209 protein-coding genes, 4 tRNA genes, 1 pseudogene and 1 riboswitch (1 of these 215 only partly in view) are annotated in these 228378 nt (G+C 68.8%); of the genes and pseudogenes, 102 read left to right on the top strand and 112 right to left on the bottom strand.

All coding sequences use genetic code 11. The features are described 5' to 3' along the window. Positions 1–63: 63 nt before the first annotated feature. Positions 64–579, bottom strand: coding sequence for an isoprenylcysteine carboxylmethyltransferase family protein (locus tag DKM19_RS30460; RefSeq protein ID WP_110700326.1), 516 nt, complete (start codon positions 577–579; stop codon positions 64–66). Positions 580–885: 306 nt separating this feature from the next. On the opposite strand from DKM19_RS30460, the gene DKM19_RS30465 reads away from it, so the two are divergent. From DKM19_RS30465 to DKM19_RS49905, 4 genes are all read left to right on the top strand, one after another. Beyond that, positions 886–4857: a Pls/PosA family non-ribosomal peptide synthetase gene (locus tag DKM19_RS30465; protein ID WP_239513663.1), complete on the top strand. Its 3972-nt coding sequence runs from the start codon at positions 886–888 to the stop codon at positions 4855–4857. 12 nt (positions 4858–4869) lie between these two features. After that, entirely contained in the window at positions 4870–6156 is a 1287-nt protein-coding gene (locus tag DKM19_RS30470) for a M1 family metallopeptidase (protein WP_110700328.1), read from the top strand. Positions 6157–6276: 120 nt separating this feature from the next. After that, positions 6277–6720, top strand: coding sequence for a hypothetical protein (locus DKM19_RS30475; RefSeq protein ID WP_110700330.1), 444 nt, complete (start codon positions 6277–6279; stop codon positions 6718–6720). Then, positions 6717–7079 (top strand): DUF5615 family PIN-like protein, encoded by a 363-nt coding sequence (locus DKM19_RS49905; RefSeq protein WP_162641887.1) that lies wholly within the window; start codon positions 6717–6719, stop codon positions 7077–7079. The genes DKM19_RS30475 and DKM19_RS49905 overlap by 4 nt, the downstream gene beginning before the upstream one ends. Before the next feature lie 74 nt (positions 7080–7153). Here DKM19_RS49905 and DKM19_RS30485 read toward each other — a convergent pair whose 3' ends face one another. Beyond that, entirely contained in the window at positions 7154–7783 is a 630-nt protein-coding gene (locus DKM19_RS30485) for a DUF899 family protein (RefSeq protein WP_110700334.1), read from the bottom strand. A gap of 930 nt (positions 7784–8713) precedes the next feature. Further along, entirely contained in the window at positions 8714–8857 is a 144-nt protein-coding gene (locus DKM19_RS49910; RefSeq protein WP_162641889.1) for a hypothetical protein, read from the bottom strand. A gap of 126 nt (positions 8858–8983) precedes the next feature. On the opposite strand from DKM19_RS49910, the gene DKM19_RS49915 reads away from it, so the two are divergent. Continuing rightward, a complete protein-coding gene (locus tag DKM19_RS49915) occupies positions 8984–9433 on the top strand; it encodes a hypothetical protein (RefSeq protein ID WP_162641891.1) in 450 nt (149 codons plus the stop codon). Here DKM19_RS49915 and DKM19_RS30495 read toward each other — a convergent pair. Together DKM19_RS30495 and DKM19_RS30500 are read right to left on the bottom strand one after the other, a co-directional pair. Further along, positions 9421–9999 (bottom strand): NADAR family protein, encoded by a 579-nt coding sequence (locus DKM19_RS30495; RefSeq protein WP_110700338.1) that lies wholly within the window; start codon positions 9997–9999, stop codon positions 9421–9423. The genes DKM19_RS49915 and DKM19_RS30495 overlap by 13 nt on opposite strands. 205 nt (positions 10000–10204) lie before the next feature. Then, on the bottom strand, positions 10205–10972 hold the full coding sequence (locus DKM19_RS30500; protein WP_110700340.1) for an SDR family NAD(P)-dependent oxidoreductase: 768 nt from the start codon (positions 10970–10972) through the stop codon (positions 10205–10207). Between the two features lie 355 nt (positions 10973–11327). On the opposite strand from DKM19_RS30500, the gene DKM19_RS30505 reads away from it, so the two are divergent. Beyond that, a complete protein-coding gene (locus DKM19_RS30505; RefSeq protein WP_204358315.1) occupies positions 11328–11732 on the top strand; it encodes a DUF2809 domain-containing protein in 405 nt (134 codons plus the stop codon). Here DKM19_RS30505 and DKM19_RS30510 read toward each other — a convergent pair. The 3 genes from DKM19_RS30510 to DKM19_RS30520 form a co-directional block, all read right to left on the bottom strand. Continuing rightward, entirely contained in the window at positions 11726–13486 is a 1761-nt protein-coding gene (locus tag DKM19_RS30510) for an immunity 49 family protein (protein ID WP_204358316.1), read from the bottom strand. The genes DKM19_RS30505 and DKM19_RS30510 overlap by 7 nt on opposite strands. Positions 13487–13899: 413 nt before the next feature. Then, on the bottom strand, positions 13900–14130 hold the full coding sequence (locus DKM19_RS30515) for a hypothetical protein (RefSeq protein WP_110700345.1): 231 nt from the start codon (positions 14128–14130) through the stop codon (positions 13900–13902). Between the two features lie 96 nt (positions 14131–14226). Next, a complete protein-coding gene (locus DKM19_RS30520; protein ID WP_110700347.1) occupies positions 14227–14448 on the bottom strand; it encodes a hypothetical protein in 222 nt (73 codons plus the stop codon). A gap of 252 nt (positions 14449–14700) precedes the next feature. On the opposite strand from DKM19_RS30520, the gene DKM19_RS30525 reads away from it, so the two are divergent. Further along, a complete protein-coding gene (locus DKM19_RS30525; protein WP_239513664.1) occupies positions 14701–14916 on the top strand; it encodes a winged helix-turn-helix domain-containing protein in 216 nt (71 codons plus the stop codon). A 232-nt stretch (positions 14917–15148) separates the two neighbouring features. Beyond that, positions 15149–16063, top strand: a complete 915-nt coding sequence (locus tag DKM19_RS52080) for a pentapeptide repeat-containing protein (protein ID WP_162641892.1) — start codon at positions 15149–15151, stop codon at positions 16061–16063. 26 nt (positions 16064–16089) lie between these two features. On the opposite strand, the gene DKM19_RS30535 is transcribed toward DKM19_RS52080, so the two are convergent. The 3 genes from DKM19_RS30535 to DKM19_RS30545 all read right to left on the bottom strand — a co-directional run bounded on the left by DKM19_RS30535 (position 16090) and on the right by DKM19_RS30545 (position 19029). Then, positions 16090–17028, bottom strand: a complete 939-nt coding sequence (locus DKM19_RS30535) for a phage major capsid protein (protein WP_110700353.1) — start codon at positions 17026–17028, stop codon at positions 16090–16092. Then, positions 17025–17342, bottom strand: coding sequence for a hypothetical protein (locus DKM19_RS49920; RefSeq protein ID WP_162641894.1), 318 nt, complete (start codon positions 17340–17342; stop codon positions 17025–17027). The genes DKM19_RS30535 and DKM19_RS49920 overlap by 4 nt, the downstream gene beginning before the upstream one ends. A 157-nt stretch (positions 17343–17499) precedes the next feature. Beyond that, positions 17500–19029, bottom strand: coding sequence for a recombinase family protein (locus DKM19_RS30545; protein ID WP_110700355.1), 1530 nt, complete (start codon positions 19027–19029; stop codon positions 17500–17502). Positions 19030–19046: 17 nt separating this feature from the next. Here DKM19_RS30545 and DKM19_RS30550 point away from each other — a divergent pair, with 17 nt between their 5' ends. Next, the gene (locus DKM19_RS30550) at positions 19047–19856 is read left to right on the top strand and encodes an Fpg/Nei family DNA glycosylase (RefSeq protein WP_110700356.1); all 810 of its coding nucleotides are present in this window, start codon (positions 19047–19049) and stop codon (positions 19854–19856) included. 90 nt (positions 19857–19946) lie between these two features. On the opposite strand, the gene DKM19_RS30555 is transcribed toward DKM19_RS30550, so the two are convergent. Next, positions 19947–20819: a dihydrodipicolinate synthase family protein gene (locus tag DKM19_RS30555; RefSeq protein ID WP_110700359.1), complete on the bottom strand. Its 873-nt coding sequence runs from the start codon at positions 20817–20819 to the stop codon at positions 19947–19949. 71 nt (positions 20820–20890) lie between these two features. Here DKM19_RS30555 and DKM19_RS30560 point away from each other — a divergent pair, with 71 nt between their 5' ends. Next, positions 20891–22009, top strand: coding sequence for a LysR family transcriptional regulator (locus tag DKM19_RS30560; RefSeq protein ID WP_110700361.1), 1119 nt, complete (start codon positions 20891–20893; stop codon positions 22007–22009). Positions 22010–22062: 53 nt separating this feature from the next. Here DKM19_RS30560 and DKM19_RS30565 read toward each other — a convergent pair whose 3' ends face one another. After that, positions 22063–22917 carry a tryptophan 2,3-dioxygenase gene (locus tag DKM19_RS30565; protein ID WP_110700363.1) on the bottom strand — a complete coding sequence of 285 codons (855 nt, stop codon included), beginning with the start codon at positions 22915–22917 and terminating at the stop codon, positions 22063–22065. A gap of 151 nt (positions 22918–23068) precedes the next feature. Here DKM19_RS30565 and DKM19_RS30570 point away from each other — a divergent pair, with 151 nt between their 5' ends. Next, a complete protein-coding gene (locus DKM19_RS30570; protein ID WP_204359180.1) occupies positions 23069–23497 on the top strand; it encodes an Lrp/AsnC family transcriptional regulator in 429 nt (142 codons plus the stop codon). A 239-nt stretch (positions 23498–23736) separates the two neighbouring features. Here the strand turns inward: DKM19_RS30570 and DKM19_RS30575 are convergent, their stop codons facing one another. Then, on the bottom strand, positions 23737–24366 hold the full coding sequence (locus DKM19_RS30575) for a TetR/AcrR family transcriptional regulator (protein WP_110700365.1): 630 nt from the start codon (positions 24364–24366) through the stop codon (positions 23737–23739). A gap of 106 nt (positions 24367–24472) precedes the next feature. On the opposite strand from DKM19_RS30575, the gene DKM19_RS30580 reads away from it, so the two are divergent. Both DKM19_RS30580 and DKM19_RS30585 read left to right on the top strand, forming a co-directional pair. After that, complete coding sequence (locus DKM19_RS30580; RefSeq protein ID WP_110700367.1) at positions 24473–25669, top strand: cytochrome P450; 1197 nt, start codon at positions 24473–24475, stop codon at positions 25667–25669. A gap of 32 nt (positions 25670–25701) precedes the next feature. Next, positions 25702–25893 carry a ferredoxin gene (locus DKM19_RS30585; protein ID WP_110700369.1) on the top strand — a complete coding sequence of 64 codons (192 nt, stop codon included), beginning with the start codon at positions 25702–25704 and terminating at the stop codon, positions 25891–25893. 57 nt (positions 25894–25950) lie between these two features. Here the strand turns inward: DKM19_RS30585 and DKM19_RS30590 are convergent, their stop codons facing one another. Beyond that, complete coding sequence (locus DKM19_RS30590; protein ID WP_204358318.1) at positions 25951–26832, bottom strand: AraC family transcriptional regulator; 882 nt, start codon at positions 26830–26832, stop codon at positions 25951–25953. A gap of 184 nt (positions 26833–27016) precedes the next feature. Here DKM19_RS30590 and DKM19_RS30595 point away from each other — a divergent pair, with 184 nt between their 5' ends. Beyond that, positions 27017–28099 (top strand): aldo/keto reductase, encoded by a 1083-nt coding sequence (locus DKM19_RS30595; protein WP_110700371.1) that lies wholly within the window; start codon positions 27017–27019, stop codon positions 28097–28099. A gap of 115 nt (positions 28100–28214) precedes the next feature. Here DKM19_RS30595 and DKM19_RS30600 read toward each other — a convergent pair whose 3' ends face one another. Together DKM19_RS30600 and DKM19_RS30605 are read right to left on the bottom strand one after the other, a co-directional pair. Continuing rightward, positions 28215–29324, bottom strand: coding sequence for an alpha/beta hydrolase (locus DKM19_RS30600; protein ID WP_204358319.1), 1110 nt, complete (start codon positions 29322–29324; stop codon positions 28215–28217). Positions 29325–29353: 29 nt separating this feature from the next. Continuing rightward, entirely contained in the window at positions 29354–30040 is a 687-nt protein-coding gene (locus DKM19_RS30605; RefSeq protein ID WP_110700373.1) for a GntR family transcriptional regulator, read from the bottom strand. Positions 30041–30133: 93 nt separating this feature from the next. Here DKM19_RS30605 and DKM19_RS30610 point away from each other — a divergent pair, with 93 nt between their 5' ends. Both DKM19_RS30610 and DKM19_RS30615 read left to right on the top strand, forming a co-directional pair. After that, the gene (locus DKM19_RS30610; protein ID WP_110700375.1) at positions 30134–31447 is read left to right on the top strand and encodes an MFS transporter; all 1314 of its coding nucleotides are present in this window, start codon (positions 30134–30136) and stop codon (positions 31445–31447) included. Between the two features lie 130 nt (positions 31448–31577). Continuing rightward, a complete protein-coding gene (locus DKM19_RS30615) occupies positions 31578–32135 on the top strand; it encodes a GNAT family N-acetyltransferase (RefSeq protein WP_110700377.1) in 558 nt (185 codons plus the stop codon). Positions 32136–32278: 143 nt separating this feature from the next. On the opposite strand, the gene DKM19_RS30620 is transcribed toward DKM19_RS30615, so the two are convergent. From DKM19_RS30620 to DKM19_RS30630, 3 genes are all read right to left on the bottom strand, one after another. Next, the gene (locus DKM19_RS30620) at positions 32279–33250 is read right to left on the bottom strand and encodes a hypothetical protein (RefSeq protein WP_110700379.1); all 972 of its coding nucleotides are present in this window, start codon (positions 33248–33250) and stop codon (positions 32279–32281) included. A 24-nt stretch (positions 33251–33274) separates the two neighbouring features. Beyond that, positions 33275–33616, bottom strand: coding sequence for a hypothetical protein (locus tag DKM19_RS30625; protein WP_110700381.1), 342 nt, complete (start codon positions 33614–33616; stop codon positions 33275–33277). 305 nt (positions 33617–33921) lie between these two features. Beyond that, on the bottom strand, positions 33922–34815 hold the full coding sequence (locus DKM19_RS30630; RefSeq protein ID WP_110700383.1) for a LysR family transcriptional regulator: 894 nt from the start codon (positions 34813–34815) through the stop codon (positions 33922–33924). Between the two features lie 118 nt (positions 34816–34933). Between DKM19_RS30630 and DKM19_RS30635 the strand changes: the two genes are divergently transcribed. The 5 genes from DKM19_RS30635 to DKM19_RS30660 all read left to right on the top strand — a co-directional run bounded on the left by DKM19_RS30635 (position 34934) and on the right by DKM19_RS30660 (position 39413). Then, a complete protein-coding gene (locus tag DKM19_RS30635) occupies positions 34934–35704 on the top strand; it encodes an SDR family oxidoreductase (RefSeq protein WP_204358320.1) in 771 nt (256 codons plus the stop codon). 314 nt (positions 35705–36018) lie between these two features. Beyond that, positions 36019–37260, top strand: coding sequence for a serine hydrolase (locus DKM19_RS30645; RefSeq protein WP_110700388.1), 1242 nt, complete (start codon positions 36019–36021; stop codon positions 37258–37260). A 269-nt stretch (positions 37261–37529) separates the two neighbouring features. Next, the gene (locus tag DKM19_RS30650) at positions 37530–37937 is read left to right on the top strand and encodes a hypothetical protein (protein ID WP_110700390.1); all 408 of its coding nucleotides are present in this window, start codon (positions 37530–37532) and stop codon (positions 37935–37937) included. A 238-nt stretch (positions 37938–38175) separates the two neighbouring features. After that, on the top strand, positions 38176–38922 hold the full coding sequence (locus tag DKM19_RS30655; protein WP_239513666.1) for a sirohydrochlorin chelatase: 747 nt from the start codon (positions 38176–38178) through the stop codon (positions 38920–38922). Positions 38923–38996: 74 nt separating this feature from the next. Then, complete coding sequence (locus tag DKM19_RS30660) at positions 38997–39413, top strand: nitroreductase family deazaflavin-dependent oxidoreductase (protein ID WP_110700395.1); 417 nt, start codon at positions 38997–38999, stop codon at positions 39411–39413. 52 nt (positions 39414–39465) lie between these two features. On the opposite strand, the gene pgeF is transcribed toward DKM19_RS30660, so the two are convergent. After that, positions 39466–40152, bottom strand: a complete 687-nt coding sequence (gene pgeF, locus DKM19_RS30665; protein WP_110700397.1) for a peptidoglycan editing factor PgeF — start codon at positions 40150–40152, stop codon at positions 39466–39468. 97 nt (positions 40153–40249) lie between these two features. On the opposite strand from pgeF, the gene DKM19_RS30670 reads away from it, so the two are divergent. Next, complete coding sequence (locus DKM19_RS30670) at positions 40250–40615, top strand: PH domain-containing protein (protein WP_110700399.1); 366 nt, start codon at positions 40250–40252, stop codon at positions 40613–40615. Positions 40616–40661: 46 nt separating this feature from the next. On the opposite strand, the gene glgA is transcribed toward DKM19_RS30670, so the two are convergent. Then, a complete protein-coding gene (gene glgA / locus DKM19_RS30675; protein WP_110700401.1) occupies positions 40662–41837 on the bottom strand; it encodes a glycogen synthase in 1176 nt (391 codons plus the stop codon). Positions 41838–41885: 48 nt separating this feature from the next. Here glgA and glgC point away from each other — a divergent pair, with 48 nt between their 5' ends. Further along, positions 41886–43112, top strand: a complete 1227-nt coding sequence (gene glgC / locus DKM19_RS30680) for a glucose-1-phosphate adenylyltransferase (protein WP_110700403.1) — start codon at positions 41886–41888, stop codon at positions 43110–43112. A 97-nt stretch (positions 43113–43209) separates the two neighbouring features. Here glgC and DKM19_RS30685 read toward each other — a convergent pair whose 3' ends face one another. The 7 genes from DKM19_RS30685 to DKM19_RS30715 form a co-directional block, all read right to left on the bottom strand. Next, entirely contained in the window at positions 43210–43980 is a 771-nt protein-coding gene (locus DKM19_RS30685) for an enoyl-CoA hydratase/isomerase family protein (protein ID WP_239513667.1), read from the bottom strand. A 79-nt stretch (positions 43981–44059) separates the two neighbouring features. Then, a complete protein-coding gene (locus tag DKM19_RS30690; RefSeq protein ID WP_110700405.1) occupies positions 44060–45187 on the bottom strand; it encodes a mechanosensitive ion channel family protein in 1128 nt (375 codons plus the stop codon). Between the two features lie 78 nt (positions 45188–45265). Then, positions 45266–46261, bottom strand: coding sequence for a ribonucleotide-diphosphate reductase subunit beta (locus tag DKM19_RS30695; protein WP_110700408.1), 996 nt, complete (start codon positions 46259–46261; stop codon positions 45266–45268). Between the two features lie 25 nt (positions 46262–46286). Then, a complete protein-coding gene (locus DKM19_RS30700) occupies positions 46287–48509 on the bottom strand; it encodes a ribonucleoside-diphosphate reductase subunit alpha (protein ID WP_110700410.1) in 2223 nt (740 codons plus the stop codon). Between the two features lie 366 nt (positions 48510–48875). Continuing rightward, positions 48876–49078, bottom strand: a riboswitch (cobalamin riboswitch). Positions 49079–49083: 5 nt separating this feature from the next. Beyond that, entirely contained in the window at positions 49084–50106 is a 1023-nt protein-coding gene (locus tag DKM19_RS30705) for a tripartite tricarboxylate transporter substrate binding protein (RefSeq protein ID WP_162641895.1), read from the bottom strand. A 225-nt stretch (positions 50107–50331) separates the two neighbouring features. Beyond that, entirely contained in the window at positions 50332–52152 is a 1821-nt protein-coding gene (glmS, locus tag DKM19_RS30710; protein WP_110700414.1) for a glutamine--fructose-6-phosphate transaminase (isomerizing), read from the bottom strand. 11 nt (positions 52153–52163) lie between these two features. After that, the gene (locus DKM19_RS30715) at positions 52164–52439 is read right to left on the bottom strand and encodes a hypothetical protein (RefSeq protein WP_110700416.1); all 276 of its coding nucleotides are present in this window, start codon (positions 52437–52439) and stop codon (positions 52164–52166) included. 152 nt (positions 52440–52591) lie between these two features. Between DKM19_RS30715 and DKM19_RS52085 the strand changes: the two genes are divergently transcribed. From DKM19_RS52085 to pcp, 10 genes are all read left to right on the top strand, one after another. Next, complete coding sequence (locus DKM19_RS52085) at positions 52592–54856, top strand: N-acetylmuramoyl-L-alanine amidase (RefSeq protein WP_239513668.1); 2265 nt, start codon at positions 52592–52594, stop codon at positions 54854–54856. 89 nt (positions 54857–54945) lie between these two features. Next, positions 54946–55017 (top strand) — tRNA-Gly (locus tag DKM19_RS30730). 25 nt (positions 55018–55042) lie between these two features. Beyond that, positions 55043–55113: transfer RNA gene (locus DKM19_RS30735), tRNA-Cys, on the top strand. 79 nt (positions 55114–55192) lie between these two features. Further along, positions 55193–55264, top strand: a tRNA-Gly gene (locus DKM19_RS30740). Positions 55265–55277: 13 nt separating this feature from the next. Continuing rightward, positions 55278–55352 (top strand) — tRNA-Val (locus DKM19_RS30745). A 159-nt stretch (positions 55353–55511) separates the two neighbouring features. Then, positions 55512–55769, top strand: a complete 258-nt coding sequence (locus DKM19_RS30750) for a VOC family protein (RefSeq protein WP_162641897.1) — start codon at positions 55512–55514, stop codon at positions 55767–55769. Positions 55770–55932: 163 nt separating this feature from the next. After that, positions 55933–56808 (top strand): hypothetical protein, encoded by an 876-nt coding sequence (locus DKM19_RS30755; protein ID WP_239513669.1) that lies wholly within the window; start codon positions 55933–55935, stop codon positions 56806–56808. Between the two features lie 42 nt (positions 56809–56850). Next, positions 56851–57744, top strand: coding sequence for a hypothetical protein (locus tag DKM19_RS30760; protein ID WP_239513670.1), 894 nt, complete (start codon positions 56851–56853; stop codon positions 57742–57744). A 92-nt stretch (positions 57745–57836) separates the two neighbouring features. Then, the gene (locus tag DKM19_RS30765) at positions 57837–58214 is read left to right on the top strand and encodes a thiol-disulfide oxidoreductase DCC family protein (protein ID WP_110700424.1); all 378 of its coding nucleotides are present in this window, start codon (positions 57837–57839) and stop codon (positions 58212–58214) included. After that, entirely contained in the window at positions 58211–58840 is a 630-nt protein-coding gene (gene pcp / locus DKM19_RS30770; RefSeq protein ID WP_110700426.1) for a pyroglutamyl-peptidase I, read from the top strand. The genes DKM19_RS30765 and pcp overlap by 4 nt, the downstream gene beginning before the upstream one ends. 122 nt (positions 58841–58962) lie before the next feature. Here the strand turns inward: pcp and DKM19_RS30775 are convergent, their stop codons facing one another. Together DKM19_RS30775 and DKM19_RS30780 are read right to left on the bottom strand one after the other, a co-directional pair. Next, the gene (locus DKM19_RS30775) at positions 58963–60006 is read right to left on the bottom strand and encodes a hypothetical protein (protein WP_110700428.1); all 1044 of its coding nucleotides are present in this window, start codon (positions 60004–60006) and stop codon (positions 58963–58965) included. An 89-nt stretch (positions 60007–60095) separates the two neighbouring features. After that, a complete protein-coding gene (locus DKM19_RS30780; RefSeq protein WP_110700430.1) occupies positions 60096–61532 on the bottom strand; it encodes a glutamate--cysteine ligase in 1437 nt (478 codons plus the stop codon). 260 nt (positions 61533–61792) lie between these two features. Between DKM19_RS30780 and DKM19_RS30785 the strand changes: the two genes are divergently transcribed. Next, the gene (locus DKM19_RS30785; protein ID WP_110700432.1) at positions 61793–62908 is read left to right on the top strand and encodes a zinc-dependent alcohol dehydrogenase family protein; all 1116 of its coding nucleotides are present in this window, start codon (positions 61793–61795) and stop codon (positions 62906–62908) included. A 109-nt stretch (positions 62909–63017) separates the two neighbouring features. Beyond that, a complete protein-coding gene (locus tag DKM19_RS30790) occupies positions 63018–64910 on the top strand; it encodes a S9 family peptidase (protein ID WP_110700434.1) in 1893 nt (630 codons plus the stop codon). A 182-nt stretch (positions 64911–65092) separates the two neighbouring features. Here the strand turns inward: DKM19_RS30790 and DKM19_RS30795 are convergent, their stop codons facing one another. Continuing rightward, a complete protein-coding gene (locus DKM19_RS30795) occupies positions 65093–66031 on the bottom strand; it encodes an MBL fold metallo-hydrolase (RefSeq protein WP_110700436.1) in 939 nt (312 codons plus the stop codon). A gap of 57 nt (positions 66032–66088) precedes the next feature. On the opposite strand from DKM19_RS30795, the gene DKM19_RS30800 reads away from it, so the two are divergent. Further along, positions 66089–67063, top strand: coding sequence for an aldo/keto reductase (locus DKM19_RS30800; RefSeq protein WP_110700438.1), 975 nt, complete (start codon positions 66089–66091; stop codon positions 67061–67063). A gap of 168 nt (positions 67064–67231) precedes the next feature. Here the strand turns inward: DKM19_RS30800 and DKM19_RS30805 are convergent, their stop codons facing one another. Genes DKM19_RS30805 through DKM19_RS30815 form a run of 3 tightly spaced genes read right to left on the bottom strand, consistent with a single transcriptional unit; the run spans position 67232 to position 68825 of the window. Continuing rightward, on the bottom strand, positions 67232–67501 hold the full coding sequence (locus DKM19_RS30805) for a DUF6510 family protein (RefSeq protein ID WP_089207032.1): 270 nt from the start codon (positions 67499–67501) through the stop codon (positions 67232–67234). Next, entirely contained in the window at positions 67498–68256 is a 759-nt protein-coding gene (locus tag DKM19_RS30810; protein ID WP_110700440.1) for a ferredoxin reductase, read from the bottom strand. The genes DKM19_RS30805 and DKM19_RS30810 overlap by 4 nt, the downstream gene beginning before the upstream one ends. After that, complete coding sequence (locus DKM19_RS30815) at positions 68226–68825, bottom strand: sulfite oxidase-like oxidoreductase (RefSeq protein ID WP_110706120.1); 600 nt, start codon at positions 68823–68825, stop codon at positions 68226–68228. Before DKM19_RS30815 ends, DKM19_RS30810 begins: the two co-directional genes overlap by 31 nt. A gap of 203 nt (positions 68826–69028) precedes the next feature. Here DKM19_RS30815 and DKM19_RS30820 point away from each other — a divergent pair, with 203 nt between their 5' ends. Beyond that, positions 69029–69472: a pyridoxamine 5'-phosphate oxidase family protein gene (locus DKM19_RS30820; protein ID WP_110700442.1), complete on the top strand. Its 444-nt coding sequence runs from the start codon at positions 69029–69031 to the stop codon at positions 69470–69472. A 190-nt stretch (positions 69473–69662) separates the two neighbouring features. On the opposite strand, the gene DKM19_RS30825 is transcribed toward DKM19_RS30820, so the two are convergent. From DKM19_RS30825 to DKM19_RS30835, 3 genes are read right to left on the bottom strand one after another with little or no spacing between them, the layout of a single operon-like run. Then, positions 69663–72044: a DUF6351 family protein gene (locus DKM19_RS30825; protein ID WP_110700444.1), complete on the bottom strand. Its 2382-nt coding sequence runs from the start codon at positions 72042–72044 to the stop codon at positions 69663–69665. 41 nt (positions 72045–72085) lie between these two features. Next, positions 72086–74251 (bottom strand): hypothetical protein, encoded by a 2166-nt coding sequence (locus tag DKM19_RS30830; RefSeq protein WP_110700446.1) that lies wholly within the window; start codon positions 74249–74251, stop codon positions 72086–72088. A 42-nt stretch (positions 74252–74293) separates the two neighbouring features. Continuing rightward, complete coding sequence (locus tag DKM19_RS30835; RefSeq protein ID WP_162641899.1) at positions 74294–75610, bottom strand: CdaR family transcriptional regulator; 1317 nt, start codon at positions 75608–75610, stop codon at positions 74294–74296. Positions 75611–76249: 639 nt separating this feature from the next. Between DKM19_RS30835 and DKM19_RS30840 the strand changes: the two genes are divergently transcribed. After that, the gene (locus DKM19_RS30840; RefSeq protein ID WP_110706121.1) at positions 76250–77770 is read left to right on the top strand and encodes a hypothetical protein; all 1521 of its coding nucleotides are present in this window, start codon (positions 76250–76252) and stop codon (positions 77768–77770) included. 181 nt (positions 77771–77951) lie between these two features. On the opposite strand, the gene DKM19_RS30845 is transcribed toward DKM19_RS30840, so the two are convergent. Continuing rightward, positions 77952–78512 (bottom strand): SMI1/KNR4 family protein, encoded by a 561-nt coding sequence (locus DKM19_RS30845; protein ID WP_110700450.1) that lies wholly within the window; start codon positions 78510–78512, stop codon positions 77952–77954. A gap of 287 nt (positions 78513–78799) precedes the next feature. Here DKM19_RS30845 and DKM19_RS30850 point away from each other — a divergent pair, with 287 nt between their 5' ends. Continuing rightward, positions 78800–79495 (top strand): GNAT family N-acetyltransferase, encoded by a 696-nt coding sequence (locus DKM19_RS30850; RefSeq protein ID WP_110700452.1) that lies wholly within the window; start codon positions 78800–78802, stop codon positions 79493–79495. 27 nt (positions 79496–79522) lie between these two features. Here DKM19_RS30850 and DKM19_RS30855 read toward each other — a convergent pair whose 3' ends face one another. The 4 genes from DKM19_RS30855 to DKM19_RS30870 form a co-directional block, all read right to left on the bottom strand. Beyond that, positions 79523–79945, bottom strand: a complete 423-nt coding sequence (locus DKM19_RS30855) for a type II toxin-antitoxin system VapC family toxin (RefSeq protein WP_204358322.1) — start codon at positions 79943–79945, stop codon at positions 79523–79525. Next, a complete protein-coding gene (locus DKM19_RS30860; protein WP_110700454.1) occupies positions 79945–80196 on the bottom strand; it encodes a type II toxin-antitoxin system Phd/YefM family antitoxin in 252 nt (83 codons plus the stop codon). The genes DKM19_RS30855 and DKM19_RS30860 overlap by 1 nt, the downstream gene beginning before the upstream one ends. Before the next feature lie 321 nt (positions 80197–80517). Next, on the bottom strand, positions 80518–80706 hold the full coding sequence (locus DKM19_RS51045; protein WP_204358323.1) for a hypothetical protein: 189 nt from the start codon (positions 80704–80706) through the stop codon (positions 80518–80520). 20 nt (positions 80707–80726) lie between these two features. Next, entirely contained in the window at positions 80727–81644 is a 918-nt protein-coding gene (locus DKM19_RS30870) for an EamA family transporter (protein ID WP_110700456.1), read from the bottom strand. A 103-nt stretch (positions 81645–81747) separates the two neighbouring features. Between DKM19_RS30870 and DKM19_RS30875 the strand changes: the two genes are divergently transcribed. From DKM19_RS30875 to DKM19_RS30885, 3 genes are all read left to right on the top strand, one after another. Continuing rightward, the gene (locus DKM19_RS30875; RefSeq protein WP_110700458.1) at positions 81748–82245 is read left to right on the top strand and encodes a MarR family winged helix-turn-helix transcriptional regulator; all 498 of its coding nucleotides are present in this window, start codon (positions 81748–81750) and stop codon (positions 82243–82245) included. Between the two features lie 253 nt (positions 82246–82498). After that, positions 82499–83569, top strand: coding sequence for a DUF6745 domain-containing protein (locus DKM19_RS30880; protein ID WP_204358324.1), 1071 nt, complete (start codon positions 82499–82501; stop codon positions 83567–83569). 10 nt (positions 83570–83579) lie between these two features. Beyond that, positions 83580–84026: a hypothetical protein gene (locus tag DKM19_RS30885; RefSeq protein ID WP_110706123.1), complete on the top strand. Its 447-nt coding sequence runs from the start codon at positions 83580–83582 to the stop codon at positions 84024–84026. A 136-nt stretch (positions 84027–84162) separates the two neighbouring features. On the opposite strand, the gene DKM19_RS30890 is transcribed toward DKM19_RS30885, so the two are convergent. Then, on the bottom strand, positions 84163–85368 hold the full coding sequence (locus DKM19_RS30890) for a cytochrome P450 (protein WP_110700462.1): 1206 nt from the start codon (positions 85366–85368) through the stop codon (positions 84163–84165). Positions 85369–85966: 598 nt separating this feature from the next. Here DKM19_RS30890 and DKM19_RS30895 point away from each other — a divergent pair. Then, the gene (locus DKM19_RS30895; protein WP_204358325.1) at positions 85967–86416 is read left to right on the top strand and encodes a GNAT family N-acetyltransferase; all 450 of its coding nucleotides are present in this window, start codon (positions 85967–85969) and stop codon (positions 86414–86416) included. Positions 86417–86835: 419 nt separating this feature from the next. Beyond that, positions 86836–87228: an STAS domain-containing protein gene (locus DKM19_RS30900; RefSeq protein WP_110700466.1), complete on the top strand. Its 393-nt coding sequence runs from the start codon at positions 86836–86838 to the stop codon at positions 87226–87228. Here DKM19_RS30900 and DKM19_RS30905 read toward each other — a convergent pair. Beyond that, positions 87142–88119, bottom strand: a complete 978-nt coding sequence (locus DKM19_RS30905) for a sigma-70 family RNA polymerase sigma factor (RefSeq protein ID WP_110700468.1) — start codon at positions 88117–88119, stop codon at positions 87142–87144. The two genes, DKM19_RS30900 and DKM19_RS30905, sit on opposite strands and share 87 nt — an antisense overlap. Positions 88120–88373: 254 nt before the next feature. On the opposite strand from DKM19_RS30905, the gene DKM19_RS30910 reads away from it, so the two are divergent. Together DKM19_RS30910 and DKM19_RS30915 are read left to right on the top strand one after the other, a co-directional pair. Then, positions 88374–89204, top strand: coding sequence for an alpha/beta fold hydrolase (locus tag DKM19_RS30910; RefSeq protein WP_110700470.1), 831 nt, complete (start codon positions 88374–88376; stop codon positions 89202–89204). Positions 89205–89446: 242 nt separating this feature from the next. Next, positions 89447–90283 carry a phytanoyl-CoA dioxygenase family protein gene (locus DKM19_RS30915; RefSeq protein WP_110700472.1) on the top strand — a complete coding sequence of 279 codons (837 nt, stop codon included), beginning with the start codon at positions 89447–89449 and terminating at the stop codon, positions 90281–90283. Here DKM19_RS30915 and DKM19_RS30920 read toward each other — a convergent pair. From DKM19_RS30920 to DKM19_RS30950, 7 genes are all read right to left on the bottom strand, one after another. Continuing rightward, a complete protein-coding gene (locus DKM19_RS30920; RefSeq protein WP_110700474.1) occupies positions 90280–91569 on the bottom strand; it encodes a Gfo/Idh/MocA family protein in 1290 nt (429 codons plus the stop codon). The genes DKM19_RS30915 and DKM19_RS30920 overlap by 4 nt on opposite strands. 14 nt (positions 91570–91583) lie before the next feature. Then, a complete protein-coding gene (locus tag DKM19_RS30925; RefSeq protein WP_110700476.1) occupies positions 91584–92408 on the bottom strand; it encodes a carbohydrate ABC transporter permease in 825 nt (274 codons plus the stop codon). Then, positions 92405–93385 carry a carbohydrate ABC transporter permease gene (locus DKM19_RS30930; RefSeq protein WP_110700478.1) on the bottom strand — a complete coding sequence of 327 codons (981 nt, stop codon included), beginning with the start codon at positions 93383–93385 and terminating at the stop codon, positions 92405–92407. Before DKM19_RS30930 ends, DKM19_RS30925 begins: the two co-directional genes overlap by 4 nt. A gap of 4 nt (positions 93386–93389) precedes the next feature. Beyond that, positions 93390–94850 (bottom strand): ABC transporter substrate-binding protein, encoded by a 1461-nt coding sequence (locus DKM19_RS30935; protein ID WP_110700480.1) that lies wholly within the window; start codon positions 94848–94850, stop codon positions 93390–93392. 25 nt (positions 94851–94875) lie between these two features. Continuing rightward, positions 94876–96675: an endo-1,4-beta-xylanase gene (locus tag DKM19_RS30940; protein WP_110700482.1), complete on the bottom strand. Its 1800-nt coding sequence runs from the start codon at positions 96673–96675 to the stop codon at positions 94876–94878. Between the two features lie 120 nt (positions 96676–96795). Continuing rightward, positions 96796–97836 (bottom strand): LacI family DNA-binding transcriptional regulator, encoded by a 1041-nt coding sequence (locus DKM19_RS30945; protein WP_162641900.1) that lies wholly within the window; start codon positions 97834–97836, stop codon positions 96796–96798. A 290-nt stretch (positions 97837–98126) separates the two neighbouring features. After that, positions 98127–98960, bottom strand: a complete 834-nt coding sequence (locus tag DKM19_RS30950; protein WP_162641902.1) for an AraC family transcriptional regulator — start codon at positions 98958–98960, stop codon at positions 98127–98129. Positions 98961–99032: 72 nt separating this feature from the next. On the opposite strand from DKM19_RS30950, the gene DKM19_RS30955 reads away from it, so the two are divergent. Then, a complete protein-coding gene (locus DKM19_RS30955) occupies positions 99033–99932 on the top strand; it encodes a phytanoyl-CoA dioxygenase family protein (protein WP_110700489.1) in 900 nt (299 codons plus the stop codon). Here DKM19_RS30955 and DKM19_RS30960 read toward each other — a convergent pair. Next, positions 99876–101858: a hypothetical protein gene (locus tag DKM19_RS30960; RefSeq protein WP_110700491.1), complete on the bottom strand. Its 1983-nt coding sequence runs from the start codon at positions 101856–101858 to the stop codon at positions 99876–99878. The genes DKM19_RS30955 and DKM19_RS30960 overlap by 57 nt on opposite strands. Positions 101859–102427: 569 nt before the next feature. On the opposite strand from DKM19_RS30960, the gene DKM19_RS30970 reads away from it, so the two are divergent. The 3 genes from DKM19_RS30970 (at position 102428) to DKM19_RS30980 (ending at position 105395) form a co-directional block, all read left to right on the top strand. Then, complete coding sequence (locus DKM19_RS30970) at positions 102428–103399, top strand: Gfo/Idh/MocA family protein (RefSeq protein WP_204358327.1); 972 nt, start codon at positions 102428–102430, stop codon at positions 103397–103399. Beyond that, positions 103396–104385: a Gfo/Idh/MocA family protein gene (locus DKM19_RS30975; RefSeq protein ID WP_110700495.1), complete on the top strand. Its 990-nt coding sequence runs from the start codon at positions 103396–103398 to the stop codon at positions 104383–104385. Before DKM19_RS30970 ends, DKM19_RS30975 begins: the two co-directional genes overlap by 4 nt. 242 nt (positions 104386–104627) lie before the next feature. Next, positions 104628–105395, top strand: a complete 768-nt coding sequence (locus DKM19_RS30980) for a phytanoyl-CoA dioxygenase family protein (protein ID WP_110700497.1) — start codon at positions 104628–104630, stop codon at positions 105393–105395. A gap of 63 nt (positions 105396–105458) precedes the next feature. Here DKM19_RS30980 and DKM19_RS30985 read toward each other — a convergent pair whose 3' ends face one another. Genes DKM19_RS30985 through DKM19_RS31000 form a run of 4 tightly spaced genes read right to left on the bottom strand, consistent with a single transcriptional unit; the run spans position 105459 to position 110121 of the window. Then, positions 105459–106292, bottom strand: coding sequence for a carbohydrate ABC transporter permease (locus DKM19_RS30985; protein WP_110700499.1), 834 nt, complete (start codon positions 106290–106292; stop codon positions 105459–105461). Further along, positions 106289–107209: a carbohydrate ABC transporter permease gene (locus DKM19_RS30990; protein WP_110700501.1), complete on the bottom strand. Its 921-nt coding sequence runs from the start codon at positions 107207–107209 to the stop codon at positions 106289–106291. The genes DKM19_RS30985 and DKM19_RS30990 overlap by 4 nt, the downstream gene beginning before the upstream one ends. Then, positions 107206–108558 (bottom strand): extracellular solute-binding protein, encoded by a 1353-nt coding sequence (locus DKM19_RS30995; protein WP_239513671.1) that lies wholly within the window; start codon positions 108556–108558, stop codon positions 107206–107208. The genes DKM19_RS30990 and DKM19_RS30995 overlap by 4 nt, the downstream gene beginning before the upstream one ends. Before the next feature lie 54 nt (positions 108559–108612). Then, positions 108613–110121, bottom strand: coding sequence for an alpha-N-arabinofuranosidase (locus tag DKM19_RS31000; protein WP_110700503.1), 1509 nt, complete (start codon positions 110119–110121; stop codon positions 108613–108615). 448 nt (positions 110122–110569) lie between these two features. Between DKM19_RS31000 and DKM19_RS31005 the strand changes: the two genes are divergently transcribed. The 9 genes from DKM19_RS31005 to DKM19_RS31045 all read left to right on the top strand — a co-directional run bounded on the left by DKM19_RS31005 (position 110570) and on the right by DKM19_RS31045 (position 121686). Then, positions 110570–111445, top strand: a complete 876-nt coding sequence (locus DKM19_RS31005) for a xanthine dehydrogenase family protein subunit M (protein ID WP_110700505.1) — start codon at positions 110570–110572, stop codon at positions 111443–111445. A gap of 1 nt (position 111446) precedes the next feature. Further along, the gene (locus tag DKM19_RS31010) at positions 111447–111965 is read left to right on the top strand and encodes a (2Fe-2S)-binding protein (RefSeq protein ID WP_110700507.1); all 519 of its coding nucleotides are present in this window, start codon (positions 111447–111449) and stop codon (positions 111963–111965) included. Continuing rightward, positions 111962–114355, top strand: a complete 2394-nt coding sequence (locus DKM19_RS31015) for an aerobic carbon-monoxide dehydrogenase large subunit (protein WP_110700509.1) — start codon at positions 111962–111964, stop codon at positions 114353–114355. Before DKM19_RS31010 ends, DKM19_RS31015 begins: the two co-directional genes overlap by 4 nt. 16 nt (positions 114356–114371) lie before the next feature. Continuing rightward, positions 114372–115373, top strand: a complete 1002-nt coding sequence (locus DKM19_RS31020; protein ID WP_110700511.1) for an XdhC family protein — start codon at positions 114372–114374, stop codon at positions 115371–115373. Positions 115374–115646: 273 nt separating this feature from the next. Next, entirely contained in the window at positions 115647–116486 is an 840-nt protein-coding gene (locus DKM19_RS31025) for a MoxR family ATPase (RefSeq protein ID WP_110706126.1), read from the top strand. 37 nt (positions 116487–116523) lie between these two features. Continuing rightward, entirely contained in the window at positions 116524–117513 is a 990-nt protein-coding gene (locus DKM19_RS31030; RefSeq protein WP_110700513.1) for an SRPBCC family protein, read from the top strand. Position 117514: 1 nt separating this feature from the next. Further along, positions 117515–118735: a VWA domain-containing protein gene (locus tag DKM19_RS31035; RefSeq protein ID WP_204358328.1), complete on the top strand. Its 1221-nt coding sequence runs from the start codon at positions 117515–117517 to the stop codon at positions 118733–118735. A gap of 322 nt (positions 118736–119057) precedes the next feature. Further along, complete coding sequence (locus DKM19_RS31040; protein WP_110700514.1) at positions 119058–119345, top strand: hypothetical protein; 288 nt, start codon at positions 119058–119060, stop codon at positions 119343–119345. Positions 119346–119451: 106 nt separating this feature from the next. After that, a complete protein-coding gene (locus tag DKM19_RS31045) occupies positions 119452–121686 on the top strand; it encodes a penicillin acylase family protein (RefSeq protein ID WP_110700516.1) in 2235 nt (744 codons plus the stop codon). Between the two features lie 173 nt (positions 121687–121859). On the opposite strand, the gene DKM19_RS31050 is transcribed toward DKM19_RS31045, so the two are convergent. Continuing rightward, a complete protein-coding gene (locus DKM19_RS31050; RefSeq protein WP_110700518.1) occupies positions 121860–122816 on the bottom strand; it encodes a LysR family transcriptional regulator in 957 nt (318 codons plus the stop codon). A 337-nt stretch (positions 122817–123153) separates the two neighbouring features. Here DKM19_RS31050 and DKM19_RS31055 point away from each other — a divergent pair, with 337 nt between their 5' ends. After that, positions 123154–124911: a serine/threonine-protein kinase gene (locus tag DKM19_RS31055; protein ID WP_162641904.1), complete on the top strand. Its 1758-nt coding sequence runs from the start codon at positions 123154–123156 to the stop codon at positions 124909–124911. A gap of 62 nt (positions 124912–124973) precedes the next feature. Here DKM19_RS31055 and DKM19_RS31060 read toward each other — a convergent pair whose 3' ends face one another. The 4 genes from DKM19_RS31060 to DKM19_RS31075 all read right to left on the bottom strand — a co-directional run bounded on the left by DKM19_RS31060 (position 124974) and on the right by DKM19_RS31075 (position 127921). Next, positions 124974–126194 carry a CU044_5270 family protein gene (locus DKM19_RS31060; protein WP_162641905.1) on the bottom strand — a complete coding sequence of 407 codons (1221 nt, stop codon included), beginning with the start codon at positions 126192–126194 and terminating at the stop codon, positions 124974–124976. 38 nt (positions 126195–126232) lie between these two features. Next, positions 126233–126784 carry an RNA polymerase sigma factor gene (locus DKM19_RS31065; protein WP_162641906.1) on the bottom strand — a complete coding sequence of 184 codons (552 nt, stop codon included), beginning with the start codon at positions 126782–126784 and terminating at the stop codon, positions 126233–126235. A gap of 264 nt (positions 126785–127048) precedes the next feature. Continuing rightward, on the bottom strand, positions 127049–127225 hold the full coding sequence (locus DKM19_RS53100) for a hypothetical protein (protein ID WP_162643192.1): 177 nt from the start codon (positions 127223–127225) through the stop codon (positions 127049–127051). Positions 127226–127438: 213 nt separating this feature from the next. Next, positions 127439–127921 carry a DUF6789 family protein gene (locus tag DKM19_RS31075; protein ID WP_110700529.1) on the bottom strand — a complete coding sequence of 161 codons (483 nt, stop codon included), beginning with the start codon at positions 127919–127921 and terminating at the stop codon, positions 127439–127441. 342 nt (positions 127922–128263) lie between these two features. Here DKM19_RS31075 and DKM19_RS31080 point away from each other — a divergent pair, with 342 nt between their 5' ends. From DKM19_RS31080 to DKM19_RS31095, 4 genes are all read left to right on the top strand, one after another. Then, positions 128264–129598 carry an MFS transporter gene (locus tag DKM19_RS31080; protein ID WP_204358329.1) on the top strand — a complete coding sequence of 445 codons (1335 nt, stop codon included), beginning with the start codon at positions 128264–128266 and terminating at the stop codon, positions 129596–129598. A gap of 298 nt (positions 129599–129896) precedes the next feature. Beyond that, entirely contained in the window at positions 129897–131579 is a 1683-nt protein-coding gene (gene polX / locus DKM19_RS31085) for a DNA polymerase/3'-5' exonuclease PolX (protein ID WP_110700532.1), read from the top strand. 81 nt (positions 131580–131660) lie between these two features. Then, complete coding sequence (locus DKM19_RS31090; RefSeq protein WP_239513674.1) at positions 131661–133031, top strand: sulfite oxidase; 1371 nt, start codon at positions 131661–131663, stop codon at positions 133029–133031. A gap of 297 nt (positions 133032–133328) precedes the next feature. Further along, on the top strand, positions 133329–134882 hold the full coding sequence (locus DKM19_RS31095; protein ID WP_110700534.1) for a wax ester/triacylglycerol synthase family O-acyltransferase: 1554 nt from the start codon (positions 133329–133331) through the stop codon (positions 134880–134882). 13 nt (positions 134883–134895) lie between these two features. On the opposite strand, the gene DKM19_RS31100 is transcribed toward DKM19_RS31095, so the two are convergent. Then, positions 134896–135492 carry a TetR/AcrR family transcriptional regulator gene (locus tag DKM19_RS31100; protein WP_110700536.1) on the bottom strand — a complete coding sequence of 199 codons (597 nt, stop codon included), beginning with the start codon at positions 135490–135492 and terminating at the stop codon, positions 134896–134898. 365 nt (positions 135493–135857) lie between these two features. Here DKM19_RS31100 and DKM19_RS31105 point away from each other — a divergent pair, with 365 nt between their 5' ends. Continuing rightward, complete coding sequence (locus tag DKM19_RS31105; protein ID WP_110706129.1) at positions 135858–136781, top strand: aldo/keto reductase; 924 nt, start codon at positions 135858–135860, stop codon at positions 136779–136781. A gap of 291 nt (positions 136782–137072) precedes the next feature. Then, positions 137073–138593, top strand: coding sequence for an APC family permease (locus DKM19_RS31110; protein ID WP_110700538.1), 1521 nt, complete (start codon positions 137073–137075; stop codon positions 138591–138593). Positions 138594–138743: 150 nt separating this feature from the next. Here DKM19_RS31110 and DKM19_RS31115 read toward each other — a convergent pair whose 3' ends face one another. From DKM19_RS31115 to DKM19_RS31145, 7 genes are all read right to left on the bottom strand, one after another. Further along, positions 138744–140354, bottom strand: coding sequence for a cation acetate symporter (locus tag DKM19_RS31115; protein ID WP_110700540.1), 1611 nt, complete (start codon positions 140352–140354; stop codon positions 138744–138746). Continuing rightward, positions 140354–140710: a DUF485 domain-containing protein gene (locus DKM19_RS31120; protein ID WP_369986523.1), complete on the bottom strand. Its 357-nt coding sequence runs from the start codon at positions 140708–140710 to the stop codon at positions 140354–140356. The genes DKM19_RS31115 and DKM19_RS31120 overlap by 1 nt, the downstream gene beginning before the upstream one ends. A gap of 182 nt (positions 140711–140892) precedes the next feature. Next, the gene (locus DKM19_RS31125) at positions 140893–142392 is read right to left on the bottom strand and encodes a cation acetate symporter (protein WP_110700542.1); all 1500 of its coding nucleotides are present in this window, start codon (positions 142390–142392) and stop codon (positions 140893–140895) included. Next, positions 142389–142991: a hypothetical protein gene (locus DKM19_RS51050; protein ID WP_204358330.1), complete on the bottom strand. Its 603-nt coding sequence runs from the start codon at positions 142989–142991 to the stop codon at positions 142389–142391. The genes DKM19_RS31125 and DKM19_RS51050 overlap by 4 nt, the downstream gene beginning before the upstream one ends. Before the next feature lie 107 nt (positions 142992–143098). Continuing rightward, a complete protein-coding gene (locus DKM19_RS31135; RefSeq protein WP_110700544.1) occupies positions 143099–143860 on the bottom strand; it encodes a LytTR family DNA-binding domain-containing protein in 762 nt (253 codons plus the stop codon). Between the two features lie 280 nt (positions 143861–144140). Further along, entirely contained in the window at positions 144141–145337 is a 1197-nt protein-coding gene (locus tag DKM19_RS31140; protein WP_110700546.1) for a sensor histidine kinase, read from the bottom strand. Positions 145338–145614: 277 nt separating this feature from the next. Continuing rightward, positions 145615–145905: a hypothetical protein gene (locus DKM19_RS31145; RefSeq protein ID WP_110700548.1), complete on the bottom strand. Its 291-nt coding sequence runs from the start codon at positions 145903–145905 to the stop codon at positions 145615–145617. A 102-nt stretch (positions 145906–146007) separates the two neighbouring features. On the opposite strand from DKM19_RS31145, the gene DKM19_RS49930 reads away from it, so the two are divergent. Beyond that, the gene (locus DKM19_RS49930) at positions 146008–146466 is read left to right on the top strand and encodes a hypothetical protein (RefSeq protein WP_162641908.1); all 459 of its coding nucleotides are present in this window, start codon (positions 146008–146010) and stop codon (positions 146464–146466) included. On the opposite strand, the gene DKM19_RS31150 is transcribed toward DKM19_RS49930, so the two are convergent. The 6 genes from DKM19_RS31150 to wrbA all read right to left on the bottom strand — a co-directional run bounded on the left by DKM19_RS31150 (position 146453) and on the right by wrbA (position 152747). Continuing rightward, positions 146453–148462 carry a hypothetical protein gene (locus DKM19_RS31150; protein WP_162641909.1) on the bottom strand — a complete coding sequence of 670 codons (2010 nt, stop codon included), beginning with the start codon at positions 148460–148462 and terminating at the stop codon, positions 146453–146455. The genes DKM19_RS49930 and DKM19_RS31150 overlap by 14 nt on opposite strands. A gap of 71 nt (positions 148463–148533) precedes the next feature. Continuing rightward, positions 148534–148941, bottom strand: a complete 408-nt coding sequence (locus tag DKM19_RS31155; protein WP_369986524.1) for an HIT family protein — start codon at positions 148939–148941, stop codon at positions 148534–148536. A 322-nt stretch (positions 148942–149263) separates the two neighbouring features. Continuing rightward, positions 149264–150424, bottom strand: a complete 1161-nt coding sequence (locus tag DKM19_RS31160) for an acyl-CoA dehydrogenase family protein (protein WP_110700552.1) — start codon at positions 150422–150424, stop codon at positions 149264–149266. A 10-nt stretch (positions 150425–150434) separates the two neighbouring features. Further along, positions 150435–150953, bottom strand: a complete 519-nt coding sequence (locus DKM19_RS31165) for a MaoC family dehydratase (RefSeq protein ID WP_110700554.1) — start codon at positions 150951–150953, stop codon at positions 150435–150437. A 122-nt stretch (positions 150954–151075) separates the two neighbouring features. Further along, on the bottom strand, positions 151076–151864 hold the full coding sequence (locus DKM19_RS31170) for a DUF1838 family protein (RefSeq protein ID WP_110700556.1): 789 nt from the start codon (positions 151862–151864) through the stop codon (positions 151076–151078). A gap of 253 nt (positions 151865–152117) precedes the next feature. Further along, complete coding sequence (gene wrbA / locus DKM19_RS31175; RefSeq protein ID WP_369986525.1) at positions 152118–152747, bottom strand: NAD(P)H:quinone oxidoreductase; 630 nt, start codon at positions 152745–152747, stop codon at positions 152118–152120. 180 nt (positions 152748–152927) lie between these two features. Here wrbA and DKM19_RS31180 point away from each other — a divergent pair, with 180 nt between their 5' ends. Beyond that, on the top strand, positions 152928–153623 hold the full coding sequence (locus DKM19_RS31180; protein ID WP_110700560.1) for a TenA family protein: 696 nt from the start codon (positions 152928–152930) through the stop codon (positions 153621–153623). A 60-nt stretch (positions 153624–153683) separates the two neighbouring features. On the opposite strand, the gene DKM19_RS31185 is transcribed toward DKM19_RS31180, so the two are convergent. The 4 genes from DKM19_RS31185 to DKM19_RS31200 form a co-directional block, all read right to left on the bottom strand. Continuing rightward, complete coding sequence (locus DKM19_RS31185; protein WP_110700562.1) at positions 153684–154148, bottom strand: VOC family protein; 465 nt, start codon at positions 154146–154148, stop codon at positions 153684–153686. Between the two features lie 29 nt (positions 154149–154177). Beyond that, on the bottom strand, positions 154178–154774 hold the full coding sequence (locus tag DKM19_RS31190; RefSeq protein ID WP_110700564.1) for a hypothetical protein: 597 nt from the start codon (positions 154772–154774) through the stop codon (positions 154178–154180). Between the two features lie 526 nt (positions 154775–155300). Then, positions 155301–156080, bottom strand: coding sequence for a DUF3618 domain-containing protein (locus DKM19_RS31195; RefSeq protein WP_110700566.1), 780 nt, complete (start codon positions 156078–156080; stop codon positions 155301–155303). Beyond that, positions 156077–156478 (bottom strand): phage holin family protein, encoded by a 402-nt coding sequence (locus DKM19_RS31200; RefSeq protein WP_110700568.1) that lies wholly within the window; start codon positions 156476–156478, stop codon positions 156077–156079. Before DKM19_RS31200 ends, DKM19_RS31195 begins: the two co-directional genes overlap by 4 nt. 421 nt (positions 156479–156899) lie before the next feature. Between DKM19_RS31200 and DKM19_RS31205 the strand changes: the two genes are divergently transcribed. Further along, complete coding sequence (locus tag DKM19_RS31205) at positions 156900–158675, top strand: NERD domain-containing protein kinase family protein (protein WP_239513675.1); 1776 nt, start codon at positions 156900–156902, stop codon at positions 158673–158675. Positions 158676–158757: 82 nt separating this feature from the next. On the opposite strand, the gene DKM19_RS49935 is transcribed toward DKM19_RS31205, so the two are convergent. From DKM19_RS49935 to DKM19_RS31215, 3 genes are all read right to left on the bottom strand, one after another. Further along, positions 158758–158913 carry a hypothetical protein gene (locus DKM19_RS49935; RefSeq protein WP_162641911.1) on the bottom strand — a complete coding sequence of 52 codons (156 nt, stop codon included), beginning with the start codon at positions 158911–158913 and terminating at the stop codon, positions 158758–158760. An 88-nt stretch (positions 158914–159001) separates the two neighbouring features. Beyond that, positions 159002–159940, bottom strand: a complete 939-nt coding sequence (locus DKM19_RS31210) for a diacylglycerol kinase family protein (RefSeq protein WP_110700570.1) — start codon at positions 159938–159940, stop codon at positions 159002–159004. Between the two features lie 88 nt (positions 159941–160028). Beyond that, positions 160029–162809, bottom strand: coding sequence for an immune inhibitor A domain-containing protein (locus DKM19_RS31215; RefSeq protein ID WP_239513676.1), 2781 nt, complete (start codon positions 162807–162809; stop codon positions 160029–160031). 376 nt (positions 162810–163185) lie between these two features. Between DKM19_RS31215 and DKM19_RS31220 the strand changes: the two genes are divergently transcribed. From DKM19_RS31220 to DKM19_RS31235, 4 genes are all read left to right on the top strand, one after another. Then, the gene (locus DKM19_RS31220) at positions 163186–164499 is read left to right on the top strand and encodes an FAD-binding oxidoreductase (RefSeq protein ID WP_239513677.1); all 1314 of its coding nucleotides are present in this window, start codon (positions 163186–163188) and stop codon (positions 164497–164499) included. 111 nt (positions 164500–164610) lie between these two features. Further along, positions 164611–166620 (top strand): serine/threonine protein kinase, encoded by a 2010-nt coding sequence (locus DKM19_RS31225; protein WP_162641912.1) that lies wholly within the window; start codon positions 164611–164613, stop codon positions 166618–166620. A 159-nt stretch (positions 166621–166779) separates the two neighbouring features. Then, positions 166780–167352: a hypothetical protein gene (locus DKM19_RS31230; RefSeq protein WP_110700578.1), complete on the top strand. Its 573-nt coding sequence runs from the start codon at positions 166780–166782 to the stop codon at positions 167350–167352. A gap of 655 nt (positions 167353–168007) precedes the next feature. After that, on the top strand, positions 168008–168592 hold the full coding sequence (locus tag DKM19_RS31235) for a hypothetical protein (RefSeq protein ID WP_110700580.1): 585 nt from the start codon (positions 168008–168010) through the stop codon (positions 168590–168592). Between the two features lie 628 nt (positions 168593–169220). Here DKM19_RS31235 and DKM19_RS52095 read toward each other — a convergent pair. The 3 genes from DKM19_RS52095 to DKM19_RS31255 form a co-directional block, all read right to left on the bottom strand. Continuing rightward, a complete protein-coding gene (locus DKM19_RS52095) occupies positions 169221–170033 on the bottom strand; it encodes a barstar family protein (protein ID WP_110700584.1) in 813 nt (270 codons plus the stop codon). Between the two features lie 72 nt (positions 170034–170105). Further along, positions 170106–170399, bottom strand: coding sequence for a hypothetical protein (locus DKM19_RS31250; RefSeq protein WP_110700586.1), 294 nt, complete (start codon positions 170397–170399; stop codon positions 170106–170108). Positions 170400–170622: 223 nt separating this feature from the next. Further along, on the bottom strand, positions 170623–171795 hold the full coding sequence (locus tag DKM19_RS31255) for a macrolide family glycosyltransferase (protein WP_204359186.1): 1173 nt from the start codon (positions 171793–171795) through the stop codon (positions 170623–170625). Between the two features lie 127 nt (positions 171796–171922). On the opposite strand from DKM19_RS31255, the gene DKM19_RS31260 reads away from it, so the two are divergent. Beyond that, a complete protein-coding gene (locus DKM19_RS31260; protein WP_110700590.1) occupies positions 171923–172525 on the top strand; it encodes a TetR/AcrR family transcriptional regulator in 603 nt (200 codons plus the stop codon). 318 nt (positions 172526–172843) lie between these two features. Next, a complete protein-coding gene (locus tag DKM19_RS31265; protein WP_110700592.1) occupies positions 172844–174070 on the top strand; it encodes a PAS domain-containing sensor histidine kinase in 1227 nt (408 codons plus the stop codon). Between the two features lie 34 nt (positions 174071–174104). Here DKM19_RS31265 and DKM19_RS31270 read toward each other — a convergent pair whose 3' ends face one another. Beyond that, entirely contained in the window at positions 174105–175031 is a 927-nt protein-coding gene (locus DKM19_RS31270) for a MerR family transcriptional regulator (protein WP_110700593.1), read from the bottom strand. A gap of 467 nt (positions 175032–175498) precedes the next feature. Between DKM19_RS31270 and DKM19_RS31275 the strand changes: the two genes are divergently transcribed. Continuing rightward, entirely contained in the window at positions 175499–175825 is a 327-nt protein-coding gene (locus tag DKM19_RS31275; RefSeq protein WP_162641914.1) for a DUF1707 domain-containing protein, read from the top strand. Positions 175826–176002: 177 nt separating this feature from the next. Here DKM19_RS31275 and DKM19_RS31280 read toward each other — a convergent pair whose 3' ends face one another. Next, positions 176003–176842, bottom strand: coding sequence for an aldo/keto reductase (locus DKM19_RS31280; RefSeq protein ID WP_110700597.1), 840 nt, complete (start codon positions 176840–176842; stop codon positions 176003–176005). A 119-nt stretch (positions 176843–176961) separates the two neighbouring features. Here DKM19_RS31280 and DKM19_RS49940 point away from each other — a divergent pair, with 119 nt between their 5' ends. The 7 genes from DKM19_RS49940 (at position 176962) to DKM19_RS31320 (ending at position 186015) form a co-directional block, all read left to right on the top strand. Continuing rightward, positions 176962–177612, top strand: coding sequence for a TetR/AcrR family transcriptional regulator (locus DKM19_RS49940; RefSeq protein ID WP_162641915.1), 651 nt, complete (start codon positions 176962–176964; stop codon positions 177610–177612). Further along, on the top strand, positions 177609–179192 hold the full coding sequence (locus tag DKM19_RS31295) for an acyl-CoA carboxylase subunit beta (protein WP_110700601.1): 1584 nt from the start codon (positions 177609–177611) through the stop codon (positions 179190–179192). Before DKM19_RS49940 ends, DKM19_RS31295 begins: the two co-directional genes overlap by 4 nt. 121 nt (positions 179193–179313) lie before the next feature. After that, on the top strand, positions 179314–181446 hold the full coding sequence (locus DKM19_RS31300; protein ID WP_110700603.1) for a biotin carboxylase N-terminal domain-containing protein: 2133 nt from the start codon (positions 179314–179316) through the stop codon (positions 181444–181446). A gap of 49 nt (positions 181447–181495) precedes the next feature. Beyond that, positions 181496–182308: an enoyl-CoA hydratase-related protein gene (locus DKM19_RS31305; RefSeq protein WP_110700605.1), complete on the top strand. Its 813-nt coding sequence runs from the start codon at positions 181496–181498 to the stop codon at positions 182306–182308. Between the two features lie 213 nt (positions 182309–182521). Beyond that, on the top strand, positions 182522–184408 hold the full coding sequence (locus DKM19_RS31310; RefSeq protein ID WP_110700607.1) for an acyclic terpene utilization AtuA family protein: 1887 nt from the start codon (positions 182522–182524) through the stop codon (positions 184406–184408). A gap of 363 nt (positions 184409–184771) precedes the next feature. Then, the gene (locus DKM19_RS31315; protein WP_110700610.1) at positions 184772–185296 is read left to right on the top strand and encodes a hypothetical protein; all 525 of its coding nucleotides are present in this window, start codon (positions 184772–184774) and stop codon (positions 185294–185296) included. 263 nt (positions 185297–185559) lie between these two features. Continuing rightward, positions 185560–186015: a GNAT family N-acetyltransferase gene (locus DKM19_RS31320; RefSeq protein ID WP_110706133.1), complete on the top strand. Its 456-nt coding sequence runs from the start codon at positions 185560–185562 to the stop codon at positions 186013–186015. A 77-nt stretch (positions 186016–186092) separates the two neighbouring features. Here DKM19_RS31320 and DKM19_RS52100 read toward each other — a convergent pair whose 3' ends face one another. Beyond that, positions 186093–186461 carry a GntR family transcriptional regulator gene (locus DKM19_RS52100; protein ID WP_239513678.1) on the bottom strand — a complete coding sequence of 123 codons (369 nt, stop codon included), beginning with the start codon at positions 186459–186461 and terminating at the stop codon, positions 186093–186095. Continuing rightward, positions 186458–187291 carry a hypothetical protein gene (locus tag DKM19_RS52105; RefSeq protein ID WP_239513679.1) on the bottom strand — a complete coding sequence of 278 codons (834 nt, stop codon included), beginning with the start codon at positions 187289–187291 and terminating at the stop codon, positions 186458–186460. Before DKM19_RS52105 ends, DKM19_RS52100 begins: the two co-directional genes overlap by 4 nt. Before the next feature lie 76 nt (positions 187292–187367). On the opposite strand from DKM19_RS52105, the gene DKM19_RS31330 reads away from it, so the two are divergent. The 4 genes from DKM19_RS31330 to DKM19_RS31345 all read left to right on the top strand — a co-directional run bounded on the left by DKM19_RS31330 (position 187368) and on the right by DKM19_RS31345 (position 189678). Further along, positions 187368–187910, top strand: coding sequence for a hypothetical protein (locus tag DKM19_RS31330; RefSeq protein ID WP_110700612.1), 543 nt, complete (start codon positions 187368–187370; stop codon positions 187908–187910). A gap of 230 nt (positions 187911–188140) precedes the next feature. Next, positions 188141–188347, top strand: coding sequence for a hypothetical protein (locus tag DKM19_RS31335; RefSeq protein ID WP_110700614.1), 207 nt, complete (start codon positions 188141–188143; stop codon positions 188345–188347). A gap of 151 nt (positions 188348–188498) precedes the next feature. Next, a complete protein-coding gene (locus DKM19_RS31340; protein ID WP_089207102.1) occupies positions 188499–189371 on the top strand; it encodes a helix-turn-helix transcriptional regulator in 873 nt (290 codons plus the stop codon). Positions 189372–189417: 46 nt separating this feature from the next. After that, complete coding sequence (locus tag DKM19_RS31345; protein ID WP_089207103.1) at positions 189418–189678, top strand: hypothetical protein; 261 nt, start codon at positions 189418–189420, stop codon at positions 189676–189678. On the opposite strand, the gene DKM19_RS31350 is transcribed toward DKM19_RS31345, so the two are convergent. The 5 genes from DKM19_RS31350 to DKM19_RS31370 all read right to left on the bottom strand — a co-directional run bounded on the left by DKM19_RS31350 (position 189667) and on the right by DKM19_RS31370 (position 194228). Continuing rightward, the gene (locus DKM19_RS31350) at positions 189667–190260 is read right to left on the bottom strand and encodes a TetR/AcrR family transcriptional regulator (RefSeq protein WP_162641916.1); all 594 of its coding nucleotides are present in this window, start codon (positions 190258–190260) and stop codon (positions 189667–189669) included. The two genes, DKM19_RS31345 and DKM19_RS31350, sit on opposite strands and share 12 nt — an antisense overlap. Before the next feature lie 262 nt (positions 190261–190522). Continuing rightward, on the bottom strand, positions 190523–192022 hold the full coding sequence (locus DKM19_RS31355) for a cell wall metabolism sensor histidine kinase WalK (RefSeq protein WP_239513680.1): 1500 nt from the start codon (positions 192020–192022) through the stop codon (positions 190523–190525). Next, a complete protein-coding gene (locus tag DKM19_RS31360) occupies positions 192019–192726 on the bottom strand; it encodes a response regulator transcription factor (RefSeq protein ID WP_089207106.1) in 708 nt (235 codons plus the stop codon). Before DKM19_RS31360 ends, DKM19_RS31355 begins: the two co-directional genes overlap by 4 nt. A gap of 72 nt (positions 192727–192798) precedes the next feature. After that, on the bottom strand, positions 192799–192999 hold the full coding sequence (locus DKM19_RS31365) for a ferredoxin (protein WP_110700618.1): 201 nt from the start codon (positions 192997–192999) through the stop codon (positions 192799–192801). Continuing rightward, on the bottom strand, positions 192996–194228 hold the full coding sequence (locus DKM19_RS31370; RefSeq protein ID WP_239513681.1) for a cytochrome P450: 1233 nt from the start codon (positions 194226–194228) through the stop codon (positions 192996–192998). Before DKM19_RS31370 ends, DKM19_RS31365 begins: the two co-directional genes overlap by 4 nt. A gap of 90 nt (positions 194229–194318) precedes the next feature. Between DKM19_RS31370 and DKM19_RS31375 the strand changes: the two genes are divergently transcribed. Further along, a complete protein-coding gene (locus DKM19_RS31375; RefSeq protein ID WP_162641918.1) occupies positions 194319–194876 on the top strand; it encodes a TetR/AcrR family transcriptional regulator in 558 nt (185 codons plus the stop codon). Between the two features lie 125 nt (positions 194877–195001). On the opposite strand, the gene DKM19_RS31380 is transcribed toward DKM19_RS31375, so the two are convergent. Both DKM19_RS31380 and DKM19_RS31385 read right to left on the bottom strand, forming a co-directional pair. Beyond that, complete coding sequence (locus DKM19_RS31380) at positions 195002–196516, bottom strand: NAD(P)/FAD-dependent oxidoreductase (RefSeq protein WP_110700624.1); 1515 nt, start codon at positions 196514–196516, stop codon at positions 195002–195004. A gap of 365 nt (positions 196517–196881) precedes the next feature. After that, complete coding sequence (locus DKM19_RS31385; protein WP_110700626.1) at positions 196882–197784, bottom strand: LysR family transcriptional regulator; 903 nt, start codon at positions 197782–197784, stop codon at positions 196882–196884. 375 nt (positions 197785–198159) lie between these two features. Here DKM19_RS31385 and DKM19_RS31390 point away from each other — a divergent pair, with 375 nt between their 5' ends. The 4 genes from DKM19_RS31390 (at position 198160) to DKM19_RS31405 (ending at position 202276) form a co-directional block, all read left to right on the top strand. Then, a complete protein-coding gene (locus DKM19_RS31390; protein ID WP_110700628.1) occupies positions 198160–199098 on the top strand; it encodes a pseudouridine-5'-phosphate glycosidase in 939 nt (312 codons plus the stop codon). A 7-nt stretch (positions 199099–199105) separates the two neighbouring features. Then, positions 199106–200056 (top strand): carbohydrate kinase family protein, encoded by a 951-nt coding sequence (locus DKM19_RS31395; RefSeq protein ID WP_110700633.1) that lies wholly within the window; start codon positions 199106–199108, stop codon positions 200054–200056. 64 nt (positions 200057–200120) lie between these two features. Then, positions 200121–201833, top strand: coding sequence for a hypothetical protein (locus DKM19_RS31400; protein WP_110700635.1), 1713 nt, complete (start codon positions 200121–200123; stop codon positions 201831–201833). A gap of 131 nt (positions 201834–201964) precedes the next feature. After that, positions 201965–202276, top strand: coding sequence for a hypothetical protein (locus tag DKM19_RS31405; protein ID WP_110700637.1), 312 nt, complete (start codon positions 201965–201967; stop codon positions 202274–202276). A 138-nt stretch (positions 202277–202414) separates the two neighbouring features. Here the strand turns inward: DKM19_RS31405 and DKM19_RS31410 are convergent, their stop codons facing one another. Continuing rightward, complete coding sequence (locus DKM19_RS31410; RefSeq protein ID WP_110700639.1) at positions 202415–202837, bottom strand: DoxX family protein; 423 nt, start codon at positions 202835–202837, stop codon at positions 202415–202417. A 78-nt stretch (positions 202838–202915) separates the two neighbouring features. On the opposite strand from DKM19_RS31410, the gene DKM19_RS31415 reads away from it, so the two are divergent. Continuing rightward, on the top strand, positions 202916–203428 hold the full coding sequence (locus tag DKM19_RS31415) for a MarR family winged helix-turn-helix transcriptional regulator (protein WP_110700641.1): 513 nt from the start codon (positions 202916–202918) through the stop codon (positions 203426–203428). Positions 203429–203608: 180 nt separating this feature from the next. On the opposite strand, the gene DKM19_RS31420 is transcribed toward DKM19_RS31415, so the two are convergent. Together DKM19_RS31420 and DKM19_RS31425 are read right to left on the bottom strand one after the other, a co-directional pair. Beyond that, a complete protein-coding gene (locus DKM19_RS31420; protein WP_110700643.1) occupies positions 203609–204964 on the bottom strand; it encodes a glycoside hydrolase family 6 protein in 1356 nt (451 codons plus the stop codon). A 212-nt stretch (positions 204965–205176) separates the two neighbouring features. Beyond that, positions 205177–206697, bottom strand: a complete 1521-nt coding sequence (locus tag DKM19_RS31425) for a GMC family oxidoreductase (RefSeq protein ID WP_110700645.1) — start codon at positions 206695–206697, stop codon at positions 205177–205179. A gap of 313 nt (positions 206698–207010) precedes the next feature. Here DKM19_RS31425 and DKM19_RS31430 point away from each other — a divergent pair, with 313 nt between their 5' ends. The 3 genes from DKM19_RS31430 to DKM19_RS31440 all read left to right on the top strand — a co-directional run bounded on the left by DKM19_RS31430 (position 207011) and on the right by DKM19_RS31440 (position 209544). Next, on the top strand, positions 207011–207850 hold the full coding sequence (locus DKM19_RS31430; RefSeq protein WP_239513682.1) for a bifunctional 2-polyprenyl-6-hydroxyphenol methylase/3-demethylubiquinol 3-O-methyltransferase UbiG: 840 nt from the start codon (positions 207011–207013) through the stop codon (positions 207848–207850). A gap of 207 nt (positions 207851–208057) precedes the next feature. Continuing rightward, positions 208058–208405: a hypothetical protein gene (locus tag DKM19_RS31435; protein WP_162641919.1), complete on the top strand. Its 348-nt coding sequence runs from the start codon at positions 208058–208060 to the stop codon at positions 208403–208405. After that, positions 208402–209544: a caspase family protein gene (locus DKM19_RS31440; protein ID WP_110700651.1), complete on the top strand. Its 1143-nt coding sequence runs from the start codon at positions 208402–208404 to the stop codon at positions 209542–209544. Before DKM19_RS31435 ends, DKM19_RS31440 begins: the two co-directional genes overlap by 4 nt. Positions 209545–209612: 68 nt before the next feature. Here the strand turns inward: DKM19_RS31440 and DKM19_RS31445 are convergent. Next, a pseudogene (locus DKM19_RS31445) lies at positions 209613–209832 on the bottom strand (transposase); the annotation flags it as partial. 146 nt (positions 209833–209978) lie between these two features. Next, positions 209979–210347, bottom strand: a complete 369-nt coding sequence (locus DKM19_RS31450; RefSeq protein ID WP_020549970.1) for a VOC family protein — start codon at positions 210345–210347, stop codon at positions 209979–209981. A gap of 63 nt (positions 210348–210410) precedes the next feature. Between DKM19_RS31450 and DKM19_RS31455 the strand changes: the two genes are divergently transcribed. Next, positions 210411–210869, top strand: coding sequence for a MarR family winged helix-turn-helix transcriptional regulator (locus DKM19_RS31455; RefSeq protein WP_110700653.1), 459 nt, complete (start codon positions 210411–210413; stop codon positions 210867–210869). Between the two features lie 316 nt (positions 210870–211185). On the opposite strand, the gene DKM19_RS31460 is transcribed toward DKM19_RS31455, so the two are convergent. Then, positions 211186–211932, bottom strand: coding sequence for a TetR/AcrR family transcriptional regulator (locus tag DKM19_RS31460; protein ID WP_110706136.1), 747 nt, complete (start codon positions 211930–211932; stop codon positions 211186–211188). Positions 211933–212048: 116 nt separating this feature from the next. Here DKM19_RS31460 and DKM19_RS31465 point away from each other — a divergent pair, with 116 nt between their 5' ends. The 4 genes from DKM19_RS31465 (at position 212049) to DKM19_RS31480 (ending at position 215782) form a co-directional block, all read left to right on the top strand. Beyond that, complete coding sequence (locus DKM19_RS31465) at positions 212049–212810, top strand: DUF2306 domain-containing protein (RefSeq protein WP_204358331.1); 762 nt, start codon at positions 212049–212051, stop codon at positions 212808–212810. Positions 212811–213177: 367 nt separating this feature from the next. Beyond that, a complete protein-coding gene (locus DKM19_RS31470; RefSeq protein ID WP_239513683.1) occupies positions 213178–214470 on the top strand; it encodes a glycosyltransferase family 4 protein in 1293 nt (430 codons plus the stop codon). 188 nt (positions 214471–214658) lie between these two features. Continuing rightward, on the top strand, positions 214659–215045 hold the full coding sequence (locus DKM19_RS31475) for a RidA family protein (RefSeq protein WP_110700657.1): 387 nt from the start codon (positions 214659–214661) through the stop codon (positions 215043–215045). A 152-nt stretch (positions 215046–215197) separates the two neighbouring features. Beyond that, a complete protein-coding gene (locus DKM19_RS31480) occupies positions 215198–215782 on the top strand; it encodes a nucleosidase (RefSeq protein WP_110706138.1) in 585 nt (194 codons plus the stop codon). A 275-nt stretch (positions 215783–216057) separates the two neighbouring features. Here DKM19_RS31480 and DKM19_RS31485 read toward each other — a convergent pair whose 3' ends face one another. Both DKM19_RS31485 and DKM19_RS52610 read right to left on the bottom strand, forming a co-directional pair. Next, positions 216058–216621: a dihydrofolate reductase family protein gene (locus tag DKM19_RS31485; RefSeq protein WP_110700659.1), complete on the bottom strand. Its 564-nt coding sequence runs from the start codon at positions 216619–216621 to the stop codon at positions 216058–216060. A 429-nt stretch (positions 216622–217050) separates the two neighbouring features. Beyond that, positions 217051–217182, bottom strand: coding sequence for a hypothetical protein (locus DKM19_RS52610; RefSeq protein ID WP_255415449.1), 132 nt, complete (start codon positions 217180–217182; stop codon positions 217051–217053). A 510-nt stretch (positions 217183–217692) separates the two neighbouring features. Here DKM19_RS52610 and DKM19_RS31495 point away from each other — a divergent pair. Continuing rightward, positions 217693–218709, top strand: a complete 1017-nt coding sequence (locus tag DKM19_RS31495; RefSeq protein WP_110700661.1) for a LacI family DNA-binding transcriptional regulator — start codon at positions 217693–217695, stop codon at positions 218707–218709. Here DKM19_RS31495 and DKM19_RS31500 read toward each other — a convergent pair. From DKM19_RS31500 to DKM19_RS31520, 7 genes are all read right to left on the bottom strand, one after another. Then, positions 218706–220883 carry a discoidin domain-containing protein gene (locus DKM19_RS31500; RefSeq protein ID WP_110700663.1) on the bottom strand — a complete coding sequence of 726 codons (2178 nt, stop codon included), beginning with the start codon at positions 220881–220883 and terminating at the stop codon, positions 218706–218708. The genes DKM19_RS31495 and DKM19_RS31500 overlap by 4 nt on opposite strands. A gap of 124 nt (positions 220884–221007) precedes the next feature. Continuing rightward, positions 221008–221856, bottom strand: a complete 849-nt coding sequence (locus tag DKM19_RS31505; RefSeq protein WP_110700665.1) for a DUF1996 domain-containing protein — start codon at positions 221854–221856, stop codon at positions 221008–221010. A gap of 460 nt (positions 221857–222316) precedes the next feature. Beyond that, positions 222317–223231 (bottom strand): RICIN domain-containing protein, encoded by a 915-nt coding sequence (locus DKM19_RS52110; protein WP_239513685.1) that lies wholly within the window; start codon positions 223229–223231, stop codon positions 222317–222319. Positions 223232–223264: 33 nt separating this feature from the next. Next, entirely contained in the window at positions 223265–225013 is a 1749-nt protein-coding gene (locus tag DKM19_RS51065) for a right-handed parallel beta-helix repeat-containing protein (RefSeq protein WP_204358332.1), read from the bottom strand. Positions 225014–226107: 1094 nt separating this feature from the next. After that, entirely contained in the window at positions 226108–226233 is a 126-nt protein-coding gene (locus DKM19_RS52615) for a hypothetical protein (RefSeq protein WP_255415450.1), read from the bottom strand. 307 nt (positions 226234–226540) lie between these two features. After that, positions 226541–227194, bottom strand: coding sequence for a response regulator transcription factor (locus DKM19_RS31515; RefSeq protein WP_110700667.1), 654 nt, complete (start codon positions 227192–227194; stop codon positions 226541–226543). Then, positions 227191–228378, bottom strand: the 3' portion of a protein-coding gene (locus DKM19_RS31520; protein WP_110700669.1) for a sensor histidine kinase. 48 nt of this gene lie beyond the right edge of the window; the window shows 1188 of its 1236 coding nt (coding positions 49–1236); its start codon lies beyond the right edge, outside the window; the stop codon is at positions 227191–227193. Before DKM19_RS31520 ends, DKM19_RS31515 begins: the two co-directional genes overlap by 4 nt.

Genomic DNA, 228378 nt, shown 5'->3' on the forward strand with positions numbered 1-228378 from the left:
CCCCATCCCCCGGCCGAGCCGGATTCCCGCCGTCTCCCGGCCGAGCCGGTCCCCCGCCGAGGATCAGGGTTCGTAGGCGCGCAGGCGGGGCCACCAGCCCGGTACGGCCGCGCGGTACCTCTCGTACTCCGCACCGAACCTGCGGCGCAGGGTCGGCTCCTCGTACCAGCGGACGAAGGCGACGACCGGCACCGCCGTGACGACGCCGTACAGCAGCAGGACCGGCCGGCCGAGAAGCAGTGCCTGTCCGACGATGGTCGCGAAGATCGCCACGTACATCGGGTTGCGGACGTACTTATAGATTCCGCCGACGACCAGGTGCTCCGTCGGCGCGATCGGGGCGGGAGTTCCCAGCCCTTCGATCACGAATCGGACGAACGCCCGGACCAGCACCACAACGCCGCCGACGATGAGGGCCACCCCGATGAGGCGCGACGACACCGTGACCCAGGACGGCACGGCCGCGGGCAGGTCTCCCACCTCCCAGCGAGTGATCCACCAGGGCAGCAGCCCGACCACGGCGCCCGGTGCCAGCGCGAAGAAAATCGTGGTTCCGATGGCCGCAGGTGTCCTTCGCATCGCGTCACGCCCCTCTTCCGACCGCGATGACGGCCGTCGGCCGTTCACAATCATCGCCACCCAGTAAATTCACTGCTTGTTGAGTTTAAGCCGGGGTCATCATAGCGTCAACGGCCGGTCATCTTCACCACGAGCCCCTGAATCGGGGTACGCCTATGACCAGCCATGACACGAAAACCCCATGTGGGCAGGAATAGTAGTGATCGCACGATCGTTGGATTACGGAGTCAATGAGTGGCGTCATATGGAGTCGCGCGCCGCGCGCGTAATCTGGCGCAAGTCACGGTCGTGCGACTGGGAGATACCTTGCACCCGATTACGACTGAGAACGATCATGTCCAGGCACCGGCGATCTTCGCGGGGAGGAGCGCCTCCCCACCCAGAACGCTGCTGGACATCCTCGACCAGACCATCCGGCGGCACCCCCACGCCCCCGCGCTCGACGACGGACGGATCCGTCTCGACTACACCGGCCTGCGGGCCGAGGTCGACCGGCTGGCCGCCGAGCTGCGCGAGAGCGAGGTCGGGCGGGGTGACCGCGTCGGAGTGCGGGTGCCGTCGGGCACCGTCGGCCTCTACGTCGCGATCCTGGCCGTGCTCACCGTGGGCGCCGCCTACGTGCCGGTGGACGCCGACGACCCCGACGAGCGGGCCGAGCTGGTCTTCAGCGAGGCCGGGGTGCGCGTGGTCATCGTCGACGGCGAAAAGATCATTCCCTTCGAATACCGGCCCCCGGCGGACGACGCCTCCCTGACACGCCCCGGCGACGCCCGGCAGGACTCCGCACCCCTGGCACACCCCGGCGACTCTCAGCAGGACCCCGGACACCTGGCACACATCGGCGGCGCCGGGGCGGACCCCGCGCACCTGGCACAGACCGGCGGCGGCACGGGCCCCGGGCTCGACGACGACGCGTGGATCATCTTCACCTCCGGGTCCACCGGCAAGCCCAAGGGCGTCGCGGTGACCCACCGCAACGCGGCGGCGTTCGTGGACGCCGAGGCGCGGCTGTTCCTGACCGCCGACCCGATCGGCCCCGGAGACCGGGTGCTGGCCGGGCTCTCGGTGGCCTTCGACGCCTCCTGCGAGGAGATGTGGCTGGCCTGGCGGTACGGCGCCTGCCTGGTCGCCGCACCCCGGGCGCTGGTGCGCACGGGCATGGACCTGGGACCGTGGCTGATCGAGATGGGCATCACGGTCGTGTCCACGGTGCCGACGCTGGCGGCGCTCTGGCCGGTCGAGACGCTCGACGACGTCCGCCTGCTGATCTTCGGTGGCGAGGCCTGCCCGCCCGAGCTGGCCGAGCGGCTGGCCGTACCCGGGCGGGAGGTGTGGAACACCTACGGCCCGACCGAGGCGACGGTGGTCGCGTGCGCGGCGCCGCTGACCGGCGAGGGGCCGGTGCGGATCGGGCTGCCGCTGGCCGGCTGGGACCTGGCCGTCGTCGGCAAGGACGGCCGGCCGGTGGCCATGGGCGAGACCGGCGAGCTGGTCATCGGCGGGGTCGGGCTCGCCCGGTACCTCGACCCGGTCAAGGACGCGGAGAAGTACGCCCCGCTCGAATCCCTCGGCTGGGAGCGGGCCTACCGCAGCGGCGACCTCGTCCGAGCCGAGCTTGAGGGACTGCTCTTCGTCGGGCGGGCGGACGAGCAGATCAAACTGGGCGGGCGCAGGATCGAGCTGGGCGAGGTGGACGCGGCCCTGCAGGCGCTGCCCGGGGTCTCCGGGGCGGCGGCCGCGGTCCGCACGACCGGCGGCGGACATCAGCTGCTGGTCGGCTACGTCGTGCCCGGTGAGGGATTCGACCAGGAGGAGGCCAGGGACCGGCTGCGCCACAGCCTGCCCGCCGCGCTGATCCCGCGGCTCGCCCTGGTGGACGAGCTGCCGACACGCACCTCCGGAAAGATCGACCGGGACGCCCTGCCGTGGCCGCTGGTCAAGAAATCCGAGCTGTCCGACGCGGTGCCCGACGTCGACCCGTGGGTCGCGGAGTGCTGGCTGGACATCCTGGGCGGCACCGAGGGCGACTTCTTCGCCGAGGGCGGCACCAGCCTCGCGGCGGCCCGGCTGGTCTCCGCGCTGCGAACCCGCTATCCGGCGGTCACCGTGGGTGACATCTACGATCATCCGACGCTGCCCGAGCTCGCCGGACACCTGTCCGCGCTTGACGCTCCGGAGATCGTGACCACCGACCGGATCGTCACGCCGATGCCGCGTGGCGCCGCGTTCCTCCAGGCGGTGCTCACCGTGCCGCTGCTGAGCGTCGGCGCGCTGCGCTGGGTGGTCGGCCTGGCCACGCTCAACAACCTGATCGGCTTACCCTGGGCACCGACCGTCTCATGGTGGTGGGTGCTGCTGGGCGCGATCCTGTTCGTCTCCCCCGCCGGGCGGATCGCCCTGGCCGTGACGGGCGCCAAACTCCTGCTGGACGAGCTCAAGCCGGGCACCTACCCACGAGGCGGGGCCACCCACCTGAAGCTGTGGTTCGCCGAGCAGTTCGCCGAACGGCTCGGCGTGGGAGAGCTGTCCACCGCTCCCTGGCTCACCCACTACGCCCGGGCTCTCGGCGCCCAGGTCGGCGCCGACGCCGACCTCCACTCGGCGCCGCCGATCACCGGAATGCTCAAGCTGGGCAAATACGCCGCGGTCGAGCCCGAGGTCGATCTGAGCGGCTACTGGATCGACGGCGACCAGGTGCACGTCGGCGAGATCAAGATCGGTGCCTCCGCCACGATCGGCGCCCGCACGATCCTGTTCCCGGGCGCGCGGGTCGGCAAGAACGCCCAGATCGCACCCGGCTCCGCCGTGGCGGGCTCGGTGCCCTCCGGCGAACGCTGGGCGGGCGCGCCCGCCAGCCGGATGGGCAAGGCCCGCCCGCCCGCCGCGGTCCGGCCGCCGCGCTCGCGGCGCTGGGTGGCGGTCTACGGCGTGTCGGCACTGGTGCTCAGCCTCATGCCGGTGATCGCGGCGCTGCCCGGCCTCGCCGTACTCCTGCGCGACGGCGCGGCGTCCCTCACCGACATCCTGTACGGCGTGCCGCTCGCCACCGTCGTCTCGATGGCCACCTACGCCGTGCTGACCGTGGCCTCGGTGCGGCTGCTGGCCGTCGGCCTGCACGCCGGCTACCACCCGGTGCACAGCCGCCAGGCCTGGCAGGCGTGGGCCACGGGCCTGCTGATGTCGATGGCGCGGGTCTGGCTGTTCCCGCTGTACGCAAGCATGATCACCCCTGCCTGGCTACGTGCCCTGGGCATGAAGGTCGGCCGGGACGTGGAGCTGTCCACGGTGCTGGCACTGCCGTCGATGACCTCCGTGGGCGACGGCGCGTTCCTCGCCGACGACACGATGGTCGCCCCGTACGAGCTGGAGGGCGGGCGGTTCAGGGTCGACCACGTGCGGATCGGCAAGCGCGCGTTCCTCGGCAACTCCGGGATGACCGCGCCGGGACGCAAGGTGCCCAAGGACGGCCTGGTGGCGGTGCTGTCGGCCGCGCCGAAGAAGGCCAAGGCCGGATCGTCCTACCTGGGAATGCCGCCGGTGGAGCTGCGCCGGGCGTCGAAGGACGGCGACCGCAGCCGCACCTACGATCCGCCGCTGCGGCTGAAGATCGCTCGCGCCGCCGTCGAGCTGTGCCGGATCATTCCGGTGATGTGCACGGTCGCGGTCGCGGTGCTCGCGGTCGCGGCCCTGGAACGGCTGACCGGATCGTACGGATTCGTGGTCGCGGCGCTGCTGAGCGGCGTGGTGGTGCTCGGCGCCGGGGTGTTCGCCGCGGCGGTCACCACCGTGGCCAAGTGGGTCCTGCTCGGCAGGATCGCGGTCGGCGACCGGCCGCTGTGGAGCTCGTTCGTGTGGCGCAACGAGCTGGCGGACAACTTCGTGGAGGTGCTCGCCGCGCCCTGGTTCGCCCAGCGCTGGCTGGGCACGGCGCCGCTGAACCTGTGGCTGCGCTCGCTCGGCGCGCGGGTGGGCCGAGGCGTGTGGTGCGAGACCTACTGGCTGCCCGAGGTCGACCTGATCACCCTGGGCGACGGGGCGTCTGTGAACCGGGGTTGCGTGTTGCAGACCCACCTGTTTCATGACCGGGTCATGAGTATCGATACTGTCGTCCTGCGGGACGGGGCGACGCTCGGCCCGCACGGGGTGATCCTGCCCGCCGCGATGATCGGGGACAACACCACGGTCGGACCGGCGTCCCTGGTGATGCGCGGTGAATCCGTTCCGCCGGGTACGCGCTGGTTCGGCAACCCGATCGCGGCATGGAACAAGCGCACTTAGCAGAGGAAATACGTGGTTCCGAGCACTGCCCACCTCCCCTACTTTCCGTCTCACGGCAATGCCGGATACCGGGTGGAGCACTACGACCTGTCCCTGGACTACCGGGTCGCCTCCAACCGGCTCGGCGGGACCGCCCGCCTGTCGGCGGTGGCGACCGAGACGCTCAGCCGCCTCTCCCTGGACCTGGGCACCTTCCGCGTGGGCGGGGTGCTGATCAACGGCAAGGCGGTGCGGTTCACCCATCGCGGCGGCAAGCTCCATCTGGCCCCGGGGCGGCTGGCCCCGGGGCCGTTCACCGTCGAGGTGCGATACGCGGGCAGTCCCCGCCCGGTGTCCAGCTTCTGGGGCGAGCTGGGCTGGGAGCAGCTCACCGACGGCGTGATCGTGGCCAGCCAGCCGATCGGGGGCCCCTCGTGGTTCCCGTGCAACGACCGCCCCGACGACAAGGCCTCCTACCGGATCGCGGTGACCACGGCCTCGCCGTACACGGTGGTCGCCAACGGCGACCTGACCGCCAGGCGGCGGGAGGCGACGGGGACCACGTGGGTGTACGAGCAGACGGAGCCGATGGCCTCCTATCTGGCGAGCGTGCAGATCGGCCGCTACCAGCAGGCCGAGCTCGGCCCCCGGATGCGGCTGGCCTTTCCCGCCAAGATCGCCGCCAAGGCGCGGTACGACTTCGGGCGGCAGAACCAGATGATGGAGGTCTTCAGCGATCGGTTCGGGGCCTACCCGTTCGGGTCCTACACCGTGGTGGTGACGGACGACGAGCTGGAGATCCCGGTCGAGGCGCAGGGCATGTCGATCTTCGGCGCGAACCACGTGGACGGCCTGCGGGGCGAGGAGCGGCTGGTCGCCCACGAGCTGGCCCACCAGTGGTTCGGCAACAGCCTGACCCTCACCGGCTGGCGCGACATCTGGCTGCACGAGGGATTCGCCTGCTACGCGGAGTGGATCTGGTCGGAGGCCTCCGGCGGGGAGTCAGCGGGCTCCCTCGCCGCCCGCTGCCACCAGCGGCTGTCGGCGCTCCCCCAGGACTTCGTGCTCGGCGACCCCGGCGCCCGGCGGCTGTTCGACGACCGCGTCTACAAGCGCGGCGCTCTCACGCTGCACGCGCTGCGGCGGGTCGTCGGCGACCTGGCGTTCTTCGCGATGCTGCGCGAGTGGACGTCCGCGAACCGCCACGGGAACGTCACCACGGACATGTTCCTCGACCTCGCGCTGCAGTACGCGACGCGCTCCTACGACGGATTCTTCGCCTCCTGGCTCTACGGCACCCGCCTGCCACCCCTCCCCTGACCGGGACGAACCTCGAACCCGTAGCCGGAGGCAGACCTCGAACCGCCCTCACCCATATGCCAGACCTGCCACCAACGAACTCAACGAAACCGGATGATTACGTTTACTTACGCTGCAGCCATGTCAACGACACCGCGGTCCGTCCAATTTGAGGACGCCGTTCTGGACAAGCTCGCAAAGTTCGCCATGGAACACCCGGGGCTTTCGGTCTCCGCCGCCGCCAACCTCCTCATCACCGAGGCCCTCCGGATGGAGGAACATCCGGGTGTGCTGTTTCGAACCGGCCCGTCGGGCCGTCGAGCAGTGATCGTCGGCGGTCCCGACGTCTGGGAGGTCATTCGAGCGATCAAGGTGGCCCGTGCCACCGAGGCCGATGCGACCGCCGATGAGATCGTTGTCATGACCGCCGAATACTCGGGACTGCCCCAGCACCAGGTCAGAACGGCGATCCGGTACTGGTCGGACTACCCGGACGAGATCGACGCTCAGATCACCGCAGCCGACGCGGCCGCGGAGAAGGCGGAGGAGCGCCGGAGGCGGGAGCAGAGGCTGATGGCGTCATGAGCGGCAGGCTACTGCTGGACGAGATGCTCCCACCCTCGCTCGCCGAGATTCTTCGCGACCGGGGACACGACGTCGTCGCCATCGTCGAACGTCCCGGGGGCCGAGGGCTTCCCGATCCTCAGGTATTGGATCTGGCAGTGGCGGAACAGCGCTGCCTGCTCACCGGGAATGTCCGTGATTTCGAGATCCTCCGAGCGCAGCGACTCCACGGAGGCCACCCGTGCGCGGGTCTCCTCTACAGCGGTCCACACCGCTTCCCAAGAACCAAGACCGCGATCGGCCGGTTGATCAACGCCTTAGACGAGCTCCTCTCCGAAGAGCGACTGCCCGTTCCCGGCCAGGTGGACTGGCTGGTTTGACGCGTTCGAGTCCCGATGGTCGCGACGACGAGCGCCCCGGCCACCCCGGCCGGGGCGCTCGTCGTACGGGTCGCCTATCCGTACGTGGGGTGCTGCGGCCATCCGGGCGGGGAGTCCTCCCAGTCCTCCTGCCGGCCGTACGCGGTCAGGTCGAGGATGCTGTTGACGAAGACGAGCCGGTCCACGCCGCGGGAGGTGGTGCTGTATGTCCGGTAGACGTCCTCACCGTCGCGCAGGAACGCGCTGAGCATGAAGCCGCTACCGGCGCCGCAGTCCTCCGCGAACGACGTGCCGTGCGACGACACGAACGGCATCGTCCACCCCATCCGCGCCTTGTACGCCTCGATCTGGGCGAGCGGCATGTTCGACACGGTCACCCAGGCGACATCGCGCGCGGCCAGCTCGGTCAGCCCGGTCACGGGGACGCTGTTGGTGAAGTGGGTGCAGCCCGGGCAGTAGTGGTCGGGTCCCTTGTCCATGAACTGGTAGACGACCAGTTGCCCCCGGTCGTCGAACAGGTCGAGCAGGGTCTTGGCGCCGACCGGTGTGTCGAACTTGTACGCGTTGGCGAACTCGACCATCGGGAGCCGCCGCCGCCGCGCGGCGAGCGCGTCCTGAGCCCGAGTGACTTCCTTCTCGGCCTTGAGCAATTCGTCGCGGGCCTGTTGCCAGTCCGCGGCTGAAACAATCTCTGGTTTCTCCATTCACCAATTGTGCCTCCCTAGGCCGACAAAACCCGGAATGACACCCGCGACCTGCCGTAAGACCAGCGGGCGTGTCGGCGGGATGAGGGCGGTCTCCATCTTTGACGTCCCGTCGCACTACCTTCTTTGCCGGCCTTCGTCGAAAGCACGACAATGGTGGCTATATTTTCATGCTTTATCATGCCATTCCGAATTTTTCGACCTTCGGATTCCCGCTCGGCAAAAACATGATATATAAATATTTGTCAAGCTCCTTTCCGGTCGCACGTCGATTCGCCTGCCGACGAAGTACCGATCAAGAAGGCCTGAGGTTGCGCACGCCTGGCGACTGGCCGAGCGGCACATTCGTGCGGGTTGCAGACCTGGAACATGAGGTGTCCGGATCGCGAATACCTGTCGACGCATACCTGCGCCGAACGAGCGCGGCTTCGCTTCGCAGCGGCGGACATGTTCGACTCGCACCGTGAGTCAACCGGCAAGCAGCTGTCCGAAAAAAGCGGAGCACATCACCGGCCCCGTTCGCCCTATGGCTCAAAACGACCAGACCGGGCCAGATCTCCGATACGCCGGGATCCTGTCCTTCTCAGGACTTTCTCAGTAATCCTCAGTGCCCTCTCAGGTCGTTAATGCTGTTGTTGTGCCATGTTTGGAGTGCTTCCCAGATCGACGGCATGGTGGCCCTATGCGGGGGCTGCGTGGACCACGGCCTACGGCGTGATCCACGTGTGGTGGGCGCTCGGTCACGCGCCGTCCTTCCCGCCGCCCGGCGAATCGTATTTCCCCGGAACCTGGACGCCGGTGGGGCTTGCCCTGCTGTCCGCGACAGTGTGTCTGCTGATCGGCGCCGGGGCCGGACGTCGCCGGAGCTCTACCGCACGGTGGGTGCTGGTGGTTCTTGGCTGGGTGGCCGGCGCCGGGATGCTCTTGTACTCATTCATGTTCGCCATCAGCCTCGTGACCCTGATATTCGAGCTTGACGCCGACTGGGTAACCCTGCTTACGCGCGGCAGTGGCGTGGTCGGCGGGGTCCTGACACTGGCCGGCGCCATCGCTGAGCAGCGCCGTGCCCGGCATGCTTGTCCTCATTGCGGCCGTGCCCCCGGTCACACGCCCGCGCGACGCGGTGACCCTGCTCCCCGATGGGCGTACATCGCGGGGTATGCCACGGTCGTTGGCTGCGCAGTCCGCGTGGGCGGATTGGTGATCGATTACCTTGTGACGGGCAGGCCGCTTCCCGTAGCGCTCGGATGGTCGTTCTCGGTCTTCGTCGTCCTGCTGATCCTCGCCGGCACCCTGCTGCCGCTCGCGTTGGTGCACCGCTGGGGCCGGATCTGGCCGCGATGGGTAATGCCGTTCGCCGGACGTAACGTGCCGCGATGGCTCGTTCTTGGGCCGGCCTTGTTCGTGGGCGCCGGTCTGACCGGGTACTTCGGTGTCGCCGGGATGACGGAGATGGTCCTCCTGGGACAGGGGAACAGGGTCGGAGCTCCACTATGGCGGATCTTGATGGAGATGCTCGGATATACCGTGTGGGGTTTGGGTCTGCTCCTCGCCGCGATCTCCTACCACGCTCTGACCAGGTCGGAGTGCCGGTCCATCCCCCCGGGAGATGGCAGCACCTTGCCCGTGACGAGACGTCACACCGATTGATCGTTTCGGATCAGGGTCTGCCGAACTTCCATGAGGGCGAAGCCGAGCAGGTTCAGGCCGTTCCACCGCGCCGGGTGTTCGGCTCGCTCGTCGTCGGCCGCCAGGCCGATGCCCCAGACGCGGTCCACCGGGCTGGCCTCGACCAGCACCCGCCGCCCGGTGCCGAGCAGGAAATCGAGCAGGTCGTCGTTCTGGCCGAACTTGGCGAGATTGCCCCGGACCACGAGGTCGAAGCGGGCGGCGGCCCAGACGTCGTCGTCGAAACCGCGGACCCGGCGCCCGAGGTCCTTGGCCCGCTTGGGATGGTCGGCGGCGACGATCGCCGCCGTAGTCTCCTCGTCGCCGAAAAGCCGGGCCTTCCCGGACATCATGAAGTGCTCGGCCGTACGGTAGACGACCCCGTCCACGGTGAAGTCCGCCGGCCACCACTGCGACAGGCAGCCCGCCCCGACGCCTCCCGAACTCGGCGGCCGATGCCCCCAGAACATCAGGTATTTGATCCGTTCGCCCGTCTCGGCCGCCCTGACCAGATCGGCCACCGCCCGCACGTTCGCCACTTCCGACATACGCACACGATCCCAGACGGCGACCACGAGCGACCACCGCAATATTCGTGCCGCACTCGCCGCAACGCGCCCTCGCCCACCCGCCGAGCCTTGATCGACGAATTCGACCGAGACCTCCGGCCCCATCAAGGGCTCCGGGGTGTGGTGTGAACGACCGGATCGGCCCCGCCGTTGGATTCTGGGAGCACCTGCGGCCGATGACGGGTCAGACCAGTTCGAGGCCGCCGTCGACGGTGAGGATCTGGCCGGTGAGCCACGTTGTGGCGGGGTCGGCGAGCCGGAGGACCCAGAGGGCCACCTCGTCGGGTCGGCCGCGCCGGCCGAGAGGGATGCGATCGGCTTCGTCCTGTTTGATCTTGTCGACCAGGGAGTGCGAGAGGCCGGCGGCGGTCAGGGCCTCGCTCTCCGTGGGGCCGGGAGCCAGGCCGTTGACCCTGATGTGGTCGGGCGCGAGTTCCAGCGCCCAGCTGCGGGTGAGCTGTTCCAGAGCGCTTTTGGAGGCGGCGTAGTGGGCCGCGCCGGGCAGCGGCCGGTGACCGTAGGTGCTGGAGACGTTGACGATCGAGCCGCGGGTCCGGCGCAGGTGGGGCAGGGCCGCGGCGGCGAGCAGGCTGGGGGCGGTGACGTTGAGGTCGAACAGGTCGCCGATACGCGCGGCGGTCGCTTCGGCCAGCGGCATCACCGCGGTGGCGCCGGCGTTGTTCACCAGCACGTCCACCCGGCCCCATCGGTCAACGGCCGCGTCGATGACCGCCTGCGGGGCGTGTTCGGCCCGGATGTCGGCGGCGAGCGTGACGATGCCGGGATGCTCTCGGGCGGTCTCCTCCAGCGCGTCCTGGCGGCGGCCGACGCCCAGGACGTGCGCCCCGGCCCGAGCGAACGCGATCGCGGTGGCGCGCCCGATCCCGGAACCCGCTCCGGTGACGATCACCACCCGGTCGGCGAGGTGGTGGGCGCTCTGTCGCTCGGTCATCACAAATCCCATTCATTCGATGTTCGCGAAATATCGAACAAAGATATCACCGTCGCCATGAGGACGGACACGGCCCCCGGCTGCCGGCGAGAGCGCGATTCGTACCAAGGAGTAACGATCTCCCAGGTCAGAGGGGGTGTTCACTCATCGACGGCCACGGAACCGAGCCCGCCCCGGGAGCCGCGGCAACCGGGCGGCCCCCATCAGGTCAACGATCATGCGCTGCGGCTGTCAGGCCTGCCGTGGCCGGGCCCCGGAAGAAAACCGCGCGGGTCGCCGTTCCGGCCGAGCTCGCAAGGTTGCCGCCCGCGGATACGACGGCGCGACCGGAGCGTGCGGTCGTTATCGTGGGCGGGTGTCATCCGCCCTCCGCACCCGCCTGCTCGCCGTACTCGCGGCGGTCGCGACCGTCGTGGCCGGACTGACCGTCCGCGCGCTGACCGACGGCTGGTTCGGCAAGTACGCCGGTGACGCCCTCTACACCGTGCTCGTGTACGCGCTGATCGTGCTGGTATGGCCCCGCGTCTCGCCGGTCCGGGCCGCGGCCGGCGCGCTGGCGTTCAGCTGGGCGATCGAGTTCGCCCAGCTGACCTCCATACCGGCCGCCCTCTCAGAGGTCAGCGTGGCGGCCAGGCTGGTGCTGGGTAGCACCTTCGGCGCCGCCGACCTCGTGGCATACACCGTCGGGGCCGTCCTCACGGCGGCGGCGCACACCCTCGTCCGCCGTATCCGCTCCACAGAGCGGAGCCACGGTCAGTGAAACTTGGCCTCCTGAAGGAGACGGGGTGGCAGGTAGGGGGAGACGACCCGGATGTTCCAGCCCCGGCGGCGAGCGTGGCAGGTCAGGGCCAGGACGTCGAGGTTGATCGCGGCGTCGGGATCGTCCGCGCGGTCGGCGACCGCGTAGTGGTCGCGATGGGCGTCGAGGGCGTCGAGGAGGGCCAGATTGAAGCTCTCCTCATCGCCCTCGACCAGTTGCGAGAACAGAACGGCCGGCGGGGGGAAGAAGCCCCAGGACCTGGCCTTGTCACAGTCGCGGACGGCTCGGTCCGTGGCGGGTTCGGGGGCCGCGCCTCGCAGGTAGTCGTGGAGGGCCTCGCGGTATGAGGCGAAGGCGGAGTTGTCTTTCTTGAGGACGGTGGAGCCGGCGAGCACGAGCGGGGCCAGGTTCTCGCGGGTGCCGGTGATCAGGGCGAGGTTCACGGCGGTGTGCCAGTGGCCGGGCCCGGCGTCATCCCCGTGGTACGCGGGGTAGGTGATTGCGCGGCCGTCGATCGTCACGTCGACGTCGGCGCCGGGCTCGGCGAGGGTGATACGGAAGAGTGCGGCACCCAGCTGGGAGGCGAGGCGCAGGTTCTCCACCTGCGGGTCCGTGACATCGGCGGACAGCGAGGCACGGGATTTGAAGAGATTCTTCTGGTAGTCCACGGCGCTCGACAGTCTCCAGACCTTCAGCGGCTCTCCGGCCACCGGCGTGAAGGCCTCCCTGGTGTACTGCTCGACCAGGACCACGCTCTCCGGGTTCAGGGGCTGGGGGTTCTTCGGCCGCTCAAGCATCACGGGTCCGGTGGCCAGTTCGGCGACCGCCTCCGGACGCCTGTTGCGGCCGTACTCCTGAACCCGTGGCCCCGCGGACTCGAATCCGGTCACCAGCGCGCGCGGGAGATAGCCGGTGTCGATCGGCGGCTGCCAGCCCTCGCGGCGGTAGGCGAGAGCGGCCAGGGCGAGCGGCAGGAGGGGAAGCAGGGTGCGGAGCGTGGCGCCCTGGCCGGGGAGGGCACTGTACGGGAGCAGCAGTTCGGCCAGTTCCGCGCGGAACGCCTCCGGGTCACCGGCGGTCAAGGCGCGCAGGGCGCGGAGCGCGATGCTCTGCGGGCGGTCGAGAAGGTTTTCGCCGATCCCGTCGTCCAGAGTGCGGATCCGGGCGAGCGCGGCGTCGAGCGCGGCGAGCTTCTGCTCCCCGGACGGCGGGTAGTCCGCGTCGTCGTCCCCCGTGTCCCCGAGGACATACGCCATGAAGCCGTTGATGAGCTCGACGACGGGACGCCCGGCCCCGCCCTCCTGAGGCGGCTTGCGGGCGAAGTGGAAGGCCTCCCTGTGCCATTCGGCCTTGCCGGACAGGACCGCCAGGCAGAAGGCGTCGAGCCACTGGTTCGCGGTGACGGACTCCCGCCCGCCCTCGGACCCGGACTCGTAGTTCAGCCCGAAGTTCACATAGTGGAGGAAGATCTGGAAGTCGTTGTGCGGGTAGTACGCGGCGTACGCCACGGCACCCGCGGCGGCCTCGGTGGCGTCCTCGAGGACCGCCCTGGCCTCGGGAATGCCGAGGTCGGGCGTCTCGACGGAGAGCGCGCACAGATAGTCGAGGAACTCCTCGGAGAGCAGCCACCACTCGTAGGTGGTCATCGGGCCGGCCTTCGACATGGAACGGACCTGCGAACCGATCCTGTTGGTGAAGTCCTCGCGGGCCGCCGCAACCACGGCCCTGCCCACCTGATGCCGCTCTATCCGCACTGTTCCGCTCCCCGTATCCGCGCTGCGGCCCCAGCCTAGGGGAGTCATTCCGATTGCTGATGGTGTGTCGGGAAATGCGAAGTATCCATGATCGATCTGTGACAAACGACCTGGACGCCCCTCCCACCAGGAGGAGGGAAGATCCAGCCGTATGATTTTTAGACCATGCCCGAAGGACACACGATTCTTTAGTGCGTATCGTTACGGCACTGCAACGGCAGCGATACGGCGTAAGCGCAGCGATCACGGCCAGGCACTTATGGATGATCTTCTTGCGCTTACGGATTAGCCCGTTGACCTGGGGAAATGCTCGGTAAGCGCACGAATAAGGCTAAGGCCAAGGCTCCCGCGCATAGGGTCCGCCACGCGCGGGCGCGCGAGGTAAGAGCGGATGATCAAGGGCTGTCAGGCCCTCACTCCTGGCCCTCCGGCCAACGTCCCTGACTCTGGAGAATGGCCTTATAGAACGCGTACCGCCGGGGGTCAGTGTTCCGGGAGTAGGACCAGTGTCCGCCCACCGCCCCGGGGATCTCCTCCGCGCCGGGGATCGTCACGTGGATGTGTTTGGTCTTGCTGTCGAACCACACGCCGTGCTCGACATAGACAGTCTTGGCCTTACTGCTCAGACGAAGCCTGATCGGCATGGGACCTCCGGGGGTCTCTGGGGGACCTCTCATGCTCCGCCGGAACCGGCGTCCTGTCAGCCGTTCTCCCCTGCTGACTTCTCCGGCGTCACCGACTCACGCGGAGGCGATCGCCTTCCAGATCTCTTGTGCGTCGCTCACCCGGCCCCGGGCGGCCTCCGAGATCACGAGGACCGTCCGGCGGATCACCATCTGACCGCCCTCCGCGCATAGCTCGTACTCCACCGCGCCGCGCACGATGAACGCCCGGACGCGACTCGTGTTGCCGCGCGGGACGTACCGCGTCCACTCAAGGACGGGGAGCAGGCCGGGCCTCACAGCGCGGGCACGGCCCGGCACAGGTGAACATGGCCGCACACGAGCGGCATGTGTGGATCGAGATCACGGCCGGTTTCTCGTCCAGGAGGGCCGTTAGGGAGGTGCCCAGGTTGCTCATACCTTGACCGTAGGTCACACATACATACGCGTATATGCGCGTTCATAGACGGAGACGGATGGAGTGGCACGTGAGTGCCTGCCTACGGTCGTGAGGTGATCGAATATCGCCCCGACCGTCCCATGTGGGTCCAGGTGGCCGACGTGCTTCGCAAGCGGATCGCCTCCGGCACGTACAAACGCGGCTACCCCGTCCCGGCGGAGTCTGCGATGCAACAGGAGTTCGAGATTGCACGCGGGACCGCACGGAAGATCATCGCGAAACTCCGAGACGAGGGCCTGATCTACACAGTCCCAGGCCTGGGATCGTTCGTGGGCCCTCCCCCAGACGAGGACGAGGCCGAAAGCTGATCCACAGGACCAAGAGACACGTTCACAGACGTCCACACATGCCCAGATACGCCTAGACGCGCCCGTAGACCACAGAGAGCACCGAATGGCCGCCCCTGGTCCCCCTATTCAACCTGACCGCAATAGGCCGTCAGCGTGGATTCTGGGGCCTCGAATTTCGAGGGCCGGAGCTGATCACGATTCCCCATCACTGATGGCCACACCCCGATACGGGCCGGGGAGATCGGTCACCGTGGAGATCGTGAGGTATTGGCGAGCATTTTCCCAGATCATCGTGGCCGGGTTTTTCCAGATCATCCTGGTTTGGCTTGGACTGGTCCCTCTCTTGGGGTTGGGATGGATACTCGGCCCGGGTGCGGCCTGGGTACTGGAGCACTTCGATGGGGTCCGTGGGCTGACCGGCAAGGATCTGGCAGCGGCGACCGATGCGGTGCGCGGACGGGCGCTGGCGATCGCCACCGGGCTGATCGCGCTGGGGGCGGTGTACTACACCGCCCGCAACGCCGATACCGCGCGCCAGGGACACATCACCGACCGCTACACCAAGGCGATCGAGCAGCTCGGCTCGGACAAGCTCGATATCCGCCTAGGGGGCATCTATGCGCTGGAGCGGATCGCCCGCGACTCCGCCCGCGACCACCCCACGGTCATGGAGGTGCTGGCGGCTTTCGTCCGAGAACACTCCCGAGACGTCGAGACCGACGAAACACGGGACGCGATGAAGGCGACACCTCGCCGTTCGGGGCTGCGAACCGACCTTCAGGCCGCAGTCACCGTGATCGGCCGACGCCTCGTCGGCCAGGACTCACCCGACGTGAGGATCAGCCTCGCCCGCGCAGACCTCACCCTCGCGAACCTCGTCCGCATGAACCTCACTGGCGTGAATTTCACTGGCGCAGACCTCACTGGCGCGGACCTCGCCCTCGCGGGCCTCACCCTCGCGGACCTCACTGGCGCGGACCTCACCGGCGCGAAACTCACCCTCGCGGACCTCACTGGCGCGGACCTCACTGGCGCGAAGCTCACCGGTGCAAACCTCACCGGCGTGACCCTTACCCGCGCAATGGGCCTACCCGCGCACCTGCGATCCGTGCCGGGTGAAAAGACAGGGGCTACCGAACCACTGGAGGTGCCCGGCGCTGAGTGAGGATGCCCAACGCCGGGGCCGGAGGCTTACGCCGTGGTCGGCACGTCCAGCATCCGGAACGCGTTGTCCACCACCACATCCGATCCCGTCCGGAACCACATGAACAGCCCGCGCTCTCCGGTCGGCCGTCCGTTCTCCCCCATGAGGTTCGGGATGAGTTCGATCGTGGTCCCGATGCGGTCCACGATCACGAAGTTCTGGAAATCGCCGTAGATCATGGCGTAGTTGCTCGCCGTGGCCGCCGGGGTGATGACCCCGTCCATGTTGGAGTTCTCGTTCATGGTCCGGCCCAAGAGCTGACCATTGGCCAGCTCCGGGAACTTGAGAGCCCCGTTGGAGGTCTCAAGTTGCCGGAGCGCGTTGATCGTGGACAGGTTGGCAGCCCACTGTGCACGCGCGGAGAACCGGGGCGGGAGCGCGTTCTGGAGGGCGAACGCGTCGGCGGCCACGATGGCCTCCGAACCGGTGCCGTTGATCTCACTGGCCGTCCCGGCCAGCGCGGTCACGATGCCGGTCGGCTTCCCGATGCCGTCGCCGATCGTGTAGGCCGTGGCCATGAGCTGATCCGCCGCGTCCAGGAGGAGTCTCTGGAGTTCGCGGGCGAACCCCACCGCGTCCGTGCCCACCTCGTAGGAGTACGGGACCCACGCGGATCCCTTGTTCACGGGGATGTCTGGCCCGGCCACGGTCGGGGTCGCGTCGACGGCCTCGTTCGCCTCAACAAGCCATTCGGCCGTGACTCCGGCGGAGGTGACCCCCTGCCACTTGTCCGTGGCGGTCTGGACGACGCGGGAGATCCGGCGGAGCGGGTTGATCGAACCACTGGACGTGAGCAGGACCGTGGGGTCCAGGGTCAGCGGGACGAGGAAACCGCCGGCGGAGTCGGCCAGAGACATGGCGCGCATCTCTGAGCGGACGATCTCCGCACGCTTAAAAGCGTTGTGCTCCTCCGCGTCCCACATCATGTGGCCGCGCTGAGGGTCGGCCAGGAGCGCGCAGAACGCGCGGAGGTAGTGCTCATCCCCCGTGGCGATGGCCCAGCCCGCGGCCAGACTGCGGTCTGCCTGATTGCCGGAGTGAACAACGCCACGGCGCGCTCCGCCGCGTGCTCCGGCAGCAGGCCGGAACGCAGCGCGTTGTCCACGGAGCGGTGGGCATTGTCGGCCAGGCTGTTGCCTCCGCCGTAGGGCCGGGTGTAGCTGGTGCCGTGGCGGGGGTTCGTGGTGGCGTCGTGGGAGCGGGGGTCCATGGCGCGGGAGCGGATGTCCTCCACCTGCAAGGTAAGTGATCCGATTGCGAATGGCAAATGGAATTGGGCTCGCCCCCAAATTTTGGCGAATCGTCAATGGAATGGAAATTCAGCCAGATAGCCCCGGGCATACGAAAGGGGCCTGGTTGCTATTCAGCTGAATAGCAACCAGGCCCCTTTGCGCTGATCAGGAGGGCATTGCCTCCGTACGCGGCGGGAGCGTGATCCACTCCTCCGACCCAACCGGGAGGACGCGGACCCGGGTCCAGTTCAGACCTCTCTGGCCTCCGCCGCGAATCTTGCTCGGGTCCAGCGCAATCCGCTGATAGACCGCGCGGAGGACTTCCCGCTGGCCCCCCAGGGAGAGCGACTCCCATCGGTACACCACGTCCACTCCCGGCTCTAGGAGTTCCCGGAGCGCGAGCGGGACCCGCGCGTCCTGTGCGCGCTGACGAGCGGCCTTGATCTGCGGAAGGAGGCGGGTCTCTATGCGCCCGTAGGCCGCCGCGCTGACCTCCCCGTTCTCCGCCTTGGTCATCCAGTCCTCCAGGTTGGCCTCCAGTGCCATCGCCTCCGCCTCCGCCGCCTCCACAGCTGCGTCATCCCCTCCGGCGAACAACTGATAGGCATCCGGCTGTGACAGCCGGGCCATTGTCAGGAAGATGATGGGCTCCTCCAGCCACTCCTTGCCCGTGGAGGCGCATCCTCCCTTGGATACGGAGCCACCCGTCCGGGCGTGGCAGTAGTACGACCAGTGATCCATGGACTTGGTGAACCGTGCGGCCAGCGGGCTCCCGCACTTGCCGCACTCCGCGAGGTGGCTCAGGAGATGAACCTGGCGGCCCGGCCTCACAGCGTGGTGGGCCGGGTCGTTGGGCACCATCTTGCGCCGGGGGTCGCTCAAGATGCGCACAGCGGCGTAGAACGTGACCTCGTCCACGAGCGCGGGCCAGGTGGCGTCATGGATCTCTCCGTTGTGCGTCCGTTTGGCGATGTAGGTGGGGCTCGTGGCGGTGCGCCGCACGATGAACGTGGACCACTTCTTGCCACGCGGAGAGGGGATCTCACGGGCGTTGAGATCCTTGGCAACCCGGCTGATGGGCTCCGCGTTGGCCAGACGGGTGATGATCTCCCGCACGATCGGAGCGTGCTCCGGGTGTGGATCCTGAGACACAAGGGCGCGTGTCTGGGGGTCGTATTGGCGGAGGTAGCCGTACGGACACACGCCCCAGGGCTTGCCGTTCTGGGCCGTGGAGGCGGCGGCGCGGAGGACACGGCTCCGGGTCTTCTCCGACTCATAGCCGGAGTCCACGCCGTCCTCTGCCAGGGACCTCCAGTCCCGGGCGTTGCGGGGGTCGTACGTCCGGCCGTGGCTCGTGATGTGGATCAGTACGCCGCGCTCCCGGCATGTGTCCAGGAGTGTGGACCACACAGTCAGGTCACGGGAGCCACGTGACGGCTCCCAGAGCACGAGGACACCGAACCGCCCGGCCTCCAGGTCGGCCACGAGGCGGGGCCATTCCTCCCGGGCCTTGATCGCGAACCGGGAGGCGCTCCGGTCGTTGTCCTTGTACTCCTCGACCAGCTTCCAGCCGTTGGCGGCCACGGCGGCCCGGTTGTCCGCGTTCTGCTCTCCTACGGAGCGGGAGTCCCCGCGACGGTCCTTGCTCACGCGATCGTAGATAGCGGCCCGGAGGGCGGCGGCGGAGGTCGTCATGAATTACACTCTAAAGAATGCCCGAAGGACACACGATTCACCGCCTGGCCGGGGAGCACCGAAAGGCGTTCGCCGGCACCGTGGTGCACGCCGAGAGCCCTCAGGGGAGGTTCGCCGCCGGAGCCCTGCAGATCGACGGGCGGGTGCTCACCGAGGCGGACGCCCATGGCAAGCACCTGCTGCTGGGCTTCGACGACGAGCGATGGCTCCACGTGCACCTGGGCATCTACGGCAAATGCGCCTTCGGCCCGGTGCCGGCACCCCCGCCGATAGGCATGGTGCGGCTGCGCCTGAGCAACGCGGAGAAGTACGCCGACCTGCGCGGGCCCAACACCTGCGAGCTGCTGGACCCGTCCGAGAAGAAGGCGCTGCACGCCAGGCTCGGGCCCGACCCGCTGCGCGCGGACGCCGACCCGGAGGTCGCCTGGCGTCGGATCAGCCGCAGCCGCACCTCCATCGGAGTTCTGCTGATGGACCAGACGGTCGTCGCGGGCGTGGGAAACATCTACCGGGCCGAGGCGCTGTTCCGGCAGGGCGTCGACCCGTCGCGTCCCGGTCGTGAGCTCACCCATGAGCGGTGGACGGCGATCTGGGCGGACCTGGTGTTCCTGATGGCCGAGGGTGTGCGGGTGGGCCACATCGACACGGTCAGGCCCGAGCACACACCGGAGGCGATGGGCCGCCCGCCCCGCGTCGACGGCCACGGCGGCGAGGTCTACGTCTACCGGCGCTCGAACATGCCCTGCTTCCTCTGCGGCACCGAGGTCCGCACCGAGGTGCTCTCCGGCCGCAACCTCTTCTGGTGCCCGACCTGCCAGGGCGCCTGACCGCCGGGGCCGTACCACCACCGGCCGGGTCCGGCGTCATCGTGACCGCCTCGACCGGCCCTCACGCCTGGTCGTACGGCCGAGCTCCGATCAAAGCAGTTTCAGGACGCCCTTGATCGAGGTACTGCCCGCGGGGACGAGCGGAAGCCTGACCGATGCCGTGGGAATGCGGCCCTGGGCATGCAGCACCCCCTTGAGCACGGTGGGATTGGGCTCGGTGAACACGCTCGCCGACAGGGCGGAGAGGCTGTGGCCCAGGGCACGGGCGCGTTCGGCGTCACCCGATCGCCAGGCCTGCTCCAGCTCGACGAATCGCGCGGTGTGCAGGTGGGCGGAGGCGAGGATGCCGCCCGAGGCGCCGAGGGCGAGCAGGGCGGAGAAGTAGGGGTCGTCACCGGCCAGCACCGCGAAGTCCGCGGGAAGGTCGGCCAGCAGCATGACGGTGTCCAGGTCGACGCCACCGACCGCGTGCTTGACCCCGGTCACCATGGGCAGCTCCCCCAGCCGTCGCAGCGTGGCCACGCCCACGGACTGCCCCGTCCGGTAGGGAATGTTGTAGATCACCAGCGGCACCGGGGTCCGCTCCGCCAGCGCGGTGAAATGGGCGAGCACCCCGGCCTCGGAGGGGCGGACGAAGGACGGCACGGTGACCAGTGCGGCCGTCACCTCCGGCCAGGCCTTCAGCGCGTCCAGGGCCTCGGCCGTGCTCCGGGTGTCGGCGGATCCGGCGCCCACCATCAGGGGCGCGTTCCGCTCCCGGCACACCCGCGCGCACGTCTCCAGGACCGCCTGCCGCTCCTTCTCGGAGAGCATCGCCACCTCGGCGGTGGTGCCGAGCGCGACCAGTCCGGCCGCGCCCTCGTCGAGCACGGCGTGTGCGAGGCCTTCGAGCGCCTCCACGGCGAGCTCGCCGTTCTCGGCGAACGGAGTGATCAGAGGAATGTGAACACCGCGAAGAGTCATGGCACCAGCCTCGCCCCTCGCAACCATGCAGGTCCAGTTCGCATTTCTTCCGAAAGCGTTAAGCTGAACTGATGCTCGACATACGGCGCCTCCGCCTGCTCCGCGAACTCTCCCGCCGGGGCACGATCACGGCGGTCGCCGAGGCCCTCGCCTTCACCCCCTCGGCCGTCTCCCAGCAGCTCGCGGTCCTGGAGCGGGAGGCCGGGGTGGCGCTGCTGGAGCGGACCGGGCGCCGGGTGGTACTCACCGCGGCGGGGATCGCGCTGGTGGGGCACGCGGAAGCCGTGCTGGAACGGCTGGAGCGGGCCTCGGCCGAGCTGGCCGCCGCGCGTACCGGCCTCACCGGAACGATCAGGATCGGGGCCTTTCCCACCGCGACCCGCGCGATCCTGCCCGCCGCCTTCGCCACCCTCGCCCGGGAGCACCCCGGGCTGGAGCCGATGGTGGACGAGATCGACCCCGCCGAGGTGGCCCCCCGCCTGCGCGCGGGCGATCTGGACGTCGCGCTCGTCCACGAGTACGACTTCGTGCCCGCTCCCCCGGACCTCGCCCTGGACACCGAGGACCTGCTGGAAGAGCCCATGTATCTGGCCTCGCTGGAGGAGCTCACGTATCCAGGTTCGGAGGACTCGCGGAAACCCGGGAACCCTGGGAAAGGGCCGACGCATCCGGGCTCCGAAGGCCCGCTGGACGAGCCCGTGCAGCCGGGTTCGAAGGATCATGGGAACCCTGGGAAAGGGTCCCCGAATCCAGCCTCCGAAGGCTCGCCGGAGGAGCCCATGGGTCCGGGCTCGAAGAACGGCGGCGACTCACTGGCACGGCGGCGCGACGACCCCTGGATCGCCTCCACCCCCGGCACGCTCTGCCACACGATGACCGTGCGAGCCTGCCAGGCCGCCGGGTTCGCCCCGAGGATCCGCCACCACATCGACGACTTCACCACCGTGCTGGCGATGGTCGCGGCGGGCCAGGGCGTCGCACTCGTGCCGGAGCTCGGCGCGGCCGATCCGCCCGACGGCGTACGGCTCACCGAGCTGCCCATGCGCCGCCGCACCCGGATCGCCTTCAGGCGGGGGGCGGGGACCCACCCCGCCATCGCCGCCCTCATCGCCGCGCTGCGCTCCTCGATCCCCGCCGACCATCCTGAGTCCCCCGCGAGAACGCCGGGAACCGCGTCACACCGGGGATGAGGCAGGGGCCGAGGGATCCGTCTCGCCTCAGGACGAGCCGCGGGCGGGAGATTTCACATCAGGGTGCGGGCGCTCCAGAGCTCGGGGAAGATCTCGCGCTGCATGCTCCGCTCCAGCCAGCTCAGGCCGCTCGACCCGCCGGAACCCGGCTTGGCGCCCATCGAGCGGCGTACGGCCATCAGGTGGCGGTAGCGCCAGTCGGAGAACTGCTCGGCCAGGTCGATCAGCGTCTCGGCCAGCGGCGCGAGCGGCCCGCCGTACACCTTGGCCCAGACCGCCTCGACCTCGGGGCTGGGCTTGTACTCGGCGGCGAGGTCGCGCTCCAGCACCGCGCGGGGGATCGCGTAGCCGGACCGGGCGAGCATGGCCAGCACCGAGTCGTAGAGGCTCGGCCGGTTCAGCGCCTCCACGAGCTCCTCGTACGCCTCGGGGTTGCGGCGATGCGGGCGGATGAGCGCCTCCGACTTGCTGCCGAGCAGGAACTCCACGTGACGGTAGAGCGCCGACTGGAAGCCCGACCCCTCGCCCAGGGCGTCTCGGAAGGAGTTGAACTGCGCCGGGGTCAGCCAGCTCAGCGCCGCCCACGCGGCGTTGAGTGCCTCGAAGTGCCGGACCGTTCGTTTGATCGTGAGGGTCGCGGCGGCGATGTCGTCCTCGTCGAGCTGCCGCTGGGCGAGCCGCCACTCCGTGCGGAGCAGGCCGAAGTAGAGCTCCATCACCTGGGTGGTGACCAGGAAGGCGAGCTCTTCCGGGGCGTCGGTGAGGGTGTGCTGGAGCCCGTGCAGGGTGGCGGTGCCGACATAGTCGTCGTACGGCGTGCCCCCTTCGAACCCGAGCGTGGGCAGCCCCTCGTTGGCCACGGCCCGCGTCTTCCGGTCCTGCTCGCTGAGCTGCCTGATGCTGGTCATTGATATTCCTCCGCTTGACTCCCTTCCATGGTGGTGCGTTTAGGTCGGTACGGAAATACCATAAGGAAGGTGGTTATCGGCTCTTGCCTTCGGAACGGAAAGCACTAATGCCGATCGAGTTATGAAGTAACGGAGTGTGACGGTGGACGCGATGGACTGGGCGCTACTGGCCGAGCTGCAGGACGACGCGCGACTGTCCTACAGCGAGCTCTCGCGGCGGGTGCATCTGTCGGCTCCGGCGGTGGCGGAGCGGGTGCGGCGGCTGGAGGAGACCGGAGTGATCACCGGCTACCACGCGCGGGTGGATCCGGCGCTGGCCGGGCGCGGGGTGGCCGCCCTGATCAGGATGTCGTGTTACGGGCCGCGCTGCGTGCTCCGCGACGAGCAGGCGCTGGCCTGGCCGGAGATCCTGGAGGTGCACCGGGTGACCGGTGACACCTGCTGCCTGCTCCGGGTGGCGGCCTCCTCGATGACGGCCTTCGAGGAGATGATCGACCGGCTCGCCCCGTACGGCCACCCGTCGAGCATGATGGTGCTGTCCAGCCCCGTCCCCTGGCGGCCGCTCTCGCCGGACGTCTAGGGCGGATGCCCCGCCCTTCCGGGGACACCGTCGGCGAAGCGGTCCGAACAGAAGCCGCCCCGTGATCGATCACGGGGCGGTTTCATGTCAGGAGGCGTGCGCTCCGCCGGTTGGGCTGAGATCGGGGACAGCGTGCTCACGTGGCGGGCGGCCTTGTGCCGAGAGCCCTCGTGTCGCCGCCCGGGCGTGATCGACGGCACCGGACCCTTGCCGCGCCTGAGCCGTCGATCACACGGAAGTCAGGGCCGGTACGGCGAGCCGACCCAGCGCAGGCCCTGTACGGCGATGTCCAGGGCCTGCCGGGCCGCGGTCCACACCTGGTCCGGCGGATCACCGCGGTCCAGGAGCGCCATCGCCGTGATCGTCGGAGCACCGAGGAGAGCGCCGACGAGGGCGAAGGCCTCGACGAGATCGAGCTCCTCCGGGTGCGCCCGGTGCAGCGCCTCGGCGAGCCGGCGCTGGCTGTCGACCAGCACGTGCAGCGTGCGAGCCTGAAGCGCGGGAACCGACATGATCAGATGCACGCGCGCCGCGGTCAGCCCCATGGCCTCGTCGTCCGGCGTGGCGGCCCAGTCCAGGGAGTTCTCGACCACGCGCAGCATGAGCTCGGCCACCGTCTCCCCCGGGCGCCGCTCGGCGAGCATGGCGAGTGCCCGGTCGAGGCGCGCCTGGGAGTCAAAGAAGATCACGTCTTCCTTGGTCGCGAAGTAGCTGAAGAACGTCCGGGGCGAGATGTCCACGGCCGCGGCGATCTCCGCCAGGGTCGTCTCCTCGTAGCCCTTCTCCACGAAAAGCCGCAGGGCCGCCTCGATCAGCGCGTGGCGGGTACGTAACTTCTTGCGCTCCCGCAGTCCCGGGCTTTCGGCCATGAAACTACGTTACTGCATCCAATGATTTTTTGCATCGGTTGCAATTTTCTGTCAGAAGTTGTTATGTGGAGTCAATGAGCCCGTTGACTCGCAAGGAGAGACCTTCATGACGGAAGCCGCATCCAGCCCGGTGACATTTCCGACCGTGCGCGAGAACCGCTTCGACCCGCCCGCGGTGCTGGTGCGATCGGCGCAGGAGAACCCGATCCGCCCGATGACCTACGCGGACGGCCACGAGGGATGGCTGGTCACCGGCTTCGCCCTGGCCCGCGCCGTGCTCGCCGACCTCCGGTTCAGCAACCTGCCAGACCTTGTGCACTCGCCGATCTCCCCGCAGTTTGGCGAGCGGCGGAGGAAGCGGCGGCCCGGGTTCTTCCTGGGGATGGATCCGCCGGAGCACACCCGGTACCGGCGGCTGCTGACCGGCCAGTTCACCGTGCGCCGGATGAAGCGGCTGGAGCCCTGGATCGAGACGATCACCGCCGAACGGCTGGACGCGATGGAGCTGGAGGGGCCGCCCACCGACCTGGTCCGGTCCTTCGCCCTGCCCATCCCCTCGCTTGTCATCTGCGAACTGCTCGGCGTGCCCTACTCCGACCGTGACCGGTTCCAGCGAGACTCCAGGACGCTGCTCCGCCTCGACTCCACGGTCGAGGAGGCGGAGGCGGCGATCAACGACCTGACGGACTACCTGCGCGACCTCGTACGGCACAAGCGCGCCAGGCCGGCGGACGACCTGATCAGCGGCATGCTGGAGGGCGGGGAGCTGAACGACGAGGAGATGGCCGGCATCTCGGTGCTGCTCCTGGTCGCCGGGCACGAGACGACCGCGAACATGATCGCCCTCGGCACCTTCGCCCTGCTGTCCAACCCCTCGCAGCTGGCCGCGGTGCGCGATGACCCGTCGGTGACCGACAGCACCGTCGAGGAGCTCCTGCGCTACCTCACCATCGTCCATCTCGGCCCGATCCGCTGCGCGCTGGAGGACGTCGAGCTCGGCGGCCGGTTGATCAAGGCCGGTCAGTCGGTGACGATCTCGCTGTCCGCCGCCAACCGCGACGGCGAGCGCTTCGAGGACCCGGGGACGCTCGACGTGGCCCGGCCGCCGTCGGGCCACCTCTCCTTCGGCCACGGCGTGCACCAGTGCCTGGGCCAGCAGCTCGCCCGGACCGAGATGAGCGTCGCCTACCCGGCGCTGCTGAGGCGCTTCCCGAACCTGAGCCTCGCCATACCGCCCGAGGAGGTTCCGATGCGGACCAACATGGCCATCTACGGGGTCGACCGGTTGCCGGTTACCTGGTAGAACCGGTCACCTGGCAGGAGGGGGAGATTTCCATGAAGATCAAAGCAGACACCGAAATCTGCATCGGCGCCGGAATGTGCGTGCTCACCGCGCCGGAGGTGTTCGACCAGAGCGAGGACGACGGCACCGTGGTGCTGCTCGACTCCGACCCGCCCGCCGCGCAGGAGGCGGCGGTCCGCCGCGCCGTACAGCTGTGCCCGTCGGGCGCTCTGTCCAGCTCCTGAGGGCCGCCGGAAACGGATGAGTGCGGCGGCCGCCTGGGCCGGCACGGTGCGTCGCATCTACTCCTGGACGACCGCCGCGGTTTGAAAGCGTGCCGCGTCCTGCCCGGGCGGGGATCCGAACATGCGCCGGTACTCGCGGCTGAACTGCGACGGACTGTCGTAACCGACGGAGTAGCCGATCTCGGCCACGTCGTGCGGCGCTGCGATGAGTTGGAGGCGGGCCTTCTGGAGTCGGAGCTGTTTCTGGTACTGCAGCGGACTCATGGCGGTCACCGCGCGGAAGTGCCGGTTGAGTGAGGAGACGCTGACGCCGACGTCGCCGGCCAGGTCGTCGATGCGAATCACCCGGTCGTAGTGGGTCTTGATCCACCCGATCGCGCGGGCGACGAGGGTCAGGCGGCTGTCGGCCAGGCCGATCTGTCTGACCAGGGGCCCCTGGGGTCCGTTCAGCAGCCGCCAGTGAATCTCGCGCCGCACACCGTGCGCCAGCACCGGGACGTCACGTGGTTCGTCGAGGAGACGCAGCAGCCGGACGACGGCGTCGAGCAGCTTGTCGTCGGCGTCGCTGGTCGCGATGCCCGGTCCGCCGTGCGGACGGACGACGGTGGGGCCAGCTTCTATCAGCAGTCGCGCGATGAGCGCGGGTTCGAGCGGAAGCCCGAACGCGAGGAACGGCTCGGCGGGCGTGGCGTGGGTGACCTGTGAGGTCAGGGGAAGGTCGACGGTCACGACGAGATACTGGCCCGCACCGTAGTCGAAGATGTGGTCACCGAGGACCGAGCGCTTCGCTCCCTGAGCGACCAGGGCGAACACGGGTTCGGCGATCGCGCCCAGCGGTTCGGTCACGTGCCCGGTGGAGAGCACCTGCATTCCCTCGATCCACAACGGACGCGGGCCGCCCACGGCCAGTCGCGCGATCCTGCTGCGCAGTTCGTCCATGTGATGCATCACGCCAGTGAACCACGGACGCTTGCGGCCCCAACATGATCCGGCCAAAGTTGAGCGGATCGTGCAACGATCCGCACGCATCGGTCTAGGAGTTAACAGCGCGTCGGGCGAGAGTTGAGGAGCCCGGAGGACCACCTCTGCGGCGTCTCGAACATCTACCCACGGGGGTTCCACCATGGCGCTCGACTCCTACGTCACACTCGGCCGCTCGGGACTGCGAGTCAGCCCGTTCACGCTGGGTGCGATGACCTTCGGCGAAGATCACGGTTGGGGCAGCAGCCCGGAGGAGTCCAAGAACATCCTCGGGGCCTACCTGGACCGGGGCGGTAACTCGATCGACACGGCCAACATCTACACCAACGGCCACTCCGAGAAGATCATCGGAGACTACTTCGCCGGCCGGCACGCACTGCGTGATCGGGTCGTCATCGGCACGAAGTTCTTCGGCAACCTCTACGAGAACGACCCCAACGGCGGCGGACCCGGCCGTAAGGCGATCGTGCAACAACTGGAGAACTCGCTGCGGCGTCTGCGGACCGACTACGTCGACCTCTACTGGCTGCACAATTTCGACCCGGCCACGCCGGCCGAGGAGACCCTCCGCGCGCTGGACGACCTGGTCGGCAGCGGCAAGGTCCGCTACATCGGATTCTCCGACGTGCCGGCATGGGCGACGGCCGAGGCGGCCACCATCGCGCGCTTGCGCGGGTGGGCTCCGATCATCGCGCTGCAGCTGGAGTACTCCCTGCTCGAGCGGACCTCGGAGGGGGAGTTGATCCCGATGGCCCAGGCCCTGGGCATGGGCGTGATGCCGTGGGGACCGCTGAAGAGCGGGTTCTTGTCGGGTAAGTACTCCAGCGCCGCCACCGGCCCGGTCGACACCACCCGCACCCAGTTGGTCGGCGCCCCGAGCGAGGCCGACTACGTCGTGATCGACGCCCTCAACGCCGTCGCTCGCGAGGTGGGCGCCAGTCCCGCCGCGGTGGCCCTGTCCTGGGTCCAGGGCCGTCCCGGAATCACCTCCACCCTGATCGGCGCGCGCCGCATGGACCAGTTCGAGACCAACCTGCACGCCCTGGACGTGGCGCTCACCGACGCCCAGCGCGCCGCGCTGGACGAGGTGTCGGCTCCCACGCTGAACTTCCCGGCCCACAACAACAGGACGCTGGCGCCCATGCTCCAGTTCGCCGGCGCCACCGTGGACAGGATCCCGTCGATCGTGTCCCCGCTGCTGCAGGCCAACGGCGCCCGCTACTGAGCACCGCACCTCGCATACGACACGGAACGAATGGGAGAGATCGAGATGATGCGGTGGTTCGCAGGCAAGACCGCGCTCGTCACCGGAGGCGGATCCGGCGTCGGGCGCGACAGCCCTACTGGGGCTTGTGATCGGCGATCACTCCGGCGGTCGCCCGCCAGATCGGCGAGGCCCGGTCGATGACGTCGAAGTGATCGCCTGACATTTCCAGATAAATCACTTCGTCGCCTGATTCCTGGGCCGCGCGGGCGTAGCGTCGGCCCAGGTCGACCAGGTCGAGGTCGTCGCCCCCACCCTGCACGATGAGCTGGGACACCCCGAGGGGAAGGCGCTCCAGCGGACTGGAGCTCCGGTAGACCTCGGGCACCTCGGCCGCCGATCCGCCGAGGGCGGCGGCGACCGCGCCGGAGCTCAGGTGCCTGCGGTCGCCCTCCACCAGGTCGAGCACTCCGGCCAGCGAGACGACGAGGGTGACCCGGGGATCGTCGGCGGCGGCGCGGAGGACGAGCTGCCCGCCGGCCGAGTGACCGATCGCCACGACCGGGCCGGACGCGCCCCGCGCCGCCAGGGCGACCCCCTTGGCGACGTCCTCGGTGGTCGCGTCCCATCCGTGCAGGTCGGCGCGGCGGTATTCGAGATTCCAGGCGGCGAACCCCCGCTCGGCCAGGTCGATGCTGAGCGCGTCCATCAGGTCAGCGGCCCAGATCGAGCGCCAGAAACCGCCGTGCACCAGCACCGCGACGGGCGTCGTCTCGGCGGCGTCGTGCGGCAGCCGTACCTCCGCCCACTGGTCGGGGTGATCACCGTAGGCGACTCGCTTCGCGGGCCGGCGCAGCCGGTGTACGGCATGCCTGATCGCCCAGGTCAGCCCCCAGATCCCTCGCCCGTGGATGTGGGTGGCCGACGGTGCGCCCCCGGCGTCCCCGGCGTCCCCGGTCTCCCCGAGCGGCGCGGGCGGGGCGTCGGACTTGGTCAGGTCGAGCCAGACAGCGCGGGAGCGCCCGTGGAACAGGCTCCGGATCTCTGCCTCCGGGCCGGGAATGACGACCACGGCACCGGGGAACTCCAGGGCGGCCCGCAGGCCGGACACGTCGAGGACCGCTGACACCTTCCCGCTGACGCCAAGAGCCTCGAACTCGCGGTCGGCCACCTCGGTGAGCAGCCGCAGATCAGCGACCAGACCGGGGCCGGTGACCACAAGCACATTTGGAATGGGGGAGATCATCCGCTTATTCTCCTCTATTCCACTCATGATTACGGCTCCGGTATGTATGCCTTTACCAGGAGTTCCTCAGCATCGTCTAGATAGGACTCCAGCTCCCGCTCGGCCTCGGCCGCGTGACCGGCCCGCATGAGCTCGAGCAGTCGCAGATTCCGGGCCACAAAAGGCTCATGGAACGCGCGCGGATTCTTCATGACGTGGAAGACCAGACGGAGCTCGGCCAGGAGCTGGCGCATCGTCTCATCCAGGCGGGCGCTGCCGTTCAGGGCCGCGAGCATCTGGTGGAAGCGGATGTTGGCGGTCCCCACGTCCTGCCACCGGCCTTCGGCCGCGGCCCTGGTCGCCTCCTCCACGGCCTCCCCGATGAGAGCCAGCGCCTGGGGCCCGGCGTTCCCGCTGTGCCGTACGGCGGCGCACTCGATCACCCGGCGCACCCTGTAGACGTCGGCGACGTCCTCGACCGACAGCACGCGCACGAACACGCCCCGGTTGAGCCGATGCTCCAGCAGACGTTCGTGCCCGAGCAGCCGGAAAGCCTCGCGCAGGGTGTTGCGGGAGACCCCCAGGGCCACCCCGATGGTCTCCTCCGACAGGCGCTGGCCCGGGACGAAGAGCCCTTCGGCGATCCGCTCCCGGAGTACGTCGGCGACCCGCTCGGCGGTGCTGCTGCGCCCGAGACGGCCGCGATCGTGTTGCAGTGCGGCGATGGCGTTGTCCACACCTCACAAGAAATCATCGAACAAACCTATTGTCGAATTGTTGAACAATCCTTACGTTAAAGGGACCCCCTAGAAGCCTAAGGAGCACGTGCGATGGCAAGTACCCAAACCAGGCGGGTCATCGTGGCCAGCCTGGTCGGCACCTCCCTGGAGTGGTACGACTTCTTCCTGTACGGCTCAGCCGCCGCCCTGGTCTTCAACAAGCTCTTCTTCCCCACCTTCGAACCGCTCACCGGAACGCTGCTGGCGTTCCTCACCTACGCGATCGGATTCGTCGCACGACCGCTCGGCGGCATCGTGTTCGGCCACTTCGGCGACCGGGTCGGCCGCAAGAACGTGCTCGTGGTGACCCTGCTGCTGATGGGGATCGCGACCTTCCTCATCGGCCTGCTGCCCGGTTACACCACCATCGGCGTGGCGGCCCCGCTGCTGCTGGTCTCCCTCCGCTTCCTTCAGGGCTTCGGCCTGGGCGGCGAGTGGGGCGGGGCCGTACTCATGTCCATCGAGCACGGCGACCCGCGCAGGCGCGGCTTCAACGCGAGCTGGCCCCAGGTCGGCGTGCCCGCAGGAAACCTGCTGGCGGCCGGCGTGCTCGGGATCCTGTCCGCCACGCTGCCGGAGGACGCGTTCCTGTCCTGGGGCTGGCGGATTCCCTTTCTCCTATCGGGCGTGCTGGTGATCGTGGGGCTCTGGATCCGCCTGCGGATCGTGGAGTCGCCGCTGTTCGCCGAGGTCGAGCGTTCGGGCAGGAAGGCCCGGATGCCGCTGCTGGACGTCCTTCGCACGCACCCGCGTGCCCTGATCTCCGTGATCCTCGCGCGCATCGGCGTGGACGTCGCCTTCTACACGTTCGTGACCTACATCCTCGCCTACGTCACCGGCCCGCTGAAGCTCGAACGCGGGGTCGCGCTGAACGCGGTGCTGATCGGATCCGCCTGCCAGCTCTTCCTGATCCCCCTGTTCGGCGCGCTGTCGGACAGGGTCGGCCGCCGCCCGGTCTACCTCGCGGGCGTGATCGGGGCCGCGGTCTGGGTGTTCGCGTTCTTCCCGCTGCTGGACACCAAGTCCTTCCCGGTGATCGCGCTGGCCTCCATCGTGGCCCTGGCCTGCCACGCCGCGATGTACGGCCCGCAGGCGGCGTTCATCGCCGAGTTGTTCAGCACCCGCCTGCGCTACAGCGGCGCCTCCATGGGCTACCAGATCGCCGGCGTCTTCGGCGGCGCGCTGGCCCCGATCATCGCCCTGTCGCTGTTCGACCGGTTCGGCAGCACCCTCGCCATATCCGTGTACGTGGTCATCGCGCTGGCCCTCACCGCCGTCGGGCTGGCGCTGGCTCCCGAGACGCGTGACCTCGACCTCGCCGACCGCCCGGGAACGCGCACAGGGGCCGTTTCCCTGGACACCTGAGACCCGCCGCGAAGGGGAGCCGGAAGGGCGGTGCGGGGGACGGCCATTCCCCGCACCGCCCGCCGGTGGTATAGCCCTCGGTGAGAACGATCTCTAGCCTTGGGGCTTCTGAGGCGTTAGCGTCTGCCCCATGCGCCACGTTGAGATCTCCGGTACGAGACTCCGGCTGAGGGAAGTCACCACCGATGACGTGGACGCGTTGCACGCCGTCTACGGCGACCCCACCGCCACCGAGCACCTGCCGTTCGACCCGCGCACCCGCGAGGAGGTCGAGGAGATAGTCGCCGAAGCGCTCAAGGCCGCAGAGGCCGAGCCCCGGCGGCTCTACGTGTTCGCGGTGACCGATCTGGACAGTCCCGAGGCCGTCGGCGTCGCCCGGCTGCACATCGAGGCCGACCACCCGCACAGCGCGGAGATCGGCCTGGGCCTGCGCCCCGACCACTGGGGGCGGGGCATCGGCACCGACCTGGTCCGGCTGATCCTGATGTTCGGCTTCCGGCATCTGCATCTGCACCGCATCTGGGGCGCCCGCTCCCCGGCCAACACCGCCGCCCAGCTCGCGATGCTGGTCGCCGGGATGGTCGAGGAAGGCCGGATCAGACACCACGTGCGGGCCCGCGGGGTCTGGCGCGACTCCATCGTGCACTCGGCCCTGGAGGACGAGTGGGAGGGGCACAGGGAGACCTGACCCCCGTCACGACGAGTCACACTCGCCGTGACGGACCCGGAACCGCCTTCCCGCGCCCCCGCCCGCCGTGACACCCTCCCGGTGCCCCCGCTCTTCGCCGTGACGGATCCCGAACCGCCTCCCGAGCCGCCGAGAGCCGCGGATCAGCCCCCGCAGGCCGCGAACCCGTAGGCGCCGCGGATCGTGTAGTGGTCCCTGACCTTGGTCACGCCCGTCGCCACGTCCACCTCGAGGACACGCACCCGCCGCTCCTTGGCCAGAGACTCCACGGTGTGCACGGTGACCTGGTTCACGCCGGTCCAGTCGACCGCCTCGACCTGCGACCGGCCGCCGATCCGCACCGGCACGCTCCCGGTGGTCTGGCCGGACTCCAGGTCGTGCAGCGCGATCGCCGGTCTCTTTCCGTCGACGAAGACCGCGACGGTCCTGCCGTCGGCCGCCAGCCCGTACGGCGAGTTCCCGGACACGATCCGGGGTGGGTCCGCCCGGAGCAACTCGTTCCCCGCGGTGTCATAGACACCGAACCGGAAGACATTCTCGTCGGTCTGCCTGGAGAACAGCACCTCGCCCGCGTCCCCGCTGAAGCCCTCGAACATCTCCTTCTGGGAGATCTCGGCGAGGAGCGCCCCGGAGGCGGTGTCGTAGATCCGCGTGGGACGGACCGACGCTCCACCGAACCAGACCGCCAGCCGCGAACCGTCCTGGGACAGGTGAAACGCCACGTCGAGCATGCCCAGCCCCTTGGGGACCACCGAGGCCGGCAGCCTGCGGACCGCGCCGCCGACCTTCTCCACGGCCAGTCGGCCGTCGCTCTGCCGGAAGTACGCCACGTGGCTGCCGTCGCCGCTCACCGCGACCTGCGCGGCGCCGTCGTCGTTGACCTTGCCCCGGCTGTCCAGCGGGAAGATTCGCGCGTTGCCCAGCGTCACCATCCCGCCGCCGTGCAGCGCCAGCTGCCACTTCCCGCACGGATAGGTGCTCTCGTCCTTCTTCGTGCACTCCTTCAGCCAGGCGTAGCGGACCTGGCCGCGGTGCTCATGACCTTCGGCGTGCACGGCCGGGGTCGCGAACGCGACCATCGCCAGAGCCGCCAGCGACACGATCGTGGTTCTCATCGTCCCTCACTCTCCCGGCGCGTATCACGCGTACGCGGATCCGCTGATCTTGTAGGTGTCCTTCTGCCTGACGGAGCCGGAGGAGGGGCCGACGACGAGCACCCGTACCGTCGTCGGTCCCTCCTCCGGTCGCCGGGTGGCGCCCCGTACCGTCAGCGAGCTCGGCCAGTTCCATCCCGCGAGGTACGGACGCTCTCCCCTCGGTTGCCGGCGACCGCAGGATCGGGAGTAGCCGTCCTTGCCGGTGCGGCTCTTCGCCCAGACCGCGCGGGCCTCGGCGCCCGCCCGGGCATACGCAGGCGTGGCCGCCAGGCCCCCCGCGACGACGGCCGTCGTGAGGAGCGCGGCCAGGGATGTGTGCCTCATGGGTAAGTCCTCTCACTCACCTCTTTGGACATCTCTCGACCGCGATCGGTTGATCACATGTTGGACACGGCGACGCCCCGGTGTCCGGGCGCCGGGTGACCGTCTGGAGCAGAGGGAGGGACCGGGGCGCGGCGGATCTCGGCGGGTGCCCGTCAGCGGCGGCACAGATCGAGAGTCACCCCGTGGCCGGGCGCTCCGGTGTGCGGGCACATGTCGGAGACGACCGGACGGCGGGCGGGAAGACACCGCCTGACGCGGAGCCCCTCGACATGCACGGCCGGCGCGACGTGCCCGGGGCGCGCGGCTCAGAAGACGAGGGTGCCGAGGTCGGCGACGACTCGGGCGAAGGCCCGGATGGGGTCGTTCTCGGTCTCGGCACGCCACACCAGGCCAAACGGCAGGGCATCGAGGTCACTGACGGGCAGGTAGGCGATGTCGGGCCGGCTCCAGTAGCGCCTCATGTGGGCGGGAAAAAGGTTGACGAGCTCCCCGGTGCTGGCCAGGGCGAGAATCTCCTCGGTGCTGCTCACCAAGGGGCCGCGTTCGATCCGGCGCCCCGCGCGGGTGTGGGACGGGATGAAGCCGTCGGCCCAGTAGTCCGGCACGGACATGGACGGGGCGTCGCTGTGCTGGAAGTCGGCGATCATCTCCAGTGAGACGGATGCGCGGCGGGTGAGTTCGTGGTCGGTGGACACGGCCACCACCCGCGGGTCGGCGAACAGGACCGGGCCCACCGTCAGGTCGGGTTCTTCGACCGGCAGCCAGCAGACCAGGACGTCGAGGTCGCCCCGGCGCAGCCCGGCGAACGGGTCGATGAAGGGGGCGTGCTGGATCTGCAGCTTCCACTGCGGGTGGCGGGTGCGGAAGGTGTCCCAGTAGGGGCGCAGGTCGTGGATGTTGAGGGGGAGCATGCCGATGCGCAGCACGGCGGTGACGCCCTGGGCGGCGAGCTGGGCGCGGCGCATGCCGTCCTGGAGCCCGCTGTAGACGGGCCAGAGGTCGTCGCGGAGCTGGCGGCCGAGCGGGGTCAGCCGGACCGTGCGGTTGGTGCGCTCGAACAGCGGGGCGCCGATCTGGCGTTCCTGTTTTTTGATGGCCTGGGTGATGCGGGCGGGGGTGACGCGCAGCCGTTCGGCGGTCCGCCCGAAATGCAGCTCTTCGGCAAGGGCCAGGAAGATCTCGATGTCGCGAAGTTCCACGATCCTCCTTCGCATTAACTCAGAGGTTAAGGCGACCTTGCGCAGGTTGTCGTTGTTTAGGTGATTGTTCGCGTTGATCATAGTCACCGGGAGAGCGGACCACTTCTGGAGTGACGACATGACGCCTTTGATGGGCAAGACGGCGCTGGTTACCGGGGCCTCCCGGGGGATCGGGCGGGCCATCGCGCGGCGGCTGGCGGCCGACGGGGCGATGGTGGCCGTGCACTACGGCCGCAACGAGACGGCCGCGCGGGAGACCGTGCACCTGATCGACAAGGACGGCGGCCGGGCCTTCCCGATCCGGGCCGAGCTGGGCGTGGCCGGGGACGTGGAGACCCTGTTCGCCGCCCTGGAGGCGGGCCTTGCCGCGTGGACCGGCCAGGTGCGGCTGGACATCCTGGTCAACAACGCCGCCATCACCGCCGACTCGATCGAGACGATCACCCCGGAGGCGTTCGACCACCTGATCGCCGTCAACACCAAGGCGCCGCTGTTCATCATCCAGCGGGCCCTGCCCCTGCTGAACGACGGCAGCCGCATCATCAACCTGTCGACGGCCGCGACCAGGATCGCGATGCCCGAGCAGCCCTACGCGATGAGCAAGGCCGCCATCGAGGTGCTCAGCCGCTCCCTGGCCCAGCTGGTCGGCGGGCGGGGCATCACGGTCAATGCCGTGGCGCCCGGCCCGACGGTCACCGACATGAACCCGTGGATGCTCGACGACCCCGAGGTGCAGCAGATGGTGGGCAGCGGCAACGCCATCCCCCGGGCCGGACAGCCCGCCGACATCGCCGACGTGGTGGCCTTCCTGGCCTCCGAGGCGGGCCGCTGGGTGACCGGGCAGATCATCGACGCCTCCGGTGGCTGCTTCCTCGGCCCCCGGATCTGACCTGACGGGCGGCCGCTCGTCTCCACCTCGCCCCGCAGCGGATCGCACGACCCGGACGCCTTCAACGCCACGGTGGGCCTGGGCGAGACCACCACCGGCACCACCGAGTTCCGCACCCTCAACCACCGGCTGCTTCCGGCCGCGTGTCAGCTACGGCGTCAGGACGGCGACGGCCCGGTATCAGAGCGGTCGGCGATGGTGGACGCCGTGACGACGCCGAGCTCACCCCCGATCCCCGTGCGTCACTCATCGAAGTCATGAGCGCCACGCCGGGACGGGACCCGCAAGATCAAACACTCTAAGCAAGGAGATTCATGATGGAAAAAAGCAACGACGGCTTCTCCGAGGTGGGGCTGCTCAGACTGCGCGACGTGCTGACACGGCATGTGGAGTCCAAGAAGATTCCCGGGCTCGTCGCCCTGGTCGGCCGAGGCGACCACACACACGTCGAAGCGCTCGGCACGATGCGCCATGACGGCGGCGCGCCGATGCGCCGCGACACCATCTTCCGGATGGCCTCGACCACCAAGCCGGTCGCGGCGGCCGCGACGATGGTCCTATTGGATGAGTGCCGGCTGCGGCTGGATGACCCGGTGGATCCGTGGCTGCCCGAACTCGCCGACCGCCAGGTGCTCAAGCGGCCCGACGGCCCGCTGGAAGACACCGTGCCGGCGCGACGGCCGATCACCGTGCGAGACCTGCTGACCTCCACCTTCGGGCTCGGACTGGACACCACCGCGATGACCTCGCCGATGATGGGCGCGCTCTTCGCACAAGGGGTCTACGGCCAAGAAGACGGATGGCTGCTGCCGGGGTCGGAGCCGGATGAGTGGATGCGCCGCCTGGGCACGCTCCCGCTGATGTACCAGCCCGGAGAGCGCTGGCTGTACAACCTCGGCGACGACGTGCTCGGCGTGCTGGTGGCCCGGGTCACCGGCCAGTCGTTCGAGGCGTTCTTGCGCGAGCGCATCTTCGGCCCGCTGGGCATGACCGACACCGGTTTCCATGTGCCCGCCGACAAGATCGATCGGTTTCCGCCCCTGTATGCCCCCGATCCGCAGACCGGGGAGTTCAACGTGGCCGACGAGGTCGAGGGGGGACACCACAGCACGCCTCCGGCGTTTCCGTCAGGTGGCGGCGGGCTGGACTCGACCGTCGATGACTATCACGCCTACTTCCGGATGCTGCTGAACGGCGGGATGCACGGGACTCAGCGGATCCTGTCGCGGGCCGCCGTCGAGTTGATGACCACCAACCGTCTGACGCCCGAGCAGCAGGCCGCCCGGGAGGCCTGGGCCCGTAGCGTCGTCCATCTGTCATACGGTCAGGGTCAGCACGGCGGCTGGGGCTTCGGGATGGCGGTGCGCACCTACCGCGGTGATTATGCGCCCGTTGGCCAGTTCGGCTGGGACGGCGGAAGCGGCACCTCGACCTACGCCGACCCGGTCAACCGGCTCACCGGAATCCTGATCACCCAGGTCGGGATGTCCACCCCGGATTCGGCGCGGGTCATCCACGATTTTTGGACCACGCTCTACCAGGCGATCGACGACTGACACCGAGCCCGTACCCGGCATGAGCATGCCGGGTAGGGCCGCCCTCGGCCCACGGCACCCGGCGGTCAGCCCCTGGCGGCCGAACCGTCGGCGTTTCCGCACGGGATCGGGCTTGGCCCTGCCTGTCTGAGTCGGGGCCGCCCGAGAGTGAGATCCCCTCGGGCGGCCCCGGCCTCAGCGATCGAGATACCCCGGGCACCACCGGGACCGCGTTTCACCATCCGACCGTTCGATTGAACGTCAGAACAGATTCGAAGGAGCACACCACCATGTCCGTCGCCCTTACCGATCAGGACAAGCTCACCTTGCGGACCGCCGCCTACGGCGCCGTCACGCTGATGGCCGCCGCCGATGCCTCCGGCAAGCCCCACAAGGCCGCCACCGACGGCTCCATCGCCCTGGCTTCGGCCACCGGGCTGGTCGGGCACGTGCTCGCCGAGTATCCCAAGGACATGAAGCTGGACAGCAAGTCCGTCGCCGCGATCGCCGACCAGGTGCTGCCGGACCTGACGGCGGCCATGAGCCTGCTCAAGGGCCAGGATCCGGCAGAGGCCGACAACTTCCGCCGCACCGTCATCGTCGCCGTCGAAGCAGCCGCCCGCACCCACCAGGGCCAGCCCAGCCCCACCGTGGCGGACATGACCCGCAAGATCACCGAGGCCCTCGACGCCGCTTGACGGGATGTCCCGGGGTCCTCTCCGGACCCCGGGACGCGGTGGCGTGCCCGTGTACGGAGCCCCGTCGGGGCCGCGTACGAGGCCCGAACTCCTTCTCCCCGGATGTCGTGACAGAATTGCTGCCGTTTCTGGCTACGGAGGCAGTCAAATGGGCCTAGAGTCCGCGCATGTGAGTGAGAGTTCCATCCTCCCCGTGCGAGGACGCGCCGTCCGACCCTCCGGCAGGCACCGCAGGCCCGTGCCCTCCCAGCTTCCGCCGGAGGCGCCCGCGCTGGTGCTGACCACCCTCGGCGACGGCTCGGGTGCCATCGCCGAGCTCGCGGCCCTCATACGGGCGGACAACCCGCAGATCCAGGTCCGCCTGGCCGGTCTCGGCGAGGACGCCAAGGCATTGACCTCCGAGCTGGAGGCCGCTGCCCGCGAGCGCCCCGAGGACGGCGTCGCCGCCATCGTGGTGCCGCTGCTGGCCGGCCCGCATCCGGTCGCGGACCGGCTGATCGCCACGGCGGTGGCGGCGAGCGGGGTCTCGGTGACGGTCACCGACTCGCTGGGGCCGCACCCGCTTCTCGCCGAGGCCCTGCACATCCGTCTCGCCGAGAAGGGTCTGGCGCGAGAAGACCGGATGCGGCTGCTCAACGTCTCCAGCCCGGTCGACGGCATCATCCTCGCCACCGTCGGCGGCGAGAACGCCGTGGCCGAGGCACAGCCGACGGCCGTGCTGCTGGCCTCGCGGCTGACGCTCCCCGTGCTGGTCGCCTCACTGGACAGCGCGCCCGGCATCGCCGAAGCCGCCGAGCGGCTGCGCGGCATCGGCGCCGAGCGCATCGCCCTGTCCCCGTGCATCCTCGGTCCCGAGGCCTCCCCCGAGCTCGCGAGCGACGCCGCCGCCGCGATCGGGGCCGACTGCGCCGAGGTCCTCGGCGCGCACGGGCTGATCGCGGCCCTGGCCGCCCGCGCCTACGGGAGCATCCTGTCGGCGGACTGATGCCTTCGCCGATCAACGCGGTCGATATCCTCTAGGGAATTACGGATTACCGCATTCCTTAGAGGGGATCGACCATGCCGTTCACGCTGTTCGGAAAAGAGCATGTAGAGCGTTACCTGGCGACCGACGGTGCTGAGGGTCACGAGTGGCAGGGCACCGTCACCCTGCTCCTGACCACCACGGGCCGCAAGAGCGGTGAGCAGCGGGAGACGCCGCTCATCTACCAGCGTCACGGCGACGACTACCTCGTGGTGGCGTCCAAGGGCGGGGCGGACGCCCCGCCGGCCTGGTATCTCAACCTTCAGGCGAACCCCGAGGTCGAGGTCCAGGTGTTGGGAGACCGGTTCACGGCGAGAGCACGCACCGCCACCGCCGAGGAGAAGCCCGGGCTCTGGAAGATCATGGCCGCGACCTGGCCGGCCTACGACGAATACCAGACGAAGACCGACCGGGAAATTCCCGTGGTCGTGCTGGAGCGCGTTTCCGCATAACCCGAGCATGAGGCGCGAATGCCGTTACCGGGCACCGGTTCCGGCTCGCGCCTCAGGTCTCCAGCCAGACATAACCAGCGAAACGACCGGTCCTGCTCTCCCTGCGATGGGAGAACAGATCGGGAGTCTCGATGGTGCAGCGGGTGTCATGGGTGATCTCCGAGACACCCGCCTTGGCCAGCTGCGAGGTGATCGCGGCGCGCAGGTCGAGTGCGGGGGTCTCCTGGCGAGTGATCGACCAGGCCTCGGGAAGCACCGCCGTCACCTCGTCCCGGAGCTCGGCCGGAACCTCGTAGCAACTGCCGCACGCCATCGGGCCGATCAGGGCGGTCATTCTCGCCGGGTCCGCGCCACGCTCGGCCATCTCCGCGACCAGGGCCGGGACCACCCCGGAAACCGTGCCGACCCGCCCGGAGTGCGCGGCCCCGACGAGACCGGCCCGCGGATCGGCCAGCAGGACGGGAGCGCAGTCGGCGCAGAGCGCGGCCAGGCCGAGGCCCGGGACGTCGGTGCAGATCCCGTCCAGCGCGGGCGGATCGTCGCCGAACGGCTCGCTCACGTAGCGGACGTCGGCGCTGTGGACCTGCCGCATGAACACGACCCGGTCCAGGCCGAACTCGGCGGCGGTCCTGGCCCTGTTGGCGGCGACCGCCTCCGGGTCGTCCCCGCACGCTCCCCCGAGGTTGCGGCTGCCGTACGGCTCCGCGCTGGTGCCGCCGTGACGATCGGTGATCCTCATCTGAAAACTCACGACACGACCCTACTCGTCTCAGGAACCCCGCTCATGGGGCATTCGTTGCAGAAGAACGTAGATCACCTGAGAGATTGCGAGTGTCATGGCGCAGGTTGTGTACGACCGCAAGGAACAGCTTCAGCAGATCGAGAGCGGTCTGATGCCCGGTGAGCAGATCATCGCCGTCTACGACGCGATCGGCACGGGCACCGGCTTCCTGGGTCTCACCGACAAGCGCGTGATCGTGCAGGACAAGTCCTTCGTGGGCAAGAAGATCGCCATCACGAGCATCCCCTACGGCAAGGTCTCGGCGGTCAGCGTGGTGAGCAACAAGTCCCTGGTCGGCTCGTTCTTCTCCTCCGGGGCCATCGCGATCCACGTGGGGACCCACACCTACGAGGTGGAGTTCAGGGGCGACAACAAGGCCCAGCACGTCCACAACGTGATCCTGCACTTCATCACCGGCTGAACCTCCCCGGGCCCGGGATCCGGGGAGGTCTCGTCAGAGGTCTCGGTCAGCCGGTCAGGACCGATCGGTACAGGTCCATCGTCCGCTCGGCGATCCGCTCCCAGGAGAAGTGCTCCACGGCGCGGACCCTCCCGGCCTCCCCCATCCGCCCGGCGAGCGCGGGATCGGCCAGGAGCCGGTTGACCCGCTCGGCGAGGTCGGCGGCGAACCGGCCGGGGTCGCGCGGGTTGCCGTCGGCGCCCTGGTCGATCGGGACCAGCAGGCCCGTCGAGCCGTCGGCCACGACCTCGGGGATGCCGCCGGTGGCGGTGGCCACAACAGCGGTCTCGCAGGCCATCGCCTCCAGGTTCACGATGCCCATCGGCTCGTAGACCGAGGGACAGACGAACACGGTCGCGTGGGTGAGGATCTGGATCACCTCGGGGCGGGGAAGCATCTCCGAGATCCAGATGACGCCGTCCCTGTCGAGGCCCCGGACGAGCTCGGCGACCTCGGAGGCGATCTCCGGGGTGTCGGGCGCGCCCGCGCAGAGCACCAGCTGGGCGTCGGGGTGGAAGTCCCTGGCTGCGTGGAGCAGGTGGATCAGGCCCTTCTGACGGGTGATCCGGCCGACGAAGACGACGTACGGCCTCCCGGCGTCGATGCCGTGCCTCTCCAGAACGTCCGTACCCCGGTCGGGGGTGTATTCGCCGGTGTCGATCCCGTTGTGGATCACCGAAACTTTTTCTGGTGAAATTTCGGGATAATTCGCGAGTACGTCGCGCCGCATTCCCTCCGAGACCGCGATGATCGCGTCGGCGCTCGCCAGGGCGCCGCGCTCGGCCCATGATGACAGTGTGTAACCGCCGCCCAGTTGCTCGGCCTTCCACGGCCGCAGCGGCTCCAGGCTGTGCGTGGTCACCACGTGCGGCGTGCCGTACAGCATCTTGGCGACGTGACCTGCGAAATTGGCGTACCAGGTGTGGCTGTGCACCAGATCCGCGCCCTCGCATCCGGCCGCCATCTCCAGATCGACGCCGAGAACCTGGAGTGCGGCGTTGGCCGTTTCCAGCCCGCCGGGCACCCGGTAGGCCTCGACGCCATGCTCGGGTCGTGACGCTCCGAAGCAGCGGACCCGCGCGTCGGCGAGCCGGCGCAACTCTCGGGAGAGATATTCGACATGAACTCCCGCCCCTCCGTAGACGTCCGGGGGGTACTCACGGGTCAGCAGATCCACTCGCATACGATCAGCTTAGTGTTTCAGCCCTGTTCATCAGGTTAAGGTCCAGACATGAGAGTCCTCGCGATCGTGCTCGCCGGCGGTGAAGGCAAAAGACTGATGCCTCTGACGGCTGATCGAGCCAAGCCCGCAGTGCCGTTCGGGGGAATCTACCGGCTGGTCGACTTCGTGCTGTCGAACCTGGCCAACGGTCATTACCTGCAGATCGTCGTGCTGACGCAGTACAAGAACCACAGTCTCGACCGGCACATCTCCCGCACCTGGCGACTGTCGTCGATGCTGGGCAACTACGTCACGCCGGTCCCCGCCCAGCAGCGGCTCGGGCCGCACTGGTTCTCCGGGTCGGCCGACGCGCTGTTCCAGAACCTGAACCTGATCTACGACGAGATGCCGGATCACGTCATCGTGTTCGGCGCCGACCACATCTACCGGATGGACCCCCGGCAGATGGTGCGCCAGCACATCGATTCCGGCGCCGAGGTGACGGTGGCCGCGATCCGGCAGCCGATATCGCTGGCCGACCAGTTCGGCGTGATCGAGACCGATCCTGCCGGGCGCAAGATCGTGGCCTTCCGCGAGAAGCCCAAGGACGCGGTCGGCCTGCCTGACGCGCCCGACCAGGTCTACGCGTCGATGGGCAACTACGTCTTCAGGACCCAGGCGATGCTCGACGCGCTCAGGGAGGACGCGCTCGACCCCACCAGCAAGCACGACCTCGGCGGCAACATCATCCCGATGATGGTGAAGTCGGGCAGTGCGGAGGTGTACGACTTCGCCGACAACGTCGTGCCCGGCTCCACCGAGCGGGACCGGGGCTACTGGCGGGACGTCGGGACCCTCGACGCCTACTACGAGGCCCACATGGACCTCATCTCGGCGCACCCGGTCTTCAACCTCTACAACAGCCAGTGGCCGATCTACACCGGCCACGACCCGCTCCCGCCGGCGAAGTTCGTGCACAACGACGGCGACCGGGTCGGCAGGGCGATCGACTCACTGGTCTCCGCGGGCGTGATCGTCTCCGGTGGGCTGGCGGAGCGCTCCATCCTCTCCCCCGGCGTTGTGCTGCACTCCCACTCCCAGGTCGAGGACTCGGTGCTGATGGGCAACGTGAAGGTGGGCCGCGGCGCCATCGTCCGCAAGGCCATCATCGACAAGAACGTGATCATCCCGGACGGCGCCCGGATCGGCTTCGACCTCGAGTACGACCGCAGCCGCTTCGCGGTGACCCAGAACGGCATCGTGGTCATCGGCAAGAACGAGATCGTCGAACGGTAGACCCGATGGGGCCCGGCCGGGCCCCATCCCCGCCGGGCCGGCCGCCTCACCGGCGCCGAGATCCCGGACCCGGACACCGGACTCCCCCGCGAGGTCGTCACCTCTCGGGAATGATCCCGTTCCAGGGGAAGCGCGGGGTCCGTCGTTCCATGAAGGCGGCGACACCCTCGGCGACCTCCTCGCGTGACTCCTCCTGCCATCGGCGGAAGCGCGCGCCGTCGGCCCGGCCGTCCACGATCTCCTTGGTGGCGGCCAGGGTGAGCTGGGAGCGCGTCGCCAGCGTGCGGGCGAAGCCGTACACGCGCTGAGGCAGCGCCTCGGGCGCCAGGACCTCGTCCACCAGGCCGGTGCGGAGGGCCCGGCCGGCGTCGACGAGCTCGGCGGAGAAGAGGAGGAACTTGGCGGTGGACGGGCCGACGAGGTCGACGAGGCGGCGGGTGGAGCTCAGCGGGTAGACGACGCCGAGCTTGGCCGGGGTGATGCCGAAACGAGCATCCTCGGCGGCGAAGCGCAGGTCGCAGGCGAGGGCGAGCTGGCAGCCGCCGCCCACGCAGAAGCCCTCGATCATCGCGATCACCGGCTTGGGGAACGCGGTCAGCGCCCGTTCGGCGGTGACGATCAGTCCCGTGTCGTCATCACCCTCGGAGAGCCCGGCGATCTCCGAGATGTCGGCCCCCGAGCAGAAGGTGCCCTCCGCTCCCGTGAGCACGAGAACGCGCACGCCGGGATCGATCCCCAGCGGTGCGAGCAGTCCTGGCAGGGCACGCCACATGGCCACGCTCATCGCGTTGCGTTTCTCGGGACGGTTGATCCGCAACGTGGCGACGTGGTCGTCGACGGACAGCTCGAAACCTGCGGGAATCTGCACGAGACAGATTCTTCCGGGACCTTCCTAAGATCATGCGAGCGGCCCCCGAAGCATGGGAGGCCGAACGTCCGGAATCACTTCAGGCCGGCTCCTTGCCGCCGCTCTCGTCGCCGGCGCGACCCGGCTGCCGCGTCTCGCGGACCCCTCCCCCTCCCGCGAACAGCCCGGACAGCGTGTCCGCCGTATCTTCCGGGCTGTCGATCCTGAACCGGGGCAGCGCCTCGGGGTATTTGTCCCGGATGAACTTCACCATGTGCTCGCGCATGTCGCACTTGAGGTCCCAGGCGCTGGGAGAGTCGGCGGCGCTCATCAGGGCGCGCAGTTCCAGCAGCCCGTTGGGGAGGGTGTCGGTGACCTGGAGGGTCCAGTCCTTCTGGTCCCACAGCGGGTGCTCGCGCAGGGCCCGGTAGAGCTCGGTGCGCAGTTCGTCCACCGGCACCGACCATTCGAGCCGGAGGAACACCGCGCCGATCACCCGGCTGCCGTGCCGGGTCCAGTTCTCGAACGAGTTGGACGTGAAGTAGGAGACCGGCAGCACCAGGCGGCGCTCGTCCCAGAGCCGCACCACCACGTAGGTGAGGCTGAGCTCCTCGATCCGGCCCCACTGCTCCTGGATCACGACCACGTCGTCCAGGCGGAGCGCGTCGCTGAAGGCCAGCTGCAACCCGGCGAGCAGGTTGCCGAGGGTGGACTGGGCGGCGATACCGACGACCACTCCGGCGATGCCGGCGGAGGCCAGCAGCCCGGCGCCGAGCGCGCGCACCTGGGGGAAGGTGAAGAGCATCGCGCCCAGCGCCACCACGATGATCACTGCCGAGGCCACCCGGCGGACCAGGGTGATCTGGGTGCGGATCCGGCGGGCCCGCCGGTTGCCCTCGCCCTCGACGGCGACCAGCCGGTCCAGCACCACGTCGGTGACCGCGAAGGCGGCCTGGATCACCAGCCAGGCGACGGCCCCGATCATGGCCAGGCTGAGCAGCCGCTGGATCAGCGGGCTGATCGATTCGTCGGCCATGCTCGGTTCGTAGACCGCGTAGGCGGTCACCACGGCCGCCGTCGTGAAGCCCGGCCAGGTGCAGCGGCGCACGAGCGGGGCGGCGAGAACCCACTTCTCGCCGATCAGCCTCCACCGCAGCGCTCGCCGTACCAGCTCCACGACCACCACCGCGGCCAGCACGGAGGTGAGCAAGATGATCCAGCTAGACACTGACGGCGTCCCCCTTCATCGTCATTACCCCTGCCAGGCTGCCCCCGGCCTCACCAGGTAATCAGTCTCACCAGCAAATCAGAAGGACTCGTCGAAGGAAACGCTCCCCTCGACCGCCACCTGATAGGCCGAGACCCGCCGCTCGAAGAAGTTGGCCAGCTCCTGCACGTCCTGCAGTTCCATGAACGCGAACGGGTTGGCCGTGCCGTACCGGATGGGCATCTGGAGCCGGACGAGCCGCTGGTCGGCGACGTATTCCAGATACTGCCGCATCTGGTCCACGCTCATCCCGAACAGGCCGTCGCCGCAGAGGTCGGCCGCGAAGGCGAGCTCGGCCGCCACCGCCTCCTCGATCATCTGGGTGACCTGCTCGCCGAGCTTGTCGTCGAACAGCTCCGGCTCCTCGGCCCGTACGGTCTCCACCACGCTGAAGGCGAACTCCATGTGCATGGACTCGTCGCGGAAGACCCAGTTGGTCCCGGTGGCCAGGCCGCTGAGCAGGCCCCTGGACCGGAACCAGTAGACGTAGGCGAAGGCGCCGTAGAAGAACAGGCCCTCGATGCACGCGGCGAAGCAGATCAGGTTCAGCAGGAACGCCCGCCGGTCCTCCTGCGTCTCCAGCCGGGTCAGCCCGCCGAGCGAGTCGATCCACCGGAAGCAGAACTCGGCCTTGTCCCGGATCGAGGGGATGTGCTCGACCGCGGAGAAGGCCTGGACCCGCTCCTCGTGGTCGGGCAGATAGGTGTCCAGGAGGGTCAGGTAGAACTGGACGTGCACGGCCTCCTCGAACAACTGCCTGCTGAGATAGAGGCGTGCCTCGGGGGCGTTGACGTGCTGGTAGAGGTTCAGCACGAGGTTGTTGGCCACGATCGAGTCGCCGGTCGCGAAGAACGCGACGAGGCGGTTGATCAGGTGGCGTTCCTCGGGCGTCATCCTGGCCAGGTCGGCCAGGTCGGAGTTGAGATCCACCTCCTCCACGGTCCAGGTGTTGCGGATCGCGGCCCGGTAGCGCTCGTAGAACTCCGGGTAGCGCATGGGCCGCAGCGTGAGGTCCATTCCAGGGTCGAGCAACATCAGGGAAGAGCCTTTCAAGAATTGCCTACTGGCAGGCGTCGCAGTATTCGGGGTTCTCCAGGGAGCAGGCGACGGCCTCGGGGTCGAGCACCGTCTGCGTCACCGTCTGTGTCGCCGTCTGCGTCGCCACGGTGGCCTGCGCGATCCGGGTGGCCGGACGCGAGCGCAGGTAGTAGGTGGTCTTGAGGCCGGCCTTCCACGCGTAGGCGTACATCGAGGACAGCTTGCCGATGGTCGGCGTGGCCATGAAGAGGTTCAGCGACTGCGACTGGTCGATGTACGGCGTGCGCGCGGCGGCCAGGTCGATCAGCGCCTTCTGCGGCAGCTCCCAGGCGGTCCGGTAGAGCACCTTGAGGTCGTCGGGGATCTCGGGGATGTCCTGGACGGAACCGTCGGCGCGCTTGATCGCGTCGCGGATCTGCGGGGTCCACAGGCCGCGGGCCTGCAGGTCGCGGACCAGGTAGCGGTTGACCTGGAGGAACTCTCCCGACAGGGTCTCGCGCTTGAAGATGTTGGAGACCTGGGGCTCGATGCACTCGTAGCAGCCCGCGATGGAGGCGATGGTGGCGGTGGGCGCGATCGCGATCATCAGCGAGTTGCGCAGGCCGGTCTTCGCGATCCGATCCCTGATCGCCGTCCACTCCGCCGAGCGCGCGGCGTCGTAGTGGTCGGGGTGGAGCACGCCGCCGGCGGCCCTGGTCTCGTCGTAGGAGGGATGACGGCCCCGCTCGACGGCCAGGTCCGCGGACGTGCCGTAGGCGGCGAGCGCGATCTCCTCGGAGATCCGGGTGGACAGCTCCAGCGCCTGCGGCGAGTCGAACGGCAGCCGCAGCGCGAACAGCACGTCGGCCAGGCCCATCACGCCCAGCCCGATCGGGCGCCACTTCTCGTTGGCGGTCCTCGCCTCGGGGGTCGGGTAGAAGCCCAGGTCGATGGTCCGGTCCAGGAACCGTACGGCGGTGCGGACGGTCGCGCGCAGCCGTACCCAGTCGACCCCCTCGTCGAGGAGATGGGCGGCGAGGTTGATCGAGCCGAGGTTGCAGACGGCGGTCTCGGCGTCGTTGGTGACCTCGAGGATCTCGGTGCAGAGATTGGAGAGGTGGATGACGTTCTCGGGTCGGGCCGTCTGGTTGGAGGTCCGGTTGGCCGCGTCCTTGAAGGTCATCCAGCCGTTGCCCGTCTGGGCCAGGGTGCGCATCATCCGGCCGTACAGGGAGCGGGCCGGGATCTGCTTGACGAACCGGCCCTCGGCCTCGGCGGCCCGGTAGGCCTCCTCGAACGCGGCGCCGTACAGGTCGGTGAGGTGCGGGACCTCCTTGGGGTCGAACAGCGACCAGACGCCGTCGGCCTCGACCCGGCGCATGAACTCGTCGGGGATCCAGTTCGCCAGGTTCAGGTTGTGCGTACGGCGGGACTCCTCGCCGGTGCTGTCCCGCAGTTCGAGGAACTCCTCGACGTCGGCGTGCCAGGACTCCAGGTAGACGCAGGCCGCGCCCTTGCGGCGACCGCCCTGGTTGACCGCGGCGACGCTGGAGTCCAGCGTGCGCAGCCACGGCACGATGCCGTTGGAGTGGCCGTTGGTGCCCCGGATCAGCGAGCCGCGCGAGCGGACCCGGGTCCAGGCGATCCCGATCCCCCCGGCGTACTTGGACAGACGCGCGACCTGCCCGTAGCGCTCGTAGATGGCCTCCAGGTCGTCTCGGGGAGAGTCGAGCAGGAAGCAGGAGGAGAGCTGGGGCCTGCGCGAGCCGGAGTTGAACAGCGTGGGCGAGCTCGGCAGGTAGGACAGGGTCGCCATGAGCGCGTACAGCTCGGCGGCCTCCTCGACGGTCTCCGACAGGCCGCAGGCGACCCGGAGGAAGAAGTGCTGGGGGCGCTCCAGGACCTTGCGGGTCTCCGGGTGGCGCAGCAGGTAGCGGTCGTAGACCGTGCGCAGTCCGAAGTACTCGAACCGCTCGTCGGCGTCCGGCGCGATCAGCGCGTCCAGCGCGACGGCGTGGGCGGCCACAAAACGGGCCAGCCCGTCCTGGATGAGCCCGGCCGCGTGGGTCGCGGCGATGGACTCGGAGAAGGTCCGGACTCCGTGCCCGGCGGCCTCGTCGGCGATCAGCTCGGCCAGCATCCCGGCGGCGATCCTGGAGTTCGCCGGATCAGTGATCACCCGGGCGGCGGCCTCATCGATCGCCAGCCGGCGGTCGACCGGGTCGTTCCCGATCTCCTTGGCGACGTCGACCAAGGTCTGTGTCACGTGTTACCCCTCGCGTGCTCGTAATTCCCCCTGTTGGCTCTCGCCGGAAGGGCGCACGCGTCTGAAACGGTTCCGGGCATGCCGGACCGCCTCATTCCGCGAGCCCTCCCTCGAGGCCCTGGACAGTTTTCATGGTCGAGTCGCGCCTCACCTTGCACACTCCAGGCCGCTTCACACGTCCCTCGGTGCCCGGTTCGGCTCCCTCGCTCATGACATGGTCGAGTCGCGCCTCACCGCGCACACTCCAGGCCGCATCACACGTCCCTCAATGCCCGGCTCGGCTCCCTCGCTCACGACATGGTCGAGTCCCGCCTCACCTTGCACACTCCAGGCCGCATCACACGTCCCTCAGTGCCCGGTTCGGCTCCCTCTCCATGCATCACCGGCAGGTCTTCGGACTCACGGGCGCCGTGCTGATGCCTACCGGCCGTCGCTTCCCAGGCAAGGTGCGCCCAGTGCTCTCATGACGGCTTTCGTTCCCGTTCACCGCTGCGGGGCAGCCCCGGACTCTCACCGGGTTCCCTCTTACCTCGCCCCTCTCGGAGCGAACCAGCAACGAGGAAGGATCCTACATCTAGGGGCGCTTGACGCAACCACCCCTACACCTTGTGCTCGAAGACTTTAGAAGTCCTAGATCGTAGAGCACCCCGCGGGTGCGTCCGGTCTCGGTGACGAGCCACTGGCGGAAGTCCTCGCCGCTCAGGTACACCCGGTTCCAGCCGTTGGCCGCGCACATCTCCTGCCAGCGCGGCGTGGCGTCCAGCCGGTCGCACAGGGCGACCGCCGCGTCCCGGTCCTCGGGGCGCATGTCGCGGGGGCCGAGCAGGCCGCACCAGTCGCTGTACTCGAGCCGGACCTCCAGCTCCATGAGCGTCGGCGCGTCGATCCCGTCGATCCGCTGGCCCGAGGAGACCACCAGGGGCCTCATGCGGCGCGCGGCGATCTCCTTCTTGAAGGAGCGGGCCGATCCCAGGATCGCGGCCACCCGGCCGTCGTAGAGCGCCTCGACCGCCTCGGACCACCCGGGGTAGCCGCTGTATTCCAGCAGCCGGGCATCCACCCCGAGGCACTTGCCGATCATTCCGTAGAGCACGTGGTCGGAACCGCCCGTGGACTGACCGCCCACCACCAGCCCGGCCGGATCGCGGCGGAGCACCGCCACGAAGTCGTCGAAGGTGCGCAGGTTGGAGTTCGCGGGGACGACCAGGGCCGCCCAGTCGCCGATCAGGCGGGCGAGGGGGGTCGTGGAGTCCACCACGGCGGCGGCGTTCGTGATCTCCGCCCCGGCCACCATCGGCATTCCCGTGAGAAGCAGCTGGCCGTCGCTCATGAACGGGCCGTGGGCGGCGGAGAACGTGTTCATCGTGGCGGCGTCCAGACCGCCCGGATGGTTGCTCACCCCGACGGTCCTCGCCAGTTTCGCCTCGACCAGAACGGTGGCCAGCGTGCGTACGGCCAGATCCCAGCTCTGCCCGTGAGCCATGGGCGCGATGATGGACAGCCTGTTGGCTGTGGACGCGCCGGAGGTCCTCGTCGCACCGCAACCTGCGACGACCATGATCCCCGCGGTGAACGCGAAAAACCCCCTACGACGCATAAGGGCCCCTTCCCCCCAAGATCCCCCTATACCCCAGGTTACCCTCATGTCACTTTCTGTCACATGTTGGGGGGTCATCGCCCGAGACGGGGTTCCCCGACGCGCGTTCGCCGCGCCGGGGAACCCCGTGAGCCGGGAGGGCAGAAGGGACCCGAGACCGCCCTCGGGGCCGGACGAGGAGGAGACCTCAGAGGCCGGAGGATCCCGGGGAGACCGGCGCCCGGATCACTCCACCGTGACGCTCTTGGCCAGGTTGCGAGGCTTGTCCACGTCCCGCTCCAGCGCGACGGCGGCGTGGTAGGCGAAGAGCTGGAGCGGGATCGACAGCAGGATCGGGTCCAGCTCGGTCTCGTTCTTGGGCACCACGATGCAGTCGTTGGCCAGCTTGGGGTCGGCCGTACGGTGCCCGACCATGAGCACCCGCCCGCCGCGGGCGCGGATCTCACCCAGCGTGGTGAGGTTCTTGTCCAGCAGTTCGTCGTCGGGGACGATCGCCACGGTCGGCATGTCCGGGCCGATCAGCGCCAGCGGCCCGTGCTTGAGCTCGCTGGCCGGGTAGGCCTCGGCGTGCACGTAGGAGATCTCCTTGAGCTTCTGCGCGCCCTCGCGGGCCACCGGATAACCCCGGACCCGGCCCACGAACATCATGCTCGGCGAGGTGGCGTACTTCTGCGCCAGCTCCCTGATCTGCGACTCCAGCGTGAGGATTTCCTTGATCTGGTCGGGCAGCCTGCGCAGGCCCTCGCAGACGCGCCGGCCGTCGGCCGGGGACAGGTCGCGGACCCGCCCCAGATGCAGCGCGAGCAGCGCGAAGGCCACGGCGGTCGAGGTGAACGCCTTGGTACTCGCCACCGAGACCTCGGGGCCCGCGTGCAGGTAGACGCCTCCGTCGCACTCGCGGGCGATCGCGCTGCCGACGGTGTTGACGATGCCGAGCACCCGCCCGCCCTTGCGCTTGAGCTCCTGGACGGCGGCGAGGGTGTCGTAGGTCTCCCCCGACTGGCTGATCGCCACGTAGAGGGTGTCGGCCTCCACGACCGGGCTGCGATAGCGGAACTCGCTGGCCGGTTCCGCGTCGGCCGGGATCCGCGCCAGCTCCTCGATGAGCTGCGCGCCGATCTGGCCCGAGTAGTAGGCGGAGCCACAACCGATGATCTTCACGCGGCGGAACGAACGGGTCTCCCGCGCGTCCATGTTGAGGCCGCCGAGGTGGGCGATGTGGAAGCGGTCGTCGAGACGCCCGCGCAGCGTTCTGGCGACGGTGTCGGGCTGCTCGGAGATCTCCTTGAGCAGGTAGTGCTCGTAGCCGCCGGTGTCGTAGTGGCCGTCCTCCCAGTCGACGGTCAGCGGCTGCTTGGCCGTCTCCCGCGCGTCGCTGGCGAAGGTGTGGAATCCGTCGGCCCTGAGCACGGCGATCTCGCCGTCCTCCAGGTGGACCACCTGACGGGTGTAACGGACCAGCGCGGCCACGTCGGAGGCGGCGAACATCTCCTTCTCGCCGATGCCCAGCACGATCGGGCTGCCGTTGCGGGCGACGACCACCTCTCCGGGCCGCTGCGCGTCGAGCACCGCGATGCCGTAGGTGCCGACGACCCGCTTGAGCGCCGTACGGACCGCCTCCTCCAGCGAGTCGACGTCCTGGACGGTGCGGGCGATCAGGTGCGACAGCACCTCGGTGTCGGTCTCCGAGAGGAAGATCGCGCCGTCGGCCTCAAGCTTGGCGCGCAGCTCGTCGGCGTTCTCGATGATGCCGTTGTGCACGACCGCGATGCGCTCGTCGGTGGACAGGTGCGGGTGGGCGTTGACGTCGCTGGGCGCGCCGTGGGTGGCCCAGCGGGTGTGGCCGATGCCCAGCCCGCCCTTGAACCGCGCGGGCACGACGGCCGCCAGATCGGCCACCCGGCCCTTGACCTTGCGCATCTTCAGGCCCTTGTTGGAGATCACCACGCCGGCCGAGTCGTAGCCGCGGTACTCAAGGCGCTGCAGGCCCTCCAGCAGGATCGGCGCCGCATCCTTCGCCCCTACATAAGCCACGATTCCGCACATCTAGCCGCTCCTTACCCGTAGACGATCCGGCGCAGTTGGCGCAGGGAGAGTTCGGGTGCCGCGACACGGCGAGTCGTCAGCTCGGCTGCCACCCGAGGGAAGATCTCTTCGTTGACCAGTCCCTTTGTCCTGAGCTCCGCGTGACGCCTCCGGACGAACTCCTCAACAGGTTCGGAGAAGTAGGCCAGCACGTCCGCGACGACCCGCGCCGCCTCCCCGGGACCGAGCGCGCTCGTCCGGGCCAGGTGGGCGATCAGATCCTCGTGCGGATGCCATGTCGTGGACACAGAGCAGGACCCTACGCATCAACGCGGGTATCCACCAAGTTTCCTGCCCGATTTCGGGCAGGAAACCTCCCTATTGGCTCCAGCACCCTCCCATGCTGACATTCGGTAGTGTTATTTAACTCTGGGTAGTCATTTGGTCGGGAGGAACCACCATGAGTCGTCTGCCGGGGATAGCTGTCCTTGTCGCCCTCGCCGCGCTGATCCCGGCCGCCCCGGGGGCGACCGCGCCGGGCGGCGGGAAGACCGCCTTCGCCGTTCCGGGAGAGGCGGCGCCGGGCGGCAGGCAGGCGGCCTTCGCCCAGGCGGCCCGGACGTACGGCGTGCCGGAAAGCGTGCTCCTCGCGGTCTCGTACCTGGAATCCCGATGGGACACCAACGGCGGATTACCCAGCGTCTCCGCGGGCTACGGCCCCATGCACCTGGTCGACGCCGGCATCAAACCCGCGCGCCACCACCACTACGAGGGCGGGGAGGACCCGCGCGGCGACGAGACCCGGCCGCATCCCCTCAGGATTCCGGACGCCACCGCGGTTCCGCCGGAGGACACCCTGCACCGCGCGGCGGAGCTGACCGGGCTCACTCCCGGCCGGCTGCGGGAGGACCCGGCCGCCAACATCCGCGGCGGCGCCGCGCTGCTCGCCGACTACCAGCGGCGTGTCGGCGGGAAGCCGAGCACCGACCCGGCGGACTGGTACGGCGCGGCGGCCCGCTACTCCGGCTCGTACCCCGGCGCGGCAGGCACGGCTGCGCGCCCGGACGCAGGTACGGGCGCAGGCCCGAACCTGGGCACGGACGGTGACGGCGGTGCCGGTGCCGTCGCGGGCCCGGACGCCGACGCGGCCGGGCCGGGCGAGAGCCCGTCGGACAGGGAGGCGGCGGACACGGAGGCGGCGAGGTCCTTCGCCGACGAGGTTTACGCGACGATCCGTTCCGGTGCGGCGCGCGTGACCGACGACGGCGAGCGGGTGGTCCTGCCCGCGATGCCGGCCCTGTCCCCGCGGCGACCGCCGGCCGGCCGGACCGCCCAGCGCCGCGGCGCGCCGGCCCCCGCGGCCGCCCCCGCCCCCGACTGCCCGCCGACCGTCTCCTGCGAGTGGATCCCGGCCGCCTACAAGCAGCTCCCGGGAGGCGGATACGGCAACCACGACCGCTACGACAAACCTCGGAAGATCGACTACATCGTCATCCACGACGGTGAGACCAGCTACAACGTCATGACCCGCCTCGCCAAGAACCCCAGCTACCTGAGCTGGCACTTCACCCTGCGCTCCAGCGACGGCCACATCGCCCAGCACCTGCGGGCCAACGACATCGGGTGGCACGCGGGAAACTGGTACGTCAACTCCCGCTCCATCGGCCTGGAGCACGAGGGGTACCTCGCCAAGGGCGGCGCCTGGTACACCGAGGCGATGTATCTCGCCTCGGCCAGACTGGTCAGCTATCTCGCGAAAAAATATGATGTGCCGCTGAACCGCGCGCACATCATCGGGCATGACAACGTGCCGGGCACCACCCCGGAGACCGTGGGCGGCATGCACGAGGACCCGGGCCCGTACTGGAACTGGAGCCACTACTTCGACCTGCTCGGCAACCCGTTGAAGGTCGCGGACAGCTTCAAGCTGCTCGGCACCCCGCAGAAAGACCCGAAGGACCAGGGCGACCAGGAAACCCAGGAAGCCCAAGGGACCCAGAAGGCTCAAGAGACCCAGGAAGCCCAAGAATCTCAAAAAGACCAAGAAGCCCAAGGCGGCCAAGGAGCCCGGAACGGCCAAGCCGACCGGAAGGGCGCCGCCGCGCGTTCGGTGCTGATCAGGCCGGACTACGCCCTCAACCGCCCCGGCTTCACCGGCTGTACCGGGGGGTGCCGCCGCCTGGGCGCGACCTCGGTCTGGCTGCACACCCGCCCCGCCCTGGACGCCCCGCTGGTCAAGGACATCGGCAAGCATCCGACGGGCGGTTCGTCCTACAGCGTCTACGACCATGCCGCCCGCGCCTCCACCGGCCAGCGCTACGCGTTGGCCGGGCGCAAGGGTGACTGGACGGCGATCTGGTACCTCGGGCAGAAGGCGTGGTTCAACGACCCGGTGGCCGCCCCGACCTCGGTGCCCGTGTCCGGCCGGCTGGTGACGCCCAAACCGGGCCTCCGCTCCGTCAAGCTGTACGGCAGGGCCTACCCCGAGGCGTCGGCCTATCCCCGTGGCGTCCCCGCCCAGGCGCTGACCCCGCTGCAGTACTCGCTACCGGCCGGGCAGCTCTACAGTCTCGGCCTGACGACCCGCGGCGCCTACCTGAGGACCGCCACCTTCGATCCGTCGAGCCACCGCGTCATCCGGGGCGACATCCGCTACCACCAGATCCAGTTCGGACACCGGTTCATGTTCGTCCGAGCCTCCGACGTCCAAGTACTCGACAAATGAAGATCCCCAGCAAGCCGCTCGGTTGCGCACATCCGCCCGGCGAAGGCGCTAGAGTTTCCATGTGCCCCGGACACGTCTCCGGGAGTTACGCGGAAGTGGCTCAGTGGTAGAGCATCACCTTGCCAAGGTGAGGGTCGCGGGTTCGAATCCCGTCTTCCGCTCCGGCAGATCTTCAGGGATCTGGCTGGTGGAGTGGCCGAGAGGCGAGGCAACGGCCTGCAAAGCCGTCTACACGGGTTCAAATCCCGTCTCCACCTCAACTGCACGGACATCGGGACCTCCGGGATCCGGTAAAGTAGTGCGAGTGGCCGCCGAGGGGAAACCCGGAGCAGACACGCGGAAGTGGCTCAGTGGTAGAGCATCACCTTGCCAAGGTGAGGGTCGCGGGTTCGAATCCCGTCTTCCGCTCTGGTTTACCCGAGGACGATTAGCTCAGCGGGAGAGCACTTCCCTGACACGGAAGGGGTCACAGGTTCAATCCCTGTATCGTCCACCACCGTTTCCCCAGGCCACCAGCCTGGGGATTCTTGTTTTCCGGGTCATCGGCCATGGCTTCGGGAGCAGGCCGACCCCCGAAGATCGAGATTGCTGCCCGACGTGGTGGCGGCCGGGAGCGGCACTGCTCCACACTTGTCCCGTGCGGACGAACCTGCTGGTGATCTACACGACTCGCGTTGAGGAATGCCGCGACTTCTATGCCTCCCTCGGAATGAACCTGCGGTCCGAGCAGCACGGCACCGGGCCACACCACTACGCGGCCGAGCTTGCCGATGGGACGGTCTTCGAGATCTACCCTGCCGCCGAGGGACGGGAAACCGGGCGTCTGCGGCTCGGCTTCACCCTTACGGGAGTTTCCGGTCAACGGGTTCTGCACGACCCGGACGGCCGCGCCGTGGAGGTGCATGGGCCATGACCTGCGGACTCATGAGGCCCCGCACACCGGACCAGGAGCACGGGCAGGTCGCTCCAGCCGTTAAACCCGGAATGTCGCAACGCAAAGAGGCACCATGGGAGGACGCATAACCTGAAACCAGATTAATCACTATGCTCTTGAACCGTGGCGAAGGGGCGAGCCTGTGCAACGTGTGGTGATCGATCCAGAGGTGCCCGCGGACGTCGCCAGCCTTTTTCGCAAGAACGGCCCACTGCTCTACCGCTTCCGCACCGGGCGGATCCCCAAGCCGCACGACGGCGCGAGGGTGCCGGGAGCGCTGCTGGGAGCCCTGGGCGCCTCGTCGCTGCTGGCGCTGGGCTTCACCGTCGTCACCGGCATGCCGATGCGGTTTCTCGCGCCTCTGATCTGCCTCTACATCGCCATCCTGGCCATCGTGTACCTCGTCAGGAAGCCCTCCCCCGCCGACTCCGTGGAGCGTGTCCTGTACTGGCACTCGATGCAGTGGCAGGGTCGCTACCTGATCCTGGAGGACTTCGACTACGGCGCCAGGAACCTGCTCGGCCGGGTCCAGCAGGCGATCGACTTCATCCTGCGCTCCCGGATCAACACCCTGGGCATGCTCGACAGCGTGCGGAACTCGGTGATGCTCCCCGCGGAGGAGTGGGAGATCGCCCGGCTGCTGACCAAGCTCTCGGCGCTGCGGGCCAGGCACGGTAACCTCGCCCGCGGCGGAAGGACTCCGGAGGTCGCCGCCGCCATGGCCCCGCTGGAGCGCGCCCTGGCCGCCAGCGAGGCCGCCGTGGTCGCACGGGTGGAGGCTCTGGAGCGTTATGCCAGGCACGTGGCGGACGCCGAACGCGCCCTTCTCTCCCAGAACCAGATCGACGCCCTCCGCGCTCACCTGCCGGAGTACGAACAGCTCGTCGCCGAGACGGGCGCCGCCAGGTTCTTCGAACCGGAGATCGGCCATCTGAGCGAGGACGCCGACCTGCTGCGTCGCGCGCTTCGCGACAGCGTCCTCTCGGCACATGAGGCATTTCGCTATCTAGACGGGTGACCGAAATGTATGCTTCTTGATCAGGACGAAGGGGGCTGGTCTGTGCGGCGTGTGGTGGTCGATCCGGAGATACCCGCCGAAGCTGCCAATCTGTTCCGCCATAACGGACCGAGGCTGTCCCAGATCCGCGCCGGATGGAGCCCGGAGCCCCAGCCGAGCGCTCCGCGCCGGTCAAGCCGCGTCCTGCAGTTCTGCGGGGCGATCTCGGCGCTCTTCCTGGTGTTCCTGGTGTTCGCGGGGAACGTCAGTCAGATCTTCTTATTCGTGCCCACCCTGCTCATCTTCGTGGCCTGCGTCGGCGTCCTCGCCGCCCGGGATCCGCTGGAGATCGAGATGACCGAGCACGACCTCTACGAGCAGGGTCACCTGTACGAGGGGCGTTACCTCCTGCCCGAGGACTTCGACCACGACGCCGACCTGCTCCTCGACCGGGTCCAGCAGGCGATCGACTTCATCCTGCGCTCCCGGGTCAACGCCCTGGGCATGCTCGACGACGTACGGAACTCGGTGATGCTCCCCGCCCAGGAATGGGAGATCGCCCGCCTGCTGACCAAGCTGTCGGCGCTGCGGACCGAGCACCACGACTTCACGTACGGCGGAAGCACCCCCGAGGTGGTCGCGGCCATGGCCCCGCTGGAGCGCGCCCTGGCCGCCAGCGAGGCCGCCGTGACCGCCCGCGTGGAGGCTCTGGAACGTTACGCGAGCCATGTCGCCGAGGCCGACCGGGCACTGCACGCCCACGACCAGATCGAGCAGTTGCGGGCCCGGCTCCCCCGATACGAGGAACTCCTCGCGGAGAGCGGCGCCGACACGTTCGCCGTACCGGAGATAAGCCGCCTGAGCGAGGACGCCGGCCATCTCGAACAGGCGCTCCGTGACAGCGTCCGTTCCGCGCACGAGGCCTTCCGCCATCTGGACGGGCCTCCCGCCCCCTGAGGGGATCCTTGCTCACGGAAATGCCCCGGGGTGACCGGTGGTCACCCCAGCCTCTCAAATATGATCAAATCACCGTATGTAAGGTCTCTTCCATGACGGGACAACCGGTGCTGATCTTCGATGGTGACTGCGGCTTCTGCACGACGAGCGTCCGGTTCGCCCAGCGCCGGATCGGGGTCCGTGCCCGCGTCACGGCCTGGCAGTTCGCGGACCTGGCCGCGCTCGGCACCACGCGAGAGCGGGCAGAGCACGAGGTGCTCTGGATCGACCGCGACCGGGTGTACGGCGGGGCGCAGGCGGTGGCCAAGCTGCTGATCACCGCCGGCCTGCCGTGGAGCCCGCTGGGGTTCGTCCTGAGGGTCCCGCCGTTCCGGTGGGCGGCCCAGGGGCTCTACCGGCTCGTCGCGAACAACCGCCGTCGCCTCCCCGGCGGCACTCCTGCCTGCTCCCCGTCCTCAGGCCGGCGATGAGGAGCGTCCTGCTGACCGGCTTCGAGCCGTTCGACGGCGCCACCGTCAACCCCTCATGGGAGGCGGTCAGGCTCGTGCCGGGAGTGCGCGCCGTACAGCTGCCGTGCGTGTTCGGCGAGGCGCTGGAGCACCTGCGCGAGGCCGTACGGGAACACGAACCGTCGGTGGTCGTCTGCGTCGGGCAGGCCGGGGGACGGCACGACGTCACGGTGGAGCGGGTGGCGATCAACCTCGACGACGCCCGCATCCCGGACAACGCCGGGCGCCGGCCGATCGACGAGCCGGTGGTGCGCGACGGCCCGGCCGCCTACTTCTCCACGCTGCCGGTGAAGGCCTGCGTGGCGGCGGCCCGGTCGGCCGGGGTCCCGGCGAGCGTGTCGCACAGCGCCGGGACGTTCGTCTGCAACCACGTCTTCTACGGCCTCATGCACCTGATCGCCACCGAGCGGCCCGCGCTGCGCGGAGGCTTCGTGCACGTGCCGTTCGCTCCCGAGCAGGTTCTCGGCGAGGCCAAGCCGTCCATGCCGATCACGATGATCGCCGAGGCGCTGGCGGCGATCGTGTCCGCCGCCGTCTCCGTCGCGCCGGGGGACGATCTGCGCCTGGTCGGCGGCTCCCTGCACTGAGGCCCGCGCCCTCCCGCGCCGGAGCAGGCCCCGCGGTCACACCGTGCGCGGACGAACTTCCGCCGATCACCCGCACGCCGGTGCTCTCCCTGCGGTGGACGGCCGCATCGCGCCGAGGAGATCTACAGCGGCACGCCGTACACCACCCGGCGGCCCGCGAACTCGGTCACGCTCCACAGCGTCTTCTTGTCGCGGACGCAGGTGAGGTCCTCGGGACCCACGGGGTAGGGCCGCTTCTTGATCGTGTCTCCGACCACCACCAGGGTGCCGTTCTTGGTCGACCCCCCGCCCTGGCTGAGATACCAGGTGCCGTTGTAGGAGAGCGCACCCTGGATCTTCGTCTCGGGGAGGCGGTAGGCGTCGAGGGCGGAGGCGGTGCCGCCGGCGTCCGCCCGCAGGGAGCCGTCGGAGGCCAGCGACCAGCGGGCCACCCGGCCGAACTTGCCGGGGGTGTCCACGTACTCTCCGGAGATCAGGCTGTCGGGCTCGGTGGTGCGGTCGATCGCGGCGAAGGAGAACGTGGCGGTGCCGGTCGAGACCCAGGCGCCGGTCTGCGGCATCACGTAGCGGTAGCCGAAGGCGTTGTGGACCCCGCCCTTCTTGCCGATCGTGTTCTTGTCGTCGCCGTCGATCTCGTAGACGTGCCGGATGTCGAACACCCGCAGCCCGCGAGCGGTGTCGGCGACGTAGAGCAGCCCGCCGTACCAGGCGACGCCGCCCGCGTGGATGTTGATCGGCGCGATGTTCCCATCCGCGCGGGCCGTCACCAGCAGGACGTGCCGGTAGCGGAGCGACGCCGCGTCCAGGAACGACAGGCGTATGCCCCGCTCGGCCCCCGACGAGGGATCGTGGTACCAGCTCACCACGAACACGTTCCCGCCGGCCCCGGCGTCGGAGGCGCAGGTGAGCCCCTGGGGGTACCACTCGCGGGTGGCGTTGTCGTCGGCGTCGAAGCAGTACCAGTCCACCGGCTTGGGCTTCATCGAGCCGAACGCCCCGGTCCCGGCCGCGCCCTTCCTCTTCGAGACGCGGTTCGCCTTGTCCAGGACCTCGTCCAGCGGCACGCGTTTGAGATCCTTCCCCAGTGCCAGGATCCCGGCCTCGAAGCCGTCGCCGTTCCACTTCAGTCCGAACGGCTCCACCGATACGGCGGTCATCGCGCTCATGGGGGGATCTCCTTTTTCGCTCACCGCCCAGCCTGGCGGATCGAAATGCGGAGTTCATGAGTATGCCTGGATTTAAATCCTTTTTGTGATCACAGGGGCCAGGTGTGTACCGGATCCCCGATCATCGCCAGCTCCCGGTACCGGATCACCATGCGCTCCCGCGCCGCCCGATCGCCACCGAAGCGGGCCAGTGCCTCCCGCTGCCAGATCGCGCCGGTACGGCGACGCGTGACGCGCTCCCGGATGATGTCCAGCGTCCACTCGGCCTCCTCCGCCTCCACGCCCACCTTCTGGAGCCCGGCCGCCGCGACCGGAAGCAGGTCCAGGACGAGCTGCGCGGCCGGGATCTCCCCCTGCACTCCGGGCCAGCTCATCCGCGCGTCCAGACCGTGGGTCGCGGCGCGATAGAAGTTGCGGTAGGCACCGGCGAAGGCGAACTCCTCGACCGGCTGGTCCGCCATGGCGACGGTGAGCCCGAGCACGAAGGCGCTGTTGGCCGCCATGTCCACGGCGCTCGGACCCGCCGGCAGGGGACGCATCTCCACCCGCAGATGGCCGCCGCCCGCCGGGTCGTAGACCGGCCGGTTCCACGTCCACACCGTGCCATGGTGAAGCCGGAGCTCCGCCAGCCCCGGAACGCCCCCGTCCACCGTCGGCTCCGCGTCCGAGATCATCGGCAGCACCGGCTCGTAGTCACGGACACACGCCTCGAACAGCTCCTCGGCGCCCTTCACCCAGCCGGACCCGAAGCCCACCCGCCGATCTCTGCGGTCGAGACGCTCCACGTCCCGGTCGTCGGCCGCCTCCTCGAACAGCGCGATTCTCGTCTCCTCCCACAGCTGCCTGCCCAGGAAGCCTGGCGAGTTGCCGCTGACCGCGAGAACCGGGCCGATGGCCAGCTGAGCGGCGTTGTAAACGCGGGCGAAGTCGGCGGGAGCCGTACGCAGATGGACCTGCCAGGAGGTGTTGGCGCTGTCCAGGACGATCCCCTCGACCTCCAGCTCCAGCAGCTCGGCGCCTTCGATGCGCACCCGGAAGGGCTCGCTGCGCAGCCGCCGCATGCCCCGGCTCATCGCCCGATAGCGGCTCTCGCCGCTGAGCGTCTCATGGGTGAAGTCGGACTCGTCCAGGGACGGCAGAATGCCGATCGCCACGGCCTGCCCTCCCTGCGTCGCCGCGGCCTTGTCGACCAGGTCGACGGTCTCCCGTATCTCCCGCACCAGGGCGCTGAAGGGCCGCCCGGCGAGCGGCATCGGGGTCAGGTTGATCTCAAGGTTGAACCTGCCGAGCTCCAGGGTGAGCCGGTCGTCGGCGGCGGCGGCGCGCACCTCGTGGTTACGCGGCAGCGGCCGGCCGTCGGGGGTGATGAGGAACAGCTCCAGCTCCGCCCCGATGGTCGCGGGCCCGACGCCGAAACCAGGCCTGGCGAGTAGCTCACGGAGCTCGACGAGCTGCTCGCCCAGCCGTTCTCCGAAGCGGGTGAACTCCGCCTCGGAGAAGCGCTCCTTGTTGACTTGCTGGCCCATCGCACCATCCTCAGTAGGTCCCGTTCTCCCCTCCCTCTGTCCCAACCAGCGGGTTCTAATCGGCCGACAAGGTAAGTAACGACGTACACGGGGATCCGTTGCCGATCCCGCCCCCGGCGGGCGTACGGCGGCGACCGGGGATGCCGGAGACGCCGGGGATGCTGAAGATGCCAGGCGTGCCTGCGGTGCGGGAGTGCCCGGGGATGCCGCGAAGACCGCCGAGTCGGTAAAGTCGAGTGATTTGAAGGAGTGTGCGGCCGATGCGAGCGGTGATCTTCGACGAGTTCGGAGCCGATCTGGAGGTCCGGGAGGTGCCCGCCCCCGAACCGTCGCCCGGCGGCGCGGTGATCCGGGTGGAGGCGACCGGGCTGTGCCGGAGCGACTGGCACGGCTGGCAGGGGCACGACGCGGACATCCGGACCCTGCCGCACGTGCCGGGGCACGAGCTGGCCGGGGTCGTCGAGTCCGTGGGCACGGGTGTCGGCTCGTGGCGGGCCGGTGACCGGGTCACGGTCCCCTTCGTCTGCGCCTGCGGGTCGTGCGCGGCGTGCGAGTCGGGGAACCAGCAGGTCTGCGAGCGCCAGACCCAGCCGGGTTTCACCCACTGGGGCTCCTTCGCCGAATACGTGGCGATCGACAACGCGGACACGAACCTGGTGGCGCTGCCGGAGGAGATGACCTTCACCACGGCCGCGAGCCTGGGCTGCCGCTTCGCCACCGCGTTCCGCGCCGTGAACGCCGTGGGCCGGATACAGCCGGACGAGTGGGTGGCGGTGCACGGTTGCGGCGGGGTCGGCCTGTCCGCCGTGATGATCGCCGCCGCCGCCGGAGCCCGGGTGATCGCCGTGGACGTCTCCCCCCAGGCCCTGGAACTGGCCAGGCGGTTCGGCGCGGTCGCCTGCGTCACCGCCGCCGCCCCGCCCGAGGCCGCTCCCGGCTTCCCCGCGCCCGAGACCGTCTCCGGCTCCGTCCCGCCCGGGGCCCCCGGGACGGGTGGAGACGGAGCCGATGTCGCCACGCGCATCCGGGACCTGACCTCCGGCGGCGCCCACGTCTCGATCGACGCGCTCGGCGCCCCCGGGACATGCGTGTCCTCGATCGAGAGCCTGCGCCGCCGGGGACGCCACGTCCAGATCGGCCTGCTGCCCGGCCTCACCGCGCTCCCGATGAACCGGGTGATCGGCTACGAGCTCGAACTCCTCGGCAGCCACGGCATGGCCGCGCACGCCTACCCCGCGATGCTGAAGGCCGTCGTCGACGGCGAGCTCCGGCCCGACCTCCTGCTCACCCGTTCCATCGGCCTCGACGAGGCGGGCCCCGCGCTCGCCGCGATCGGCTCCGTACCGGGCGTCACGATGATCCTGCCGACGCGATAGGAGCCCTCGTCCGGATCGCAGAAACGCGAGTCTCACGTCCGCAAAAAGCGCAAAAACACCGGTTTCACACCTACAAAATGTGACGAATGCGGTGATAACGTCACCGGACATGCGCCCAGAAGATCTCGCCTTGATGCACATCCCCGGCAGTGTCACGCTCCACGACGACCTGCTCCTCGTTGACGTCGCCCAGCCCGACCTGGAAGCCGACGCCTATCGCGGGAGCCTGTGGCGGGTGCCCCAGGAAGGGGCCCCCGTCCGTTTCACCTTTGGCGACCGGGACACCGCACCCCGCATCTCCCCTGACGGCGCCTGGGTGGCCTTCCTGCGTGCGCCCGCCGGAGGCAAGCCGCAGCTCCATGTGATGCCCACCGGTGGAGGCGAGGCGCGCCCGCTCACCGACCTGCCCCTCGGCGCCGGTGTCCCGGTCTGGGCGCCCGACTCCCGCAGGATCGCCTTTGTCGCCCGCGTTCCCGAGGACGGCCGGTACAGCACCGAGGAGGGCGCGAGCCCCGCGGCCGAGGCGCCGCGCCGGATCACCGGTTTCCGCTACCGGCACGACGGCGTCGGTTTCATCCTCGACCGGCGGCCGGCCCTGTTCGTGGTCAACGCCCTCGCCGACATCCCCCAGCCGGTGCGCCTGACCGAGGGTCCCTACGAGGTCGCCTCCCCCGCCTGGACCCCCGACGGCGAGCACGTGCTGGTCTCTGCCGATCGCGACCTCGACGAAGAGGGCCTGAACACCGACCTGTACGCCGTCCCGGCCGCCGGCGGCGCACCGATCCTCGTGGTGCGCAGCGCCGGAGCGGCCGACCATCCCGTCGTGCTCCCCGACGGGGACGTGCTCTACCTCGGTGAGGCCTTCTCCGGCATCCACGCCGTGGCCCGCAACACCGGCCTCTACCGCGCTCCCCTGCGGATCGGCGGCGAACCGGCGACCGGGGTGCGGCTGACCGAGGAGGAGTCGGTGGGCATCGAGCCGATGCCCGTCGTGCCGGTCGAGAACGGCGTCCTGGTCGCGGTGCGGGTGCGCGGCGCGGTCGAACTGCGCCTGGTTCCCGCGGACGCCCTCGACGCGCCGCTGGAGAAGCTCACCCTCGTGCTGGGCGAGCGGGCGGGCGTCAAGGCGTTCACCTCCCACGACGGGCGGATCGTCGCCGTGGTCTCCACTCCGCAGAGCCCCGGCGAGGTGGTCACCCCGGACGGGCCGCTCACCGAGTTCTCCGGATCGCCGTCCGGGGTCCGCTTCGAGGAGATCACCGCCGTGTCCGCCGACGGCTACCCCGTCCACGGCTGGCTGGCCCTGCCCGAGGGCGAGGGCCCGCACCCGGTCCTGCTGAACATCCACGGCGGCCCGTTCGCCCAGCACGGGTGGGCGTTCATGGACGAGACCCAGGTCTACGCCACCGCCGGATACGCCGTGGTCCTGCCCAACCCGCGGGGCTCGGCCGGGTACGGCCAGGCCCACGGTCAGGCCGTCATCGGCCGGTTCGGCACCGTGGACGCCGACGACATCCTCGCCCTGCTGGACGCCGCGCTGACCCGGCCCGAGTGCGACGCCGAGCGAGTGGGCGTGATGGGCGGCTCCTACGGCGGATTCATGACGAGCTGGCTGGCCTCCCACCACGGGAGCCGCTTCAAGGCCGCCTGGAGCGAGCGGGCGGTCAACGCCTGGGACTCCTTCACCGGCTCCTCCGACATCGGCTGGTTCTTCACCGAGGCCTACTGCGGCACCGACATCGAGGCCCAGCGTGCGATGAGCCCGCTCTACCACGCCGACCGGATCAACCTGCCGTTCGCCGTGGTCCACTCCGAGGAGGACTGGCGCTGCCCCGTCGAGCAGGCCCAGCGCATGTTCGTCGCCCTGCGCCACAACGGCGTTCCCGTCGAGTTTCTGCTGTTCCCCGGTGAGGGGCACGAGCTCAGCCGGAGCGGCCGTCCCAAGCACCGGCTCCAGCGTTTCGAGGCCGTCCTCGAATGGTGGTCACGCCACCTTTCCTGATCCGTTCGGGCCGGGTGCCCGGACCGCTCGGGGATTCGCCCGAGCGGTCGCCCGGACCGGACCGTGATCGGCTCAGGGCAAGCCTCGACCACCCCGGACGAGCTCCCGATCGGCCGGGACGGGCCGTCGAATCAGGTGCTTGATCTGATCAGGTGCCCGGTCGGCCCGGGACGAGCTCCTGATCAGGCCGAGCAGGTCAGCGGTCTGCCTCCGTTGAAGTCGATCATCTCGAGCATCGCGGTGATCACGTCGATCGGCTCCCCCGCAGGCAGGCCGTCCAGCTCGGCGTAGGCCCGGTGCAGGTTGCCGACGATGCGTTCGGGGTCGAGCAGCCCGCCGTACTCACCGAGGTCGGTCTCGCGCGCCGTCTCCAGCGGCGACAGACCCGCCTCCCTGCCGCGCTCGGCGGTGGCGAGCACGAACCGCAGGTATCCCTGCACGTGGTCGATGACCTCCGGCCCGCACACCTCGCCGTGCCCCGGCACGATCGTCTCCGCGTTCAGCTCCCTGAGCCTGTCGAGCACCGCGATCGAACCCGTCACCGAGCCCATCATCACGAACGGCGTGCCGCCGTTGAACACCAGGTCACCGGCGAACAGCAGGGATCGTTCGGGGATCCACACCGTGGAGTCGTTGGTCGTGTGCGCCGGGTCGCCCACATGCCGTACCTCGCAGCGCAGCTCGTCGGAGTGGACGGTCACCCCGTCGGTGTAGGTGAGGAACGGCGGGCAGGCCTCCAGGTTTCCCCAGTCGACCTCGGTCCAGGCCAGATTGAGGTAGTCCGGGATCCCCTCGGCGAGGATCAACTCCCTGGTCCGCTCGTGCCCGACGATCGTCGCCTCGGGGAAGGCGGAGTTGCCGAAGGTGTGGTCGCCGTGGTGATGGGTGTTGATCAGTGTCGTGACCGGCCGGTCGGTGACCGATCCGATGGCCTCGCGGTAGGCGAGGGTGCGCCGCTCGGTGGAGCAGGAGTCAACGCTGATCACTCCACGGCTGCCGACGAGGAAACCGGTGTTGTTGATCCACCAGCTCCCATCGGGCTGAATGTACGCGTAGACGCGGTCCGCGACCTCCTCGACGCGGCCCGGGGGGAGCGGGTGATCCTCCCTGGATGAGCTCATATCTAGAATTATCCTGTTTGGGCATGGCCCAGATCACAATGATCGGGAGGTTTCACGATGGAATACGTGCGACTGGGCACCACGGGCATGAAGGTGTCGAGAATCTGCCTTGGCATGATGAGCTACGGCGACCCCGCCAGGGGTAGCGAGTGGATCCTCGACGAGGCCGCCTCGGAGCCGATCGTCCGGCGAGCCGCCGACGCCGGAGTCACGTTCTTCGACACCGCGGACACCTATTCCGCCGGCAGCAGCGAGGAGGTCACCGGCCGGCTGCTCAGTAAAATCTTCCCCAGCCGGGACGACTACGTGCTGGCCACCAAGGTGTTCTTCCCGGTGCACAGGGGCGTGAACAACCGCGGCCTGTCCCGCAAGCACATCCACGCGGCGATCGACGACTCCCTGCGCCGCCTCGGCACCGATCACGTGGACCTCTACCAGATCCACCGCTGGGACCCCGACACTCCGATCGAGGAGACCATGGAGGCCCTGCACGACGTGGTCCGCGCGGGCAAGGCCCGCTACATCGGCGCCTCCACCATGTACGCCTGGCAGTTCGCCAAGGCCCAGCACGTCGCCGAGGTCAACGGCTGGACGAAGTTCGTGTCCATGCAGAACCACTACAACCTGCTCTACCGCGAGGAGGAGCGGGAGATGATCCCGCTCTGCGCCGACCAGGGCGTGGGCCTGATCCCGTGGAGCCCGCTGGCCCGTGGCCTGCTCGCCCGCGCGGGTTCCGAGGAGAGCACCACGCGCGCGGGCAGCGATCCGCGCATCGACGCCCTCTACACCGAGGCGGACAACGACCGTCAGATCCTCGACCGGGTCGCCCAGGTGGCCGGCGAGAGGGAGGTTCCTCCCGCTCAGGTGGCGCTGTCCTGGCTGCTCCACCAGCCGGGACTGTCCGCCCCGATCGTGGGCGCGACCAAGGATAAGCACGTGGACGACGCGATCGCCGCGGTGGACCTGGCCCTGACCGAGAAGGAGCTCGCCTTCCTCGCCGAGCCGTACCGCCCCCGGGCCGTCAAGCAGTAACGGCGCCCGCCCTCCCGGCTCGTCCTCCGGGCGCGTCCGGCCGTCCATCCGCCGGGGCGCGTTCGGCTGCCGGTCCGGCCCGGACACGTTTGGCCGTCTGGGCGCCCCGGCGCCTTCAGGCGCCCGTCCTCCCCGGTGCGCCACCCGGGTTTCTCCGCCCGGGTGGCCTCAGGAGTCGGCCAGCTCGAACTGCACGCACGTCATGCCGCGCATGTCCAGCCACGCGCGGCCGGGTCCCCGCACGAGCCTGAACACGACCTCCTCGCACCCGGGGCAGCGGGCGATCAGCCCCGGAGCCTGGGTGTAGAGGAGTGCCTCGGCCAGCGCGAGGCTCTGGGCGCAGCTGGAACACTGGCCCGTGGCCGCGGTGAGGTCGACGGCGAACACGTCGCTCAGGGCTCCCCCGGCGGCGTTTCCGTCGATGTGGTCCTCGGTCATGATCCTCCTCCACTGGGGCCGAAACGTTCGGTACGGATGCGCGCGGGATCGTGTCCCGCCGAGACGAGCAGGTCGGCGACGGTCTCCACGAAGCCGGTGGGCCCGCACACGAAGCTGATCGGCTCCTGCTCCGGCGCCCAGGCGATCTGGGCGAGCAGGCTCGCGTCGACGCGCCCCGGCGGCCGCTCCCAGCCCGGGGGCACCTCGCGCGTGTAGGCGTAGGTGACGCTCAGGCCGGAGCCGTTCTCGCTTGAGCGCCGCAGCTCGTCGCGGTAGAAGATCGTCTCGGGTCCGCGCGCGGAGTACAGCAGCCGGAACGGCGCCTGAGCGCCGCCGGCCTCACGGGCGCGGATCATCGCCATGAGCGGGACGACGCCGGAGCCGCCCCCGATCAGCTGCACCGGTTCCGGCTTCTCGGGGTCCCACACGAACCAGCCGCCGATCGGGCCGCGGATCTCCAGCGGGTCTCCCACGGAGAGCACCCGCGCGAGATAGGGCGAGACCTCCCCGTCGGGCAGCACGTCGACGGTCAGCTCCAGGCGGTTCCCCTCCGGCGCCGAGGCGATGGAGTACGACCGCTGGGTGGAGTAGCCGTCAGGGGCGGTGAGCCGTACGTCGACATGCTGGCCGGCGAGGTGCCCGGGCCAGTCGGGTACGTCCAGGACGATCGTGCGGGCGCTGGAGGTCTCGTCACGTACGGCGGCCACCGTGGCGACCCGCCAGGTCAGTCGCCCCAGTATCTTTGCTCGCGCCATGGGTCTCCGTAGTTGTGATAGCCGACGCTCTCCCAGAAACCCGGTTCGTCGTCATTGAGAAGCCGGATGCCGCGCACCCACTTGGCGCTCTTCCAGAGATACAGGTGTGGCACGAGCAGCCGGGCGGGGCCTCCGTGCTCGGGAGTGAGAGGCTCGCCGTCGTAGCGGACGGCGATCCACGCCTTCCCGTCGAGGAGGTCCTCCAGCGGGAGGTTGGTGGTGTAGCCGCCGTAGGAGTTCGCCACGGCGTACTCCGCGGACGTCTCCACGCCGTCGAGGAGAGTGTCCAGCGAGACGCCCTCCCAGGTGGTGGCGAGTTTGGACCACTTGGTGACGCAGTGCAGGTCGACCGTGGTCCGCTCCACGGAGAGGGCGTTGAGCTCCGCCCAGTTCCAGCGCCTCACCTCTCCGGTCTCGGTGGTGACGCTGAAGTTCCAGACGTCCGTGGAGACCTGGGGCGTGGGCCCGGCCGAGAGCACGGGGAAATCCTTGGTCAGATACTGTCCCGGTGGCAGATCAGGTGCCCTGTCGCGCCTGCGCCCGAAGAACCCCGGTGAGACGATGCCGATGACGCCCACCTCCCACTATCTGGCATGTCATGACGATCGCCGAAAATCCCTCTAAACGCTCTTGAGAGGGCGAGTCATGAGAAAAGAGTGAACACCATCACATTAACCTAGATCAAATGCCATCCAGCAGGCCGGGGGCACCTTGACACTCCGGTCCGAGCACCTCCCCGCCTCGCCCCGAACGCTGGGCTAGGCTCACGAATGTGACCGTTCTTGCGGATTTCGCTCAGCTGGTCGCCGGTGACCACGGCCTCTGCGTCGTCTCCACCCTGCGCCCCGACGGAACCATCCGTTCCTCGCTGGTCAACGCGGGCGTGCTCGACCACCCCCTCACCGGGCAGCCGGTGGTCGGCTTCGTGGTCCGGGGCGACACGCGCAAACTCTCCGACCTGCGGCGCAGGCCGTACGCCGCCGCCGTCCTGCGCACCGGCTGGCAGTGGGCCTCGGCGGAGGGTCCCGTCGAGCTGATCGGTCCCGACGACCCGATGGACGGCCTCGACGCGGAGGGCCTCCGTCTGCTGCTCCGCGACGTCTTCAGCGCGGCGGGCGGCACCCACGACGACTGGGACGCCTACGACCGCGTCATGGCCGAGGAACGGCGCACCGCCGTCCTGCTCACGCCGCAACGCCTGTCCTCCAACGCCTGAGAGATCCCGTTTCATTCGCACGCCGTACGACCTCGCCGAAGCGCTGTTCCACCTTCTGTGCCTGCCGTTCACCCTCGATGCCGTCCGTTCGGCTCCGGAAAGCGGTCAGGGGCGCCGGCCTGACGGGCCGGCGCCCCTCCGTCGGACCAGAGGCGGTGAGGGTTCAGAGCGCCATGATCAGCGGTGTGGCTCAGGGGCGGCCCACCGGCGGCTTGGTGTAGTCGCAGACTCCGGTCGGGAAGATCTTTTTCAGCGTGTCCCTCTGTGCCGAGCCGGGCCGCCATGACCCGTAGTCGCCCCTGGCCACGGCCTTTTCGACCGGCTGGAGGCGGCACTTGTACATGGTCTCGTCGAACGGCCCACCCGCGACGATGCGCGACGTGGAGTGGATGGGGAACAGCTTGGCGCAGGCCCCCTCCTGCCTGTCGTCGAGGATTCCGTCCCAGACGTGCCGGCCGGAGGCGATGAGCCGGCCGTCGGTGTCGAAGCATCGGTCGCCGGCGCCGGCGGGCTTGTTCTGGCCGGCGGTGCGTTTCGGGTTCTTCCGGATGTTCTCCATCCACTGGTCCATGACCTTGAACGCCTCGGTGAGCGGGCTGGACTTGGCGCCGTCAGGCCGCGCGTCCGTGAACCAGATGGCCTGGTTGTCCGCGTTTCCCCGCGCGTCGACGATGCGTTCCCGGCTGACGAAGGACTGCCGGCTGTTGTGCATGTTCAGCTGGTCTTCGAGGTAGTGCCGCCAGTCGATGATCGGGATGTCGATCTGGCCGCGGAAGACGAGACCCGCGCGGTGAGCCGCCTCCATGGCGCCGACATCACCCTCGGTGCGAGGGGCCGGTGTCGTCCCGCCGTCCGGGCTCAGCGTCATGTTGCGCGAACTCCACGGGTCGTACGTGCCGCCGGGCACGAACGGCGCCCCTTCCTGCACCATGTCCTCCGGCTTCTTCCAGCCGCCGACGGTGGCGTTGAGCTGCAGGAATTCCTCGGGAGTCAGCGTGCCGTCCCGGAGCGCCCCAAGCCCGTACTGCACGCCGACGTTGTCGAAGGTCTGCCGTGCGAAGCCGTTCGCCCTCACCCCGTAGATGTTGCGCAGGTCATCGAAATGGGTCCACTTCACCGTGTCCATGACGCCCTTGGGCTCCATCAGACCCTGGTTCGAGCCGGCCGACCCGTAGTGCGGGTTGAGGGTCAGCGGGCTGAGCCCCCGCCAGCCGTTGACGCACTCGCTGGAGCCGGGCTTTCCCGTGTACGGATTACGCACCGTGCCGCTCGAGTTCATCCCCTCGATCAGCTTGCGGTTGTTCCAGTCCTGCCACTTGGGGTTGTCCGCGGCGGTGACGTCCATGTAGTGCTCGAGCAGCTCGCAGTCGGCGACGTGGATGCCCTGGGTGACCATGTCCGGATAGGCGTACACGGGGATGGCGGCGTCGATGAGGCCGGGGTGGTTCTGCCCGTACACGTACTGCTGGATGCCGCCGCCGGAGGCGCCGATGCCGACGGTGTACAGGGGCGCCCCGTGCTGCTCCACGAACCGCTCCTTCACCATGAGAGCGGTCTCGCCGCCGAGCTGAAGGTTGTAGTGGTTTCCGGTGTCGTTGCCCGTGGAGTAGGTCACGGCGTATCCGGCGGCCAGCCCCTCCTCGGCGTAGTACATGTCGTCGAGCTTGGTGCCGAGATCACCCTGGTTGTACCCGATTCCGACCCCGCCCGAGCTGAAACTGTAGATCAGGCGTTTGTTCCAGGCCGAGTCGGCGGGGTGTCCCTCATCCACGCGGAGCGGGCTCAGCATCGCGATGCTGTAGATGAACCGGTTGATCGTGCCGCGCTCCCAGCGGACGACGAAGTCGCGGACGGTTCCGTCGAGCGTCGTGGTGGTGGCGAGGTCACCGGGCCGGCCGCCGTCGGCCGGCAGCGGCTTCCACGCGCCGTCCGTGGTCCGGTAGACGTAGTCGACCCGCGGCTTGACGCTGCAGTCGCGGCTCCACCCGGTGATCCGATCGGTCTTCTGCCCGTTCGCGTCGAGCGCGAAGACCGGCAGACCGACGTGTTCCTGGTTGTCGGCCAGCGGCTGGCCCAGTCCCGACTCCTCGGTCTTGCAGACGAACGGCTGCTGGTGGGGGCCGGAGAAGATCGGCCCGGTGATGTCGTGGTTGGTCAGCGTGAGCCGGGCATCGAGCCCGCGACCGCCCTCGGTCTCCGCCGTGAGAACGTTGCGGCCGATCCGCATCCCGTCGACGAGACCGACGAGCGTCTGCCGCTGGTCGTCCGGGGAGAAGTCGCGGGTGACCTCGGCTCCGTTGAGGCGGATCTTCACGTGGCGTGGCGACACGCTCTCCGGCACCTGCACCCTCACCCGCGCGTCACCGCCCGACACCTGGTCGGGCAGGCTGGACAGCACCGTGATCTGCAGGTCGTGCTCGCCTCGGCCGTTCTGCTCGCCCGACCGCCGGTCGTCGGACGGACGGTCCTGCGCGGACGCCACCGCGGGGCCGGCCGCGATGAGCATGGTGGCGATGGTCAGTGACGCGACGACGGCGAGGTACCGGCGCCGTCTGCCGGAGGGGGAATTCATGATCTACTCCTGAGCTCTCGGAGGTGCGGACGTCCGGCGGGTCACGGCCCGGTCCAGCCGTCGAGGTAGCAGGGGCGGTTTCCGCAGGTGTCGACGACCACGCCGTCGAGGAGGAAGGTCGCCAGTTGCTCCTGCCCCGCCGCGGTCTCCGTGGCGTCCGGCCCGTGCGGGTCCACGCCCTCGTCGTTGGGCACGTTCTCGACGGGTGGCGGCGGTGTCCCCTTGACCTGGCCGTCGACGGTGCGCAGCGGCCCGATGTCCCAGACCGTGATGGTCGCCGGCCCGCGGTACGGCGACCGCTTGATCTCCGGGATCCCCCAGAACGGCGTCTTCTCCTGCGACCGCCCGGGATCGAGGACGGGGGTGCGGATGTGGGCGCCGATGGTGCGTGCCTCGACCGCCGAGGCCCAGGTGGAGACCTGGTGGTCACCGTAGGACACGAGCATGAGCACCTTGTGCTCGGGCGTGTCCCGGTAGGTGTCGGTCGTCATGTGGTGCGCGTAGCCACTGGCCTCCGAACGGTCCCACAGCATCTGCAGCAGGCCGAAGATGACCTGCTGGTCGAGCTTGTCGGGATAGTTCTGGTCGAAGATCGTCTGGAACGGCGCGAAGTCGACGCTGCGGTTGAGCTGCAGGCTGTAGTTCATGCCGGGGACGCCGAGCACGGCCTTGGTGAAGTCGGGTGCGACCGCGGTGAGGGCGCCGCCCATGATGCCGCCCTGGCTTCCTCCCATGTAGAGCAGTTCGCGGGTGTCGATGACCGACTCGCTCCGGCCCTTCTTCTCGAACCTGAAGGCGGGGTCGGCCGCGAAGCCGTCCGGGTGGATCATCGCCCGGCCCAGGTAGAGGAAGTCGAGCATTCCCTGCTGCCCGCGGTCGGCTGCCGTGGGGAACTTCGAGATGTCGCGGTAGGTTTCGGGAGCGGTCGCCCGGTCGTCCCTTGCCAGCCCGATCCAGTCGGTCGCGCAGAACATGATGCCGTTGTCGTCGCCGATCGTGTACAGCTTGCCGGAGTCGACCTCGTCCGCGCTGCCGAGCAGGCCGTGACCGTACAGTGACGGGTGCGCCTTGCGGATCCGCTCACCGGAGACGGCCGAGCGGGGAATGTTGCAGATGAAGTTCGCGGCCCGCTCGTTGCCGGGGATCTGGGTCGGCAGCGAGGAGCCCTTCGAGTAGTTGAACGTCGCTCCGGTCGGGCAGTTGGTCTCGTCCAGGTAGCACGGCACGAAGATGGTCCCCGCGACGCGGCGGGCGACCTGGTCGTTCTCACCCTGCCCGCACCCGTCGGTACCGCACTGCCCGAAGTCCTGCACCGAGTCGACGGTGAATCGCGGAGAGCGGCCCTTGACCGACTTGTCGGAGAGGTCGGTGTCGCCGAGCTGCCGGAAGGCGTCGTCGCGGATGTGCAGCATCCGCTCCGAGAGACCGCGCTCGCTGGCGACGGTGAAATCCCAGGCGAGGTAGAGATCGCGCCGTTCGACCCCGGCCCTCTCAAGCTTGGCGAAGATGTCCCTCATCTGCCCGAGGCGCCGCTCGTCGACCTTTCCGTGGCCGTTCCGGGAGTCGGCGTACGCCGCGAACGCGGGGCCGGCCGGGATGAGGCGACCCGTCCGGTCCCGCATCGAGCGAAGCGCGACGATGTAGCGCGTGCCCTCCGCGAGGTTCGCGGCCGGACGGATGATCAGAGCCTGGCGGGCGGGGTCGGTCGCGTTGGCGTCGAGTTCCGCCCAGTACGGCGTGCGCTTACCGGTTCTGGCGTTGAGCAGCACGATCGGCGCGTCTTCGTCGAGTGACCTGCCGATATCGGTGATCGGCGCGGCCCCGGTCTTTTTCAGATCGACCCCGGGCACCCTGGTGAGGATCGGCGTGCCGGGGCTGAAGCCGTCGTTGCGGTTCCATTCGGTGGGGTCGATCGGGGTTCCGGCGACGTTCTGAGGCATCATCCCGGGCGAGAAGGCGACCCGCCTGCCGGTGGCGGTGGACCGATCGGGGACGGTGAAATAGTCATTGGGGAAGGGCAGCAGGCAGGCGGCGGGGTCGATCGGGTCGCAGCCCGATTGCGGGCCACTGCCACCGGGACCGAGTTCGGCATTGGCACGGGGGGTAGGGGTCGGCGGCGGTGTGCCTGTGGCCGCGGCCACAGGTGCGCCGACCGCCAGCGCGGCCGTGACGACCAGCGCGCCGAAGAGAGCCAACGAGCGATTCATGATGTGTTCCTCGGATAAGCCGGAATCGGCAATCTTGGGATGCTAACCCGGCCTCTTCTCCGGCGACCATCGGTGTTCATCCGAGAGTTGTGGGCTTTCGTTGTGACTTCTCCCAAGTGCGCGCAGCGTCAGTGCCGCCCCCAGCACCAGGACCCCCCGTCCCGTCCCCGCGGAGAAACCGGTCAGTTCGCATATCCGGGTCAGCCGGTAATCAAGGGTGTTGGGGTGGATGTGCAGCGCGGCCGCCGTCCGCCTCCGGTGGAAGTCGGAGTCGAACCAGGCGGCGAGGGTCTGCACCAGCTCGGGTCCGGACTCCAGCGGCAAGAGGACGTCCGCGAGGCGCCGGCCCACCTGCCCCGCGCTCGCCAGCACGTACTCCAGCAGGACGTCGTCGAGTGTGTACGTCCCCGGTGCGGCGTTCAGCCGACCGGCGAGCTGGAGCACGTGTTCGGCCTCGGCCGCCGCGGACGGCAGCTCGGCGAGGTCGGCGCCGGAGGCGACCGCCGCGAGCACCGACGCGTCGGCGGCCTTCGCCAGCCGCGCCACCGTGGCCTCGACCCGGCTCTCACGGTCGTCCCGTCCCGTGATCGGGAGAAGCACCATGCCGCCACCGGGCGCGAGCACGCTGAGCACCTCATGACCGGCGTCGTCGAACAGGCTCTGCTCCATCCGCCGCAACTTGCGGCGGGCCGCCACGGCGCTCTCCACCTCCTCATCGCGCTCGTCCACCGACGACTCGGCCCGCACCGCCAGCACGTGGTAGCCGGCGGCGAGCGGATGACCGGCGCGCTCGGCCAGCTGGTGTGCGGGCATTCCCGCGAGGAGCGCCTCGGCCAGCCGGCGACGCGCCTCCCGATCCTCGTCGTGGATCGCCTGGCGCTCCTCCAGATAGGCGGCGGCGACGGCGCTGGTGACGACCTGGGTGTAAGTGATCATCAGTTGCGCGGCTTCGAGCAGGTCCTCGCGCTCCTCGGGGCGCGCCTCGGCGCAGAGCGCCTCCCAGCCGAGCTTCGATCCCACGCGGTAGGCCGCGAGCACCATCTCCAGCGGCACGTGCTCCTCCGCCCGTCGCGCCGCGCTGCGGCGAACGGCGAGAAGCTCCTGCTCCCCCGGTAGCTCGTTCTCGCTGAGGACCCCGAAGAAGAGCCGCAGGTTGTGCCGGCAGATCTGGAGGATCTCACCCTCCAACTGCTCCCGGGGCAGGTGGGCGTAGAGGGGAATCTCCACCACGAAGGCGTCGACCATCCGGCCGGCGAGCAGGTCGAGGCGCGAGGCGACACGCATGGCGAGAGCGTTCAAACGGCGCATGTCGGTCCGGTGGCCATTCTCGTCGGCCTCCTCGGTGATCGGGGGGGTCATCGTATTCCCCCGCCGAGCCGGCATGACGATCACCGGCGCCGGAGGCTCATCCTCGGGCGTCGCGCACCGCACGCGTTCGGCGTGCTCGCTGTCGAGCGCCGCCTCGGCGCGGGTGGCCGGGCCGCTCCGAGTCAATGCGCTCTCGCAGCGCGGCCACCCGGTCGGCGTGCGCAGCCGTGAGCTACTCACGCCGAGCCGCCGCATCGGCCCGCACCCTCGACTTCCCGTCTGACATATTGTCCTCTTGACGGATTGTTGAACGATTTCGTAAAGTCTGATCATCTTCGGCCTGATCACTCATAGCTTCCTAAGTCGTCCACGATTCGAACCCTGGCCCCGTATCGCGGGCAAGGTCGCCGGCACGCCGGCCTCCGCCGACACGCCGACCTCCGCCGTCGCGAACGACCGGAGCAGACCCCCTACTCCTGACCGATCCGAGTCTCTGACCACCCGCGCTCCCACGAGGCGGCACGGGACCGGAGGACCATCCGCGAACACAGCGGGTTCGCATCGGCGGCGCGCCACGCCGGACCGGCCATGCCTACCCGGAGCCCCCAGAGAGCCCGACGGTCCCACAGTGGAGTTCGCCTCGGTTGCATCCCCTTCTGGAGCAAGGCCTATGAGGAGGAAGTGCGCACCATGAAGTACTCACGACCCAAGTCCGCCGGCGTCGGCGCGTCGGCCCTGGCGATCGTGGCCGCGACCGTGCTCGCCACGGCCGGCCCGGCTTCGTCCACGATCGCCCGCGGTCCCGGCTGCCTCGATTCCGGCACGCCCCTGTCCGTGGAGGAGAACCGGCTGGGCTTCACCCTCCCCGACGACGACAACCCCGCTGTGCCGCAGTCGCGGACGTTCGCGCGGCAGATGATCGAGGGCGGCGGTTTCCAGGATTTCGGCCCGGCGCTGATCCGCGACCTCTGCCGTACGAAGAGCCTCAAGGCCGCCGCGGCACTCGTCCTGCGGAAGGGTGAGGACCTCTGGCGAGATGCCGTACGGCGGGCCCAGCAGCAGAAACCCGTCAGGGGCGACCTCCCCTCCAGCGACGACCGGCCGCTCTACTGGACCCGATTGGAGTCGACCGCCGCCCTGAGGCAGTGGGCGCCGAAGTTCCGGTCGTCCGCTGCCGACCGCACCGAGCTGATCACCACGTTCGACCGCGCCTCCCGCGGCATGTTCGACATCGACTTCCCCGGCAAAAAGGGGGTGAAGCGAGTCATCGCGAGCGGCTTCGACCCCTACACGCTCGACGGCGGAACGACCGGCCCCGCACCGGAATCGGTGGGCAACAACATCCGGCACGGCAATCCTTCGGGGGCGACCGCGCTCGCCCTGGACGGCACCACCTACCGGACGAAGAGCGGCAAGATCGCGCATATCGAGGCCTACACGCTTCCCGTCAACTATCCCGAATTCCAGCGCGGGTATCTGGAGGACACCGTCGGGCCTTTCATGCGCCCCGGGCCGAAGCGGGTGGACGCGTCCATCACCGTGAGCCAGGCCGGTGGTGCGGTGTTCAACCTGGAGCAGTGGAACGCGCGCTATCACGGCGTCTCTCTCGGCAACGACAACTTCCGGCCGTGCGCCGCGGTCAACGGCGTGCCGCAGATCGCGGTGAACAACAACGAGTGCAACGCCTCCGTGGTGGAACGCTGGGGCGGGCCCAGGAACTTCAGTTTGACCGAGCCGCCCCAGTGGACCGCCGCGACCCTGCCCATCGCCGAGATGATCAGAGCCAATACGGGAGCCTCCGTCCCCCGGCCGCCGGGTGACACGTGGCCGGACCCCTCGGTCGCCTTCGGCGTGGTCTGGCACACCAACTACACGCAGTTCCCGGACTGCGCCTCCACCACCCGGGTGACGCGGAACAACCCGCCGCCGGTCGAGTATCCGCCGGCGACCGCTCCGATCCCGCCCGACCCCGGATCGTGTTCCTACAGCGGCGGCGGCGGCAACTACCTGTCGAACGAGAGCGCCTACCGGAACACGCTCCTCCGCGACCGCATGGGCCTCGACATCCCGGCAGGGCACATCCACACGCCGGACATGCAGCACTTCGAGACCGATTTCAAGCCCAGTGACGCAACCTTCGACGCGTGGCGGCTGGCCATCGTCGCGCAGACACGCAACCTCATCCACGCCGTCGCCGACACCGTCTCCTGAACGAACGGTCCGATGAGCCGGTAACGGCCTGAGACGCGACAAGGCTTCCGTGGCGCATCCCGCCATGGAAGCCGTCGCGTGTTCGCCCCCCCGTTTCACCGGAGTGCCCGCCACCGACGCCGAGATCCGCCGATTCCTCGCCTCACGCCCCGAGACGGCGAAGCTCAACGACGAAGGGACATCAACTCGGGTATCGCATTCTCAGCTCGTCCATTGCGAGGTCCCAGAAGGACCTGTAACGGTTAGCCCCGGGCAGCCCTGCTTCGAGGTACCAGGCTTCCCACTCACCTTCAGCGGTGCTGACGTGGGGATTGAGGAGAGCCACTCCGTCACCCCAATGCCCGATCAGAAGGGTGTCGGGCACATACTCCCCTCTGTAATGGATGGAGTCCTGCTCCAGTCCGTAGACGAAGTAGAGCTCGTCGGGCACGCTCCATGAGTTCTCGGGCTTGGGTTCTGACCAGCTCCCGGCCCTCGAGGGATCGACATCACGGAGCCGGCCGACTTCCTCGATGCGCAGCAGGCGGCAGTCGTCGTCGCTGCCCCACCCGTTGGCGAACAGGAGAAACCGCCGGTAACTCGGCGGCAGCTCCACACCCAGCCGCTCTTCAAGTCGGCGGACCTCTGCTTCGGTAGCCGGAGGATACAGATCGCCCAGTGGACCGACCGCCGGGTGACCAGAACCCTCGGTCACCGGATGCCGTGCAGGGAAGCGTTCAGACCATGCGTACCGGGCACTCATTGTGAAGAAGATATCCCCGTTTCGAGTGGCTGCCGCACGTGCGGCACAAAGCCAGGGCTGCCCCTCCCGATAACCTCCAGGCGTCGCCAGGAGGGTGGCCAAGGGGGAATCACGGAGACTCACGGGCAAGGCGAGAGCGCCTCTGACCTGGAACGCAGCTGGTCACAGGGTCGCGTACCGAGATCTTCCAAACTGGTTACGACGATGGCGGGTCGGCTGGAGGCTCCTAACGGGAGTAGGATCCCTTATTGCGAGGAAGTCGCAATAAGGCGTCCGGTAGATCCGTGATGTTCACGAAGGGACTGACGGTGCTTGGTACCCCGGCCAACGCCTCTGAGGACGTCGGAGCCCTCCCGGAAGTGACCGCGGCCTGGGCACAGGGATGGACGCTCTCCCGCGCGACCGAATCACCAGTGGCGGTGCCGGGCGGCTACAGAATCGATGTGGGACTGTCAGGCCACCGCATCCGCTACGTGCTGCCCCGATTCGATCCGGCAGCCCTCCGCCGTCTGACACGGGAACCGGCATCGGGAACCTGGCTCAAGGTCTGCGCGAAAGTGGAGACCGTCGCCGCCGTACTGCCGACCGGCTGGCTCGTAAAGGACCCCGAGTACATGATGACGGTTCCCCTGCGCTCCGCCGAGTTCTCCATGCCGACCGGTTACGCACTGCGGGTCACGACACAGGGCGCCGTCACCGATGCAGAGGTCCTTGGCGCCGATGAGCAGATAGCCGCCAGGGGGCGGATCGCACGGACCGGGTCGTTCGCGATCGTCGACCAGGTGGAGACTCACCCATCACATCGCCGTCGAGGGTTGGGCAGCCGCGTCATGAGTGCCCTTGGCCACCACGCCGCGATCCAGGGAGCGCGAACCGGCGTCCTCGTCGCGACCCGGGACGGACGCGGGCTCTACCACTCCCTGGGCTGGACGCTGCATGCGCCCGTCACAGCAGCCGTCTTCCACCGTTGCACCCGAGCGTGATCACTCGTCGGACCACGCGTTCTTTCGTCAGTGCAGCAGCTCGAAGGGGTTGACCACGGACACGCCCGTCCCCTCGAAGTCCTTGACGTTTCTGCTGACCAGGGTCCACCCGTTCACCCTGGCCGTCGCGGCGATCAAACCATCTGCCGTGGGCAGCGGGCGGACGGCGTTCAGACGCCCCCATTCCTCCGTGACCTCGGAGGTGACGGGAACGATGCGGTCGCTGAACTGCCGGTGAAGCCCGTGGAGCCAGCGTTCCAGAATCGTCGCCTGTGCGGGGTCGCTGTGTCGGCGGCGCTCGACCCCGCAGCGGATCTCACCGACCGTCAGACTGCTGAGGTAGAGCGTGGGCCCATGAGCCCCGCCTATCCAGTCCTTGACGTGCGAGCTCCCATTTCGCTTGCGTACTTCGGAGACCACGTTCGTGTCGAGCAGGTAGCCGATGCCCATCAGTCGAAATCCACCTCTCGGGGAAGGTCCCGGTTCCGAGGGAGTTCAATGTCGTCGTCCCAGTCGGGGGCGGCGAGAAGGAACCGTCCGAAGTCGGGAGTCTCGCCCTTGAGGCGGCGGTACTCGGCGATGTCGATGACCACGGCCACCTCCTCTCCGTGCCGGGTGACCACCTGGGGACCCTCACTCACCGCCCGCCGTACGACCTCGCTGAAGCGCTGCTTCGCCTCCTGAACCTGCCACCCGCCCATGAAGACCCCCTGTCTAGTCTGTCTAGACTCAGGATAGGACAATGCAAGATCACATACAGCGACAGGCACCGCTCGGTCGATGCTGGTGGCCCGGCCTCCGGGACTCCGACGAGGCCGCAGAGCTCATCGGGCTCTCGATCCCGACCCGGCTGCACCGCCTCAACAGCGAGTTCGCCAACTGCGTCCCCCGGCGAGACAACCCCCCGGTCATTCGTCTCCACCAGACAGGCCATCCCGGCTGTTTCCCGCCCGGCGCCGAACACCGCCACACCAGAGGATGACCCACCGGAAAAGCGATCGGGCCGCGTCTTCGGCCGGGAGTCAGTACGCGACGGTGAAACTGGTCCGGTGGTGCTTGGGCCGTTCGGCCTCGTCCAGCAGCGCGACCGCGAGGTCCTCCATGGAGATCGCCGAGTTGCCCTCGGCGTCGACCACGTGGCCGCGGGACAGCGCCTCGGCCGCCACCCGGCTTCCTCCGTTTCCGCCCGCTCCGAACACGGTGATGCGCATGGTTCTCCGTTCCTTCCGGATCAGTTGGTCGAATGAGCCGCTCGGCCGCGCTCCGAGATCACCACCGGGGTGGCCACGCGATCGGCGAGGTGGGGGCGTGGTCGCGCGCCGCGGGCGTTCCCGGTCTGTGTCGCGACGAGGGCGGCGAGGACGACAAGACCGCCCAGCGCCTGGGCGATCGTGAGTTCCTGGCCGAGGACGAGCCAGCCCAGCGAGGTGGCGACCAGGGGGCTGAGCAGGCCGAGGAAGGTGACGCCGGTGGCGGACAGGTCGCGGATCCCCCGGAACCAGAGGGCGTAGGCCAGCGCGGAGCCGATGATCGCGAGGTAGCCGTAGCCGGCCAGGTTCGTGACGCTCAGCGTCGCGGGCGGTGGTCCTTCGACGAGAAGTGCCACCGGGAGCAGCAGCAGGCCGCCGGCGGTGAGCTGCCAGCCGGTGGTCGCGAGCAGGGGCGCGGGTGAGGGCCACCGTTTGCTGAGGACGACCCCGACGGCCATGACGACCGCGCCGCCGACCGCGGCGGCGACACCGAGGCCGTCCAGCCGCGCGTCCGCCCGGAGGACGAGCAGGCTGACGCCGGCCACACCCGCGGCGGCGGCGATCGTGGTGCGCGGGGACAGTCGCTCACCGAGCAGCCCGGCGGAGAGACCGGCGACCAGGAGGGGTTGCACGGCGCCGATGGTCGCGGCGACCCCGCCGGGCAACCGGTAGGCGGCGACGAACAGCAGCGCGAAGAACGCCCCGATGTTGAGGGCGCCGAGCACCGCCGTGCGCCACCACCACACCCCCCGGGGCAGGCGCCGGGTGAGGACGACAAGCACCAGGCCGGCGGGAAGGGCACGCACCACCGCGGCCAGGAGCGGGCGGTCCGGCGGAAGCAGCTCGGTCGTGACGAGGTAGGTGGTCCCCCAGATGGCGGGGGCCAGCGCGGTCACCATGATGATTCCGACTCGATTACTTAGCACTAAGCTAATTTATCTCATCGCTAAGCAAAAATGAAGTGATGTATCTCACCGCTAAGGCATCCACTAGGCTGGAGCGGTGGCAGATCACGTCGATCGCGTGCTGGAGCAGTGGGGTGCGCAGCGCCCTGACCTGGACGTTTCACCGATGGCGGTGATCGGGCGCCTGTCGAGGCTCTCGCGGCTGATCGACGCGGAGCTGCGCCGCACGTTCAGCGCGCACGGGCTCGACCCCGCGTCGTTCGACGTGCTCGCCACCCTGCGCCGCAGCGGACCGCCGCACCACCTGACCCCCGCCGAGCTGATGCGGGCGTCCATGGTCACCTCGGGGGCCGTCACCCAGCGCCTCGACCGCCTGGAGGCGCGCGGCCTGGTGACCCGCACCCCCAGCGAGACGGACGGCCGCGGCGTGCACGTCGCCCTCACCGACGACGGCCGCGCGCTCATCGACCAGGCCCTGCCCGACCACGTCGACACCGAGAACCGGTTGCTCGCCGCGCTCACGAAAACCCAGCGCGACACCCTCTCCGACGGGCTCCGGACTCTCCTGGAGTCGCTCGGCGACACCACGGACTGACTCCCGGATCCTCCGGCAGACCCGGTACGGCCCATCGGTTCGCGCCGGCTCCCGGCCGCAGGAAAAGATCACCACCGCTCCCGGCGATGGGTCCTGGACGGCGAAGTTCCGTACGGTTCCCGGGGCGAGCATGGGAAGCTCGCCTGTCCGGCATCGTGTGCATCCGCGCTGGACAGGAGCCGCGCCGATCTGTCACCATTCCAGACATGATCTTTGGAAAGGACGACGCCACCTTCATCCGGTGAGCGTTCTCGTGCAGCGGGAAGCTGCCGAAATTCGCGAAGAATGGCTGGGCTGGGCGTTGTCGACGCTGCCCGCCGACCGTCCGGCCGCAGAGGCCGCCATCTCAGGGTTGTACCGCCTGATCGGGCTTGCTCCACCGCGTTTCCACTGGGTCTCCTCACCGGTCGCCGCCCTGACGACCGTCCCCCCGGGTGTGCGTCTGCGGCCTTCCGAGACCGCCGAACGCATGTCGGACTGGCCCCTGCCACCTCGGTTCTCGTCGCTGATGAGACAGCTGTGCAGAGAGCTCGACGCCCAGGTCAGATGGGTCCATCAGCCGATGGACCAGCTGATTCGCCAGAAGGTCCGCAGCTCGCTCTCGCAGTCCGCCAACGGTTCGCTCTTCATGGCGCTGCGAGCGGCGCACGACGTGCGGTACCACCTGGGAAACGGCTGGTACGGGACACAGTGCGTCTCCTGGGTCGCCCACTATGACGCCCTCCGCCGAGCGGCCGGGGTGGTCTTCACCTCCGAGCAGACCCGGCGGTTCGAGCTGTGGGCGGCAGTGGCCCGGTCATGCGGCTGGTGGTGGCCCCGTGAAGGCGTGTGCGTCATCTCCGAACGACCCGTCGCCGTGCACACGGAGGTGTGCGGCGACGACGGCGAAGTACGGCTGCACCGTGCGGACGGCCCCGCGATGCGTTACGCGGACGGGTGCGACGTGCACGCCTGGCACGGAACACAGGTGCCCTCCTGGGTGGTCACCGATCCGAACGTCCGGCGGATCGGGCGGGAGACCAATGTCGAGGTCAGGCGGTGCGCGATCGAGCACATCGGCTGGACGTCCTACATCGACCAGGCCGGACTGCGGCTGGTCTCCTCCGCGCCGGACCCCGGCAACCCCGGCTCGGAGCTGCGGCTCTACGACATGCGAAAGGAGACCAGGGTGCTCCTGGCGGTCAACGGGTCCGTCGAACGCGACGGACGCCGCCGCCGGTACGGGCTGACCGTGCCGGGCTTCTTCGACGATCCGATCGCCGCCGCCGGCTGGACCTACGGGCTGTCCGCCGAGCAGTACTCCCTTCTCCTCCGCCGAACCTGAGGTGACCTCCATGACTGTGACTCTTGCTTCGCTTTCCCAGCAGACCGGACTCGCCGTGCTCGACCACCTCGAGCAGTCGGTGAGCATTCCCGTCGTCGACGGGCTCCAGGCCCAGGGCGACCTCATCGTCGTCCCGCTCTCCCTCCTCGCCTCGTCCGTGAAGGTCTCGTCCGACTGGACCCCTGTCAGCTGGACGGATGTGCCCCCCGAAGGGATCGAACTACTCCGCGGCGCGGCCGGGGGCAACCCGCACACCCTCGTCGCCGACCCCGGCACCTGCCGGTGGACGCCCAACGTGGCGGACTCCGACGGGCTGGCGATCGGCATCTTCGAGACCTCGGCCGTCGCCTACCTGCTGCACCCCGAGCACGGGGCCACGGGTTGCACTCCGGGTACCTACGTCATCCGCCGGCAGCGCGAGCACGAAGGGCGCAGGGCACGCCTCGTCGCGGACTGATTTCCGGCACCACTCGGCGGGCTGCCGCGAGGCCGCGGCAGCCCGCATGAGAGACCGCGACGATCGACGGTTTCCGCGCCAGGCAGCCCCGGCTACGCGGTGACTCAGACACTCGCCTTCCATCGCGGACCGGTGTTCAGTGGAGGCGGACGGGCAGGCCGGCCAGGCCGTTCATAATCATGGACGGGACGCGGGTGAGGGAGTCGGCGGGGGCGTCAAGGCGGAGGGCGGGGAAGCGGTCGAGGAGGGCACCGATCGCGATGCGGGCCTCGAGGCGGGCGAGTGGTGCGCCGACGCAGTAGTGCAGGCCGTGGCCGAAGGCGGTGTGCCCGGTCTCCTGGCGGGTGACGTCGAGCCGGTCGGCCTGCGGGAACTGGGCGGGGTCGCGGTTGGCCGCGTTCAGGGACACGACCACGATCTCACCCGCGGCGATCGTCGTCCCGCCGACCTCGATGGGCTCGGCGGTCCAGTACGGCAGGGTGTTCTGCACCGGTCCGTCGTAGCGCAGCAACTCCTCGATCGCGGGCTCCAGCAGTTCGGGCTTGTCCCGCAGCAGCTGGAACTGGTCGGGGTGGGTGAGCAGGGCGCGCACGCCGTTGGCGATCAGGTTGACCGTGGTCTCGTGCCCGGCGATGACCAGGAGGAACACCATCGAGGTCAGCTCGTCCTCGGTGAGCCGCTCCTCACCGTCGCGGGCGGCGATCAGGTCGGAGAGCAGGTCGTCCTGCGGGACGCGCCGCTTGTCCTTGATGAGCTCGCGGGTGAAGTCGAGGATCGCGATGGCGGCCGCCTCGTACTCTTCGAAGCTGAAGATCCCGGGCGCCACGAGTGGCGTGCTCCAGTTGCGGAAGTCCGCCCGGGACTCCGGGGGGATGCCCAGCAGCTCGCAGATGACGCCGATCGGCAGCGGGTAGGCCAGCGCGGTTATGAGGTCGGCGGACTCGACGCCGTCGAGTGCGGCCAGCAACTCGTCGGTCATCTCCTGGACCCGTGGCGCGATCTTCTCGACCCTGCGCCGGGTGAACGCCGAGGTCACCAGCTTGCGCAGCCGGGTGTGGTCCGGCGGGTCACTCATCAGCATGTGCGTGTGAACGCCGCGCGCCACGTGCTCGGGAAGCATGCGCGCGTACACCCCGTTCTCCCAGCCGCCCTTGACCAGCCGCGGGTCCGACAGCAGCGCCCGGGCCTCGGCGTGCCCGGTGATCAGCCATGCGGTGCGCCCCGTCGGCATCGTCACCGGATGTACGGGACCCTGCGCGGTGAACTCGGCATAGATGGCCTCACGCTCTCCGTCGCGAACGGCCGTGAACGGATCTCTGCTGGTGCCCGCAGGCGTGGACATAACGCTCCTTCGAGTCATGGACGATAGGCGATCGACCCGCCATGGGCGGCGAGGACGCACCCGGGCGCAAGGCCGCAAAGTGGCGACGAACACACACGACCCCGGCGCACGGGCGCCGGGGCCAGAGGCAGGAATTCAAGCGGAGAATTCATAGCACACTTTGGGCGTTTGATGCCTATTTGTCCACATGGGGAGCGGTACGAGGTGGTCGAGCCGGCACCCGAACCCTCAGGACGGGCGTTGAGAGTCCGCGGCCATCAGTCGTTGCGCGGCGACCTCCGCGCCGCCGTGATGCATGACGGCGGCGACCCGTTCGAGCGAGTCCGTACCCCACGCCATCGAGAACGCCGGGCACCGCCGTCACCAGGTTGGAGCCGCAACCCCTTTACCGTCTCCCACTGAGGTTGAAAGGCGAGATGGTGCGCGATTGAGGTTGCGCCAGGATCGGGCGGTTTTGGTTGGACCGGTGCCCCTGCATACCTGCTCACAATAGGTCGGGTGGGACACTCCAGCCATGGATGCTGAGACGATAGAGAGCGGGACGCCGTCGGACGTGGCGGTGCCCGCACGGAGCGAGTCTGCCCACGGCTCGGGGTGGGTGCTGCGTTCCGCGGAGACGGCGGACGTCGAGGTGCTTGCGGACCTGCGGGCCACGGTCATGCGTGCGGACCTGGAGCGACTCGGGCGGTTCGACGAGCACCGGGTGCGACAGCGACTGCGGAACTCCTTCTCTACGCAGCACACGTCGATCATCATGATCGACCATGAACTCGCAGGATGCGTCACGGTCCGACCTGCCGACGGCGGGCAGTTGCTGGAGCACTTCTACCTTGCTCCGCACCATCAGGGCCGAGGGCTCGGATCGGCTATCTTGCGCGCGATACTGGAGCGGACCGACGCGCAGGGCATGGTCGTCCGTTTGAACGTCTTGCAGGGCAGCGCCGCCCGCCGGCTCTATGAGCGCCACGGGTTCGTCGTGGAAACACAGGACCCGATCGACCTTTTCATGGTGCGTGCGCCAGGCGCGGGCACCGCCTCGAAAACCTGACCGGCACCGCAGCCGGCGCTCAGCCATCCCCCGCGCCGGCATTCGAGCGGATTCACATCGAGCGGTTCGCCGCCAACGAGATCGCCCGAGAACCAGCCCGGCAAAAAACTCCGCCACCATCGGGCGAACGGTCTGCAGGCACCGAATTCATACTGAAATGGATCCGCCCATGACCGCGTGTTTCCTTGGGCTTCCCGAAGCGATCTCATCCGGTCAGCCGGCTCGGTCCTGATTGAGGATTCACCCGTCGTGATCTTCTCTCGACCCATCGGCGGAGGCGCACTCGAGGATCTGACGTGCGGGGAGAGCGTTGTTATACCGAGCGAGACCGATCTACCCGTGGGTGATGAGTTCGGGCGCGTCGAAAGGTCCCGCCGGTCGAGTCGCCCGGCGGTGCCGAACTCATCGGCTCTGAGGCGATGAGTTTCCGCGACGCCGCCGGTCCTATCCATATGACGGCCTCCGCGACCTCCTTCGCCATCGGCGTGAAGATCACGCGTGCGGACATCCCTGTCCTGTGCGCCGACCTTGCCGAGCTGGTGCGCGGCCGCGGTGGCGGCGTCGTGGCCTGCGACGTGGCCGGCGTGGCCCACCCCGACGTGGTGACGGTCGAGGCGCTGGCCCGGTTGCGCTTGACCGCGCGGCGGCATGGCTGGAACCTGGTGGTCACCGGTGCCGGCCCGGACCTGCTTGAGCTGGTGCACCTGTTCGGACTGACCGACGCGTTAATCCAGGCAGGCCGGCAGTCCGAAGAGCGGAAACAGGCTGGTGGTGTCGAGGAAGTTGTTGACGGCCACGATCCGTCCCCCTGAGATCTCCAGCACGATCAGCGCCCACGGGTCGTGCCCGGAGCCGCCGAGGCGGGGCCGATACTGCCCGAACGCCGGCATGCCGTTGGCCACCACCGGCACCAGGCGCGAGCCGCGGCAGCCGCTGCCCGTACCGGCCATCCAGGCGGAGATGTCATCGCGGCCGCGCAGCCACAGCGGCAACGGCGGCATCGACAACGTCGCGTCGTCATGCAGCAGCGTCGTCAGCGCCTCGAGATCGTACGCTTCGAACGCTTTCACATAACGCGTGAGCAGCGCCTTCTGCCCGTTGTCCAACGGATCGTGGACGTCGGCGGCGGTGTCGGTGGTGGCGATGGTGGCCCGGGCCCGTTGGAGTGCGCTGTTGACGCTGGGCACCGAGGTGTCGAGCAGGTCGGCCACCTCCTGGGCCGACCAGGCCAGCACCTCCCGCAGGATCAGCACGGCCCGCTGCCGAGGCGGCAGGTGCTGCAGCGCGGCGACGAACGCCAGCCGGATCGACTCACGTTCGACGACCATGTTGGCCGGGTCGATGCCCTCGGGCAGCACCCGGCTGTCCGGTACCGGACCCACCCAGATCTGGTCGGGACGCGGCTCGCCCGGGTCGGTGGCGCGGCCGGACCCGGGCGGGCCGAGATCCATGGGCCGGACCCGCAGCTGAGCGCTGGCGAGCATGGTCAGGCAGACGTTCGTCGCGATCCGGTACAGCCAGGACCGCAGCGCCGAGCGCCCTTCGAACCGGTCGAAACTGCGCCAGGCGCGGACAAAGGTCTCCTGCACGGCGTCCTCGGCCTCGAAGACGGAGCCCAACATCCGGTAGCAGTGGCTGGTCAGCTCAGGCCGGTACGCCTCCAGCTGCGACTCGATCGGTTCGCTGGTCGCCGCATCATTCACCCTGACGAACCTAGCGGAGCATCCTGCGGCGGGCGAGACCGAATTCTCGGCGGCGAAGCGCCCCCGGCCACTTACCTCTGGCACAGGGACGGGGCGCCATCACCCCTGTCAGGGCACTCACCGCGCCGGGTGCCTCAGGGCGTGGACGCTTCCGAGCGCGCCCGAAAAATCGTCCCGCCACCGGCGATGAGTTTCCGGTGCCCGTCCGGTCTATAACGGCGTCACATCGACCGGGAAACGCACAAGGAGTCATCATGACCGCCACGGAGTGGACCGCAGAAAACGCCGGTTCGGGTCAGTACGCCGACGTCAACGGCATCAACCTGTACTACGAGACGTACGGGGCGGGACGCCCGATGATCCTGTTGCACGGAGGCCTCGGCTCGGGTGAGATGTTCGGGCCGATCCTTCCCACCCTGGCCGACCACCACCAGGTCATCGTCGTCGACCTGCAGGGGCACGGCCGGACCGCCGACATCGACCGGCCGCTCGACGTCCGGCTGATGGCCGATGACGTCGCCGCGCTCATCGACCACCTCGGCCTGCGGAAGCCGGACGTGGTCGGCTACTCCCTCGGCGGCGGGGTGGCGTTCCAGGTCGCGATCAGGCACCCGGAGAAGGTGGGTCGCCTGGTCACGGCCTCGGCGCACATCAGCCGCGACGCCATCTACCCGGAGATCCTCCAGCAGCAGGGTCAGGTGAGCGGAGCGGCGGCCGAATACATGAAGGAAACCCCGATGTACGAGCTCTACCAGCGGGTGGCGCCCCGTCCAGAGGACTTCCCGCGGCTGCTCGACAAGATCGGCGAGGCGATGGCGAAGGATTTCGACTTCTCGGAAGAAGTTCGCGGCCTGCAGATGCCGACGCTCGTCGTCGCCGCCGATGCCGACATGGCGCCGCCGAGCCACTACGCCGAGGTCTTCAAGCTCCTCGACGGTGGCCTGCGCGACGGTGGCTGGATGGGCGAGGCTCGGCCCAAGGGCGGTCACGCGATGGCGATCCTGCCCGGTCTCACGCACTACGACATCTTCCTGTCCCCGCTTCTCGCAGCGGTCACCCTCGCCTTCCTCGACCAGGAGAGCTGAGCCGGCTCGCCCCGCCCGGCGGCCTTTCGGATCGGCCGCCGGGGGCTTGCCGTCCACCGCCCGCCCGCTCAAAGGCGGACCCGGCCTGGTGCGGCCGCACCGTGTTGTACTCGGCCACCCACGCGTCCAACGCGTCCTGGGGCGCCTCGGCGCGGACTACGGACCCCGCGCGGGAATGGCCACACCGATCCGATATGCCTGAAATCCTCGGACAACCACAGGAAATCGAAGACGCTGGTCGCATGACGGTCACCCATCACGATCTCAAGTCCCGATACGACCTCGACGCCGCCGCGGTGCGGTATTTCGACGACAACGGCTTCGTGAAGCTGCCCGGTGTGCTGGACGCCGGGACGATCGCGGCGTACGAACCCGAGATCACCTCCAAGGTCATCGAGCTGAACACCCAGCACCTGCCCCTCGCGGAACGCGACACCTACGGCAAGGCGTTCCTTCAGGTCACCAACCTGTGGCTGCACAGCGACCTGGTCCGCGAGTTCGTCTTCTCCCCGCGCCTGGCCCGCATCGCGGCCGAACTCCTCGGCGTCGACGGCGTCCGGCTCTACCACGACCAGGCACTGTACAAGGAGTCCGGCGGCGGGATCACCCCCTGGCACGCCGACCAGTACTACTGGCCCCTGGCCACCGACCGCACCGTGACGGTCTGGGTCCCCCTGCAGGAGACGCCGGCCGATATGGGGCCGCTGGCCTTCGCCGCGGGCAGCCATCGCTTCGAGCACGGCCGTGACCTGCCCATCAGCGACGACTCCGAGCGCGAACTCCAGCAGGGGCTCGCCGAGCAGGGCTTCCCGCCCGTCGAGACGCCCTACCGGCTCGGCGAGGTGAGCTACCACCTTGGGTGGACGTTTCACCACGCCGCGCCGAACCGGTCGGGCGTCCCGCGCAGGGTCATGACCGTCATCTACATGGACGCCGACATCACCGTCTCCCAACCGGTGAACGACAACCAGCGGCACGACCTGCGCTCGTGGCTGCCCGGAGCCGAGGTCGGCGCCGTCCCGGAAACTCCGCTCAACCCCGTCCTGTACCGGGCCGGCGGAGGCCCGCAGACGGGTTAGCCATCCGGCAGGGTGACCGGCTCCCCGGTGGCGAACGACTCGTTGGCGGCAAGCCCGATCGCCAGGGCGTGGGCGCCGTCCCGTTCGTTCGCGAGCTCCACCGGGGAGGTCACGCCGTCGAACATCGCGGCGAGCATGCGCTCGTCGGCGCCCCCGTGCCCTTCGTGAACCACCGTCACCGGGATGTCGCGCGGGGGTGCCCACAGGGGACGCACCCGGATCCGCGCCCCGCCGGAGTTGGGCGGGGCGACGTCGCCGTGCAGCGCCCCCGACCCGGCGGTGACACCCGTGCCCGGATCGGCCCACAGGGTCTCCTCCACCTCCAGTTCCAACCTTCCTCGGGTGCCGTTGAACATCACCCGATACCCCTCCCAGGGGGAGTACGCCGTGAGGTGGTAGGTCATCGTGGCGCCGCTCGCGTAGGTCACGAGGACCGCCATGTCGTCCTCGATCGTGATGCCGTCGCCGAACACGTTGAGGTCGCGCAGGTAGCCGTCCTCGTGCTCGGCGTTCAGGTACAGCTCTCTGAGCTGGTCGTTCGCGGCGAGGTCCAGGGCGAACGGATCGCTCATGGACTCGGGCGACCCGTTCGCGCGCTCGTAGTCGCGCGCGTACCCCGACACGCGTCCGTTGGCCGCGCCGTAGAAGGCCAGCCTGCCCTGCCCGTAGACGCGTCGCGGCACGCTGCCCAGCCACCAGTTCACCAGGTCGAAATGGTGTCCGGACTTGTGCACCATCAGGCCGCCGCTGCCGGCCCTGGAACGGTGCCAGCGCCGGAAGTAGTCGGCGCCGTGGCGTACGTCCAGGAGCCACTCGAAGTGCACGGACAGGACCTCGCCGATCTCGCCCGACCGCAGCAGCCGGTGGACCTTCTCGTGCACCGGGTTGAACCGGTAGTTGAAGGCCACCGTCACGCCTGCGCCGGTGCGGTCCACGGTGTCCAGGATCCTGGCGCAGCGGGCGGCGTCGGTGGTCATCGGCTTCTCGGTGATCACCTGGCAGCCTGCTTCGAGCGCGGGGACGATGTAGGTGTCGTGGAGGGCGTCGACGGTGGTCACCACCACGGTGTCGACGTCGCTGAGCAGGTCGGCGTACCCGTCCGGGCTCAGCGTGGCGGCCGGGGACCGGCCCAGCGCGGTGATGAGACGGTTGTGCACGGCCATGCGGGTCTGGTTCGGGTCGCACAAGGCGACCAGGTCGATGTGCTCGCGCCGGGCCAGGCCCTGGGTGTACAGCTGGGCGCGCAGGCCGGTGCCGACGATCGCGGCTCGCCGGGGACGGGACATGGACAGCCTCTCTGTCACTGCTTGACGGCGCCGGCGAGTCCGTTCACGAAGAACCTCTGCAGCACCAGGAAGATGATGATGATGGGGGCGAGGGTGATGACCGAGCCGGCGCACAGCAGCACCCAGTCGGTGGAGTTCTCGCCGATGAAGGCGTACATCCCGACGCCCAGGGTGCGCAGTTCGGGACGGGCGAGGGTGAACACGAGCGGGATGAAGAAGCTGTTCCACGCAGAGATGGCGGTGAACAGGCCGACCGTCGCCAGCATCGGCCCGGACAACGGCAGCATGATCCGCCAGAAGACCTGGTGGAAGTTGGCCCCGTCCACGCGGGCGGCGTCCTCCAGCGCCCCGTCGATCGCCCGGAAGTAGCCCATGAACAGGAAGGTGCCGAAGACGATGCCGCCGGCGGACTGCACGATGATGATCGACCAGAGGCTGTTGAGCAGGCCGAGCGCGTCCATGATGTCGAAGATCGGGATGACGGTGTACCCGTGGGGCAGGAACACGGTCGCCGCCACCGCGACCAGGACGATGCCCTTGCCGGGAAACTCGGTGCGGGCCAGGGTGTAGCCGGCCATGGCGGTGACGAGCAGGGTGATGAGCACCGTGGCGACGGTGATGGTGAGGGTGTTGAGGAAATACCGCCCGAAGGACGCCTCCTGCCAGGCCTGCGCGTAGTTGGACCACAGCGGCGTGCCGGGCAGCGGGTCCAGGCCGCGGCCGAAGAACTCGTCGGTGCTCTTGAGCGAGCTGCCCAACGTCCACAGGAACGGGTAGAGCCAGGCGATCCCGCCCACGAGCAGGAACACGTGCGTCATCAGCGGCGCCCGCCGGGTCATGCGCGGCCTCCCTTGCGTCTGACCAGCGCCCGCAGGGAGAGGGCCTGGACCACGGCGAAGACGATGAGCAGCAGCCCGTAGACGAACGAGGCCGCCGAGGCCAGGCCGACGTCCCGGTCGACGCCGGAGCCGGAGAACCCGCCGAACGCCAGGTGGTAGATGTAGGTGTTGACGACCTCGGTGGCGAAGTACGGCCCGCCGTTGGTGAGCACCTGTACGAGGTCGAAGACCTGGAACGAGCCGATGACCGACAGCAGCACGATGACGACCCCCACCGACCTGAGCATGGGCACGGTGATGTAGCGGAAGCTCGCGAAGGCGCCCGCGCCGTCGATCCGCGCCGCCTCGTAGAGCTCGTCGGGGATCGTTTGCAGGCCGGCCAGGAAATACACCAGGTTGTAGCCCAGCGTGTGCCAGATCCCGACCGCGATGATGATGATCATCGCGAAGTTCGGGTCGCCGAGCCAGTCGATGTATTCGTGCGTGAGGCCGAGCGACATCAGGGCGTTGTTGACGACGTCGCCGAAATTGGAGAAGAGCAGCTGGACGACCACGCCGATGACCGCGGCCGACGTCACCACCGGCAGGAAGAAGAGCGTGCGGTAGAAGGTCCGCAGGCGCAACCGGCGATTGTTCAGCACCAGGGCGAGCGCCAGCGCGAGGACAAGCTGGACGGGCACCACGAGCAGCACGTAGAAGAACGTGTTGCCCATGGCACCCCAGAAGATGGAGTCCGTCATCACCCGGGAGAAGTTGGCGAGCCCGACGAAGTCGCCGGGCTCGCCGATCCCGTCCCACCGGTAGAAGGTGTAGCCGAGCGACGCGACGATGGGATAGATCACGAACGCCAGGAGCAGCACCAGCATCGGCAGGACGTACAGGTAGGACCAGCGCGCGGCGGCGATCCGCCGCCGCAGGCGGGACGCCGGCCTCGTGGTCAGCTCACGGGGCCGGCCTGCCAGTCGGATGTCGGTCATCAACTCATCCGCGCTTGGTCGTGTACGACGTGGTGATGTCCCAGTCGGCGAACACGTAGTCGTCCATGCTGACCTTGAGCCCCTGTCCGCGGGCCTTTGACACGGCCTCGCTCAGGGCGCCGTTGAGGCGGTCCTCGAGTTCCTTGAGCGCCTTGGCCACGTCCTTGAGCTGGCCGGTGTAGATGCCCGCGGCGACGTCCGGGAGGTCCGGCTGGACCGACGCCACCTCCACCTTGGCGATCTCCGGGTTGCGGATCGCGGGCACCGGGCCGATGAGTGCCGTGTCGGCCATGGCGACGTACTGCCGGAACGTCGCCGAGGCCACACCCGCCGGATCGTTGTTCTCGGGATAGATCGACAGGCCGTAGCCGCCCTGCACCCAGCGTTTGCCGGCGGCGGGGCTGTAGAGCCAGTCGAGCCAGGCCCACGCCTGGTCGGGGTTCTTGGCCTGGGCCGAGACGCCCAGCAGGTAGCTGCCGGGAGATCCGTAGAAGAAGCCCTGCGGGGTGCCGGTCGGAGACGGGAGCGTCATGAGGCTGTAGTCCTTGAATCCGGCCTCCTCCCAGGGTGCCTGGTTCCACACACCGCCGACGATCATGCCGAATCTGCCCTTGGAGAAGAACGCCCTGGCCTGCTCGTCCGAGATGCTCATCGAATTGGGGTAGATGAAGCCGCGGCTCTTCCAGTCGAGGAGCAGGGCGAGGAAGTCGGCGTAGTTGCGGTCTGTGCCGTACGTCCACTTGCCGGTGCGGTAGTCGACGCTCTGGGTGCCCCCCGGCGACCCGGCGCTCCGGCAGAACAACTCGATCAGCCACGGCAGACCCCCCTTCTGCGCGTTGCCGAAGCCGAGCCCGAAGACCTTGCCGCCGCTCTTGCTGGTGATCGCCTCGGCGGCGCGCGTGATGTCGTCCCACGTCTTCGGGATGAAGACCGTCCCGTCGGGGTTGGTCAGGCCGGCCTCCTTGAAGACTCCGTTGTGGATGTAGAGCTGCAGCGCCGGCGCCAGGCCGCTGAAGGGCGCGGAGTAGACCTTGCCACCGAAGATGTTGACGCCCTCGACGAAGCTGTTGTCGGGGAACCTCGACCGCCATTCGGCGGTGGCCCACTTGTCCAGGGGCGTCAGCCAGCCTTCGCCGACGTGGACCTCCAGTTTCGGCTTCGTGGGCAGCATCAACACGTCCGGGGCGGTGCCGCTGCGGAACGCCAGCGCCAGCAGGTCCAGGTACTTGTCGGTGACCTGCGTGGTCTTCTTGATCGTGGTCTTGCCGTTGGCCTGCTGGAAGAGCTTGGTCTCGTTGTCCACCCACGGTGCCTGGCTGACGTACCAGTCCCAGTACGCCAGCGTGGCGCCCGACGCCGGGCCGGCGCCCTCGGGGGAACCACCGCAGCCGGTGAGTAACGCGGCCCCGCCTGTGATGGCGGCCGCCCGCAGGAGTTGCCGGCGGCTGAGCTGAATGGCTGTCATGGTCTTTCCTTTCGATCTGCTGAGGTCAGCCGACGACGATCGTGATCGCCTTGCCGGAGATGGCCGGCATCGAGACGGCGACCTCCTTGGTGACGCCGCCGGCCGTGACCTTCACGGTGTAGTCGCCGAGGAAGCCGCGCACCGTGGCCGAGCCGGTCGGCCCGGTCGTAGCCGAGGCCTTCGTCCACCACTTGCCGTAGATGAGGTCGCGCCAGGCCACGGCGTTCGGCTTGGGGGTCCAGTCGGTCCGGAACAGGGCTCGCTTGGGATCCCAGGTGTCGCCCTCCCAGAACCCGAACGTGCTGACCCCGGTGACCTGCGGCATGCTGAACATCGTGGTCAGGAAGTCACGCGTGTAGTCGGCCTGGAGTTGCTCGTCGGTGGTGCCGACGTCGAACTCGGTGATCGCGACGGGCAGGCCATGCCCGCCGAACCTGTTGATCAGTGTGACCAGGTCCGCCGGCGGGGTGAGTTGCTCCCCGGCGAAGTGCCCCTGGATGCCGATCCCGCCGATGGGCGCCCCGCCGTCCTTCAGCGCGCGGATCCGGGTGGTGAAGTGGTCCTGGTGGCGGACCTCCCAGCCGTTGTCCTCGATGATGTCGTAGTCGTTGAGGTAGAGCTTCGGGCCCGGGTCGGCCTGCCGGGTCAGCCGGAACCAGCGGTCGATCTCACCGTCGCCGAGCACGTCCTGCACGTCGTGGTTGGCGTACGGCTCGTTGGCCACGTCCCACTCGTCGATCTTGCCGACGAGCGCGGCCGCCTCCTCGGTGATGTGGGCGTCGATCCTGCTCCGCAGCGCGGCGGGGTCGCCGCGGAGACCGCAGACGTCGGCGGGCATGTTGCCGCACGACGGCCAGATCAGGGTGTGCCCGCGGACGAACAGGCCGTTGTCGCGTCCCCACTGGAGCGCGGGCAGGGTGTAGGTGTTCCGCTCGGGCAGGTTCTCCCAGTGGTTCCACTTGAGGTTGTTGCCGAGTGTGAACTGGTTGAAGTTCGCCAGCAACGTGTCGCGATACTTCTGCGAGGCGGAGTTCTGCGTCATCAGGCGTATGCCGTCCGCGGCCGAGCCGAACTCGAAGGCGTGTTTGGTCATGTCCGCCTGGACGGTGGCGCCGGGGACGAGATGGCCCTCGGAGTCGACGACCTTGACGTAGAGGTTGCCCTTGCGGTTGCGCTCGATGCGGTCGGCGGCGGCGGCCCGCCACGAGGCCCCCGCGTCGCGGCCGGCGTAAGTGGCCTGGGGCCAGCCGGCCGGGGTCCCGGGGCCGTACCGGAGCACCGACACGCCCGCGATCTGCAGCACCTGCGGGCCGTAACCGAGCCAGAAGTTGATCCGGACCTGCCCGGTCGCGTAGTCGGCGGCCATCCTGAACGGCAGCTGAAACCTCTGCCAGGCGGTTCCGAACTTCATCGCCGCCTGGGTGGACTTGGAGTGGCTGCCGCCGTTCTGCTCGAACACGAAGTGGGCCAGGCCGGAACCGGAGGGGGTCGGCGTGACCGACCGCGCCCAGAAGGTGGCCAGCATCGCCTCGTTCTTCACCGTGGGCAGCGCGGACGGGACGCCCACGCCCAGGGAGTACTCGCCGTCCAGACCGGGCGAGCTCGGTTGCCCGGTCACCGTGACCTGGAGCGCCTTGTCGAAGCCGGGCTGCCCCTGAACGGTGACGATCTTCGTCTGGGGTGCCGGACTTCCTGTGAACTGGGTGAACGCCTCCAGGACGTTGGCCGGCATGACCTCGGTCGGCGTGTCCGCGGCGGCCGCGGGCGCCGTCAGTCCCAGCGCCGCGAGCAGCACCCCGGAGATGACGTACACCAGCGACTTCATTGAGCGACCCATGGGTAGGGGTCTCCCTTCTGTCGACGGGCAGGGGGGAATTTCGACCGGCGCCCCAGGGGCCCCGGTCTTTTTGCTTCGTCGATGTGGATGTGCGCCGGGCGGCGCGCGTCAGGCGGGAGCGGGGCCCGTGCTGTCCCGGACGATGAGAGTGGTGGGCAGGCGGACGCGGGCGGATGCCAGGCCGTGCTCGTCCGGAGCGGAGCCTTCCCCGGACTCGGGAGAGATCGCGGCGAGCATCATCCGGGCCGCCCGCGCGCCCATCGCCTCGAACGGCTGGCTGACTGTGGTGAGGGCCGGCTTGACGTGCGCCGATGACGGTATGTCGTCGAAACCCACCACCGACAGGTCTGCGGGCACCCTCAGGCCGTGGTCGGCCGCGGCCTCCATGGCGGCGTAGGCGGTGTTGTCGTTGTGCGCGAACACCGCCGTCGGCCGGTCGGGGAGACCGAGCAACCCGCGCAGCAGCTCACGGGCCCTGGGCGGCTCCAACCCGCTCTGGAGCGTGAGCGAGGCGTCGATCGGGACCCCGGCCTCGGTCAGCGCGTCCTCGTAACCGCGCTGCCGGTCCTGGCAGCACGGCCACGTCGTCGGCCCGGCCAGCGACGCGATCCGCCGGTGGCCCAGGTCCAGCAGGTGGCGGACCGCGCCGCACGCGCCCTCGTAGTTGTCCGCCTCGACCGACGGCAGATCGAAGTGGGAGCCGAGAGTGTTGATGAGGACCACGGGCACTCCCTGCTCGTGCAGGTCGAGCAGTGGTTTCATGGCTTGGTCCTGACTGATGACCAGGACGCCGGCCGACAGTCCCGAGGCGAGCATGCGGTCGATGACCGGCCCGTAGTCGTGGTCGTTGGTGCTCGTGTAGAGAATGATCTCGTACGGCGTGCGCTCGATGACAGAGGCGACCCCGTAGTTCAGCGCGGCCACCATCTGCCACGTCAGCCCAGGCACGATCATGCCGATGAACGACGACCGCCCCTTGGCCAGCGCGCTCGCGGTGGCGCTGGGTACGTAGTTGTACCTCCTGATGACCGCAAGCACATGCCGCCTGGTCGCCGGATCGACCCTCGGGCTGTTATTGATCACCAGTGAAACCGTTGACTTCGATACGCCGGCCAGGCGTGCGATATCGCGGATCGTGATTTTCTCCATGCACATTCCTTAGCCGTGCCCGGCCTTTGTCAAACCGGTCCAACACTTTCCTGGGACGGTAGCGCTGGACCGGTTCGATGGCAACACCTAAAGGAAAAATGGAAGTAACCCGGCCGTAACTCTCGCGCCGAATACGGGCCGATTTCAGCATCGGTCGTCCGCACCCTTCGGATAAATCTTCCGCCCGGCCACCGTCAGGCAGGGGATCGACGCAGGCATTGTGCGGTTGACGATTTCGCCTTCGACCTGCGCCGGAGCGTGGCACCCGCCGGCACCTGGGTCAGCGGCTGTCACGCGCCCTGGGACCGCCGGCGGAACTCGCGCGGTGTCGTGCCCGTGTGCGACCGGAACGCGGTGGCGAAGTGCTGTGGTGAGGAGAAGCCCAGCTCGGCCGCGATCCACGTGATGCTCTGGTCGGTCTCGGCGAGCAGCGTCCTGCCCCGGCGGATCCTCAGGCGCGCCTGGTGGCGGGCGGGACTCACCCCGAGCTGGGCGGTGAAGAGCTCGGCCAGGTAGGACGGTGAGAGCCCGGCGCGGCGGGCCAGCGCGGACAGCGTCAGGCGCTCGGTGTAGCGGGTCTCCAGCACGCCCAGGACGTGGGCCACGGCGGGGTGCAGGGCACGCCTCCCGGTCGCGACGCCCGGCATGAGCAGCCTGGCCACCTCGACGAGCAGGTGCTGGGCGCCGGCTCGCAGCCCGGGGACACGCAGAGCCCGCGTCGTGGTCACTTCGCGCAGGAAGGTCTCGAAGGGCGCGACGGCCGGGGCCGCGTCCGCCACGAAGACCGGCAACCGGTGCCAGGGGACGTCGGGCACCAGGAGCGGCGCGTCGAGGGCCGCGAACATGAACTGCCAGACCGTTTCGGCGGGCCTGGCCATGCGGTGCGCCACGTGCGGGGACACCATCAGCAGCCCGTTCGGCGGCACCTCGTACTCGGCGTCGCCGATCCGCCACCTCGTCGCGGGGCCGTCCGTCTGGAGATAGAGCTCCCACACCTCGTGGCTGTGCTCGGTGATGAGCCAGGACGACGGTGCGCGCTGGTCTCCGGCGTGTACGAGCCCGGGCACACCGGCCCCGGCGAGGTGGGCGTGGAAGCCCGCTCTCAGCCCGTCCGGACGGATCACCCCGCGATCGTGTACGTTTTCGCCGCTCTGGTGAACGCCCGGCGATGGGGCCCGCACGTACCGTTCCGTACCATGACGATCTCGAACGCCTCTCTGGACCATCTGCTCCCCACAGGCGAGGACGTGGAGTTCTACCGCGCCCACGGCTACTGGACCTCCGGGCCGATCGTGCCCGCGGACGTGCTCGACGCCGCGGAGGCGGGCATGGCGCGCCTGTACGCGGGCGACACCGACCGGCCGCCGCCGGGCGGCCGGTCCCTCGGCGGCTGGCGGCCGGAGGACGGCGAGGTGCTGCGGAAGAACGACCACGCCTCACTCGTCGTCGACGAGCTGGCGGCGCTCGTCCGGTACCCGGTGATCGCCGCGTGCGCCGCCCGGCTCAGTGGCGCCGGCGAGATCCGGCTCTGGCACGACCAGCTGCTCTACAAGCCGCCGGAGTCCGCGCTGCCCGAGGCGGGCGGCGTCAACGTGGGCTGGCACACCGATCGCCAGTACTGGCGGAGCTGCGTGAGCACCGAGATGCTCACCGCCTGGGTGCCCTTCCACGACGTCGGCGAGGCCGCGGGCGGGATCGCGTTCGTCGACGCCAGCCACCTGTGGCAGGACGACGTGGCGCTCGACTTCTTCGACTCCGACCTGTCCGCCCTGGACCGGCTGCGCGGCTCACGGCGCGTCGAGGTCGTCGTGCCGGAGATCCCGCGCGGCGCGGTCAGCTTCCATCACTGCCGCACGGTTCACGGCAGCGGCCCGAACCTGAGCGGGCGGCCCCGCCGCTCGCTGGCCGTGCACCTCCAGCCGGGCGACAACCGCCCCAGCCTGCGGGCCCGGCACGGCCTCGACGACCTCGTACGGCGTGACCCCGAGGGCCGGCCCGACTACGCCGACCCCGCCGTGTGCCCGCGGTTGTGGCCGGCTTCACCCGATCACCTCCCCAGCCTTCCGGGGACGGCCGTCCACGGTGACGACGCCTGAGACCGTCGAGACGTCGATAGTGTGCCCCCGGTAGGTCAGCCCGGTCAGCTCCACGCCCCCGCCGGGGAGGGCGGCCGGGGTGACGACCAGGCTGCCGTCGAGCCGGAACCGCACGCCCGCCGCACCGGTCAGGATCGCCTCCGCACCGGCCAGCCCGGCGACGATGTTGACCCGCCGGCCCGCGGGCGGCGCCGCCGGGCGGTCGCAGTAGTGCTCCTGTGGAAAGTACGGGAAGTGCTGCCCCATCCAGAGCAGCCGTCGCATGACCTCCCAGGCGAGGGACGGCTCGCCCTGCTCCCAGAGCGTCAGGGCCAGCTGCGGGCCCTCCCCGGTGTACGCCCCGCCGCCCGACCAGTCGGTGTCGCCGAGCTCGTAGTGCAGCCGGTCGTCCGCGGCCACGGCGCTGACGCCGTACGGCGCGAGGAACGAGCCGTCACGCAGTCGCCCGAGCATGGTCTGGGCCATCTCCGGCGTGCAGGCGCCGTTCCGCAGCGCGTCGAACGCCTGGACGTGCTGGACGAACTCGGTGTGCCCGTCGGGGTAACGGCAGCGGAACCAGCCCTCGCGCTCGTCCCACAGCTCCCCGGCGATCGCGCGCCTGATGTCACGGGCGCGCGATCGCAGCTCGCCGACCGGAAGCCGCGCGCCGGTCACCTCGGACAGCTCGGCCAGCCGATCGAGGCACCAGGCGCGTTCGGCGTTGGGGCTGGCGACCAGGTGCTCCCAGCCGGTGCTGCGCATCTCCAGCAGGTTGTGCTGGGTGCCGTAGTCGCGTAGCGCCCCGGCCGGGGCGAAGCGGGTGTCCAGCCCCTCGACCAGGTCGTGGAGCTGGGTGACCAGGGAGGGGGAGATGTCGTGATGGGCGGCGACGGCGGTGGCGAGGGTGACCAGGGACCAGCCGCTGTAGGCGTACGGGACGCCCAGGCCCGTGCCGTCGGGAGCGATCGCGTAGTGGCTGGTGAGATCCACCTTCATGAGGGATTCCAGGACACCGGTGGTGGCCTCGCCGAGCATGAGGGTGAGCAGGTGGGGGGCGTATCCACCGGTGTCCCAGGCGTAGGCGCACAGCGCCCCGCCGTCCAGTCCGGAGGTGGCCACGAAGGGCGAGGTGATGAAGCCGGGGTTGTCCCAGAGACAGACCAACCCGCTGGCCAGAGAGCCGCGCCAGTACGCCTCCAGCCCCGGGATGTCGCTGGACAGGCGCGGCACGCGCGCCAGGACCGAGGCCAGCCGGCGCTCCGACTGCCCGCGGGATTCGGCGGCCAGCTCCCGCGGCCGCCCGGGAGGCGTTCCCGCGCCGGCGCGGACGGCCAGCGCGAACACCGCCGTCCCGCCCGCCGGGACGTCCTGGCGGAGTCCCTCGTGGGAGAGCTCGACGGTGACGTCCCCTGCCTGCCAGGTCCACTGGCCCGTGCTCACGGCCTCCGGTCCGGGGCTGGGCGGGACCCAGCCCCATTCGCCCAGAGGGATGCGGCGGGGTCCTCCGGGGGAGGCGCGCGGGAGGAGGGCCACGGTGATGTCCCGCTCGGCCCGGTTGATGATCTCCACCTCCAGGACGAACCCGGCCTGGCCGTACAGCGGGGTGAGGGTGCTCCGCACCCAGAACGACACCAGCTCGCCGTGGTGGCGGCGATGGTAGGTGCCGTGCCTGACGATCCGGCCTGGTCGCCAGGTGCCACCCGCGTGGAGCAGGCCCGTCCCGGCCACGCCGGGCGCCGCACCGTCGGCGATCCGGCGTCCGTCCACGTCCAGTTCGACGGCCAGCCCGGCGTCGGGGGCCGCGTACGGCGGCGCGAACCACCCGCCGACCCCGCACACCGAGCCCGGCGGGGCGTGGACGGTGGTCCAGCCGCTGGTGACCCAGGTGTGGGCGGGCGCCACACTCTGGCGTAGGTCGAAGGCGAAATCGTCAACTGCGTAAGGCATGCGTCAATCCCTTGCCTGACGGTAGCTGGGCGGGGAGATCTGAAGGGCGCGGACGATCGGCGGTCCCGGCGCTCGCAACCGATGGTGACATCGGCCCTTATTCGTCGCAAGAGTTACGGCCGAGTTACTCGTGTTTCGTTTAAGTATTGCCATCGAACCGGTCCAGCGCTACCGTCCCAGGAAAGTGTTGGACCGGTTCGACAAATGCCGGGCACCGCTAAGGAACGTGCATGGAGAAAATAACGATCCGCGATATCGCACGCCTGGCCGGCGTATCGAGGTCAACGGTGCCGGGCCGCGCCCGCGTCCGTACCGGCCCACAGCTCGGGCACGGCCACCTCCGAAGTCATATCCGTTCACAGCCGAGCAGACGACCTCGCCTGCGTGTCCTCACCCAGCGATTCCGTGCCGCGCGTCCCGATGAGCGGTCGAGTCGTCACGGGATGCCAGGTGGCCGATCCCGTCGGCCCGTCATGGGCCGGATCAACCAAGCCGGACCCGGCATCCCTGGGATCCGCCGATCATACGAGTGACCTGAACCACCCCACCCGCAACGCAAGGATCATCTTGTGCCCCTGCGCCTCGCCATCCTGAGCTTCTGGCATGTACACGCCCGCGACTACGCCCGCCAGGCGTCCGAACACCCCGACACCGAGATCACCGCGGTCTGGGACGAGGACGCCGCCCGCGGACGCGCCTGGGCCGACGACCTCGGCGCCCGCTTCCACCCCGACCTCGGCGAACTACTCGCCCGCGACGACGTCGACGCCGTGGTCGTCACCTGCCCGACCACCGCGCACCGCGAGGTCATCACGGCCGCCGCGGCGGCCGGCAAGCACATCTTCACCGAGAAGGTCCTCGCCCCGTCCCCGGCCGAGTGCGCGGAGATCATCGCCGCCGCGGAGAAGTCCGGCGTCGCACTGATGCTCGCGCTCCCCCGGTTGTACGACGGCTACACGACGGCCATCCGCAAGGTGCTGGCCGACGGCGAACTCGGCCGTCTCACCCTGGTCCGGATCCGCCTGGCCCACGGCGGCTCGGTCGGCGAGGGCTGGCTCCCCGAGCACTTCTACGACCCGGCCGCCACCGCGGGCGGTGCCCTCATCGACCTCGGCTGCCACCCCATGTACCTGGCCCGGCTGTTCCTCGGCCACATGCCCGAGACCGTGACCGGATCCTTCGGCCATGTGACGGAGCGCGCCGTCGAGGACAACGCCGTCGCGGTGCTGCGCTGCGCGAACGGCACCCTCGGCGTGGTGGAGGCGTCCTTCGTCACACCGGCCTCCCCGTTCTCCATCGAACTGCACGGCACCGAAGGTTCCCTGGTGTACGGCACGCCCGAGCCGCGGCTGCTGCTCAGCGCCGCCGGCGCCTGGCGCGAACTGCCCGTGCCGCCGCGCACCGGCACGCCCTTCGAGCTGTTCGTACGCCATGTCGCCGACGGCACCCGTGACGAGGAGAACCTCGCCCTCGGCCTCGACCTGACCCACCTGATGGCCGCCGCCACCCGCAGCAGCCGCGAGGAAGGAAGCCGCATATGACCCTCTCCGTCGGCCTCGTCGGCTGCGGGAACATCTCCCGCTCCCATCTGCGCGGCTATCTCTCCGTCCCGGATGAGGCGGTCGTCACCGCCGTCGCCGACGTGGACCTCGACGCCGCCACCGAGCGCGCCCGGCAGGCGGGCGGCGCCCAGGTGTTCGGCTCCTACGAACGCATGCTGGACGAGGCCCCCGTCGACGCCGTCGACATCTGCCTGCCCCACCATCTGCACGCCGACGCCATCATCGCCGCCGCCAAGGCCGGCAAGCACATCCTGTGCGAGAAGCCCCTGTGCCTGACGATCGCCGAGGCCGAGCGGATCGCCGACGCGGTGAGCACCGCCGGGGTCACCCTGATGTGCGCGCACAACCAGCTCACCTTGCCTGCGGTCGCCCACGCCCGCGAGCTCATCGAGTCCGGCGCGCTGGGCCGCGTCTACGAACTGCGCACCACGGACAGCTTCTTCAACGACTTCGACCCGTCGACGATGGGCTGGCGCGCGCATGCGGCCACCAGCGGCGGCGGCGAGCTCATCGACACCGGCTACCACCCCACATACCTGCTGCTGTACCTGGCGTCCGCCCGCCCGGCCGCGGTGACGGCGATGCTCAGCACCCACCGGCTGGCGTTCATGGAGGGCGAGGACTCCGCCCGGGTGCTGGTGCGCTTCGCCGGCGGCGCGGTGGGCGAGGTGGTGACCAGCTGGGCGTACGAAGCGGCGCCGTTCACCGAGAAGTTCTCGGTGGTCGGCGAGCTCGGCAGCCTGTGGAGCGACGGCACGACGCTCTGCCACAAGCCGCGCGGCGGGGCCGTCACCACGGTCGAATTTCCGGCGGTCGACTCCATCCCGGCCGTCTGCGCCGACTTCGTCCGCCGGATAGGGGACCGATCGCGGCCGGTGCACACCCACGAAGAGGGCACGGACGTACTAAAGATCATCCTTGCGGCCTACCGGTCCGCACAGGAGAAACGGGAGATCAGCCTCTGACATCCTCTCCGGCCTGAAGGCGGGAGATTCCCGGGCGAGGCCGGATGGTTCGCGGTTCACAGCCCCGCCCAACGGCTGAAGGGCTCCCCGCGCTGCCACCCCATGCCCTGGGGCGGTCCTGCGACACCGGCCTGGTTTTCGACTTCGATCCGGGCTGTCGGCCGACCGCTGCGAGGCGTCGGCGGACGGCCGCGTCATCCACCCCGGGGCACCCGCCCCGCCGCGCATTCTGGGAGAGCCCGATGAGTGACGTCCTCGACCGATTCGACCGCGACGGCTACGCCATCTTCCGCGAGGTCATCGACCGGGAGCTGGTGCAGGAGGCGGCCGGCCACGTCGACTGGCTGCAGCGCCGCCACCCGGATCTGCGGCCCGAGCAGCTGGGCCACACGCTGCTGCGCGACGACCCGTTCTGGCTGCGATTGGTCTCGGACGACCGGCTGCTGGACATCGCGGAGAGCTTCGTCGGCCCGGACATCGCACTGTTCGCCTCGCACTACATCAGCAAGCCGCCGTACTCCGGGCAGCCGGTGCTCTGGCACCAGGACGCGGCGTTCTGGCCGCTGGAGCCGATGCGGGTGGTCACGCTCTGGCTGGCCATCGACCACTCGACGCCGGAGAACGGCTGCGTACGGCTGATCCCCGGCAGCCACCGCGGCGACATCCAGGCGACGCGCGCCAACACGGCGGTGGACAATGTGCTCGGCGAGGAGATCGCGGCCGAGGTGGACGAGTCGGCGGCCGTCGACATGGTGCTGGCGCCGGGGGACGTCGAGGTGCACCACCCGAACATCGTGCACGGCAGCACTGCGAACACCTCGCCACGGCGGCGATGCGGACTGACCATCCGCTACATTCCGGCATCGACCCGCATCACGGCGGACGAGCAGCCCTACCCGAGCGCGTTCCACCTGCGCGGCGAACCCGGCGTGAACGCCTATCAGCCATGGCCCGGCTTCGACCCGGCACGGCACTACCGTTTCACGGGGGCGGAGGTAACGCGGGGGTAGGAGCAGGCGGGATCGTACCGGCGTGCGGCAACGGCCGCACGCCGGTACGGAAACCCCGAAGCGTCATTCCCCGGCCAGGCCGGTGTGGGCGACGCCGCGGATGATCTGGCGCTGGAAGAACACGAAGATGATGAGCAGCGGCAGGCCGGCCAGGACCACGGAGGCCATGATCTGCGCGTAGCGCACGCCGAAGGTGCCCTGCACCACGTTGGCCAGTCCGACGGGCAGGGTCATCGTATTCGGGTCGGTGGAGACCAGGAACGGCCAGAGGAAGTTGTTCCAGGTCGTGATGAACGTGAAGATCGCCACCGCGGCGAGCACCGGGCGCGAGAGTGGAAGAACGATCATGAAGAACACCCGCCAGCGGCCGGCCCCGTCGACGAACGCGGCCTGTTCCAGCTCCGGCGGCACGCCCTGGAAGAACTTGTAGAGGATGTACACGATGACGGGCGCGGCGACCTGCGGCAGGATGATGCCCCACCAGGTGTCGACCAGCCCCAGCGTGACCATCTCGGCGAACAACGGGGCGATCAGCACCTGCGGGGGGACCATGATTCCCGCGAGGATCGCGGCGAACAGCACGCGCTGCCCCCGAAACCGGGTGCGTGCGAAGCCGTACGCCGCCATCGCCGAGAACAGCACGGTCAGGACCGTCACGACGACCGCGGTGACCGTGGAGTTGATCGCCCATTTGACGATGCCGCCGGTACCCAGGACCAGGCCGTAGGCGTCGAGGGTGACCTCGCTGCCGAACCACGTCAGCGGGAGCTTGGTGGTGTCGGCCTCGGGCTTGAGCGAGGTGGCGACCGCCCAGGCGATGGGTGCGAGCCAGATCACGGCGAGCACCCCGGTGATCGCCAGCAGGATCAGCTGGCCGGGGCTGAACCTCTTGGTCATCGGAGAGACTCCTCGCGCTTGCGGAGCAGCCACAGCTGCACCAGGGATACGGCGACGATCAGGACGAAAAGGATGTAGGAGACGGCCGAGGCGTAGCCGACGCGGTAACCGGTGAAGCCGATGTCGTAGGCGTACTCGATGATCGGGCGGGTGGAGTTCTCCGGGCCTCCGCCGGTCATCAGGTAGATCTGGTCGAAGACCTTCAGCGAGGCCAGCAGCTGCAGCACCACGACGAGGCCGGTGGTACGGCGGAGCATCGGCAGCGTGATCGAGCGCAGCTTGTTCCAGGCCGAGGCGCCGTCGATCGAGGCGGCCTCGTAGAGCTGCTCGGGGATGCTCTGCAGCGCGGCCAGGTAGAGCAGGAAGTTGAAGCCGACCGTCCACCAGACGGTGGTCATCACGACCGACCACATCGCCGTGTTCGGATCGCCCAGCCAGAGGGTGTCGGTCCCGAGCACCCCGTTGAGGAGGCCGAAGCCGGGCTGGTAGATCATCTGCAGCCAGAGCACCGAGACCACGGCGGAGGGCAGCAGGAACGGGGCGAAGAACGACAGCCGCCACAGCCAGCGCATGAAGCGCAGGTTGTGCACCAGCAGGGCGAACACCAGCCCCAGGATGACCAGGGGCACGGTGCTCAGCACGGTGAACAGCACCGTGTTCCAGAGGGAGCGCCACATCCTGGGGTCGCCGAACGCCTCGGCGTAGTTGGCGAAGCCGACGAAGCCGTCGTTGGACCCGGCGATGTTGACGCTGGACAGGCTCATCCGCAGGCCCAGCAGCAGCGGCCAGACCAGGAAGGCCACGTAGACCACCAGGAAGGGCGCGATGAACAGCATTCCGTGCTGGGTCCAGCGGCGTCCCGCCTTGGCCTTCGCGACCGGCGCGGTGGTGGCGGGGGCGGCGACGGTGGTCGTCATCGGGGCTCCTCGGGGAAGGGGTTGGGTGCCTCCATGAGCCGGCGCAACGCGTCCTTGGCCAGGGCCAGGCCCTGCTCGGGCGTGCGGGTTCCGCCGATCACCGGGGAGAACGCCTCCCCGAACTCGATCCACAGCCGCGAGGCCGATCCGGCGAACCACACCTGCGGGTCGAGGGCCACCTCTGTGATGACCGAGCGGTACTCCGACTGTGGCTGCAGCGCCAGGTACTCCGGCTGTTCCAGCGCGGGAAGGTAGGCGGGCACGTGACCGGCCACCGCCCAGTCGGCGCTGTTCTTGACCAGATAGGCGATGAAGCGGTAGGTCGCCCGCTCGACCTGCGGATCGCGGGCGCGCTGGTGGGGCACGACGAAGACGTGGCAGTCGGCCTGGGCCGAGGCTCCGCCGAAGACCGAGGGGAAGCGCGCCATGCTGAACGGCATCTTCGTCAGTTTGAAGGTCGTGGTCTCCCAGTCACCGTTCCACAGGAAGGCGGCGTTGCCGTTCTGGAAGGCGGCGACCGACGCCCCGTAGTCGGTGGTGGGGTCGCACAGTCCCTCCTCGCCCAGCGTGCGCATGAAGGTGAGCGCCTCCAGCGCCTTGGCGTCGTCGATCGTGATCTGCGTGCCGTCGTCCGACAGGAGGGTGCCGCCGCTCTGGGCATACAGTGACGACCACACCCGCCACGGCCCCACCGTTCCGAGGCCGAGCGCGTCGAAGGCCAGCGGGGGCTTGCCACCGAGGGCCTCCTTGGCCTTGCGCAGCGACTCCAGCAACTGGTCGGTGCCCTTGGTCGGCAGCAGCTTGCCGTCGCCGCCGAGCAGCCCGGCACGGCCGCAGATGTCGGTGTTGTAGTACTGGACCATGGGGTGCGCGTCGAACGGCACCGCGTACAGGACCCCGTCGATGTGGGCGCGTTCCCAGATGGGAGGGCTGAAGTCCTCGGCGCGCAGGCCGTTCTCGGCGAGCAGGTCGAGATTGATCGGATCCAGGATCTGGCCGGGGCCGATGCCGGACAGCCGGGCGAGGTGGAAGGTCGCGACATCGGGCGAACGGCCTCCGGCTCCCGCCATCGCGACCTTGGTGTAGAAGGGCTCGCCCCACTGCAGGACGTTCTCCTCCACGAACAGGGCGGGGTTCTCCTTGGCGAACGCGCCCACCATCCCGTTCATGATGACCCCGTCGCTCGCGCCGAGGAAATGCCAGTATTTGACGCGGGTCTGGGAGGAGCCCAGGCCCACGGGGATGGAGCATCCGGAGCCGAGGAGCCCGAGGGCGAGCGCGCCGCCCAGCAGGTTCCTGCGGGTGATCGTCGATGGAGTCCGGTGTGGGGTCGGTGGAATGTCGTCCACTGCTGTCTCCAGAGAGCGAGGCCGCGTCTCCCCGACGAGCACGGCCGGATGGATCTACGGGCGGATGAGACGGATCACATTCCACGAGACGGCGGGCAGCGTGATCTCCAGGGTCCCGGCGTCGAGGCGGACGTCGGTGTTCGCGCGAGGAGCCACCGTGTCCGGGGCGTCGGCGGTGTTGCGAACGTAGGGGTCGGGACCGGACAGCACCGTGGCCTCGGCGAGCCGTACCGGGCCGAGGGCGCGCAGGTCGACGGTGAGGGTGAGCGGCTGGTCGACCGAGCGGTTGACCGCGAACAGCGTGGTGGCGCCGGTCTCCTCGTCGTGGGTGGCGACGGCGTCGAGGGCGGCGACCTCTCCGAACCTCGCGGTCTCGTGCACCGGTGAGTCGGACTCGACCCGCAGCACCTGACCGACCGCGTACCGGGAGGCCTGGGCGAAGGGATGGAAGGTGGTCTGCTTCCAGGCCCTGCCGCCCGGCTCGGTCATGATGGGGGCGATGACGTTGACCAGCTGGGCCAGGCAGGCGGAGGTCACCCTGTCGCTGTGCCGCAGCAGCGAGATCAGCAGGCCGCCGAAGGTCACCGCGTCGGCCAGGTGGTAGTGATCCTCAAGGAGCGGCGGGGCGACCGGCCAGTCCTGCGGCGGCTCGGCGTTCTGGAAGCGGGACAGGTACCAGACGTTCCACTCGTCGAACGAGATGTTGAGCTTTTTCCTGCTCTTGAGCCGGGCGCCCACGCTGTCGGCCGTGGCCACCACCGAGTCGACGAAGTGGTCCATGTCCATCGCGGAGGCGAGGAAGCTCGCCAGGTCGCCGTCGTGCTCCTCGTAGTAGGCGTGGCAGGAGATGAAGTCCACCACGTCGTAGGTCTCCTCCAGCACGGTCGCCTCCCACGCGCCGAAGGTCGGCATGCTGGAACCGGAGCTTCCGCAGGCCACCAGCTCCAGGCCCGGGTCGATCATGCGCATGGCCCGGGCGGTCTCGGCGGCCAGCCGTCCGTACTCGTGGGCGGTCTTGTGGCCGATCTGCCACGGGCCGTCCATCTCGTTGCCCAGGCACCACATCCGGATGCCGTGCGGTTCTTTGGCACCGCCCGCGACCCGCAGGTCCGACAGCCGGGTCCCGGCCTCGATGTTGCAGTACTCCAGCAGGTCCAGCGCCTCGGCGATGCCCCGGGTGCCGAGGTTGACGGCCATCATCGGCTCCACCCCGGCCTTGCGGGTCCAGGCGACGAACTCGTCCAGGCCGAACTCGTTGGTCTCCGTGCTGTGCCAGGCCAGGTCGAGCCGGCGAGGCCGCCTGTCGCGCGGGCCGACGCCGTCCTCCCAGCGGTATCCGGACACGAAGTTCCCGCCGGGGTAGCGGGCCGTGGTGACGCCCAGCTCACGGGTGAGCTCCAGTACGTCACGCCGGAAGCCGTCCTCGTCGGCGGTGGGATGGCCGGGCTCGTAGACGCCGGTGTAGACGCACCGGCCGAGGTGTTCGACGAACGTTCCGAATGTGCGCCGGCGGACGGGGGCCACCTTGAATGCGGGGTCAAGGGTGAGGGATGCGGACAGCACGAAAGTCTCCTCATATACGGCCTGCGTGTACGGCCTGCGCCTGCCTTCGGCGCGAGGTCGCCAAGCTCGCGGATTACCGGAAAATTGAACGACTCCAATTGTTAGCGTTAACATAACGAAGGACTAACGGTTACTTGGGGTGAGTGTTAACGCTCTCATCAGGATGGGTCAAGTGTGAGCCAAATCACGATCCGGTAACCATGACGAACCCCCAGCTCACCGCAGGTGCCGTCCAGCCTGCTGTTTTCACCCTCGCGAGTCCCGGGCGGTTCCCTCGGCCCCGGATACGCGAAGTGACCGGAGCCGGACTCATTCGCCGCACCCTCGAATACGGGCAAGCGCTTGCCGGTGAATTAAGTGAATCCTTAGGTGGCTGTTGACAGTGTCACCGGGCGGGGGTCCACTGGGCTGCCAAGCACCAGGCAGCACCCAGACAAAGGGGAGTCGCATGCAGGTTCCGGCCCCGCTGGAATACGAGCGTGCCACCAGTGTCGATCACGCTCTCGGGCTGCTGGAGCGGCTGGGGAGCTCTGCCCGGCTCCTCGCCGGCGGCCACAGCCTGCTCCCGATGATGAAGCTCCGGCTGGCCAACCCGGAATATCTGATCGACATCAACGATCTCCACGGCGAGCTGGGCTACATCCGGATGGAGCCCGCACAGGTCCGTATCGGCGCGATGACCCGGCACCGCGAGCTGCTCGAGTCGGACGCGCTCGCCGAGGCGTTTCCCATTTTCCGTGACGCCGAACGGGTCATCGCCGATCCCGTCGTCCGCAACCGCGGCACCCTGGGCGGCTCGCTCTGCCAGGCCGACCCGTCGGAGGATCTGTCCGCCGTGTGCACCACCCTCGGGGCGAGCTGCGTGATCCGCAACCGGACCGGCGAGCGGGTCGTGACGATGGAGGAGTTCCATCGCGGCCCCTACGAGACGGCGGTCGGAGACGGCGAGATGCTGGTCGAGATCCGCATCCCGGTGCGGGAAGGCGGGTCCAGCGCCTACGAGAAGGTCGAGCGCCGGGCGGGCGACTGGGCGATCGTGTCCGCCGGCGCGGCCGTCTGGCTGGACGGCGAGGTGATCGCCGATGCCCGGGTCGGCCTCGCCGCGGTGGGCCCGAACACGACGGGGCTCCCCGCGGTCTCCGAGGCGCTGCGCGGGAAGCGGCCGTCCGAGGACCTCTACGAGCGGGCCGGCGCCCTCGCCGCCGAGAACTGCACCCCGTCCACCGACATGCGCGGCAGCGCCGACTACAAGCGCCACCTCGCCAAGGAACTCACCAAGCGGGCCCTGCGCCGGTCCGTCGCCCGAATCAACGAGGGGGTCTGACGTGCAGGTTTCGATGACCGTCAACGGCGAGGAGGTCACCAGGGAGATCGAGGGCCGCCTGCTCCTGATCCACTTCCTGCGTGACCATCTCGGACTGACGGGCACCCACTGGGGCTGCGACACGAGCAACTGCGGCACCTGCGTGGTGTGGCTCGACGGCGAGCCGGTCAAGTCGTGCACCGTGCTCGCCGCGATGGCGGGCGGCCACGAGGTACGCACGGTGGAGGACCTCGAACAGGACGGCAAGCTCGATCCGGTGCAGCAGGGGTTCATGGAGTGTCACGGCCTGCAGTGCGGGTTCTGCACGCCCGGCATGATGATGACCGCACGGGCCCTGCTCGACCGCAACCCCGACCCGTCGGCGCAGGAGATCCGCGAGGCGATCTCCGGCCAGATCTGCCGGTGCACCGGTTACGCGACCATCGTCCGTTCCGTGCAGTGGGCCGCGTCTCACGAAGCGGGCTCGCGGACGGGTGAGACGGACGCTCCGGCAACCGTCGCCACCGGGACCGCGTCATGACCGCCATCGACCAGCACCCGGCCGCCGCGTTCGAGGACAACGACCAGAAGCCGGTCGGCCACGGCCGGATGCTCCGCAAGGAGGACCCCCGGTTCATCCGGGGGAAGGGCCGATTCTGCGACGACGTGCAGCTGCCGGGCATGCTGCACCTCGCGATCCTCCGCTCCCCCGTCGCGCACGCCCGGATCGTGAGCATCGACACCAGCGCGGCCGAGGCGCACCCGAAGGTCAAGGCGGTCGTCACCGGAGCCGCCCTGGCCGAGATGGGACTGGCCTGGATGCCGACCCTCTCCGGCGACGTGCAGGCCGTACTGGCGACGGACAAGGTGCGCTTCCAGGGACAGGAGGTCGCGTTTGTCGTGGCGGAGGACCGCTACGCGGCACGCGACGCCCTCGAACTGATCGACGTCGAGTACGACCTGCTCGAACCGGTGATCGACGTCCGCAGGGCCCTCGACCCCAGCGCGCCCGTCATCCGCGACGACCTGGACGGCAAGCGGAACAACCACGTCTTCGACTGGGAGACCGGCGACGAGGCGGCCACCGAGGCGGTGTTCGCGGCGGCCGACGTCGCCGTCACCCAGGACATCGTGTATCCCCGCGTGCACCCCGCGCCGATGGAGACCTGCGGGTCCGTCGCCGACTACGACCGGATCGACGGCAGGCTGACACTGTGGTCCACGACCCAGGCGCCGCACGCCCACCGCACGCTGTACGCGATCGTCGCCGGCCTGCCCGAGCACAAGATCCGGGTCATCTCGCCGGACCTCGGCGGCGGCTTCGGCGGCAAGGTCCCGATCTATCCCGGCTACGTCTGCTCGATCGTGGCGTCGATCGTCACCGGCAAGCCGGTGAAGTGGATGGAGGACCGCTCCGAGAACCTCATAAGCACCGGCTTCGCCCGCGACTACATCATGCGCGGCGAGATCGCGGCGACCAGGGACGGGAGGATCCTGGCCGTCCGCACCAACGTGCTCGCCGACCACGGCGCCTTCAACGGTGTCGCGGCGCCGGTGAAGTATCCGGCCGGATTCTTCGGCGTGTTCACCGGCAGCTACGACCTGGAGGCCGCCTACTGCAAGATGACGGCCGTCTACACGAACAAGGCACCGGGCGGCGTCGCCTACGCCTGCTCGTTCCGGATCACCGAAGCCGTTTATCTCATCGAGCGCCTGGTCGACTGCCTGGCGTACGAGCTCAAGATGGACCCGTTCGAGCTGCGCATCAAGAACTTCATCCAGCCCGAGCAGTTCCCGTACAAGACCAAGACCGGCTGGGTCTACGACTCGGGCAACTACGAGCCGACCATGCGCAAGGCCATGGAGATCGCCGGCTACGACGAGCTGCGCGCGGAACAGGTCGAGAGGCGTGCCCGCGGCGAGCTGATGGGGATCGGCATCTCCTTCTTCACCGAGGCGGTCGGCGCGGGGCCGCGCAAGGACATGGACATCCTGGGGCTGGGCATGGCCGACGGGTGCGAGTTGCGCGTCCACCCGACCGGCAAGGCCGTCGTGCGCCTGTCGGTGCAGAGTCAGGGACAGGGACACGAGACCACCTTCGCGCAGATCGTCGCCGAGGAGATCGGCATCCCGCCCGCCGACATCGACGTCGTACACGGCGACACCGACCAGACGCCGTTCGGCCTCGGCACCTACGGCAGCCGGTCCACCCCGGTGTCCGGCGCGGCGGCGGCCCTGGTGGCACGGAAGGTGCGTGACAAGGCGCGCCTCATCGCCTCGGGGATGCTCGAGGTCTCCGTCGCCGACCTGGAGTGGCAGAAGGGTTCGTTCCACGTCAAGGGCGACCCGAGCAAGTCCGTCACGATCCAGGACATCGCGATGAGGGCGCACGGCGCGGGAGACCTGCCCGAGGGCGTCGAGGGCGGGCTGGAGGCGCAGATCTGCTACAACCCGGAGAACCTGACCTACCCGCACGGCGCCTACATCTGCGTCGTCGACATCGACCCGGGCACCGCCCAGGTCAAGGTGCGGCGGTTCATCGCGGTGGACGACTGCGGCACCCGGATCAACCCGATGATCATCGAGGGGCAGGTGCACGGCGGTCTCACCGACGGCGTCGGCATGGCCCTGATGGAGATGATCGCCTTCGACGAGGACGGCAACTGCCTGGGCGGATCGCTCATGGACTATCTCATCCCGACCTCGCTGGAGGTTCCCGACTGGGAGACCGGGTTCACCGTGACCCCTTCGCCGCACCATCCGATCGGCGCGAAGGGCGTCGGCGAGTCGGCGACGGTCGGTTCGCCGCCGGCGATCGTCAACGCGGTCGTCGACGCGCTCAAGCCGTTCGGCATCCGCCACGCCGACATGCCGCTCACCCCCTCGCGGGTGTGGGACGCCATGCGCGGCGCACCCCAGCCGCCGATCTGACCGAATCGGAGCGTTCATGCTTTCCGGCGTCTCGACGCGAATGAGGGAACTGGTCGCCGACCGCGTTCCGTTCGTCCACGCGGTCGTGGTCCGCGCCCATTTCCCGACGGCGGTCAGCGCCGGCGACGACGCGATCGTCCTGTCCGACGGCTCCATCGAGGGTTTCGTCGGCGGCCAGTGCGCCGAGAGCTCCGTACGCACGGCGGCTCTCGGCGCGCTCCGGGACGGCCGGTCCGTGCTGCTGCGCGTGCTGCCGGAAGGCGAGCTGGACTTCCCCGAGTCCCCCGGCGCCCAGGTCGTGGTCAACCCCTGCCTGTCCGGCGGCGCGCTGGAGATCTTCCTTCAGCCGTTGCTCCCGCCGCCGGTGGTCTGGATCGTCGGCCGGTCGCCGATCGCCGAGGCGCTGGCCGAGCTGGCCCGCCCGCTGGACTTCGCCGTACGGCGGGCAGCGGACGGGCAGGGGCCGGCGGGCGCCACCGCGGTCGTGGTGTCCAGCCACGGCCGCGACGAGGTCGCGGCGATCCGCGCCGCGCTGGACGCCGGGGTCGAGTACATCGGGCTGGTCGCCAGCCACCGGCGCGGTACGGCGGTGCTGGCGGAGATGGAGCTGACCGAGGCCGAACGCCGGCGGGTCCATTCTCCGGTCGGGCTCCAGATCGGAGCCCGCACCGCGCCCGAGATCGCTCTGTCGATCCTGGCGGAGATCGTCGCCGCGATCCGTACCCGGGGCCTGACGCCGGCGGCTTCCACCTCACCCGGCGGCGGGCCCGCTGCTTCCGGCCGATCGGACAGCGGATCCGCTGCTTCCGGCTCATCTGGCATCGGGCCCACGGTGACGGTTTCCGGTCCGCCGGACAGCGAGGCCGCCTCGGGTCCGAGTTCGCAGGCCGTCGACCCGGTCTGCGGCATGACCGTGACCGTCTCACCTGGCACGCCTCACCTGACCGTCAACGGCGAAGACGTGTGGTTCTGCGGCCCGGGCTGCCGTCAGCGTTACGCGGAGAAGGGAGAACGGTAGAGACGTGCTCGTCACCGGTCTGGTTCTCGTGTCAGGCGTCCCGCGCCATTCGAAGCGTCGCCGCGTAGCAGAGGCGCCCGTCGAGGGCGCCGTACCCATCGATGCCGGCGGCGGGAAAACCCATCGCATGCCACTGTCCCGAACCCGGACCGGGCACATGCCGCTGTCCCGAACCCGGACCGGGCGCGTACCGCTGTCGCGAATCCGCGCCGGGGTCGCGCCGTGAGCCACGTTTTCACCGACGCCGCCGAGGTCCAGAGACGTCTGGACGAGATGGACTACCTGGTCGACGAGGGCACCGCCTCGGCGCTGTTCTTCGCGCTGACCCTCGGTCAGCCCCTGCTGCTGGAAGGCGAACCCGGCGTCGGCAAGACCACCGCGGCCAAAGCCCTGGCCCGCGCCCTGGTCACACCCCTGATCCGGCTGCAGTGCTACGAAGGGCTGACGGCGAGCGAGGCGCTCTACGAGTGGAACTACCAGCGGCAGCTGCTCGCCATCCGGCTGGCCGAGTCGCGGCGGGACAACCTGACCGACGCCGACCTGTTCAGCGAGGAGTTCCTGCAGGAGCGCCCGATCCTGCGGGCCGTCCGGCACAGCGGGCCGGTGCCCCCGGTGCTGCTGATCGACGAGATCGACCGCGCCGACGACGAGTTCGAGGCGTTGCTGTTCGAGTTTCTCGGCGAGGCCTCGATCACGATCCCGGAGCTCGGCACGTTCACGGCGAAACGCCGGCCGATCGTCATCCTGACCTCCAACCGCAGCAGGGACCTGCACGACGCGCTCCGGCGGCGCTGCCTGTACCACTGGATCGATTTTCCCGCGGCCGAGCGGGCCGCGGAGATCCTGCGTCGTTCGGTGCCCGCCGCGAACGAGACGCTGATCCGGTCGGCCACCGAGTTCGTCGGCCGCGTACGCCTGCTCGACCTCGACAAGGCACCCGGCATGGCGGAGACGATCGACTGGGTCTCCGCGCTGTCCGCGCTCGGCGCGACCGAACTGGTCCGGGAGGACGTCGTCCGAACGCTCAGCACCATCGCGAAGACACCGGACGACCGCGACGCGATCACCGGCGCACTCGACCAGGTGGGCCATGCCCGCGGTGCGACCGCCTGATCGACGGCGCAGGGATCCGACAGCACAGGGAGAGCCCGTGAAGATTGACAATGAGTTCACCGTCAGCGTTCCGATCGGTCAGGCGTGGGCGGTGCTCACCGATCTCGAGGGCATCGCCCCGTGCATGCCGGGTGCCCAGCTGACCGGGGTGGACGGCGACGTCTACTCCGGCAAGGTGAAGATCAAGGTTGGCCCCGTCGTGTCCGAGTACGCCGGAACGGTCCGGTTCGTCGAGAAGGACGACACGAACCATCGCGCCGTCATCGACGCCAAGGGCCGTGACTCGCGGGGGGCGGGCAACGCCTCGGCGGTCATCACCGCGCAGCTCCGGGCCGACGGCGCGCGTACGGTCGTCACCGTCGACACGGACCTGAAGATCTCCGGCAGGATCGCCCAGTTCGGCAACGGAATGATCAAGGAGATCTCCGGGAAGCTGCTCGGCCAGTTCGTGGACTGCCTCGAAGGAAAGCTCGCCGCCGGTGTTCCCGAGACTCCGGCCGCGGTTCCCGAAGCTCCGGCCACCATCGCCGGTGTTTCCAATGCTCCGGCCGCCGCCACCGGCTCCCCCGACAGCGTTCCCGAGACTCCGGCCGCAGCCGCCGATTCCTCAGCCGGTGTTCCCGAGGCCATGGCCACCGGCTCGCCCGACATCGCGCAGCATGCGGGCGACGTCCAGGAGACGTCGGCGCAGCCCGCCTCGTCATCCCGGGAAACGAGCGAAACCGGTGCGGCATCTCCAGGAACGGTCAAGACCAGCACGGCACTCCCGGAGACGGTAGAAGCCGGGACGGCACCCCAGGAAACAGGCCACGCCGACACACAATCTCGGGGAACGATAGAAGCCGGTGTGGCATCCCCGGAAGCAGGTGAGGCCGGTGCGGCGGGCAGGCGTGTCATCGGCCCGGCCGTCGACGCCGCGCCGTTGGACGTGATGAGCATCGCCGGAAGCTCCATCTACAAGCGCGTGCTTCCGGTCGTCGCCCTGGTCGTCGTCGTCGCCGTCGTCGTCTACCTCGTCGTCTCGTAAGGTGTCCCGCGATCACTCCGTCTCGTCGGCGCTGCTGCCGGGTGTGGATCGCGCGGCGTTCGCCGTCGCGCTCGCGGTCCGGCTCCGGCAGCGTGGCGTGCCGGTCGGCTTCACCGCCATCGAGAACTTCGTCCGTGCGCTGGCCGTGTCTCCTCCGGACTCGTTGCCGAGGCTGTACTGGACCGCCCGGATCAGCCTGGTACGGCAACGCTCGGAGATCGACGTCTTCGACGCGGTGTTCGCGGCGGTGTTCGGCGGCGTGGCGCTGGCGCTCGATCCGCACGCGCGCCGCCGGCCGCGGACTCCCGTCGGTGGGGACGACGACGCCTTCGCCTCCCTGCCCGCGAACTCCACGGACCAGCAGCAGGGGGACGCGCTTCCCTGGGTGACGCTTCCCCCGGTGGTCGCCGACGCGGAGGAGTCGGACAGCTCGCTCGCCGTGCCCGAGCGCCTGCCGAGTGACGTCTCCGGGCTGGCGGAGGTGCCGTTCGAACACCTCGACGCCCGGGAGATGGAACTGCTCGGCACGTGGCTGCGATCCGCCGTGGCCAACTGGCCCACCCGGCGGAGCCGGCGGCTCGCGGCCGATCCCCGAGGCCGCCGCATCGCGGTGCGGGCCACCGTACAGCGATCTCGCCGGACCGGCTGGGAGCCGCTTCACCTGGTGCGGGAGCGGGCGGTCGACAAGCCGCGACGGGTTGTCATGCTCTGTGACGTCAGCCAGTCCATGCAGGCGCAGGCACCGGCCTATTTTCACCTGATGCGTGCCCTGGCGCTGGCGGCCGACGCGGAGGTGTTCGCCTTCGCGACGTCGCTGACCCGGCTGACCGCGGTCCTGACGCACAAGTCGGCGGCCGTCGCCATCGAGCAGGCCACCGACAAGGTCACCGACCGGTTCGGCGGAACGCTGATAGCGACCAACGTGCAGGCGCTGCTCTCCTCCCACCACGGAGGAGCGGTACGGGGCGCCATCGTGATCATCGGCTCGGACGGCTGGGACAGCGACTCGCCGGAGGCCCTGGCGGCCGCGATGGCGCGCCTGCGCCGGCGCGCGCATCGCGTGATCTGGATGAACCCGAGGGCGTCCGCCCCGGACTTCGAACCACGCGTCGCCGGCATGGCCGCCGCTCTCCCGTACTGCGACCGGCTGCTGCCCGCGGACACCTTCCGATCCCTGCACCATGTGATCACTGAGATCTCACGTGCCGGCTACCGAATCTGAATTCTCGGAGTCCGGTCGGTTCGAGGAACGGTCCGGCCTCGGCGAAGAAGCCGTTGACCAGGCCGGGCCGATCTCTTCCCAGACACCGCCGCCACCGGCGTATGCCCGCGCCGCGACCAGGTCCGCGCCCGGGACGGTTTCGAAATCCGACCGGCTTCGTCTTCATATTTAGGTCAAATCAGAGCATTTCACTTGCGACGAACCTCGACTGTCATGAGCATCTCCAGCACGTCAAATAACTTTTGATCTCTATTGCCCCGCAGTCGAAGCGAGTGATAGTCATCTTGGAACAGGTTGATCACCAAGCGGCCGAGAGGCGGTGATGATCATTTCCGCCCTCTGTCCGAACGGCGGCCACCCCTCCATCGACCAGGCATCCGACCGCGTTAACACGGCGGGAGCGGGTGCCGCGGCTACGGCGGTGAACCCCGGAGCCACCTCGGCCGAGGTGCGGGCCGCAGCGGTCCGGACCACGAGCGTCCCGATCACCGACCCGGGTGGCACGCACAAGCTCCACCTCGTCTTCCAGACCGTTCCCGGCGGTCCCGCCGGCGGCCTCGGCAACCTCAACGGGTGCGAGCTCGCCGGCCCGAGCGCCGGGGCACCGTAGCGTCGGCCAACGGTGGTGGGGCGCCCCACAAACGCGCCCCACTGCCGCACAGATCGTGCACACCCCGCACGATCCCTTGACCCCCCGAGCAAAGGTGGACCAACTCATGAACCACACGCAGAACGAAGGGCTGAGCCGACGCCGCGTCCTGGGCGGAGCGGCCGGACTGGCCGCCGGAGCCGCGGTGGGGCTGCCGTCCGCCGCTTCCGCCGCTTCCACGCACATCGCCCCCGATCTCACCCGCTGGCGCAGTCAAGCGGCGCACGTGACGATCACTCGCGATGACTGGGGCATCCCGCACGTGGTGGGCAAGACCGACGCCGATGCGGTGTTCGGGATGATCTATGCGCAGGCCGAGGACGACTTCAACCGGATCGAGACCAACTATCTGGTCAGCCTCGGCCGCCTCGCCGAGGCCGAAGGCGAGAGCGCGATCTGGCAGGACCTGCGCCAGCGGCTGTTCGTCGATCCCGAAGTGCTGAGGGGGGATTATGCGAAGAGCCCCGCCTGGTTGCGCAAGCTGATGCAGGCCTGGGCGGACGGGTTGAACTACTACCTCGCGACGCACCCCGAGGTGCATCCGCGCGTGATCGATCGTTTCGAACCGTGGATGGCGCTGAGTTTCTCCGAAGGCAGCATCGGCGGCGACATCGAGCGGGTGCCGCTCACCCAGCTCGAGGCCTTCTACGGCAACCGCACGGTGCCGATGACCGATGAGGAGCGGGGGCTGCTGTTCCACGAGCCCAAGGGCTCGAACGGCATGGCGATCGCGCCGAGCCACACGCGGAACGGCCATGCGCTACTCCTGATCAACCCGCACACCAGCTTCTTCTTCCGCTCCGAGCAGCACGTGACGAGCGGCGAAGGGCTCAACGTCTATGGCGCGGCCACCTGGGGGCAGTTCTTCATCTACCAGGGCTTCAACGCGAACACCGGCTGGATGCACACGTCGAGCGGCGTCGACAACGTCGACGAGTTCGCCGAGACGATCGTGACCGGGGCGAAGGGCGGCCGCTCCTACCGCTACGGCAACACGCTGCGGCCGGTGACGACAAAGAAGATCACGCTGTCCTACCGGACCGCGGAGGGCGGGCGGGCGCGGCGCGGCTTCACCACCTTCGCCACCCACCACGGCCCGATCGTGCGCGAGGCGGACGGTAAGTGGATCGCGTTCGCGCTGATGAACAAACCCCTCGAGGCGCTGCAGCAGAGCTTCCTGCGCACCAAGACACGGAACTACGCGGGCTACCTCGATGTGGCCGGCTTCAAGGCCAACAGCTCGAACAACACACTGTTCGCGGGCTCGAAGGGCGAGATCGCCTTCCTGATGCCGCAGTTCATGCCGCTCCGCAACGACCGCTTCGACTATCGCAAGCCCGTCGACGGCAGTGATCCTGCGACCGACTGGCGCGGGCTGCACAGCCTCGCGAGCCTGCCGCAGGCAGTGAATCCGAAGAACGGCTGGGCGTTCAACTCGAACAACTGGCCCTGGACCGCGGCCGGCGCGGACAGCCCCAAGGCCGCCGACTATCCGCGCTATTTCGACCAGGCCGGCGAGAACCCGCGCGGGCCGCAGGCGATCCGGGTGCTGAGCGCGCGGCGCGACTTCACCCCGCAGACGCTGATCGCAGCCGCCTTCGATACCTACCTCACCGCCTTCGCCCGGCTTGTTCCAGGACTGGTCACGGCGTGGGACAGGCTGCCCGAGGGCGACCAGCAGAAGGCGAAGCTCGCCGGTCCGATCGGCCTGCTGCGCGGCTGGGACCATCGCTGGGCCGCGGACTCGACCGCCACTTCGCTGGCCGTGTTCTGGGCCGAGGCGCTCTGGGCGCCCTTGGCCCAGGCTGCGAGGGATGCGGGCATGTCGATGTGGGACTACCTGGCCGAGCGCGCCACCGATGCGCAGCGGCTCACGGCGCTCGGGGAGGCGGCGGAGCGGCTGACGCAAGATTTCGGCGGCTGGCAGGTGCCCTGGGGCGAGATCAACCGCTTCCAGCGCAACGACGGCGCGATCGTCCAGACGTTCGACGATGCCAAGCCGAGCATCCCGGTGCCTTTCACCTCCGCGCAATGGGGCTCCCTCGCCTCGTTCGGGGCGAGGCGCTATCCGGGCACGAAGCGCTATTACGGCACCAGCGGCAACAGCTTCGTGGCGGTCGTGGAGTTCGGGCCGAAGTTGCGCGCCTGGGCGGTGACGGCGGGGGGCTCGAGCGGGCATCCCGACTCGCCGCACTTCAACGACCAGGCCGAACGCTACGCGAGCGGCAACCTCCGGCCCGTCTATTTCTATCCCGATGACCTCAAGGGCCATGTCGAGCGGAGCTACAAACCGGGCAGGTGATCAGTTGTCAAAGGGGAGCCCATCGGCGAGGCGCTCCTCGAGACCGGCCGTCTTGAGCAGAACATCATCGATCGATTCGTGACCGGGACCGAGGGCTGCGGGACGCCACGCTGTCGGGCCGGCCGCCTCAGAGCGACCTGATCGACTCCTCCGTGAACATGCGCGGAACGGCGTCAGCTCCAGAGGGTGACGTGAACGGAAGGGCGGAATCGGCCGACGTTGACGCCCGGGCCGCGCAGCATGGCCTGCGTGGCCCTCGGATTGGTGACGAACCGGACGAGTTCGGCGGCCGCTGACGACGCACCGCCTTCGGCGAGGGTCAGCGTGGCCCATACCCCGTCGAGCCGGAGGGTCTTCCCCGCGAGGCGGACGAGGCGGCCGTTGGCCAGGTCCTGCGCCACCGCGAAGGAGACCGTCGGCGCCACACCGTTGTTCCGCTTGACCTCCTCCAACGCCGCGGCGTGACTCTGGAAGATCTGCTGGTGCTCCTCGGGGACGTTGACGCGACGCAGGAGCGCGGGAATCACGCCGATGTTCGCCGCCACCGACGGGCCGAGCAGCCATGTCTCCTCACGCAGCTGGTGGGTGCCGGCATCGAGCTTGGCGAGCGGGTGGTCCGGGCCGGATACGACGATCACCTGGTAGTTGAGGAACGGCCGGCACTCCAGCGACTCGTCCGGGTTTCCCCTCTGGGGCCCGATCGCCACATCCACCGCCCGGGAGTGCAGCAGGGCACCGAACTGCCGGGGGTCGTGCACGCTCAGCTCCACGTCGAGGTCGGCGGCTCTGCCGGCGAACAGCCCGATCAGGCCGGGGGCCGCGTGCTCGGCGAACAGGCTCGACGCGGCGACACGCAGCAGCCGCCGGCCGCGGCTCGCCTGGCTCACCTCGACGATCGTGCGCTCCTGCAAGCTGAGCATCTCCGCCGCACGGCTCGCGAGCCGCAACCCTCCGGGGGTGAAGGCGAGCCCGGACGCGGTCCGCGTGAACAGCCGATCGTCGAACTCCTTGCGCAACTGACCGACGTGCAACGAGACGGCGGCCTCCGACACGCCGAGCTCCACCGCCGCCTCCTTGACCGAGCCAAGCCGCACCACGGCGACGAACGCGCGGAGCTGGGTCGGGGTCACGCGTGGAACGCTACTGCACGGATCTCTCCGTCAGTAGTGGCAGCGTCGAGAAGAACGATCAGTACGCGGGAACACCGCCGCGTACCGGCCTGAGCCCGGTGCGTCCCGTCGCCCCGCCGTCCTTCCTCATGGCTTTGATCACCTAGGCTCATAACCTCCGGTCCGGCCATTCTCCGGATCTGCGGGTCCGGAACGAGTGCCGCGGCGAAGGCCCGCCGGGCGAACCTTTCACGAGGTGGGGCCGTACCGCCGGTCTTCCTCGGTCCGGATCCACCTGACTATTGTGATCTCCATCTGTTCGAGGGGAAGGCTGTCAATGGCTACGGGCGGTTCCGAAGTGCCTCTGGGCAGCCGATATGTGCTTCTGGACGAGATCGGCTCCGGTGCGATGGGAACCGTCTGGCGGGCACGGCACCGGGAAACCGGGGAGATCGTGGCGGTGAAGCTGCTCCGCGACAACCTCGCCGGCGATCAGGATCTGGTTCTACGGTTCGTGCAGGAACGCACCGTGATGCGGACCCTGCGTCATCCCAACATCGTCACGGTGCGCGACTTCGTCATCGAGGGCGAGCGCCTCGCCCTCGTGATGGACCTCGTCGAGGGCGGAGATCTCCGTACCCTGCTCCGGCGGCGCGGCACGCTGCTCCCCGTGGAAGCGGCCCGCCTGATGGCCCAGGTCGCAGGCGCGCTGGCGGCCGCGCACGCCGTGGGCGTCGTACACCGCGACATCAAGCCGGAAAACGTCCTGATCGACGGGACCGCCGGGCAGGTACGGCTGACGGATTTCGGCGTGGCTCGCATCCTCCACGGCCCGGGTCTCACCCAGACCACCTCGATCATCGGTACGCCCACGTACCTGTCTCCCGAAGTGGCAGATGGGAGCGCTCCCACAACGGCGGTGGACGTGTACGCCATCGGCCTGATCCTGTACGAGCTGCTCGCCGGACGTCCGCCGTTCGTCGGCAACCATCCGATGGCCCTCCTCCGACAACATGCGACGTCCACGCCCCGGCGACTGCCCGGGATGCCCGACGTCCTGTGGTCGGTCATCTCGGCCTGCGTCGCGAAGGATCCCGCCGAGCGGCCACGCGCCGAGGAGGTGGCGGTGTCGCTGGGCGAGGCGGCGCCGTCGCTGGCGGGGCTGCCCGCCCTGCCCCAGGTCGCCAGGGGCGACGCTCCGTCCATCACCTCCGAACCCCTCCCCCCGGCGGGCTCCCCCATGGATGCCTCCCGTACGGATCCGGCCGCCGGCGCGGCGGGGACCTCCCCTGCCGGCGACGAGACCACGGCCTCGACAGCCTCGACGCGGCGCGGGCGATCCCGGCAGCGGCTGCTGATCATCACCACGACCACCGCCGTGGCCCTGGCACTCAGCGCGGCGGCGGTGGCCGTCGTGGCGCCATGGCGGACATCGGACGCCGGCGGGACCGCGGGCAATCCGGCCATCGCGTCAGCGGAATCGGCCGGCGGGCCGACCCGCGCCGCCGGAACCACGACTACCGCCCCGTCCCGCACGAAGGAGAGCACGAGGGAAAGCTCGCCCGCGCCTTCGCCGAAGGTACGGCCGGTGCGGAGCCGTACCCCGGAAGCGGCCGTCTCCGACCCGCCCACCCGGCCGAGCCCGGCAAAATCGGCGGCGCGGCGCACCCAGACCCCCCGGCCCCAGCGATCGAAGACCGCGACGGTCTCCCCGGAGCCGGACGGGAACCGCACGCTCGGCGCCACGCGCCCGGACGCGCCGAACTGGCAGTGCCGTGCGTGGATCTCCGTGGGCACCGGCACGGGTACGGAGATGTCGCCCTGTACGGCCATGGTGGGCGATGCCTTCTACCTGCTGGGGCGGGTCAGAGGGCTCAGCTCGGTCCGTTCGGACATACACGTCCAGCTGTACAACACCGACGCGGAGGTCAACGTCTCCCAGCCCTTCATCTGCTCGAACGTCTCCCCGTCGAATGACGGCGCGATCGTCACGTGCGGCCCGTTCACCGCCACGACTCCGCAGATCTCGGACAGGCACAACGTCCGCCAGCGATGGAGGAAGTCGGGCACGGCCACTTTCAACGGCGGCTCGGAGAGCCCCTGGATCATCTGGTAACCACCGTCGACGTCCGCGTGGAGCCCCCGGCCCGGTCCGAGGGCTCCACGCGGACATGAGGGTCAGTCCTGCGGACGCTCGCCGAGGCGGTCGACCCAGCCGGTGTCCTGGTAGGCCACCCGCGTCAACGGCGAGGACTCCCCCTCCTTCGTGGTCGAGTACTCCAGGAGTTTCGCGCTCTTCTCATCGAAGATCAGGCGGAACTCGAACGAGTCCCCGTCGGAGGTGAAACGCGAGGTGAGGGCAACCCCTGTACGCCCCAACGCATCGGTGACCTCTCCCTGTGACGTGATGCCCGGCTGCTCGGCCAGCACCTTGAACAGGGCGGACCGGGTGCCGGGGGTGAGCGGCGCCCTCAGCAGATCCAGGCTCGTCTGCGGCAGGTACCCGGCGAAGTCGACCCGGTCCCTGGCGCTGCTCTTGCCGTACAGGCTCCGCAGCCGTCGCTCCAGACCCTCCTTGTCGGTCGGCAGACCGGCCAGACTCTGGAGGGTCAGGGTCGGGTTGTCGATCGACAGGACCAGCGGAAGGTCGAGGTCGCTGGTCGACGGCTTGTCCTCCCGCAGAACGGGGGAACCCTCCTCCTTCCACTTCTCCCTGTCCTCCGGGGACCCAAACGTGATCTTCACGTCCTGGTTGCCGACCGTACGGTTGGAGTCGCCCTTCTCCCGTGCGTGCCACGAGTCCTCCGTGTAGGCGGCGGTCGCCGCGTACGACACCTTCGGAGGCGAGGCCTTGAGCTCGCCGACCTTCTTCTCCATCTCCTTGTCGGCGGCCTCCAGCTCCGCCGGCTTGCCCTTCAGCTCCTTCTTCCTGGCCTCCCACTCCCTCACCAGGGTCTTCACCCTGGCCGTGTACTTCGCCTCGTCCACGGTCACCTGCTGGATGACGCGTTCGCGGGTGTACCAGTAGCGGCCCGACCCGGCCGGTTCGCGTGCGGCGGTCACGGCCGCCGCGAGCAGGAAGGACCGGGCGTCCACCGTCTGCGGCTCCTGGGAGTCCTGCGAACCCCGGGAGACCACTGCTGCGGTGGGCGCGCCGGGTGCGGGGTCTCCGGAGACGAGGCCGGGGACGACGATCACGGCGGCGGCGATTCCCGCGGCGGCCGTGGCCGCGGTGATCAGGAACGGGAGGCGGGGCATCGTGAGTCTCCGGGAGCGCTGAGGGGAACGGGGGGTCTGGAAAGCGCGGGCGAGGTCGTCCGAGCGGCGGCGCAGGTAGGCGTCCTCGGTCAACCCGTCCAGTTCCACGGGCTTGAGCTGGGCGAACACTCGGTCGTTCATGTCGTCTTCCTTGCGGGATCGGGGGGTCGGGTACGTCATCAGGCCTCCTCGGTGAGCCGTGCGCGGGCCGGGCGCGGGTGGGGCCGCGCGACTCTCGCCTCCGCGCCCAGTGCTCTGTCCAGGCGCTTGCGAGCCCGGTGGAGCCTGACGTTGTACGTGCGGGCCGAGCAGCCCATGACGGTCGCGGCCTGGTCGGGCGGCAGCCCGTGCCAGGTGGCGAGTGCCATCGCCTCCACGTCCTGCTCCGGCAGGGTGGCCAGCGCGGCGAGCGCGGTCTCGCGGTCCACCACGTGCTCGGCGATGTCCAGGATCAGGTGGTCCTGGGAGGTGCTGAGCGCCGCGATCCGGTCGACCAGCCTCTGCCGCCGGTGACGCGAGTCCCACTGTTTGGCCAGCAGGTTCCGCGCCACGCCGAGCAGCCACGGCAGTGCCGGGTCAGGCAGCTCGTCGAGCCGCCGCCAGGCGATCAGGAAGGTCTCGCTGGACACGTCTTCCGCCATGCCGTGCTCGGTGCGCAGCAGGGCGTAGCCCAGCACGCTCCGGTAGTGCCGGTCGTAGAGTTCGGTGAATCGTTCTTCGGGATCGTCCACGCCCAGTAGTCCCTCCCGGACGGCTCCGATTACCACCCATCTCAGAAATATCCGAAAAAGGACGATAAGGGACAACTGGCAGTCGGCCTCGGGGTCTGCCGCGGAAGGGTCCGCGGTCTGTGAACGGGCAGCCCCGGAACCCGGACACACGGCCGTGGCCGGCCTTCACCGCCCGGTCACGGTACGCAGCCGGGTTCCGGCGTGTGGGACGCGGCGCCTGCCGTCGCGAGGCCGATGCCCGCCGCCCGTACGCGGATGGCCGGGTCAGGCCGGGATCTGACGCGTGGGCCGCCGGGGATGGCGGTGGGCCGCCACGGCCGCCGTGAACGAGGTGAGAAACTCCCCCAGATCCCCGCCCGGCGAGGTGACGACGCCCTGTTCCCGATTGATCACGACGCGAGCGGGTTCGAGCAGGAGCTCCCCGGCCCCGACGGCGCCGATGGCCTTGCCGTGCTCGTACGCCTCGTTGGCATCAAGCTGCCGGTCCTTCTCCGTACGGTCGTCTCCGTACGGTCGTCGCTGGTCATCGTGATAACCCCGATCAGGCGTTGAGCGGGACCTTCTCGGTCCCCCGGTGTCTCATCTGGACGATCTCGTGGCTGTCCGGCGCGTGATCGAGCGGCGAGCGGGGAGGAGCGCGCCGTCTCGTGCGGATCAGGTCGCCATGACCCAGTCGTGGTGCGGATACCGCGAACGGTCGCCCTGCCGCAGACGGTTCAGAACGAGCAGCAGGACCGTTCCGTACACCACGTGTCCGGCGACCATGACCACCTGGCGTCCCGGACGGTCACGGTGGGCCGGCGGCATGATGCCGAGGCCGGGCACCCACCCCTGGTAGCTGACGGCCCAGATCGCCAGGCCGTACACGACGCCCAGCGGCAGCCGGGGTTCGCGGCCGTCCGTGGTCACGGCGAACAGCGCCCCGCTGGCGGCGCCGAAGGCGAAGTGCGCGACCGCGCCGAGCACGCCCTCACCCGGCTTGGGCCGATTCCTGTGACCGGGAAGCGCGGCCCGGGCGATGCGCTTGGGCGGATGTTCCCCCATCAACCCGGCCCGATCTCCGGCGAGCATCACGGCGCTCATGGCCGCGGTGGCGAGCACGCCGCTGAGGGCGCCCTCCGCGAGATTGCGCATCATTGCGGCTAATTGCCCTGGCTCGAATGCGGAAAAACCGGTGCTCGATTCAAGGTTTGCCCACCTGACCAGCGTGCGATTCCGGCGATGACCAGTGTCCGAGACAGCGAAAAACGGTGCCGCCCGGGATCAGTTGACACCGTTCTCAAGGACATCCCAAGAAGGAGGTCCGATTATCGCCATCGGGCGTCGGCTGAGCCGGGAGAGGGTGTCCATCATGATCGATCACCCGCGCGGCCGGCCGTACGAGTTCCGGGGACGGCGCCTCTGGTCAGACTCTGCGGCCCCGGCAACACCGCGCTCCCGGTCACTGCGCCCGGTGCCGGAAACCAGGAGCCGCATCCGGTGTTCCGTGGCGACGACGCCGGCTCCGTGACAGCCGACGCCGTCGCCGGCCCGCCCGGCGCCAACGCCCCGACCGCTCGTCGTGACTTCGGCCTGTTGTGGGCGGGGCAGTCGCTGTCGCTGTTCGGCGACCAGTTCATGACGCTGGCACTGCCGCTGCTCGCGGTGACTGTGCTGGAGGTCTCTCCAGCACAGGCCGCGCTACTGCCGTTCGCCCTGTTCGCGCCGTTCCTGCCGCTCGGCCTGCCGGCGGGAGCGATCGTCGACCGCCTCTCCCGCCGCATGACCATGCTGGTCTGCAACGGAGCGCAGGTGCTCACCTTCGGCACGATCTGGGCGCTGGCGGCCACCGGCCGGCTGACCTTTCCGCTGCTGTTCTGCCTGGTCCTGCTGAGCGGCTGCGCGGTGGTGTTCTTCCAGGTCGCCTACACCTCCTACCTGCCCAGCCTCTATGGCGACCCGGACAACCTGCACCGCGGCAACGCCCGGCTGGCCCTGTCGGAGTCCTTTTCCAAGGCGCTGGGACCGATGTCCGCCGGACCGGTCATCGCCGCGCTCGGCCTGGTCGGCGCGCTGGCGGCCAACGCGGTCAGCTTCGCCGCCTCGGTCGCCTCGCTGGCGCTGATCCGGCACCGGGAGCCGGCCCTCGAGGCCACCCAGCGCGAGCGCGGCTGGCTGCGGCGCGACATCGCCACCGGGCTGAAATTCGCGCTCGGTCATCCGATGCTGCAACCGATCCTGCTGTGCGGCACGACCTACGTCTTGTTTCTGTCAATGGTCGAGACCAGCCTGGTGCTGTACTGCCGCAACGTTCTCGGCCTGCCCGCGCAGTGGATCGGCGTCGTCATCGGTGCCGCCGCGGCCGGGTACCCCATCGGCAACCTGCTGTCGACCCGGCTGATGCGCCGCTTCGGCACCCCGCGCACCCTGATCGCCGCCGCCTCGGTGTCGGTACTCGGCATCGTTTCCATGCCCGCGCTGGGCTCCCTGGGCGGAGCCGCGGGGACGGCAGGCCTGGTCGCCGGCAGCATCGTGCACTGCGTCGGCGAGGGAGCGTTCAACCCGACCTCGCTAACCCTGCGCCAGACCCAGACCCCCGCCGACCTGCTGGGCCGGGTCGGCTCGGTCCAGCGTTTCCTCCTCTGGGGCGCGATCGCCCTCGGCAGCCTGTTCACCGCCGGGGTGACCGCCCTCGCCGGGCTCTCCACCGCGGTGTGGATCGGCGCGCTCGGCACGATCCTGTGCCTGCCCGCCCTCTTGCGCCGCGGCATCCGCACCGCCGTACTCACGCCAGGAGAGTCCCGGTCGCCGGCCCCCGATGGACGGAGATCGTGATCAACGGAGGAGTGCTCGTCACCGGCGGTACGTCCGAGCGGTGACGGCTGCGTACCGGGGTTGACGCCTACCGTCCGGTTGTTTTTCCCCTGCCGTAACGTCGGGAGCACCGGGCCGTGAGGCCGCGTCGCCTCTGCGAGGCGGGTGCCCCGGGTGTTTCCCTCCCGGCGCCGGGTACCGATATACGACAGAAGGATTTTTCGCGGGGAAGTGCGCGGTCGCAGCACCGCTCGGGCATGCACCTCCCCGCCGAGGATCACCCTGGGGAAACGTCGGTGCGATCTTCTAGGCTGAGGTTATGGCACGAGCAAACGAAGACGTGGCAGCCGCGCTGGAGGAATACGCCGAGCTGTTCGCGATGACGGGCGGCGACGCGTTCCGGGTCCGCAGTTACCAGAAGGCGGCCAAGGCGATCGCGGGTTTTCCCGAGGACATCGCGACCACCGCCGTGCGGAGCGTGCCGGGGGTGGGCGAGGCGATCGCCAAGAAGGTCGAGGAGCATCTCGAGAGGGGCAGCTTCCGGCAGCTCGACGAGCTGCGCGGCAAGGTCCCCGAGGGCGTCAGAAGGCTGACCAGGATCGCCTCCCTCGGGCCGAAGACAGCCGCCTTCCTCTACCAGGAGCTCGGCATCGACTCCCCGGAAGCGCTGGCGGACGCCATCGGGGAGGGGCGCCTCAAGGGCGTGAAGGGCTTCGGCGCCAAGACCGAGGAGAACCTGCTCAAGGGCATCGAGCAGCTTGCCCGCAACAGTGCCAGGGTGCACCTCGGCGTGGCCATGGACCTGGCGGAGCGGATCATCGCCTCCCTGCCCGCCGAGCGGATCGCCTACGCCGGGTCGCTGCGCCGGATGAAGGACACCATCGGCGACATCGACATCCTCGCGGTCGGCCCCGAGTCCCTGATGGACGACTTCAAGGCCCAGACGTACGTCGCGGAGGTCATCGCCTCGGGTGAGAAGAAGACCTCGATCCGCACCGTCCAGGGCATCCAGGTGGACCTGCGTGTGGTCCCGGCCGAGTCCTGGGGCGCCGCGATGCAATACTTCACCGGTTCCAAGGAGCACAACGTGCACCTGCGCGAGATCACGGTGAAGAAGGGCTGGAAGCTCTCCGAGTACGGTCTGTTCGAGGGCGAGCGGGTGATCGCTGCCGAGCACGAGGAAGACGTCTACCGCGCTCTCGGCATGCAGTGGATCCCGGCGACGCTGCGCGAGGACGGCGGGGAGATCACCGCCGCGCTCAAGGGCGAGCTGCCCGTGCTGGTCACCCTGGACGACCTCAAGGGCGATCTGCACACCCACACCGATCTGACCGACGGCATCGCCTCGCTGGAGGACATGGTCGCCGCCGCCCACGCGCGCGGCTATTCCTACTACGCGGTGACCGATCACGCGCCCGACCTGGCGATGCAGCGGATGACGCTGGAGAAGGCCCTGGAACAGCGCGAGCAGCTACACCGACTTCAATCGAAATATCCGGACATGCAGCTGCTGCACGGCAGCGAGCTCAACATCGCCCCCGACGGCTCGGTCGACTGGCCGGCCGAGGTGCTGGAGGGTTTCGACGTGTGCGTGGCGAGCGTGCACTCGCATTTCACCCAGTCGCGCGAGGAGATGACCCGGCGGTTCGTCACCGCGTGCGAGAACCCGCACGTGCACATCATCGGTCACCCCACCACCCGCAAGATCGGCGGGCGCCCACCGGTGGACGCCGACTGGGACGAGGTGTTCCGCGTCGCCGCCCGCACCGGCACCGCGATGGAGATCGACTCCTTTCCCGACCGCTCCGACCTCCCCTCCGACCTCGTGCGGCTGGCTCGCCACCACGGCGTGAAGTTCTCCATCGACAGCGACGCCCACGCGGTGCCCCACCTGGACAACCAGCGGTTCGGCATCGGCATCGCCCAACGCGCCTGGCTGACCAGCGACGATGTGATCAACGCCTGGCCGGTGGAGCGGCTGCTGAACTTTCTGAGACATTGACGCCAACAGAGTCCCAACCCCCTTCACGGATTACCTTGTTTCTTGGTAGGAAATAGGTGTAGGGGGAAAGGGTGGTACCGCATGCCGCACGAGGACTTCGTCAACGAGGCCGTTGACCAGTGCGATCGAGCCGGGCAACTCGCCCGGGGTTATCCGGACCGGCTCCGGCTGGCCGCCGTCGACGGGAAGACCGTCGACGGCGAGGCCGCCGACGGCGTGACGGCCGGCGACAAGACCGAGGAACAGGCCCCCACCGGCGAGGTCGTCACGGAACAGGTCCCCGTCGGCGAGGTCGTCACGGAACGGGCCGCCCGGAAGAAGGCGGTCGCCGATCAGGCCGCAGATGGACGGGCGAGCGCGGAGGAGACCGCCGGGGCCATCGTCAAGGAGCTGCCACCGGAGCTGTTCGTCACGCACGGCACCAATGCCGAGATGCGCTGGGAGGCGATGCGCGACGTCGGCTATCACGTGCCCAACGAGCGCTTCTTCGTCCGCAACCACACCTCGACCCCGATCATCGACGCGGCGACCTGGCGGCTGGAGCTGCACGGTTCCGGGCTGAGCAATCCCCGGAGCTTCGGCTACGAGGAGCTGCTCGCGCTCCCCGCGGTGACGCGGGACGTCGCGATCGAGTGCGCGGGCAACGGCCGGAGCCTCTTCGCCGCCCAGCAGCACCAGGAGGTCTCCGGCACCCCGTGGCGACTCGGCGGCATCGGGGTGGCCCGCTGGCGCGGGGTGCCGCTGGCCACGGTGCTGGACCGGGCCGGGCTCACCCCGGACGCCGTCGACGTCATGCCGCGCGGGCTCGACCCCCACTACGTGTGCGACGGGGTCGACTTCGGGCCGGTGCGCCGCCCGATCCCGGTGGCCAAGGCGCTCAAGGACGTCATCCTCGCGTACGAGATGAACGGCCGGACCCTTCCCCCCGACCACGGCTACCCGGTGCGGATGGTCGTCCCCTCGTGGATCGGCCTGGCCTCGGTCAAGTGGGTGGGCGACATCGAGGTCTCCGCCTCACCGCTGGCCTCGCCCTGGACCACCGAGTTCTATCGGATGTTCGGCGAGGCCTACCCGCCGGAGGGCGGCGCGCCGCTGGCCCTCCAGGGAGTCAAGAGCGCCTTCGAGCTGCCCTGGGACGCCGAGCTGCGGGTCGGGCACCCGTACGTGCTGCACGGGCGGTCGTGGTCGGGCAACGGCCGGATCGCCGGGGTGGAGGTGAGCGTCGACGGCGGGGTGACCTGGCGGCGCGCCCACCTGCGCGGCCCGCGCGTGGTCCCGGCCTGGACCCGCTGGCACATCGGCTGGAACCCGCGGGAGACCGGCCCGCACACCCTGCTCGCGCGGGCCGTCGACGAGACCGGCGCGGCCCAGCCGCCGCAGACCCCGCACAACAACCTCGGTTATCTCTTCGACGCCGTCGCGGGCCATCCCGTGACGGTCGTGAACGGATAAACGTCAACGGATATACGAAACGCCGGCCGCATTGCGGCACGGGGATCACAAAAATCACAGGGCGAATGCATACGCAACTCTTACCTACGGGAAACCGTACGAATCGTTTCCCCTGAACGGCGACCATATCGGGTGATCAGGTAGGGCGTGTCACCGTAACCCCCCGCCTGGCCGACGGACTTTATCTGAAAGACTCCCAAGGTCGCCCAGACGAAACGGGGTGGAAACGAGCCGAAGTAATGATGACGGCGAATGACTACATCTGTTTCTTGCTCTTCCTGTTAGGAGGCTCAACCGATGCGCCAACTGACCGCACTCGACGCGCAGTTCCTTCACGCCGAATCGGCCACCACCGCGGCCCACGTCGCGGGAGTGGCGATCCTCGATCCGGCCTGCGCTCCCACGGGTGCCGTCACACGCGAGGCCCTGATCGGGCTGCTCCGCGAGCGGCTGCATCTCGCGCCGGCGCTGAGCCTGCGTCTCGCCGGTGTGCCGTTCGGCCTCGACCATCCGTACTGGACGGAGGTCCCCGGCCTCGACGTCGCCGACCACGTCTACGAGGTGACCCTCCCCATGCCGGGCGACGAGGCCCAGCTCGCCGAGGAGGTCGCCATCATCCACGAGCGGCACCTGGACCGGAACCGCCCGCTCTGGGAGATGCATCTCATCCAGGGCCTGGCCGGCGGCCGGACCGCCCTCTACGCCAAGGTCCACCACTGCGCCATCGACGGGGTGTCGGGCGCGGAGACGCTGGCCGCCCTGCTGGACCTCACGCCCGAACCACGCGTCGTCGAGCCGTCCCCGCCTTCTCCGGCGACCAGCGCCCCGGGCATGGTCACCATGCTCGCCGGGGCCGTGACCCGCACCGTGACCCAGCCCGCCAGAGCGCTGCGCTCGCTGGGCCGCATGGTGGCCGACCTCGACGCGATCCCGGTGGCCGCGGCGCTGCCGGGCGCCCGGATGATGGCCGCCGCCACCCGGATGCTCTCGGGGCAGCCCGTCGAACTGCCGGAGATGCCCTCGCTGTCCGCCCCGCGCACACCGTTCAACGGCCCGATCGGCCCCGAACGACGCTTCTCCTACGGGTCGATCTCCCTCGCGGACGTCAAGCGGATCGCCAGGTCCTCCGGGAGCAGCGTCAACGACGTGGTCATGACACTGTGCTCCTCGGCGCTGCGCTCCTGGCTGCGCGAGCACGACGCGCTGCCCGACCAGCCGCTGATCGCCGCGGTCCCGGTCGCGGTCCGTACGGCGAGCGCCCTGGACGTGGTCGGCAACCAGCTCTCCGTCATGATCACCCCGATGCCGACCGATCTGGACTGCCCCCTCGATCGCCTGCGGGTCATGGGGCAGACGATGCGCACGGCCAAGCGGCGGTTCGCCGGCTCCCCCGCCACCTGGCTGAGCGAGCTGTCCTCGGTGCTGCCCACGGCGGTCACCGCGCTGGCGACCTCCACGGTCTTCCGGCTGGCCTCGATCGTGCTGCCACCGATCAACCTGATCATCTCGAACGTTCCGGGACCGCAGCTCCCGCTGTACCTGTGCGGCGCCCGGGTGCTCGGCTACTACCCCATGTCGGTGCTGACCGACGTGAGCGGCGGGGTCAACATCACCTGTTTCTCCTATGACGGCTCGCTGGATTTCGGCATCCTCTCCTGCCCGGACCGGATGAAGGACGTCTGGCGGCTGATGGGCTACCTGCAGGACGCCATGGACGAGCTGATGGAACTGGTGGAGCCGGCCGGGTCGGAACCGACCTCGGTCCCGGCCCCGGTCAAGCAGCAGGTGGTGCCGGTCCTGCCGACGGGACCCGCCGACCCTCTTCCGGCCATGGAGATGATCGCGGTCTGAGTGCCGTCCGGTCTCACCCCAGGGCGTGGGCGATCAGTTCGGCGACCGCGTCGGGATCGATGTGGTGCCCGGTGAGCTGGCAGAGGTTCTCCTGGTAGAGCAGCACCGCGGCGAAGGTGACCGCCGCCACCTCCAGCCGGGCGGCGTCGCCGCGTGGGGTCGGCAGCGCCAACTCCAGGGCGAACCGGGCCCGCTGGATGATCTCTCCGTTCAGGCGGCCGAGCCGGTCTCTGACCGAGCCGTGCGTGTCGGCCTCGCGGAAGAGGATGCGGCGCATCGCCGGAGAGGCGCTGAGCGGCAGACGCCTGGCCAGACGGGACAGGGTGCCCGCCGCGTCGCCGGGAACGGCCTCCACCTCCGGCGACTCCTCCACGAGCGTGCGCTCGTCGATCAGCGCCACCAGCACGTCGATCTTCCGGGGAAAGTAGTGGAAGACGAGCCCCTTGGGCACGTCGGCCAGCCGGGCGATCTCCGCGGTGGGGGTCGCCTCGTAACCACCTCCGGCGAACAGCTCTTCGGCCGCGTCGAGGATGCGCGTGCGCGCGCCGGGGTCCGAGGCGTCGCGCGTGCGCCTGGAGGACTTTCCGGAGCGCGGTCTGAGGCTGCTCACGGCTTGACCATAGACCCGGACGTGGCCGGATTTCCATGCCGCCGGGGAGAGATCGCCGTACGCGTGCCGTGCGGGAACGGGTGCCGTACGGAGGGCAGGCGCCGTACGGAACCGAGTGTCATACGGAAGGCCGGTGCCGTGCGGGAACGGGTGCCGTACGGAGGGCAGGCGCCGTACGGAACCGAGTGTCATACGGAAGGCCGGTGCGGTGTGGAAACGGGGGCCGTACGGACAGCGGATGCGGTGCGGGAACGGGGCCGCCAGAGCCTCCGGCCATCCTTGCCGACACGGCGTGCAACAACGGCCCGACGATCAACGACGGTGCCGGGGAAACGGGTGATTGTCCAAGAAATAGAGTGATGGTCATGAGTATTTCTGAGCTGAACCTCTTCCCGCTCTGCCTGGGCGGCAACGTATTCGGCTGGACCGCGGACCGCGACGCGTCCTTCGCCGTGTTGGACGCCTACGCCGAGGCGGGAGGCAACTTCATCGACACCGCCGACACCTACACCTCCATGGTCCCCGGAAACGTCGGCGGGGAGTCTGAGACGATCATCGGTGAATGGATGGCCGCGCGAGGCAACCGCGACCAGATCGTGCTGGCGACCAAGGTCGGCTCGCTGCCCACCCGTCCCGGACTGTCGGCGGCCAACATCCGCGTGGCCGTCGAGGACTCGCTGCGGCGTCTGCAGACCGATCACATCGACCTGTACTGGGCGCACATCGACGACACCGAGACGCCCCTGGCGGAGACCCTCGGTGCATTCGACGCGCTGGTCGACGAGGGCAAGGTCCGCAACATCGGCGCCTCGAACTACAACGCCGAGCGGCTGACGGAGGCGCTGGCGATCTCCGAGCGGGACGGCCTGGCGAAGTACGGTGTGCTGCAGCAGCACTACAACCTGCTGGAGCGGGAGTACGAGGGTGCGCTGCGCGAGGCGGTCACGGCCGGAGGGCTGACCAGCACGCCGTACTTCGGTCTGGCCCGTGGTTTCCTGACCGGCAAGTATCAGCCGGGGGTCGAGGTGGACAGCCCCCGCGCGGGCAAGGCGGCGGAATATCTGAAGACCGAGCGCGGTCCGCGCGTGCTCGACGCCCTGGGCAAGGTGGCCGCCGCCCACGGCGTCGCCATGGCCACCGTCGCGCTCGCCTGGCTGGCCGCCCAGCCCACGGTGGCCGCGCCGATCGCCAGCGCCCGCAACGTCGAGCAGCTCCGGCCGCTGCTCGCGGTCGCCGACCTGACCCTGTCCGAGGACGAGCTGGCCCTGCTGGACACGGCCTCCCGGTAGGACGAAGCACGACGCGGGGCCCGCCTGAGCAAAGTCAGGCGGGCCCCGCGCCGGTTCCGGCGGCAAACGGGACTTCCCGCAGGAAAAAGATCATCCTCCGGCGGTAGCCATGACGGGATGATTTCCGGTTCATTGCCAGATGACTGCGAACTTTACTTCACTTTGAAGTTATCTGTGGTGTTATGGCATGTTGTAACCCATCTGGGGGTAAACCGCCTAGTTTGCTGGGCCTGCTCGCTGCGAGTATCACCGCCATACCCCCTCCGTACAGCGCTGATCGCAGGAAGGCCCATGCCCTTGAGCATCACCGAGAAGCCCGAGGTTCTGACAGACGGTGTCAACCGCCTCCGCAAAAACGCCGTAGGGCTCGTCAGCGTCATCTTCATGGCGGTCGCCACCGCCGCCCCCATCACCGCGATGACCGGCAACGTCCCGATAGCCCTCGGTTTCGGTAACGGCCTGGGCGTCCCCGCCGGCTATCTGGTGGCGACCATCGTGCTCACCGTCTTCTCCGTGGGCTACGTGGCGATGGCCAAGCACATCACCTCCGCCGGCGCGTTCTACGGTTACATCTCCCACGGCCTCGGCCAGGTCGTCGGCATGGTGGCCGGCCTCCTGGCGACCATGGCGTACGTGATCTTCGAAGCCTCGATCATCGGCTTCTTCGCCTACTCGGCCAACAACACCTTCAAGAGCCTGGCCGGGGTGGACATCCACTGGCTGTGGTTCGCCCTTCTCGGCCTGGCTCTCAACGCGGCCCTGACCTACTTCGACATCAACCTGACCGCCAAGGTCCTGGGCGTCTTCCTGGTCACCGAGATCCTCATGCTCGCCCTGACCGCCACCGTCACCCTGTTCCACGGCGGCGGGCCCGACGGTCTCATGGCCGAGACGCTCAACCCGGTCAGGGCGTTCCAGACCACCGGGCTGGCGGCCGGAGCCGTCGGTCTCGGGCTGTTCATGTGCTTCTGGTCCTGGGTCGGCTTCGAGTCCACCGCGATGTACGGCGAGGAGTCCCGCGACCCCAAGAGCATCATCCCGAAGGCCACGCTGGTCTCCGTGGTCGGCATCGGCCTGTTCTACACCTTCGTCTCCTGGATGACGGTCGCCGCCAACGGCGTGAAGGCCCCCGAGATCGCCGCCAAGGAGTTCGCCGGGGTCTTCTTCAACCCCACCGGGCAGCTGGTCGGCGCCTGGGCCGTCGACCTCTTCAAGATCCTCATCCTGACCGGCTCGTTCGCCTGCTCGATGGCCTTCCACAACTGCGCCTCGCGCTACCTGTACGCCATCGGCCGCGAGAACCTCATCCCCGGCACCCGCAGGACCCTGGGGGCCACCCACCCCAGGCACGGCTCCCCCCACATCGCCGGATTCGTCCAGACCGTGATCTCCGTGATCATCGTCTTCGCATTCTTCTTCGCCGGGATGGACCCCTACCTGCACATCTACACCCTGCTCGCGGTGCTCGGCACGCTGGCGATCCTCATCGTCCAGACCCTCTGCTCGTTCTCCGTCATCGGATACTTCCACGTCAGGAAGAAGCACCCCGAGACCGCCTCCTGGTGGCGCACCCTGCTGGCCCCGCTCGCCGGCGGCCTGGCCATGATCTACGTCGTCTTCCTGCTCTTCCAGAACCAGGAGGCCGCCGCCGGCGAAGCCTCCAAGTCCGCGTTCTTCACGCTGATCCCCTGGATCGTGCTCTGCCTGGCCCTGCTGGGAGCCGGACTCGCCCTCTACCTCAAAGCCACCAATCCCGCCAAATACGCGATCATCGGCCGGATCGTGCTTGAGGACACCGTCGAACGCGACTGAGCCTCCACGCCGTACGGCGGGCATCGCGACGCTTGGGAACCCGGGGACAGAGAACGGGAGCGGTCGGCAGCACGTGCTGCCGACCGCTCCCGTTCTCTGTCTGGACGATCATGTGCCTCGTGAACGAGCCACGCGATCAGCCGGATGTGGCTAGTGCTCCGTCGCCTTCTCGGCACCGACGCCGGTGAGCGAGCGGACCTCGATCTCGGCGTACTTGGCCGCGTTGTACTCCTTGCTGAGCCGCGTGCCGATGTATCCGGCGAGGAAGCCCAGCGGGATCGAGACGATGCCCGGGTTGCTCAGCGGGAACCAGGCGAAGTTCGCGTCCGGGATCAGGGAGGTCGCGGTGCCCGACATGACCGGCGAGAAGATCACCAGGAACAGGGCGGAGCCGAGACCGCCGTAGATGGCCGAGACCGCGCCGACGGTGTTGAACCGCTTCCAGAACAGGCTGTAGAGGATCGCGGGCAGGTTTCCGGAGGCGGCCACCGCGAAGGCCAGCGCGACCAGGAAGGCCACGTTCTGTCCCTGCGCGAGGATGCCGAGCCCGATGGCGACCGCGCCGATGACAAAGGCGGAGATCCGGGCGACCAGGATCTCCTCCTTGTCGGTGACGTTGCCGCGCTTGAACACGTGGGCGTACATGTCGTGGGCGAAGGACGAGCTCGACGCCAGCGTCAGGCCCGCGACGACCGCCAGGATCGTGGCGAACGCCACCGCCGCGATGACGGCCAGCAGGATCGTGCCGCCCACATCTCCGAAGATGAGCCGGCCGATCTCCTCGGCGAGCATCGGAGCCGCGGTATTACCCGCCTTGTCCTGCGCCAGGATCTTCTCGCCGCCGACCAGCGCCGCGGCGCCGAAGCCGAGCACGAGGGTGAGCAGGTAGAAGACACCGATGATGCCGATGCCCCACAGGACCGACTTGCGAGCTACCTTCGCGGTGGGAACGGTGTAGAAGCGGATCAGGATGTGCGGCAGGCCGGCGGTGCCGAGCACCAGCGCCAGGCCCAGGCTGATCAGGTCGATCTTGCCCGCGAGACCCTGCGCCTCGGTGCCGTACTTCAGACCCGGGATGAGGAACTGGTCGGGCTTGCCGCTCTTCACGGCGGCCTCGCCCAGCAGGGCCGAGAGGTTGAAGCCGTACTTGCCGAGCACCAGCAGCGTGATCAGGGTCGCGCCGCCCATGAGCAGCACGGCCTTGACGATCTGCACCCAGGTGGTGCCCTTCATGCCTCCGACGACCACGTAAACGATCATCAGCACGCCGACGCCGACGATCGTGAGCGCCTTGCCGGTCGGTGAGGTGACGCCGAGCAGCAGGCCGACCAGCGCGCCCGCGCCGACCATCTGCGCCAGCAGGTAGAAGATCGACACGACGATCGTGGAGACGCCCGCCGCGGTGCGGACCGGGCGCGGGCTCATCCGGAAGGCCAGCACGTCGGCCATGGTGAACTTGCCGGAGTTACGCATCAGTTCGGCGACCAGGAGCAGCGCGATCAGCCAGGCGACCAGGAAGCCGATCGAGTACAGGAAGCCGTCGTATCCCGACAGGGCGATGATCCCGGCGATGCCCAGGAAGCTCGCGGCCGACATGTAGTCGCCGCCGATGGCGAGGCCGTTCTGCGCACCGCTGAAGGACCGGCCGCCGGCGTAGTAGTCGGTGGCGTCCTTGGTGTTGCGGCTCGCCCAGAAGGTGATGCCCAGCGTCACCGCGACGAACACCAGGAACAGGATCGTGGAGAGTGTCTGGTGGCCCATCAGATCTTCCCCTCGACTTCGTGGCGGATCTCGTCGGCCAGCGGGTCGAGTTTCTTCTCGGCGAACCGGGAGTAGGCCCAGGCGATCCCGAACGTCGACACGAACTGGAGCAGTCCGAGGACCAGCGCCACATTGATGTTGCCGAGCACCTTGATGGCCATGAAGTCACGCGCGAAGCCGGACAACACCACGTACAGGAGGTACCAGGTGAAGAACGCGATGGTCATCGGGAATGTCCAGGCCCGTAGGCGCCGCCTCAGCTCTTGGAACTTCTCACTTGCTTGAACCTCTTCATATACCGATGAATCATGTTGCCTGGCGGTCACGAGACCTCCCACGAATGTGATCTGGATCACGGCAAACGTAGGAGGGGACGCTACCGGAGAGGAGTCCCTGGAGCGGTCCGTTCGCCCAGCCGCTGCCAAGTGGCGGTCAGTTGAACATGCCCTGCGGTGAAAGGTCCGTATAGCGCGATGAGCGGTTCTTCAACCGGGGTATCCGATTGAAAAATCCGCCCGCACACGGCTGATCGGTCACCTCAGGAGGACCGTGGCCGCCAGTCGCCGCGGTCGAGGTTGAGGATCTCGGGGGTGTGCAGCCGCACCATCGTACGAGCCACGCCCACCGGGATCCGGGACGGAGTGAGGAGTGAGACCACGATCATGACGGCGAAGGCGATCGGCACCGTCCACGCGGCGGGCTGAGCCAGCAGGGCGCCGACCAGACCGGTGTGCGGCTCTCCGACGATCGTCATCAGGACCGCGCAGCAGGCCAGCCCGCCCCCGACGAGCAGGCCGGCCATGGCCCCCGTGGAGGTCAGCCGCCGCCACCAGATGCCCAGCACCAGCAGCGGGCAGAAGGAGGAGGCTGCCACCGCGAAGGCCAGACCCACCACGTCGGCGACGGGCAGCGAGCGGGCCAGGACGGCCAGCCCCAGGGGCACGATCACGGCCAGCACCGCCGCCGCCCTGAACGAGCGCACCCCTCCCTTGAGGATGTCCTGCCCGATGACCCCCGCGACGGAGACCGTGAGCCCGGAGGAGGTGGACAGGAACGCCGCGAACGCCCCCGCCGTCACCAGCGCCGTCAGCAGGTCGCCGAGCACCCCGCCGATCAACCGTCCGGGCAGCGTGAGCACCACCGTGTCGCTGCCCACCAGTTCGGGGAGGTAGATCCGGCCCAGCGCGCCGTAGATGGCGGGCAGCAGGTAGAAGGCGCCGAGCAGCGACAGGACCACCAGCGTCGTACGGCGTGCGGCCTGGCCGTCGGGGTTGGTGTAGAAGCGGACCAGCACGTGCGGCAGCCCCATGGTGCCCAGAAACGTCGCCAGGATCAGTGAGTAGGTCGAGTAGAGGCTGTACTCCTTGCCGCTGGCCAGCGGCAGTGCCCAGGTGACCGTGTCGTGCGCGCTCAGCCCCGGCGCGCCGTCGGCCTGCCAGGCCAGCAGCAGGAACACCACCGGAACGGCCAGCGCGGTGAGTTTGAGCCAGTACTGGAAGGCCTGCACGAATGTGATCGACCGCATGCCGCCGGACATCACGTTCACCGCGACCACGGCCGCCACCAGCAGCCCCCCGGCCCAGTCGGGAGCGCCGGTGATGGCCTGCAGCACCAGGCCCGCGCTCTGGAACTGCGGCATCAGGTACAGCCAGCCGATGAGCACGACCAGCACACCCGCCATCCGGCGCACGGCCATCGACTCCAGCCGCGCCTCGGCGAAGTCGGGCAGCGTGTAGGCGCCCGAGCGGCGCAGCGGCGCGGAGACCAGGACGAGCAGCACCAGGTAGCCGCCGGTCCAGCCGACCGGCAGCCAGAGCATGTCGGCACCGTAGGTGAGGATCAGCCCGGCGATGCCCAGGAAGCTCGCGGCCGACAGGTACTCGCCGCCGATGGCGGAGGCGTTCCACAGCGGGGAGACCGTGCGGGAGGCCACGTAGAAGTCAGAGGTGGTCCGCGACAGCCGGATGCCGAATCCGCCGATCAGCACCGCGGCCAGTGCCACCAGCACCACCGCCGTCACGCCGTACGCGGTGCTCATCGGGCCCGGTCCACCAGTTCGGCGAAGTGGCGCTCGTTCCGTTCCGCCTGCCGGACGTAGAGCCAGGCGCCGATCACGAACGCCGGATAGATCAGACCGGCGAGCACCGCCCACGGCAGGGGAATGCCGGCCAGCTGGACCTCGCGCAGATCCGGCACGAGCAGGAACAGCAGCGGCAGGCCGCAGACCACGCAGCCGAGCACCGTGCAGACGAACAGCGCCAGCCGGAGCTGAGTACGGATCAGCGAGCGCATGTAGACCTCACCCAGATGGGTCTGCTCGTCGATCTCACGGGTCACCGGGTAGCGGGGGTGGCGGGGCGCCATGGTGCGGGGGCTGGTCACCACCTCGCGGCGCGGCCGCTCGGTCTCCTTACGCGTTCCGGAATCCTTACGGCTCCCGGACTCCCTGCGCACCCCGAATTCCCTGCGCGGCCGATCCGGCTCCTTGCGCGATCGATCGGAGTCCTTACGTGGCCGATCCGGCTCCTTGCGCGGCCGATCGGAATCCTTGCGCGGCCGCTCCACCGCCCAGGTGAGCCGGTCGGCTATCCACCGCCGCGGCTCCGCCCCATCGCGCGGCTCGGCTTCCTGACTCATTCGGTTTCCCGGCTCATTCGGCTTCCTCGCTCATACGGCCACCCGGCTGCCTTCCACCCGTACGGCCCTCCGCCCACGCAACCACCCGTCTCATTCCGCCTTCGGACTCATCCGGACCGGCCCTTGCGGGCCCGGCGGACCAGCAGGTCGCGCAGCTCCCGGGTGTGCCGGCGGCTGACCGGGATCTCGGTCTCGCCGATGCGGACCACGCAGCGGCCCGAGTCGATGTGCAGCTCGTCGATGTGCTTGACCGCGACCAGGTGACTGCGGTGCACCCGGACGAACCCGGCCGAGGACCAGCGCTCCTCCAACGTGGCCAGCGAGATGCGCACCAGGTGGCTGCCGCCCGCGGTGTGCAGGCGGGCGTAGTCGCCCTGCGCCTCGACGTAGCGGACCTCGGTGCTGACCACGAAGCGGGTGACGCCACCGAGCTCGACCGGAATGGTGTCGGGGTCGGTACGGCCCACGGCGTCGCTCTCCGGAAACTCCGCCGAGACGCACACCCGCCGGATGGCCTCGGCCAGCCGCTCCGGCCGGACCGGCTTGAGCAGGTAGTCCTCGGCCTTGATCTCGAAGGCGTCCACCGCGTGCTCCTCGTAGGCGGTCACGAAGACCACCCGGGGCGGGTTGGCGAACTGTGACAGCAGCCTGCCGAGCACCACCCCGTCCAGGCCACGCATCCGGATGTCGAGGAAGACCGCGTCGATCGGCCGCCCGTCGGCGATCGCCCGATCCAGGACGCGCAACGCGGCGGCCCCGTCCCTGGCCAGGGAGACCTCACCGATGCGAGGGTCGTCTCGCAACAGGTAGGCCAGGTCCTCCAACGCGGGGAGCTCGTCATCCACCGCCAGGACGCGCAGGCCGGTCACGGTTGCTCCTCCAGGTCGTTCGCATCGGAATTTCTAGAGGGTGATGAATAAGGGCATCGCGTGTCAACTGTCGCAGATTCGCCAGGGGTGTCCAGTGGTGGCGAATCGCGGGCGTCACGGTGGAAGCGGGCCATCCGAGCCCTCCGGACTCTGCGAACTCTGCGAACTCTGCGAACTCTGCGAACTCAAAGATCGTGAAGCCGTCCACACGGGAAAACTCCCCGCGGTCCCTCCGCGACGCATGAGCCATACTTAGCGGGGCGAACCGTATGGCGCAATGTCAGCGGGCGGAGACCCCGGGGTGATACTTCGGCAGTCGGACGCTGACCTTGGTGCCCGCGCCCTTGCCCGTCTCGGCCACCAGACCATACTCATCGCCGTAGACCTGACGCAGCCGCTCGTCCACGTTGACCAGTCCCACTCCCCCGGCTCCCGAACGCTCGTCGGCGTCGCCGGCCAGGATCCGGCGCAGGCGCTCCGGCTCCATGCCGACGCCGTCGTCCTCCACACTGATCCGGCACTCGGCACCGGCGTCCTCGGCGATGATCGAGATACGGCCGACGCCGAGCTTGCTCTCCAGCCCGTGCTGGACCGCGTTCTCCACCAGCGGCTGCAGGCACAGGAACGGCACCGCGACCGCGAGCACCTCGGGAGCGATCCGCAACGTCACCTGGAGCTGGTCACCGAAGCGGGCACGTTCCAGGGTGAGGTAGCGGTCGATGGAACGCAGCTCCTCGGCCAGTGTGGTGAACTCTCCGTGCCGCCGGAAGGAGTAGCGGGTGAAGTCGGCGAACTCCAGCAACAGCTCGCGCGAGCGGTCGGGATCCGAGCGGACGAAGCTGGCGATGGTCGTCAGCGAGTTGTAGATGAAGTGCGGGGAGATCTGTGCCCGCAGCGCCCGGACCTCGGCCTCCATCAGCCGCGTCCTGGATCGATCCAGCTCGGCTAGCTCCAGCTGCGAGTCGACCCAGTTCGCCACCTCGTGGGTGGCCCTGACCAGACCGGCCGAGGCGTGCCCGCCGTAGGCGGCGAGCGAGCCGACCACCCGGCCATCGGTGATGAGCGGCACCACGACGGCGAACCTGATCGGGCACTCGGGGAGATCGCACGAGACGACCTCGGGACCGAGGACCCGGGTACGTCCTCCGGCGAGGGTCTTGGCGGCGTGCGCGAACGCCTCGCGGGCGTGATGGTCGCCCTCGCCGTCGTAGACCAGCAGCCGCTCCTCGTCGGTGATCGCCAGCGCCGGGGAGCCGAGCAACTCACGCAGGTGCCGGGACGCCTTCTGGGTGCCCGCTTCGGTCAGCCCGGCCCGCAGCGGCGGCGCGGCGAGGGAGGCGGTGTGCAGCGTCTCGAACGTGGCACGCTCAGCCGGGCTGCTGCCCAGCTCGCGCCGGCCGCGCAGCACCCGCCACAGCACCAGGGCCGGAACACCGACCAGGGCGGCGATCAACAGCACTGCGACGACTGGTTCCACGTCCGGACCCTATCTGCCCAGGTTCGCCGGCGCCTATCAGATCGCTCACCGTCCTCCCTCCAGGTTCGTGACGGCTCGGCCCAGGTTCGTGACGGCTCGGCCGTTCACCACCCTCTGCCCGGCTTCGCCGAGCGCCCCCGACCACTCGCTGCCCTCTTCTCAGGCCCCGGGGACTCCTCAGACCGTTCACCGCTCTCTGTCCAGGTCCGCGAGCGTCCCTCAGACCACTCACCGTTCCTCTGCCTATGCCCGGAGAGAGTTCTGTTTCTCAGACCACTCACCGTGCGGTTGGCGACCGGTCCACCTTCTCGGGAATGGCGCGGACCTCCGCTTCCAACTCCTCGACAATCCGCTGAACCAGCGTCCGGAGCCGGTTGCGTCGCCCCGCCAGCTCCGTGGTGAATGCCCGCGCCGTCGGCCCCACCCAGACCGCTTTCCCGGTGAACGAGGCATGGGCAGGATCCAACGCCGCCTCCAGCCGCGCCGCATGCGCCCGCACCTGCGTCAGCGCCCGCTGCAGCTCTTCCCGCCGGGGATTGGCGACCATGTCCTTCGGCCCGGGAACCATCCGTCCCACCTTCCGTCTCGGTGTTCTTCGGTATGGCCTGCGCGCTCCCCCGGAGATTATGAGATCGTGCGCTCAGTCGGCCAGTGCTTCGAAGGAGATTCGATGCCCTACTTCACCCACAGATTTCCCGTAAGGCTTGGTATGGCACTCCTGCTGACCGCTACGACCCTGACCTCCTGCGGTGGAAGCGAGAAGGAACCCACCGCCGCCGAAGCGGGCGCGACCCTCAAAACGCACATTATGAAACTACTGGAAGAGCGCAGCGCACGAAACATTCACATAACCGACTCCGGCGGAAAAGATATCCGTTGCGATGACGGTAAAACTAAGCGCACTTTCGCCGCCACGGGCGAAGAGTCGATTCCGGAGCAAATGCCAGACACCCTGAATGATGCAATGGTTGGCGCACTTGGTCGAGTCGCCGAATACCACCTGACAAATCCAGCAAGTGACACGATCCGCCTAGCCAACGATTCGACGAAAACTATTATAGTGCTGGAATCATCCGTGAAGGGTCAATACGCAGTACGAGGAGAAACCGAGTGCCTTAGTCAGTCGTGAGCGCTGTCTTATAGAGGGTTGCGCGCTCGTAACCTCGCTGCCTGCGCCCCACGAAAACGTCGGCTTGAAGAGTCGAAAGATTTCCCACCGAAGGTTGCGTTATATTGCCCATTCCATTTTCAACGAACCATTGATCAAGAGCCCCCGGACTGGCTCCACCACGCTCGACGATATCAGCAAAGGGAAGGAGCTTGCCATTCTTGTCAGTGATGAGAGCGCCTTGGCCGTTGGATATCTGCGCTGGCGGAACATTGAGATTAAAACCTTGTCCGATGAGAAGCTGAGAGATCATGTACTGGGAGCCCAGAGTATCCTTTTTAATCGCTTCCTGCAATTCTGCCACTTTCTCCCCATCTTCAGGGCCATAAGTGTCGTAAGCGGAAACCCCCATGGAAATCCCCGTCCAAGTTCCGGCATAGATGGACATCGGCGGGACTAGCCCCGCGAGTCCCATCAAAGTGCCGATCAGAAAGCTCTCCGCATCTTTGGCTGACTTGACAGCGTCATCCTGAGGTTTGAGCACGCGAACAGCGGCGCCGAGCTCGAACCCGCGCGCGTTACCAAGCGCGGTGAACAAGGCACCCATCGGCACGAAGTCTCCGCCCTTAGCCCGCTGCGACACTGTTGGAAGCAGCCGGTGCACGAGCTCTCCCATGCCCGCGTCAAAGGGGGCGCGCGTTTCAGCAGATGCCGCGAAAGTCGTAAGAAATCGAAAGGTATCCTCTGGGCTGAGGCGGAAAGCGCCTCTCAAGCCGGGGACCGGACTCGGCTCGAAAAATCCAGGCGATGGCACTTTGGCACTGGGCTTGTTAACGTCGACGGCCGCTATATCGGAACCCAATACGATTTCCGGGGCATAAGAGCTCGCCAGCTCCGACAAATGCAATCGAGTGGCTTCATGTAAGCGGATATCGTCCACAGAAATCATCACTGAATATGCAAAGAATGCCGCTTCCTTGCTGTGTTTTCCTTGTTTCTCGTCGTAAGCACCGGCCGCCCCAGCCAGCAGTCGTCCGAATCCACTAGCTGTCTTCTTCGTCTTGCCTGCATTTTCGCCGAGTTCCCTGAGAAGCAAAGTTAGCTTCGCTCCATTTGTCCACAACTGGGGCAGGTCGGGCAGTGCTCCGAAAGGTTCCGTGGCCGAAGCCCCTGCCTGACTGAAATTTGCGGCCAGGCCGATGGCAAGTCGCGCCGCCGCCGGGTTGTCGGCTAGCAGATTCAACAAGGTGGCCAGGTGCTCGCTGTCCGCTTCTTTGCTACCGGCGAGCACCGGCGCCGCTATCCCAGCCAGCCACTCGGTGGGGTAGCCACCGGGACGCAACAGATCAACAACACCGTTCAGGTCTTTGGGCTCGGTCTTCTGTATTGCCCTCATGATCCCGGCGAATCCCGTGACCTTCGCTCCACCCCTGAGTGCCGTGGCGAACGCCGTACGGGCGACGTCGACCGAGTTTTCGGCGTCGGCGAGACGGCGCAGCTCGGTGGTGAGTGTGCGGGTGCCCGCAGGGCCGAGGGCGGCGAAGAAGGCCGCGGTGAAGTTCGAGTCGTGCTGGTGAGCCTTCAGCTCGCCGACGAGCGCGGCCATCCGGTCGGAGGCGTAGGGGCCGAGGAGGGAGAACTCGTCGAGGTCGATGCCGGCGAAGCGTCTGCCCAGGTCCGAGCCTTGCTTCTGGGCCTCCGCCGGAGCGAGCAGAGCGCTCTCCTGATAGCCGGCCAGCCCGCCTCCGAGCAGTACGGCGGGCGCGGCCGTGATGGTCTCCACGCGCTGCCGGAGCCGCGGAAGCTGTTCCTCGGCCCAGCCACCGATCTCCCTGACCGGTGCGAGGCCGGCGGCGGGCAGACCCACGGCCGCAAGCTCTCTGCGGATCGCCTCGGTGTGCTCGGCGATCACCTGCCCGGCCTGCTCCAGATCGGTGATGAAGCCCTGCATGAGCGCGGGATCGATCCCGTTGAACTCAGGTGCGAGCGGCCCGGTTCCCGGTGCCACCGCGGGCATGTCCCCCACGTTCCCACCACCTCCGGCAATCATCATGGCCGGGCATGGCTCCCTGCCGCCATCCCGACGGCTCAACCGATGTCGAGTGCTTTACGGATGCGGCGGGCATAGGACTCGGCTTCGGCGGAGTCGTCGTATTTTGTCCGGGGCCAGAAGAAACCGCGCAGGCCGTCCTTGCGGTTGCGGGGAACGACGTGAACGTGAAGGTGCGGGACACTCTGGCTGATCCGGTTGTTCATCGCGACGAAGGTGCCGCCCACCTCCAGTCCTTGCTCGACAGCGGCGGCGACGGCCTGGACCCGTTCGAAGAACGGACCGACCATCGGCACCGGGAGGTCCGAGAGCGTCTCGACGTGAGCCAGAGGGGCCACGAGGACATGCCCCTTGAAAACCGGTCGCGTGTCCAGGAAGGCCACACCCACGTCGTCGGAGAACACGATGTGGGCCGGATTCTCACCGGCCGCGATGGCGCAGAACACACACTCTCCATCTGGCATCACGCCAGGATAGGAGACGGCGGGCACCCGGCACCGCGTCAGGACAGAAAGCGGTGAGCACCTGACACCCCGTCAGGACGGAGACGGTGAGCACCTCACGTCAGGACGGCAGAGGCGGCGGGCACCATGTCATAACAGGGGCAGCCGGCACCCGCCATCGCGCCAGGACAGTGGAGGCGGCGGGCACCCGGCACCATGTCAGACCAGAGGCGGCGGGCACCGCCATAGCGTCAGGACAGGGAACGGCGGGCATCTGGCACCGCGTCAGGCCGAAGCCTGCGGGCGCCTGACCGCGCGGGTCGGGTCACCATCCGACCTTGGCGACACCCGATATGAGGGATCTGGCGATGACCATCCGCTGGATGTCGTTGGTGCCCTCGCCGATGGCCATCAGGGGAGCGTCACGGTAGAGGCGTTCGACGACGAACTCCTGGGAGTAGCCGTAGCCGCCGTGGATCCGCATGGCCTCCAGGGTGGCGCGCAGCGCGACCTCCGACGCGAAGTACTTGGCCATCGCGGCCTCGGAGTTCACCGCGCCGGTCTCCGAGCGGGTCGCCGCCCAGTAGGTGAGCAACCGGGCCGCCTGGATGTCGGTGGCCATGTCGGCGATCTTGAGCTGGATGGCCTGGAAGTCGGCGATCGGCTGGCCGAAGGCGTGACGCTCGCGCGAGTAGCTCAGCGCGGCGTCGTATGCGCACTGGGAGACGCCGACCGCGCGGGCGGCGATGTTGATCCGGCCCAGTTCCATGGCCGACAACGCCTGCTGCATGCCCCGGCCCTCGACGCCGCCGAGCAGCTGGGACACCGGGACGCGGACGTCCTCCAGCACGATCTCGCAGGTCTCGGTGCCCTTGTAGCCGAGCTTGGGCAGATCGCGGCTGACCGTGTAGCCCGGGGTTCCGGCCTCGACCAGGATCAGGGACATGCCGCGATGCGCGGGTTCGGTGACGGAGGTCTTGACCAGGACCGGCATCGGGTCGGCGTAGCGGGCGTTGGTGATCCACGTCTTGGCGCCGTTGATCACGTAGTGGTCGCCGTCGCGGACCGCCCGGGTCTGGATGCCCTGCAGGTCGGTGCCCGCAGCGGGCTCGGTCAGCGCGATGCCGGTGCGGCGGGCGCCGGTGGCCAGGTCCGGCAGGTAGGCGTTCTTCTGCTCCTCCGTACCGTGCTGGGCGATCATCCAGGCGGCCAGAGAGTGCGAGCCCAGCACTCCGGCCACTCCCATCCAGCCGCGCGCGATCTCCTCGAAGACCAGGGCGAACGACACCCGGTCCAGCGCCAGCCCGCCGTACTCCTCGGGAATCGTCAGCCCGAACAGTCCCATTTCCTTGAACCGTTCGACGATCTCGGTGGGATAGCGGCCGGTCCGTTCCCACTCCGGGGCGACCGGCACGATCTCCTTGTCGACGAACTCCCGCAGGGTACTGCGGAACAGCTGCTGGTCTTCGTTCAGCTCGAAATCCATCAGGGCGTCCTCATGTTGTCATCGGGCCCGTCTTGGCCTGCGGGAAGTAGTTCTTGTCGTGCGGGGCGTCACGGCGGTAGACCATCACCGCGCGGCGCCAGGACATGACCTCGTCGCCGTCCTGGTTGAGGCCCCGGGTCCGGCAGGTGACGATCCCGGCGTAGGGGCGCGACTTTGACTCCCGCTTGTCCAGCACGATCGACTCGGCGTACAGGGTGTCACCCAGGAACACCGGGTGGGTCAGCTTGATCTCGTCCCAGCCGAGGTTCATCATCGCGGTCTGGCTGACGTCGATGACCGAGATGCCCAGCACGATCGCCACGGTCAGCCCGGAGTTGACGATGATTTTCCCGACCGGGGCGCGTTCGGCGAAGTGGGCGTTGAAATGGTTCTGATTGGTATTCATCGTCAGGAGGCTGAACCAGGTGTTGTCGGCCTCGCTGATCGTGCGGCCGAGCGGATGCTGGTAGACATCGCCGACGACAAAATCCTCGTAGTACCGGCCAAGGCCGGGTTCGTGCACGGTCACGTCTCTCCCTGAGCGATGAGGCCTTGACGCTAGTCATCCGGTGTTTCGCCGGTCAATGGCCTACCTGGTCATTTCTTCCCATATATCGCCATATACACCAAAAGGTCCGAATACGGTGCCGGTCAGCGAGTGCCTGGGTGCCGCTTCCTGAAGGCGGTCCAGCTGGTCTCGTTGGGCTCCGACCAGTCCTCGGGGGCGTGAGCGAAGGCGGGGTCGTAGGCGGCGACGTGTTCGCGGAAACGGTCGGGGACCTCGTCCCAGCCGCCGAGCTTGGCACCCCGGCAGTGGTAGACCAGCGCCCCCGGCCGGGCGCCCAGTTCCATCCAGGGCAGCCACGGCGACACCCTGGTCCAGGAGAGCGTGCACGGCACCGAGGCGGCGTCGGACGCCAGCTCGGACGCCGGGACGAAGAACTGGAACAACTCCATCGCCCGGTAGGTGTCCCCGGCCGAGTGATCGGGGAACTCGGCGGCCGGAAGCGGGGACGGGTACGCCAGGAGCACGTCCACGTTGAACACCACCTGATCGCCGATCTGGACGCGGGGGGCGCGGAAGGGACCGAAGCGGCCCTGTTCCTGCCAGCGCTGGTTGGCGGGGTCGTTCCAGACGTGCATGACCTCGGCCTCGCCGCCGGTGAGCGGGTTGCTCCAGGTCTGGAGGATCTCGCGGGTACGGGGGTCGAGATAGGCGGCGGCCTCGCGGGTCAGCAGTTCGTAGCCGCCCGGCACGGCGCGAGCCCGCCCGACGTTGACCCCCTCGAAACCGAACAGGTGCCGCGGCCCGTCGTCGGGCTGCCAGCCGTACACATCGCCCGTCCACCAGACCACGGTCTCGGTCCCGTCCGCGCTGGCCCGGACCCGGATGAGGTCGCGCAGGTCGTCGGCCGGGCTGCCTGAGGGATAGTCGATCATGTCCACCGTCCTGTCACGAGGGGCGTGAGGGTCGCAAGAGGCACGAGCCGCCACAGGGCCAACCCGATCGTTCCATGCCGAGGTGGTGGGCATCCGGCCGGGCGACGACCTCCGGCAGCGGGTCGCCTGACCTACGGACCCGCCTGCGCGCGTTCACTCACGTTCGCGGGGGGTCATGATCGAGAGATGGGCGTGATCCTTGGGGAAGGCGCCCCGTTCGTGGAAGATCATGGCCCGAAGCGGGACGTGACCCTTAGGGCAGGCGCCCGCGCAGGAAGGTCGCCGCGATCTCGACCACCCGCTTGGCCTGGAACTCCATGGCCGCCAACTGCACCTCACCGGGCGGAACCGTGCCGTTCTGGGAGGTGTGGCTGGTGCCGTACGGGTTGCCGGCCTGGAACTGGATGGGGTCGGCGTAGCCGGGAGGCACGATGATCGAGCCCCAGTGGTAGAAAATGTTGTTCATCGCGAGGATCGTGCTCTCCTGCCCGCCGTGAGGAGTCGAGGTCGCGGTGAACGATGACGCGATCTTGTTGATCAGCAGGCCCTGGGCCCACAGAGGGCCGGTGGTGTCGATGAACTGCTTCATCTGGGCGGTGGGCGTGCCGTACCTCGTGGGGGTGCCGAACAGGAACGCGTCGGCCCACGTCAGATCCTCCTTCGAGGCCTCGACGATGTGCTGGGTAGCGGCGGAGTGAGCGGCCCAGCCCTCGTTGGAGGCGATCGCCTCCTCGGGTGCGAGCTCCTTCACCTTGCGAAGGCGAACCTGCGCGCCGGCCTTCTCCGCGGCGCTGGCAGCGGCCTTGGCCAGCGCGAAAACCGTGCCCGTGGCCGAGTAGTAGATGACGGCGACGTTGACCACCGGTTCGTCCATCGTTTTCATACCCCCTGGCTCGTTCCGCGGAGACGTGCCCTGCGGTCCCGGGAGCCACCCCCTCCGTCCCGCAAAGACTTCTCCATGCGGAGGCAATATGGAGGGTTCGCGGGTGGCCAACCGCTCGCCGCCGGGTCGGCGGCTAGCATTCACGCTGATCGACGTCCCGAGATACCGAGGAGAAGCCCGGTGAACCTGGTCCCCTACGACGAGTGGCGTGCGAGCGCCCTCGACCCCGCCTTCAGCGAGTGGCTGCGGTCGGGGGCCGAACCCGAGTGGACCGCGGTGGTCGGCCATCCGTTCGCCGCGTCGATCACTCGGGGCGACGTTTCCGACGATGACATGCGCCGCTACCTGATCCAGGATTTCCAGTTCGTGGACTCCTTCACCGCCCTGCTCGGCGCGGCGGTGGCCAGCGCCGACAGCTTCGAGTCACGGGTACCGTTCGGCCGGTTCCTGGGCGAGACCGCCACGACGGAGGAGAAGACCTACTTCCACCGCGCGCTCGACGCCCTCGGCGCCGCCCCCGCCGACCTGGCCTCGCCCGACCTGGAACCGGTGACCACCGACTTCCGCGCCCTGATGGACGAGGCCAGGACCAGCCTGGACTACCCGATCATCCTGGCGGTGCTGTGCGTGGCGGAATGGAGCTATCTCGGCTGGGCGAGCCGAGCCGAGGAGCCCCTGCCGGAGAACTTCGTCCACCGCGAGTGGATCGACCTGCACGAGGGCCCGGTGTTCCGCGCCTGGGTGGCCTTCCTCTGCGGTGAGCTCGACCGCCTGGGCCCCGAGCTCGACGAGAACGGACGGCTGCGCGTGTTTGACGTCTTCCGCCGCGCCGTACGGCTGGAGCTGCGCTTCTTCGACATGGCCGCCGGCTTCTGACGCTCCCCTCCGTTCGCCGGCGGCTGCCGGGCGCGGTTCGGGCCCGGTTTCCCGGAGGGCTCAGGTCTGGTTCTCCCGGAGGTACGGGTCGGGGCCGGGGCGGTAGACGCCTTCGGAGCCGACCTGGGCGGCACGGACCTCCTCCTCCGGAGCGTAGAGGCGGATCTGGATGCCGTCCGGGTCGGCGAAGCCCATGGCGTGCCCGGAGGAGGCCTTGATGATCGGGCCGTGCGGGATACCGAGATCGTCAAGGTGGGTGACCCAGTCGCCCAGGCTTTCCAGGGTGACCTCCATGGCGAAGGGATCCGCTCCGGAGAGGGCCTTGGCCAGGTCGGGGTTCTCGCGCAGGGCGATCTGGAAGCCGGCGCCCGGGACCAGGAAGCTCATGCCCCTGACCACGCCGTCATCGTCTTCGAAGCTGATGTGGTGTTCCAGCCCGAGGACCCGCTCGTACCAGGAACGGCTTCTGGCCAGGTCGCTCACCCAGATCTTGAGGTGGTGAACACCGATCACTCCGGCCTGCATGTTGTCTCCCTCACCTGTTTACGGCTCTCTCAAGAGTCCACCGTTGTGGTAGCGGCCTTGGCGAAACGGTGGTTGCAGAACTTCTCCCGTGACTTCTTACGGCTGTAGTGCCGTGCGAACTCGGCCTCGTTGAGCCCCTCGAAGCTGTCCACGCCGAGCTTGGCCACGGCCGCTCCCCCGGCCTTGGGAGCGAGGCGGACGATGAAGACGATTTTCCCCTGGCGCGGAATCTGGCCGTGGTGCGGAACCTGACCGCCGGTGTCACACCAGACGCCGTCGGAATACCTGCGGCAGGGAATCGTCGCGAGCTTCTTGCCGGTGGCGTCGAAGAACGTCGCCTTGCTGGGCGCCTGGGCGCCCTTGGGGAACCGGCCGCCCACCCAGAAGGCCCCCCAGTACGGGGCGAAGGAGGGCGTCCAGGTCATGGAGTAGTTCAGGGCGTAGGTGACCCGCCCTCCCGGATGGGCGTGGGGCGTGGCCTTGACCACCACATCGATGTCGATCAAGGGACGGCCCTGGCACTTCTTGACGGCGGCGATGGTGCAGGTGGCCTGGGCCGGTGCCGGCGGGGACAGGGCGGCCCCGATGAGGGCCAGGCCTACGGCGAGACCGAGAACACGGCGCACGAGACCTCCTGTTTGTTCTTCTCCAAGAACATCTGCCCAAGAACGCTACATCCGCTCCGGGGGCCCGTGCGGGCGGATCCACATAGTCAGGTCCGCGGGACGGAATCCGGACGAGCAGGCCCGCGAAGGGGGTCCGGGCGGGCGGAGAGGAGGGGGTCCGCCACCCACCCGGAACCGGTCAGATTACCCCGGCAGACCTGAGTTTGGCTCGCTTCCCGGCCATGGATGATTCTCAACCACCACTCTTATCCGCGAGAGACACCACTCAGCCGCCGTTCTCCCCTCACGGGAAACGGCGCTCAGCGGCCTTTTCCCTCCTCAGCAGCCGTCTCCCCTCACGGGGAACGGCACTCAGCCACTGCTCTTACGCGCGAGACGCCACTCAACCGCCGGTTCCCCTCACAGGGACGGCGTTCAACCACCGCTCTCACGCATGAGGGACCGCACTCAGCCGCCGTCCTGGGCGACGGGGTACGAGGTGAGGCCGCCCCCGAGAACCGGGGGCGGCCTCACCGAAGCCCCGTACCTACTTCTTCTTGCCGCGCCTCAGGACCCGGAAGACGATCAGGGCGAGTGCCGCCACCGCCGCGATGGTCGCAACGGGACGCTTGCCCGCCTCGGCGCTGACCTTCCCCGCCGCGTCCTTGATCTCGACGGGGGTCACCTCCTTGACCCGGCCGACCATCTCGGGGGCCGCTTCCCTCATCCGGCTCACCATCTCGGGAGCCGCCTCCTTGACCCGGCCGACCATCTCGGGGGCCGCCTCTTTCATCCGGCCGACCATCTCGGGAGCCGCCTCCTTCATCCGGCCGACCATCTCAGGGGCCGCCTCCTTCATCCGGCCGACCATCTCGGTGGCGGTGTCGGCGGTGGCCGCCCCCATACGGCGTAGATCGTCGCCCATATGAGCGGCGGTCTCCTGAACACGGCCCTTCACATCGGTCTTGTGCACCAAAGCCTCCACGGTGTCGCCCAGCTCACGCCGGGCATTCTCGATATCCCGTCGTACGGATTCCTTGCTCGTCTTCTCGTGCTCGGTGCTCGGCTTCCCCGTGCTCATGTCACCGGGGGTCGCGTTCTCGGCCAGCCGAGGGGTTCCGTCACGTTCGGCCGCCGGAACGCCGAGGTCCTCGGCCGGCGTTCCGTCCGGCTTGGCCTGCGGGATGTTGTCCGGCTTGGCCTGCGGAACGTTGAGCGATCCGCTCTCCTCCGGTGCCAGGGGCTCGCCGATCTCCTGCCTGCGAGCCCCGGTGGTCCCGGCGTCCGCGGGCTTCCGGGCGGGCCGCTCCGGGTCGGTCTCAGTCATCGGTGTGCCCTCTCCTTCACCGCGTCGATGTCGTGCTTGACGCTCGCGATGGTCCGTTCGGGGGTCGGAGGGGCCGCCTCGGTCACCTGACGCTTGCCGAGGAATCCGAGAATCGCGGCCAGAACCAGCAACACCACACCCACGACTGCCGCGGCTCCCCACGCGGGCATGACCCGGGCGAGAAGCAGGATCACCGCGGCCACGATGGACCCGCCTCCGAACAGGGCCACAACGCCCGCGCCGCCGAACAACCCCGCACCGATGCCCGCGTGCCTACCCTTTTCCGCGAGCTCCATTTTGGCCAGCTGGAGCTCGTCCCGGATAAGGCGCGAGACCTGTTCTGACATCTGCCGGATCAGCTCGGCCGTCGGCAGTGAATCCTTGGGACCGTTGGACATTGGCGTTCCTCCTCCCTACCTAAGAAAGCGCCTACCCGCTCCCGCCATGGCAAACCTCTGCTCGGTGGCGACTCGTGCGCGTCGCAAAGTGTGAATCAAGCACTTGCTTCGCTGCCGTGACACGCGATCCGCCGTCACACACGGTTTATCGGCAGCTCGAGGTGGAGACCCCTGCGTTGAGATATTCGGAGAACCACTCCTCGTGGCCGGACCCGCCGGACCGCCCGGGTTCCGTCCTGCGGCGTTCCACCGACAGCTCCGAGGCGCCGGGCATCTCACGCGCTTCTCGGGCCGGAGTACGTCATGATCATAGGTAGTCGCGCGTGTCCGAGTGGCGGAAAAGTAGAGATACGCGTGAGGATAGGACTCTTGCCCTACTTCAGGGGGCGATGGGCACGACCAGAAGGGCGGCGCGCTAGAGATGGCACAGATCGTCGGCGGCGGAAGCCCGGTCAACGACGCCGAGCGACGGGTCATCGCACATCTGCGTGACAACGCCCCGGACGACTGGCTGCTGCTGCACAACATCGAGGTGCCACGTGGCGATGACAGCTTCGAGGTCGATGTGATCGTCCTGACCGGTCACTCGCTCTGCGTCATCGACGTCAAGGGCACACGCGGCCGGATCGAGGTCGCGGGGACGCGCTGGTTCCCCTCCCGGCGGGACGCGTTCGGATCTCCGGTGGCCAAGCTCCGCGGCAACGGGCGTGCGCTCAAGGGTCTGCTCACCCAGGAACGTCGTGAGCTGGAGCGGGTCTACGTCGACAGCGTCGTCGTGCTGACCGGCATCGACGCGGAGCTGGTCGATCCGGCCGGTCGCGACTCGCGGCACGTCACCGATCTGCCTCACCTGATCGGCATGCTGAGCGACGTCTCCCGGGTCAGGCGCGGCTACACCCCGGACACCAAGCCGTACGGAACCGCGATCATCGAGGCGTTGAACGGCAGCGTGCGGCGGTCCACCACGCCGCCGCGGTTCGGCAGCTGGGAGGTGGAGGAGCAACTCGGCGGGGACAACCGGGTCACCGAGTATCGGGCGATCAACGCGACGGTCCCGGAGAGCGAGACGGTCCTGCTGCGCGTCTACCGCGCCGATCCGCTGGCCCAGGAAGAGCCGCGCGCGGCCGAGCGGCGACTGATCGCCAACTCCTACCAGTCCCTTACCAGGATTCCCCCCCACCCGTGCGTGGTGCGCTCCCGCGACTTCTTCGCGATCGACGACGAGAGCCGGTTCGTGCTGGTCCTCGACGACGTGCAAGGGCAGGCGCTGCAGCTGCACCTCACCGCCTCCCCGCAGACGCTTTCCACGTCGGCCAGGCTCGATGTGGTGGAGGACGTGCTGCTGGGCCTGACCCATGTCCACGCCAACAACGTGATCCATCGGGCGCTCAGCCCCGCCTGCGTCCTCGTGACCGAGGACGGCCGGGCGATGCTGACCGGGTTCGACTACGCCAAGCCGGGCCCCCGCGTGCACACCGTGGCCAACGAGCTGCCCAACGTCCTCGACACCCACTACGCGGCCCCCGAATGCCAGGCCATGCCCGAACGGATGACCGCCGCCTCCGACGTGTACGCGGCCGGGGTGATCGCCTTCCAGCTGCTGACCGGCCGTCTTCCCTCGGGTTCCGAGGCCGAGTCCGTCGGTGTCGACGCACCCGCCGAGATCATGGACCTGCTGCGGCGCATGCGCGACCCCCTGCCGGACAGGCGCCCCGGCGCGGCAGAGGCGCTTGACGACCTGCGGCGGGCGCGGCGGCTGCGCGGGCCGGACTTCCGCGCGCCGGAGGGTCATGTCCCGGGCGTCCTCGTACCAAACGGCTCCATACCCGGCGGCTCCGCACCTGACGGCCACACGTCCAACAGCCCCGTACTCGACGGCCGCACGCCCGGCAACCTCGTACCCGGCGGCTCCGCGCCCGGCGGTCCCGCGCCCGGCGGTCCCGCGCACGACGTCCGGCCCCTCAACGGTCCCGCACAGAACGGCCGGACACCCGGCAGGCCCGCGCCCGACGGCCGCATGCCCGGCAATCCCGCATCCGGCGGCCCCACGTTCAACGGCCCCGCACCCGGCGGTCACGCGCTCAGCGGCCCCACACCCGACGGCCGCGCGGACGGCGGCGGCGTGCCGGGACGGGAGCCGATGCTCTTCGAGAGGCTCCGGGAAAGATTCCGCCGTATGTCCGGCAGACAGCCGTGAAGGCGAAGTTCGCGGCAACGGTCGACGGGCCGGCCACGCTCGCCGGCGAGTAGGGCTGAGGGCCGTACTCGCCGGGAACGGGTCAGTTGTGGGTCCGGCCTCCACGGAAGCGGTTCATGAACTGGCGCAGTTTCTGCTGGTTGCGCGGGTCGCTGGCCATCGCCTTGGCCTTCTCCATGTTCCTGCGCCCAGCCGGAGTGCTCAAATAATGCCGGACCTTGTCGATGAGCGATGCCATGGTGTCCTCCATTTATTCGAAACGGACAACTACCCCTGAGCATGCACTCCAATCAAGACCACTAACCGGGAGCGGCGCGCAAACCCGCTCAGGAGTCAACAAAATCGGCCGGGACCATCACCCGCAGGCCGTTGGGGACGGTCCGAATGGTGATGGGGGTCATCAGGCGGACCTCTCCGTCGACGTCGGCGGTCATCGGGGGGTCGGTCTCCAGGTGCATTTCCCGGCCCATGACGAAGGGACCGCCCGCGAGGCTGCGCCAGCGGCCGGTGGTGGCGCGGATCAGCGTCTCCAGCAGCAGGCGCAGGCGCTTGCCCGAGCCGAGCTGGTAGGCGACCAGCCGGCCGTTGTCGATGCTGATGTCCTTGGCGACCTGCCAGCCTCCGTGGAAGCGTCCGTTGGCGATGTTGAGCTGGTGGGTGAGCAGCTCGTGGCGGCGGCCGTCCACGGTGAGGAAGGCGCGGAACGGCTGGTGCCCCGGAAGGATCGTCAGGGCGGTGAGCGGGTAGGCGGCGCGGCCGAGGATGCGCTTCAGCCCGGGCCTGACCTTGCCCGCCACCTCGACCGAGACCCCGAAGCTGGCCAGGTTGGCGAACTCCCGGCCGCCGGCGACCCCCAGGTCGATGTCGGCCACCTTGCCGATGCGGAACACCCGGATCGCCCCCTGCAGGTCGAGCGGGATGCCGAGGCTGCGGGCGAAGTTGTTGGTGGTGCCCAGCGGCAGCACGCCGAGGGCGACGTCGCGGTGGGCGACGTGCTTGACCGCGGCGCTGAGCGTGCCGTCGCCGCCGCCCACGACGAGCAGGTCGGGCTTGGCGTCCAGGGCCGCCTCCAGCGTGGCTCGCAGGCGCTTGGGATCGTCCACGGGGAACAGTCGGATCGGCTCGAAGCCCTCGGCCCTGAGCATGGCGATCGCCTCGGAGTAGCGGTGGCGGCCACGGCGGGAGCGCGTGTTGACGACCACGCAGACTCTGCCCTCGGTCCTGATGGCCTCGGTGTGTCCTGCCTTGCTTCGAAGCTCTCCCACACTGCCCCTATTCGATCGGGTGGTTGCCCGTTCAAATCGTAGGGCCCCGCCGTGGGTGACGGCGGGGCCCGTGTGGAGCGATCGAGGTTTACTTCTTGGGCGGGGTCACCTGAATGAGCGCGCCGAGGTCACCGGGGAGCGGGGTGAGAAGCTTGAGCTTCACGCCCAGCGCCTTGCCCTCGTCGCCGGGGTTGCCCGAGCCGAGGACGTGGCCGTTGCCCATGTCGAGGCCGTACAGCTCGGTGGCGGGGGTGCCGTCGGGGTTGACGACCCGCGTGCTGTACGGCTGGTCGCCCTTGGAGGGGACGACCACCGAGGCGTCGAAGTCACGGTAGAACAGGCTGCCGTCGCGCGACTCGAAGCCGGGGTACCAGGTCTTGGCGTCGGTGAACTCCGAGACGCCCTTCAACGCGGGCACCTTGGTGCAGTACTCGCTGAAGGGCTCGCCCGGCCCCTCGAAGCACTCGGTGAAGGGGTAGGTCTTGTCGAAGGAGAACGCCGCGTTCGAGGTCTGCACGCGACCCTGCATGTTCTTGAGCGCCGTGGTGTCCTTCTCCGCTGCCTTTCCGGTCCGTCGCAGCGGGTCGAAGTGGGAGTCGACGAGGATCAGGCTGCCCTTGGAGCCGATGCTGGGCGCCAGCTCCAGGTTGCTGGACACCGAGTTGTTGCTGTAGTTCGAGTCGCGGAACCAGACGAGCATGCCGGGGGCGTTGTACTTGACCTTCTCCACCTTCCACGCGCCCTCACGCGAGTAGTCGGTGCTGTAGGTGTACTGCAGGCCCTTGTCGAACCCGTCGAAGTTGCGCCACTCGGCCAGATAGAAGCGGGAGACCTCCCGCTTGCCGTCGTTGACGACCCAGCCCTGGCCGTGGGTGCCGTTGAAGCTGCCGCCGGTGGCCGTCCAGCCGGTGGCGCCGCTCTCGAGGTCGTCGCTCCAGACGGTCTGGGTGCCGTTGGTGAGCGCGAAGTCGTCGGCGTGCCAGCCGCGCGGGGTGAAGGCCGCGTCGGTGTTGTAGGTCAGGCGCACCTTGACGGTCTTGCCGGCGAAGGGGGCGAGGTCGACGTAGTCGTGCCGCCAGCCGTTGGTGTTGCCGGTGAGACCGTACTTCTTGCCACCGAACGCGGCGAGGTTCTTGTTGGGGTCGGTGTAGTCGTCGTCGGTGGAGACCAGGGCGCCGCCCTCGGTGTAGACCTTCTGCTGGGTCCAGGTGGTGCCACCGTCGGTGGAGACCTCGATGAAGCCGAAGTCCCAGTCTTCCTCGATCTCGTAGTTGTTCCAGACCCAGAACTTCAGGTCGGTTCCGGCGGGCACCTGGACGTCGCGGGTGATCTTGGAGTTGGCCCACTCCTGGTCGAAGTTGGACCAGAGCGTCTTGGTGCCGCTGTGCGGCTCGACCATCGTGACCGGGGGGCTGGCCACGTTGACCCGGATGCCGTCCTCGGTGAGCTTGGGCGTGCGCGACGCCTGGCCGACCAGCACCGTGCTGGCGCGGTCACCGGGGTTGAAGACCTTGGGGTTGGCCCAGCCGAGGATCCACTTGTCCCAGATACCCATGTGGGTGGGCATCGACTGGAAGATCGGGCCGCTGTGCGAGCCGCTGGACATCAGGTCCCAGAAGTCGACGGCCGAGGAGGCCGCGCCCGAGGTGTCGTAGAGGTCCGGCAGGCCGAGGTCGTGACCGTACTCGTGGGCGAAGACGCCGACGCCGGAGTCCTCGGGCTGCACGATGTAGTTGGAGATCTTCACGTTCTTGCCGGGCACCTGGTAGCCACCGGCCACCGCGCTGGAGTGAGCCCAGATCGCGTAGGTGCCCTCGGCGCCGCCGTCGGAGGACTTGTCCTTGCCCGCGTGGACCAGGACGAGGTGGTCGACCACGCCGTCGGGCTCGGCGAAGTTCCCGTCGCCGTCGGCGTCGCCGACGTCCTCGAGGTCGTAGTCGGCCCACGGGAAGTTCGGGTCGGAGGCGGCCAGGGCGTTGACCGTGTCGATGGCGAGCTGGCCGGCGCCGCGCGTGTTGCTCGGGTGGCCGCTCATGTCCTGCACCGGCAGGCCGCAGGCGCGCGCGCCGTAGTAGGCCTCGGAGTGCGGCACCTTGATCCACGGGCTTGCCTGCCCGGTGACCGTGTAGGCGCCCTTGGACATCTCCTCATACATGTTCTTCATGGTCTGGCCGGAGATGTCGATGCCCTTGCGGCCGTCCCGGGGGTCGGTCAGGTCGGGGCGGACGCGCTGGGTGATGCCCGTCTTGCTGTAGAGCATCTTGTTGAAGTGGTCGGGACTGAAGTCCGGCACCCAGAAGCTGTTGTTGTCCTTGTGGGACAGCTTGGCCGGGTCGACGATCTTGTTGTGCAGCGGGCCGTTGAGCAGCGTGCCCGGCGGCTCGGTGACGCACTCGGCCGGGTCCTCGCTGGTCACGCTCGCCGGGCGGGAGAAGCCGGAGAAGTCGTCGTTGGCCTTGTCGTTGAACTCCACCAGCAGGGTGAGGAGCTTGGCCGTCTTGGCCGTCTTCGCCTTCTTGAAGAGGAAGTCCGCGGGGTTGAGCTTCGTCCTGATCGCTTCGCGCTCGCGGGAGGCCAGCACCCGTGCGGCGACGGGGTTGCCCCCGGAGTACTTCTGGTCGAACTTCTTGGCCGCGCTGATCTTGCGTGCCCTGGACGACGGCACGGCCGGGTCGTCGATCTCCGGCTCGTCCCTCGGCGGCGCGTAGTTGATGTAGTAGTCGGCCGCGGTGGGCTGATACCGCGCGACCGAGGCGTCGCTCTCCGCGGACGCCCCGCCTACCGCCAGCCCCGCGACGGCCAGGCCAAGCACGGGCACCATCGTGAGAAGGCGTCTGCGCGCGCCTCCACTACTGACTCTGCTGGACAACGCATCCCCTCCCTGCCCCGGGTTCGCCGGGCGCGGACATTCTCAGCGCGCCGGATGAGCGTGCCGAGCGGGAGGTTAGACGAGAAGGTAAAGCGACAGTAAAAACGCCAAATGATGTTGCAAAACTGTAATCATTACCGTCTGTCAGAAAATGATGACGATTTCCATTGCAATTTCGCCCGTCACCGCTTTACAGCAGGTCAGAGCGGTGATCACGTCCCGCCGGACCGGCGGGACGCCTTCGAGATCGTGAAACGGCCCGGATCCATGAGGTGAAACGGACGGTAAACAATCACGAGTTTGCGGGTGCGGGCCGTACAGTCCGCTTGTGACTGCTATCGCCGAACTTGTCGCTGCCCTCGCCCCCGGGAAGGTGGTGACCGACCCCGACGTGGCCGACTCCTACGCCCGGGACCGGACCTTCCTCGAACCCGGCAAGCCACTGGCCGTCGTACTGGCGGAGACCAGAGACGACGTGGTCGTCGTCCTCAGATGGGCGACCGAGCACCGGGTGCCCGTGGTCCCGAGAGGCGCCGGGACCGGGCTGGCGGGCGGGGCGACCGCGATCGAGGGATGCGTCGTGCTGGCGCTGCACAAGATGGCGGCCATCACGGAGCTCTCACCCGCCGACGAGATCGCCGTGGTGGAGCCCGGCGTCATCACCGCCGACCTGGATCGGGCCGCCCGTGAGCACGGGCTGATGTACGCCCCCGACCCCTCCTCCTACGAGATCTCCACGATCGGCGGCAACCTGGCCACCAACGCGGGCGGGCTGCGGTGCGTGAAGTACGGCGTGACCCGCGACTCGGCGCTGGGCCTGGAGGTCGTGCTCGCCGACGGGCGGGTGCTGAACACCGGCAGGCGCACCGTCAAGGGCGTGACGGGTTACGACCTGACCGGGCTTTTCGTCGGATCCGAGGGAACCCTCGGGGTGATCACGGCGGCCACCGTAAGGCTGCGCCGGGCGCCGTCGGTCTATCCGGCGACGATCGCGGCGGAGTTCGGCTCTCCCAGGGACGCCGCCGCGGCGGTCGCCGCGATCATCGCGGCCGGGTGTCAGCCCTCGCTGCTGGAGATGCTCGACCGCAACACGCTCAAGGCCATCGACGACTGGAGGAACATCGGGCTGGAGGCGTCCACCCGGGCGATGCTGATCGCCCAGTCGGACGCCGCGGACGCTCCGGCGGTCTCCGAGCGCATGTCGGAGCTGTGCACCGCGAACGGCGCCTCCTTCGTGGCCGTGTCGTCGTCCGTCCAGGAGGCCGAGGAGCTGATCGGGGTCCGCAGGATGGCCTACCAGGCCAAGGAGCGGCTGGGGAAGTGCCTGGTGGAGGACGTGTGCGTGCCTCGGTCCGCGCTGCCGCACATGATCGAGAAGATCGAGGCCATCGCGGCGAAACACGACGTGCTGATCGCCACGGTCGCCCACGCCGGCGACGGCAACCTGCACCCGGTCTTCATCTTCGACCACAACCTGGCCGAGCCGCCGCCGAGCGTGTGGGCGGCGGCCGACGAGGTCTTCAGGGAGACCCTGGCGGCGGGGGGCACGCTCACCGGCGAGCACGGGGTCGGGCTGCTGAAGCAGCGCTGGCTCTCCCTTGAGGCCGGACCCACCGCCAGGGAGATCCACCACGGGATCAAACAGGTCTTCGACCCGCTCGGCATCCTCAACCCCGGCAAGGCCATCTGAACCGTGCACCGGAGGCCGGGGATGTTCACAGATCATTCGCATCTCCACGCACACTGGTAGCGTTCTGCACCACATAAACCATTTTTTTAGGTTTTGTCGGGGGGCATTGTGGTGCAGCCGCTCACAGCGGACGATCCTCGGCGCCTGGGCTCGGTCGAACTGGTCGGGCGTCTCGGGGAGGGCGGCCAGGGGGTCGTCTACCTCGGTCGAGGTCCGGCGGACGAGCAGGTCGCCGTCAAACTTCTTCACCACGGTCTGGCCTCGGATCCCGAGGCCAGGACGCGGTTCCTGCTGGAGGTGTCGGTCGCCCAGCGGGTGGCCAGGTTCTGCACCGCCTCGGTGCTCCACGCCGACCTCGCGGGCAGCCAGCCGTACGTCGTGAGCGAGTATGTCCCGGGACCGTCCCTGCGCCAGCTGGTCGACAGGGAGGGACCGCGGCGCGGCGCGGCGCTCGAACGTCTCGCCATCAGTACGGCCACCGCCCTGTCGGCGATCCACCGGGCCGGGATCCTGCACCGCGACTTCAAACCCGCCAACGTGCTGATGGGCCCCGAGGGCCCCGTGGTGATCGACTTCGGCATCGCCAGGGCACTGGACTCTCCGGGGACGACCGCGACCGGGACGGCGATGGGGACGCCTTCCTACCTCGCCCCCGAGCAGCTGAGGACCTCCGAGGTGACGTCCGCGGCCGACGTGTTCGCCTGGGGTGTCACGATGGTCTTCGCCGCCACCGGGAAGCCCGCGTTCGGCCAGGACTCCATCGCCGTCGTGATGAACCGGATCCTGACCACGGAGCCGGACCTGGGCGGACTGGAGGGCATGCTCCGCGACCTGGTCGCGGCGTGCCTGTCGAAGGACCCGACGCTGCGTCCCACCGCCGAAGAGCTGGTCAGCCATCTGATGGGGGCCGTCTCCACCCATCAGGTACGGCGCACGACACCCACCGTGATACCCACGCCGACGACCGTGCGGCTGGACACCCGGCAGCAGGGCGACCCCCCGCAGAACGATCCGCGGCAGGGCCATCCCCCGCAGGGACCCCCACAGCAGCAGGGCCGTCCTCCGCAGGGACTCCCGCAACAGCAGGGCAGCCCCCAGCAGGGCCATTCCCCGCAGAGCCACCCGCAACAGCAGGGCAACCTCCAGCAGGGTCCTCCCCCACGGAGCCACCCCCAGCAACAGGGCCACCCCCCGCAGGTCAACCCTCAGCAGCAGGGCCATTCCCCGCAGGGCCCCCCTCAACAGCGCCCGCCTCAGCAGAGCCGTCCCCCTCAGGGCACTCCCCCACAGCAGGGAAAACCGCAGCGGGACAAGCAGAAGCCGCGACGGCCGGTCGGACTCCTTCTCGCGGGGGCGGCGATCGTGGCCGCGCTCGCCGTGGCCACGGGGACCGTGGTGGTCATCCAGGCCAACGCGAACACCTCGGTACGGATCGGGATGAAGACGCCCGCCCCTACGGCGGTGAACCAGACGGATCCGACGCTCCTCCCCGAGGACCCGCCCACGGCGGAAGAGTCCACGGAGATCAAGGAGGCCGACGCCGAGGTCACGCCGCCCCCGCTCCGGCGCACGAAGGCGCCGTCGCCACAGCGGACGCAGAAGGCAGGCGGGAACGAGAGAGTCCCGACCTCGGAGCCGAAAAAGAAGGCATCGACGTCACCGTCGGCCCTTCCCGAATCGACACCGAAGCCCACGGTGAAGCCGACCTCGAAACCCACGGTGAAGCCGACGGTCACTACCAAACCGACGGCCACCGCCAAACCGACCGTGAAACCCACGACCACACCGCAGAAGCCGAACCCCTACACGGCGGCCGGCGTCTGCGGCAGTGGTTACGCGCAGGTCGAGGCCCATGCCCTCGGCAGCGCCGCGACCGTCTACCTCCTCTACAACGCCTCCGCGGGCAAGAACTGCGTCGTCACCATGTCCAGGTACGAGTTTCCCTCGAAGATCTCGATGAACGCGGTGCTCCAGGTACAGGGCGGCGCGTCGGCGAGCAACCCCGGAAGTTTCACCGTCTACGCGGGCCCGGTACGGCTCGCCGCCGTCAAGAAATGCGTCATCTGGGGCGGCTCACACGGCTCACTGTCCTGGCAGAGCGGCTGGAGCCATTGCGACTGAGTACAGGGGGTGCCGCATGCTTCGCTGGTTCTCGTTGTTTGCCGGCGTCTTCCACGGTCTGACGGAACAGTGACGGAACAGAGTGGCGCTGCTTACGAAGGAGAAGCCCAGGGGTAAGCCGGCACCGTCCGATGATGGGGTGAGACAAGGAATGCACTGATGACCGGTAGCGAGAACGCGTTCGCCACGGACGACCTCTGGGAAGAGTTCTGGATCAATCTCTCCCCGGTGTGGCGGCGGGTGTTGTGCGGCTCCGACACCCTCACGCCCCCGCCCGCGACTCCGATCCTGCGTCGACGCCGCCTCACCACCGATTTTGAGTGGGTGGGGACCTTCGAGCCCGTCAGGTCGCTGCCGGCCGTGACGCAGGCGCTGCTGTGGGACGACAACGGCATGGATCTGGGCCCGTTGACGGGCCGGTCCTGGCAGCTGCTCCAGTTGGGCGGCCCCGCCGGGGTGGATGTGCGGCAGCTGAGCGGAACTCCCATTCGCCGACTCATCCTCTCGAATGTAGACGTGGAGGACCTGTCGGGCCTGCAGGACGTCGTGGGCCTGAGATCTCTCGCTCTGGCGCATGGCGACTTCGGGTCGCTGCCGCCCCTCGATCACCTCACCGAGCTCGTCCTGCACGCGGAGGCCGACGTCGACATCACCGCCGCGCGGACCCCCGGCCTTCGGGTCACCCGCCTCAGCGAGCCCTATTTCCCACCCTTCGGCCCCGACGACGTGTGAGCCGTCGCGCGGGCCGAGAGCCGCGCGACCTCGTCATCGGTCGCCCGCACAACGAACCAGAGGGCGTCCGAACAGTCATGTGATGTGCCCTGCGTTTTCCGGTGGGGTGCTTCGAAGGTTCCGGGCAGCGAAATCACCGTGATTCAGAGGCCTGGCGGCTCAGAACATCGAGATCTGATCCGCGATGATGACTGACCTGCGGTGATCTCCCAGAAGGCGTTCTGAGCCGGGCTTTTAGCGTTCGCTGGTTCTCGTTGTTTCGCATTGCTTCTCGCGCCCATGTGCCCTGGATGTGCCCCTGCCCTCGTAGAACTGAGTGACCTCCGACCCGTAACGTGGTCACCTGCGAAGACAGCTCGATCTTGCCGATGATCAGCAGTTACGCCTGCGAACGCCTCACATCACTTCTCGCTGATTCCAGTGCCCCACAGAACGGCGACGGAACAAGAGCAGACCTAAGAGGCGCTTCCTGGCCACCCCACGGCTCGACGACTCAGCGCTGCCTTGTATGCGATCGCGGACTTCTCTCCCCCTCAACGACCGCAGTCCGCCATGTTCAACCTGACGAAAGCACGGACGCCCCCGAGGAATGGATGATATTTCAAGAAGCGCAACGGCTGACACCGAAGCTGGGTATTACAGAGGAGCACTATCAATGGATTACACCCCTATCCTTGCCGCCACGATTGCTGTGGTGGGGACATTGGCCGGGACGTTCCTCACTCAGCGATCATCGCTTCGCGGCAAGCGGCTGGACTTCGAGCAAGCCAAGGTCCAGCGAAATGAGGACCGAAAGAGCACAGAGCGGAAAGAGTGGCTGGAACAGCGACGTGCGTGCTACGTGGCGTTGAATATCGCCATCAGGCAACACCGTACGGCCATCAACGATCTCCTGCACGGCGTCCGTGACGGCGAGGTCAGCGAAGAGGTAAGAGCCGACCTCGCACAGACACGCCGTGCGTACGTCGAACGTCACGCTGAAGCTCAGATGATCGCCCCTCGGGAAGTGTTGAAGACGGCCGGCTTGGTAAGAGAGCACCTCAGTAGCTGGTATGGCGTGGCCAGAAGATTGGACCAGGAAATCCCTGGCGAAGGAGAAACCCTGGACGCGGCTTTCGCGTACGGCGAGCGTTTCTGGGAACGGGGCGAGCGCATGCGTGCGGCAATGCGCAATGACCTTGGAATCTCAGACGCCTACGATGAGGCTTCCGAGGCCGGCCGGGACACGGGAAGCCTGTAGTACCTGAACTGCGCCGAGGTATATCAAAGCCCCTATCAATCCCGGCGCGGTTCGGACAGGGCGGACGAGCTGGCCTGTAGGCCGGATTCTAATTCGGCCTGCCCGTGACCTGCGGCGGAATCAGGGAAACCGCTTCTGGGCTGCCGGAACGCTGCCGTCAGTTGACAGTGTTCGCCACTGTCTTCCGAAGCCATGTGCCCCCAATGTGCCCTCTACGCTTCCTCATCATGTTCAAGGACCATCACGTCGGCGGCTTTCACGGCGGGAACGTCCTCCTCGGACGGGCTAGTCTGGCCCGCTCCAAAGCCGCCGGAGTCCGAAGCTGATCAGCCACATCTGCACGGCCAGAACAGGAACCGTCAGCAGCATCCCCAGAGCGAAAGCCTCCTCCATCGTGGGCGAGCCACCACAGTCCAGGACGCCTCCCCCTTCGTACTGCTCGCACTGGATTCCGCGGATGACGCCTGTCATGATGAGCCAATCCACGAGTGCGCAAGCCAGCAACGACATCACCTTCGAAGACCGCCTGTCCCTGACCTCCTGATAGAACCAATCAAAGACGTCGGCGAAATCGCGTCAACCTGACCCCGACGCCGCCTCGAGACAGCTTGCGTGCAGGCATGTCAGCTCAGCAAAGGACCACTTCGACTCCGCGCCTCTCAAGGAGCTCCACAACGAGGTCGAAGAAGGGCGGCGACTTCTGTCCGTTCTCTTCCTCGAATCGCTCGATCAGATGCGAGTGGGCGACATCTGAGTGGCGCCACATCAGCGTGAAGGGCGTCGTCGCTCCGAAGCCGCCGCTCGTACAGTCGGCAAGAGCGCTGAGATTCCAGCCGAAGTATCCGCCGGGCCCGTTAATGGCCTCACCTATCGCAAGGTAGAAGCTCGTCTCATCGATGACGGGTGCCCCCTCAAGCTCGTACGTGGCTCCCGGCAGATCGTCCGGCGGCCTGGAGCGGTGGAAGGTGCAGCCTGCGACGACCTCGATCCACGCGCGTCTTCCTTCGGCGCCATACTCGGCCCAGAGGGTAGGCGACTCCGGCCATCCCGCACGCCAGCGCTCCCAGATCGGCTCGGACACCGAGGACGGCCGGCCCATGGGCGCATCCACGGTGAGATCAATCAACGAGGGTCCACGCTCAGAAGCGCACCAGTCGATGATCTGACCTCCGATCCAGAACCCGCCGAGATGCTCCCCCATCGCGTCAACCACCTGCAGATCGCCAAGATCGAGGGGATTTCTCCGCCGGTAACGATTAGACCCATTGAGGTAGTCGAGAAGCTGCTGGGACAGCGTGCAGCCGATCAGCTCGTACGGCGGCGCGGCTTCTTGCGGGATGTCGATGAAGAGGCCCTTCGCATCCAGGCATGAGCACATGATCAGGTCGTCCTGGTCGACTAGGCGGTACCTTGGGGATCGAGTCGGCTCAACGACGTTCACATCTCACCTTCCAGGCCGGCGAAGCGATTACCGGAACAGCAGCACCAAATTCCCTGATCGACCGTCCGCCCGTCACCACCAGTCAAGGCGATTGATCGGCGACAACTTCCCCAGGTCCTCGTTGAACTCCTGCGTACTGACCTCGAACGGAGCGAACTCTTCCAGGTCCAGGGTCGCGTAGGTTAAACCACCGAACCGATCCTCGTGGTGCTTCTCGTCGTAGGCGATGACATGGCCATTGGCGTAGACCTCGATCTGACGACACACATCGCCGGCCTCGTCTACAGCCAGGTACCAAAGCGACGTCCCCCAACACTCGTATTCATCACCGCGCGTTTCGTCCCACCGCCGCCGGAAGTACCTCATCTCCGCATCTTCGCACCCACCTGGCATCTGAGATCCGTAGGCAAGGGCAGACGCCTCGTCAGCGGCATCTCACCCTGCTCAGATGGTGGTTACGAGTGGGGCGGCTCGCACGGCTCGCTGTCCTGGCAGAGCGGCTGGAGCCACTGCGACTGAGTACATGAGTAAGGGGGCGTTGTCTGCCGGCGTCTTCCACGGTCTGACGGAACAGAGTCCCGCCGCCGCGTCAACGCGGGACGGCAGTGGGCAACTCGGCTTCGATGAGGTCGGCCGCCCGGGCCGCGCCACCTTGCTCACGCACGTGGCGTCGGATGTCGGCGCAACGAGCTGACACGCCGGCGTCGGACGTGAGGTACAGCAGTGCCTCTCGCAGTTCTTCGGGCGTAACGGTGGCCAGATCAATGACGCGGGCCACGCCGAGGGCGGCGAGCTGCTCGGCGTTGGCGAACTGGTCGGCCGCCTGCGGCGCGGCGATCATCGGGGTGCCGCAGTACAGTCCCTCGCTGCTGCCCCCCATGCCCGCGTGGGTCAGGAACGCGTCCGCCTGCTCCAGGATCGCGAGCTGCGCGACCCAGGAGTGCACTTCGACGCTGTCCGGGAGGACGCCGAGTTCCGCCGGATCGACGTGTTTGCCGATCTGCAGGACGGTGTGCCAGCCGGGCAGCGTACCGAAGGCGGTGATGCAGCGCCGGTAGAACTCGGGGTGCCGGGTGAAGGCCGACCCGAGGGATACGAGCAACACCTTGTCGGCGGTCGCCGGGCGGGTCCAGGAGTCCTGATCGGGCCGGTCGCCGAAGATGGGGCCGACGAAGCTGTGGACGACCGGGTCCACGCGGTCGGCGTTTGGCTGCAGAGCGCGCGGGATGAGCGCCAGGCAGCGCGCCGGTCGGCCCTGGAAGGCGACGCTGTCCGTGACGGACGATCCGTTGTCGGCGAGCCACGTCGCGAACCTCCGGTAGTAATCCGCTCCTCGAGGGTCGGCACGCATGGCCTCGACGACCTGTTCCATCTCCTTTTCGTAGCCGTCCCAGGCCACGAAGGTGGGTGAGAGCTGGATCGCCGGGATTTCCCACTGTTCGCCGAGGAGCCGGGCCGGTGCGCCGGCGATGTCGTAGAGGAACAGGTCGGGCCGATCGTTGGCGTACATGGCACGCAGCTGCGGGAACATGGCGATCGCATCGTCGAGGAAGAGCGTCAGCTGCTCGATCGGGTCCTCGGTCCATGCCTCGTCGGAGGTCGGCAGGGTCGACTCGTACGGCTTGAGCTCGGCCCCGGTGCGTTCGATGACGTCGGCGAACGAAGGGGCGTTCGCGTATGTGACCCGGTGGCCCCGTGCGACGAGGGCGCGCACGATGTCCAGGCTTGGGTTGACGTGCCCGTGGGCCGGGATGCTGACCATGGCGATGTGGGACACGGTTCTCCTTACGACAGAGTGGCGAGACGAAACGTCTCGTCACGCCAGATTGCCCGCAATGGGCTCCCCTGTCAAGACGAGGCGTATCGTCTCGTTGAGATAAGGTGATCCCATGCCTGGTCCCGACCCCTCCCGCCGCAACGAACGCTCCCGCCGGGCGGTCCTCACCGCCGCGTTGGACCTGCTGGCCGAAACCGGCTACTCCGACCTGACCATCGAGGCGATCGCCGCACGCGCCGGCGTCGGCAAACAGACGATCTACCGCTGGTGGCGCGGCAAAGGAGCGGTGATTCTGGACGCGCTCGTGGACGCCGCCGCGGTCGCCGGCGACATCGTGTTGCCCGACACCGGTGACCTCGGCGCCGACCTGCGTACCGTCATCCGGGGCACGGTCGCCGAATTCGCCGATCCGCGGTTGTCCGCCACCACCCGGGCGCTCACCATCGAGACTCTGGCCGACGACGAGCTCGCCGAGCAGGTACGCGACCGGCTCCTGCGGCCCCAGCTGGCCGCGGTACGGCTCCGCCTGCTCGCAGGCCGGCGCGCCGGTCAGGTCCGTGGCGACGTCGACCTCGATCAGGTGATCGAGCTCCTCTTCGGACCGATCTACCACCGCTGGCTGCTGCGCACCGGGCCCCTCACCGACGCCTACGCCGACGGCGTGGTGCAGCTCACCATGGCCGCGATCGCCCCCGTAACCGCCCCTCGCCAATGACCAGGGACGACCGTGCCCATAAGGGGCCGGTGTCTTTTCGGTGCCGGCGAGGGAGAGTCGTCATCCGGATTCTCCCTGGTCTCGGAGTTTTTTAAGGATCTTGTTGCCCGACGTCGAGTGATCGGCTTCGAACGACAGACGAACACCGTCGATCCCCGAATCGCCCGTCCCCGATCCCTCAGGTTGCCCCGGGCTGGTCAGGAGCGCCCTCGATGCTCCGATCCGGCTCGATGAGGTGGGTGGACGGCCCGGTGGTCCGGGGCCCGTTCTCCTGAACTAACTTTGGAGGTAAAGGGGCTGAGGAGAGGCGCCGGGGCGATGGACCTAGAGATCGATTACGGGGCGGTCTTCAAGGCCCTCGTGGCCCCGCTGCTGTTGCTGACGCCGGACTTCGTCGTGGTGGCGGTCAACGACTCCTATCTGAAGGTGACCGGGCGGCGCCGGGCGGACCTGCTCGGCCGGCGCTTCTTCACCGTCTTCCCCGGCAATCCCAACGCTCTCAACGATCCTGACATGCAGGGGGCGGATTGCCTGCGTGCTTCGCTGGAACGGGTTGTCGCCACCGGCGAACGGGACACCATGACGCTGCAACGGTATGACATCGAGGCGAGCGGCAGCCCCGGGGCATTCGAGGAGCGGTACTGGAGCACGATCAACATGCCCGTCCTCGGCCCGGACGGTGAAGTGAAACTGATCATTCACCGTAGCGAGGAGGTCACCGGCTTCCTCCAGCTGCTGAGGCGGTCCGGCGAACACGGCCTCATCAGCGCGCGGGCGGAGGTGGAGGCGTTGGAAGCCGACGTCTACGTTCGCGCCCGCGAACTCCAGGACCTCAACGAACGGCTCCAGCAGGCACACAGACAGCAACGCCAGACCACGTCGGCGCTGCGGGAGACCATCGAGCGGGAGCGGCGGTTCGTCTTCGACGCATCCCACGACCTGCGCAACCCGATCACCGGGCTGCTGACCGAGCTGGAGGTCGCGCTCTCAGAACCCGACACCGGCCTGCAGCAGATCCTGCACAAGCTGCTGCGAGGCGCCGAGCGACTCGACGACATCGTCGCCGATCTGCTCGAACTCGCTCGGCTGGACACCGCGACGCCCGCCGCCACCGAACCGGTCGACCTGGGCCGCCTCGTCGTGGAGGAGCTGGAGCGCCGCACTCTGACCACCACCGTCCTTGTCCGGCTCGATCAGCAGGTGGTGGTGCACGCCTCCCGGATCCGGCTGGCCCGGCTCCTGGCCAACCTGCTGGCCAACGCCGAACGGCATACCACTACCGTGATCGAGATCATCGTCACCACCGTCCCGCCCGACGCGGTCCTGGAAGTCATCGACGACGGACCCGGCATTGCCCCGGCCGACCGCGAAAGAGTCTTCGAACGCCTCTACCGCCTCGATGATGCCTGTCGCCAGGATCCCGGCGGCTCCGGGCTCGGTCTGCCCATCGCCCGCGAGATCGCCGAGAGCTACGGCGGCCACCTGCATGCCGCCGACCACCCCACCGGTGCCCGCTTCGTCCTCAACCTCCCTCTCGCCGCCTAAGGTCTGCCGCACGAAGTTGGATCGTTGCGACGATTCAGCCGTGCGCTCGCAGGGATCGCGCCAGCCACTGGTAGTCCGGCGTTGTCGTCGGGCGTGGCTGCTCGCCGCGGATGAGCGCCATCAGCTGCCAGTAGCGCTCGGCCTGCGCGTCCAAGCCCGCCTCGACACGCTCCAGAACCTCGGCACGGCGGGGTGCGCCGGCGTTCGTGCCGAGGAGTTCGTCGAGGACCCCCGCGGCCTCTGCCGACTCGGGAGCGACGCCGCGCTCACGGGCCGCGCCGACGAGTAGGGCGACCTTCTTGGCGAAGAACATGAAGGCGCCGGGCTGCCGGCCGGGGCCCGTCTGGGTGCGGCCCGTGGCGTTGTGCCGCACCATGTGGCGCATGCGACGGCGGAAGTCCGGGTCGGTGACCAGCTCCGCGAGTTCGATCCATGCGTCGACCTGCTCGGGCGTGGGGTCGTCGGGCAGCCCCGGCATGGTGCTGCGCATCCGCTCGTACAGCTGCGGGTCGGCGTCCAGGCCGCTGAAGACCTCGTCGACGAAGTCCTCGATGATCGCGGCGCGTTCCTGGGCGGAGAGCCTTGCCAGTTTGTTCATCAGTTCCATCTCCTCGGTGTCGGATTGCCGCCTGGCCACCGTGCTCAGCACGGCCCGGCTCAGGCGCAGGGCCCGGATCTGTGCGTCCAGCGCCCGCACATGGACGGCCGCGACGGCCGCGACGGTCGTCTCCCGCCGCACCACCCGCCGCACCTCCGCGTGACCCAGCCCCAGCTCGCGCAGGGTGCGTACAAGCTGGAGCCGGGCGACGGACTCGGTGCCGTAGAGCCGGAAACCGGCACTGGTACGGCCGTCCGGGGGCAGCGCCCCGATATCGGACCAGTAGCGGATGGTGCGCACCGAAAGTCCGGTGCGCCGGGAGAGCTGCCCGATGGTGAGCAGCTCACGGCCTTCGTCGTTCACATGAGGAGTGTGGACCTTCCAGCCGCTGGAGATTCAAGTGCGTCTCCGCACCGATCTCCGCCGGCATGCGGGCGGCACGGGCGGATACCGGGCGCCCTCCCCTCACGCACCTGTGTCCGGTGGCCGCATCGCCGCCATCGGACAGGTCGTCGACCTCGATCACCGAAGGACACGGGGTGAGACACGCCTCCGCCATGCCAGGGGGCGCCGACGGTCACGATTGTCTATCGCCACCGGAAGAATCCGCGACGGCGTCGATACATAAAGTAGCCAGCTGATTTCATAAAGTGATATCGCCCGACCGGACATCATCGCGAGCACCTCGGCACCCGCACGTGCCAGGGCGGGAGGAGAAGTCGTCAGCCTTTCCACCCGGCCACATGCGGGCTCCCGTCCCGTCCGCGGTGAGGCATGCCCGGCCGGTTCGGCTCTCATACGGTGCACTGCTCACATGCTCGGAGGTGCTCATGATCGAGGTACTCATCGTCTCGGGCCTGCTGGCGGCCGCCATCATCACGGTCCTGGTGATCATCGTCAGGCGGCTCAACACGACGAGTCGCCGGCGGGCCGTGGCCACGGCCGACCGCGACCAGGCGGCCTTCGAGCAATGGCTCGACCTCCAGCCCAGCGACGCCGAACGGCAACTGGCGCTCGGCGAGCTCGACGAGATCTTCACCAGCGGCCGGATCGGTCAGCCGGAGCACACCGAGCGCGTCACGATGATCATGGAGGCTCAGACCAATCGCGAGGCCCAACAGGCGTTGGAAGAACTGAGGTCACCGGACGAGGTGTAAGGGAGCGGGTGTCGTCCGAGACTGCGCGCGACGCCGGTACGCCTACCGCAGCGGCGATCCCGAAGCTCACACACGTCACGAGGCCCACAGAGAACACGGCCGGACACCGATGGGTATCGGTGTCCGGCCGTGGGCGCTCTGACTACGGCGGCATCAGATGATCATTGACCGACGGTCTCAGTGGCCGATGCGGTCCGAGTCGTCGGCGGCTGCCTCACCCTGATCCAGGGCCGACATGGCCGCGACCTCGTCGGGGGTCAGGGTGAAGTCGAAGACGTCGATGTTCGCCTTCATCCGCTCCGGGCTGGCGGACTTCGGCACCGTGATCAGGCCGAGCTCGATGTGCCACCGCAGAACGACCTGTGCGGGCGTCCTGCCGTACCGCTCGGCGATCTCGACGATCACCGGGTCCTTGAGCAGCTCGCCGCCCTGGCCGATCGGGCCCCACGACTGCGTGGCGATGCCGTGTTCGGCGTGGTAGGCCCTGGCGGCGTCGCGGGTGAGGCCCGGGTTGAGCTGGATCTGGTTGACGTCGGGAACCACGCCGGTCTCGGCGAGCACGCGGTCGAGGTGGGCGGGCTTGAAGTTCGACACGCCCAGGGCCCGGATCCTGCCGTCCTCCAGCAGCTTGGCCAGACCCTTGACGGCGTCGACGTAGCGGTCCTGCCGGGGCAGCGGCCAGTGGATGAGGTACAGGTCGATGTAGTCGACGCCGAGACGCTCGGCGCTGGCCGCGAACGCCTCCTGCACCCCGTCGTAGCCGTGCCACTCACCGTTGAGCTTGGTGGTGACGAACAGCTCCTCCCGTGGCAGGCCCGACGCGCGCAGGCCGCGGCCGACGCCCTCCTCGTTGCCGTAGGCGTAGGCGGTGTCGACGAGGCGGTAGCCCGCCTCGACCGCCTGGACCACGGCCGTCTCGGCCTCTCCGTTCGACATCGGCCACGTGCCCAGGCCGATCAGGGGAATGGAGGCGCCGTGGACGAGCTTCAGCGTCGGGGATCCGGGTGTCTTACTCATGGGGCTGCGGGTCCTTCGGGGGAAGTACGGACGGGGATACGGGGGATCGGGTAAACAGACCAGTCGGTCCAACGGAACCCGAGTCAGGTCCATTCCACGCCCTGGCAGGCGCGAGAGTTGTGGACTATCTTACTGACGTGATCGTCAAGTCTGAGGCACTGACCAGCCGGGGCCGGCGGACGCGGGCCGTGCTCATCCAGGCCGGTCGGGAGGCGTTCGAGGAGCAGGGCTACGACGCCGTGCGCATCGACGACGTCTGTGCGCGGGCGGGCGTCTCCCACGGCACCTTCTACACCTACTTCGGCTCACGGGAGGACCTGTTCCGCGAGGTGGCCGGGGCGGTGGTCGGCGAGATGTTCACCGCCAGCGTGGTCGGGCCCGCCGCGCCCGAGGATCCCTACGCCAGGATCGAGGCCGCCAACCTGCTCTACCTGCGTGCCTGGGCCTCCAATTCCCGGCTCATCCGCATGCTGGAGCAGGTCGCGACCAACGACGAGAGCTTCCGCGAGCTCCTGCTGGAGCTGCGCGAGGTCTTCGTGCGACGAGGCGCGGAAGGGCTGCGCCGCCTGCAAGAGCAGGGTCTGGCCGATCCGGCCCTGGATCCGCGGCTGACCGCCGTGATGCTGGGCGGGATGGTCGAGCACTTCGCCCACGTCTGGCTCGACCTCGGCGAGCAGGCCGACGAGCGGACCGCCGTCGCCATGCTCACCACGCTCTGGGCTCGGGCCATCGGCCTGACACCGGCGTCAACCAGAGGAGAGGATTCATGAACCGGCTGGACACCTCCGGAATCGAGTATTCGACCCGGCGCGAGGCGATGCTCGCCAAGCTGGCGGAGCTCGACGCCGAGCAGGCCAAGGCGGTGGCGGGCGGCGGCGAGAAATACGTCGAGCGGCATCGCCGGCGAGGCAAGCTGCTCGCCCGGGAGCGGATCGAGCTGCTGGTCGACCCGGATTCGGCGTTCCTGGAGCTCTCTCCGCTGGCGGGCTGGGGCAGCGACTTCCCCGTCGGGGCGAGCGTGGTCACCGGGATCGGGGTGATCGAGGGCGTCGAGTGTGTGATCATCGCCAACGATCCGACCGTACGGGGTGGTTCGTCCAACCCGTGGACCCTGCGCAAGACGCTCCGGGCCGCCGACATCGCCTTTGAAAACCGGCTGCCGCTGGTCAACCTGGTGGAGTCCGGCGGGGCCGACCTGCCGACGCAGAAGGAGATCTTCATCCCGGGTGGCCGGATATTTCGTGACCTGACCCGCCTGTCAGCCGCCGGGATCCCGACGATTGCCCTCGTGTTCGGCAACTCCACCGCCGGTGGGGCGTACGTTCCCGGGATGAGCGACCACGTGGTCATGGTGAGGGGGCACGCGAAGGTCTTCCTCGGCGGGCCGCCGCTGGTCAAGATGGCCACCGGGGAGGAGTCCGACGACGAGTCGCTGGGCGGCGCCGAGATGCACGCCCGGGTCAGCGGCCTGGCCGACTACCTGGCGGCCGACGAGCACGACGCGCTGCGGATCGGGCGGCAGATCGTCAGGGGCCTGAATTGGCGCAGGCTGGGGGTCGCCGCGCATGCCGTACGGGATCCGCTGCACGACGAAGATGAACTGCTGGGAATCGTCCCCGAGGACCTGAAGATCCCCTTCGATCCGCGCGAGGTCATCGCGCGGATCGTGGACGGCAGCGACTTCGACGAGTTCAAGCCCCTGTACGGCGGGAGCCTGGTGACGGGGTGGGCCCGGCTGCACGGCTACCCGATCGGGATCCTGGCCAATGCCCGGGGGGTGCTGTTCAGCGAGGAGGCGCAGAAGGCGGCGCAGTTCATCCAGCTCGCCAACCAGGCTCGCACGCCGCTGGTCTTCCTGCAGAACACGACCGGCTACATGGTCGGCAAGGACTACGAGCAGGGCGGCATCATCAAACACGGCGCCATGATGATCAACGCGGTGTCCAACTCGACCGTCCCACACCTCACGATCGTCATGGGCGCCTCGTACGGCGCGGGCAACTACGGCATGTGCGGCCGGGCGTACGACCCCCGGTTCCTGTTCGCCTGGCCGAGCGCGAAGTCCGCCGTCATGGGGCCGGCGCAGCTCGCCGGGGTGCTGTCCATCGTCAGCCGGGCCTCCGCCCAGGCCCGGGGTCAGGTCTACGACGAGGAGGGCGACGCGGCGATGCGCGAACTGGTCGAGGCGCAGATCGAGGCCGAGTCGCTGCCGTTCTTCCTGTCGGGCCGCCTCTACGACGACGGGGTCATCGACCCCCGCGACACCCGCACCGTCCTGGGCCTGTGCCTGTCCGCCGTCAACAACGCCCCCGCCCCGGAGCCCGCCGGCTTCGGCGTCTTCCGGATGTGATCATGATCCTGACATTCCCAGAGTCCCCGGAGGCTCCGTGCCCACCCGGCCGGAACCTCGCCGGGCCCACCTCTCCCCCGGCCCGTGAGCTCGCCCTCCGTCTGCCGTTCCGGGCTCGATCGTGATCGGCCGTCTTCTCGTCGCCAACCGGGGCGAGATCGCCCGCCGCGTCTTCCGTACCTGCCGTGACCTCGGCATCGAGACCGTCGCGGTCTTCTCCGACGCGGACGCCGACGCGCCACACGTGGCCGAGGCCGACCAGGCCGTACGGCTGTCCGGCGTCAAACCCGCCGACACCTACCTGTCGACAGAGAAGATCATCGATGCGGCCCGCAGGACCGGGGCCGACGCGGTCCACCCCGGCTACGGCTTCCTGTCGGAGAACGCCGCGTTCGCGCGAGCCGTACTGGACGCCGGTCTGACCTGGATCGGCCCGCCTCCGGAGGCCGTCGCCGCCATGGGGTCCAAGATCGAGGCCAAGGCGCTGATGTCCGGCGCCGGGGTTCCGGTGCTCCCCGGTTTCACCGCGGGGCCCGGCTACTCGATGGACGACCTCGAACGGGACCTGGACGTCGTTTTCACCCGGATGAGCGGTTCGGCGTCCGGCTGGTCGATCCCCCTGCTGGTGAAGGCCTCGGCGGGCGGCGGCGGGCGCGGGATGCGGATCGTACGGCTGACCGACGACCTGCCGGAGGCGGTCGAGTCGGCACGGCGGGAGGCGCTGTCGGCGTTCGGAGACGGGACCGTCTTCGTCGAACCCCTCCTGGAGCGCGCCCGGCACATCGAGGTGCAGATCCTGGCCGACCGGCACGGGACGGTGTGGGCGCTGGGCGAGCGCGAGTGCTCGATCCAGCGGCGGCACCAGAAGGTGGTCGAGGAGACCCCGTCCCCGGCGATCTCCCCGGAGATGCGGGAGCGCCTCTGTGACGCGGCGATCAAGGCCGCGGAGACGATCGGATACGTCGGAGCCGGGACGGTCGAGTTCCTCGTCAAGGACGACACGGTCGCGTTCCTGGAGATGAACACCCGGCTCCAGGTGGAGCACCCCGTCACCGAGTGCGTCTACGGCGTCGACCTCGTCGAACTCCAGCTCAGGGTCGCCGAGGGAACCCGGCTCGCCGCGTCGCCGCCGCGGCCGTCGGGCCACGCCGTCGAGGTCCGGCTCTACGCCGAGGACCCCGCCCGCGACTGGCTTCCGCAGAGCGGCACCCTGCACCGCTTCGACGTCCCCGGCGTGGACGCCCGCTTCGCCCCCATGTCCCACGGCCTCCGGCTGGACTCCGGGGTCGAGGACGGCTCGGAGATCGGCGTCCACTACGACCCGATGCTCGCCAAGGTCATCTCCTACGGCGCAAGCCGTGCCGAGGCGGTGAGAAGGCTCGCCACCGCCCTGGCGAGCGCCCGGATCCACGGCCCCGTCACGAACCGGGACCTCCTGGTCAGGGTCCTGCGCCACGGGGCGTTCCTCGCCGGAGACACCCACACCGGATTCCTGGACGAACACGACCTGACCGGGCCCGAACACGACCCGGCAGGGCCGGTCCATGACCTGACCGGGCCCGAGCAAGGTCTGTCCGAACCGGTCCATGACCTGGCCGAGCCGGAGCACGCGTCGACGGGGCCGGCCCACGACCCCGCGGGACCGACGCGGGATCCGTCCGCCGGGCCGCGTGCCCTGCCCCTGTCCGCCCTCGCCGCCGCCCTCGCGTCGGCGGCGGCCAACCGGGCGGCGGCGACCGTGCAGGCCGGGCTGCCGAGCGGGTGGCGCAACGTGGTGTCGCAGCCGCAGCGCACGGCCTTCGCCGAGACGGAGGTCGCCTACCGGATCAGCCGGGACGGCCTGCGAGCCGAGGGACTCCCCCACACGGACCTGGTCAGCGCCACCCCCGCCCTGGTGGTCCTGGAGACCTCGGGCGTGCGGCACCGCTTCGCCGTCGCCCGCTACGACGGGGTGACCCACGTGGACTCCCCCCTCGGTTCCGTACGGCTCACGCCCCTGCCCCGCCTCCCCGAACCCGTCGTGCACGTGGCCCCGGGCTCCCTGCTGGCTCCCATGCCCGGTACGGTGCTGCGCGTCGACGTCAAACCCGGCGACCCCGTCGGCGCGGGGCAGGTGGTCATGGTGCTGGAGGCCATGAAGATGGAACATCGCATCACCGCCCCCACCTCGGGCACGGTCTCCGCGCTGAACGTGACGCCGGGCCGGCAGGTCGAGGCGGGGACCGTACTGGCCGTGATCGAGGAGCGGGATTGACGTCCTCCCCAGGACCAGAGCCCGGGGTCTCCACGATGGAAGGATTGGGATGAACACCGACGGTGGTTGGCCAGTGGAGCGCCTGGTGCACAAGGAGGTGTCCGGAGGGGTCGCGACGATCACCCTGGACTCCCCGCGCAACCGCAACGCGCTGTCCGTGCGTCTGCTCGGCGATCTGGAGGACCGGCTCAACTGGGCGCTGGCCGCCGACGACGTCCGGGTGATCGTGCTCACCGCGACCGGGCCGGTGTTCTGCTCCGGTGCGGACCTGAAGGAGCAGCGGGTCGAGCCGGGCAACGCGCACGAGGCGCCGGTGACCGCCTCGTTCCCGGAGATCATGAGCCTGATCTGGGAGAGTCCCAAACCGGTCGTCTGCCGGTTGAACGGCACCGCCCGCGCCGGAGGGCTGGGCCTGGTGGCGGCGTGCGACTTCGCGATCGCACCGGACTCGGCGTCGTTCGCGTTCACCGAGGTCCGGCTCGGCGTGGTCCCCGCGATGATCTCGGTGACGGTGCTGCGGCGGCTCGACCCCCGGGCCGCCGCCGAATACCTGCTCACCGGGGAGGTCTTCGACGCGGCCCGCGCGCAGGAGATCGGCCTGCTCACCCGGGCCGTGCCCGAGGAGGACCTCGACGGCGTGGTCGCCCACTACACCGGCATGCTGCTGCGCGGCGGCCCGGAGGCGCTCGCGATCACCAAGCAGCTCGTGCGGACCGTGCCCACGCTGACCGTCGAGGAGGGCATGCGCCAGATGTCCGAGCTGTCCGCTCAGCGCTTCACCTCCGCCGAGGGCCAGGAGGGCATCGCCTCCTTCATGGAGAAGCGTCCCGCGTCCTGGATCCCCGAGTCCGAGGGAAACTGATGCCGCGCGCCGACCGCTCCGGCTTCATGGAGAAGCGATCCCCGTCCTGGACTCCCGAACCCGAGGAGACGTGATGCCGCGCGTTGCCGACCGCTCCGGCTTCGGGGAGAAACGACCCGCGTCCCGAAAAGACGTGATGCCGCCCGCCGCCGACCGCTCCCGCTTCGGGGAGAAGCGACCCGCGTCCCGGGTTCCCGGGCCCGAGGGGGATTGATGCTGCGCATCGCCAACTGCTCCGGTTTCTACGGCGATCGGCTGTCCGCCGCCAGGGAGATGGTGGAGGGCGGCCCGATCGACGTCCTCACCGGCGACTGGCTCGCCGAGCTGACCATGCTGATCCTGGCCGGCAACCGGGCGAAGGGCCGTCCCGGCTACGCCCCGACCTTCCTGACGCAGCTGGAGCACGTTCTCGGGACGTGCCTGGACCGGGGGATCAAGGTCGTGTCCAACGCGGGCGGCCTGGATCCGGCCGGATGCGCCGCCGCGGTGAGCGAGCTGGCCGGCAGGCTCGGACTGTCAGTGAAGGTCGCGCACGTGACCGGCGACGATCTGACCGGCCACGAACTCGGCGATGCGACGAACCTGGACACCGGGGAGAAACTCCCCTCCGCTCCGCTGACCGCCAACGCCTACCTGGGCGGCCGGCCGATCGCCGACGCCCTGTCCGCCGGGGCGGACGTGGTGGTGATCGGGCGGGTCACCGACGCCGCGCTGGTCACCGGGCCGGGGATCTGGCGGTACGGCTGGCACCCCGGCGACTATGACGCGCTGGCCGGCTCGGTGGTCGCCGGGCACGTCATCGAGTGCGGCTGCCAGGCGACCGGCGGGAACTACGCGTTCTTCGGCGAGGTGCCGGACCTGGCGCACTGCGGGTTCCCCATCGCCGAGCTGCACGCCGACGGATCCAGCGTGATCACCAAGCATCCCGGGACCGGCGGGCTGGTCTCGGTCGGCACCGTCACCGCGCAGCTGCTCTACGAGATCGGGTCGCCCCGCTACCTGGGACCCGACGCGATCGCGCGGTTCGACACGATCCGGCTGGAGCAGCAGGGGCCGGACCGGGTCCGGATCTCGGGGACGCGCGGTGAGGCCCCGCCCGACACGCTCAAGGTCGCGATCAACTACCTGGGCGGCTACCGCAACACCATGACCATGGTCCTGACCGGCCTGGACATCGAGGCCAAGGCCCGGCTCGCGCAGGACGCCATCTGGTCCCGCGTCCCCAGGGAGTCCTTCGAGCAAGTCCACGTCGAGCTCACCCCGATGGCCGACACCGCCCTGCTGCGCATCACCGTGATGGACGCCGACTCCAGAAAGGCGGGGCGCGCCTTCTCGTCCGCCGTGGTCGAGACCGGCCTGGCCAGTTACCCGGGCTTCTACGGTCTCACTCCTCCGGGCCAGGCCTCCCCCTACGGCGTCTACTGGCCCACCCTCATCCCGGCGCGGGCCGTACAGGCACGTGTCTGGCTCGACGGCCGGCAGCTCGACCATCGGCAGTCCGACGGCCCGCCCGACCATCGGCGGCCCGACGACTCCCCCGATCGGCAGCAGCCTGGCGACTCCCTCGATCGTCAGCGACTCGACGGCCCGCAGCTCGACGGTCAGCGGTCCGGCGGCGGGCAGGCCGACGGCGGTGAGGGTTCCGTTCCCCAGACGGCACCGGCCGCGTCAGCGGTCTCTCCCTGGATTCCCGGGCAGGACGAACCGGCGATCGAGGACGGCGACCTGACTGCCGTACGGACCCCACTGGGCACGATCATGGGCGCCCGTTCCGGGGACAAGGGCGGAAACGCCAACCTGGGTGTCTGGGTCCGTACGACCGGGCAGTTCGACTGGCTGACCGGCTACCTGACGGTTGAGCGCCTGGCGGAACTCCTCCCCTTCACCGCGAAGCTCAGGGTCGAACGCTTCGAACTCCCCAACCTGCTCGCCCTCAACTTCGTGATCCACGGTCTCCTCGGCCGAGGCGTGGCCGCCAGCCCCCGCCTCGACGCCCAGGCCAAGGCCCTCGGCGAGGAACTCCGTGCCAAGCTCGCCGAGATCCCCCGGTCCCTCCTCCAAGCTCCCGTACGGCCCGCTCCCCCGGCACCACCCGAATAGGCACTGCCCTACGGAAAGCACATCCTCAGGCGTGAACGGCTGACCGCCACCACGCCCGCCCCGCTCACCCCCACCCGGTCCGCCCGCCGGCCGCTCCAACAACCATCCGGCCCCGCCTTCTCGCCTTCTCGCCTTCTCGCCTTCTCGCCTTCTCGCCTTCTCGCCTTCTCGCCTTCTCGCCTTCTCGCCTGGATGATCATCATTTCGGGTGGATCTCCACCGTCGGCAGGCGTCGGCAAGGCCGAAGACCGCAGGTCAAGGCAGGCAAAGACTTGCCGAAGGGGTCGTGTCGCGGCCACGGACCGGCGTGGCACAGGTGTTTCCTGGGTACCCGTATTGGCCTTACTTCCTTGGAGGTCGGGGATGAGGAAGTTGCTATTTGTCGGCGCGCTCGCGGTTGGCTTGTTCGCCACCGGATGCGGCGGCACTGAAGAGAAGGACGCGACCGAACCAATCGCGGCGGACGGGGTCAAAGCAACACCGACCTCATCCGCATCCGTATCCGCGTCCACGACGCCGGCCGCGGCCGGCGCCGTGGTCGATCTGGCGGAAACGAAGATCGGAAAAGTTCTGGTAGGTGAGAAGGGCCGCACGCTCTACCTCTTCGAGAAGGACAAGAACGGGAAGTCGGCGTGTTCGGGCCCCTGTGCTCAGGCGTGGCCGCCGTTTGTCATGTCTGAGAAGCCCAGAGCCGGCAACGGCATCAAGGAGAACCTGCTCGGCACCACCAAGCGTGACGACGGCGAGATCCAGGTGACCTACAACGGTCATCCGCTCTACTACTACATCAAGGACCAGAAGCCGGGCGACACCACTGGCCAGGACGTCAAGGGATTCGGCGCCGAGTGGTATGCGGTGAACACGAACGGCGAGAGGGTGCACGGCTAGGACCGTCCCGTTCCAGGGCGTCTCATCTGAGGATCGCGACGGCCGCCGCACCTGTTCGGGGCGGCGGCCGTCGCCGTTCCCGGGCCAGGCGTGACGCGCCGTACGGACGACCGCGCCTCCGTCCCGGCGGCACCCTCCGCCACGTCGACGGCCTCGGACGGGCCGTTCCTGTCGGTCCCCGATGCGACACTCGGACCACGGAGAACCCCCGTATGGACAAGGGAGAGACGTGGATGGCCGAGTCCGATCCGCCACGGAGTGACGTGCGCATCAGAGATGTCGAAGACGACGACGTCGAGCTGTTCTTCGAGCACCAGCTCGACCCGGAGGCGACCCGGATGGCGGCGTTCCCCTCACGGGCGAGGGATCCCTTCATGGCTCATTGGGCCAAGATCCGGGCCGACCGGACGGCCCTGATGCAGACGATAGTCGCGGACGGCCGCGTGGTCGGCAACATCGTGAGCTGGGACCAGTCGGGGGACCGCGAGATCGGCTACTGGATCGGCCGTGACCACTGGGGCCGTGGCATCGCGACGGAGGCGCTCGCCCTCTTCCTCGGCCACGTGAAATCGCGCCCCCTCCACGCCCACGTCGCCGTGCACAACGCCGGCTCGATCCGGGTGCTGGAAAAGTGCGGCTTCCAGCGGCTCGCGGCGCAGGAGAACCAGCCCCTGGCAGCCGACGGGATCGAGGAGGTCGCGTTCATCCTGAAGGCCTAGCCACCGCATCGGGCCGGAAGCGTGGCAGGCCGACCGGCCTGCCACGCCGTACCCCCGGGCCCGAAACCCGGCCACGACTAACCCGCGAGCTGGTGCCGGGCAGCGGTCAGGGCCGTCTCGATGTCGACGCCGAGCTCACGCACGGCCGTCGCGTAGGCCCGTGCCGCTTCCTCGAGCCGTTCGCCACGCTCGCTCTCGCTCATCTCGGGAATCCCCCGCACGACGGTGCCCTGTCCCACCTTGCCTCGTAGGTATCCGGCGCTCTCCAGCTCTCGATAGGCCCGCGCGACCGTCCCGGACGCCAGGCCGAGATCTCGGGCGAGCTGCCGGATGCTCGGCAACCTCGCCCCCACCCCCAGCTCACCGGTGCGGATCAATGCGGCGATCTGCGTCCTCAGCTGTTCGTACGGCGGGCTGGAGCCTCCCGGGTCGATCTCGACGATCACGCCGTCACCCTCCGCTGGAACCGGCGCACACGCCCTCGGATCCCGAACCAGGCGTAGAGGGCCGAGAAGGCCATACCCAAGGTCAGCCAGGTGGAGATCCAGTTGAACGGTTCGGGGGCGTCGAGATCGAGCATGACGGCCCACATCACGTCGGTGGCGGCCAGGCACATCAGGGCCAGCGACGCACCGCTGATGGTCTGCAGCGAGCCGGCGCGGATCGCGTCGTCCGCCGCGGTCAGATCGGCGGCCAGCACCGGCTGGGAACGCCGGGTGACGAACCATCGCGACAGCCACAGAACTGCCGCCACCACGGCTAGGCCCACGCCGTCCAGAATCACTCTCGACGGTCGCACGTCCGGTCGCTCGGCACTCGGCCACAACAGGTAACCGGATACCTGGCAGGCCAGGGCCGCGACGATGAGCGCCGGGCCCCAGCGTGCGCCCCAGGACAGGTAGTCGCCGGAGCGGCGCACGGTGAGGGCGGCCCGCCGCGGACCTTCGGGCGGCGCCGGCCATATCGACGTCCTGATCTCGGCCATGAGCGCGCCGGCCAGGTAACCGGCCGCGCCCCAGAAGTAATAGGCGCCGGGGAGGGCGAAGGCGCCGCCTGCGACCCATCCGGCCGCCCCGCCGAGCGCCCGCCATCGGGCCCCCATCGCCAGATAGCCGATCAGGATCGGCCCGTTGCCGGTCGTGACGGTGATGTCGTGGGAGACGGCAAAGGTGGCGAGCCGTGCTCTGCTGACCGGTGCGAACCCGGCCAGCAGCACCAGTGTGGGCACGGCGAACATCCACGCGAGCGCGAGGGCGAGTTGTCCCAGCGATGACATGGAAGGCTCTCCTGGCATTGCGACCAAGACGCGAATGTACCAATATGTTAATACACTTGGATCGGCGGGAGACGTTATGACGTCGGTGATCACCGACGAGACCTGGGCGCTGATCGCGCCGCGTCGTTCATGGCGGCGACGGCTGGCCGTCGCCGCGTCCATCGTCACCGTCATGGCCATGCTCGCGGTCGCCGCCTGGTGGGGCGGCGCCGCCGCCCCGCGTCTGAGCGCCACCCCCACGCTGGTCGAGCCGGGAACGACGACCGGCCGCGCCCGGCTTCACGCGAATCTTCGCAACGAAGGGCTGATCCAGGCCAGTCCGTCGTCGATCTCGCCGGGCACGACCTTGGCCGTCCACTCCGTCGAACCGCATTACTCCGGCGGCCCGGACGGCCCCGCCGACCTTCTCTGGCTTCCCCGCGAAGGCTGGACGCTCCCCGCGGGCGCCCACCGGCCACTGGTCCTGGAAGTGGATGTCTCCTGCGGGTCCGAGACCAACCTGTGGCATCTGGAGATGGTGGCCTACGGTCCGAACGGCGGCGCCGAGGTGAGCGTTTCCTGGAAGGACGGGCCGCTCCCCGACTGGCGGCGCGCCGTGGTCGACGCCGCCTGCGGCTGACCCCGTACAGGCCATGGCCCCGGAGGTCTCATCGGAGCGTGGCCGAGAGCGATCAGCGGGGCGCGACGGCTCATCGCTCAGTTCGTGCCATTGGCCGCATACGTGGTGCCGTTGGCCGCACTTCCGGAGTGGAGCGCCCGCAATTTCATGATTGAAACGTTCATGCAACCTTTCAAACTCTACGATTGCACGCAATTGCTCCATAGGACTGGCTCGGGAAGGGATCAGCCATGCGACTGCGGTTTCTTGGCTCCACCTCGGAGGCGGGCGCCTGCCCCTCTCTCTACGAAACCGACCGCGGCACCATCGTCGTCCAGGGCCTGCATGTGACCGACCCGGAAGCCCTGGCCGATCTGCGCGACGTCCTGGACGGCGAGACCATCATCGAGGTCCCCCGCGAGCTTCTCGTAGACATCGCCCGCAGGGTGCTTCTGTAAATATTGGTCACGATTGGGAGCCGTCTATGGCATGATCCACCGCCCGGGTCTAGCGTCGTGCGCACCATGCGGGAGATGACGTGAATACGCGGAACGACCAGGTCGGCAGAGACTGCGGCGCCTCGCCCACACGACCGGTTGAGGAGATCGTGTGAGTGAGTTCCAGCAGGCCAGGGCCGACCTGGGCGCGCAGCTTCGGCAATTGCGTGAGTCGGCCCGTCTATCGGGCAAGGATCTGGCCGAACGGCTCCGGTGGCAGGCTTCCAAGATCTCCCGGCTGGAGAACGCCCGCCAGACCCCCACCGAGGACGACATCGTCCTGTGGGGGCGAGCGGTGCAGGCCACCCCGGAGGCCATCGAGGAGCTCGTTGAGCAGGCCTCGGCCCTGCTGGAGCGCCAGGACTCCTGGCGGCAGCGGCATCGCAGCGGCCTGGCCGCACTCCAGGAGGACATCCGGGAGATGGAGGCCCGGACCACACTGCTGCGGGTCTTCGAGCCGGGCGTGGTCATCGGCCTGTTGCAGACCACCGAGTACGCCAGGAGCATCTTCACCCGGATCAAGCGCCTCTACAACGCACCCGACGAGATCGACGCGGCCATCAGGGTGCGCATGCAGCGCCAGGAGATCCTCTACGACCAGAACAAGAAGTTCAGGTTCGTCCTGCCCGAGGCCACGCTGCGCTACCGGCTTGCCCCGCTCGACGTGATGCGCGGGCAGCTCGACAGGCTGCTGGCCGTGACCGCGCTCCCCAACGTGGAGTTCGGCGTGATCCCCTTCGAGGCTCCCCTCCCATCCGCGCTGCTCAACGGCTTCTGGATCTACGACGAGGACCACGTGGCGGTGCCGACCAGGACCAGGGACCTGATCCTCCGCGACCCGGATGACATCGCCTTCTACATGCGGGCCTTCGAGGAACTCTCCGAGGCCGCGGTCTTCCGGGACGAGGCCAGGTCGGTGATCGTGAGAGTGCTGGAGGACTTCGCCAGACAATCGGCAGGCAAAAAGCCGCAATTGCTTGATTAATCCCCCAAGATCGTGCAATTCTCTGTCGAGACGGAGGTGACGCACGATGCTGGACACGCTGTCTTGTCTGGAGAGGTTCGCCATTGCGACTCGGTTGCATGCGGACTTGTCGGTGCAGAGGATTTCATTCGGGGATCCTGCTTACGTCTGCGTCCGCAATCGCTTCAGCAACACACTGGTAGAGACCGTGACCTGCTCCCCGGACGGTGGCTTCATCACCTCGTGGGGCTATCGGCTCGGCACTACCGACTACATCGAGGAGGCCGCCGCACGGCTGGCCTTCCTGCTGGCGGCGCTACCCGCCTGACACGGAGGATCCGGCGGAGAAAACCGCGGGGTCCAGTCCGACCTCGCGGGCGGCGGCGACCCGGGCGTGGTGCAGAAGGCGGGTCCGGGACATGTTTCCCGCGTTCAGGGTGTAGCGGACCACCAGGCCGTCGAGCATGCCGTCGATCCGCTCGGCCGACCCCTGAGGGTCGTCGCAGACGAACTCACCCGTGGCCACACCCTCCGTGATCACCCCGCCGAGGATCTCGATCCAGGCGCCTTCCAGCTCCAGCAGGATGGTCCGGACGTGCGGCTCGCGCACCCCGACCGCCCAGGCGTCGAGCCAGAGGATCCAGCTCTGGTCGGAGCGAGAGGCCGGGATGTAGAAGAGCAGGACGCGGTCCAGCCGCTCCACGGCGGTGCCCGGCTCCGCGACGATCTCCCTCAGCCGCTGGATCTCCGAGTCGCTGGTGCTGCGGAGCATCTCGGTGATGAGATCGTCTTTTGTGGCGAAGTGATAGTGGATCAGCCCGCCGCTCACATTGGTCGCCCTGGCGATGTCGGCGACGCGCGTGCTGGCCAGCCCCCGCTCGAGCACGACCCTTCGGGTGGCGTCGAGCAACTCCGCTCGACGCTGATCGGCCTGGTCTGCGCGGCTGCTGCGCGCCCCTCCTCCGCTGTGCACGGCGCAAGACTACAGTCGCGGTTCCCGATGCGGCGGCTCAGCCGCGGTTGCAGGACAGCCGGTCGCCGGAGCCGCCGTGCTCGGAAGCGGCGAACGCCCCGGCTCCGGGTGGCCCGTCGACCTCCACGGCCTCCGCGACCGGCCTGGACGGCGCGGCCGGCGCGGGTGGCGGGCCGTGACGGACCGGGCCGTCGGGCTCTCAACCTCGGACGGACGAGCCGGGCAGGCGCACCCGGGCGCGGGTTCCGCGGCCGGCGGCGTTCTCCAGGGTGATCTCTCCCCCGGCATCCCGTACGGCCTGCGCCACGATGGCCAGCCCCAGTCCGGAGCCGGGCATGCTGCGCGCCGAGGACGACCGCCAGAACCTGTCGAACACGTACGGCAGCTCGTCCTCCGGGATGCCAGGGCCGTGGTCCCTGACGGCCAGCTCGCCATCGCGAAGCCTTACGGTCACCGGCCCCGTCGCCGAGCCACCCCCCAGGCCCGTCGCAGGACCGCTCCCCGAGCCGTCCACCGAGCCGGGCACCCCGCCGCTTTGCGAGCCGTCCGTCGAACCGGGTGTCCCGCCGCTCCGCGAGCCGTTCACCGGTCCGGCCGTCGTGCCGCTCCCCGAGAACTTCACCGCGTTGTCCAGCAGGTTCACCACGGCCCGCTCCAGGGCGGCCTGGTCACCGTGGACATACCAGGGGCGCAGCTCGACCTCTATCGAGGTGTCGGGGGCCCGGAGCCGGGCCCGGCGCACGGCGGCCTCGACCACGTCGTGGAAGGCGACCTCGACGTACGGCTCGTGCTCGTCCTCGGAACGCGAGAGCTGCAGCAGGTCCCCGACCAGCGTGGACATCTCCTCGAACTGGGCCTTGAGGCTGTTCAGCAGTCTGCGTTTGGGGCCCGGGTCCAGCGGGCGGCCCGCGTTCTCGCTGCGCAGCAACAGGTCGATGTTGGTGCGCAGGCTGGTGAGCGGGGTGCGCAGTTCGTGCCCGGCGTCGGCGATCAGCCGCCGCTGGCGCTCGCGGGATCCGGCCAGCGCGGTGGTCATCGCGTTGAACGAGGTGCCCAGTCTGGCGATCTCGTCGGTGCCCTCGACCGGAAGCCTGGTGTCGAGGTCCTCGGTCCTGGCGACGTGCTCGACGGCCTCGGCCAGGCGGCCGACCGGGCGCAGCGCCGTACGGGAGACGAACAGCCCGGCCGAGGTCGCGCCGAGCACGCCGAGCGCGGCGACCCCGGCGAGGATCCAGGCGAGCGTGGTGAGAGTGGACTGGAACTCGGTCAGCGTCCGGGACTCCATCACCGCGAGGCCGGAACCGACGCTCCTGGTCAGCACGCGCACCTCCGCCCCCTCCTCCGTGGTGCCGTTCCTGATCGCCTCCTGCCCCGCGGGCCCCGCGGCCAGGTCGCGGTCGGCCGGAACGACCTTGACGCCGGGGGCGCCGACGACGCACCTTCCTCCCTGCGCGTCGATCACCTGGAGAGGCTGGAAACGGAACGGCAGCGGCCTGTCGGGGAAGCCCCCGGTGCAGTACTGCTGGATCCACTCGATGCCCTGCGGCCCCTTCGCCCCGTGCAGCGAACGGTCCATCTGGTCGAGCAGCTCACTCCTGACGATGAACCAGCAGACCGCCGCGCACACCGCGATCGCCACCGCGACCGCCGTCGCGACCAGCAGGGTGAGCCGCGAGCGCAGGGAGCGGCGGCCATTCACGGTGAGAGCCGCAGCACGTAGCCGACACCCCGGACGGTGTGGATCAGCCGGGGGCGTCCCGCGGTCTCGGTCTTGCGGCGCAGATACATGACGTAGACGTCGAGGGAGTTGGAGGACGGCTCGAAGTCGAAGCCCCACACCTCGCTGAGGATCTGCTCACGGGTGAGCACCTGGCGGGGATGGACCATGAGCAGCTCCAGCAGGAGATACTCGGTCCTGGTCAGTTCGAGCGGCTCGCCCGCCCGGGTGACCTCGCGGCTGAAGGTGTCCATCCGCAGGTCGCCGTAGGCCAGCACGCCGTCGTCCTCCGCCGCGGGCGCGCTCAGCGCGCCGCGCCGCAGCAGAGCCCTGACCCGGGCCAGCAGCTCGTCCAGCTCGAACGGTTTGACCAGATAGTCGTCGGCCCCGGCGTCCAGCCCCGAGACCCGGTCGCCCACGGCGTCCCTGGCGGTGAGCATGAGCACCGGCACATGGTTGCGCACCGCCCTGAGCCTGCGGCAGGCGGTCAGCCCGTCCAGCCGCGGCATCATCACGTCGAGCAGCACCAGGTCGTACGGCTCCCGCTCCAGCGTCTCCAGCGCGGCCTGCCCGTCCGAGGCCAGGCCGACCCGGTATCCCTCGAACTCCAGGCTGCTCTGCAACGCCTCCCTGAGCGCGGGCTCGTCGTCCACGACCAGCACCCGCGCGGCCTCACCGTCACCCATGGCCCCAACGCTAGACGCTCACCATGAGAGTCCTATGAATGCCCATATGTCATGAGAGCCGCCTGCACGCCCTCAGCCGTGTTCGTCCAGCGTGAGGGCCCTGGCCGGGCAGAGGCGCACCGCGTGGCGGAGGTCGGCGACGCCGGCCGCGGCGACGTCGCCGATCACCGTGACCAGCCCCTCGTCATCGGCGTCGAACACGTCCGGCAGGATGAGAGCGCACTGCCCCGACCCGATGCAGCGGCCTCGGTCCGCGACGATCCTCGCGGTCACCACGCCACCGGGAGCGCGTGCAGGCCGAAGATGGCGCCGCCGTACTTGAACGGCAGCTCGTCGTCCTCTCCCACCACACGCAGGCCGGGAATCCGCTCGAAGAGCGTGCGGTAGGCGATCTCAAGCTCGGCTCGGGCGAGGTTCTGCCCGAGGCACTGGTGCACGCCGTATCCGAACGCCACGTGGTTGCGGGCGCCGCGCCGGAGGTCGAGCTCGTCGGGACGCTCGAAGGCCCGGGGGTCCCGGTTGGCCGAGGCGCCGAGCACGAAGATGCCCTCCCCCGCCCGTACGGCCTGACCTCCGATCTCCATGTCCTCGGTCGCGACCCGGTCGAAGGCCAACCAGTCCACGATGGAGTGGTAGCGCAGCAGTTCCTCCACCGCCAGCGGCCAGCCGTCCGGGTCGGCACGCAGCCCGGCGAGCTGACCGGGGTCGCGCAGCAGCGTCAGGACGCCCAGCGGGATCATGTTCGCGGTGGTCTCGTGTCCCGCCACGAGCAGCAGGAACACCATGCCGACCAGCGCGTCGTGGGAGAGCTCCCCTGTCTCCCGCCGCGCGGTCACGAGCCGCCCGATGAGGTTGTCGCCGGGCTCCCGCTCGGCCTCGGTGATCAGCCCGTCGAGATAGTCCCGGATTTTCATGGCCGCGATCATGGAGGCCTGGGGGTCGTAGGTGGAGGTGCTGACCATCGTGCGGGTCCTGGACTGGAAGAAGTCACGGTCGGCGTAGGGCACTCCGAGGAGTCCGCAGATCACCAGCGACGGCACGGCCAGGCCGAACGCCTCGACGAGGTCGGCGGAGGGTCCCTGTTCGAGCATGTCGTCGATGAGCCGGTCGACGACCTCCTGGATGCCGGGCCGCATCTCCCTGATCCGGCGGACGCTGAACTCGGGGATCAGCATCCGCCGGTAGACGTCGTGCTCCGGCGGGTCCATGTCGATGAACTGGCCCACGTGGAACTTCGCGATCGCCTCCTCTTCCTCGTCGGAGTGAGAGAGCTCCGACAGCATGGCCATGGGGTGCCCGGGTGTGGCGGGGTCGGTGCTGATCCGGGTGTCGCTGAGCACCTGCTGTGCCTCGGCGTGCCGGGTGACCAGCCAGACCTTCCCGCCGGGAAGGTCCGCCCCGACCAGCGGCGCCTCCTCGCGGAGGCGTTCGTACTCCGGCGGGGGAGCGAACGGGCAGCTACGCGGAACGGGAAAGCTCTGGGTCATAGTCTTGCTCCTCACGGGCCATCCTCAATTGCTTACTTACATGAAAGTAAGTAAAACGAGGACGGCCGTCAAGTCATGCCATCGACCAGGAGTAGTGGAACCGCGATGAACGCCCGGCGCAGCGATACCAGGGAACGGATCCAGCAGGTCGCGCTGGAGTTGTTCGCCGAGCAGGGATACGAGAAGACCTCGCTGCGTGAGGTCGCGGAGCGACTGGAGATCACCAGGCCCGCGCTCTACTACCACTTCAAGGCCAAGGAGGACATCCTCACGAGCGTCCTGGACGACCTGAACGCCTCGATGGACGAGCTCATGAACTGGGCCCTCGCCCAGCCGCACACGGCGGAGGCCAGGCAGGGGATCCTGCGCAGGATCGCCGGACTCCTCGACGACCAGTGGCGACCGCTCGTCCGGTTCGCCCAGGTCAATCAGGCCGTCATGTCCGAGGTGGACGCCGGCGAGCAGATGCAGCACCGGATGCTGTCCATGATCTCGGTGCTGGCCACGCCCGGGGACGGGATCGTCCAGCAGTTCGAGTCCCGCCTCGCGGTGATCGCTCTCATCCTGGGCAGTCTCCCGTTCCCGGTCGGCCTGGACGTGCCCGACGAGGAACGGGCCGCGACGGCGCTGATCGTCGCCACCAAGCTGATCTCGGGGGGATAGGCACCGGCCGTCGCCACCGAACCGGCCCCAGGCCGACAGGACCGGACTCACCGCCGACCAACGCCATCGGGTCGGCCTCAGACCGACAGGACCGGTCTCACCGCCGGCCGTCGCCACCGGGCCGGTCAGGCCAGGAGCGCCATGGCCGCGTTGTGGCCGGGGATGCCGCTGACCCCGCCGCCCCGTCGGGCGCCCGCGCCGCAGAGCAGGATGCGCTCGAACTCGGTCTCCACGCCCCACCGCCCCCGCTCGCCGTACGGCCAGGACAGGTCGCGGTGGAAGATGTGGCCGCCGGGCAGGCCCGCCTCGTTCTCCAGGTCGACCGGGGTCCTCGCCTCCAGGCAGAGGCTTCCGTCGGGGGCGCGCAGCAGGCAGTCCTCGATCGGCTCGGCGAGGACCCGGTTCATCGAGGCGAGCGTGGCGCCGAGCGCGGCCTCACGCGCTCCGGCCGGATCCTCGCGGAACAGCCGGGCGGGCATGTGCAGGCCGAACAGGGTCATCGTCTGGGCTCCGGCGGCCCGCAGGCCGGGGCCGAGGATGGACGGGTCGGTCAGCGAGTGGCAGTAGACCTCGGCGGGGGGCAGCTCCGGGATCCGCCCGGCGGCGGCCTCGGCGTAGGCGCGGGCGAGCTGGTCGCGGCCCTCGTTGATGTGGAACGTGCCGCTGAACGCCGCCACGGGGTCGACACCGGCGTCCTTGAGCCGGGGCAGCCGCGACAGCACCATATTGATCTTGAGCTGCGCTCCCTCGGGCACGGGCTCGTCGGTTCCCAGCAGACGGGCGAGTACGGCGGGCGGCACGTTGGCCAGGACCCGGTCTCCCCGGACCGCGTGTTCCCCGCCGGCGTCACGGAAGGTGACCTCGCCGGAGGGATCGACGGCGAGGACCTCGGCGCCGGTCAGGATCTCGGCTCCGGCCGCTCGGGCGGCGTCCGCGAGCCCTTCGGAGACCGCGCCCATGCCGCCGACCGGGACGTTCCAGTCGCCGGTCCCGTCACCGATCACGTGATAGAGGAAGCACCGGTTGGCGAGCAGGCTCGGGTCGGAGGGGTCGGCGAAGGTGCCGATCAGCGCGTCGGTGAGTACCACTCCGCGCACGGTGTCGTCGGCGAACCGCTCGTCCACGACCTCGCCGATCGGCCGTTCGAACAGCTCCCGCCAGGCCTCGTCGCCGACGAGGTCCTGCATCGCCTCGCGGTCCACGAGGGGTTCCAGCAACGTCGGCGCCACCCGCTCCGCCACGTGGGCGGTCATCGCGTAGAGACGCCGCCACGCGTCCAGGTCGGCGGAGCCGCCGGTGACCCGGGTGAAGGAGGAGGCCGTCCGGGCGGCGTCGCCGTTGTCCACCAGCAGCCCCGTGTCCCCCACGGGCGTGTAGGACGCGTAACGGCGGCGGCGCAGCGTGACGTTGAGCCCGAGGTCCTTTGCGACCTTGGCGGGCAGGAGGCTGACGAGGTAGGAGTAGCGCGAGATCCGGGCGTCGACCCCGGCGAACGCCCGCGCCGAGACGGCGAGACCGCCGACGTGGTCGAGACGCTCCAGGACGAGGACCCGGCGGCCCGCTCGGGCAAGGTAGGCGGCGGCGACCAGGCCGTTGTGGCCGCCTCCGGCGATCACAACGTCATAGCGAGAACGGAGCACGGGACATCCCGGTGAGATGAGGGGTGACGGGGCGGGGACTCCGGATGGTCAGAGACCGGTCTGCCAGTGCGGCTCAGGACAGAGCACGCTAGATACCTCAATCACTGCCATGTCACGCACCATATATCGAAGGCGACAAACCGGTCTACGGCCACTCGCGGCTTGCCGGCCACAGGCCATCGGCGACGAATCACCGGTCGAAGGTCGCAGGTCACCGGCACACGGATCGCCGACCACCGGCACACGGGTCACCGGTCACCGCCCACAGGCCATCGGCGCACGGATCGCCGATCACCGACGCACGGGCCATCGGTCATCGGTCATCGGTCATCGACGCACGGATCCCTGGTCACCGGTCATCCGGCTCATGGATGCTCACGAGCCGCGGAGAGGGTGATCTTCAGGAGGGTCGCGGCGGGGCCTGTGGGGGTGCTGCCGCGGCGCCAGACCGCGCGCAGGCGGCGTTCGAGGTCGATGCCCTGGGTGGCCACCTCAACCAGGCGGCCGGTGGCCAGCTCCGTCTCCACCGCGTAGCCGCTGAGCACGGCGGGCGCGGCGCCCTCGCGGGCCGCGCCCTTGACCGCGGCGTTGGAGCCGAGTTCGAGTCGGGGGGCGGCGACGGCGTGGCCGGCCAGCGCGAGGTCCAGGGTCTCGCGGGTGCCGGAGCCGCGCTCGCGGACGACCAGCGGGGTGGCGGCCAGCTCGGCGGCGAGCAGCGGGGTCCGGCGCCGCGCCCACGGGTGGCCCGGCGCGACCACCACGACGAGCCGGTCGGTGGCGACCACGCGGGAGGTCAGCCCGGCCGGCACCGAGGGCCCCTCCACGAATCCGAGCTCGACCCCGCCGCCGACGAGTTTCGCCACCTCGGCCGAGTTCTGCACGTCCAGGCCGACCTGGACCGCGGACTCCCGGCTCTGCAGCTCCCCCAGCCAGCGCGGCAGCAGGTATTCGGCCACGGTCATGCTGGCCGCGATGTGCAGATGGGCCGCCCGGCCGTGCCGTACCGCCTCCACGCCGCGCATCAGCTCCTCGGCCGCCGACAGCACCTGCGTGGCCCAGGCCGAGACCATCGCACCCTGCGGGGTGAGGGTGGAGCCACGCGGGGTGCGCTCCAGCAACGGCAGCCCGAGACGGCGCTCCAGCAAAGAGATCCGCTTGCTCGCCGACGGCTGGGCGATGCCCCCGGCCCGGGCCGCCTGGCCGAGGCTGCCCAGACGGTCCACATCGACGAGCAGGCGCAGGGACTCGAGATCGGGCAGCTCACTCATAGCCCCAGGCTATGACCTTTATGGAGCCGACACCTACCGGCCGCCCGCGCCGGCACACCGATCACGGCCGTTCTTCGCCCCGTCTCCGAGGGCCGGACGCCCCCGCGGCGATCGGCGCGGCGGCCGAACACCACCGTGGCGGGCGTGTACGGCGGCCGAACACCTGCCGGACACCTGCCGGACGCTGCGAGAGCGGGAGGGACGCGGCCATCATCGGCGGGATCTCACCGATCCATGTTGTCGTCGTTGGCTGATCTTTGAGTAGACGTCTCCCGGCAAGCACCGTAACGTGCTCCTTTTAGGAGAGACCGGGCCGTTTGCACCGTTCCAAGAAGGGGCAGGAACCGGCCTCTGATGAGGAGACAGAACCAGCTCATGCGTACCATCGAACAGCCTGCCGGCAGCACGCTCCGCCCCTCACCCGAGGTGGCCGAGGCACTGGCACAGGGCGCCCCGATCGTGGCGCTCGAATCCACGATCATCTCGCACGGCCTCCCACAGCCCCGCAACCTCGAGGTCGCGGTGGAGCTGGAGGAGATCGTCCGCAAGGCCGGGGCGGTACCGGCGACGATCGCGGTGCTGGACGGCGTGGCGCGCATCGGCCTGAACAAGCACGAGCTCAAGCGGGTCGCCGGCGAGCCCGGCCTTCGCAAGCTCGGCTTCCGCGACCTGCCCGCCGCCGCCGCGCTCAGGGTCAGCGGGGCGACCACGGTCTCGGCGACCTCGTTCCTGGCCGCCAGGGCGGGCATCCGGGTCTTCGCCACCGGCGGTCTCGGCGGCGTGCACCGCGAGTGGGCCGACACCCAGGACGAGTCGGCCGACCTCGACATGCTGAGCCGTACCCGCATCACCGTCGTCTGCGCGGGCGTGAAGTCCATCCTGGACGTCCCGGCCACCCTCCAGCGGCTCGAGACGCGGGGTGTCACCATCGCGGGGTTCCGCACCGACGAGTTCCCCGGCTTCTACCTGCACACCTCCGGTGAGCCGATCGACTGGCGGATCGAGACTCCGGCCGAGGCCGCGGGCATCATGCGAGCCCAGGACGCGCTCGGCGGCCCGGAGAGCGCCCTGATCGTGGCCAACCCGGTGCCGCTGGAGGATCAGCTCGACCCCGCCCTGCACGACCGGGTCCTCGCCGAAGCCCTCGACGCGGCCGAGCGGGAGCAGGTCACCGGCCAGGCCATCACCCCGTTCCTCCTGGGGTATCTGGTGCGCGGCACCGACGGTGCCTCTCTCGAGGCGAACCTGGCCGCCGTACGAGGCAACGCCCGCATCGCCGGGCAGATCGCGGTTTCCTGGAGCCGGGGAAACTGAGGCAGTCGTGACCGGAACAGGCTTACTGGTTATCGGCGACGTGGTCACCGATGTCGTCGCACTTCACGGAGGGTCCGCCCTGTCCGGCCTGGCCGTCGGGACGGACACCGCCGCCGACATCGTGCTGCGCCCCGGCGGCTCCGGGGCCAACACCGCCTCCTGGGCCGCCCATCTGGGCGCCGACGCGCGGATCCTGACCCGGGTCGGCTTCGACACCGGCGAATGGCACGCCGCCGAGCTACGGCGCTTCGGGGTCCGGCCGCATCTGCGCGTGGACCCCGACCGGCCGACGGCCGTGGTGATCGCGATGGTCGACGTGACCGGAGAGCGTTCCATGCTCACCAACCGGGGCGCGGGCGGGCACATCAGCGTCGACGACTGGGACGAGAGCCTGCTCGACGGGGTGGACCACCTTCACCTGTCCGGATACACGCTGTTCGCCGAACCGGGCCTGCAGCTCTCCCGGCTGGCCCTGGCCCAGGCCGCCCGGCGCGGCATCTCGATCAGCGTGGATCCCGCCTCGACCGGCTTCCTGCGCTCGTTCGGCCCTGAACGGTTCATCCTGGAGACCCTGACCTCCCAGCTGATCATCCCCAACCGGGACGAGGCCCTGCTGCTCACCGGCGAGACCTCCGCCGAGCGGGCGGCCGAGAAGCTGAGCCTCCGGTACGGCGCGGCGGCGGTGAAGCTCGGTTCCCGGGGCGCGCTGATGGCCCGGGACGGAAAGTTGGCCGCCTGGGTTCCCGGAGTCGCCGCCAAGGTGATTGACTCCATTGGTGCGGGAGACGCGTTCGCCGCCGGACTGCTGACGGCCCTGCTCAAGGGGGCCGACGACGAGGCCGCGCTGGACGCCGGACGCCGCGCCGGAGCGGAGGCGGTAACACTGGTAGGCGGTCGACCGCGTACCCTTCCGTCTGATTTGAGCACCAACCAGCTTTACCCTCTTAACGCCAATTGATAGCTTGCGGCGTAGGCTGCACCATTAGCCACATGCGTCACTTTGGGGAGGTTGCGGTCCGCCGATGGATGCCGAGTCATCGATCTGCCTGAGTGATCTGGTTCCGGCCCTGCGCTGGAGCCGTCCACAGCAGATCGCCGAAGCCCTGGCCGACTCCCGCCTGCCCGCGGGCTGGTGGGCCTCGGTCACCCTGCCCAAGGCCCTCGGCATCGCCGGTCTCGACTGGGTCTGCGACCGGCTGGCCCGGCTCTCGCTGTCCCGCTGGGACCATCTGCCACTGTGTGACGTGCTGCCCGCCCTGCACGTGCACACGGTCGACCCGACCCTGCCAGGCTGGCCCGAGGCCGCGCGTTCTGCCATCTCCGGACTGGGCGGCTGGTCCCGGCTGCGCCGCCTGACCGCCGGAGACCTGAACGGGCCGTCGATGGCGGCCTCTCCCGAAGTCGTGATCACGGCCATGTTCCGCGAGGTGCTGAGCCGGATTCCCGGGATCGCCGAGCAGACGGCGCCGCCCCTGCCCGCCGCCGCGGAGGCCCCGGCGCAGATCCCGGCCCAGGTTCCCGCGCAGATGCCGGCCCAGGCCCCCGTACGGGTCCCGGAGCAGGTTCCCGCGCAGGTCGCCGCGCAGGCCCCGGTGCAGGTTCCCGCGCAGGTCCCCGCGCTGCCGGCTCCGCCGGCACCGGCCCCTCAGCCGGCTCCCGAGCCCGCGGTCCGCCTCAGCGACTACCCGCTGGTGCGTCTGGTGGACAACATGTTCCGCGACTGGAGCCCGCTGGAACGCGCGGTCGCCGTCGAACGGCTCTTCGCCGTCGACCCGATCAGCCTCCGTGCGCTCGCGCACAAGCTGAACGCCGACCGTGACGCCCTCTCGGCGGCACAGCGCGCCGCCGAGGAACGCATACTGCTCTGGTTGCGCTCCTCGGAGTCCGCCCCGCTCACCGGCCACATGTTCGGGCTCACCGAGTGGCTGGGCGCCGCCGCCACCAAGGACCAGCTCATCGGCGCCGACTCCGCGCACGCGATCGAGGTCCCCACGCTTCACACCCCGCTCTGGCGGGTGCTGGTCACGCTCATGCCCGACCGGCGGCTCCAGGACGACTGGCTCGTCGTGGGCGACCTGGGCGGCCTGCGCGACCGTACCCGCCAGCTCCTGGCGAACAAACCGATCGACGCCGACGCGGTCGCGCTCATGGAGAACCAGCTCGGCATCCGCGCCCACTCCGCCCAGGCCTGGCTCGACGCGCTCGCGGCGAGCGCCACGCGGACGGACAACTGGTCGGAGGAGGCCGCCGCCGAGGCCACCAAGCAGCTGCCGCGCCGCACACCGGGCGTCAACGGCCACCGCCACCGCGGTGGAGCGCCGATTCCGCAGGTGAGCGCCGACTCCATCGACCCGCGTGCCGCCCTGGCCGCGCTCTCGGCCCTGTCCGGCGGCAACACCCGGCCGCACCTGATCACCAGCCGTCGCGCACCGCTCCACCCGCCGACCAACCCGACCACCGACCCGAGCCGCTGGCAGCGGATAGAGGTGACCAGCGACCATCTGCGGGGCGGCCCGGTGGCCGTGCCCGAGGGGTACGCCACCCGCCTCGGCATGCGTCCCGGCACGCTGCTGTCGGTGACCGGCCCCGGTGACAACGCGGTGGTCCTGGTCTGGCGGGACCATCCCGTCTTCGACTCCCTGCAGCCGGTGCTGATGCGTCTGAACGCCCGGCCGGGCGACCAGGTGTACGTCACCGTCGACGGCTACCGCCTGGACGCCCAGCTTCCCAGCTGACGCACCTGAACGCCCGGCCGGGCGTTCAGACGGACATCACCGTGGACGGGGTCCCGGCGACGTCCGTGTTCGCGGCGTATCCGCGTTTCACGCCCATGGGCAAGGCGTCAGGCCCGGCGTAGCATGCGGTCATGGCAGTCCTTCACCCCCGGCGTATCGCGTGGGAGGGCGCGCGGGTCTTCGTCTCCGCGGCCAACGCGAACGCCTACTGGTGGCTCAGTGGCATGGTCGAGCAGCACCTCGGCGCCTCGTACCAGCTGAAGCTCTCACGGACGCGTCTCCGCCTGCAGTCGGAGACGGACACGAGGTTCCCCGGGGTCGCCGAGTTCTCCGAGGCCGGGGCCTGGCGGGTCTGCCTGGACGAGCTGCTCGACAGCCGGCCGGACGTCGCACCGCTTCTCAGCCAGATCGTCAGGGAGACTTCAGCCCGGCTGTCTCGCTGAGGCCGCATACTCGTCGACGGTGGAGCGCACCGTCCATGAGGAGACCTCGGCCCGGCTCTCTCGCCGAGGCCGCACACTCGTCGGCGACGGGGCACGCCCTCCATCCGGAGGGCGTCCGGAGAGCCGCCCGCTGCCTCCCTACACCACGGCCCTGTGCCGCCGTCGCTGCGACAGCATGCCGTCGACGGCGAACGCTCCGCCGCCGCCGAAGCCGACGGCCAGGCTGCTCGCCGCGAGGGCGAGCACGAACTCAAAGCCGCCCTCCTCCACCGTGAAGCCGTTCGCCCCGTGGACGAACACGATCGCGCCGATCATGTCCAACGCGAGCAGGGTGCCGAAGACAGGCAGCGCGACCCCCAGGATGAGGGCGACTCCGCCGACGAGCTCAAGGGCCGCCACCCCCGGCGCGGTCAAGCCAGGCAGTGGCACTCCATACGACGCGAAGGACTTCGTCACGCCGGAGAGCCCCGAGGTGAACTTCTGTATCCCGTGGAAGAGGAAGATCGCCCCGATGCCGATCCGTGCCAGTAGGAGGACGTAGGGACGCACCTTGTCAATCATGCTGATCCCTTCCTGTCATTCGAATGCGAACCAAAAATCGTGAATAGTTCAAATTCGAACAAGTCATAGAATGTATGGGTGACGGACGCGAGATGGCTCAGCAAAACGGAGATGGACGCCTGGATGTCGTACGTCGCGGCGACACATCTGCTGGAGCGGCGCGTCGAGGAGCAGTTGAAAGCCTCCGGGTTAACCCATGCCCAGTACGAGATCCTGGCAAAGCTCTCGGCCTCCGCCGGGCGGCGGCTGCGGATGACCGAGCTCGCACGTCAGGTGGTGGTGTCCAAAAGCGGGCTCACCTACCAGATCGGGCAGCTCGAAAAGAGGGGTCTCGTCGAACGGACCACCTACCCCTCCGATGACCGGGGCGTCCTCGCCGTGCTCACCGAGGAGGGCGTGCGCTGCCTGGAGCGGACCGCCCCGGGGCACGTGGCCGTCGTCCGCGCCTTCCTGATCGATCGGCTCACTCCCGACGAGCTGAGGACCATGACCCGGATCATGACGAAGGCCGCCGAGGCGATGACCTCGGCGGCCGGCTCACGGTTCGGAACGCCCTCCCCGGAGCCCTCGCCCCTCACCTGGGGCGGCTGATCCGTCTCAGGCGCGACGTAAGGAAAATCATTCGTCAGGCCGCCCCCGGCCCCTCCCCCAGCCACGGACCCGAGCGTTCCCCCTCCGCGGAGCGGTCCGGGGCACGAGAAATATCCGGTACGGCCCGCGCGGGGGAGCATGACCGCGCGAGCCGTACCGGTTCATGGCCGCATCGCCGGGTCAGGTGGCGGTGCAGCTCACGGAGGACGGCACACCGTTGGTCCCGGACCAGTTACCGGTGAAGCCGAAGGATGTGGAGGCGCCCGAGGCGAGGCTCCCGTTGTGGGCCGCGTTCCTCACCGAGACACCGGCGCCGCTCTGGGTGTGCGTGCCGTTCCAGAGCTGGGTGATGGTCTGGCCGTTCGGGAAGGACCAGCTGGCCGTCCAGCCCGCGACGGCCGCTCCCCCGGTGCTCTTCACGGTCACCTCTGCCTGGAAGCCGCCCTGCCAGGAGCCGGCGAGCTTGTAGGTGGCGGTGCAGGCCTTGCCGCCGGGCGGGGGCACGGTGGGAGTCGGCGTGGGAGTGACGGGAGGAGTCGGGGTCACGGTGGGTGTGGGGGTCGGCGTGGTGGGGGGCTGCGAGGGAGCCGCCATGGCCAGGTCGTAGGCGCGCTGCGGCACGAACTGCCCGGCCCCCGCGATGCACCCGTCCGCCTCGCCCGGCAGCTTGATCCAGAGGAACGCGTCGATCATGGAGTCGCCGGTCGCGGTCGTGCTCGGCGTGCCGATCGCCCGTCCCGCCGGGTCACACCACTCGCTGCCCTGCGGGCCGTTGCCGTTGCGGCTGGTGTCGATCACCGCGCGCAGGCGGGAGACGCCGGTGGCGGCGAGGATGTTCTTGGCGTAGGCGATCTCGGTGGAGCTCGACCGGTAGTTGGAGACGTTGAGGGAGATGCCGTCCGCGCTGTTCGCGACGTCCGCCGCCCTCAGACGGGCCGCGGCGTCGGAGGCCGACAGCCACGCCGAGTGCCCGATGTCGAAGTAGACCTTGGCCGTCGCCGAACCCGCCTTGAGCTTCTTGCCGGCGTACGCCATGGAGGCGTTGGTCTCCTGCTGCTGGGAGGCGTTCATGCAGCTGGTCATGATCGGGAGCACATCGGGCTCCAGGATGATCGCCGCGGGACGTCCCTGGAGGCCGGCCGCGACCTCGTCGATCCATTGCCGGTAGGCCGTGTGGTTGGGTGCGCCACCGGTGCTCGCGCCGCTGCAGTCCCGGTTCGGGATGTTGTAGACGACCAGGATGGGAGTCTTGCCCGCGCTCGCCGCCGCGCCGACGAACGTCGACACCTGAGCGCGCACGGCGGAGGTGTTGGTGGTGGTGAACCAGCGGGCCTGTGGCACCGCGGCGATCCGGTCGCGGATGACCGCGGCACGGGAGTCTCCCGGATTGGCCGCGACCCATTTGGCCGCGTTGGTCTGTGGATCGACGTAGAACGTTGAGTCGGCCGCGAACGCACCGGAGGCGGCGGCGACCGCAGCGCCGGACGCGACCATCAGGGCCGCGCAGAACGCGGCCAGAACTGACCTTCTTGGCATGGATCGGCTCCTTCGTGGAGGGCATGGGAGCGCTCCCACACTAGCGGCGCGACCGCCGCTCACACAGTGCCGACCGTCGAACGCTCACCCCGCGCGCTTGTGAGCTGTGCGGATGCCGTTACCGGACGTTGAAAGTTTCATCACGTGGCCGAAAGTTAAGGCGACCAGCCGTGGACGGCAACCAAGCCATCCCCATTCGGACGGGGATGCGATTATCGCGCCCGGATGAGGGCGGCCGCGCGCTCGGCGATGGCGTAGACGGTGGCGTTGGTGTTGGCGGACACGATGGAGGGCATCACGGACGCGTCGGCGACCCGCAGCCCGTCGATGCCGCGCACGCGCAGGCCGGTGTCGACGACGGCCAGGTCGTCCGCGCCGATCCTGCACGTTCCGACCTGGTGGGAGTAGGTCCGCAGGCTCCCGTACAGATAGGCGCGCACATCGTCGCCGTCCCCGTCCTTCACCTGCGGGCCCGGCAGCACCTCCGCGCCGCGCCATTCGCCCAGGGCGGCCGTGCTCCCGATCGCGCGGGCGACGCGCAGCCCCGCGGCCATCACCGTGAGGTCGCGGGGATCGCCGTAGTAGTTCGGGTCCAGGCGGGGGGCCGTTCCCGGCCGGGCGCCGGCCAGCCGGACCGAGCCGCGGCTGCGGGGGGCCATCGCCGAGAAGGCCACGGAGTAGCCCTGGCCGGGCACGGGCAGCCTGGGCGGCAGCGAGGGCGCGTAGTACGGAATCCCCAGGACCTGGATCTGGAGATCCGGCGCCTCCAGCGCGGAGTCGCTGCGGATCAGGCCGATCACTTCGCCGTGGCCGCTCACGGTGGCCGGGATCGGCCGCGCCGGGCTGTAGACGACCATGGACCTGGGGTGGTCCTGCAGGTTCGTCCCGACCCCGGGAAGATCGAGGAGGACCTCGACGCCGACCTCGCGCAGGTGGGACGCAGGGCCGATGCCCGACTGCATCAGCAGCTGCGCGGATCCCACCGTGCCCGCGGTCAGCACGACCTCTCCCCGGCACTCCGCCGTGAGCACCTCACCGCCCATCTCGTACTCCACGCCGGTGCAGCGGCCGGCCACCGCTCGCACCCGGTGCGCCGTCGCGTCGGTGACCACCACGAGATTGGGGCGGTGCAGTACCGGAAGGAGATAGGCGTCCGCGGCGCTCTGCCGCCTGCCGTCGACGATGTTCCGGTCCACCAGGCCGAAGCCCTCCTCCAGACCGGCGCTGATGTCCTCCGCCGCCGGGTAACCGAGCTCGGCCGCCGCGGCGAGTGCGGCCTCCGACACCGGATGGGGCGATGACGGCGGGGTCACCGTCAGGGGGCCGTCGACGCCCCGGAGCGCGGGGTCGCGCCCCTCGGCGTGTTCGCTGCGCCGCAGGTATGGGAGCAGGTCGTCGAACCCCCAGCCCTCGGCGCCGGCTCCGACCCACGCGTCGTAACTCGAACGGTGACCGCGGACGAACGCCATGCCGTTGATGGCCGAGGATCCGCCGAGGCCACGCCCGCGCGGCCAGGGAATCCTCGTCCCCGTCGCGGCCTGCGCCACCGAGGTGCCGGACCAGTCAGCCGACGTCCCCTGCAGGCTCATCCAGTCGGGCGGCAGTGCCTCCAACGGCTTGCGCGCACCGGCCTCCAGCAGGAGTACGCGCGCGTCCGCGTCCTCCGACAACCGCGCGGCCATCACGCAGCCGGCCGTCCCCCCGCCCACGACGATGTAGTCGTAACCGTCCACGGCGGGCCCTCCTTGCCTCAGTGATCGCAACACGTACGGCGCACATCGCAATTTTCATCATAAATAGGGTGATACGGGAGGATTTAGCCCATGCCCTCGAATGCCCCCCGGCGCCCCTGGTGCGGCTCGCCCGCTTTCGCCACGGGTGAGAAATGCCCACCGGCGTGAGGAGGCACGCCACCGACCGCGATCTGCCGCTCTTCCCTGCCGCATAACCATCGACGGTGTCATCACACACGGCGGCGCGTCGAAGATCGATAGCTGTGACACCTACTGGCCCGTGCCCCGGCGCAAACGGTATTCTTCTCCCCTCGTGACTACTTCGGATCCTGGGCAACAGCATTCCTCCGCTCGCCTCGGGTGGCGGGAGAGCAACCGCGCATGGTGGGACGAGCGCGTACCACTGCACGCCGCCAGCGAACTCTTCGACGTCACCGGCTTCCAGGCAGGTCGAGACACGCTGCGCCCCTTCGAGGCGGCAGAGGTCGGCGACGTCACGGGCAAGACCCTGCTGCACCTGCAGTGCGGCATCGGACTGGACACCCTCTCCTGGGCCCGGCGCGGAGCCCGGGTCACCGGCCTGGACTTCTCCGAACCGGCCATCGAAAGGGCCCGTACGCTCGCCGCCGAGATCGGTGTGGCCGACGCCCGCTTCGTGGCCGCCGACGTCTACAACGCCACGCAGACTCTGGAGGAGGAGACGTTCGACATCCTCTACACGGGGATCGGCGCGCTGTGCTGGCTACCGGACCTCGGCCTGTGGGCGCGGACCGTGGCCTCGCTGATGGCGCCCGGTGGTTTCCTCTATCTCGTCGAGCGTCACCCGATCGCGGAGGTTCTGGGCAAGGACGGTCGCACGGTCACGCGCGACTACTTCCTGCGCGAGGCCGCCGTCACCGACGAGGCCGGCAGCTATGCCGACCAGAGCGCGCAGACCACGGTCAACCGCAGTGTGCAATGGCAGCACGGACTCGGCGACGTGGTCAGCACGCTTGTCGCGTCCGGCCTGCGCCTGGAGTTCTTACACGAGCACGCCTTCACGTTCTATCCCCAGTTCCCCGTCCTGCAACAGACCGTGCAGGGCATCTACCGCATCCCCGCCGGGCAACCACAGGTGCCGCTGGTCTACTCCCTGCGCGCGGCGAAGCAATAGTGCCGTTGAGGCTCTTCGGAGAGCTCGCCCCAGCAAATCAACAAACGTTACTCAACCCGCGGACATCGTTTCGATGGCTCACCGTATGCTCGCGGCGACGCAGATACGCCGCAAGCACTTCCCTCCGGCCGATACTCACATTGCGGCGATGCCCTGCATGAAAAATCAATCGAGCATATTCTGGCCACAGTGTCGAGAGAGATCACCATGTCGATCAGCATTCAATTCGATGGCAGCGATTCCGAGCAGGAATTACGTTCCCTCCACGGGTGGCTGTTGGATGACCCCGACGTGCGCAAACATGCGAAAGTCCTGCTGGATGGCGCTCCCCCCAGCGACGGAGAGATGGGCTCCGCGCTGGAAGTGATCAAACTGATCACGGACGGTGGTTTCCAGGCTCTTACCTTGGCACTCGCCTATGTCTCCTGGCGTTCCACCCGCCCGGCGAAACCATCCATCACCATCGAGCGCAACGGCACGAAGATCGTTGTACCGGATGGTGATCCCGAGGCCGTGGAGAAAATCGTCCGCATGCTCGAATCAGATCGACCATGAGCATGGTCCCCGATCCCCGCCGTTCTCGCGCCGTGCTGATCGGGACGGCACGGTATGACTCGCTTCCCGCGCTGACCTCGGTGGAAGACAATCTGCTGTCCCTCGCCGAAGCGTTGACCGCGAGTGAGACTTGGGGGCTTCCCTCCGAGCACGTGACGGTCGTGCCCGATCCGGCGACGAGCACGGACATGCTGGATCCCATTGTCCATGCGGCGGACGAGGCCACTGACACCATGGTCCTCTACTACGCGGGCCACGGGCTGATCGATCCTCGCCGAGGAGAACTGCACCTGGCCCTGGTGGGGTCCGATTCCCAGCGCATCTACACCGCCGTGTCCTACGCCCACATCAGAGACGCGTTGCTGGGAAGCCGCGCGACCCGCCGCATCGTCATTCTGGACTGCTGTTACAGCGGACGAGCGCTGGGCACGATGGCCGATCCCATCACCGCCGCTGTCGACGAGGCCAGCACCGAGGGCACCTACGTTCTGGCCGCGACGGCGGAGAACCAGAAGGCACTAGCGCCCGTGGGCGAGCCACACACCGCTTTCACCGCCGAACTACTGAGGGTCTTCCAAGACGGCATTCACGGGCATGGCGCGCTACTTGATCTGGACACCATCTACAACCACGTCCGCGCGGTCATGCGCGGCAAAGGACGCCCGTTACCGCAGAAGCGCGATCGCAACACCGCGGGACAACTGACCCTGATCCGGAACAGGGCTTACGTCTCCCCCAGAGAGCCGGCTCCGGCCGCCCCGGTACTGAGGGCAACCCGTCCGCCGAACACCACTTCGGCAAGATCCCGGACAAATCCCAGCGTTTCTCCGACCACTGAAGCACGTTCGGAGGAGCCCGGCTATATGCCCATCGACCCGCCGAAGCCCAAGGCCCTCATGAGCTCACAACTGGTGTATGAGCGTGGCTTCGATTCCAGCTATCACACAGGAGGCCTCCGCGCAGCCCAGGGAAAGTGCTCCTGGCACGGAAAGACATGCGACGAGAACGTCGTTGCCAGTGTGGTGGTTCGTCACCGGGGTGGAGAGACCTGGCACGCCGTGTGTCAGCGCGCCCTCGACACTCTCCGCGCAGGCCAAGCTGCCGAGGCCTCTATCCGATCGGCGAACGCTGACGCGTAGGCGGATGTTCCAGCTAGTGCTTCGTTCCTTTTTGGACGATCAGGTCGGCTGGCAATGCTTTTTGTGGCTCATCGCAGAAGAGGGTGTAGTTGGGGTCCGAAGCCGCCGGTGTCGAGCAGACTGCGGGTGAAGTTGGTCAAGGGCGGCGCCGCGGAGGTGTTCGAGTCGGCCGTTGATGGCCTCGGTCGGGCCGTTGGACGTGCCGGGTCGGTCGAAGTAGGCCGGCACGTCAGCGGCGCGGTGTTTCAGTGTTCTGCCGAGTCGGCTTAGCTCGGCAGTCCGGCCGGGACGCCGTGGTCGATCGGTCGTCAGGTCAGCAGGGCAGCAGGGCAGCAGGGCAGCAGGGCAGCAGGGCAGCAGGTAGCGTCACGCACGCGCCTAGGGCGCAGCCGCGGTCTTCGGGGGTCGGTGATCGTCCGGTGGCGTTTGGCCGATCAGGCGCGGTCGTGGAGAGTGACCTGGTAGCCGTCGGGGTCGGCGAAGGTGAATGTCCGGCCGAAGGGGCCGTCGATCGGTGCGGAGACGATGGTGTGACCGTCGGCGACGAGAGCATCGTGAATGGCCTGGACGTCTGTGGCGTGGAGCCAGATCGCGGCACCGATGCCGGGCTGAGCAACGGATGCGAGATCGGTGCCGGGAACGACGTCGCGGAGTGCGAACGCGATCGGCTTCGTCTCGAAGACGACCGCGTGCGGAGGTCCGGCCTGCGAGCGGACGAGGCCCAGGTACTGCTCGTAGAACGCCTGCGAAGCGTCGAGGTCGCGCGCTTGGAGCGAGATGAAGTCGGGGCCGGTGGCGGGCATGACAATGCTCCTTCTTTGCGTGTCAACTTCCTGACACAGGTCAATCTATGTCAGAATCCTGACATGAGTCAAAACGACGCCGGCGTCGACCTGGAGACGTCACTGGGCTACCTGCTGAAAGAGGCCTCGAGCGCCCTCCGCGCAGCCATGGAGGAGGTGCTGCGGCCGCTCGGGATGAGCGTGACGCGCTACTCCTGCCTCGAGCTGCTGGCCCAACGACCGGGCTTGTCGAACTCCGAGCTCGCGCGGGGCGCGTTCGTGACACGGCAGTCGATGAACGTGCTGCTCCAGGCCCTGGAACGAGAGGGCTACGTGACCAGGCCCGCAGAGGCACCTGTCGGAAAGGTTCTTCCCACGCGGCTCACACCTCGCGGCCGACGAATCCTCGAGAAAGCAACCGTGGCGGTCCGGTCCGTCGAGGTCAGAATGCTGGCCGGCATGACAGAGACCGAGCAGTCAGGCGCATTCCGGATCCTGCAGAGCATGATCCATTCTCTGCGCGATGGCAACGACGGTGCATAGCTCGTTCCCCGGCGCACGTGTCGTTGCGCCCGGACAGGAGTGCAACCGAGCGTGAAAATCTGTACAGGCGACCTCGAGAACCGACAGCCCCCGACTACACCCTCTTCTGCGATGAGCCCTTTTTGTCTCTAACGGAGCGGTCCAGCTCGGCCGGCACGATCGTGGTGATCACCGAGAATCCGTTCAGCCATAACAGCGCCTCCACCCGCCGATACTCACCGGACATCCGCGTATCCAGCAGGTATTCATTCCCAAGGGCGGCTGCCGGCTCAACCCGCAGGAAGTCTGGTGGCGCATCTTCCGCCGCGTGGAAGGGCTACCGGCTCGCCTCCTGGGCGGCTCGCACCCTCACGTCCACGCCGTCGAGGACGCACTCCAGGCCGGACCTGAAGTTGGCCAGCGGGTCGGCGTCCTCGGTAAGGCCACCGGCGGCGATGACCTCGGCCAGGGCGGGGAACCGTTCGGTGACCACCAGGCGGGCGAGGATCTCGCCGTACTCCCGCATGGCCTCCGCCTCGTCGGCGCCGGCCCTGAGCAGGTTCGCCGAGATCTGCGCCTCGCCTCGTACGTAGTGCATCACCAGTAGGACCACCGACATCCTGTCGTGCGGATGCAGTGCCGTGCCGCCGAGCGTGCGCAGGCCCGCGTCCATCCAGGCGAGTTGCCCGGGGTCCATCGGCGGACCGACGGCGACCTGCAGGATCCACGGGTGACGGTGGTAGACGCCGAGCAGACCGAGGGCCCACTCCGACAGCGCCGCGCGCCAGTCGGCCGGTGCGGTGCCGAACTCCGGAGGCGGCCCCGGGGCGGCGTCCAGCATGAACACCTGCAGCTCGTCCTTGTTCGCGACGTGCCGATACAGCGACATGGTGGCGCAGCCCAGCCGCTCGGCGAGGCGCGCCATGGACAGGGCCGACATGCCGTCGGCGTCGGCGAGGTCGATGGCCGTCGCCACGATCCGCTCCAGGCTGAGGGCCTGAGCCGGGCCTCTGGTGCGCTGTCGCGAACGGCCCCAGAGGACTTCCAGCGTGCGGGGCAGCTCGCCCTCGGTGTTCTCGCTCATCGCGTTCATCCTAGCGGTCTGCGTATTTCATACGCCCAGCGTATTTCATACGCACTGCGTATCATCTACGCTCAGCGTACGTCATACGCATCGCCTATTCACCGATCGGAGCCGTCATGCGCACGACCGCGGAAAACCCGCCGCCCCCCGCCAGTGATACTTCGCTCCCCGCCGCCAAGCGCAGGCGCTGGTGGCAGCGTCCGTGGATGGCACCGCTGGGCTTCGTGGTGGTCCTGTTCCTCGCGTTCTCGTTACCGCCGTATCTCATCGGCGATCCCGCCCAGTCGCGGGTTCCCCAGCCCCCCGGGTTCCCGGCGCACTACCCCCTGCTGGTGGCCCACGTCATGTTCGCCTCGATCGCGATGCTCACCTGCTTCATGCAGGTGTGGCCCTGGTTCCGTCAGCGCCATCCGGTCATCCACCGGTACATCGGCCGGACCTACGTCTTCGCCGGTGTGCTGCCGGCCGGCCTGACGGGGCTGGTCATCGGGGCGCTCACGCCGTTCGGGCCGGTACTGGCGGTCAGCAACGTGATGCTCGCACTGCTGTGGCTCGCGTTCACCGCCACCGGTTACCGGATGGCCCGGCAGCGGCGATACGTCGAGCACCGGCGCTGGATGCTGCGCAGCTTCGCGCTGACGTTCTCCATCATCACAAACCGGATCTGGGGAGTGATCGTGACCGTGGCGCTCAGCCCGTCGTTGGAGACTACGTTCCAGGGCAACGAGACGATGTTCGCCTGGACCATCTCCGGCCTCTCCGGCTGGCTGGGGTGGACGGTGATCCTTCTGGTCGTCGAGTGGTGGCTGGAGCGCGGCCACACGAGGAAACACCGCACCCGGGCGCGGCGCGCACCCGATCTCACACCCGTCAACTGAGCACGCGTTTGGATGAGCACGGGTACCCGCAAGGGTCGACGGAGCCGACGGTGGTGGGCAGGGCATAGCAGGCAGATCCGAACTTGAATGCGCGAAGTCGGGCATTGGCCGATCGCCTCCGTCCCTCGCGGGTATGACAAAAGCATGAGATACGCGCGAACGGCAGGTTCATCGCTGATGAACGGGAGCGGCGCGAGTGGGTGTCCGCACTGAGCCGAGATGCTCGACCAAGACGAGAAGAACGCGGTGACGGCCCGCACGCTGCGGGCCGGCGAACGTCCGGCGGAGCCGTGACGGCAGACCCGACGGCGAGCGGGCGGGGCGGCGTTGCACTCAAACCGAGGAGCAGCGAGGCGAGCAGCGGCAGGTGGGGCGGGCCGACGTGTACGAACGGATGCGGAGCTGGCTGCTGGGATCTGGGGCGAGCTGGGCGCGCTGGACGGCGCTGCGGTTGCTCAGACTGGTGGATCTGTGGCGGGCCCGCGGTGCGCCCGCGCCGAGTGCCCACAAGGTACGGATCCTGCTGTTCCACGCCTACGGCATGGGTGGCACCATCCGAACGGTGCTCAATCTCGCCGGGTATCTGGCGCGCGGCCACGACGTGGAAATCGTCAGCCTGATCCGCGCCCAGAGCCACCCGTTCTTTCCTGTTCCCCCCGGCGTCGCGGTCTCGTTCCTGGATGACCGTACCGAGCGGAAGGGCAGGGTGCCCGCGCTGCTGTCACGACTGCCGAGCGTGCTCGTGCCTTCGACCGAGCCCACCTACCGGCGCTGCTCGCTCTGGACCGACCTTGTGCTGCTGCGTTACCTGCGCTCGCTGACCGGTGGAGTACTGATCACCACACGGCCCAGTCTCAACCTGTTCGCCGCTTCCTTCGCCCCGCCCGAGGTCATCACCGTCGGCCAGGAACACCGTAACCTGGCCGCGCACAAGCCCCCGCTCCGCAAAATCATCCTGCGCAGGTATGGCAGGCTGGACGCGCTGGTGACCCTGACCCGGGCCGACCTGGATCACTATGCCCGAGCGGTGCCGGGTGTCCGTCTGACCTGCATCCCCAACGCGCTGCCGCCCCTCGGTGCGGGAGACTCCTGCCTGGAGAGCACCACGGCCGTCGCGCTGGGACGGCTGGAGCGGGTCAAGGGCTTCGACCTGCTCCTGGCGGCCTGGCGCCTGGTCTGCGATCGGCGCCCGGAATGGACGCTGCGCATCTACGGATCCGGGCCGTGGCTGGGCCGGCTGAAGACGCAGATCGACGAGCTGGAACTGACGGACCGCGCCTTCCTCATGGGCCGGACCAACCAGGTCGGCGAGGAACTGTCCAAGGCCGCGATGTTCCTGCTCAGCTCCCGCTCCGAAGGCATGCCGATGGCCCTGATCGAGGCGATGAGCAAGGGCCTGCCGTCGGTCGCCTTCGACTGCCCCACCGGACCCGGAGAGATCATCACCGACGGTGTCGACGGCCGGCTGGTCGAACCGAAGAACGTCGAAGCCTTCGCCGAGGCGATCTGCGAGCTCATCGACGACCAGGATCTGCGCCGCAAGCTCGGCGCCGCCGCGCAGAGCACCGCCGCGGCCTACGACCTTCAGGCCATCGGCGCCCGCTGGGACACGCTGCTGGCCGAGACCGTACGACACCGGACCCGATCCGGATCTCGGTAACCATCGGGGCGAGCGAGTCCGGCAGGTCGTGGCGGTCACTCCGGACCCCGTACGACCCGTGAGCGCATCGACACGGGCCGGTCCGTCCTGCAGACTCGTCCTCGCAGCCTCCGCAGTGATCTTCAGTGACCTGCCCGATCCCGCTGGGACCGCTCCGCCGTCCGGTGAACGACAGAGAAGGAACTCTCATGGAGATCGTGACACACAGCCCGACCGAGGGTGTTTATGCCGCTACCGGCGACTACGTGCACGCGAGCGAGGTGCGCAACGCCGAACGGCTGTTGTTCGTCGCCGGGACGATGGGGCTCGACCCCGCGGGAGTGCCCGGAACGACGCTCGCGGAGCAGCTCGAACTCATCTGGTCGAACCTTCGGGCCATTCTCGCCTCGGCCGACATGACCGTCGACAACATCGTACGGCTCACCAGTTACCTGCGGGATGCGTCCTACGCCGAGGCGAACGCGGAGGCCCGCGTGGCGGCGCTGGGCAATCGCGCCATCCCGACCACGGCAATCGTCGCCGAGACACTCGTCAGCGACTGGCTCGTCGAGATCGAGGTAACGGCCGCGGGCTGACGAGGGCCGGTTCGAAAGGACCGGCTGAGACAGGCGGGTGGGAGAACAAGGTGAGCATGCGATGCAGAACGAGATTCGGAGGAGGATGACGCCGCGGCAACGACGGTCCACCCGGTTTCGGCTCCACCGAAACGAGGACCTACCGTGTGGCCATGGAACTCATCGGGGAAATCACCACTGACCGCCCGCTGCTCGTCCTCGCGGTCAAGGAAGAAGCTCAGTTCCTTGACACCGGCCTCCCGGTGCTGCTCACCGGCATAGGCAAGGTCAACGCCGCGGTCACGCTGGCCACCGTGCTCGCCCGTGGGCCCCGCCCCTCCCACATCGTCAATCTGGGCACCGCGGGAGCGCTGCGCCCGGGGTGGACGGGCACCCACGTCGTCAGCACCGTGATCCAGCACGACCTGGACACCGACCTGCTGTACACCCTCACCGGAGAGACCTACGGAGCGGCACTGACGCTGAACGCGGACGACGGCCCGATCCTGGCGACCGGCGACGCCTTCGTCGCGGACGAGGCCGCGCGCGAGCTCCTCGCGGTCCGGGCCCACCTGGTCGACATGGAGGGCTACGCCCTGGCGGCAGCCGCGGCCCAGGCCGGTGTCCCGATCCGCATCGTCAAGCACGTCAGTGACGACGCGGGCGAAGGGGCGGTGAAAAGCTGGCGCGAGTCGGTGGCCGACTGCGCCCGCGTCCTGGCCGACTGGGCCACCCGGCACGTAACCCATCAGCTCTGACCCTCGCGTCCGCCGCGGCCGGCGGACGGCCGGATCGGCCTTCTCGCCGGCCCGCGTATCCGCGGCTCGGAGTCCCGACGGACTCAGCTCTTTCACGATGGGCATGCGCTGGACCTCACCGATCTCCAAGCATGCGATCGGCGTCTTGCGTCTTCTCTGCGCACCACGTGGTTCCTCGAAGGTCCGTTCACTTCGGCGGTCCGTTCACTTCGGCGCGGCCACGGTGGCGTGCCGACATCTCGCTCGTTCGTTCACGAGGCGGTCGGCGACCGTGTTCAGGGGCGCTTCGGCTCGAAGTGCATCGCGGTGATCCCGCAGTCGAACGGTCGAGCAGCGACGAGGCGGAGCCGCTGGTGGGCGCCGATGTTGGCGAACACCGGCATTCCGGCGCCGATCGCGGTCGGGTTGACGAACAGGTGGAGCTCGTCGATCAGCCCCTTGGCGATCAGGTCTGATACGAGCGTTCCGCCTCCGTAGGTGATGATGTCCCCGCCCGGCTGGGCCTTGAGCCTGTTCACGGTCTCGGCGAGGTCGCCGCCGGCGACGACGGCGTTCTCCCAGGGCGACTCGGTGAGGGTGTTGGAGATCACGACCTTGGGCGTGTTGTTCATCCAGTCGATGGACTCCTTGTCCTCGCCCTCGGGCCCGGCCGCCCACGCCGGGATGAACCCCTCGGCGAGCTTGCGGCCCAGCACGATGCAGTCGACCGGCTTCATGAGCGCGGCGATGTAGGCGTTGGTGTCGTCGGTCCACGGAAACGTCATCCAGTCCATCTCGCCGTTCGGGCCGGCCATGTAACCGTCGACGGTGGTCTGGACCTGGAGCTTGAGCTTGCGCATGAGGTGCTTCCAATCGCTGCGGTGTTGATCTCTGGTGTCACTCGTTCCTTGCGATGCCCCCACTCTGGCATCCGACAACACAAAACGTCAAGACAAACTTTTTTGTCGGTCTCGCCCAACTGTGCATCACAGCTTGTCCTCCCAGGTCAAACGACTACCAGAGTGACGATTTGCTCGCCGACGCCGACCCTGATGCGGGGCATCCGGAGCCCACCGCGCAGATGGTCACTCATCTTCTCGGCAGCTGTGAGCCATGATCATGTCTCAAGGCAGGATCGGCGATGGCCGGTGAGGGCCCGGCGATGATGGCGATGAGATCGGCGGGTGCGCCATCCATATCGGAGCCGAGTGCTGAACCGCCACCGCGCGGTTGTCGTGTTGGAACCAGAGCAACTTCGTCAACGAGTTTCTCTCGAACGACGCCCGTTCTTACTCCGGCGCATCGTCCGGCAACTCGTCGAGCGCGGTCTCCAGTTCGTCCTTCTCATCGCGCCGGCGAGCTCTACTGGCCCACACCTTCGCTTCCTCGGTGGCTCCCCAGTGCCCATGCTTGCGGCTCATGTCACGCGCTCCGGAGTGTTCCGTCTTCCCCTTGCCCAGGCCCATGGCGTCATCGTAAGCGCCAAGATCGCGAAGGTGTGGACGCCCAGCCTTCGGCCATCAAGAGCGCTCTTGACCTCCAGGACGCTGGGTGGAAGTTTTCGCAGTTCAACGGCTTTCAGGCAACCATGGACGGCGTGCGACGACGTGCGGATCGTTCGGCTGTGTGCACGACACGTGGCCCCCAACCGGTCCCCAGCCGCGACGTTCCCTTCGGCGCTCTGCTTTACAATGTAGATCAATTACATTCGCATCTGCACGGCCAGAACAGGAACCGCCGGCAGGACATCGTGAGCCTGAGATCTCTCGCTCTAGCGCATGGCGGCGCCACTGGGTGAAGCGGTCGTAGACCGTCCGCCAGGCTCCGAGCTCTTCGGGCATCTCTCGCCATGACCGCCACCCTCGTGAGCGCCTGACAATCAAGGCAGGCAAACGGTTGCCATTCCTGTCATGCCGTGTTTTCGTCCGTGCATGGACAACCGCGACAGCGTAAAGCGACCACGACGTGTCACGATCAATGACATCGCGGAGGCTACGGGCTTCGCCGCGTCCACCGTGTCTCGCGCGCTGTCGCGGCCCGGCCGGGTGAACGCGGCCACCCGCGACCGCATCGTGGCGGTGGCCCGCGAACTGTCCTACGTGCCCAACACCCACGCCCGCGCATTGACTTCGGGACGCACCGAAACCGTCGCGGTCCTGGTGTCCGACGTGACCAACCCGTTCTACTTCGGGCTGATCCGGGGCACACAGCACCAGCTCAAAGCGGCGGGCTACGCCCACCTGCTCATCGACACCGAGAATTCCGGCGAGCTGGAGTCGCACATGCTGTCCAAGATGCGGCAGTCGATCGACGGGGCGATCATGGCCACCTCGCGGCTGTCCCGTCGCCTGCTCGCGGAGTTGGCCACCGAGCTGCCGTTGGTGGCGGTCAACCGCATGGTGCGCGGTGTCGAAAGCGTGGTGCTCGACTCCCCGTCCGGTGTGGCGCAGGCGGCCGAGCACCTGATCTCGCTCGGGCACAGCGAGATCGTCTACATGTCCGGCCCGGAGAACTCCTGGTCCAACGAGGCCCGATGGCGCTCGCTGGTCGCGGCGACGGCCCGGCATGGACTGCCGGTACGCCGCCTGGGCCCCTTCCCTGCCGGTCGGATGTCCGGATCGGCCGCCGCCGACGCGCTGATCAACACCCGCGCCACGGCGTGTATCGCCTTCAACGACCTTCTTGCCATCGGCATGCTCACGCGGCTGCGTGAGCGCGGTGTCGGCGTGCCCGGTGAGATCAGCGTCGTCGGTTGTGACGACATGTTCGGGGCGGATTTCTGCCACCCCACCCTCACCACGCTCGCCGCTCCGATCGAGCAGGCCGGGCGGGTGGCGGTGTCGATGCTGCTGGCACGCCTTCACGACAGTGCGCCGGCGACACGGCAATCGGCCGTGTTGCCGACGCACCTGATCGTGCGCGAGTCGACGGGTCCCGCCCCGCGCTAGGGGTAGCTGACGATGTTCACCGGCTTGACGGTGGTACCGGTCGAGGAGCCGGTGTTGTTGATGACGTGCTCGATCGAGCCCTTGCCCAGCGAGATGGTCAAGATGTTATGGAACTTCACGTTCGGGCTGCTGGGCGCCTCGAAGCCGCGTTCGGACACGATGCTCGGATCGGCGGTGAACACGCAGTAGCTGCCCATGCCCCAGGCCTCGTGTGACGTCACCGAATCGGCCACCTTGTACGCGGCGTACCCGCGCCCGTCACTGCGCCACGCGGCCTGGCTCGGCGGGTCGTAGGGCATCTCGTTCTGGAAGAAGATCGTGCGCCCTCCCTGGCCGTTCCATATCACCTCGTACTTGTTGAAGTGCTCGACGAACAGCCCGTACGCGGAGACGTTGGCGCCGTTGACGATCAGGCCCGTGTCGGCTGGATTGACCGTCCACCCGACCCCGCTGCCGTGATCGGCGCGCCACGCCCAGATGTGATCGATGATCGTGTTGGCGCTGTTGACGATCAACGCCGTGGTGACCTTCCCCGGCCCGGCTCCGCCGACGCGGAAGAACACGTCCTGCAGCGTGGTCGGGTTCGCGGCATGGCCGGCGGTCGCGCCGGCCGGCCCGACCTGCAACAGGGAGGGCGAGTTCACCGTGCCCGCGTCGAACAGCAGCCCGGCGAGCTTGACACCGTCGACGTCGGCGACGGTCATCGCGCTGATGCCGTTGTCCGGGATCAGCGTCGGGTAGCCGATGCCCAGCACGATGGTGTCCGGCCGGGTCACCTTCAGCGTCTGGCCCAGATGGTAGACACCCGGCGTGAACAGCAGGTTCATGCCGCAGGACAGGGCATTGTTGAGGGTCGCCGCCGAGTCGGACGGTCGTGCGAGGTAGAACTGGGTCAGCGGCACGGAGGTGCCCGGTGTCGACCCGCCCGACCAGGTCGTACCGGAGGCGTTGGTTCGCAGGCTGGGCACGAACACGTGGTAGTTGCCGCCGTTGAGGTACAGGTAGGGCTTGTCCCGCACGACCGGGGTGGTCGGCAGGGTCGTGTACGGCGGGCTGGGGAAACCGTTGGCCGGGGCGCCCTTCACGCCGGAGAAGACCATGTTCCACACGCCGTTGACCCAGCTGCCGATCTGACTGTCACGGGTGTACCACTGCTGCTGGGAGTACGGGCCGACCGCGCCGTCGATCTTGCTGTCGGCGATGTAACCACCGCTGGCCCAGCCGTACCCGTTGGGAGCCAGGTTGAGATCACCGCGGATGTGCACCCGGCGCATCGGCGCGGCCTGCGACACCGCCCATCGATTGGCGGTGTGGCTGGGCACGATCGCCAGGTTGTCGAGCGAGCGCCAGAAGTTCTGGGTGGCGTTGCCGCCGAACCAACCGGCGTCCACCGTCACATCGCCGTTGATCGTGACGTCGTCCGGGTTGCGGCCCAGGCCCAGCACGGAGGTGTAGAAGCCGGTGTTGGCGTTGATGCCGCTGTAGGTGCCCGGCTTGAACATCACCGCATAGCGGTAGTTACCGAACTGGGCGCTCTCGGTCTGGGCGAAGATGGCGTCCAGCCTGCTCTGGATGGCCGTACTGGACATCGACGGATCGAACACGACCACGTTGGGCCCGAAGTCCTGGGACACCGGTGGCGGCGTCTGACAGTCGCCGCCACCCGAGCTTCCACCGTGGACGATCAGTTCCTTGATGGAGTAGCCGTATCCGGTGGCGCGCTGCGTGCCGTACACGCGCAGGTAGCGACCGGTGCCGGCCGCGTCGATGGTCTGTACGCCGCCGGTGTTGGCGGTGGTGGAGTAGAGCGTCGTCCACTGGTTGCCGTCGCCGGACAACTCGAGGCGGAAGGCTTTGGCGTACGACGTCTGCCAGTTGACGACCACCTGGCAGACCGCGGTATTCGGCCCGAGGTCGACCTGTATCCACTGCGGATCGCTGGACTGGCTCGACCATCGGGTGGCGACGTCGCCGTCGACGGCCTTGGCGGGCAGATAACCGTTGCCCTGGACCGAGGAGGCGGTCGCGGGCTTGTTGAGAGCGATGTTCGTGGCGGTGTCGCACGCGGCCGCGCTCGCGGGGGCGGCGCTCGGCGTGACGACCATGCCGGTGACGGCCAGCGCCATGGTGGCGATGCCGGCCAGCAGCCGGCGGCGGAAGGGTGAGGCGCGCATGGTTTCTCCCTGGCGGGGGGCCGCCGCGGGCAACGGCGGCATGCTTGTACGGGCGGCGCCCGGGATGGGCGCCGCCGACGAATCACCTGCGAGGTGAAGATGGCGGTGTTGCCGGGCGTTACGGCTACTCCGGGTCCTGCCCGTAGCCGTTGCACTGGCGTCCGCCGTTGATGCAGTAGGCCACGAGATAGGCCTGGCGCGGCGCGTCCCACCCGTTCATGAAGTCGTAGTGGAAGGTGTAGGCGGCGCCCGAGGCGAGGGACAGACCGCTGGTGTTTCCGCCGGGCAGCGGATACGGGACCTTGGCTTCGAGCATGGGCAGCGGTACGGGGTGGTCCGCCGGGCAGACTCCGCGGACCGGCCATGCCATGTGGGACTTGTGATCGGCGCTGTCCAGGTGCACGCCGTCCCAGCAGCTCGGAGCCTTCAGCCGCGCGACCAGGGAGGTGCCGCTCGGGCACGATGACGGGAAGACGCTGCCCGTGTAACCGGGGCACTTCCAGGTCCCCTCGTACGCGGCGGCGTCCGTCGCGCGGGCATCGCCGACGACGAGCCGGAACCCGGGCGGGAACGGCTTGACGGTGCGGTAGTCCTTGACGCCGGACTTGTAGTAGATCGTTGGCTTGTCCGGCAGCCGTACGGTGCCGTTCTGCAACAACGTCGGGAACCAGTATCCCGACGCGTCGAGCGTGTCCTCGCAGGACGTCGCCCCACCGACCAGTGCCTGCGGAGTGGAGTTCGCGTTGGTGGTGGGGTTGCCGACGAAAGTGTGGTTGTGCGACGCGCCCGGCAGACCCGGGAACACGATCGGGTCGTCGCTGAGCCGATGGGTGACGGTGCAGTTCGCGTGCATCTCCTGGTACTGCGCGAACGGCGGATCGTCGGCCGCTTGTACGGCGCCGGCCGCTTGCGCGGTGCCTGCCGCTGTCAGGACGAGTGCGGCCGCTGCGACCGCGAGGGTGCGAATACTCATGACACCTCTTTGGCGATTTGAGCATCAGAAATGGGGTGGAATCCGGACTTTATTACGGCAATGTTGCGGCGGAAAGCGCTTGCCAAAATTTGCCACCGGACCCCCGCGCACCCTCGGGTGATCGTTTCCAGGCAGGTCAGAGCGCGTGTACGAGACTCCACGATGGACCGTTACGCCGGGGGAACCGTGCGCGGATGAAACAGATGTGAAAGCGGCTCGAGCACCGCCCGCTCATCGCCTCCGAGATCCCTGCCGAGCATGGTCAGAACAACGGGTCGCCGGCCGAAGAGGCGCCCTGCACACGGGCAAGACGGCTGCTTGCCCTTCACTGGGGACCTGCCGGGCGATGGCGCCGAATCTCGTACGGAGCTGCAACGCCTTCGGATGGAATCCCGGCCGTCGGCGGGGTGGGCCGCGGGCGGTGTGCGTATGACCGTCCGCGGCCCGGTAGAACCTCACGTCAGCTGCGCAGGCTCCACTGCTGGTTCGTGCCGCCGTTGCACGACCACAGAATGCCCCTCGTACCGTTGGCGGTGCCGCCGCCGTTGGCGTCCAGGCACAACCCGGACTGCACACCGGTGATGGTGCCGTTGGAGTTGAGGTTCCACTGCTGGTTGGCCTGTCCGTTGCAGTCCCAGATCACCACCTGGGTGCCGTTCGAGGTGCCCTGGTTGTAGGCGTCCAGACACTTGCTGCCGAACACCTGCAGCTGCTTGCCCGACGTGTACGTCCACCGCTGGTTGGTGCCGCCGTTGCAGTCCCACAGCTGCGCCTGAGCGCCGTTGGTCGCCGTGCCGCCGCTGATGTCCACGCATCGGCCCGACTGGCCACCCACGATTGTGACGTTCTGCTGGCCGCCCCCGCCGCCGTTTCCTTGCCTGACGAGCGATTTCGACTCCGCCGATCGATTCCCCTGGGCGTCCACGACGTAGAGCCGATACTCACCGGCCGACGTCGGAACGGCAATGGAGGTAGCGGTTCCGCTTGCCCTGGTCATCGTGTTGCCGGCGGCGAAGGACGTCGTACCCGAGGGAGCCAGCCAGACCGTCTTGCTCGCATCGCCGGTGCTCCGGATGGGAATTGACGTCGCACCGGTGCCGACGAACGTGCTGGCAGGCAGGACGTAATCCGGCAGGGAAAGATTGCTCTGGGGAATGATATTCCTGTATGCATCCTCGAGTCCGGAGTTCACGGCGATGCCGTAGGCCTGCGACGGCCAGACATAGTCGGAAGACACGAGGATATCCTGGACCGTGCTGTTCGGCAGATTCTTGTTGGAGACCTTGTTGATAGGACCGTATGTCTGAGTGATGCTCAGATCATGCTTACGCCCGAAGTCGTCGGAGTTAATGAGCCACGTGATGTTCTTGTCCACGCTCAGGACGTTGTCGCGGAAAGCGATGTACGCCTAGCCTTCGTCCGGGTGTAGTCCATACTTGTGACCGGACGGGACGCCCTGCATGTAGTTGTTGTTGATTGTGGTTCCCGGCTGGCCGCCCAGCGTGTAGACGGGAGCCGTGTCACTCAGGCGCTGCACCGTGTCAATGAAGTGGTTGTAGCTGATGGTGTTGTTCTTCGCCGTGGTGGTCGGCCGGTTGGGCGCGATCGAGCCTGACGATCCGTCGAAGTTCCACCAGCCCCAGCCGAGCGTCACACCGGACCACGGGGTTTTCTCGATGCGGTTGTGCTGGATGGACAGGCCGTCGGCGAAGTACGCCGAGATGGGGCTGTGCCCGTTGAACAACACGGCACTGTCGTAAATGTAGTTGTTCTTTATCTCGATGTTCTTGGGCGCTCCCTCGACCTGAGCGGGATACTTCTCGCGATTCGTCGCGGTGTAATCCCCGATGTAGACATGCTGGGGATGGCCCACGGTGATGGCGGATCCGGCGATGTCGTTCGTGTAGTTCCCGACCAACTGCGTGTTCACCACGTCGTTGACCATGTTGATTCCGTCGACGCCGGTGTGTTGTATCCGGTTTTTCTCCAGGACGAGCCCGTCGGCGTTCTCGATCTGAATGATGCCGGGCGCCGTGTCGACGTTGCGGTAGTAATAGACGTGGAAGTTCTGCCTGGCGTATGCGAGTGCGCCGAGATTGCCCTGCTGGGCCTGCTTGAGCACAGAGCCGGCCACGTTGAACAGGTTCCAGTCGGAGTGCTGGACCGTGAGGCCGGAGAACGTGATGTTCCGGGCGCGACTGCTCGTGGAGGTGCCCGCGACCTTGAGAACGGTGGACACATTGTTCGGTGCGAAAACCGTCGCGGTCGACATGTCTTCGGAGCTTGCTTTGTAGTAGTAAACCGTCCGGCTCGTCTTGTCGAAGTAGAATTCGCCCGGCGTGTCCAGGAACTCGTAGGCGTTCATGACCTTGTGGGTGCCGCCGACCTGGGCGTTCCCGTTGAAGGCGCCTTGGGCGATAGCCGCTCCCGGCTGCTGGAACTGAGCTATACGGTTCGTTCCGTCATAGGTGACCTGCCGGACTCCCACGATGGCCGTGGTCCAGGTCGTCCCCGTTTCTATTTCGATGTCGTCTTGATTTCCGGCGATGGCGGGAAAGTCACCCGGACTGTACTTTGCTCCCGCGCACTGCGAACCCGATTCCCACGCCCAGGACGCCTGCCCCGCCGTGATGTTGTAGGTTCCGTAGCACCCCGCCGAACTCATCGTCTTCGAAGCCATGTACGCTCGCTTGTCGTTGACATAGAGCGCACGGAGCTTGTTGCTGCGATTCAGCGGGGCTTTCCAGATGTTACCGCTGTGCTGCGTCCATCCGGTTATCTGAACGCCCCCACTGAGGATTGGCGTCTCATTCTGGTATGCGGCGTATATGACCCGGTAACCATTCGTTCCGGAGTCGGCCGACGTGAATTCGATTGTGCTGCCGACCGAATGGTTTCCCCCGCGGAGATACACGTAGATGTCGCCTGTCATGCCGGCGTTCACCGTGCGAACGACGTCCCTCGCGCGCTGTGGGGTTCTGAACGGTGACGCGATCGTTCCAGGGTTGGCGTCGTTGCCGTCGGGGGCGACATAGTAGGTTGCCTGGGTCGCCGCCGAGGCCGGGGCATTACCCGTGAAGGTCGGCAGCAACGCAGCGGCAACGAACACCGCAAGCGCCGCTAACGCTCTCCCAGTGGTGGACAAGGCTGACTTCACGCTCTGTTCCTTTCGCCGGTTCCGAGCAGAGTGTTCGCCGCGCCGTAGCAGAACTCATCGGGGTGTGCCATTGCGCGGGCGTGGCGCCTGTCTTGCGGTTGGGGACGTCGGACGGAGGGCCGCGCACCTTTCCGGGCCGAGGGACCGGCCGCCCCTCACGCCATGCGCGGCAATCGCCGGTGGAGCGTGGGCCTCGGCGGGCTCGTCGCCGGTGAGGCCGGATGTCCTTGCCGCGGGATGAGCGGTGCCGGCCGGCCCTGCGCACCGAGCATTCGCCACAGGCGGCTCATGGGCCCTCCAGCGCGCGAGGGACGAGCTCGCCGGTACATGAAGAAGCCCTGATCGTCCGCCCCGGCGCCGCGCCGACGAGGGTCGCCGCCGCCGACGAGAGATCTCCTCATAACACGCCCTAAGAATCCGTGACAGACATCGTGTTACCATTTCGTAACGTATGACGTATGTCGACTGATGTCTGAGGGTAATGTCGCATTAACAGAGGCATCTCGCAATAGTTGATCGAGCGGGGGAAGATGCACCTTCGTTCACCCCGGCGCGGCGACGTCGGGTGATCTTCCGTGACATGGTGGACTTCCCGCAGGTTGCGGTGGGACCCCGCCGGTCATGCGTACGGTGCGACCTGGCAGCTCGTGGACCCGAACCGCCAGGCCAAGGACCGATGTCTCCGTCGCCGCGCCGGTTGCCGGCAGCCCGGCGCAATCCTCCACGCGGTGCCCGCGGTGCACCAGATCCCTGCTGGATCAGCCCGCGTTCCGGGCAGATCGAGGGAGAGAACCACTTACCTCGGCAGTGGTGGATCACATTCGCCGTTGTAACTTTCATCGGCGAATGTGATCACACTCGCCGGTTCACTCGGTCGCCGCCGGTCACGGAGGATGATCGGAGGCGTCGGCCGGCCCACAGCAGCGCGTCCATGAGGTGGCGCAGCCGCAGGGACGCGGACCAGGGCCACGGCGATCGGCCCGTACCTGGTGAACACCCAGAAGCTGATCGACGGAACAGAGCTGGTCCTGGGATTGTCTCCGCGGCCGGGAGATGGCCGGATCAGCTCTCCCCCTGGCTCATGTATCCGCGGGTCAGAGGCTGCTCAGGCCCAGCTCTCTGGCGATGGGCATGCGCTGGACCTCGCTGGTGCCCTCGCCGATCTCCAGGATCTGCGACATGAGATCTAGTGACCTGCGATAACAGCCAAGGCCAGCCATTGACCAGGGGATTTACCTTCGGCCATCTTCCATCATCTTTCGCTGTCTTTCACCCTCTGACGGAACAGCGACGGAACAGAGGGGTGCCGCCGGCGCTCGGCTGGCCAGGTCTCGACAGCGCTGTGTGCAACCGATCTCGCGGCCACGCGCTTGTCGATGTTGGAGTCAAAGCAACTTCGCTAACGAGCTTCTCTCGAACAACACCCGTTCTTACTCAGGCTCATCATTGTCCGCCAACTCGTCGAGCGCGGTCTCCAGTTCGTCCTTCTCATCGCGCCGGCGAGCTCTGTCTGCGCTCTGGAGCCGGTCAGTGCCCGAGTTGCCGGTGGCCGGTCTCCCAGGCCCACGCGGCGATGCCGACCCGGTTGCGCGCGCCGAGCTTGCGCTGGATGTGGGCCAGATGGGTCTTGACGGTTCCGGCGGTGATGTACAGCTCCGCGCCGATCTCCGCGTTGGTCCGGCCGTCGGCGACCAGGGCGACGATGTCCAGCTCCCGGTCGGTCAGCGGCTGCGCCTGGCCCGGCTCCTCGTGCCGGCCGGACAGCTCACGCAGCAGCCGTACCGTCACTGACGGGCTGATCAGGGCGTCGCCGGCCATCGCGGCGCGCACCGCCTCGATCAGCAGTCCAGCACCCGAGTGCTTGAGCAGGAAGCCGCAGGCGCCGTGGCGCAGCGCGGTGTGCACGTAGGTGTCCAGGTCGTAGGTGGTAACCACCACCACGCGCGCGCCGACCTGCGTGCCTGGGGAGCAGAGGATCCGGGTCAGTTCCAGCCCGTCCATCCGCGGCATCCGAATGTCGGCGATCACCACGTCGGGCCGGAGCCGCCTGGTCAGATCCAGGGCCTCGACGCCGTCGGTGGCCTGGCCGACTACCTCGATGTCCGGCGCGGTGCCGAGAATGGTGCGGAACCCGGACCTGACCTGCTCCTGATCGTCGGCGATGAGCACCCGGATGGTCACGGCACCGGCTCCACAAGAGCACCGGGAAGCTCGGCGCGGACCCGCCAGCCTGCCGGAGGCACGGGCTGGGCGGTGAAGACGCCGCCCAGCGCCTCGATCCGCTCGGCCAGGCTGGCCAGCCCCACACCGCCGCGGCGCCGGCCCGAGAGGTCGCGTGGCGCCTGGCCGGTGTCGCCCGCCTGGTCGATGACCGTGAGCACGACGCCGCCTTCTGCGGACTCGGCCAGTTCGACGGCGACCGCGGCGCCGGGGCGGGCGTGCCGGCGCACGTTCGTGAGCGCCTCGACCACCACGCGGTACACGGCCGTGCTCGCCTCCTGATGCAGCGCCCGGTCCAGCCCCGAGGCCATGTTCAGCTCGATCGGGCCCGCGCCGCTGCCCGCGTAGCGCGCGATCAGCTCGGGCAGCTCGGTGGCGCCGGGCGCCGTCGTGGGGCCGGTGCCCGCGCCGTACTCCAGCTCGCGCAGCATCCGGATCGTCCGGTCCATCGAGGCGAGCGCGCGGGTGCCGTCCGACTCGATCCGCCGCAGCACTCTCGCGGCCTCGTCGGGATCGCCGCGGAGCAGCACTTGGGCGGCTTGGGCCTGGATGACCATGGCGCTGACGTCATGGGCCACGAAGTCGTGCAGGTCGGTGGCGAGCTGGACGCGCTGCGCCCGGCGGGCCTGCCGCACCGCCTGGACCCTGCGGGCGTCCAACCAGCGTAGGTAACAGCCGGCCGCGGCGCCCACGGCGGCGGGGAGCGACCAGAACGCGCAGATCGCGATGGGCTCCCACCAGATCCCCCGCGGCGGGCCGGTGACCGGGAGGCCGAGGGCCGCCGAGGCGAGCACGGTCAGCGTGCCTGCGGCGGCGGCCTCCCGGATCGGTGACCACCGGCACGCCAGCGCGGCCAAGGCCATCAGCGCCGCGGTGTGCAGCAGCGACCACGAGCCGCCGGGGCCCAGCGGTGGGCGGGCGAACCACACGATGATGCAGGCGAGCGAGATGAGGCAGACGGCGCCGACGGCCATGCCGAGGACCCGCCGGGTGCGGGGCCACCCCGCGACCAGCACTCCCAGCGTGCCGAGCGTCAGCGCGGCGGGCACCGCCAGGAGCGGGCTCGTGCCGGGGTGCAGCGCCCCGGCCAGGGCGAGGGCGGCAACCAGTGGGGCGGCGGTCAGGAGCGCGCGTGCGGCGAGGCG

Source organism: Streptosporangium sp. 'caverna', from assembly GCF_003203775.1.
In the GTDB taxonomy this organism is placed as follows: domain Bacteria; phylum Actinomycetota; class Actinomycetes; order Streptosporangiales; family Streptosporangiaceae; genus Streptosporangium; species Streptosporangium subroseum.

Excerpts from the sequence above, each read along its gene's own strand:
- DKM19_RS31450 (WP_020549970.1), bottom strand. The coding sequence starts at position 210,347 with ATGCCCGCCACCGGCCCCGACTTCATCTCGCTCCAAGCGCGCGACCTC.
- DKM19_RS31310 (WP_110700607.1), top strand. The coding sequence starts at position 182,522 with ATGCTGCGCATCGCCAACTGCTCCGGTTTCTACGGCGATCGGCTGTCC.
- DKM19_RS30460 (WP_110700326.1), bottom strand. The coding sequence starts at position 579 with ATGCGAAGGACACCTGCGGCCATCGGAACCACGATTTTCTTCGCGCTG.
- DKM19_RS30705 (WP_162641895.1), bottom strand. The coding sequence starts at position 50,106 with ATGCGTCGTAGGGGGTTTTTCGCGTTCACCGCGGGGATCATGGTCGTC.
- DKM19_RS30645 (WP_110700388.1), top strand. The coding sequence starts at position 36,019 with ATGATGGAAAAAAGCAACGACGGCTTCTCCGAGGTGGGGCTGCTCAGA.
- DKM19_RS49910 (WP_162641889.1), bottom strand. The coding sequence starts at position 8,857 with ATGCCGGGCACGGCGCTGCTCAGCGATGGCGCCGGCCAGTGTCAGGAC.
- DKM19_RS30785 (WP_110700432.1), top strand. The coding sequence starts at position 61,793 with ATGCGAGCGGTGATCTTCGACGAGTTCGGAGCCGATCTGGAGGTCCGG.
- DKM19_RS31090 (WP_239513674.1), top strand. The coding sequence starts at position 131,661 with ATGCCGCACGAGGACTTCGTCAACGAGGCCGTTGACCAGTGCGATCGA.
- DKM19_RS31485 (WP_110700659.1), bottom strand. The coding sequence starts at position 216,621 with ATGCGCAAGCTCAAGCTCCAGGTCCAGACCACCGTCGACGGTTACATG.
- DKM19_RS31110 (WP_110700538.1), top strand. The coding sequence starts at position 137,073 with ATGCCCTTGAGCATCACCGAGAAGCCCGAGGTTCTGACAGACGGTGTC.
- DKM19_RS52085 (WP_239513668.1), top strand. The coding sequence starts at position 52,592 with ATGAGTCGTCTGCCGGGGATAGCTGTCCTTGTCGCCCTCGCCGCGCTG.
- DKM19_RS31460 (WP_110706136.1), bottom strand. The coding sequence starts at position 211,932 with ATGAGCGAGAACACCGAGGGCGAGCTGCCCCGCACGCTGGAAGTCCTC.
- DKM19_RS30565 (WP_110700363.1), bottom strand. The coding sequence starts at position 22,917 with ATGACCAGCATCAGGCAGCTCAGCGAGCAGGACCGGAAGACGCGGGCC.
- DKM19_RS31185 (WP_110700562.1), bottom strand. The coding sequence starts at position 154,148 with ATGCAGGCCGGAGTGATCGGTGTTCACCACCTCAAGATCTGGGTGAGC.
- DKM19_RS31170 (WP_110700556.1), bottom strand. The coding sequence starts at position 151,864 with ATGATCGACTATCCCTCAGGCAGCCCGGCCGACGACCTGCGCGACCTC.
- DKM19_RS30515 (WP_110700345.1), bottom strand. The coding sequence starts at position 14,130 with ATGCCGATCAGGCTTCGTCTGAGCAGTAAGGCCAAGACTGTCTATGTC.
- DKM19_RS30920 (WP_110700474.1), bottom strand. The coding sequence starts at position 91,569 with ATGTCCCGTCCCCGGCGAGCCGCGATCGTCGGCACCGGCCTGCGCGCC.
- DKM19_RS31305 (WP_110700605.1), top strand. The coding sequence starts at position 181,496 with ATGAACACCGACGGTGGTTGGCCAGTGGAGCGCCTGGTGCACAAGGAG.
- DKM19_RS30615 (WP_110700377.1), top strand. The coding sequence starts at position 31,578 with ATGCGCCACGTTGAGATCTCCGGTACGAGACTCCGGCTGAGGGAAGTC.
- glgA (WP_110700401.1), bottom strand. The coding sequence starts at position 41,837 with ATGCGAGTGGATCTGCTGACCCGTGAGTACCCCCCGGACGTCTACGGA.
- DKM19_RS31385 (WP_110700626.1), bottom strand. The coding sequence starts at position 197,784 with ATGAGTGAGCTGCCCGATCTCGAGTCCCTGCGCCTGCTCGTCGATGTG.
- glmS (WP_110700414.1), bottom strand. The coding sequence starts at position 52,152 with ATGTGCGGAATCGTGGCTTATGTAGGGGCGAAGGATGCGGCGCCGATC.
- DKM19_RS31295 (WP_110700601.1), top strand. The coding sequence starts at position 177,609 with ATGAACCGGCTGGACACCTCCGGAATCGAGTATTCGACCCGGCGCGAG.
- DKM19_RS31335 (WP_110700614.1), top strand. The coding sequence starts at position 188,141 with ATGCGACTGCGGTTTCTTGGCTCCACCTCGGAGGCGGGCGCCTGCCCC.
- DKM19_RS31495 (WP_110700661.1), top strand. The coding sequence starts at position 217,693 with ATGGACAACCGCGACAGCGTAAAGCGACCACGACGTGTCACGATCAAT.
- DKM19_RS30945 (WP_162641900.1), bottom strand. The coding sequence starts at position 97,836 with ATGGAGAAAATCACGATCCGCGATATCGCACGCCTGGCCGGCGTATCG.
- DKM19_RS30975 (WP_110700495.1), top strand. The coding sequence starts at position 103,396 with ATGACCCTCTCCGTCGGCCTCGTCGGCTGCGGGAACATCTCCCGCTCC.
- DKM19_RS31475 (WP_110700657.1), top strand. The coding sequence starts at position 214,659 with ATGGAGATCGTGACACACAGCCCGACCGAGGGTGTTTATGCCGCTACC.
- DKM19_RS30585 (WP_110700369.1), top strand. The coding sequence starts at position 25,702 with ATGAAGATCAAAGCAGACACCGAAATCTGCATCGGCGCCGGAATGTGC.
- DKM19_RS31480 (WP_110706138.1), top strand. The coding sequence starts at position 215,198 with ATGGAACTCATCGGGGAAATCACCACTGACCGCCCGCTGCTCGTCCTC.
- DKM19_RS30930 (WP_110700478.1), bottom strand. The coding sequence starts at position 93,385 with ATGACCGACATCCGACTGGCAGGCCGGCCCCGTGAGCTGACCACGAGG.
- wrbA (WP_369986525.1), bottom strand. The coding sequence starts at position 152,747 with ATGAAAACGATGGACGAACCGGTGGTCAACGTCGCCGTCATCTACTAC.
- DKM19_RS31095 (WP_110700534.1), top strand. The coding sequence starts at position 133,329 with ATGCGCCAACTGACCGCACTCGACGCGCAGTTCCTTCACGCCGAATCG.
- DKM19_RS31255 (WP_204359186.1), bottom strand. The coding sequence starts at position 171,795 with ATGGTCAGCATCCCGGCCCACGGGCACGTCAACCCAAGCCTGGACATC.
- pgeF (WP_110700397.1), bottom strand. The coding sequence starts at position 40,152 with ATGAGGATCACCGATCGTCACGGCGGCACCAGCGCGGAGCCGTACGGC.
- DKM19_RS30795 (WP_110700436.1), bottom strand. The coding sequence starts at position 66,031 with ATGAGCTCATCCAGGGAGGATCACCCGCTCCCCCCGGGCCGCGTCGAG.
- DKM19_RS30790 (WP_110700434.1), top strand. The coding sequence starts at position 63,018 with ATGCGCCCAGAAGATCTCGCCTTGATGCACATCCCCGGCAGTGTCACG.
- DKM19_RS30650 (WP_110700390.1), top strand. The coding sequence starts at position 37,530 with ATGTCCGTCGCCCTTACCGATCAGGACAAGCTCACCTTGCGGACCGCC.
- DKM19_RS30805 (WP_089207032.1), bottom strand. The coding sequence starts at position 67,501 with ATGACCGAGGACCACATCGACGGAAACGCCGCCGGGGGAGCCCTGAGC.
- DKM19_RS30980 (WP_110700497.1), top strand. The coding sequence starts at position 104,628 with ATGAGTGACGTCCTCGACCGATTCGACCGCGACGGCTACGCCATCTTC.
- DKM19_RS31025 (WP_110706126.1), top strand. The coding sequence starts at position 115,647 with ATGGACTACCTGGTCGACGAGGGCACCGCCTCGGCGCTGTTCTTCGCG.
- DKM19_RS31205 (WP_239513675.1), top strand. The coding sequence starts at position 156,900 with ATGGCACAGATCGTCGGCGGCGGAAGCCCGGTCAACGACGCCGAGCGA.
- DKM19_RS30910 (WP_110700470.1), top strand. The coding sequence starts at position 88,374 with ATGACCGCCACGGAGTGGACCGCAGAAAACGCCGGTTCGGGTCAGTAC.
- DKM19_RS30765 (WP_110700424.1), top strand. The coding sequence starts at position 57,837 with ATGACGGGACAACCGGTGCTGATCTTCGATGGTGACTGCGGCTTCTGC.
- DKM19_RS31410 (WP_110700639.1), bottom strand. The coding sequence starts at position 202,837 with ATGATTGACAAGGTGCGTCCCTACGTCCTCCTACTGGCACGGATCGGC.
- pcp (WP_110700426.1), top strand. The coding sequence starts at position 58,211 with ATGAGGAGCGTCCTGCTGACCGGCTTCGAGCCGTTCGACGGCGCCACC.
- DKM19_RS30590 (WP_204358318.1), bottom strand. The coding sequence starts at position 26,832 with ATGGACGAACTGCGCAGCAGGATCGCGCGACTGGCCGTGGGCGGCCCG.
- DKM19_RS49935 (WP_162641911.1), bottom strand. The coding sequence starts at position 158,913 with ATGGCATCGCTCATCGACAAGGTCCGGCATTATTTGAGCACTCCGGCT.
- DKM19_RS30900 (WP_110700466.1), top strand. The coding sequence starts at position 86,836 with ATGAGTTTCCGCGACGCCGCCGGTCCTATCCATATGACGGCCTCCGCG.
- DKM19_RS30625 (WP_110700381.1), bottom strand. The coding sequence starts at position 33,616 with ATGAGGCACACATCCCTGGCCGCGCTCCTCACGACGGCCGTCGTCGCG.
- DKM19_RS30840 (WP_110706121.1), top strand. The coding sequence starts at position 76,250 with ATGAAGTACTCACGACCCAAGTCCGCCGGCGTCGGCGCGTCGGCCCTG.
- DKM19_RS31105 (WP_110706129.1), top strand. The coding sequence starts at position 135,858 with ATGAGTATTTCTGAGCTGAACCTCTTCCCGCTCTGCCTGGGCGGCAAC.
- DKM19_RS31405 (WP_110700637.1), top strand. The coding sequence starts at position 201,965 with ATGGCAGTCCTTCACCCCCGGCGTATCGCGTGGGAGGGCGCGCGGGTC.
- DKM19_RS31360 (WP_089207106.1), bottom strand. The coding sequence starts at position 192,726 with ATGGGTGACGGTGAGGCCGCGCGGGTGCTGGTCGTGGACGACGAGCCC.
- DKM19_RS30990 (WP_110700501.1), bottom strand. The coding sequence starts at position 107,209 with ATGACGACCACCGTCGCCGCCCCCGCCACCACCGCGCCGGTCGCGAAG.
- glgC (WP_110700403.1), top strand. The coding sequence starts at position 41,886 with ATGAGAGTCCTCGCGATCGTGCTCGCCGGCGGTGAAGGCAAAAGACTG.
- DKM19_RS31040 (WP_110700514.1), top strand. The coding sequence starts at position 119,058 with ATGATCATTTCCGCCCTCTGTCCGAACGGCGGCCACCCCTCCATCGAC.
- DKM19_RS31235 (WP_110700580.1), top strand. The coding sequence starts at position 168,008 with ATGGATTACACCCCTATCCTTGCCGCCACGATTGCTGTGGTGGGGACA.
- DKM19_RS52615 (WP_255415450.1), bottom strand. The coding sequence starts at position 226,233 with ATGGCTGGCCTTGGCTGTTATCGCAGGTCACTAGATCTCATGTCGCAG.
- DKM19_RS30570 (WP_204359180.1), top strand. The coding sequence starts at position 23,069 with ATGGACTGGGCGCTACTGGCCGAGCTGCAGGACGACGCGCGACTGTCC.
- DKM19_RS31390 (WP_110700628.1), top strand. The coding sequence starts at position 198,160 with ATGCGTACCATCGAACAGCCTGCCGGCAGCACGCTCCGCCCCTCACCC.
- DKM19_RS30855 (WP_204358322.1), bottom strand. The coding sequence starts at position 79,945 with ATGGGCATCGGCTACCTGCTCGACACGAACGTGGTCTCCGAAGTACGC.
- DKM19_RS52105 (WP_239513679.1), bottom strand. The coding sequence starts at position 187,291 with ATGTCATCGCTGGGACAACTCGCCCTCGCGCTCGCGTGGATGTTCGCC.
- DKM19_RS30670 (WP_110700399.1), top strand. The coding sequence starts at position 40,250 with ATGGCGCAGGTTGTGTACGACCGCAAGGAACAGCTTCAGCAGATCGAG.
- DKM19_RS31375 (WP_162641918.1), top strand. The coding sequence starts at position 194,319 with ATGAACGCCCGGCGCAGCGATACCAGGGAACGGATCCAGCAGGTCGCG.
- DKM19_RS30500 (WP_110700340.1), bottom strand. The coding sequence starts at position 10,972 with ATGACCGAGCGACAGAGCGCCCACCACCTCGCCGACCGGGTGGTGATC.
- DKM19_RS31455 (WP_110700653.1), top strand. The coding sequence starts at position 210,411 with ATGAGTCAAAACGACGCCGGCGTCGACCTGGAGACGTCACTGGGCTAC.
- DKM19_RS31265 (WP_110700592.1), top strand. The coding sequence starts at position 172,844 with ATGGACCTAGAGATCGATTACGGGGCGGTCTTCAAGGCCCTCGTGGCC.
- DKM19_RS31020 (WP_110700511.1), top strand. The coding sequence starts at position 114,372 with ATGCTTTCCGGCGTCTCGACGCGAATGAGGGAACTGGTCGCCGACCGC.
- DKM19_RS30830 (WP_110700446.1), bottom strand. The coding sequence starts at position 74,251 with ATGAATCGCTCGTTGGCTCTCTTCGGCGCGCTGGTCGTCACGGCCGCG.
- DKM19_RS30845 (WP_110700450.1), bottom strand. The coding sequence starts at position 78,512 with ATGAGTGCCCGGTACGCATGGTCTGAACGCTTCCCTGCACGGCATCCG.
- DKM19_RS30580 (WP_110700367.1), top strand. The coding sequence starts at position 24,473 with ATGACGGAAGCCGCATCCAGCCCGGTGACATTTCCGACCGTGCGCGAG.
- DKM19_RS30835 (WP_162641899.1), bottom strand. The coding sequence starts at position 75,610 with ATGACCCCCCCGATCACCGAGGAGGCCGACGAGAATGGCCACCGGACC.
- polX (WP_110700532.1), top strand. The coding sequence starts at position 129,897 with ATGGCACGAGCAAACGAAGACGTGGCAGCCGCGCTGGAGGAATACGCC.
- DKM19_RS30600 (WP_204358319.1), bottom strand. The coding sequence starts at position 29,324 with ATGATCTCCCCCATTCCAAATGTGCTTGTGGTCACCGGCCCCGGTCTG.
- DKM19_RS30940 (WP_110700482.1), bottom strand. The coding sequence starts at position 96,675 with ATGAAGTCGCTGGTGTACGTCATCTCCGGGGTGCTGCTCGCGGCGCTG.
- DKM19_RS30870 (WP_110700456.1), bottom strand. The coding sequence starts at position 81,644 with ATGGTGACCGCGCTGGCCCCCGCCATCTGGGGGACCACCTACCTCGTC.
- DKM19_RS51050 (WP_204358330.1), bottom strand. The coding sequence starts at position 142,991 with ATGAGTCAGGAAGCCGAGCCGCGCGATGGGGCGGAGCCGCGGCGGTGG.
- DKM19_RS31400 (WP_110700635.1), top strand. The coding sequence starts at position 200,121 with ATGGATGCCGAGTCATCGATCTGCCTGAGTGATCTGGTTCCGGCCCTG.
- DKM19_RS31075 (WP_110700529.1), bottom strand. The coding sequence starts at position 127,921 with ATGATGCGCAATCTCGCGGAGGGCGCCCTCAGCGGCGTGCTCGCCACC.
- DKM19_RS30635 (WP_204358320.1), top strand. The coding sequence starts at position 34,934 with ATGACGCCTTTGATGGGCAAGACGGCGCTGGTTACCGGGGCCTCCCGG.
- DKM19_RS31125 (WP_110700542.1), bottom strand. The coding sequence starts at position 142,392 with ATGAGCACCGCGTACGGCGTGACGGCGGTGGTGCTGGTGGCACTGGCC.
- DKM19_RS30620 (WP_110700379.1), bottom strand. The coding sequence starts at position 33,250 with ATGAGAACCACGATCGTGTCGCTGGCGGCTCTGGCGATGGTCGCGTTC.
- DKM19_RS30485 (WP_110700334.1), bottom strand. The coding sequence starts at position 7,783 with ATGGAGAAACCAGAGATTGTTTCAGCCGCGGACTGGCAACAGGCCCGC.
- DKM19_RS31315 (WP_110700610.1), top strand. The coding sequence starts at position 184,772 with ATGAGGAAGTTGCTATTTGTCGGCGCGCTCGCGGTTGGCTTGTTCGCC.
- DKM19_RS49905 (WP_162641887.1), top strand. The coding sequence starts at position 6,717 with ATGAGCGGCAGGCTACTGCTGGACGAGATGCTCCCACCCTCGCTCGCC.
- DKM19_RS31160 (WP_110700552.1), bottom strand. The coding sequence starts at position 150,424 with ATGGATTTCGAGCTGAACGAAGACCAGCAGCTGTTCCGCAGTACCCTG.
- DKM19_RS30695 (WP_110700408.1), bottom strand. The coding sequence starts at position 46,261 with ATGTTGCTCGACCCTGGAATGGACCTCACGCTGCGGCCCATGCGCTAC.
- DKM19_RS52610 (WP_255415449.1), bottom strand. The coding sequence starts at position 217,182 with ATGAGCCGCAAGCATGGGCACTGGGGAGCCACCGAGGAAGCGAAGGTG.
- DKM19_RS30935 (WP_110700480.1), bottom strand. The coding sequence starts at position 94,850 with ATGACAGCCATTCAGCTCAGCCGCCGGCAACTCCTGCGGGCGGCCGCC.
- DKM19_RS31260 (WP_110700590.1), top strand. The coding sequence starts at position 171,923 with ATGCCTGGTCCCGACCCCTCCCGCCGCAACGAACGCTCCCGCCGGGCG.
- DKM19_RS31230 (WP_110700578.1), top strand. The coding sequence starts at position 166,780 with ATGACCGGTAGCGAGAACGCGTTCGCCACGGACGACCTCTGGGAAGAG.
- DKM19_RS30890 (WP_110700462.1), bottom strand. The coding sequence starts at position 85,368 with ATGTCCACGCCTGCGGGCACCAGCAGAGATCCGTTCACGGCCGTTCGC.
- DKM19_RS49930 (WP_162641908.1), top strand. The coding sequence starts at position 146,008 with ATGCCCTACTTCACCCACAGATTTCCCGTAAGGCTTGGTATGGCACTC.
- DKM19_RS31505 (WP_110700665.1), bottom strand. The coding sequence starts at position 221,856 with ATGAGTATTCGCACCCTCGCGGTCGCAGCGGCCGCACTCGTCCTGACA.
- DKM19_RS51045 (WP_204358323.1), bottom strand. The coding sequence starts at position 80,706 with ATGCGCATCACCGTGTTCGGAGCGGGCGGAAACGGAGGAAGCCGGGTG.
- DKM19_RS31345 (WP_089207103.1), top strand. The coding sequence starts at position 189,418 with ATGCTGGACACGCTGTCTTGTCTGGAGAGGTTCGCCATTGCGACTCGG.
- DKM19_RS31250 (WP_110700586.1), bottom strand. The coding sequence starts at position 170,399 with ATGAGGTACTTCCGGCGGCGGTGGGACGAAACGCGCGGTGATGAATAC.
- DKM19_RS30985 (WP_110700499.1), bottom strand. The coding sequence starts at position 106,292 with ATGACCAAGAGGTTCAGCCCCGGCCAGCTGATCCTGCTGGCGATCACC.
- DKM19_RS30535 (WP_110700353.1), bottom strand. The coding sequence starts at position 17,028 with ATGATGTGGGACGCGGAGGAGCACAACGCTTTTAAGCGTGCGGAGATC.
- DKM19_RS30560 (WP_110700361.1), top strand. The coding sequence starts at position 20,891 with ATGCTCGACATACGGCGCCTCCGCCTGCTCCGCGAACTCTCCCGCCGG.
- DKM19_RS30850 (WP_110700452.1), top strand. The coding sequence starts at position 78,800 with ATGTTCACGAAGGGACTGACGGTGCTTGGTACCCCGGCCAACGCCTCT.
- DKM19_RS30925 (WP_110700476.1), bottom strand. The coding sequence starts at position 92,408 with ATGACCCGGCGGGCGCCGCTGATGACGCACGTGTTCCTGCTCGTGGGC.
- DKM19_RS30475 (WP_110700330.1), top strand. The coding sequence starts at position 6,277 with ATGTCAACGACACCGCGGTCCGTCCAATTTGAGGACGCCGTTCTGGAC.
- DKM19_RS30885 (WP_110706123.1), top strand. The coding sequence starts at position 83,580 with ATGACTGTGACTCTTGCTTCGCTTTCCCAGCAGACCGGACTCGCCGTG.
- DKM19_RS31440 (WP_110700651.1), top strand. The coding sequence starts at position 208,402 with ATGAGCATGGTCCCCGATCCCCGCCGTTCTCGCGCCGTGCTGATCGGG.
- DKM19_RS30860 (WP_110700454.1), bottom strand. The coding sequence starts at position 80,196 with ATGGGCGGGTGGCAGGTTCAGGAGGCGAAGCAGCGCTTCAGCGAGGTC.
- DKM19_RS30595 (WP_110700371.1), top strand. The coding sequence starts at position 27,017 with ATGGCGCTCGACTCCTACGTCACACTCGGCCGCTCGGGACTGCGAGTC.
- DKM19_RS31200 (WP_110700568.1), bottom strand. The coding sequence starts at position 156,478 with ATGTCCAACGGTCCCAAGGATTCACTGCCGACGGCCGAGCTGATCCGG.
- DKM19_RS31150 (WP_162641909.1), bottom strand. The coding sequence starts at position 148,462 with ATGCCCGCGGTGGCACCGGGAACCGGGCCGCTCGCACCTGAGTTCAAC.
- DKM19_RS31005 (WP_110700505.1), top strand. The coding sequence starts at position 110,570 with ATGCAGGTTCCGGCCCCGCTGGAATACGAGCGTGCCACCAGTGTCGAT.
- DKM19_RS30810 (WP_110700440.1), bottom strand. The coding sequence starts at position 68,256 with ATGGCGCGAGCAAAGATACTGGGGCGACTGACCTGGCGGGTCGCCACG.
- DKM19_RS30825 (WP_110700444.1), bottom strand. The coding sequence starts at position 72,044 with ATGAATTCCCCCTCCGGCAGACGGCGCCGGTACCTCGCCGTCGTCGCG.
- DKM19_RS31060 (WP_162641905.1), bottom strand. The coding sequence starts at position 126,194 with ATGAACGACCGAGTGTTCGCCCAGCTCAAGCCCGTGGAACTGGACGGG.
- DKM19_RS30660 (WP_110700395.1), top strand. The coding sequence starts at position 38,997 with ATGCCGTTCACGCTGTTCGGAAAAGAGCATGTAGAGCGTTACCTGGCG.
- DKM19_RS30550 (WP_110700356.1), top strand. The coding sequence starts at position 19,047 with ATGCCCGAAGGACACACGATTCACCGCCTGGCCGGGGAGCACCGAAAG.
- DKM19_RS30960 (WP_110700491.1), bottom strand. The coding sequence starts at position 101,858 with ATGCCTTACGCAGTTGACGATTTCGCCTTCGACCTACGCCAGAGTGTG.
- DKM19_RS30955 (WP_110700489.1), top strand. The coding sequence starts at position 99,033 with ATGACGATCTCGAACGCCTCTCTGGACCATCTGCTCCCCACAGGCGAG.
- DKM19_RS31500 (WP_110700663.1), bottom strand. The coding sequence starts at position 220,883 with ATGCGCGCCTCACCCTTCCGCCGCCGGCTGCTGGCCGGCATCGCCACC.
- DKM19_RS31435 (WP_162641919.1), top strand. The coding sequence starts at position 208,058 with ATGTCGATCAGCATTCAATTCGATGGCAGCGATTCCGAGCAGGAATTA.
- DKM19_RS30545 (WP_110700355.1), bottom strand. The coding sequence starts at position 19,029 with ATGACGACCTCCGCCGCCGCCCTCCGGGCCGCTATCTACGATCGCGTG.
- DKM19_RS31195 (WP_110700566.1), bottom strand. The coding sequence starts at position 156,080 with ATGACTGAGACCGACCCGGAGCGGCCCGCCCGGAAGCCCGCGGACGCC.
- DKM19_RS30555 (WP_110700359.1), bottom strand. The coding sequence starts at position 20,819 with ATGACTCTTCGCGGTGTTCACATTCCTCTGATCACTCCGTTCGCCGAG.
- DKM19_RS31330 (WP_110700612.1), top strand. The coding sequence starts at position 187,368 with ATGACGTCGGTGATCACCGACGAGACCTGGGCGCTGATCGCGCCGCGT.
- DKM19_RS31465 (WP_204358331.1), top strand. The coding sequence starts at position 212,049 with ATGCGCACGACCGCGGAAAACCCGCCGCCCCCCGCCAGTGATACTTCG.
- DKM19_RS31145 (WP_110700548.1), bottom strand. The coding sequence starts at position 145,905 with ATGGTTCCCGGGCCGAAGGACATGGTCGCCAATCCCCGGCGGGAAGAG.
- DKM19_RS30775 (WP_110700428.1), bottom strand. The coding sequence starts at position 60,006 with ATGAGCGCGATGACCGCCGTATCGGTGGAGCCGTTCGGACTGAAGTGG.
- DKM19_RS30610 (WP_110700375.1), top strand. The coding sequence starts at position 30,134 with ATGGCAAGTACCCAAACCAGGCGGGTCATCGTGGCCAGCCTGGTCGGC.
- DKM19_RS30800 (WP_110700438.1), top strand. The coding sequence starts at position 66,089 with ATGGAATACGTGCGACTGGGCACCACGGGCATGAAGGTGTCGAGAATC.
- DKM19_RS30495 (WP_110700338.1), bottom strand. The coding sequence starts at position 9,999 with ATGTCGGAAGTGGCGAACGTGCGGGCGGTGGCCGATCTGGTCAGGGCG.
- DKM19_RS31045 (WP_110700516.1), top strand. The coding sequence starts at position 119,452 with ATGAACCACACGCAGAACGAAGGGCTGAGCCGACGCCGCGTCCTGGGC.
- DKM19_RS31015 (WP_110700509.1), top strand. The coding sequence starts at position 111,962 with ATGACCGCCATCGACCAGCACCCGGCCGCCGCGTTCGAGGACAACGAC.
- DKM19_RS31275 (WP_162641914.1), top strand. The coding sequence starts at position 175,499 with ATGATCGAGGTACTCATCGTCTCGGGCCTGCTGGCGGCCGCCATCATC.
- DKM19_RS30915 (WP_110700472.1), top strand. The coding sequence starts at position 89,447 with ATGACGGTCACCCATCACGATCTCAAGTCCCGATACGACCTCGACGCC.
- DKM19_RS31115 (WP_110700540.1), bottom strand. The coding sequence starts at position 140,354 with ATGGGCCACCAGACACTCTCCACGATCCTGTTCCTGGTGTTCGTCGCG.
- DKM19_RS31280 (WP_110700597.1), bottom strand. The coding sequence starts at position 176,842 with ATGAGTAAGACACCCGGATCCCCGACGCTGAAGCTCGTCCACGGCGCC.
- DKM19_RS31420 (WP_110700643.1), bottom strand. The coding sequence starts at position 204,964 with ATGCCAAGAAGGTCAGTTCTGGCCGCGTTCTGCGCGGCCCTGATGGTC.
- DKM19_RS30780 (WP_110700430.1), bottom strand. The coding sequence starts at position 61,532 with ATGGGCCAGCAAGTCAACAAGGAGCGCTTCTCCGAGGCGGAGTTCACC.
- DKM19_RS30575 (WP_110700365.1), bottom strand. The coding sequence starts at position 24,366 with ATGGCCGAAAGCCCGGGACTGCGGGAGCGCAAGAAGTTACGTACCCGC.